208 protein-coding genes and 4 tRNA genes (1 of these 212 cut by a window edge) are annotated in these 230,686 nt (G+C 37.2%); 97 read left to right on the top strand and 115 right to left on the bottom strand.

Features of this window, described 5'->3' with window-relative positions:
- The 3 genes in view from LZZ90_RS06690 to LZZ90_RS06680 are tightly spaced (at most 33 nt apart) and all read right to left on the bottom strand, a layout consistent with a single transcriptional unit that may run on beyond the window.
- Positions 1–287 carry the 5' end (the start) of an alpha/beta hydrolase gene (locus tag LZZ90_RS06690; protein ID WP_237789915.1) on the bottom strand. 568 nt of this gene lie to the left of the window's left edge, so 287 of the gene's 855 nt are visible here — the first part of the coding sequence; it begins with the start codon at positions 285–287; its stop codon lies beyond the left edge, outside the window.
- Between the two features lie 33 nt (positions 288–320).
- The gene (locus LZZ90_RS06685; RefSeq protein WP_237789914.1) at positions 321–1,100 is read right to left on the bottom strand and encodes a zinc ribbon domain-containing protein; all 780 of its coding nucleotides are present in this window, start codon (positions 1,098–1,100) and stop codon (positions 321–323) included.
- A 3-nt stretch (positions 1,101–1,103) separates the two neighbouring features.
- Positions 1,104–2,198 (bottom strand): Nif3-like dinuclear metal center hexameric protein, encoded by a 1,095-nt coding sequence (locus LZZ90_RS06680; protein WP_237790126.1) that lies wholly within the window; start codon positions 2,196–2,198, stop codon positions 1,104–1,106.
- Between the two features lie 146 nt (positions 2,199–2,344).
- Between LZZ90_RS06680 and lpxK the strand changes: the two genes are divergently transcribed.
- Positions 2,345–3,370, top strand: coding sequence for a tetraacyldisaccharide 4'-kinase (lpxK, locus tag LZZ90_RS06675; protein WP_237789913.1), 1,026 nt, complete (start codon positions 2,345–2,347; stop codon positions 3,368–3,370).
- Entirely contained in the window at positions 3,342–4,154 is an 813-nt protein-coding gene (locus tag LZZ90_RS06670) for a purine-nucleoside phosphorylase (protein ID WP_237789912.1), read from the top strand. The genes lpxK and LZZ90_RS06670 overlap by 29 nt, the downstream gene beginning before the upstream one ends.
- On the opposite strand, the gene LZZ90_RS06665 is transcribed toward LZZ90_RS06670, so the two are convergent.
- From LZZ90_RS06665 to lipA, 3 genes are read right to left on the bottom strand one after another with little or no spacing between them, the layout of a single operon-like run.
- A complete protein-coding gene (locus tag LZZ90_RS06665) occupies positions 4,141–6,336 on the bottom strand; it encodes an ATP-binding protein (protein WP_237789911.1) in 2,196 nt (731 codons plus the stop codon). The genes LZZ90_RS06670 and LZZ90_RS06665 overlap by 14 nt on opposite strands.
- Before the next feature lie 33 nt (positions 6,337–6,369).
- Positions 6,370–7,374 (bottom strand): type I glyceraldehyde-3-phosphate dehydrogenase, encoded by a 1,005-nt coding sequence (gene gap, locus LZZ90_RS06660; RefSeq protein WP_237789910.1) that lies wholly within the window; start codon positions 7,372–7,374, stop codon positions 6,370–6,372.
- A gap of 17 nt (positions 7,375–7,391) precedes the next feature.
- Positions 7,392–8,264: a lipoyl synthase gene (gene lipA / locus LZZ90_RS06655; RefSeq protein ID WP_237790125.1), complete on the bottom strand. Its 873-nt coding sequence runs from the start codon at positions 8,262–8,264 to the stop codon at positions 7,392–7,394.
- A gap of 166 nt (positions 8,265–8,430) precedes the next feature.
- On the opposite strand from lipA, the gene nhaA reads away from it, so the two are divergent.
- The gene (nhaA, locus tag LZZ90_RS06650; RefSeq protein ID WP_237789909.1) at positions 8,431–9,582 is read left to right on the top strand and encodes a Na+/H+ antiporter NhaA; all 1,152 of its coding nucleotides are present in this window, start codon (positions 8,431–8,433) and stop codon (positions 9,580–9,582) included.
- A gap of 25 nt (positions 9,583–9,607) precedes the next feature.
- Here the strand turns inward: nhaA and LZZ90_RS06645 are convergent, their stop codons facing one another.
- The 7 genes from LZZ90_RS06645 to LZZ90_RS06615 form a co-directional block, all read right to left on the bottom strand.
- On the bottom strand, positions 9,608–10,432 hold the full coding sequence (locus LZZ90_RS06645) for an energy transducer TonB (RefSeq protein WP_237789908.1): 825 nt from the start codon (positions 10,430–10,432) through the stop codon (positions 9,608–9,610).
- Positions 10,433–10,599: 167 nt separating this feature from the next.
- Positions 10,600–11,166, bottom strand: a complete 567-nt coding sequence (locus LZZ90_RS06640; RefSeq protein ID WP_237789907.1) for an RNA polymerase sigma factor — start codon at positions 11,164–11,166, stop codon at positions 10,600–10,602.
- A complete protein-coding gene (locus tag LZZ90_RS06635; protein WP_237789906.1) occupies positions 11,157–12,263 on the bottom strand; it encodes a glycosyltransferase in 1,107 nt (368 codons plus the stop codon). The genes LZZ90_RS06640 and LZZ90_RS06635 overlap by 10 nt, the downstream gene beginning before the upstream one ends.
- 97 nt (positions 12,264–12,360) lie before the next feature.
- Complete coding sequence (locus LZZ90_RS06630; protein ID WP_237789905.1) at positions 12,361–12,975, bottom strand: FMN-binding negative transcriptional regulator; 615 nt, start codon at positions 12,973–12,975, stop codon at positions 12,361–12,363.
- A gap of 38 nt (positions 12,976–13,013) precedes the next feature.
- Complete coding sequence (murB, locus tag LZZ90_RS06625) at positions 13,014–14,027, bottom strand: UDP-N-acetylmuramate dehydrogenase (RefSeq protein ID WP_237789904.1); 1,014 nt, start codon at positions 14,025–14,027, stop codon at positions 13,014–13,016.
- A gap of 11 nt (positions 14,028–14,038) precedes the next feature.
- Entirely contained in the window at positions 14,039–14,734 is a 696-nt protein-coding gene (locus tag LZZ90_RS06620) for a thioredoxin domain-containing protein (RefSeq protein WP_237789903.1), read from the bottom strand.
- A 24-nt stretch (positions 14,735–14,758) separates the two neighbouring features.
- Positions 14,759–15,838, bottom strand: a complete 1,080-nt coding sequence (locus LZZ90_RS06615) for a DNA replication/repair protein RecF (RefSeq protein ID WP_237789902.1) — start codon at positions 15,836–15,838, stop codon at positions 14,759–14,761.
- 135 nt (positions 15,839–15,973) lie between these two features.
- Between LZZ90_RS06615 and LZZ90_RS06610 the strand changes: the two genes are divergently transcribed.
- From LZZ90_RS06610 to LZZ90_RS06585, 6 genes are all read left to right on the top strand, one after another.
- Positions 15,974–16,765: a tol-pal system YbgF family protein gene (locus tag LZZ90_RS06610; protein ID WP_237789901.1), complete on the top strand. Its 792-nt coding sequence runs from the start codon at positions 15,974–15,976 to the stop codon at positions 16,763–16,765.
- A 1-nt stretch (position 16,766) separates the two neighbouring features.
- The gene (gene ribH, locus LZZ90_RS06605; protein ID WP_237789900.1) at positions 16,767–17,261 is read left to right on the top strand and encodes a 6,7-dimethyl-8-ribityllumazine synthase; all 495 of its coding nucleotides are present in this window, start codon (positions 16,767–16,769) and stop codon (positions 17,259–17,261) included.
- 153 nt (positions 17,262–17,414) lie between these two features.
- A complete protein-coding gene (gene mutL, locus LZZ90_RS06600; RefSeq protein WP_237789899.1) occupies positions 17,415–19,295 on the top strand; it encodes a DNA mismatch repair endonuclease MutL in 1,881 nt (626 codons plus the stop codon).
- On the top strand, positions 19,292–20,104 hold the full coding sequence (locus LZZ90_RS06595) for a rhomboid family intramembrane serine protease (protein WP_237789898.1): 813 nt from the start codon (positions 19,292–19,294) through the stop codon (positions 20,102–20,104). Before mutL ends, LZZ90_RS06595 begins: the two co-directional genes overlap by 4 nt.
- 26 nt (positions 20,105–20,130) lie before the next feature.
- Positions 20,131–20,994, top strand: coding sequence for a rhomboid family intramembrane serine protease (locus LZZ90_RS06590; protein WP_237789897.1), 864 nt, complete (start codon positions 20,131–20,133; stop codon positions 20,992–20,994).
- A 16-nt stretch (positions 20,995–21,010) separates the two neighbouring features.
- Positions 21,011–22,045, top strand: a complete 1,035-nt coding sequence (locus tag LZZ90_RS06585; protein ID WP_237789896.1) for an endonuclease/exonuclease/phosphatase family protein — start codon at positions 21,011–21,013, stop codon at positions 22,043–22,045.
- Positions 22,046–22,051: 6 nt separating this feature from the next.
- Here the strand turns inward: LZZ90_RS06585 and LZZ90_RS06580 are convergent, their stop codons facing one another.
- The 9 genes from LZZ90_RS06580 to LZZ90_RS06540 all read right to left on the bottom strand — a co-directional run bounded on the left by LZZ90_RS06580 (position 22,052) and on the right by LZZ90_RS06540 (position 30,106).
- Entirely contained in the window at positions 22,052–22,663 is a 612-nt protein-coding gene (locus LZZ90_RS06580) for a WbqC family protein (protein WP_237789895.1), read from the bottom strand.
- A gap of 21 nt (positions 22,664–22,684) precedes the next feature.
- Complete coding sequence (gene lepB / locus LZZ90_RS06575; protein WP_237789894.1) at positions 22,685–24,226, bottom strand: signal peptidase I; 1,542 nt, start codon at positions 24,224–24,226, stop codon at positions 22,685–22,687.
- Positions 24,227–24,262: 36 nt separating this feature from the next.
- Complete coding sequence (gene dapB / locus LZZ90_RS06570; RefSeq protein ID WP_237789893.1) at positions 24,263–24,964, bottom strand: 4-hydroxy-tetrahydrodipicolinate reductase; 702 nt, start codon at positions 24,962–24,964, stop codon at positions 24,263–24,265.
- Between the two features lie 12 nt (positions 24,965–24,976).
- Positions 24,977–25,546: a DUF5683 domain-containing protein gene (locus tag LZZ90_RS06565; protein ID WP_370640651.1), complete on the bottom strand. Its 570-nt coding sequence runs from the start codon at positions 25,544–25,546 to the stop codon at positions 24,977–24,979.
- Positions 25,543–26,442 (bottom strand): ParB/RepB/Spo0J family partition protein, encoded by a 900-nt coding sequence (locus LZZ90_RS06560; protein ID WP_237789891.1) that lies wholly within the window; start codon positions 26,440–26,442, stop codon positions 25,543–25,545. The genes LZZ90_RS06565 and LZZ90_RS06560 overlap by 4 nt, the downstream gene beginning before the upstream one ends.
- 9 nt (positions 26,443–26,451) lie before the next feature.
- Positions 26,452–27,219: a ParA family protein gene (locus LZZ90_RS06555; RefSeq protein WP_237789890.1), complete on the bottom strand. Its 768-nt coding sequence runs from the start codon at positions 27,217–27,219 to the stop codon at positions 26,452–26,454.
- 183 nt (positions 27,220–27,402) lie between these two features.
- Entirely contained in the window at positions 27,403–28,284 is an 882-nt protein-coding gene (locus LZZ90_RS06550; RefSeq protein ID WP_237789889.1) for an SDR family oxidoreductase, read from the bottom strand.
- A gap of 59 nt (positions 28,285–28,343) precedes the next feature.
- Positions 28,344–28,853 (bottom strand): SRPBCC domain-containing protein, encoded by a 510-nt coding sequence (locus LZZ90_RS06545; protein ID WP_237789888.1) that lies wholly within the window; start codon positions 28,851–28,853, stop codon positions 28,344–28,346.
- Between the two features lie 125 nt (positions 28,854–28,978).
- The gene (locus tag LZZ90_RS06540) at positions 28,979–30,106 is read right to left on the bottom strand and encodes a methionine aminotransferase (RefSeq protein WP_237789887.1); all 1,128 of its coding nucleotides are present in this window, start codon (positions 30,104–30,106) and stop codon (positions 28,979–28,981) included.
- A 222-nt stretch (positions 30,107–30,328) separates the two neighbouring features.
- On the opposite strand from LZZ90_RS06540, the gene LZZ90_RS06535 reads away from it, so the two are divergent.
- Entirely contained in the window at positions 30,329–30,649 is a 321-nt protein-coding gene (locus LZZ90_RS06535; RefSeq protein ID WP_237789886.1) for a panthothenate synthetase, read from the top strand.
- Positions 30,650–30,683: 34 nt separating this feature from the next.
- Here the strand turns inward: LZZ90_RS06535 and scpA are convergent, their stop codons facing one another.
- The 7 genes from scpA to LZZ90_RS06500 all read right to left on the bottom strand — a co-directional run bounded on the left by scpA (position 30,684) and on the right by LZZ90_RS06500 (position 39,194).
- The gene (gene scpA, locus LZZ90_RS06530; RefSeq protein WP_370640650.1) at positions 30,684–32,828 is read right to left on the bottom strand and encodes a methylmalonyl-CoA mutase; all 2,145 of its coding nucleotides are present in this window, start codon (positions 32,826–32,828) and stop codon (positions 30,684–30,686) included.
- A gap of 12 nt (positions 32,829–32,840) precedes the next feature.
- Positions 32,841–35,849, bottom strand: a complete 3,009-nt coding sequence (locus tag LZZ90_RS06525) for an ELWxxDGT repeat protein (RefSeq protein WP_237789885.1) — start codon at positions 35,847–35,849, stop codon at positions 32,841–32,843.
- A gap of 13 nt (positions 35,850–35,862) precedes the next feature.
- Positions 35,863–37,221 carry a methylmalonyl-CoA mutase subunit beta gene (locus tag LZZ90_RS06520; RefSeq protein ID WP_237789884.1) on the bottom strand — a complete coding sequence of 453 codons (1,359 nt, stop codon included), beginning with the start codon at positions 37,219–37,221 and terminating at the stop codon, positions 35,863–35,865.
- Between the two features lie 14 nt (positions 37,222–37,235).
- Entirely contained in the window at positions 37,236–37,577 is a 342-nt protein-coding gene (locus tag LZZ90_RS06515) for a septum formation initiator family protein (protein ID WP_237789883.1), read from the bottom strand.
- A gap of 51 nt (positions 37,578–37,628) precedes the next feature.
- A complete protein-coding gene (gene udk / locus LZZ90_RS06510) occupies positions 37,629–38,237 on the bottom strand; it encodes a uridine kinase (protein ID WP_237789882.1) in 609 nt (202 codons plus the stop codon).
- A gap of 130 nt (positions 38,238–38,367) precedes the next feature.
- A complete protein-coding gene (locus LZZ90_RS06505) occupies positions 38,368–38,715 on the bottom strand; it encodes a heavy-metal-associated domain-containing protein (protein ID WP_237789881.1) in 348 nt (115 codons plus the stop codon).
- Between the two features lie 404 nt (positions 38,716–39,119).
- Positions 39,120–39,194, bottom strand: a tRNA-Pro gene (locus tag LZZ90_RS06500).
- Positions 39,195–39,360: 166 nt separating this feature from the next.
- Between LZZ90_RS06500 and trxB the strand changes: the two genes are divergently transcribed.
- Entirely contained in the window at positions 39,361–40,332 is a 972-nt protein-coding gene (gene trxB, locus LZZ90_RS06495) for a thioredoxin-disulfide reductase (protein ID WP_237789880.1), read from the top strand.
- A 60-nt stretch (positions 40,333–40,392) separates the two neighbouring features.
- On the opposite strand, the gene LZZ90_RS06490 is transcribed toward trxB, so the two are convergent.
- The 7 genes from LZZ90_RS06490 to LZZ90_RS06460 form a co-directional block, all read right to left on the bottom strand.
- On the bottom strand, positions 40,393–41,226 hold the full coding sequence (locus LZZ90_RS06490; protein ID WP_237789879.1) for a GIN domain-containing protein: 834 nt from the start codon (positions 41,224–41,226) through the stop codon (positions 40,393–40,395).
- A 72-nt stretch (positions 41,227–41,298) separates the two neighbouring features.
- Positions 41,299–42,039: a head GIN domain-containing protein gene (locus LZZ90_RS06485; protein WP_237789878.1), complete on the bottom strand. Its 741-nt coding sequence runs from the start codon at positions 42,037–42,039 to the stop codon at positions 41,299–41,301.
- Between the two features lie 18 nt (positions 42,040–42,057).
- Positions 42,058–43,125 carry a M23 family metallopeptidase gene (locus tag LZZ90_RS06480; RefSeq protein WP_237789877.1) on the bottom strand — a complete coding sequence of 356 codons (1,068 nt, stop codon included), beginning with the start codon at positions 43,123–43,125 and terminating at the stop codon, positions 42,058–42,060.
- 7 nt (positions 43,126–43,132) lie between these two features.
- Positions 43,133–44,857: a PspC domain-containing protein gene (locus LZZ90_RS06475; RefSeq protein ID WP_237789876.1), complete on the bottom strand. Its 1,725-nt coding sequence runs from the start codon at positions 44,855–44,857 to the stop codon at positions 43,133–43,135.
- Positions 44,858–44,859: 2 nt separating this feature from the next.
- Positions 44,860–45,192 carry a PadR family transcriptional regulator gene (locus LZZ90_RS06470; protein ID WP_237789875.1) on the bottom strand — a complete coding sequence of 111 codons (333 nt, stop codon included), beginning with the start codon at positions 45,190–45,192 and terminating at the stop codon, positions 44,860–44,862.
- A gap of 69 nt (positions 45,193–45,261) precedes the next feature.
- Positions 45,262–45,741, bottom strand: coding sequence for a DUF4870 domain-containing protein (locus LZZ90_RS06465; protein ID WP_237789874.1), 480 nt, complete (start codon positions 45,739–45,741; stop codon positions 45,262–45,264).
- A gap of 175 nt (positions 45,742–45,916) precedes the next feature.
- The gene (locus LZZ90_RS06460) at positions 45,917–46,369 is read right to left on the bottom strand and encodes a hypothetical protein (protein WP_237789873.1); all 453 of its coding nucleotides are present in this window, start codon (positions 46,367–46,369) and stop codon (positions 45,917–45,919) included.
- Between the two features lie 173 nt (positions 46,370–46,542).
- Between LZZ90_RS06460 and LZZ90_RS06455 the strand changes: the two genes are divergently transcribed.
- Positions 46,543–46,995: a DUF4442 domain-containing protein gene (locus LZZ90_RS06455; protein WP_237789872.1), complete on the top strand. Its 453-nt coding sequence runs from the start codon at positions 46,543–46,545 to the stop codon at positions 46,993–46,995.
- An 81-nt stretch (positions 46,996–47,076) separates the two neighbouring features.
- The gene (locus tag LZZ90_RS06450) at positions 47,077–47,982 is read left to right on the top strand and encodes a TIGR01777 family oxidoreductase (protein WP_237789871.1); all 906 of its coding nucleotides are present in this window, start codon (positions 47,077–47,079) and stop codon (positions 47,980–47,982) included.
- Between the two features lie 56 nt (positions 47,983–48,038).
- Here LZZ90_RS06450 and LZZ90_RS06445 read toward each other — a convergent pair whose 3' ends face one another.
- A complete protein-coding gene (locus LZZ90_RS06445; RefSeq protein ID WP_237789870.1) occupies positions 48,039–48,698 on the bottom strand; it encodes a YceI family protein in 660 nt (219 codons plus the stop codon).
- 206 nt (positions 48,699–48,904) lie between these two features.
- Here LZZ90_RS06445 and LZZ90_RS06440 point away from each other — a divergent pair, with 206 nt between their 5' ends.
- From LZZ90_RS06440 to LZZ90_RS06410, 7 genes are all read left to right on the top strand, one after another.
- Complete coding sequence (locus LZZ90_RS06440; protein WP_370640632.1) at positions 48,905–49,441, top strand: nucleotide exchange factor GrpE; 537 nt, start codon at positions 48,905–48,907, stop codon at positions 49,439–49,441.
- A 22-nt stretch (positions 49,442–49,463) separates the two neighbouring features.
- Complete coding sequence (gene dnaJ / locus LZZ90_RS06435; protein WP_237789868.1) at positions 49,464–50,588, top strand: molecular chaperone DnaJ; 1,125 nt, start codon at positions 49,464–49,466, stop codon at positions 50,586–50,588.
- Between the two features lie 129 nt (positions 50,589–50,717).
- Positions 50,718–51,641: an ABC transporter ATP-binding protein gene (locus tag LZZ90_RS06430; RefSeq protein ID WP_237789867.1), complete on the top strand. Its 924-nt coding sequence runs from the start codon at positions 50,718–50,720 to the stop codon at positions 51,639–51,641.
- Positions 51,641–52,945 carry an ABC transporter permease gene (locus LZZ90_RS06425; protein WP_237789866.1) on the top strand — a complete coding sequence of 435 codons (1,305 nt, stop codon included), beginning with the start codon at positions 51,641–51,643 and terminating at the stop codon, positions 52,943–52,945. Before LZZ90_RS06430 ends, LZZ90_RS06425 begins: the two co-directional genes overlap by 1 nt.
- Positions 52,946–53,212: 267 nt before the next feature.
- Positions 53,213–54,397, top strand: a complete 1,185-nt coding sequence (locus tag LZZ90_RS06420; RefSeq protein ID WP_237789865.1) for a hypothetical protein — start codon at positions 53,213–53,215, stop codon at positions 54,395–54,397.
- Between the two features lie 62 nt (positions 54,398–54,459).
- Complete coding sequence (locus tag LZZ90_RS06415) at positions 54,460–55,623, top strand: sigma-54 dependent transcriptional regulator (protein WP_237789864.1); 1,164 nt, start codon at positions 54,460–54,462, stop codon at positions 55,621–55,623.
- A gap of 17 nt (positions 55,624–55,640) precedes the next feature.
- Positions 55,641–56,261: a DEAD/DEAH box helicase gene (locus LZZ90_RS06410; RefSeq protein ID WP_237789863.1), complete on the top strand. Its 621-nt coding sequence runs from the start codon at positions 55,641–55,643 to the stop codon at positions 56,259–56,261.
- Positions 56,262–56,309: 48 nt separating this feature from the next.
- On the opposite strand, the gene LZZ90_RS06405 is transcribed toward LZZ90_RS06410, so the two are convergent.
- The 3 genes from LZZ90_RS06405 to LZZ90_RS06395 form a co-directional block, all read right to left on the bottom strand.
- Positions 56,310–57,713, bottom strand: a complete 1,404-nt coding sequence (locus tag LZZ90_RS06405; RefSeq protein WP_237789862.1) for a PKD-like domain-containing protein — start codon at positions 57,711–57,713, stop codon at positions 56,310–56,312.
- A 17-nt stretch (positions 57,714–57,730) separates the two neighbouring features.
- Positions 57,731–59,131 carry a PKD-like domain-containing protein gene (locus LZZ90_RS06400; protein WP_237789861.1) on the bottom strand — a complete coding sequence of 467 codons (1,401 nt, stop codon included), beginning with the start codon at positions 59,129–59,131 and terminating at the stop codon, positions 57,731–57,733.
- A 148-nt stretch (positions 59,132–59,279) separates the two neighbouring features.
- Positions 59,280–60,434, bottom strand: coding sequence for a P1 family peptidase (locus LZZ90_RS06395; protein ID WP_237789860.1), 1,155 nt, complete (start codon positions 60,432–60,434; stop codon positions 59,280–59,282).
- 188 nt (positions 60,435–60,622) lie between these two features.
- On the opposite strand from LZZ90_RS06395, the gene LZZ90_RS06390 reads away from it, so the two are divergent.
- Positions 60,623–62,257: an ABC-F family ATP-binding cassette domain-containing protein gene (locus LZZ90_RS06390; protein WP_237789859.1), complete on the top strand. Its 1,635-nt coding sequence runs from the start codon at positions 60,623–60,625 to the stop codon at positions 62,255–62,257.
- Positions 62,258–62,306: 49 nt separating this feature from the next.
- Here the strand turns inward: LZZ90_RS06390 and LZZ90_RS06385 are convergent, their stop codons facing one another.
- Entirely contained in the window at positions 62,307–63,140 is an 834-nt protein-coding gene (locus tag LZZ90_RS06385; RefSeq protein ID WP_237789858.1) for a hypothetical protein, read from the bottom strand.
- A gap of 149 nt (positions 63,141–63,289) precedes the next feature.
- Between LZZ90_RS06385 and LZZ90_RS06380 the strand changes: the two genes are divergently transcribed.
- Positions 63,290–64,165 carry a PPK2 family polyphosphate kinase gene (locus LZZ90_RS06380; protein ID WP_237789857.1) on the top strand — a complete coding sequence of 292 codons (876 nt, stop codon included), beginning with the start codon at positions 63,290–63,292 and terminating at the stop codon, positions 64,163–64,165.
- Between the two features lie 36 nt (positions 64,166–64,201).
- On the opposite strand, the gene LZZ90_RS06375 is transcribed toward LZZ90_RS06380, so the two are convergent.
- Complete coding sequence (locus LZZ90_RS06375) at positions 64,202–64,714, bottom strand: hypothetical protein (RefSeq protein ID WP_237789856.1); 513 nt, start codon at positions 64,712–64,714, stop codon at positions 64,202–64,204.
- Positions 64,715–64,943: 229 nt separating this feature from the next.
- Between LZZ90_RS06375 and LZZ90_RS06370 the strand changes: the two genes are divergently transcribed.
- Positions 64,944–66,323, top strand: coding sequence for an MATE family efflux transporter (locus tag LZZ90_RS06370; protein WP_237789855.1), 1,380 nt, complete (start codon positions 64,944–64,946; stop codon positions 66,321–66,323).
- A 29-nt stretch (positions 66,324–66,352) separates the two neighbouring features.
- Positions 66,353–66,580, top strand: a complete 228-nt coding sequence (locus LZZ90_RS06365; RefSeq protein ID WP_237789854.1) for a hypothetical protein — start codon at positions 66,353–66,355, stop codon at positions 66,578–66,580.
- 38 nt (positions 66,581–66,618) lie between these two features.
- Here LZZ90_RS06365 and meaB read toward each other — a convergent pair whose 3' ends face one another.
- The 3 genes from meaB to LZZ90_RS06350 all read right to left on the bottom strand — a co-directional run bounded on the left by meaB (position 66,619) and on the right by LZZ90_RS06350 (position 68,900).
- Positions 66,619–67,704: a methylmalonyl Co-A mutase-associated GTPase MeaB gene (meaB, locus tag LZZ90_RS06360; RefSeq protein ID WP_237789853.1), complete on the bottom strand. Its 1,086-nt coding sequence runs from the start codon at positions 67,702–67,704 to the stop codon at positions 66,619–66,621.
- 91 nt (positions 67,705–67,795) lie between these two features.
- Complete coding sequence (locus tag LZZ90_RS06355; RefSeq protein WP_237789852.1) at positions 67,796–68,437, bottom strand: NAD(P)-dependent oxidoreductase; 642 nt, start codon at positions 68,435–68,437, stop codon at positions 67,796–67,798.
- A gap of 55 nt (positions 68,438–68,492) precedes the next feature.
- A complete protein-coding gene (locus LZZ90_RS06350) occupies positions 68,493–68,900 on the bottom strand; it encodes an Rrf2 family transcriptional regulator (RefSeq protein WP_237789851.1) in 408 nt (135 codons plus the stop codon).
- A 137-nt stretch (positions 68,901–69,037) separates the two neighbouring features.
- Here LZZ90_RS06350 and LZZ90_RS06345 point away from each other — a divergent pair, with 137 nt between their 5' ends.
- Complete coding sequence (locus LZZ90_RS06345; RefSeq protein WP_237789850.1) at positions 69,038–69,949, top strand: AEC family transporter; 912 nt, start codon at positions 69,038–69,040, stop codon at positions 69,947–69,949.
- 152 nt (positions 69,950–70,101) lie between these two features.
- Positions 70,102–71,508: an FAD-binding oxidoreductase gene (locus LZZ90_RS06340; protein ID WP_237789849.1), complete on the top strand. Its 1,407-nt coding sequence runs from the start codon at positions 70,102–70,104 to the stop codon at positions 71,506–71,508.
- Positions 71,509–71,517: 9 nt separating this feature from the next.
- Here the strand turns inward: LZZ90_RS06340 and LZZ90_RS06335 are convergent, their stop codons facing one another.
- Positions 71,518–72,453, bottom strand: coding sequence for an alpha/beta hydrolase (locus LZZ90_RS06335; RefSeq protein ID WP_237789848.1), 936 nt, complete (start codon positions 72,451–72,453; stop codon positions 71,518–71,520).
- A 132-nt stretch (positions 72,454–72,585) separates the two neighbouring features.
- Here LZZ90_RS06335 and LZZ90_RS06330 point away from each other — a divergent pair, with 132 nt between their 5' ends.
- The 3 genes from LZZ90_RS06330 (at position 72,586) to LZZ90_RS06320 (ending at position 74,884) form a co-directional block, all read left to right on the top strand.
- The gene (locus tag LZZ90_RS06330) at positions 72,586–72,960 is read left to right on the top strand and encodes a hypothetical protein (RefSeq protein ID WP_237789847.1); all 375 of its coding nucleotides are present in this window, start codon (positions 72,586–72,588) and stop codon (positions 72,958–72,960) included.
- A 117-nt stretch (positions 72,961–73,077) separates the two neighbouring features.
- On the top strand, positions 73,078–73,875 hold the full coding sequence (locus tag LZZ90_RS06325) for an MbnP family protein (RefSeq protein WP_237789846.1): 798 nt from the start codon (positions 73,078–73,080) through the stop codon (positions 73,873–73,875).
- A gap of 49 nt (positions 73,876–73,924) precedes the next feature.
- Positions 73,925–74,884, top strand: coding sequence for a transporter (locus LZZ90_RS06320; RefSeq protein WP_237789845.1), 960 nt, complete (start codon positions 73,925–73,927; stop codon positions 74,882–74,884).
- Between the two features lie 25 nt (positions 74,885–74,909).
- Here LZZ90_RS06320 and LZZ90_RS06315 read toward each other — a convergent pair whose 3' ends face one another.
- From LZZ90_RS06315 to LZZ90_RS06280, 8 genes are all read right to left on the bottom strand, one after another.
- Complete coding sequence (locus tag LZZ90_RS06315) at positions 74,910–75,488, bottom strand: hypothetical protein (RefSeq protein WP_237789844.1); 579 nt, start codon at positions 75,486–75,488, stop codon at positions 74,910–74,912.
- Between the two features lie 78 nt (positions 75,489–75,566).
- Entirely contained in the window at positions 75,567–78,926 is a 3,360-nt protein-coding gene (gene secA, locus LZZ90_RS06310; protein WP_237789843.1) for a preprotein translocase subunit SecA, read from the bottom strand.
- Between the two features lie 86 nt (positions 78,927–79,012).
- Positions 79,013–79,234 (bottom strand): DUF2795 domain-containing protein, encoded by a 222-nt coding sequence (locus LZZ90_RS06305; RefSeq protein ID WP_002986941.1) that lies wholly within the window; start codon positions 79,232–79,234, stop codon positions 79,013–79,015.
- 142 nt (positions 79,235–79,376) lie between these two features.
- Entirely contained in the window at positions 79,377–79,949 is a 573-nt protein-coding gene (locus LZZ90_RS06300) for a cob(I)yrinic acid a,c-diamide adenosyltransferase (protein ID WP_237789842.1), read from the bottom strand.
- A 220-nt stretch (positions 79,950–80,169) separates the two neighbouring features.
- Positions 80,170–80,859, bottom strand: a complete 690-nt coding sequence (locus tag LZZ90_RS06295) for an ABC transporter ATP-binding protein (RefSeq protein WP_237789841.1) — start codon at positions 80,857–80,859, stop codon at positions 80,170–80,172.
- 144 nt (positions 80,860–81,003) lie between these two features.
- A complete protein-coding gene (locus tag LZZ90_RS06290) occupies positions 81,004–81,489 on the bottom strand; it encodes a DinB family protein (RefSeq protein WP_237789840.1) in 486 nt (161 codons plus the stop codon).
- Between the two features lie 99 nt (positions 81,490–81,588).
- Complete coding sequence (locus LZZ90_RS06285) at positions 81,589–82,218, bottom strand: carbonic anhydrase (protein WP_237789839.1); 630 nt, start codon at positions 82,216–82,218, stop codon at positions 81,589–81,591.
- A 35-nt stretch (positions 82,219–82,253) separates the two neighbouring features.
- Positions 82,254–83,033: an O-methyltransferase gene (locus tag LZZ90_RS06280; RefSeq protein ID WP_237789838.1), complete on the bottom strand. Its 780-nt coding sequence runs from the start codon at positions 83,031–83,033 to the stop codon at positions 82,254–82,256.
- A gap of 145 nt (positions 83,034–83,178) precedes the next feature.
- Here LZZ90_RS06280 and LZZ90_RS06275 point away from each other — a divergent pair, with 145 nt between their 5' ends.
- Positions 83,179–84,732 carry an SDR family oxidoreductase gene (locus tag LZZ90_RS06275; RefSeq protein WP_237789837.1) on the top strand — a complete coding sequence of 518 codons (1,554 nt, stop codon included), beginning with the start codon at positions 83,179–83,181 and terminating at the stop codon, positions 84,730–84,732.
- A 699-nt stretch (positions 84,733–85,431) separates the two neighbouring features.
- Here the strand turns inward: LZZ90_RS06275 and LZZ90_RS06270 are convergent.
- Together LZZ90_RS06270 and LZZ90_RS06265 are read right to left on the bottom strand one after the other, a co-directional pair.
- A complete protein-coding gene (locus LZZ90_RS06270) occupies positions 85,432–86,334 on the bottom strand; it encodes a hypothetical protein (RefSeq protein WP_237789836.1) in 903 nt (300 codons plus the stop codon).
- 241 nt (positions 86,335–86,575) lie between these two features.
- The gene (locus LZZ90_RS06265) at positions 86,576–88,435 is read right to left on the bottom strand and encodes an ABC-F family ATP-binding cassette domain-containing protein (protein WP_237789835.1); all 1,860 of its coding nucleotides are present in this window, start codon (positions 88,433–88,435) and stop codon (positions 86,576–86,578) included.
- A 124-nt stretch (positions 88,436–88,559) separates the two neighbouring features.
- Between LZZ90_RS06265 and LZZ90_RS06260 the strand changes: the two genes are divergently transcribed.
- From LZZ90_RS06260 to LZZ90_RS06205, 12 genes are all read left to right on the top strand, one after another.
- The gene (locus LZZ90_RS06260) at positions 88,560–89,720 is read left to right on the top strand and encodes a glycosyltransferase family 2 protein (RefSeq protein ID WP_237789834.1); all 1,161 of its coding nucleotides are present in this window, start codon (positions 88,560–88,562) and stop codon (positions 89,718–89,720) included.
- An 84-nt stretch (positions 89,721–89,804) separates the two neighbouring features.
- Complete coding sequence (locus tag LZZ90_RS06255) at positions 89,805–91,106, top strand: dihydrolipoamide acetyltransferase family protein (RefSeq protein WP_237789833.1); 1,302 nt, start codon at positions 89,805–89,807, stop codon at positions 91,104–91,106.
- Between the two features lie 99 nt (positions 91,107–91,205).
- Positions 91,206–91,979 (top strand): 3'-5' exonuclease, encoded by a 774-nt coding sequence (locus LZZ90_RS06250; RefSeq protein WP_237789832.1) that lies wholly within the window; start codon positions 91,206–91,208, stop codon positions 91,977–91,979.
- 69 nt (positions 91,980–92,048) lie between these two features.
- Entirely contained in the window at positions 92,049–92,660 is a 612-nt protein-coding gene (locus tag LZZ90_RS06245) for a fumarylacetoacetate hydrolase family protein (RefSeq protein ID WP_237789831.1), read from the top strand.
- Entirely contained in the window at positions 92,660–93,004 is a 345-nt protein-coding gene (locus tag LZZ90_RS06240) for an Hpt domain-containing protein (protein WP_237789830.1), read from the top strand. Before LZZ90_RS06245 ends, LZZ90_RS06240 begins: the two co-directional genes overlap by 1 nt.
- 9 nt (positions 93,005–93,013) lie before the next feature.
- Complete coding sequence (locus tag LZZ90_RS06235; protein ID WP_237789829.1) at positions 93,014–93,361, top strand: hypothetical protein; 348 nt, start codon at positions 93,014–93,016, stop codon at positions 93,359–93,361.
- A gap of 101 nt (positions 93,362–93,462) precedes the next feature.
- The gene (locus LZZ90_RS06230) at positions 93,463–94,710 is read left to right on the top strand and encodes a competence/damage-inducible protein A (protein WP_237789828.1); all 1,248 of its coding nucleotides are present in this window, start codon (positions 93,463–93,465) and stop codon (positions 94,708–94,710) included.
- Between the two features lie 79 nt (positions 94,711–94,789).
- Positions 94,790–95,026 (top strand): 50S ribosomal protein L28, encoded by a 237-nt coding sequence (gene rpmB / locus LZZ90_RS06225; protein WP_237789827.1) that lies wholly within the window; start codon positions 94,790–94,792, stop codon positions 95,024–95,026.
- A gap of 27 nt (positions 95,027–95,053) precedes the next feature.
- Complete coding sequence (gene rpmG, locus LZZ90_RS06220; RefSeq protein WP_026981158.1) at positions 95,054–95,236, top strand: 50S ribosomal protein L33; 183 nt, start codon at positions 95,054–95,056, stop codon at positions 95,234–95,236.
- Positions 95,237–95,307: 71 nt separating this feature from the next.
- The gene (locus tag LZZ90_RS06215; RefSeq protein ID WP_023570098.1) at positions 95,308–95,460 is read left to right on the top strand and encodes a DUF4295 domain-containing protein; all 153 of its coding nucleotides are present in this window, start codon (positions 95,308–95,310) and stop codon (positions 95,458–95,460) included.
- Between the two features lie 354 nt (positions 95,461–95,814).
- Entirely contained in the window at positions 95,815–96,768 is a 954-nt protein-coding gene (gene ftsY, locus LZZ90_RS06210) for a signal recognition particle-docking protein FtsY (protein WP_237789826.1), read from the top strand.
- An 11-nt stretch (positions 96,769–96,779) separates the two neighbouring features.
- Entirely contained in the window at positions 96,780–96,962 is a 183-nt protein-coding gene (locus tag LZZ90_RS06205; RefSeq protein ID WP_237789825.1) for a hypothetical protein, read from the top strand.
- 8 nt (positions 96,963–96,970) lie between these two features.
- Here LZZ90_RS06205 and LZZ90_RS06200 read toward each other — a convergent pair whose 3' ends face one another.
- Positions 96,971–98,065, bottom strand: coding sequence for a serine hydrolase (locus LZZ90_RS06200; protein ID WP_237789824.1), 1,095 nt, complete (start codon positions 98,063–98,065; stop codon positions 96,971–96,973).
- A gap of 110 nt (positions 98,066–98,175) precedes the next feature.
- Here LZZ90_RS06200 and LZZ90_RS06195 point away from each other — a divergent pair, with 110 nt between their 5' ends.
- The 4 genes from LZZ90_RS06195 to LZZ90_RS06180 all read left to right on the top strand — a co-directional run bounded on the left by LZZ90_RS06195 (position 98,176) and on the right by LZZ90_RS06180 (position 101,968).
- Positions 98,176–98,595 (top strand): lipocalin family protein, encoded by a 420-nt coding sequence (locus LZZ90_RS06195; RefSeq protein ID WP_237789823.1) that lies wholly within the window; start codon positions 98,176–98,178, stop codon positions 98,593–98,595.
- A complete protein-coding gene (locus LZZ90_RS06190) occupies positions 98,595–98,891 on the top strand; it encodes a DUF721 domain-containing protein (RefSeq protein WP_237789822.1) in 297 nt (98 codons plus the stop codon). Before LZZ90_RS06195 ends, LZZ90_RS06190 begins: the two co-directional genes overlap by 1 nt.
- A gap of 114 nt (positions 98,892–99,005) precedes the next feature.
- Positions 99,006–101,405: a TonB-dependent receptor gene (locus LZZ90_RS06185; RefSeq protein WP_237789821.1), complete on the top strand. Its 2,400-nt coding sequence runs from the start codon at positions 99,006–99,008 to the stop codon at positions 101,403–101,405.
- 8 nt (positions 101,406–101,413) lie between these two features.
- Positions 101,414–101,968, top strand: a complete 555-nt coding sequence (locus tag LZZ90_RS06180) for a PepSY-associated TM helix domain-containing protein (protein WP_237789820.1) — start codon at positions 101,414–101,416, stop codon at positions 101,966–101,968.
- A gap of 86 nt (positions 101,969–102,054) precedes the next feature.
- On the opposite strand, the gene LZZ90_RS06175 is transcribed toward LZZ90_RS06180, so the two are convergent.
- The 5 genes from LZZ90_RS06175 to LZZ90_RS06155 all read right to left on the bottom strand — a co-directional run bounded on the left by LZZ90_RS06175 (position 102,055) and on the right by LZZ90_RS06155 (position 109,924).
- Complete coding sequence (locus LZZ90_RS06175) at positions 102,055–102,474, bottom strand: nucleoside-diphosphate kinase (protein ID WP_237789819.1); 420 nt, start codon at positions 102,472–102,474, stop codon at positions 102,055–102,057.
- 69 nt (positions 102,475–102,543) lie between these two features.
- Positions 102,544–103,377: an SUMF1/EgtB/PvdO family nonheme iron enzyme gene (locus LZZ90_RS06170; RefSeq protein WP_237789818.1), complete on the bottom strand. Its 834-nt coding sequence runs from the start codon at positions 103,375–103,377 to the stop codon at positions 102,544–102,546.
- Positions 103,378–103,516: 139 nt separating this feature from the next.
- The gene (bshC, locus tag LZZ90_RS06165; protein ID WP_237789817.1) at positions 103,517–105,109 is read right to left on the bottom strand and encodes a bacillithiol biosynthesis cysteine-adding enzyme BshC; all 1,593 of its coding nucleotides are present in this window, start codon (positions 105,107–105,109) and stop codon (positions 103,517–103,519) included.
- A gap of 78 nt (positions 105,110–105,187) precedes the next feature.
- Positions 105,188–109,258, bottom strand: a complete 4,071-nt coding sequence (locus LZZ90_RS06160) for a T9SS type B sorting domain-containing protein (protein ID WP_237789816.1) — start codon at positions 109,256–109,258, stop codon at positions 105,188–105,190.
- Positions 109,259–109,336: 78 nt separating this feature from the next.
- Positions 109,337–109,924, bottom strand: coding sequence for an NUMOD4 domain-containing protein (locus LZZ90_RS06155; protein ID WP_237789815.1), 588 nt, complete (start codon positions 109,922–109,924; stop codon positions 109,337–109,339).
- A 291-nt stretch (positions 109,925–110,215) separates the two neighbouring features.
- On the opposite strand from LZZ90_RS06155, the gene LZZ90_RS06150 reads away from it, so the two are divergent.
- The 4 genes from LZZ90_RS06150 to LZZ90_RS06135 all read left to right on the top strand — a co-directional run bounded on the left by LZZ90_RS06150 (position 110,216) and on the right by LZZ90_RS06135 (position 115,976).
- Entirely contained in the window at positions 110,216–112,405 is a 2,190-nt protein-coding gene (locus LZZ90_RS06150) for a radical SAM protein (protein ID WP_237789814.1), read from the top strand.
- 90 nt (positions 112,406–112,495) lie between these two features.
- The gene (locus LZZ90_RS06145; RefSeq protein ID WP_237790123.1) at positions 112,496–112,981 is read left to right on the top strand and encodes an acetyl-CoA carboxylase biotin carboxyl carrier protein subunit; all 486 of its coding nucleotides are present in this window, start codon (positions 112,496–112,498) and stop codon (positions 112,979–112,981) included.
- 2 nt (positions 112,982–112,983) lie between these two features.
- Entirely contained in the window at positions 112,984–114,429 is a 1,446-nt protein-coding gene (gene accC / locus LZZ90_RS06140) for an acetyl-CoA carboxylase biotin carboxylase subunit (RefSeq protein WP_237789813.1), read from the top strand.
- A 2-nt stretch (positions 114,430–114,431) separates the two neighbouring features.
- On the top strand, positions 114,432–115,976 hold the full coding sequence (locus LZZ90_RS06135) for an acyl-CoA carboxylase subunit beta (protein WP_237789812.1): 1,545 nt from the start codon (positions 114,432–114,434) through the stop codon (positions 115,974–115,976).
- A gap of 40 nt (positions 115,977–116,016) precedes the next feature.
- Here the strand turns inward: LZZ90_RS06135 and LZZ90_RS06130 are convergent, their stop codons facing one another.
- From LZZ90_RS06130 to LZZ90_RS06110, 5 genes are all read right to left on the bottom strand, one after another.
- Positions 116,017–116,253, bottom strand: a complete 237-nt coding sequence (locus LZZ90_RS06130; protein ID WP_237789811.1) for a YdcH family protein — start codon at positions 116,251–116,253, stop codon at positions 116,017–116,019.
- Between the two features lie 98 nt (positions 116,254–116,351).
- Complete coding sequence (locus LZZ90_RS06125) at positions 116,352–116,588, bottom strand: YdcH family protein (protein ID WP_237789810.1); 237 nt, start codon at positions 116,586–116,588, stop codon at positions 116,352–116,354.
- 134 nt (positions 116,589–116,722) lie between these two features.
- Positions 116,723–118,024: a 30S ribosomal protein S12 methylthiotransferase RimO gene (gene rimO / locus LZZ90_RS06120; protein WP_237789809.1), complete on the bottom strand. Its 1,302-nt coding sequence runs from the start codon at positions 118,022–118,024 to the stop codon at positions 116,723–116,725.
- Positions 118,025–118,246: 222 nt separating this feature from the next.
- On the bottom strand, positions 118,247–119,821 hold the full coding sequence (locus LZZ90_RS06115) for an OmpP1/FadL family transporter (RefSeq protein ID WP_237789808.1): 1,575 nt from the start codon (positions 119,819–119,821) through the stop codon (positions 118,247–118,249).
- Positions 119,822–119,890: 69 nt separating this feature from the next.
- The gene (locus LZZ90_RS06110; protein WP_237789807.1) at positions 119,891–120,922 is read right to left on the bottom strand and encodes a hypothetical protein; all 1,032 of its coding nucleotides are present in this window, start codon (positions 120,920–120,922) and stop codon (positions 119,891–119,893) included.
- Between the two features lie 102 nt (positions 120,923–121,024).
- On the opposite strand from LZZ90_RS06110, the gene proS reads away from it, so the two are divergent.
- From proS to typA, 6 genes are all read left to right on the top strand, one after another.
- Positions 121,025–122,503, top strand: a complete 1,479-nt coding sequence (gene proS / locus LZZ90_RS06105; protein ID WP_237789806.1) for a proline--tRNA ligase — start codon at positions 121,025–121,027, stop codon at positions 122,501–122,503.
- Between the two features lie 80 nt (positions 122,504–122,583).
- Positions 122,584–122,655, top strand: a tRNA-Glu gene (locus tag LZZ90_RS06100).
- Between the two features lie 26 nt (positions 122,656–122,681).
- A tRNA-Glu gene (locus tag LZZ90_RS06095) sits at positions 122,682–122,753 on the top strand.
- A gap of 29 nt (positions 122,754–122,782) precedes the next feature.
- Positions 122,783–122,854: transfer RNA gene (locus LZZ90_RS06090), tRNA-Glu, on the top strand.
- Positions 122,855–123,013: 159 nt separating this feature from the next.
- Positions 123,014–123,265: a 30S ribosomal protein S20 gene (gene rpsT, locus LZZ90_RS06085; RefSeq protein WP_237789805.1), complete on the top strand. Its 252-nt coding sequence runs from the start codon at positions 123,014–123,016 to the stop codon at positions 123,263–123,265.
- Positions 123,266–123,409: 144 nt separating this feature from the next.
- Positions 123,410–125,209, top strand: a complete 1,800-nt coding sequence (gene typA, locus LZZ90_RS06080) for a translational GTPase TypA (protein ID WP_237789804.1) — start codon at positions 123,410–123,412, stop codon at positions 125,207–125,209.
- Positions 125,210–125,284: 75 nt separating this feature from the next.
- Here the strand turns inward: typA and LZZ90_RS06075 are convergent, their stop codons facing one another.
- The 15 genes from LZZ90_RS06075 to LZZ90_RS06005 all read right to left on the bottom strand — a co-directional run bounded on the left by LZZ90_RS06075 (position 125,285) and on the right by LZZ90_RS06005 (position 143,003).
- On the bottom strand, positions 125,285–127,594 hold the full coding sequence (locus LZZ90_RS06075) for a choice-of-anchor L domain-containing protein (RefSeq protein WP_237789803.1): 2,310 nt from the start codon (positions 127,592–127,594) through the stop codon (positions 125,285–125,287).
- Between the two features lie 20 nt (positions 127,595–127,614).
- The gene (locus LZZ90_RS06070) at positions 127,615–130,005 is read right to left on the bottom strand and encodes a T9SS type B sorting domain-containing protein (RefSeq protein WP_237789802.1); all 2,391 of its coding nucleotides are present in this window, start codon (positions 130,003–130,005) and stop codon (positions 127,615–127,617) included.
- A gap of 46 nt (positions 130,006–130,051) precedes the next feature.
- Positions 130,052–132,355: a T9SS type B sorting domain-containing protein gene (locus LZZ90_RS06065; protein ID WP_237789801.1), complete on the bottom strand. Its 2,304-nt coding sequence runs from the start codon at positions 132,353–132,355 to the stop codon at positions 130,052–130,054.
- 16 nt (positions 132,356–132,371) lie between these two features.
- A complete protein-coding gene (locus tag LZZ90_RS06060) occupies positions 132,372–133,211 on the bottom strand; it encodes an ABC transporter permease (protein ID WP_237789800.1) in 840 nt (279 codons plus the stop codon).
- A 10-nt stretch (positions 133,212–133,221) separates the two neighbouring features.
- Positions 133,222–134,118, bottom strand: coding sequence for an ABC transporter ATP-binding protein (locus LZZ90_RS06055; protein ID WP_237789799.1), 897 nt, complete (start codon positions 134,116–134,118; stop codon positions 133,222–133,224).
- A gap of 54 nt (positions 134,119–134,172) precedes the next feature.
- Positions 134,173–136,002: a hypothetical protein gene (locus LZZ90_RS06050; protein ID WP_237789798.1), complete on the bottom strand. Its 1,830-nt coding sequence runs from the start codon at positions 136,000–136,002 to the stop codon at positions 134,173–134,175.
- Positions 136,003–136,112: 110 nt separating this feature from the next.
- A complete protein-coding gene (locus LZZ90_RS06045; RefSeq protein ID WP_237789797.1) occupies positions 136,113–136,385 on the bottom strand; it encodes a DUF4242 domain-containing protein in 273 nt (90 codons plus the stop codon).
- A 200-nt stretch (positions 136,386–136,585) separates the two neighbouring features.
- Positions 136,586–137,644 (bottom strand): nucleoid-associated protein, encoded by a 1,059-nt coding sequence (locus LZZ90_RS06040; RefSeq protein WP_237789796.1) that lies wholly within the window; start codon positions 137,642–137,644, stop codon positions 136,586–136,588.
- Between the two features lie 79 nt (positions 137,645–137,723).
- Entirely contained in the window at positions 137,724–138,269 is a 546-nt protein-coding gene (locus tag LZZ90_RS06035) for a plasmid pRiA4b ORF-3 family protein (RefSeq protein WP_237789795.1), read from the bottom strand.
- An 86-nt stretch (positions 138,270–138,355) separates the two neighbouring features.
- Positions 138,356–138,745, bottom strand: coding sequence for a VOC family protein (locus tag LZZ90_RS06030; RefSeq protein WP_237789794.1), 390 nt, complete (start codon positions 138,743–138,745; stop codon positions 138,356–138,358).
- Positions 138,729–139,346, bottom strand: coding sequence for an HPP family protein (locus LZZ90_RS06025; protein WP_237789793.1), 618 nt, complete (start codon positions 139,344–139,346; stop codon positions 138,729–138,731). Before LZZ90_RS06025 ends, LZZ90_RS06030 begins: the two co-directional genes overlap by 17 nt.
- A gap of 2 nt (positions 139,347–139,348) precedes the next feature.
- Positions 139,349–140,629: a chloride channel protein gene (locus tag LZZ90_RS06020; RefSeq protein ID WP_237789792.1), complete on the bottom strand. Its 1,281-nt coding sequence runs from the start codon at positions 140,627–140,629 to the stop codon at positions 139,349–139,351.
- A gap of 88 nt (positions 140,630–140,717) precedes the next feature.
- Entirely contained in the window at positions 140,718–141,071 is a 354-nt protein-coding gene (locus LZZ90_RS06015) for an MmcQ/YjbR family DNA-binding protein (RefSeq protein WP_237789791.1), read from the bottom strand.
- Positions 141,072–141,308: 237 nt separating this feature from the next.
- Complete coding sequence (locus LZZ90_RS06010) at positions 141,309–141,761, bottom strand: YciI family protein (RefSeq protein ID WP_237789790.1); 453 nt, start codon at positions 141,759–141,761, stop codon at positions 141,309–141,311.
- Positions 141,762–141,851: 90 nt separating this feature from the next.
- Positions 141,852–143,003 (bottom strand): T9SS type A sorting domain-containing protein, encoded by a 1,152-nt coding sequence (locus LZZ90_RS06005; protein ID WP_237789789.1) that lies wholly within the window; start codon positions 143,001–143,003, stop codon positions 141,852–141,854.
- A 362-nt stretch (positions 143,004–143,365) separates the two neighbouring features.
- On the opposite strand from LZZ90_RS06005, the gene LZZ90_RS06000 reads away from it, so the two are divergent.
- From LZZ90_RS06000 to LZZ90_RS05970, 7 genes are all read left to right on the top strand, one after another.
- Positions 143,366–145,519: a TonB-dependent receptor gene (locus LZZ90_RS06000; RefSeq protein WP_237789788.1), complete on the top strand. Its 2,154-nt coding sequence runs from the start codon at positions 143,366–143,368 to the stop codon at positions 145,517–145,519.
- Positions 145,520–145,664: 145 nt separating this feature from the next.
- Positions 145,665–146,294, top strand: a complete 630-nt coding sequence (locus tag LZZ90_RS05995) for a M48 family metallopeptidase (RefSeq protein ID WP_237789787.1) — start codon at positions 145,665–145,667, stop codon at positions 146,292–146,294.
- Between the two features lie 46 nt (positions 146,295–146,340).
- Positions 146,341–147,678, top strand: coding sequence for a histidine kinase (locus LZZ90_RS05990; RefSeq protein WP_237789786.1), 1,338 nt, complete (start codon positions 146,341–146,343; stop codon positions 147,676–147,678).
- A 2-nt stretch (positions 147,679–147,680) separates the two neighbouring features.
- Entirely contained in the window at positions 147,681–147,986 is a 306-nt protein-coding gene (locus tag LZZ90_RS05985) for a 2TM domain-containing protein (RefSeq protein ID WP_237789785.1), read from the top strand.
- 3 nt (positions 147,987–147,989) lie between these two features.
- Positions 147,990–148,313, top strand: coding sequence for a 2TM domain-containing protein (locus LZZ90_RS05980; RefSeq protein ID WP_237789784.1), 324 nt, complete (start codon positions 147,990–147,992; stop codon positions 148,311–148,313).
- Between the two features lie 57 nt (positions 148,314–148,370).
- Entirely contained in the window at positions 148,371–149,861 is a 1,491-nt protein-coding gene (locus LZZ90_RS05975) for a glycosyltransferase family 39 protein (RefSeq protein WP_237789783.1), read from the top strand.
- Between the two features lie 27 nt (positions 149,862–149,888).
- Positions 149,889–150,656 carry a LytTR family DNA-binding domain-containing protein gene (locus LZZ90_RS05970; protein ID WP_237789782.1) on the top strand — a complete coding sequence of 256 codons (768 nt, stop codon included), beginning with the start codon at positions 149,889–149,891 and terminating at the stop codon, positions 150,654–150,656.
- On the opposite strand, the gene LZZ90_RS05965 is transcribed toward LZZ90_RS05970, so the two are convergent.
- From LZZ90_RS05965 to LZZ90_RS05920, 10 genes are all read right to left on the bottom strand, one after another.
- Positions 150,637–151,656, bottom strand: coding sequence for a heme A synthase (locus tag LZZ90_RS05965; protein WP_237789781.1), 1,020 nt, complete (start codon positions 151,654–151,656; stop codon positions 150,637–150,639). The two genes, LZZ90_RS05970 and LZZ90_RS05965, sit on opposite strands and share 20 nt — an antisense overlap.
- A gap of 64 nt (positions 151,657–151,720) precedes the next feature.
- On the bottom strand, positions 151,721–153,139 hold the full coding sequence (locus tag LZZ90_RS05960; RefSeq protein WP_237789780.1) for a CCA tRNA nucleotidyltransferase: 1,419 nt from the start codon (positions 153,137–153,139) through the stop codon (positions 151,721–151,723).
- 83 nt (positions 153,140–153,222) lie between these two features.
- Positions 153,223–153,795, bottom strand: coding sequence for an L-threonylcarbamoyladenylate synthase (locus LZZ90_RS05955; protein ID WP_237789779.1), 573 nt, complete (start codon positions 153,793–153,795; stop codon positions 153,223–153,225).
- A 2-nt stretch (positions 153,796–153,797) separates the two neighbouring features.
- Positions 153,798–154,955: an acyltransferase gene (locus tag LZZ90_RS05950; RefSeq protein ID WP_237789778.1), complete on the bottom strand. Its 1,158-nt coding sequence runs from the start codon at positions 154,953–154,955 to the stop codon at positions 153,798–153,800.
- Positions 154,956–154,977: 22 nt separating this feature from the next.
- The gene (locus LZZ90_RS05945) at positions 154,978–155,736 is read right to left on the bottom strand and encodes an FkbM family methyltransferase (protein ID WP_237789777.1); all 759 of its coding nucleotides are present in this window, start codon (positions 155,734–155,736) and stop codon (positions 154,978–154,980) included.
- Between the two features lie 10 nt (positions 155,737–155,746).
- Complete coding sequence (locus LZZ90_RS05940; protein WP_237789776.1) at positions 155,747–156,721, bottom strand: glycosyltransferase; 975 nt, start codon at positions 156,719–156,721, stop codon at positions 155,747–155,749.
- A 3-nt stretch (positions 156,722–156,724) separates the two neighbouring features.
- On the bottom strand, positions 156,725–157,669 hold the full coding sequence (locus LZZ90_RS05935) for a hypothetical protein (RefSeq protein ID WP_237789775.1): 945 nt from the start codon (positions 157,667–157,669) through the stop codon (positions 156,725–156,727).
- Positions 157,666–158,601: a glycosyltransferase family 2 protein gene (locus tag LZZ90_RS05930; RefSeq protein ID WP_237789774.1), complete on the bottom strand. Its 936-nt coding sequence runs from the start codon at positions 158,599–158,601 to the stop codon at positions 157,666–157,668. Before LZZ90_RS05930 ends, LZZ90_RS05935 begins: the two co-directional genes overlap by 4 nt.
- Entirely contained in the window at positions 158,598–159,395 is a 798-nt protein-coding gene (locus tag LZZ90_RS05925; RefSeq protein WP_237789773.1) for a glycosyltransferase family 2 protein, read from the bottom strand. Before LZZ90_RS05925 ends, LZZ90_RS05930 begins: the two co-directional genes overlap by 4 nt.
- A gap of 64 nt (positions 159,396–159,459) precedes the next feature.
- Complete coding sequence (locus LZZ90_RS05920; protein ID WP_237789772.1) at positions 159,460–160,215, bottom strand: glycosyltransferase family 2 protein; 756 nt, start codon at positions 160,213–160,215, stop codon at positions 159,460–159,462.
- Between the two features lie 135 nt (positions 160,216–160,350).
- On the opposite strand from LZZ90_RS05920, the gene LZZ90_RS05915 reads away from it, so the two are divergent.
- Positions 160,351–161,001, top strand: a complete 651-nt coding sequence (locus LZZ90_RS05915; RefSeq protein ID WP_237789771.1) for a polysaccharide deacetylase family protein — start codon at positions 160,351–160,353, stop codon at positions 160,999–161,001.
- Here LZZ90_RS05915 and LZZ90_RS05910 read toward each other — a convergent pair.
- Positions 160,993–161,730, bottom strand: coding sequence for a glycosyltransferase family 2 protein (locus LZZ90_RS05910; RefSeq protein WP_237789770.1), 738 nt, complete (start codon positions 161,728–161,730; stop codon positions 160,993–160,995). The two genes, LZZ90_RS05915 and LZZ90_RS05910, sit on opposite strands and share 9 nt — an antisense overlap.
- A 54-nt stretch (positions 161,731–161,784) precedes the next feature.
- Between LZZ90_RS05910 and LZZ90_RS05905 the strand changes: the two genes are divergently transcribed.
- On the top strand, positions 161,785–162,600 hold the full coding sequence (locus LZZ90_RS05905) for a glycosyltransferase family 2 protein (RefSeq protein WP_237789769.1): 816 nt from the start codon (positions 161,785–161,787) through the stop codon (positions 162,598–162,600).
- A 60-nt stretch (positions 162,601–162,660) separates the two neighbouring features.
- Here LZZ90_RS05905 and LZZ90_RS05900 read toward each other — a convergent pair whose 3' ends face one another.
- Positions 162,661–163,722: a glycosyltransferase family 9 protein gene (locus tag LZZ90_RS05900; protein WP_237789768.1), complete on the bottom strand. Its 1,062-nt coding sequence runs from the start codon at positions 163,720–163,722 to the stop codon at positions 162,661–162,663.
- A gap of 64 nt (positions 163,723–163,786) precedes the next feature.
- Between LZZ90_RS05900 and LZZ90_RS05895 the strand changes: the two genes are divergently transcribed.
- The gene (locus tag LZZ90_RS05895) at positions 163,787–164,545 is read left to right on the top strand and encodes a lipopolysaccharide kinase InaA family protein (RefSeq protein WP_237789767.1); all 759 of its coding nucleotides are present in this window, start codon (positions 163,787–163,789) and stop codon (positions 164,543–164,545) included.
- A 48-nt stretch (positions 164,546–164,593) separates the two neighbouring features.
- Here LZZ90_RS05895 and LZZ90_RS05890 read toward each other — a convergent pair whose 3' ends face one another.
- A complete protein-coding gene (locus tag LZZ90_RS05890) occupies positions 164,594–165,409 on the bottom strand; it encodes a 2,3,4,5-tetrahydropyridine-2,6-dicarboxylate N-succinyltransferase (protein WP_237789766.1) in 816 nt (271 codons plus the stop codon).
- A 661-nt stretch (positions 165,410–166,070) separates the two neighbouring features.
- Between LZZ90_RS05890 and LZZ90_RS05885 the strand changes: the two genes are divergently transcribed.
- From LZZ90_RS05885 to LZZ90_RS05875, 3 genes are all read left to right on the top strand, one after another.
- The gene (locus tag LZZ90_RS05885; protein WP_237789765.1) at positions 166,071–166,838 is read left to right on the top strand and encodes a class I SAM-dependent methyltransferase; all 768 of its coding nucleotides are present in this window, start codon (positions 166,071–166,073) and stop codon (positions 166,836–166,838) included.
- A 20-nt stretch (positions 166,839–166,858) separates the two neighbouring features.
- Positions 166,859–167,275: a Holliday junction resolvase RuvX gene (ruvX, locus tag LZZ90_RS05880; RefSeq protein ID WP_237789764.1), complete on the top strand. Its 417-nt coding sequence runs from the start codon at positions 166,859–166,861 to the stop codon at positions 167,273–167,275.
- Positions 167,276–167,382: 107 nt separating this feature from the next.
- Positions 167,383–168,891, top strand: a complete 1,509-nt coding sequence (locus LZZ90_RS05875) for a malate:quinone oxidoreductase (protein WP_237789763.1) — start codon at positions 167,383–167,385, stop codon at positions 168,889–168,891.
- Between the two features lie 51 nt (positions 168,892–168,942).
- Here LZZ90_RS05875 and LZZ90_RS05870 read toward each other — a convergent pair whose 3' ends face one another.
- Positions 168,943–171,156: an FUSC family membrane protein gene (locus LZZ90_RS05870; protein ID WP_237789762.1), complete on the bottom strand. Its 2,214-nt coding sequence runs from the start codon at positions 171,154–171,156 to the stop codon at positions 168,943–168,945.
- A gap of 152 nt (positions 171,157–171,308) precedes the next feature.
- Here LZZ90_RS05870 and def point away from each other — a divergent pair, with 152 nt between their 5' ends.
- The 5 genes from def to LZZ90_RS05845 all read left to right on the top strand — a co-directional run bounded on the left by def (position 171,309) and on the right by LZZ90_RS05845 (position 174,715).
- Positions 171,309–171,896, top strand: coding sequence for a peptide deformylase (gene def / locus LZZ90_RS05865; protein WP_237789761.1), 588 nt, complete (start codon positions 171,309–171,311; stop codon positions 171,894–171,896).
- 56 nt (positions 171,897–171,952) lie between these two features.
- Positions 171,953–172,375: a DUF5606 domain-containing protein gene (locus LZZ90_RS05860; protein WP_237789760.1), complete on the top strand. Its 423-nt coding sequence runs from the start codon at positions 171,953–171,955 to the stop codon at positions 172,373–172,375.
- Positions 172,376–172,449: 74 nt separating this feature from the next.
- Positions 172,450–173,223 carry a nucleoside triphosphate pyrophosphohydrolase gene (gene mazG, locus LZZ90_RS05855; protein ID WP_237789759.1) on the top strand — a complete coding sequence of 258 codons (774 nt, stop codon included), beginning with the start codon at positions 172,450–172,452 and terminating at the stop codon, positions 173,221–173,223.
- Between the two features lie 27 nt (positions 173,224–173,250).
- Entirely contained in the window at positions 173,251–173,568 is a 318-nt protein-coding gene (locus LZZ90_RS05850) for an antibiotic biosynthesis monooxygenase (RefSeq protein WP_237789758.1), read from the top strand.
- A 10-nt stretch (positions 173,569–173,578) separates the two neighbouring features.
- Entirely contained in the window at positions 173,579–174,715 is a 1,137-nt protein-coding gene (locus LZZ90_RS05845; RefSeq protein WP_237789757.1) for a hypothetical protein, read from the top strand.
- A 3-nt stretch (positions 174,716–174,718) separates the two neighbouring features.
- Here the strand turns inward: LZZ90_RS05845 and LZZ90_RS05840 are convergent, their stop codons facing one another.
- The 11 genes from LZZ90_RS05840 to LZZ90_RS05790 all read right to left on the bottom strand — a co-directional run bounded on the left by LZZ90_RS05840 (position 174,719) and on the right by LZZ90_RS05790 (position 189,574).
- Positions 174,719–175,225: an OsmC family protein gene (locus LZZ90_RS05840; RefSeq protein ID WP_237789756.1), complete on the bottom strand. Its 507-nt coding sequence runs from the start codon at positions 175,223–175,225 to the stop codon at positions 174,719–174,721.
- Positions 175,226–175,290: 65 nt separating this feature from the next.
- Complete coding sequence (locus tag LZZ90_RS05835) at positions 175,291–177,174, bottom strand: DUF349 domain-containing protein (RefSeq protein WP_237789755.1); 1,884 nt, start codon at positions 177,172–177,174, stop codon at positions 175,291–175,293.
- 270 nt (positions 177,175–177,444) lie between these two features.
- Positions 177,445–178,194, bottom strand: a complete 750-nt coding sequence (locus tag LZZ90_RS05830) for a shikimate dehydrogenase (RefSeq protein ID WP_237789754.1) — start codon at positions 178,192–178,194, stop codon at positions 177,445–177,447.
- A 68-nt stretch (positions 178,195–178,262) separates the two neighbouring features.
- Entirely contained in the window at positions 178,263–179,666 is a 1,404-nt protein-coding gene (locus tag LZZ90_RS05825; RefSeq protein ID WP_237789753.1) for a tetratricopeptide repeat protein, read from the bottom strand.
- 89 nt (positions 179,667–179,755) lie between these two features.
- On the bottom strand, positions 179,756–180,961 hold the full coding sequence (locus LZZ90_RS05820) for an aspartate aminotransferase family protein (RefSeq protein ID WP_237789752.1): 1,206 nt from the start codon (positions 180,959–180,961) through the stop codon (positions 179,756–179,758).
- A 73-nt stretch (positions 180,962–181,034) separates the two neighbouring features.
- Positions 181,035–182,636 (bottom strand): OstA-like protein, encoded by a 1,602-nt coding sequence (locus tag LZZ90_RS05815; RefSeq protein ID WP_237790122.1) that lies wholly within the window; start codon positions 182,634–182,636, stop codon positions 181,035–181,037.
- A 172-nt stretch (positions 182,637–182,808) separates the two neighbouring features.
- Positions 182,809–184,080 carry an adenylosuccinate synthase gene (locus LZZ90_RS05810; RefSeq protein WP_237789751.1) on the bottom strand — a complete coding sequence of 424 codons (1,272 nt, stop codon included), beginning with the start codon at positions 184,078–184,080 and terminating at the stop codon, positions 182,809–182,811.
- Positions 184,081–184,138: 58 nt separating this feature from the next.
- Positions 184,139–184,579: a Fur family transcriptional regulator gene (locus tag LZZ90_RS05805; protein ID WP_237789750.1), complete on the bottom strand. Its 441-nt coding sequence runs from the start codon at positions 184,577–184,579 to the stop codon at positions 184,139–184,141.
- 87 nt (positions 184,580–184,666) lie between these two features.
- Complete coding sequence (locus LZZ90_RS05800; protein ID WP_237789749.1) at positions 184,667–186,886, bottom strand: bifunctional (p)ppGpp synthetase/guanosine-3',5'-bis(diphosphate) 3'-pyrophosphohydrolase; 2,220 nt, start codon at positions 186,884–186,886, stop codon at positions 184,667–184,669.
- A gap of 101 nt (positions 186,887–186,987) precedes the next feature.
- Complete coding sequence (locus LZZ90_RS05795; protein ID WP_237789748.1) at positions 186,988–188,532, bottom strand: serine hydrolase; 1,545 nt, start codon at positions 188,530–188,532, stop codon at positions 186,988–186,990.
- 253 nt (positions 188,533–188,785) lie between these two features.
- Positions 188,786–189,574, bottom strand: a complete 789-nt coding sequence (locus LZZ90_RS05790; RefSeq protein ID WP_237789747.1) for an RNA methyltransferase — start codon at positions 189,572–189,574, stop codon at positions 188,786–188,788.
- 106 nt (positions 189,575–189,680) lie between these two features.
- On the opposite strand from LZZ90_RS05790, the gene LZZ90_RS05785 reads away from it, so the two are divergent.
- A complete protein-coding gene (locus tag LZZ90_RS05785) occupies positions 189,681–190,283 on the top strand; it encodes a trimeric intracellular cation channel family protein (RefSeq protein ID WP_237789746.1) in 603 nt (200 codons plus the stop codon).
- 1 nt (position 190,284) lies between these two features.
- On the opposite strand, the gene LZZ90_RS05780 is transcribed toward LZZ90_RS05785, so the two are convergent.
- Complete coding sequence (locus LZZ90_RS05780) at positions 190,285–192,087, bottom strand: gliding motility-associated C-terminal domain-containing protein (protein WP_237789745.1); 1,803 nt, start codon at positions 192,085–192,087, stop codon at positions 190,285–190,287.
- A gap of 114 nt (positions 192,088–192,201) precedes the next feature.
- Between LZZ90_RS05780 and LZZ90_RS05775 the strand changes: the two genes are divergently transcribed.
- The 5 genes from LZZ90_RS05775 (at position 192,202) to LZZ90_RS05755 (ending at position 198,220) form a co-directional block, all read left to right on the top strand.
- Positions 192,202–193,167, top strand: coding sequence for a GNAT family N-acetyltransferase (locus tag LZZ90_RS05775; protein ID WP_237789744.1), 966 nt, complete (start codon positions 192,202–192,204; stop codon positions 193,165–193,167).
- 1 nt (position 193,168) lies between these two features.
- The gene (locus tag LZZ90_RS05770) at positions 193,169–194,248 is read left to right on the top strand and encodes a DegT/DnrJ/EryC1/StrS aminotransferase family protein (protein WP_237789743.1); all 1,080 of its coding nucleotides are present in this window, start codon (positions 193,169–193,171) and stop codon (positions 194,246–194,248) included.
- Position 194,249: 1 nt separating this feature from the next.
- Positions 194,250–195,521 carry an O-antigen translocase gene (locus LZZ90_RS05765; protein WP_237789742.1) on the top strand — a complete coding sequence of 424 codons (1,272 nt, stop codon included), beginning with the start codon at positions 194,250–194,252 and terminating at the stop codon, positions 195,519–195,521.
- An 82-nt stretch (positions 195,522–195,603) separates the two neighbouring features.
- Positions 195,604–196,455, top strand: coding sequence for a hypothetical protein (locus tag LZZ90_RS05760; RefSeq protein WP_237789741.1), 852 nt, complete (start codon positions 195,604–195,606; stop codon positions 196,453–196,455).
- A 1-nt stretch (position 196,456) separates the two neighbouring features.
- On the top strand, positions 196,457–198,220 hold the full coding sequence (locus LZZ90_RS05755; protein WP_237789740.1) for a S8 family peptidase: 1,764 nt from the start codon (positions 196,457–196,459) through the stop codon (positions 198,218–198,220).
- An 18-nt stretch (positions 198,221–198,238) separates the two neighbouring features.
- On the opposite strand, the gene LZZ90_RS05750 is transcribed toward LZZ90_RS05755, so the two are convergent.
- Positions 198,239–199,126 (bottom strand): glycosyltransferase, encoded by an 888-nt coding sequence (locus tag LZZ90_RS05750; protein WP_237789739.1) that lies wholly within the window; start codon positions 199,124–199,126, stop codon positions 198,239–198,241.
- Between the two features lie 48 nt (positions 199,127–199,174).
- Between LZZ90_RS05750 and LZZ90_RS05745 the strand changes: the two genes are divergently transcribed.
- The 3 genes from LZZ90_RS05745 to LZZ90_RS05735 are packed head-to-tail and all read left to right on the top strand — an operon-like array spanning position 199,175 to position 201,768.
- Positions 199,175–200,275, top strand: a complete 1,101-nt coding sequence (locus LZZ90_RS05745) for a glycosyltransferase (protein WP_237789738.1) — start codon at positions 199,175–199,177, stop codon at positions 200,273–200,275.
- A 3-nt stretch (positions 200,276–200,278) separates the two neighbouring features.
- Positions 200,279–200,680 (top strand): FdtA/QdtA family cupin domain-containing protein, encoded by a 402-nt coding sequence (locus LZZ90_RS05740; protein ID WP_237789737.1) that lies wholly within the window; start codon positions 200,279–200,281, stop codon positions 200,678–200,680.
- Entirely contained in the window at positions 200,680–201,768 is a 1,089-nt protein-coding gene (locus tag LZZ90_RS05735; RefSeq protein ID WP_237789736.1) for a glycosyltransferase, read from the top strand. The genes LZZ90_RS05740 and LZZ90_RS05735 overlap by 1 nt, the downstream gene beginning before the upstream one ends.
- Here LZZ90_RS05735 and LZZ90_RS05730 read toward each other — a convergent pair.
- Positions 201,765–202,616 (bottom strand): hypothetical protein, encoded by an 852-nt coding sequence (locus tag LZZ90_RS05730; RefSeq protein WP_237789735.1) that lies wholly within the window; start codon positions 202,614–202,616, stop codon positions 201,765–201,767. The two genes, LZZ90_RS05735 and LZZ90_RS05730, sit on opposite strands and share 4 nt — an antisense overlap.
- Positions 202,617–202,686: 70 nt before the next feature.
- Here LZZ90_RS05730 and LZZ90_RS05725 point away from each other — a divergent pair, with 70 nt between their 5' ends.
- Positions 202,687–203,811, top strand: a complete 1,125-nt coding sequence (locus LZZ90_RS05725) for a hypothetical protein (RefSeq protein ID WP_237789734.1) — start codon at positions 202,687–202,689, stop codon at positions 203,809–203,811.
- Positions 203,808–204,626 carry a 2OG-Fe(II) oxygenase gene (locus tag LZZ90_RS05720; RefSeq protein WP_237789733.1) on the top strand — a complete coding sequence of 273 codons (819 nt, stop codon included), beginning with the start codon at positions 203,808–203,810 and terminating at the stop codon, positions 204,624–204,626. The genes LZZ90_RS05725 and LZZ90_RS05720 overlap by 4 nt, the downstream gene beginning before the upstream one ends.
- On the opposite strand, the gene LZZ90_RS05715 is transcribed toward LZZ90_RS05720, so the two are convergent.
- Positions 204,627–205,310 carry a cell division ATP-binding protein FtsE gene (locus LZZ90_RS05715; RefSeq protein ID WP_237789732.1) on the bottom strand — a complete coding sequence of 228 codons (684 nt, stop codon included), beginning with the start codon at positions 205,308–205,310 and terminating at the stop codon, positions 204,627–204,629.
- A gap of 194 nt (positions 205,311–205,504) precedes the next feature.
- On the opposite strand from LZZ90_RS05715, the gene LZZ90_RS05710 reads away from it, so the two are divergent.
- From LZZ90_RS05710 to LZZ90_RS05665, 10 genes are all read left to right on the top strand, one after another.
- Positions 205,505–208,519: a tetratricopeptide repeat protein gene (locus LZZ90_RS05710; protein WP_237789731.1), complete on the top strand. Its 3,015-nt coding sequence runs from the start codon at positions 205,505–205,507 to the stop codon at positions 208,517–208,519.
- A gap of 28 nt (positions 208,520–208,547) precedes the next feature.
- On the top strand, positions 208,548–210,299 hold the full coding sequence (locus tag LZZ90_RS05705; protein WP_237789730.1) for a TonB-dependent receptor: 1,752 nt from the start codon (positions 208,548–208,550) through the stop codon (positions 210,297–210,299).
- 66 nt (positions 210,300–210,365) lie between these two features.
- Positions 210,366–210,818, top strand: a complete 453-nt coding sequence (locus LZZ90_RS05700; protein WP_237789729.1) for a GreA/GreB family elongation factor — start codon at positions 210,366–210,368, stop codon at positions 210,816–210,818.
- Between the two features lie 25 nt (positions 210,819–210,843).
- A complete protein-coding gene (locus tag LZZ90_RS05695; RefSeq protein ID WP_237789728.1) occupies positions 210,844–212,490 on the top strand; it encodes an amidohydrolase in 1,647 nt (548 codons plus the stop codon).
- Between the two features lie 320 nt (positions 212,491–212,810).
- Positions 212,811–214,442: an asparagine synthase B gene (asnB, locus tag LZZ90_RS05690; protein ID WP_237789727.1), complete on the top strand. Its 1,632-nt coding sequence runs from the start codon at positions 212,811–212,813 to the stop codon at positions 214,440–214,442.
- A 180-nt stretch (positions 214,443–214,622) separates the two neighbouring features.
- Positions 214,623–216,563, top strand: a complete 1,941-nt coding sequence (gyrB, locus tag LZZ90_RS05685; RefSeq protein ID WP_237789726.1) for a DNA topoisomerase (ATP-hydrolyzing) subunit B — start codon at positions 214,623–214,625, stop codon at positions 216,561–216,563.
- A 157-nt stretch (positions 216,564–216,720) separates the two neighbouring features.
- Positions 216,721–217,656, top strand: coding sequence for a malate dehydrogenase (locus LZZ90_RS05680; protein ID WP_237789725.1), 936 nt, complete (start codon positions 216,721–216,723; stop codon positions 217,654–217,656).
- A gap of 135 nt (positions 217,657–217,791) precedes the next feature.
- Complete coding sequence (gene secDF / locus LZZ90_RS05675) at positions 217,792–220,752, top strand: protein translocase subunit SecDF (RefSeq protein WP_237789724.1); 2,961 nt, start codon at positions 217,792–217,794, stop codon at positions 220,750–220,752.
- Positions 220,753–220,904: 152 nt separating this feature from the next.
- Positions 220,905–221,405 carry a hypothetical protein gene (locus tag LZZ90_RS05670; protein ID WP_237789723.1) on the top strand — a complete coding sequence of 167 codons (501 nt, stop codon included), beginning with the start codon at positions 220,905–220,907 and terminating at the stop codon, positions 221,403–221,405.
- A gap of 576 nt (positions 221,406–221,981) precedes the next feature.
- Positions 221,982–224,291: a T9SS type A sorting domain-containing protein gene (locus LZZ90_RS05665; RefSeq protein ID WP_237789722.1), complete on the top strand. Its 2,310-nt coding sequence runs from the start codon at positions 221,982–221,984 to the stop codon at positions 224,289–224,291.
- A 65-nt stretch (positions 224,292–224,356) separates the two neighbouring features.
- Here the strand turns inward: LZZ90_RS05665 and lgt are convergent, their stop codons facing one another.
- The 4 genes from lgt to folE all read right to left on the bottom strand — a co-directional run bounded on the left by lgt (position 224,357) and on the right by folE (position 227,869).
- Entirely contained in the window at positions 224,357–225,286 is a 930-nt protein-coding gene (lgt, locus tag LZZ90_RS05660) for a prolipoprotein diacylglyceryl transferase (protein ID WP_237789721.1), read from the bottom strand.
- Between the two features lie 84 nt (positions 225,287–225,370).
- Complete coding sequence (gene yidD / locus LZZ90_RS05655; RefSeq protein WP_237789720.1) at positions 225,371–225,595, bottom strand: membrane protein insertion efficiency factor YidD; 225 nt, start codon at positions 225,593–225,595, stop codon at positions 225,371–225,373.
- A 58-nt stretch (positions 225,596–225,653) separates the two neighbouring features.
- Positions 225,654–227,132: a cysteine--tRNA ligase gene (gene cysS / locus LZZ90_RS05650; protein WP_237789719.1), complete on the bottom strand. Its 1,479-nt coding sequence runs from the start codon at positions 227,130–227,132 to the stop codon at positions 225,654–225,656.
- A 65-nt stretch (positions 227,133–227,197) separates the two neighbouring features.
- The gene (gene folE / locus LZZ90_RS05645; RefSeq protein ID WP_237789718.1) at positions 227,198–227,869 is read right to left on the bottom strand and encodes a GTP cyclohydrolase I FolE; all 672 of its coding nucleotides are present in this window, start codon (positions 227,867–227,869) and stop codon (positions 227,198–227,200) included.
- A 408-nt stretch (positions 227,870–228,277) separates the two neighbouring features.
- On the opposite strand from folE, the gene LZZ90_RS05640 reads away from it, so the two are divergent.
- Together LZZ90_RS05640 and LZZ90_RS05635 are read left to right on the top strand one after the other, a co-directional pair.
- Entirely contained in the window at positions 228,278–228,658 is a 381-nt protein-coding gene (locus LZZ90_RS05640) for a hypothetical protein (RefSeq protein WP_237789717.1), read from the top strand.
- A 4-nt stretch (positions 228,659–228,662) separates the two neighbouring features.
- Positions 228,663–230,686: PKD-like domain-containing protein (locus tag LZZ90_RS05635; RefSeq protein WP_305039213.1), on the top strand; the 2,024-nt coding region annotated here is incomplete at its 3' end.

The raw sequence follows: 230,686 nt of genomic DNA, 5'->3' as shown, positions 1-230,686 counted from the left end.
CAGCGCGAAGCATTGCTTTCCCAGCCATGTACCAGTAATACTTTGTTTTGGTTGCCTTTCCAGGTATAAGTCTGGATGGTGTGATTCTCTAAGATAATGGTTTCTTTTTCGGCTTCTTTTAATATTTCAGGGATGGAATTGGGATTGAGTTTTCCTTCACGGGGCTCAGAAAAAAACTTGTAAGCGATTTGGGCTGCTTTTTTAGGCATGACAAGACTCATCAGATTAACATACAATCCAATGGATTTTGTGAAAACAAAGTAAATGGTCTTGTTAAATAGTTCCATAAAAAAAGCCTCCGTTTGGAGGCTTTAAGTTACTTATATTTTTGCAAATAATTGGTGCATTTTTTCTTTTTCTTCGTCTGCTAACACATTGTCTACCAGGATTCTTCCGCTGTGTTCATCGGTTAAGATTTTTTTGCGGGAAGCGATTTCCATTTGTGTTTGCGGAGGGATGGTAAAGAACGATCCAGCAGAAGCTCCACGCTCGATAGATACTACAGCTAAGCCGTTTCTAACACTAGAGCGGATTCTGTCGTAAGCTGTAAGTAAACGTGCTTCAATTAAACCACGAAACTCTTCAGATTTTCCTATCAAGAAGTTTTCTTCCTTTTCGGTTTCAGCCATGATGTCGCTTAATTCCGATTTTTTGTGTTTTAAATGCGTTTGTTTAGCCTCTAATTTGTCTTTGGTTTCACCAAAAACCACTTTTTTGTGTTCGATAGAAGCTTTCATTTCTTTGATGTGCTTCTCAGCCAATTGAATTTCCAATTCCTGAAACTCAACTTCTTTGGTTAAAGCGTTGAATTCACGGTTGTTGCGAACTTCTTTTTGTTGAGTTGCATATTTTTTGATAGACTCTTTGTGTCCTTCAATTGCATTCTTTTTGTCTTTGATTTGCTCCTCAATGGTTTCCAAATCACTTTTTAATTTCTCTAAACGAGTGCTTAAACCGGCAACTTCATCCTCTAAATCTTCCACTTCAAGAGGTAATTCCCCTCTTACGTTTCTGATTTCGTCAATTCGAGAATCGATTAATTGTAAGTCATAAAGAGCTCTTAACTTTTCTTCTACACTTAGTTCTTTAACGTTTGCCATATTTTAAAAGTACTTAACTGGATTTGTATTTTCTTCCGATAAAATGATTGCAAAATTACTAATTTTTTTCGTAAGATAACCAACTATATAATTTTTTGTAAATCTTTCACTCTCATAATGACCGATATCGGCTAAAAGGAGTTGGTCTTCGGCTTCGTAAAACTGATGGTATTTCAAATCGGCAGTTAGAAATGCATCGGCTTGTGCATTGATGGCGTTTTTAATGGCAAAACTTCCGGAACCGCCTAAAACAGCTACTTTTTTAATAGTTTTGTTTAAGAATTGACTATGACGAATGCCTCCGGTTTCCATCTTTTCTTTGACCATTTCAAGAAAATCCGATTCGCTTATTGGTACTTGAAGTTCACCGATCATTCCCAATCCGATATTCTGATGCGCGTTTTGTAAATCGTAAATTTCATAGGCTACTTCTTCATAAACATGGTTGGAAAACAAGGCTTTCAGGATTTTACTTTGCAGGTGTTTTTCGAAAGTAACTTCAATTTTGATCTCTTCGGCCTCCACAAACTCGAAACGCTCCCCAATTTCCGGATTGCTGTTTTCGTCGCCCATGTAGGTTCCGATCCCTTTGGAGTTGAAGCTGCAGTCGTCATAATTGCCTATTTTTCCGGCTCCAGCATCGAATAGGGCGTTGCGAACCTGTTCTACATTTTCCGGAATGGTATAAGTAACCAGTTTTTGAATGAAATTTTGCTTCGGAACCAATATTTTGGTGTTAATCAGCCCTAAAGCATCACAGAAAATTTTGTTTACTCCTTGCTGATGATTGTCTAGGGCAGTGTGAACGGCATATATTGCAATATCGTTTTTAATAGCTTTAATCACAGTGCGTTCCACATAATTCTTTCCGGTGATTTTCTTCAGCCCTGAAAATAAAATAGGATGGAAACAAACCACAAGATTGCAATTTTTGGAAACGGCTTCGTCGATCACTGATTCCAAGGCGTCGTGGCAAACCAAAACTCCGGTTGCCTCAGTATTTGTGTCTCCTACCAAAAGGCCTACATTGTCAAAATCTTCGGCGTAGGCCAGTGGTGCCATTTCTTCTAAAACGGAAAGGATTTCTTTAATTTTCATCATTTAAGTATAAAGGTTCGGTAGTTTGAAAGTTTAAAATTGTTGTTTTTTTAATCTTTCAATTTTTCAATCATTCAATCTTACTTCAAAGTAACGAATAAACGCCGCAACTTTATAATAAAGATAAAAAATACTACATTCGTATTATGAATTTTCTAAGAAAACTACTCTTTCCATTTTCGATTTTGTATGGTTTTGTAACCTCAATTCGTAATTTTTTATACGATAAAGGGGTTTTTAAATCACATTCTTTTGACTTACCCATAATTGCTGTCGGAAATTTGAGTGTAGGCGGAACCGGTAAAACTCCACAGATAGAATATTTAATCCGTTTGCTTTCTGATAAATACAGATTAGCCACATTAAGCCGAGGATATAAGCGAAAATCGGAAGGTTTTGTTTTGGCAGATGAAGGTTCCAATGCTGAAATTTTAGGAGATGAACCGTTTCAGTTTTATCAGAAATTCCCTGAAATTCAGGTGGCTGTGGATGCCAATCGGGTAAATGGAATCAATCAGTTACTTGCTCAAAAAGAAGCTCCAGATTTGATATTGCTGGACGACGCTTTTCAACATCGAAAAGTGAAGGCGGGATTTTATATTATGTTGACTGCCTTTGGTGATTTATACTGTGACGATTTGATATTGCCCGCCGGTAATTTAAGAGAAAGTAGGACAGGGGTAGAAAGGGCGAATGTTGTTGTAGTAACGAAATGTCCTCAAAACTTAACGCAAACGAAGCAAAATGAAATCAGAACCCGATTGAATTTAAGGGAAGATCAGCAATTATTTTTTACCTTTATAGCTTACGATTCCTTTGTTTATTCGGAAGCTACAAAAATTTCAGTTTCAGAAATCGCCGCTGTTGATAAATTACTTTTGGCGGGAATTGCAAAACCGGAAACTTTTTTTGCATATTTGCAGGCTGCGAAAAAATCAACGATGGTTTTTGCTGACCATCATAACTTTACACAGCAGGATTTAGAAACGATTAAAGAAAAAGCAAAAGGAAGCATCATCGTTACAACCGAAAAAGATTTTGTTCGTTTGAGAGGTAAATTGCCTAAAGAACAACTTTTTTACCTTCCGATTAAAAGTGAATTTGTAACCGATGCTGCCAATTTTGATCAAACAATTTTGAATTATGTGGGAGCAAGTACAAGAAACGGTTAATTATATTAAATCGAAAACCAACTTTACGCCAGAGTATGGGGTTATTTTGGGTTCCGGTTTGGGAGGTTTTACAGAAGATATTCAAATAGAGCACACGTTGCCTTATAATGAAATACCAAATTTTCCGGTTTCTACCGTAGAAGGTCATAAAGGTGCTTTGGTTTTTGGAACCATTCAAGGAAAAAAAGTGGTTGCCATGCAAGGGCGTTTTCATTTTTATGAAGGCTACGACATGAAGCAGGTTACTTTTCCGGTACGTGTGATGAAATATTTAGGAGTTGAAAAACTGATTGTTTCTAATGCTTCCGGCGGGGTGAATCACGACTATCGTGTAGGTTCTATTGTCATCATTAAAGACCATATCAACTTCATGCCCGAGCATCCGCTTCGAGGTAAAAGCGATTTGCGTTTTGGACCGCGTTTTGTAAATATGAGTGAGCCTTACAGCCGAAAGATGATTCAAAAGGCAAAAGAACTTGCTTCGGAATTAAACATAGAAGTAAAAGATGGGGTTTACTTAGGTTTGCAAGGACCAACTTTTGAGACCTTGTCGGAATACCGTATGGTTAAGATTTTAGGTGCCGATTGCGTTGGGATGTCTACTGTTCCCGAAGTAATCGTTGCGGCACACATGAATCTGGAAACGTTCGGGATTTCTGTAATTACTGATATGGGAAACGAAGAAAGCATCGATACCATTACCCATGAAGAAGTTCTGGAAGCGGCTAAAGAGGCAGAGCCTAAAGTTCGTAACTTAATCAAAAATCTGATTATGCAATATTAACCTTCTGATTGATGGTGGTTGCAATAATCTCGTAGAATTTCTCCGGATCGAACGGTTTTGTAATCACCTCATTCATTCCAAAGGATAGTAGCATTTCTCTGTTTTCGTCTAGTGAAATAGCGGTCAAAGCTACAATTGGGGTTTCCTGATTGAACTTTCTGATTAGTTCTGTAGCAGTTGTTCCATTGATTCCCGGAAGGTGCACATCCATTAAAATAAGGTCGTAAGTGTTTTCGCGAACGTGTTCCACGGCTTCTTCTCCATTTTCTATAATGTAACAGGACATTTTTTTACGCTCGAGCATTTTTTGCGTAATCATTTGGTTGATTTTGTTGTCTTCAACCAAGAGTATTTTTTTGTTTTCCAGCCAACTGTCTTCGTAAGCCGGACCGGTTTTCTTTTCAATTCTGTTTTTACTTATTTTGAAAGCCAGATCAAAATAAAAACGACAGCCATGATTTACTTCACTTTGTAATTGAATTTTACCGCCAAGAAGATGTACAAGCCTTTTTACAATGGCAAGACCAAGGCCTGTTCCTCCGTAAGTTCGGTTAATTTCTACTGAACCTTGAGTGAAACTGTCAAAAATGGTGTCCTGCTTTTCTTTTGGAATACCAATTCCGGAATCACGAACCTCAAAATAAATACGGACGGAGTTGTTTTTCTCTTTTTTTACAGAAGCTATAATCCAAACGTTTCCTTTCTTGGTAAACTTGATGGCATTATTGATTAGGTTGATGAAAATTTGTGACAATTTGGTTGGGTCGCCAATTAACACAGATGGGATTTTTTCGTCAATCTGTAGATGATATACCGTTTTGTTCTTATTGGCAATTTCTGTAAACGAATTGAGAATGTTCTCGAGCAGTTCTCTTAAATCAAAAGGAATCTTTTCCACTTCCACCACATCTGATTCCACCCGGTTAATTTCAAGTATGTCATTGATGAATGTGAGCAGGTAGTTTCCTGAAAATTTGAGGGAGTTCAGGTAATTCATCTGTTCCGGTTTCGGATTGTCGTCTATAAGTATGTGGGTAATCCCGTTGATGGCATTTAATGGAGTACGCAATTCGTGACTTACTGTAGAAAGGAATTCAGCACGAGCTTTGGAAGCTTTCTCAGCTTTTTCTTTGGCGTTTTCTAATTCAAGATTTTTGTCTCGTAATAACTGATTGGTTTTCGTACGAATGATGTTGTTTTTATAAAGAGAAAGACTCAAAAGTGACAATATGGAGATTAAAGCAATACTCAGAATGCTGATTAGTTTCGAGAATTTTATCGATTTTTCCTGTGCTTTGTTCTCGCGGTTCATTTTATCGATTGCCTTGAGCTGTTCGTTGGCAATGTACTTTTCATATACAGGAGCTCCGGCACTTTTGTTGCGCATATTAAAAATTGAATCCCGAATTTTGACAAATTCTCTCAGGTAGTAATGAGAAAGATTTGTGGATTTGGTTTGGTCGTAGTAATCACTTAAACGACGAATAATTCTTAGACGTAAACTTGTGTTTGAGCTTTCTTTGGAAACCACATAAGCTTTTTCCAGGTTTTTAATGGCTGAATTGATATTGCTTTTTTCTTCGATTCCGGACAATTGAAAATACGCTTCTGCTTTGGCATCAAAAAGGTTTTCCGAACTGTTTTTCTGGATGATTTTTTTGAATTGTTTGACAGCACCACTGATGTCATTTTTGTTTTTCATGATAACGCCTTTTTGTAAATCGATTAAATCGATGGCTTCGGGCATTTTTATGGCTTTGTATTCCGCTTCTGCTTTATTGAAGTAATTCTCAGAAAGACTTAAAGCATTTTTTTCCAGATAACTCAGCCCAAGACTGTAGTAACAAAAAGCACTGTTGGATGAGGGTGGAAAATTATTATAAAGCGAGATGCTGTGGATGTAATTTTCAATTGCTTCGTTATATCGGCTCAGTTGATGGTAAATTTCCCCAATTGTCAAATAACTGTCTGCGAGTTCTTTTTTAAGATCGTTTTTTTGGGAATATCGTTTAGATTTTTGTGCGTACAGTAAGGCTTTGTCAAAGTCGAAATTTCCTTTGTTAAAATCTGAAAGTTCAAGGTAATACGTGACGCTGTCAACCTTAGTGGCAGCTGTTTTCTCTTGCGAAAAGCCGTAAAAAGTAAGAGCAAGAAATAAGAATATTGTATAAAGATATCTCATATTTACGCAAGAAATTCGTATAAATATAAGCAATTATTTCTTAGAAACGAAACTAATCAGGTCAATAATTCGTGAGGAATAGCCAATTTCGTTGTCGTACCAACCAACCACTTTAACCATTTTATCTATAACTGAGGTTAATTGCGCATCAAATAAACACGAATTCGGATTTCCTAAAATATCAACAGAAACAATCGGATCTTCGGTGTAAGCCAAGATGCCTTTTAATTCGTTTTCTGATTTTTGCTTGAAAGCAGCGTTGATTTCCGCAATGGAAACCTCTCTTTTTACATTGAAAGTGATGTCGGTTAATGAACCATCCGGTACCGGTACCCGAATTCCGCAACCGCCCATTTTTCCATTAAGTTCAGGGAAAATTTTAGTGATGGCTTTGGCTGCTCCCGTTGTAGTGGGAACTATGGATTGTGAGGCCGCACGTGCACGACGCAGGTCTTTATGGGGTTGATCGTGAAGGCTTTGATCGGTAGTGTAGGAGTGAACAGTGGTAATATAAGCCTGTTCAATTCCGCACAGTTCCTGAATCACTTTAATCATTGGTGCTGCATTGTTGGTGGTACAGCTTGCGTTGGAAATGATTTTTTCGCTTCCATCAAGAATGTGCTCGTTTACCCCTAAAACAACTGTTTTTATGGAATCGTCTTCCGGGGGAGCAGAAAGAATTACTTTTTTTGCACCCGATTTCAGATGCTGTTCTGCGCTTGAATGCTTTAGGAATTTGCCTGTAGCTTCAATTACAATGTCAATGTTTAAAGTATTCCAGTCAAGATTTGAAATTTCTTTTTCATGGAAAAACGCATAAGAATTTCCATCAACGATAATTGAATTTTCGTCGTGACTAATTTGATTTTGCAAAACGCCGTGAATACTGTCGTATTTCAACAAGTGCGCCATTGTTTTTTTATCGGCTATGTCATTCACAGCGATAACTTCAATAGAAGGATGGTTTAAAAGCAATCGAAACAAATTACGTCCGATACGACCAAAACCATTAATGGCGATGCGCGTTTTGTTATTCATTTAAAAATTTAAAATGATTAAAGAATATGTTTTTGAGCATGGTAAGAAGAACGTACCAAAGCCCCGCTTTCCACATGACGGAAGCCTAGTTCTTTACCAATTGTTTCGTATTTTTCAAATTGTTCAGGCGTGATGAATTCTTTTACCGGTAAATGTTTTTTACTTGGCTGTAAGTATTGTCCGATGGTTACGATGTCTACATTGGCCTCACGTAAATCTTTCATGGTTTGGATTACTTCCTCTTCGGTTTCGCCTAAACCTAACATGATTCCTGATTTGGTTCTGCGGATGCCTTTTTCTTTCAGGTATTTTAGAACAGCTAAGCTTCTGTCGTATTTTGCCTGGATACGTACTTCGCGGGTTAGACGGCGAACGGTTTCCATGTTATGGGAAACTACTTCAGGACTTACTTCAACGATTCGGTCTAAAATACGTTCTACTCCCTGAAAATCTGGTATAAGGGTTTCCAAAGTGGTTTCGGGATTCATTCTTCGGATCGCTTTTACGGTTTCCGCCCAAATAATAGAACCCATGTCTTTTATATCGTCACGGTCTACGCTGGTAATTACCGCATGTTTGATGTTCATAATTTTGATGGAACGTGCAACTTTTTCAGGTTCATCCCAATCCACTGTTTCCGGGCGTCCAGTTTTTACACCGCAGAATCCACACGAGCGGGTACAGATATTCCCTAAAATCATGAATGTAGCTGTTCCTTCTCCCCAGCATTCCCCCATATTGGGGCAACTGCCGGAAGTACAAATCGTATTGAGCTTGTATTTGTCTACCAATCCGCGTAATTCGGTGTATTTTTGACCGGTTGGGAGTTTTACACGAAGCCATTTCGGTTTGGCTTTCGGTAAGATGTTGGAATCTAAAACAGTATCCATAATTCTGAAAATATTGAGCAAAGATACTAATTGTTGTGAACTTGCCACTTGGTTTAACGCATTTTTAATAGCCAAAATCATAAACAAATCATAAGGTGTTTCGTCCTTTTTTTGGTTTGATTTAAAAGTGGTATTTTAGCAAAAATTGATTTTAAAAGCCAAAATAATGCAAGTTACCCGTTTGTTTACCGAATTTTTTGAAAGCGAAAAAGCCTCTGGAATTGTACTGATTTTATGTACAGTGCTTTCGTTGTTGCTTGCAAATTCAATGTTTCAGGAGCAGTATGAACATGTTTGGCATTATCAAATTGGACATCATTCAGTAGAGCATTGGATTAATGATGGATTAATGACAATTTTCTTCCTTTTAATTGGTTTGGAACTGGAAAGGGAAATTTATAAAGGAGAATTGTCCAATGTTAAAAACGCGTTGCTTCCGATTCTTGCTGCAATTGGAGGAATGTTGGTGCCGGCGGGTATTTACCTGATTTTTAATTGGGGCATGCCTACACAAGCCGGAGCGGGAATTCCAATGGCAACCGATATAGCTTTTGCTTTGGGCGTTTTGTCGCTTTTAGGAAATAGGGTTCCGGTGTCACTTAAAGTGTTTTTGACTGCTTTAGCGGTAATTGATGATTTGGGTGCGATTTTGGTAATAGCCATTTTTTACACCGATTCACTTTCACTTTTGAATTTAGGAATTTCTCTGGGAATCATGGGTGTTCTTTTTGTGTTAAACCGAATGAAAGTCAATACATGGATTCCTTACATTATCGGTGGAATAGGAATGTGGTATTTTATGCTGAATTCCGGAATACACGCTACGATTTCCGGAGTTTTGCTGGCATTTGTGATTCCTTTTGGAGACGGGAGCAAGAGAACGATTTCTTATAAAATGCAGCATTTTTTACATAAACCGGTCGCTTTTCTGATTCTTCCGATTTTTGCATTGGCGAATACAGCTGTGGTTTTTGGAACAGATTGGAAAGAGGGAATTACTCATGCAAACAGTATTGGTATTTTTCTAGGCTTGATTTTGGGTAAACCGATTGGTGTTTTTCTTTTTAGTTTTGGTTCGGTTGCTTTGGGGGTATGTAGTCTTCCTAAAGAATTGAAGTGGAAACAGATTTTTTCAGTTGGTTTTTTAGCTGGAATTGGTTTCACTATGTCAATTTTTATTACTTTGCTCGCTTTTAAAGGCAAGGATGAGGTTGTAACAATGTCTAAAATTGCGATTCTTTTTTCATCTCTTATAGCTGGAATTATAGGATACCTGTTTTTGTCATTTACATTGAAAGAAAAGAATTCTGATCTATAAAAAAAAGCTGGAATTTCCAGCTTTTCTATTTAATATTTACAACAATCGGAAGGTTGTAAGCGGTTCGAACCGGTTCTCCGTTTTTGTAACCCGGAGTCCATTTTGTTTTCATGCTGTTTAAAACCCTCAAGGCTTCTTTTCCTAAATTGTGCCCCGGATCGCGGGTTACTTTTATGTTGGAAAGTGTGCCGTCTCTTTCGATAACAAAATAAACCATAACTTTTAAGGTAGCACTTTCTTCTTCCATTTCAGGGGTTTTAAATTTTCGACTTACATCTTTTAAAAATTCTCCAATGCCTCCCGGATAGGTAGGTTGAACTTCAAGACTAATTGGGGTCTCAATTGTAGAACCTGAGTTTCCTCCTCCTGTTGTGTTAGTGTTAGTGGTTACTACGATTGCGTTTCCGGTAGTGTTTGTTCCTTCTTGGTTTTCTCTTCCAATTTGAGCATTTTCAAGTTCCTTGTTTGTAGTTACTTCCTGAACTGCTTCCTCTCTTTTTACAGGTTTCATGGCTGTATGACGAATTACTTTTTCCTCTTTAAGAGGTTTGTTGGTTTCCGGAGCGCGCTCTTCTTTTTTGGGTTCTTCTTTTTTAAAGAGTTTGGTATCCACAAGTACAATATCGCCATCCAGAGGTTTGTTGGTAAGAATTGCTACCTCACTAGGTTTTAGGTAGTTGATGATCATTGGAATTGCCGCAGCAGATGTAAATAAAGCCAATGCAGAAAATAAAGCTCTGATGGTTGTTTTTGGGTTCTCGGTTCTTAATTGATAAGCGCCGTAGGTTTTGTTTCGTCCTTCGAAAACCATGTTTAACCAACCGGTTTCGTAAATGTTGATTTTAGACATAACTAGATAGTTTTAAGGTTAATTAAATAGTCTTTTTTATTTAATAACGAAAACTATGCTAGCATAGTGTGTTAAATGTTAAAATAATTGTAATTTTTTTACAAATTAACATTTAGTGTGATTTTTTGAAATCAATTTATTTTAATTACTGATTATAAATGAGTGGTTTAGTGTTTTTGTTGAATAATTTCCGCTAAAAGTTTTTTAGCACGTAAAAGTTTAATTTTTACATTATTTAAGGGTTCCTGAAGTTCATCCGAAATTTCCTGATAACTCATTTCCTGAAAATAACGCAATTGTATTACTTCTTGGTATGCAGGTTTTAATTCTTTTATGAACAAAAGCAATCGGGCAAGGTTTTGTTCTTTGATAATTTCGTCTTCAACTGTGGGAGTAGTGTCGGCAACATCGTAGGCTTGCTGGTCTTCTTCGTCGGTCATTTCTACAAATAAGGCCGATTTTTTCTTGCGCAACATATCGATGTGTACATTTTTAGCAATGGCAATCAGCCAAGTATTGAACCCAAATTCAGGATTGTAGGTTGCAATTTTATCAAAGGCTTTTGCAAAAGTTTCAATAACGATGTCTTCTGTATCGGTTTCGTTTTCAGTGCGTTTAAGCATAAATCCGTAAACTTCATTCCAGAAAAAGTCCAATAAGAAAGTAAAGGCAACCTGATCACCGGATTTAGCCTTTTCAATGTTTTTTTGTATGATTTCCGAAGTTATTTCCAATGTACCGGTTTTGAAACTAAGTTAGTGAAAAACACATTCAATTGAGTAAAAATCAAGACGATTTCAATGATCGGAAACCAATACATTACATCTTTTTCCTTTAGTTTTCCAGCAGCATAACCAAGGGCTGTCCAGGCAAAAATGTATCGGAATACCACCAATGCGCCAACAATCATCCATTGAAATTGAAATGCTAAAAGAAGTATAGCTAATAAAAGAAAACTTAGCTGTGAAATGTAATATAACCCCAATTGAAATTTATCAAAACCTTTATAAAGTTTTGCCGTAGAAACATGTCTTCTTTTTTGTTTGAACCAAGCTTTCCAGGTTTTCTTTGGTTCTGAAACTGTGAAGCTCTCTGTGGTGTAGCAAGTTGCAGTGTTGCTTCCTTTAGCGGCTTGGTTGATGAATAAATCATCGTCACCCGAACGTACACTCATGTGTTCGATAAACCCGTTTACTTTGAAAAATTCTTCACGTTTGTAGGCTAAATTACGACCTACGCCCATATACGGTTTACCCATTTTTGCCCATGCAAAATATTGAGTAGCAGTAAGCATGGTTTCGAAACGGATGATTTTATTTAGGAATGATCCTTTAATTTTTTCATAAGCACCATACCCTAAAACTATTGTTTTGTGCATGGTAAACTGAGAACTCATGTTAGTAATCCAATCTTTGGAAGTCGGATAACAATCGGCATCGGTAAAAAGTAAATATTCTTTAGAAGCGGCCTTAATTCCTAGTGTTAAAGCAAATTTTTTGTTGCCCCAAAATGCTTCGTTATTCTGAACTTTTACCAGTTTAACGTTGGAATACTGTTTTTCAAATGCTTCAAACAATTCAAGAGTTTCATCGCTGGAAGCATCATCAATTAAAACGATTTCAAAATCCGGATAATTTTGTTCAGCTAAGAGCGGAATGAATTTGGTAACATTTTCGGCTTCGTTTTTAGCACATACAATTACGGAAATCGGTATGCGTTTCGGAGTAATCTGTTGTTTTTGAGCAAAGGCAAATTTTCCAAAAACAACCAGGTAATAAAACAGTTGAATGGCGATGATTCCGATAAAAATGTAAAGTAAAATTGAAAGCATATGCAATCCCGGATAGTGTTAAATTTCAGGGCAAATTTAGTGAAAAGAGTTCACTTAAATAAAATTGGCCCGCTTAGTTTTTAACAATTACTGTGGATTAGTCGCGTTGTTTTTTCATTGCCTGAGCAATGCTGTGTGCGTTGGGGTCGTTCTTTTTTTCTAATTCCGAAATGATGGCGATGTGGTTTTTATCGTCTCTGTTTTGGGAAAGCTTGCTTACAGCCTGAATTTCGGTAATTTCAATTTCAAAAGCGGTAATTCCTTTAATTTGGTTCATGGTTTCCGATGAAAGTCTTTCAATTCTAACCGGATTTTTGGAAGCGGATTCGTGTTTATCAACCAGTTTTTTCATGGCAAAAAGCAATTCGTCTCCATCAATAATCCTAACTTTTCCATAGACATGAACAGCAATATAATTCCAGGTCGGAACATTTTCGTGGTCGTACCAAGAGGAAGAGATGTAGGAGTGAGGTCCGTTAAAAATTGCCAAAACCTCGTTGTTGTCCTCAAAACTGTTTCCCTGCGGATTTTCTTTGGAAATATGCCCGAACAAAACTTCCTTTCCCTGAAGATTCGTTTCCAGTTCTAACGGAATATGCGTTCCCCAAAGCTTTCCTTGCGTTTGATTCACCAAAATTCCAAAGCTGTTGTTTTTGATAAAGCTTTTGATTTCTTCAGCGTTTTCGTTTTTGTAAAGTTCTGGGATGTACATCGAGTTATGAATTATAAGTTATGAGTTTTGACTGAAAACTAAATAATATTCACTTCCGCCTCAATTGTAATGCCAAATTTCTCCAAAACGGTTTTCTGAATGTCTTTCGAAACATTCAAAATCTCCTGTCCGGTTGCATTTCCGTAGTTTACTAAAACCAAAGCCTGAAGTGTGTGTACGCCTGCATCGCCAAAGCGTTTTCCTTTAAAACCGGCCTGTTCAATCAGCCAGCCCGCCGGAACTTTTACTTGGTTCGCGCCAACATTATAATGCGGCATTTCCGGGTATTGAGCGTGCGCTTTTTCATAAACTTCTCTGGCAACTATTGGATTTTTGAAAAAACTTCCGCTGTTGCCTAATTCTTTCGGATCCGGTAATTTGCTCTGACGGATAGCGATCACGGCATTGCTCACTTCTTTAATCGTTGGATTGGTGATACCGTGTTTAGCCAATTCGCCGTCGATTGCTCCGTAAGAGGTGTTGATTTTGTGGTTTGTCTTCGTCAGTTTATATGTTACCGAAGTAATCACGTATTGGTTTTTTGCTTCGTTTTTGAAAATGCTCTCACGATACCCAAATTTGCATTCTTCGTTGGTAAAAGTGAAAATTTCCTGAGAGTCGATTTTCATCGCTTCGCATGAAACAAACGTATCTTTGATTTCCGCTCCATAAGCGCCAATGTTTTGAATTGGAGTAGTTCCCACATTTCCGGGAATTAGCGACATGTTTTCAATGCCTCCGAAATCCTTATCAATGTTCCATAAAACAAATTCATGCCAATTTTCTCCTGCATTTCCCTGAACCCAAACATAATCATCATCTTCTTTTAGAATCTTTTTTCCTTTCAGATTTACATGGATTACCAGCGCATCAATGTCCTGTGTTAAAAGCATGTTGCTTCCGCCGCCTAAAATGAACAGTTTTTCGTTCTGGTGTTCTTTCAGGATTTGTGCCAGTTCCTCAGTATTGGAAACTTCCACAAAAGCTTTTGCTTTGGCTTCAATACCGAAAGTGTTGTAGTTTTTTAAAGAGAAATTATGTTGAATCTGCATGTTTTGGTTTGTTAGTTGAGTTGCGCTTTCAGTTCTGCTTCGGAAACAAATCCGTTTTTCTTCCAAACTTCTTTACCGTTTTTGAATACGATAACCACCGGAAGTTCCTGATAACCCAATCCGTTGAACAAGGTTTTGTTTTTATCGGCATCCACACGAACAATTTTTGCTTTTCCGTTGTATTCTTTGGTCATTTTGCTGATGTAAGGTCCCATTTTTTTGCAAGGGCCGCACCATTCTGCAAAGAAATTGATAACTACAACTTTATCGGAAGCAATTAATTTCTCATAATCGGATTTGCTCATTCCCTTGTCTTCAGTTTTTGTTCCCGAGGGATGAGCAGCGCTCCATTTCATGTAACCGCCATCCATCTCGTAAATGGTTTTAAAGCCCATTTCGGATAATTTTGCAGCGGCTTTTTTACTTCGTCCACCGGCTAAACAGTAAACAAAAATAGGTTTGGATTTGTCCAGTTTGCTTACTTCTGTTTCAAAATTACCGCCGTTCCAATCAATGTTCTTGGAATTTGTCAGCGCTCCAGAAGCGTATTCTTCCGAAGTTCGTACGTCTACCAATTGTGCCGTGGCAGTTGTTTTTAAGATGTTTTCAAAATCAGCAACAGGAAGGCTTTTAAAAGATTGGCTTTTGCTGCAATTGCTGAAGAGAATCGTTAACGATACTAATGCGATGATTTTTAATGACTTCATTTTAGGATGATTTGGTCGGTAAAATTACAAATTAAATAGTTTGTACGACTGGTGGGTCGATTTTACAATGTTTTCGGTACGTTCGGGATGCGTGTCGGAAATGAATAACTGCCCAAAGGTTTCGTCGTTAACCATTTCTACTATTTTGCTTACGCGGGTTTCGTCTAATTTGTCGAAAATATCATCGAATAATAAGATGGGTAAAACGCCGCTTTGTTTTTTGATGAATTCGAATTGTGCCAGTTTTAAAGCAATTAAAAACGATTTTTGCTGACCTTGCGAACCGAATTTTTTTATTGGAAATGCGTCAATTTCAAAAGAAAGATCGTCTTTATGGATTCCTACACTTGTGTATTGCAAGGCTCGGTCTTTGCTGAGAAATTCATCAAATAATTCCAATAGCGGTTTTTCAAAAAGCTGACTTTCATATACAATCTGAACGGTCTCTGCAGAATTGGTTATCGCCTGATGGTGTTTGTTAAAAATCGGAATAAAATCGTCTAAAAACTGTTTGCGCTTTTCAAAAATGGTCGTTCCTAATTCGTGTAACTGTTCGTTATATATGGAAAGCGTATCGTTGTCAAAAGTGTAGTTCACGGCAAAATACTTTAACAAGGCATTGCGCTGTGCTACAATTTTTTGATATTGAATCAATTGCTGGAGATACGATCCATCCAATTGCGAAATTACACTGTCGATGAATTTTCTGCGGGTTTCACTGCCTTCGATAATCAAATCCTGATCGGAAGGGGAAATAATCACAAGCGGAATAAAACCGATGTGATCGGAAAAACGCTCGTAAGGTTTGTTGTTGCGTTTAAGGATTTTTTTTTGTCCTTTTTTCAGGCTACAAACAATTTGCTCGTCGCGCTGTTCTTTTTCGAAAACCCCGTCAATTACGAAAAATTCTTCTCCATGACGAATATTTTGAACTGCCAGCGGATTGAAATAGCTTTTTCCGTACGATAAGTGGTAAATTGCGTCAAGAATGTTGGTTTTTCCGATTCCGTTTTTCCCTACAAAGCAATTTATTTTCGCATCAAAATCGAAAGAAGCTTCGGTTATGTTCTTATAATTGAAAAGGGAAAGTTTCTTGAGATGCACGTGAAATTCGGAATTATAGCGGTGATTTTAAATCGATTTTCAAAAGTGGGTGCAAATTATTGAAAAATATCGACAAAAAGGATTTTCATATATGAATAAAAATTTTATTTTTGCCGTTCATTAAATTAAAAATAGATGGCAACATATAACAAAAGAGGTTATAAGCAACCAAAACCAAAAGACGAAGCAGTTGAAAATCAAGTTGAAGTTGATGAGTTAGACAACATTCAGGAGGAAGACAGTGCAACGGCTGGAGTATTCAATACATTAGATGAAAATGCTAATAAGCTTGAAGACTGGGTTGCTAAAAATCAGAAATACATTTTTGGTGTAGTAGGAGTAATTGCAGTTGCTGCAGTGAGCTACCTTTTATACAATAAATTTGTTGTTGAGCCTAAAGAAGACCAAGCGGCTAACGAAATGTTCCAGGCGCAGCAATTTTTCCAACAGGCTGTTGATGCACAAACGGCAAACGATTCTTTATACAATTTGGCACTTAAAGGTGGTGAAGGTAAATTAGGATTTGTGGGTATTGCAGAACAGTTCTCAGGAACTAAAGCGGCGAATTTAGCACATTACTATGCGGGTATGTCTTATCTTAATACCGGTAAATTTAAAGAAGCAGTTCAGCAGTTGGAGCAATTCAGTTCTGACGATATGTTCTTAAAAGCGATTTCTACCGGAGCAATCGGAGATGCTTTTGCTGAATTAGGACAAAAAGAAGACGCTTTAAGCTACTACCAAAAAGCTGCAGAAGTAAACGCAAACGATTTTACAACGCCAAGATATTTAAACAAAGCTGGTCAATTGGCTTTGGAAATGGGAAAAAAAGCAGAAGCTTTAAAATTCTTTACTGAAATTAAAGAGAAATACGAAACTTCTCAAGAAGCTCAGAATATTGATGCAATGATTGCAATGGTAGAATAACATGGCAACAGAAAATAAAAATTTATCCAATTACGATAAAAACACAATCCCAAACGCGAGAGACTTTCGGTTTGGGATTGTTGTTTCAGAATGGAACGATAAAATTACTGAGGGATTATATTCGGGAGCTGAAGCAGCTTTATTAGACTGCGGCGCTTTGCCTGAGAACATTATCCGTTGGAATGTACCGGGAAGTTTTGAACTGGTTTATGGGGCACAGCGAATGATTGTAACCCAAGAAGTGGATTGCGTGATTACCATTGGGTGTGTGATCAAAGGGGAAACCATGCATTTCGAATTCGTTTGTGAAGGAGTAACCCAAGGGATTAAAGATTTGAACGTTCAAACCGATGTTCCTGTAATTTTCTGTTTGTTAACGGATAACAACGAACAGCAATCCATCGATCGAAGCGGAGGAAAGCACGGTAACAAAGGTACCGAAGCTGCCATCGCTGCAATAAAAATGGCCGATTTAAGAAGAACTACTGCGCAATAAAAAGCGCATCAATAGTTATTATAAAGCCTATTCGAAAGAATAGGTTTTTTTATTTTTTTATGATTTCTTAAACGATAAAACCCGAGAGATTTTCGTTAAATTTGTGAGCTAGGGTTTTTTCCCAAAATCAAAATTCGAAACCAAAATAGATTAATGTCCAGTATCATTCAATTACTTCCAGATCATGTTGCTAACCAGATTGCTGCCGGAGAGGTTGTTCAGCGACCTTCTTCTGTAGTTAAGGAGTTGGTAGAGAATGCAGTAGATGCAGGAGCAACAGAAATCAAGCTCATCGTTAAAGATGCTGGAAAAACACTTATTCAGGTAATTGATAATGGTAAAGGAATGTCGGTTACCGATGCAAAGCTTTGTTTTGAGCGTCATGCAACTTCCAAAATCCGTCATGCGGAAGATTTATTTTCCTTACATACCAAAGGATTTCGGGGCGAGGCGTTGGCTTCGATTGCTGCAATTGCCCATGTGGAATTAAAAACTAAGCAGGATCAGCAAGAATTAGGTACTCATCTTATCATAGAAGGGGGGAAATTTGTTTCTCAGGAAGAAGCGGTTTTGCCTAAAGGAACTTCGTTTTCGGTTAAAAACCTGTTTTTTAATATTCCGGCGCGCCGTAATTTCTTAAAGTCAGATACGGTAGAATTTCGCCATATAGTTGATGATTTCGAACGTGTCGCTTTAGCGCATCCCAACATTCATTTTGTATTGATGCACAATGGTAGTGAGATGTTCAACCTTCCAATTTCCAATATGCGTCAGCGCATTGTTAATGTATTTGGTGGAAAAACGAATGAGAAATTGGTACCCGTAAATGAAAGTACTGAAATTCTTGGGATTCAAGGATTTGTTGGGAAGCCAGAATTCGCTAAAAAAAATCGCGGGGAGCAGTTTTTCTTTGTAAACGATCGATTTATCAAAAGCCCGTATTTGCACCATGCAATAATGGCGGCTTATGAAGGATTACTCAAAGATGCAAGTCAGCCAAGTTATTTCCTTTATCTTGATGTGCCTCCTCATACTATAGATATCAACATTCATCCAACCAAAACCGAAATCAAGTTTGACGACGATCAGGCTTTGTATGCGATTTTGCGTTCATCGGTTAAACATAGTTTAGGGCAGTTTAATGTGGCTCCAATCTTAGATTTTGAACGTGATGCTTCCCTAGATATTCCGTACGATTATAAAGATAAAGAAAGCGAAACACCTTTAATTCAGGTAGATTCGAATTTCAATCCGTTTGCAGATGAGAAACCATCTAAGGCATTTTCTTCTTCTTCAGGAGGTTCTCATTCTTTTGGTTCAGGTTTTAAAAAACAGGAAAGTCAGGCAAGTTGGGAAAGTCTTTATGTCGGCTTAACACAAGCTGCAGATGAAATTGATGTAAAGGAAATACAATTTGAGAGTGAAGAAGTGACCGGTTCCCTTTTTGAAGAAACGGAAGTGGAAACCAGTACTAATAAAACCTATCAGCTTCAGAAAAAATATATTGTTAGCCCAATAAAATCCGGAATGTTGATTATCAACCAGAAACGTGCGCACCAACGCGTGTTGTATGAGCAGTTTTTGACTAATATAACAGTACATCAGGCAGCAAGCCAACAGTTGTTGTTTCCTTTGGAATTGCATTTTTCTCAGTCGGAGATGGCCATGTTAAAGGAATTAAGACCATCGTTGGAACATACAGGATTTGTGTTTAGTGCCATGACTTCAGAAATTACTATGATTTCCGGATTGCCAACCAATGTAACCGAGAGTGAAGTACGACCGCTTTTCGAAGTATTAATTAATGATTTACAAGGCGATTTGCCCGAAAGTAGTTTTAGTCAGAGTGACCGAATTGCTAAATCGATGGCTAAAAGCCTATCCATTAAAACTGGGGCTTATTTAACTGAAAAAGAGCAGGAAAATATTGTGAATTCTTTGTTTGCCTGTAAAGAGCCAAATATTTCGCCATTTAATAAACCAACTTTCATCACCTTAGGAGTGGAAGATTTAGACAAACGTTTTGCTTTATGATGAACATGACTGAAACTGTTAAGCAGTTGATTATAATTAACGTGATTTTTTTTGTAGGTTCTATGTTTGTGCCTACTGCTTACGATTACCTTTCTTTGTTTTATTTTGAAAGCCAAAATTTCAAGGTTTGGCAGCCTTTGACCAGTATGTTTATGCATGCCCCAATGCCTAATTTCATGCATATCTTCTTTAATATGTTTGCTTTGTTCTCTTTTGGAAGTGCATTGGAACATTTTTGGGGTGGAAAAAAATTCTTGTTTTTTTATATTTCCTGCGGATTGGGTGCTGCGTTGTTGCATACGGCGGTAAATTATTTTGAAATACAGGCTCTCTTAGAAAAAGTTTCTGCACTAAATCTGAATAAAGATCAAATTCGTGTCATACTGGATATGGATTACAAAGCTTTGTTTGATGCTAATGGAAAAATGTTGCCGGGCCAGATTCGAACAATATTAGAAAATGCACATTGTACTCAAGAGCAGTTTAATGTTTTAACCGAAGCGGCACAAGTTTATCAATCCACAGCAGTTGGAGCTTCTGGAGCCATTTATGGTCTTTTGGTGGCTTTTGCGTTTATGTTTCCAAACGCCGGCTTGGCCTTAATTTTTTTACCGATTCCTGTTAAGGCCAAGTATTTTGTTCCTGCAATTTTATGTTTGGACTTGTTTTTAGGGCTTTCCGGGAAATCAATTTTTGGAACTTCTACAGGGATTGCCCATTTTGCACATTTAGGCGGAGCTATTGTCGGTTTTGTCATGATGTGGTATTGGAAAAGAAATCAATTTAACAATAACCGTTGGGATCAATAAATAAAGAGGATATTTGAATAATTCGTATGAATATTTTAGACGATTTTAAAGTACAATATCGAACAGGTGGTATCACCCAGCAACTCATTTTTTGGAATGTAGGTATTGCAATTCCATTTTTGTTGCTGCAGGCTTTCGCCCCTGCTGTTTTTCAGAATTTACTGGACTGGCTCAGTCTTTCCTCAGTTTGGATTGATGCGGTTAAAAAACCATGGACTTTCATAACCTATGCCTTCTTGCATGCAGGCTTTTGGCATTTGTTGTTTAATATGATCGTGCTTAATTTTTCAAGCCGCTTGTTTTTAACCTATTTTACTCAAAAGCAATTCTTTGGATTGTACATTTTGGGAGGAATTTTTGCAGGAATCCTTTTTGTAGTAACCGATTTATTTCTTCAGAATAATAGTGTGCTTGTGGGCGCATCCGGGGCTATTATGGCGGTTTTGATTGCTGCAGTAACCTATTCGCCAATGTCGGAAATTCGCTTGCTTTTAATTGGAAATGTGAAGCTTTGGCACTTAGGTTTGGGATTATTTGTCTTGGATTTGATACAGATTCCAATGAATAATACGGGAGGGCATATTGCACACCTTGGCGGGGCTTTTTTCGGATTTTTGTATATTAAATCGTTGCAAAGCGGCACAGATTTGAGTAAAATAGTATCGAGCGTTATCGATTATTTTGTTATCTTGTTCAGCCCAAGAAAATCTACCCCTTTTAAAAAGGTGCACAAAAATACCAGCAGACAAACCATCACAAGTCAGCCGAAACCGCAAAAGGATTTTACACAACAACAAATAGACGATATTCTGGATAAAATCAGTAAATCGGGTTACGAGAGTTTAACCAAAGAAGAAAAAGAATTTTTGTTTAAAGTAGGAAAGGAGTAAGTTCCGGTAGAGGCAAATGAAAAAATTATCGTGGCTTAATAAATTAGCATTTTTCTTTAATATCGTATTGGCGGTACTCACTTTTGTTGCTTATTTGCTTCCTTTTTTGGCTCCGAAGATGTTCCCGTTTCTTTCGGTTTTAACCTTGGTTTTGCCTTTGATGCTTATTTTGAACATCCTGTTTTTATGTTTTTGGCTGATTCAGTTAAAACGTCAGGCTTTTTTATCGGCAGTGGTTTTTTTAATCGGAATTACTTTTTTCAATAAGTTCTATAAATTTTCAGGAAAAGATTTAATCAAAGAGGATAACGATTTTACGGTAATGAGTTATAATGTGCGTCTTTTTAATGTTTTTGAATGGATGAGCAAACAGAACATTCCCGAAGACATTATTGATTTTGTGGGTTCTCAGGATCCTGATATTCTTTGTATTCAGGAATACTCAAGTTCGGCTAATATAAAGCTGGAAGCCTACAAATACAAATACATTCTAATTCAAGGTGATAATATACGTACTGGGCAAGCCATCTTTTCAAAATTTCCAATTGTAAACAGAGGCGAGATAGAGTTTCCAAATTCGGATAACAATGTGATTTTTGCAGATATTAAGAAGAAGCGCGACACCATTCGTGTATACAGTATTCATCTTCAATCTACCAAAATTAGCCCGGATATTCATGAGGATATCGATGAGGCGAAGTCCAAGAAAATCTTCCGACGTATGAGTGAAGCTTTTGCCGAACAGCAAATACAGTCAGAACTTATCAAAGAACACAAAACGGAATGTAATTATCCAAAAATTATTTGCGGGGATATGAACAACAGTGCGTTTTCCTATGTTTACCGTAACATTAAGGGTAATATGAAAGATGCTTTTGAAGAAGCGGGAGAAGGCTTTGGAAAAACATACGACTACGAGTTCTATCCGGCACGAATTGATTACATTTTACTGGACAAACAGTTTGATGTTAAGAGTTTTAAAACCTTTGATAAATTTGTAAATTCCGACCATTTTCCAATCGTTACCCGTATCAGTTTAAAAGATGAGTAATCTTGCTTATAAGGACTGATTTTTTAAATAATCTACAGCATAACGTCCTTCGTTAAATAATAAATCTAAAATGCTCAAATTGTTTAGGTATCCGTGTTTCTCTTCGAAAACTTGAGTGTAGGGTTCAAAAAGGGATGGGTCTTTTTTGCCGTTTGTTAAAGTTCGGTAATCGATTTTATTGGTAACATCGTGAAAATACTCAAGAGTTTTTTCGTATTCAAATTCCATTCCTAAACATTCAGTAACGATTTCCATAGTCTGAAAATTCAAATCCATCATAAATTCGTGTTTTTTCTCGAAAATTGGTCGGATATCATCCTCAAAATATTCGAAGAAAGGCGAAGTTCGGTAAGCAGCTTCCAAGGATTTAAAATGGTTTTTCTGCCAGTTAAAATCGTTTTCGATGCGTACATCTTTAAACTTTTGATGGGTTTCCTTACTGTGTTTTAGCGGAATGTTCAACATTTGGATCCCATTGGGCGAATAAATATACATCCGGTTGCGATTGGTTTGTTTCTGGAAATTGTCTTCCATTTCAAAAGTGATCGAATCGGCCTTCGCCATTGCCACAAAATGACTGATGGAAGGGAAATAAGTTGGATGTAATAAGATGTTCATTCTTTGGTAATCCGGTAGTTATTATGAATTTTTAGCTTTTCTTTTTTTGTAGAAACTGAATCCAAAATAACCCAATAATGCAATCAGGAAATATTTGAAATAGGAAACCGGCGCTCCATCACCGCCAACAGTTGTAAACAATCGCTCCCATCGGATTTTATCGATCGCTTTACTCCAAGGAATGTTCTGGTCTAAACTCATCCAAATGAAGACTGGTTTTCCAACGATGTGATCTGCTGGTACGAAGCCCCAATATCTAGAATCTTCAGAGTTATGACGGTTGTCCCCCATCATCCAGTAATAGTTTTGCTTAAAGGTGTATGATTTTGCAATTTCACCGTTAATGCGGATTTCATCTCCGTTTACTTTCAAATCATTGTGCTCGTATTCAGTAATGATTCTTTTGTAAAATGGAAGTGTTTCTGCATTTAATTCCACTGTTTTCCCTTCTTCAGGAATATAAATCGGACCTAAGTTGTCTTGTGACCAAGCTTTTGTATGAGGGAAGATTCTGGAGTCTGCTTTAGTTTCGATATTTTTAATAACTGAGGTAACACCAGCTGTGTTTTTAAAAACCTGAGCGCTTTCATCGGTTAAAGAACTAAAAACAAGTGTGTCTTTAGCAATCTGGTAAGCCGGATCGGTTATATGTAAATCTTTTAATAAATATTCAAAGTTGATGGGAGTTTTTCCGTCAACTGCAATTTTATAGGAATACTGTAATCGTTGTCTGTCGTGTAATTTTAACGGCGTATTGTTGATCATCACCACGCCATCTTTAATGGAAAGATTGTCCCCTGGAATACCCACACAACGTTTTACGTAATTCGATTTTTTATCAATTGGCTTGTCTGCTTTTCTGCCGGATTTGTCAAAAAACTGATAAACAGTATCAACCGGCCAGTTGAAAACGACAATATCATTACGCTCAACTTTCTGAATTCCAGGAAAACGGAAGTACGGCAATTGAGGGAATTTTGAATATGATTTTGTTTTTAAAACCGGAATAGTATCATGAACCATTGGCGCTGCAACAGCGGTCATTGGGGTTCTTGCTCCGTAATGAAATTTGCTAACAAATAAGAAATCTCCAATCAATAATGACTTTTCTAACGAAGAAGTTGGAATCGTATACGGCTGCATTACATAAGTGTGCACCAATGTAGCCACAACAACAGCGAAAAGTAAAGAACTTACCGTGTTTTCCGTTTTAACCGCATTTTTGTTTGGAATATAGGTCACATCCTGCATATAATTGATGTAGTAAATGTAGAAACCTAACGTAAGAACCCCTAAAGCAGTATCAACTTGGGATTTTTTACCAAAAGCCCTCAAAGTTTCTACCCAGATAACCGGAAACATGATTAGATTCACAATAGGGATGAACAGCAAAACGGTCCACCAGGTTGGGCGGTCAATAATTTTCATCAAAACAATGGAATTGTAAACCGGAATGGCGGCTTCCCAAGATTTTCTTCCTGCTTTTTCATACAATTTCCAAGTTCCTAGATAGTGTACTACTTGTATAATCAGGAAAAAGATAAACCATTGTAAAAGTGTCATAATCGTTATGTTTTAGATCCTATTTGGATTAGTTTTTTATGTTAAATTTAATACGTCTTTCATACTAAAAACGCCTTTTTTGCCCTGAAGCCACTCCGCTGCGATTACAGCTCCCAAAGCAAAACCTTCACGACTGTGAGCAGTATGTTTGATTTCGATTTGATCTACCTCAGAATCATAAAAGATGCTGTGGGTTCCCGGTACGTTTTCAACTCGTTTGGCTTCAATGTGAATTTCATTGGCTTTTGGAGCCTCTAAAGTCCAATTGGTAAAATCAGAATTTTTTATAATCCCTTCAGCTAATGTAATGGCGGTACCACTTGGAGCATCCAGTTTTTGGGTGTGATGAATCTCTTCCATGCTAACCTTGTACTGATCTAAATTAGCCATCATTTTAGCCAAATAGTTGTTCAATTCAAAGAAGATGTTCACTCCAAGACTGAAATTCGATCCGTAAATAAAAGCTCCATTTTTAGTCTTGCAATGCGAAACCATTTCTTCATAATGTTCCAGCCAACCTGTTGTTCCGGACACTACCGGTATATTAGTATCAAAACATTTAGAAATGTTACTGACTGCTGCACTGGGAACGCTAAAATCTATGGCAACGTCTGCATTTTCCAATCCGATATAGTCTACATCGTGGTCCTTACGAAGTACAATTTCATGACCGCGTTCCAAAGCAATCCTTTCGATTACCTTTCCCATTTTCCCGTATCCTAAAAGTGCGATTTTCATAACCAGTTCGGATTAAAAATTATAGTTCAGCGTTAAGCTAAGATTTTGCTTGTAATTGATTTCATTTTGATAAAGATCCGGTCGGATACTCAGATTGTCATTTACGTTGAATTGCATCAAATGCGCATCAACATTGGCATCGACTACATTTAAAATATAGATGGCAGCCGTAATGAATGCTGATAAATCCCTGTTACGCTGGTAAAAACGCTGACCATTAATTAGCCCGTTGTTATCCAAGCGACTGAAATAAGGGTCTTGTGGATCGTTAGTGCCGTTTAACCTTTTTTTGTATTCATCACGAAAACGGTGGTATTTTTTGTTGTTATCCGCATAAAAATAAATACCGGCGCCTAAACCAACATAAACGATAGGTACTTTCCAGTATTTCTTATTGTAAATCTGACCTAAACCAGGAACAACTGCCGAATAAAATGCGGCTTTGGAAGGTGCTAGAACATCTGCCCTTTTTGCTTGTAGGGAGTCTTTGGCAATAAGCAGCGGTTCTTTGGTTTGTGAGAAACCCGACTGCGTAGTAAAAACAACCGCAAAAAAGAATATGATAAGTAACCGATTCACTATCCGTTGATTAGTTTGATAATTCTGTTGAAGTCTTCTTCTGAATGAAAAGGAATGGTGATTTTTCCTTTACCGTTTCCAGCCACTTTTACGTCTACTTTTGTGCCGAAGAATTCCGTAATGGCTTTTTTCTTCTCGTTGCTTACATCAAAAGAAGATCCTTTTGGTGCTTTGGCAGGTGCAGGTTTTAAACTGTCCTGGTAATTTTTTACCAAAGCTTCAGTTTCGCGAACGGAAAGATTCTGACTAACGATTTTCTGATAAATATCGGTTTGCACATCCAAATCTTCCACATTGATGATTGCGCGTCCGTGGCCCATTGTAATGAAGCCGTCACGAATACCGGTTTGAATGATCGGATCCAGTTTTAACAAACGCAAATAGTTGGCAATCGTCGAACGTTTTTTACCCACGCGGTCACTCATTTGCTCCTGAGTTAATTGGATTTCGTCAATAAGACGTTGGTACGATAAAGCGATTTCGATAGGATCTAAGTCATGACGTTGGATGTTTTCCACCAAAGCCATCACCAAGGAATCGTTGTCGTTTGCTAAACGGATATATGCCGGAACCGTCGTCAATCCTATTAATTTAGAAGCACGCAGACGACGTTCTCCGGAAATTAACTGGTATTTGTTGAAGTCGGTTTTTCTAACGGTAATAGGTTGAATCACTCCTAACTCACGAATGGAGGAAGCTAATTCCTGTAATGATTCTTCATTGAAATTCGTTCTGGGCTGAAACGGATTGATTTCAATTGCATCAATTTCCAGTTCAATAATATTTCCGACAACTTTGTCTGCGTTTTTATCCTCAACCGATTTGATGTCGTTTTCCGGATCTTTTAATAACGCCGATAATCCTCTTCCTAATGCCTGTTTTTTTATCGCTTTTGTCATAAAATAGTATTAATTGCTGTTCTTCTTGATAATCTCTTCTGCTAAGTTTAAATAATTGGAAGCTCCTTTGCTGGTTGCGTCGTAGTTGATGATACTTTCCCCGAAACTCGGTGCTTCACTTAGCTTGATGTTTCTTTGGATAATGGTTTCGAAAACCATGTTGTTGAAGTGCTTCTGAACTTCTTCCACCACTTGGTTCGACAATCGCAAACGGGAATCGTACATCGTTAACAATAAACCTTCAATGTCTAATTCCGGATTATGGATTTTTTGTACACTTTTGATGGTGTTCAGTAATTTTCCTAAACCTTCCAAAGCGAAATATTCGCACTGAATCGGGATTACAACCGAATCTGCAGCGGTTAAAGCATTCAAAGTCAATAGTCCTAAAGAAGGAGCACAGTCGATGATGATATAATCGTATTTGTCTTTTACGCTTGCCAATGCCTGTTTCAGCATGTACTCACGGTTTTCTTTGTCTACCAATTCGATTTCGATGGCCACCAAGTCGATATGCGCCGGAATTACAGAAACGTTCGGTGCGGTACAGTCAATGGTAGCTTCTTCGGGCGTATTGCTATGTTCCAGAATTTGGTACGTTCCAATTTCAACAGCTTCTACGTCGATTCCTAATCCCGATGAGGCATTGGCCTGTGGATCAGCATCAATCAATAAAACTTTTTTCTCTAAAACACCTAAAGCAGCCGCTAAATTAACTGAAGTTGTAGTTTTTCCAACGCCACCTTTCTGATTGGCAATAGCAATGATTTTACCCATTTTGTCTTTACAAATTTTGAAGCGTAAAAATACAATTTATTATGGTTTATGAAAATGTTATTTGTTAACAATCTCGCAAAGTTTGTGATTTTAAACTCACAGTCAGACTATTGCTGATTTCAAAAAAGAAAGAGCGAAAAAAATCGCCCTTTAGTTATAATTTTTATTGGAAATTGTAAGTTGTTATTTATTCCCTTTCGACTTAATCATCATCTCCAGCATGTCCCACAATTCCTTGGGAACCTGTTCCAATAAGTTGAATTGTCCGGCGCCTTGCAGCCATTCACCGCCGTCAATGGTAATCACTTCTCCGTTGATGTAAGCGGAAAAATCGGAAACCAGATAAGCTGCCAAATTGGCTAATTCCTGATGATCGCCCACACGTTTTAAAGGCACTTTTTTAGCCAGATCGAATTTTTCTTTTAAATCACCAGGCAGCAATCTGTCCCAAGCCCCTTTTGTTGGAAATGGTCCGGGAGCGATGGCATTCATACGAATTCCATATTTCGCCCATTCCACTGCCAAACTGCGCGTCATGGCTAAAACACCAGCTTTGGCAGTTGCAGATGGTACCACAAAAGCAGAGCCGGTCCAAGCGTAAGTGGTAACTATATTTAAAACGTTGCAGTTGGTTTGTTTTGCCTCGATCCAATGTTTTCCGAAAGCTAAAGTACAGTTTTTAGAACCTTTCAATACGATGTCAATAATCGTATCCCAAGCATTTGCCGATAAACGTTCGGTAGGAGAGATGAAGTTTCCTGCTGCGTTGTTAAGTAAAACATCAACTTTACCGAATACTTCTAAAGTCTTTGCAAGCATTGCTTCCACTTGGTCGTAATGACGGACATCACACTGAATTGCTAAACACTGTCCACCGGTTTCGGCTTCTAATTCTTTAGCCGTAGTTTGTAGTTTTTCCAAATCACGCGAAGTAATGGCAACTTTGGCACCTAATTCAAGAAAATATTTGGTCATGGCTTTTCCAAGACCGCTTCCGCCCCCGGTAACCACGATTACTTTGTCTGCCAAGGCATTATCGCGTAGCATTTTTGCTGAAAAGTTCATATAGTTGGTTTTTTAGAATCGTAAAGGTAAATAAAAATACTATGCTTGCATAATAGATTTTAATTTTTGAGCAGATAATCTTCCAACCGGTCCAAAGTTCCTTTAAAACCGAGTTCCATGTTTTCGTGGTTTTCGCTAAAGGTTTTTATTTCAGCATCGGAAGCGTTGTACGGTGAGATGATGAATGTTAGAATTGTTGTTCCGTTTACTTCTTCCAAGGTAATAATATTGAACATTTCCAAAGGCCAGGTTTCACTAAAAGGTGCGCGAATAACTCCCATGTTTTCGTCTGAAAAACAGTTAAGAAACTCTATTTTTTTATTGGACAGAACCTCTTTGAATACAAACCGGCCCCACATTTTGAGGTTGTCGGGCGATTCCAGACAGTAGTGACAGATGCCTTCCGGACGGAAATCAAAAGTTGTAACAGTGGTGGTAAAACCGTTCGGGCCCCACCATTGTTCAAATCGGTCGGCTTCGGATAATGCTTTATAAACTAAGTTTTTTGGGGCTTTGAAATCTCTGGATATGACAAGTTTATTGTCGATGTAAAGATTGTGCTGCGACATAGTTATAAAAATACGTTATGCTTTAAAGATAAGAAAAAAATATTACAAATTGTTAATTTTTTACAATTTGTTAAACTTGTAAGTTTTGTATTTCAAAAAAACAATAATTATTATAATGTTGTATTTTAAATTCTATTGAGTTTCTCAGCCGCCGCAATAAGCGTCTCGTTCGTTTTAGCAAAACAAAATCGGAGCATATGTCTGTCGGTGGCATCATTATAAAAAACTGAAATCGGAATTGCGGCCACTCCATGTTTTGTGATCAGTTCTTTTGCGAAATCCACATCGTTAGCAGAACTTATGTTTTTGTAATTCACTACCTGAAAATAGGTTCCTTCGCAGGGTAAAAGTTCAAAACGGCTGTCTTTGATTAAATTTTGAAATAGATCGCGTTTCTCTAAATACATTTTAGAAATGGCTCCGAAATCCACTACATCCAAATACGCGGAAATTGCGTGTTGTGAAAAACTGTTTACACTAAAGACCAAAAACTGATGTACTTTTTTTATTTCGTCCATGAGATTCTCAGGTGCAATCAGGTAGCCCACTTTCCATCCGGTCACATGAAGTGATTTTCCAAAAGAGGAAGCGATAATTGTTCGTTTCACCAGTTTTGTTCGTGTATGAAACGAAATATGAGGATGCAAAAATGAAATGAATTCATAAACTTCGTCTGCCAAAACTAAAACCTTTGGATGTTTTTCAAGAATGGTTTCTAAAGATTCGAAATCAGCAACATTCCATGTTTTCCCTGTTGGATTGTGCGGATTATTAATGATTATCATTTTAGTTTTAGACGTTAGAGCCTGTTCAATTCGATTGAAATTTGGCGAATAATCATCGTTTAAAGAAATACGCACCGGAGTTCCACCAGCCACCAAAACAGAAGGTTCATAACTGTCGTAACTTGGATCGAGAATAAGCACTTCATCGTCTTTACCTATAAAAGTGGCTATCGCAGTAAAAATTCCCTGTGTTGCACCGGCGGTTATGAGCATTTCGGTTGCGGGATTTACCTTTCGTAAGTAATTTTTAAAGGTTAGGGCTGCAATTTTTTCCAATAAAGAAGGCAATCCGGCCATGGGAGTATATTGATGAATGTTCTCACGTTGTAATTGTCTGGAAAGTTCCAATAAATGTTCATCCACCGGGAAATTTGGAAAACCCTGTGATAAATTAATTGCGCCGTGCTGGTTGGCCAATTGCGACATTACGGAAAAAATACTGGCTGTTACATTAGGTAATTTCGACATAAAGGAGTTTTAAAAAGTAAAAGTAAGTTATTTTTTGGAGCAAAACTTAAGGCATTTTTTTAGCGTTGGTTCCTGCTGTCCGCGCTACACGGTAGCTTGCTCCCATCAGGGCTGAAGGAATACTTTTGGAATTTTTTAATCTTTTGTTATTTAATGGGTTATGGTTTTAACTAATCGTGATATTTCGTAACTTTAGTAAGTCAATTTTTAAAATCTGAAGTCATGAAAATGTTAGTCAATGTTATTCTGCCTATTGAGCCGTTTAACTCTTTGGTGCGAAGTGGTAAAGCAAGTGAAATCTTAGGACGTATCATTGACGATATCAAGCCCGAGGTTATTTATTTTACCGAAATTGAAGGAAATCGTGGCGCTGTCATGATTGTAGATATAAAAGACGCTTCTTCTATTCCGGCGGTGGCCGAGCCTTGGTTTTTGAATTTTGAAGGCGCCTGCGAATTCAAACCTGTCATGACTCCCGATGATTTGATGCGTGCCGACATCGCTAAGCTAGCTGCAAAGTGGTACGTCGTACATATTTTATAAAAAAAACACCGAATTAATCGGTGTTTTTTAATTATTAATCTTCAAGTAAAACTTCTAAAATTGTAATAGCTGCTTCGCTGATTTTGGTTCCCGGTCCGAAAACCGCAACCGCTCCGGCATCAAACAAATATTGATAATCCTGCGCCGGAATTACTCCGCCCACAATTACCATGATGTCTTCACGACCGTATTTTTTCAGTTCTTCAATTACCTGCGGCACCAACGTTTTGTGCCCGGCTGCTAAGGAAGAAACTCCTAAAATATGAACGTCGTTCTCCACAGCTTGTTTCGCTGCTTCGGCAGGGGTTTGGAAAAGAGGTCCAATGTCTACATCGAAACCTACATCGGCATAACCTGTGGCTACTACTTTTGCCCCACGATCGTGTCCGTCCTGACCCATTTTGGCAATCATGATACGCGGGCGACGGCCTTCTTTCTTGGCGAAGGCGTCGGCTAATTGTTTTGCTTTTTCAAAACTTTCGTCGTTTTTGATCTCTTTGCTGTACACGCCGCTGAAGGATTTGATTTGTGCTTTATAACGTCCGAAAACAGTTTCCAACGCATCGCTGATTTCCCCTAATGTGGCTCTGTTACGTGCTGCATCTACTGCTAATTCTAATAAGTTCCCCGGTTCTCCGTTTGCACATGCGGTCAGTTTTGCTAAACATTCCTGTACTTTGGCATTGTCGCGGGTCGCTTTGATATGGTCTAAACGTTCGATTTGTTGTTTACGAACGGTTTGGTTGTCTACTTCTAAAATATGCAACGGATCTTCTTTCTCCAAGCGGTATTTGTTTACCCCTACGATAATATCCTGCCCGCTGTCGATACGCGCTTGTTTTCTCGCGGCCGCTTCTTCAATTCTAAGTTTCGGGATTCCGGCTTCGATGGCTTTGGTCATTCCACCTAGTTCTTCTACTTCTTGAATTAATGCCCAAGCTTTGTCTGCAATTTCTTTAGTTAAGCTTTCTACATAATAACTTCCAGCCCAAGGATCTACCGTTTTACAGATCTTGGTTTCTTCCTGTAAAAAGATTTGGGTATTTCTAGCGATACGGGCTGAGAAATCGGTTGGTAAAGCGATTGCTTCGTCTAAAGCATTCGTATGTAAGGACTGAGTTCCTCCAAAAGCTGCTGCTGCTGCTTCAATAGCGGTTCTGGCTACATTGTTAAAAGGATCTTGTTCTGTTAAACTCCAACCTGAAGTTTGACAATGTGTTCGTAATGCCAACGATTTATCATCTTTCGGATTGAATTGCTTCAGAAGTTTGGCCCACAACATTCGTCCGGCTCTCATTTTGGCAATCTCCATAAAGTGGTTCATACCAATCGCCCAGAAAAAGGATAAACGAGGAGCAAAAGTATCAATATCCATTCCTGCCGCCAAACCGGTTCGGATGTATTCCAAACCATCGGCTAAGGTGTAGGCTAACTCAATATCTGCGGTAGCTCCGGCCTCCTGCATGTGGTAACCCGAAATGGAAATCGAGTTGAACTTCGGCATGTTGTTACTGGTATATTCGAAAATATCCGCAATAATCTTCATCGATGGTGTAGGCGGGTAGATGTAAGTATTACGCACCATGAACTCTTTCAAGATATCATTCTGAATGGTTCCGGACAATAATTTTGCATCAACTCCCTGTTCTTCTGCAGCTACAATATAGAACGCCATAATCGGCAATACCGCACCGTTCATTGTCATCGAAACCGACATTTCCCCTAACGGAATCTGGTCGAAAAGAATCTTCATGTCTTCTACTGAATCGATGGCTACTCCTGCTTTTCCTACGTCGCCAACTACACGCTCGTGATCGGAATCATAACCGCGGTGGGTGGCCAAGTCGAAGGCTACGGATAATCCTTTTTGTCCGGCCGCTAAGTTTCTGCGGTAAAAGGCGTTACTTTCCTCTGCTGTTGAAAATCCTGCATATTGACGAATTGTCCAAGGTCTGCGCACATACATGGTCGCATAAGGACCACGTAAATTAGGCGCAAATCCTGCTCCGAATTCCAAGTGTTCCAGATTGGCTAAATCGGCTTCGGAATAGGTCGATTTTACTTCGATGCCTTCAGCAGTGGTAAAGTTGTTAGCATTTAGCGGTTGGCTTTCAGTTGGTTGCTGATTGCTGGTTGCTGATTGCTTTAAATTTATATGTTGAATGTCTTTTCTCACAATTAATAAGCTAATTTATTTTTTCAAAATAATTTTTCTAGTGTAAATTGATTTATCTGTAAAGATTTTTAAGAAATAAATTCCATTATCAATACCTGATAACTCTAATTCATCATTATTTTGAATTAAACCATGAATTTCTTTTCCTAATAAGTCGTAGATTTTGATTTTTTGAATCTCAATATTGTTGCTTGTCTTAATGTGAATTTTACTATTAGTTGGGTTTGGATATACTGTTATAATATTATTTGAAGTAGTAGTAAATTCTTGATTACTTAGTGGAATGTTGAAATTAGTAAAGTACAGTTCTGTTCCAGCATATTGTTTACTCCCTGAAATATATAACCCATTACTACCAGTCATTAAATTTAAAACTCCTTCAGAGTTGCCGAAATTTTCTGAGTTTACAATATTTGTTGTTAAATAAGAACTTGCATCTGTAGAATAATCATTTACAAACCATATCTTATTATCAAATATTTCTTTATGATATAACAAATTGTTTTGATAGCATGTGTTACAATCGATGAAGTATTGAGGTGATGAATTGGGTATCTCCTCAAGTTTTATTGTCCCATTTGTTGTCCCATCAGTCCTCCATAGTTCTTTACCAGAAACACCTTGACTACCTACAGTAAAATATACATTGTTACCACATGATGTTAAAGAATTAAAAGTTGATTGGTTTGTGAAATTTTCTTTTACAACCATCGTACCACTAAGAGTACCATCGGTTTTCATTAACGTACATCCGTTCGATGTATATATAGTGTAATATAGAAAATTATTGTGTACTATGTTTTTTTTGAATTGTATAGGCCCGGTAATATTTGCAGTAGTTAATAATGTTGTACCGGCCTGAGTGCCATCACTAGACCAAAGGGAATCATTTCCGTAAGAAGAATTGTTAATGTTGGTCTTAAAAAATATTCTATTGTTGTTAGCGTTAACTATTCTTCTTTCATTATCATAATTGCCGCTACTGGGAATTGAAATTACTTTTATAGTCCCACTTTCAGTTCCGTCAGTTCTCCAAATAGAACTGTCTGTCCCGTCTTTGGCTACAAAATAAAGGTAACCATTTAAAACAGCATAACATTTTTCATTTAAGTAATCAGGGTGGTTGTAATATATGTTAGAGTGGTACATTGAAGAACCAGAACCAATATTTATGTCTTTTAAAAGATATGTCCCTGTACTAGTGCCATCACTTCTCCATAATTCTTCTCCATGAATTCCGTCATCAGCTTTAAAATAAAAAATTCCATTGTATTCCATAAAAAGCATATATTCTGAAATACTACTTGCATTTCCAGGTCTAATATCTTTTACTATCGAAGTATTTACTTCGGTTCCATCTGTTTTCCATATTTCATGACCGCTAATGCTATTACCAGCTCTAAAAAAAACATAATTTCCTGCTTTTGTATAAGAAGCTGATCTATAGCCAGAACTTGTGAAAGAAGAACTTGCGTTGCCGGGATTTATGTCTTTAATAATATGAGTTCCCATTATAGTGCCGTCCGATATAAAAGGTTCATTACCATTGCCATTATTACCTGTAAAAATAATTTTGTCATTAAGTAATACAGAATCGTAAAAATTGGTCATTCCTGAGTAACGGTGAAATATGTCTTTGAAAACTTGTGTATTTGCTCCATTTGTTGTCCATAGTTCAACACCATTAGGGCTGTTATATCCACCCGCAAAAAAAACAGAATTATTAAATTCTACAAAACCGAATTGAGGATTTGAAAAATGCGACAAATTTGTGTTTTCCAATAGTATTGTTCCTGAATAAGTTCCATCACTTTTCCATAAAGTGTTGTAAGAAGAGGAGCCGTCAGTAGCACTAAAAATTAAAAAATTGCTTGTAGCAGTTAATTTTGTAATATTACTGTCTGAGGAACCTGTTCTAATATCTTTTACAAGTTGTGTGCCAACTGTTGTTCCATCTGTATACCATAATTCATAACCGTTTGTGCTGTTGTATCCAATAAAATAAATCTTATTATTGAATAATGTGTATTGTGCAAAATCTGAAATTCCATTACCAGTTGGGTTGATGTCTTTTAGAAGTACTGTCCCTGTAACTGTTCCATCACTTTTCCATAATTCTTTACCAATTGTAGGTGAGTCAACTTCAAAAATGAAATAATCTGTATTACTGATTCCTGATAAACCATAATTGGAGCTATTACTTCCAACTGCAATATCTTTAAATAATTGTGTTCCTGATTCTGTTCCATCACTTTTCCAAGGCTCAAAACCATTTGTGCTTGTATAGGCGAAAAAAAAGAGATTATCGTTAAAAACAATAAGATTACCTCCTGAAATACCGCTATTACTTCCTGGATTTATGTCTTTTAGGATTGTAGTTCCTGAAGTAGTACCATTGCTTTTCCAGATCTCTCTACCATTAGTGCCATTATTGGCAGTAAAATAGAATTCGCCATTAAAAATTGTAAAATTACTTGGGTTGCTACTATTGGTCCCTGCATAAATATCTTTCAGGACTGTAGTTCCATTAGTTGTTCCATCACTAATCCATAGTTCTTGGCCTATCACATCATCATTTGCACTAAAAATAATATTTCCATTATAATTAAATAGCTGATAAATAGTGTTTGAAGCCCAGTAATTACTATTAATATGTTTAACTAAATAAGTGCCGGTTTCTGTTCCATCACTTCTCCATAATTCAGTTCCGTATAAATCTCTATTGGTTGTGAAATATAAAATGTCTCCAATTGTTAAAAAAACAGAATTGCCTAAACCAGGACTACTACCGGAATTAATATCTTTAACCAAATAAGTAGAATTTAGAGTAACATCATGTACCCATAATTCTTCACCATGCAAACCGTCATCTGCAGAAAAATAAATTTTGGTTAACCCTTTGGTTAAATTCTTTGGATTACTACCATCAATATTGTTTAATTCAATTTCTGTCACATCAATATTTTGAGAAAATATATCAGTAATGAATAGACTTATAATTATTAAGAGTATGCTTTTTTTCATTATTTTATCTCAATTATTCGGACTTTAAACGTTCCTGTTCCATTTTCTCCGCCAATCGTTTTTCGATAATTGGTGTAATCAAGGTTTTACGCGGATTGGTTTTTACAAAAGGAAACAATTCCAAATCATGGCTCATGCGGTCTTCTTTGTTCGGGTATTTATTGGTTCCTAATAATATTTCCTTGCCGCTGTCGAACAATTCCTGTTCTTTATCAGCGCTTTCTTTTATTTTACGCTGGATGGTTCCTTCGATCAATTGAGTGATGAAGCCTCCATTTGCTTCAATGTCTTTGAATAAAACAAGTGCTTTTTCGGCTAATTGTTCGGTTAATGATTCGATATAATAAGCCCCGTCGGAAGGATTATTCACAATGTCAAAATAACTTTCGTGTTTCAATACCAACAACTGATTACGGGAAATTCGGTCTCCGAATTCGTTGTCTTTGTGGTAAATCGCGTCGTAAGCTAAGTTTGCTACGGCATCGGCTCCTCCTAAAATCGCACTCATACATTCCGTAGTGGTACGTAACATGTTTACGTTATAATCGTATAAGGTTTTGTTGCGTTTGGTTGGGGTTACCAAAAGATGGCAATCAAAAGTATGGTTGTACTCTTTTGCTAAAGTGTTCAGCAAAAGACGTAATGCGCGAAGTTTTGCAATTTCAAAAAAGTAATTTGTTCCAACGGCAACTTTAATGGTAACAGGATTGTTTATCGATGTAATTCTGTTGAAATATTCGTTGGTATGCGCTAAAGCATAAGCAAGTTGCTGAACAATATTTGCTCCGGCATTCTGATACAAAGCCGTATCAATGCTTAAGAAATTAATATTTTGACAAGCTTGGTTCAAATCGTTTAAAACCGTAAAATCGGAATCAACGTTTACAAACAGATTTCCGTCTTTTGCCAATTGACCGATCGGATCTACTTCAACATAAACAGGAGCGTTACGTTTTGCTACAATTCCGTCAATTTTTTTGATGAAATCGACGTTCAAAAATTCGAAATATAAATAAACCGGAACATCAATAGAAATACTGTTAAGGAGTTTTTCAATATCAACCTGATCGTTTTCTAACGTAAATCGAATGCTTTCGGCGCCTCGGTTTAAGGTTTCGTTGGCTCGTGAAATGGACTTTTCCAAATCGTGAACAAAAATGTTCTGTACAATTTTAAAAGCTGATGTTGGAGACTGAATGTTTAATGGTTGTTCAGCTTCATCGGAATGATAAAAAGGACGTACTTTAATTCCTTCAGGACTTTCCCAAATCAGGGTTTCGTTGTAATCGGCTCCTTTTAATTCGTATTGGATTTGTTGTTTCCATTGTTTGGAACCAATTCCTTCGAATTCTGAAAATAGCGTATCGCTCATGGTATGATAATAAGTTATTCGGCACCTTCGTTGGGTGCTTCACCTTCAAATTCTATGATGTAAATATCTTCGTTGTCGCGCTTCATATAGTATTTTTCACGCGCATATTTTTCTACCTGACCAGGATTTTTGAGTTTTTTGATGTTCTGGTTGTCTTTTTTGATTTCGTCCTGGTAGTATTTTTTGTTGTCTTCCAACTCTTCAATTTCCTTGTTTAAAACGCGGTGTTCCAGATAAGAATAATTGTCCAGAAAAAGCATCCATGCAGTAAAAAACAGCAGTACCAATACATAGCGGTTTCCGAAAATTTTCAGAAACGGATATTGAGCTACTAAAGTTTCAAATGCTTTTTTCATTTTGTTAAGCTTTTATCTGTTTTTTTGGAGGAATTCAAATATACAGAAAAATTAAGCAATTCGTTGATTGATTACCGCGCGCACCACATCAATAGCCACCGTGTTGTATTTGTCGTTAGGAATGATGATATCAGCAAATGCTTTTGTGGGTTCGATGAACTGCTCGTGCATCGGTTTTAATGTAGTCTGGTAACGATTTAGAACTTCTTCCATATCACGACCACGCTCGGCAATGTCTCTTTTTAAACGACGAATTAAACGCTCGTCGGAATCCGCATGAACGAAAATTTTAATATCGAACAATTCGCGTAATTCTGGATTAGTCAAGATTAAAATTCCTTCAACAATCATTACTTTTCTTGGCAAAGTGTGAATGGTGTCTCCGGTTCTGTTGTGCTGAACAAAGGAATAAAGCGGCTGATCAATAGCATTTCCGGCCTTTAATTCTTTTAAATGTTGGGAGAGAAGTTCAAAATCGATGGCTCTTGGATGATCGAAGTTGATTTTAGATCGTTCTTCCAAACTTAAATCATGAGTTTCTTTATAATAATGGTCCTGTGAAATAATGCCCACTTCTGTTTCAGGCAATTCATTCATGATTTGATGAACTACAGTTGTTTTTCCACTTCCGGTTCCTCCGGCGATTCCAATAATCAGCATATGAATGTTGTGTTTGTTTATCTTGGCAAAAATAGGAATTTATCGGTTCAAAAGAAGTGATCTAAAAGGAATAAAAAGCAAAAAATCCCTTCCGGATTGCAGAAAGGATTTTATTAAATGTTATTTTAAGTTATACCTTACAACAACCGTCCAGTTTTTCGTAGGCTTGCGGATTGGCTTTAAGATTGTCGGCATCGTAACCTAAATTGCTTATTGCGGTTTTGATGTTTTCCAAAGTTGTTTTTTTAGCGTTGTAAATAACTTCAATGGTCATTTTTTCAGTGTCAAGCGTTACCATTTGTACTCCTTTTTCACGCAGTAATTTTTGGTTGAACAATTGCCCGCAGGTTTCACATTCTTTGCAATGGTCGCAAGTAATGGTGGTTTTGATTACTGCTTTTTGCGTTTTTTTGGATTGCTGTGCGAAAGAGGTATTTATGCTTAGAAACATAAAAACGATAGCTATGATGTGTTTCATGGTTTTACTTTTTATAGTTTTCAAATATAGGATTTAAATTAAAAATGAGATTGATATAGTTTCTTAAGGATTTTTATTTGGAGCGAATGGTTCGGTCTTGATTGCTATACGTAGTTCCCGTGTTTCGTTTTACTTCGTGCCACTGCACCCGGGGCTAGGGGAGTGATCTTTTTTTGTGAAAGGTTGGTTTGCTGTTAAATAAATTCTTTTAAGATTGCTGCGCAATTTTTATTTATTGCTAAGCAGGATTACTTTGTGATCCTGAGTTGGGGTTTGATGCTAAACAAATCCTTTAAAGTTTCTGCGAAACTTTTGGTCTTTTTTGTTTCAAATGAATTTATAAGTAAACTTAAAATTCCTTTAAAACAAAAAATCCCTTCAGCAAAGCTGAAAGGATTTGTTTGTCGGGGTGGCAGGATTCGAACCTGCGACCTCCTGGTCCCAAACCAGGCGCGATGACCGGGCTACGCTACACCCCGTGTAAATGTGGGTGCAAATATAGAACTAAAATTTTATTTCCAAAATGTTTTTAAGAATAAATCTGAATTATTTTTCAATAGTTAAAACTGATATCTTTTTTGAGAAACTTTTTTAATTAAAACTTACATTTGTGTGCTTCAAAAAATAAATAACAAGATAAGAATTATGTCTGATACTATAGAAAAAGTAAAATGCCTTATTATAGGTTCAGGTCCAGCGGGTTATACAGCTGCGATCTATGCGGCAAGAGCAAATATGTACCCTGTTTTATACCAAGGAACACAACCGGGCGGTCAATTAACGACAACTAATGAAGTTGAAAATTTCCCTGGTTATCCGGACGGAATCACTGGACCGGAAATGATGATCCAGTTGCAAGAGCAGGCGAAACGTTTCGGAACCGATGTTCGTGACGGTTGGGCAACAAAAGTTGATTTTTCAGGCCCAATCCATAAAGTTTGGATTAACGATACCAAAGAAATTCACTGTGATACTGTAATTATTTCTACAGGAGCATCGGCTAAATACTTAGGATTGCCTTCTGAGCAACATTATCTGCAAATGGGTGGTGGTGTGTCTGCTTGTGCGGTTTGTGACGGGTTCTTCTACAGAAACCAAGAAGTTATCATTGTTGGGGCAGGAGACAGTGCATGTGAAGAGGCTCATTATTTGTCAAAACTTTGTAAAAAAGTAACCATGTTGGTGCGTAGTGAAGTATTTAGAGCTTCAAAAATTATGGAACAACGTGTTCGTAATACCGAAAATATTGAAATTATGTTGCACACTGAAACCGAAGAAGTTTTAGGAGACGGAAACGTAGTAACCGGAGTTCGTGTAAAAAATAACACTACAGGAGAAGTAAAAGAAATTCCGGCTACAGGTTTCTTTGTTGCGATTGGTCATAAACCAAACACGGATATTTTTAAAGATTATTTAAATTTAGACGAGACAGGTTATATTATTAACGAACCGGGAACTTCCAAAACAAACGTTCCGGGAGTTTTTGTTGGTGGAGATGCTGCAGATCATGTATATCGTCAAGCGGTAACAGCTGCGGGAACAGGATGTATGGCGGCTTTGGATGCTGAACGTTATTTAGCAGCTAAAGAACATCACGTAGAAGCAAGTACTCATTAAGAAATTAATAGAATAAAAAAACCAACCCTGCGGTTGGTTTTTTTATGCTTATTTTTTTGATTATTGCATTTTCTTGTAAAGCGTTGCATTGTCTGCAAAGTTAATCATATTGATTTTCGGCGCCCCAAGTAATTGAATTTCTGATTTTCCGGTGGCTGTAATGCTAATGGTTTTCGTCGCATTTACACTTACATTCGAATACGATTCGGCAATCAGTTCCATATCAGTAGCGATTAATTTTTTTCCGGTTAAGTTGGAATTATTATCCAAGCGAATTTTAGCCATAGCCGCATCACCTTCAACATTGGCAGTAGTTTTTTGGTACATATCCAATTTTAGGTTTTGTGTGGCTACCAGTGCTTTAATCTCTGCATTTTTGCTCAATTCTACCGTAACAGATTCTGATTTTGCATTGAGTTCCGCTTTACTTTTATCGTTCATAATTAAGGTAAAATGAGTTGCTTTTACATTAAGGTACGATTTGGAATAATCGTAATTTTTAACCGTGATGTTGTCGCCCTGCAAATCGGCCAGTGAGTTTAACTGTGCTTCACTTTTTACCGTAATCAGTTTCAGATTGTCAGTATAAGTAACGCGAACACTGAATTTTTTCGCTCCGGTCACTTCTTTGGTGGAACTCAGATGAAGAGAATTGCCCACCATTTCATGCTTCAGTACTTCATGCAGGTTGTCATCGGCTTCAATTTCGATGCTTTGCTTATCGCCTTTAATGATGAAAATTTCCAGGTTGTCGTCAATTTCCAGATTCTCAAACGGCTCCACTTCTTTCTGAGTTACCGTAACAATTTTCGAACCTTTTATTTTTTCCTTTTTCTGGGCAAAGGAAACCGATGTGATTACTAAAGCAAGCAGGATAAAGTACAGTTTTCTCATTGGGGTTATATTCTATAGTTTTCACAAATATAAAAAAAAACATCAGCGAATACTGATGTTTTTAAATTTTGATTATTCTTTACTGACGCTGCCTCCCGAACTCACTTTTTTGTTCACGGTTTTTGGCTCTTTTTCATAGGAAACCGAGCTTCCGCTTGAGGCTTCCGCCGTTAAAGTTTCCGTTGCGTTCAGGGCAATGCTGCTTCCGCTTGAAGAATCGGCCAAAGCATTTTTAACGTTCAATTCATAAGCATTGATAGAACTTCCGCTTGAGGATTCTGTTTCCAATCGGTCTGCTTTTCCTGAAATTATGATTTCACTTCCGCTGCTGCTGTCACAACTTACGGTTTCAGCATTTACTTTTACAATAATTTCACTGCCGCTGCTTGAGGAAAAATCCATAGAAGTGTTTTCTAAGATGTTTGCACTGGTTACCGATGCTCCACTTGAAGTTTCCAAATAATTCAGTCTTGGTAGGGTTACATATACTTTTTTTGATTTGGCATTTCGGATGTTCACATCAGAATAGATTTTTAACTCTCCTTCGGTTACTTCTGTTTTGATGTGCTCATGTAAATTGTCGTCGGCTTCAACTCTTACTCGAATGGCGTTACCTTGTTCTAAAACAATGTCTAAACCATTGCTGGCTGAAACGGAATTGAAAACAGTAGTAATGTTTCTGATGTGTGATTTTACCTCACCGCTTCCTTCTACTTTTTTTAGAGAACTGATGTTCATGTTGCATGAACTGAATAATAAAGCCACCGTGGCCGCGATTACTATTTTTGTCAGATGAATAACTAATTTTATCATGTGTTTGTTTTTTGAGTTTTATTTTGATTGAATGATGTCTCCGGTGGTTACTGTTCCTTTGCTGATGTCTTTTTTAGCAGAGCCCATAAAAACCGAATAGTTGGTAAAATACGATGGCAATCCTTCCGAGTGATGGTCGATGCTGTTGCGTATTTCAAAGTGCAAATGCGGGAAAAACGAACTTCCTGAAGTTCCGATTTGTCCTATTTTCTGCCCTTTTTTTATTTTATTTCCGACTTTAAGTGCCGAAGAACTTTTATTAAGTAAATGACCGTACATACTGTAAACACCTTCCTGATGTTTAATTACAACATAGTTGCCGTAAAGTGCCAACGGGTTGTTTTTTAAACTGGGAACATCGAAATTCTTGTCGTCTTTCTGGTTGGTTTCCACAGCAATAATTTCTCCATCGGCTACCGCAAGAACGTCTTTTGAAAAACCAAACCAGTTTGAATTTTCTTCCGATTTTCCTTCAAATTGTTTTCCTTCATTGTTCAGAACCACAAAATCGTAGGCGTATCTCATGAAATTCCCATCGAAACCTAATTCCTTTATCGGCTCAAATTCATAATTGAAACGACGGTGGTGTGAATAAAAATCATGTCCGTCGTATACCAGAATTTTGGATTTTAAAGGTAAGATAAAATCACTGGATTGGTGATACTTTTTTGGAAGAACAATTTGCTTTACTTCAATTTTATCGTTGAATGTAAATGTGAACTCAAGTTTTTCGGTTAACGGATAGACTTCTTCAAAAGGATTGAATATCAGTGTTTTGGAAACACCATTCCATTGATGAGTAGGAATGGTGTTAATGCTTGGTGCCGTACCGTTGTTGTCTAAGAACTTTTGTTGGATAAGTTGGTTGTTTTTGTCGAAAAACTTTACTTCCAAACGAGTAAGTTGTAACGTGTCTTTAGAAGTATTGCTGATGATGAAATCGAAATTAAGAACACTTTTGTTTTCCATTGTTTCGATTATCGGCTGCTCAGGTTTATGACTGATGAGGACTTCCTGAGCAGTAGACAACCAGGTTACACCTGCCAAATTAACTAACGCTAAATAATATTTGATTGATGATTTCATTAGTTAGTTATTTGGTAGTAATGATTACTTTATCCTGTTGGTAATCAATGTCTTTAATCTCTTTGTTGGTTACTTTTTTACTTTCCTTTATTTGCAAACCATCTTCATTGATTTTTATTGTAGTGGTTTTTGTGGCTGTACTGTCTGGCTCCTCTTGATTCCAGTCTTCATCGTCTTCAGGGCAGTTTAAACACTTTAACTCTTCTTTTTCAAGTTTGTAAAGGTTTTGGTTGCTGTCAGAATAGAAGTAATAGTTAGAGTAATCGTTGTCTAAATATTTTGAAGTGTTCTCATCCGGGTTGATGATCGTTCCTTCATTTAGGTACAAGAATACTTTTACTTTCTGGTTTCTGAATTTACTTTCGATATCCGTTAAAAGATAATTGTCTAAAATAATCGTGTTTGGATCAATGGTGTAGCTGAATTTTATTTTCTCAGCTCTTTTTCGTGCATCTGCCAAAGATTTTCCTTCTGCGGTTTTTTCAATTTGAAGGTAAGGCTGCTCCGTAGTTTTTAGAATGTGAAGTTCTACATTGTTGGAGTAAATTACTTCATTTTGTAAAGAATCCTGTGTGAAACGGAAATCGGTCTCGCTATCAGCCGTTTTAGAAAAATAATCGTTGAAACGGAATTTGATGTGTAAAGTGTCGTTTGGAGATAACATCAATTGCTCTTTTTTAACCACTTTACCATCGTAACCAACTTCAGTTGCCTGACGAATTCCGTAGTAAATCATCGCTGCAACGGCAATCAACCAAACGCCTAACAAAGTAAACTTAGCGTAGTTTCCGATTGATTTCAAATTGCTTACCAATAATTTCAATCCTAATAAGAATAAGAAAAAGAACGGGATACCAATTGCAAATAACGTCAGGATTCCTAACAACCACATTGGAATATCAGTATAGTTTCCGGCGTTGATGTAATTAAACCAAGGTGCATCAGTCATAGTTGAAGAAAAAATCAACATGATAGAAAAAATAATGATTCCGATTAGTGATGATGCTGAAATTACCACGATAAACGCTCCAATTACTTTAGCAATCACACGGAAAATGGTCATGAAAACTTCCTCAAGCGAGCTTCCGATTTTTTGGGCACCACTTTTAGCGTTATCCGCAATTTTCTGATGATCGATGTTGTTTATCGTATCGGAAATTTCAGCAAAGCCTTCCTTTACTTTTTTCTCGATATTTGAGATGGTAATCGGTTGGCCGGTCATTTCCAGTTTTTCTGCTGTGGTTTTAGCTTCGGGAACCAATACCCAGAAGATAATGTACACTAAAATACCGGTTCCAAATCCTGCAATAACCAATAAAATCAAGAATAAACGGATCCAAAGCGGGTCAAAACCTAAATAATGACCGAAACCTGCTGCCACACCGCCTAACATTCCTTTTTCTTTGTCACGGTATAATTTTTTAGACCCTGACGGATTGTAAGTTGTGTAGGTGTTTTGTGTGGTTTCCTCTTCGATTCTGTAATCTTCCGGTTGTCCCATTACTGCAATAACCTGGTCAATTTCGGTAAGTCCTACAACTTGTTTGTCGTTGTTAAGTTTTTCAGATAATAATTCTGCAACTCGGCTCTCGATGTCGCTTATGATTTCGTCTCTACCATCAGGGGCAAGAGATTTCTTTATCGCATCAAAATAACGACTCAGTTTTTGAAAGGCGTCTTCGTCGATGTTAAATGGAAGACCTCCTAAATTTATGCTTACTGTTTTGTTCATGACTATTGGTTTTGGCTGGTTATTGTGTTAACGGCTCCGGCTAATTCGTTCCAGGTTCCGTCTAATTCTTTTAAAAATTCGTGTCCTTCATCGGTTAAACCGTAATATTTTCTGGGTGGTCCCGATGTGGATTCTTCCCAACGATAGTTGAGTAATCCGTCGTTTTTTAAGCGTGTTAGTAGGGGGTAAACGGTTCCCTCAACCACTAATAACTTAGCGTTTTTCAAGGTGTCTAGGATTTCTGAAGTGTAGGCATCTTTTTCTTTTAATACCGAAAGGATACAGAACTCTAAAACTCCTTTACGCATCTGAGCTTTGGTGTTCTCAATGTTCATAGAATTTCTTTTTTAAGGTTTAAACTGTTCATTTTTTGATTGATGATTGATTGGTGATGATTGATGATTTTATTTTAAAAATGAAATACTCAATGGATATTTAAAGGTTTCTCCGCTGCTGCTTTTAACCGCGGCATAGATTACCATAAAAAACTCTACTACTTTTAAGGAACAGAAGATAAAGGCAGCCATTAAAGCTACAGCAACAATTCCTGTGATGTTTCCTGTTGAAAGTTGATCCAGTTCGAAGTTTCCGTTTTGCATTTCGTAAAAACTTACATTTTTAAAGATCGTGTAAAGCAAAATAGGAACTGCGATTACCAAAAGAATGAATGAATACAACAACATACTAAGCTGAAAGTTCATGGCTTGTTTTCCGTTGTAATCCACAAATTCGGATTTGTCTCTTTTGAAGGCCCAAATGATTAGCGGAAAGAAATAATTTCCAAACGGAATAAAATACTGGCTTAAAGTGCTTAAGTGAATCAGTGTTGCTGTGTTTCTTTCGCTTGAAGTAGCCATTGTGTTTTTAAAGGTTAAAGCTGTCATGGTTTTGTTTTTTGGTTGATGATTGAAATGACGATATTATTATAATACTATTGATAAGCTATTAATTTCTTATACAAAGATAAGTCTAAAAGAAGATACCTTGTAATACATAATACTAGAAATTAACTTTTTTTTAACATTTCTGTTTTAGTTCTTTATAAGATGTTTAGAAATATTACTTCCTTGTTTTGGTTTCAACTGCCATTTGATTTAATTCTGAAAGTTGGCTTTCGATGATTTGGCTGTCCTCCAGTATTCTTTCTTCTGTTGTTTTTTCAAAGTTTGATGGAATTCCGTCAATTTTAACTTCGATTTGATTTTTATCGGCATTTAGTTCAGCTAATAAAGAACTTTCTGTAATTAGATTGTTTTCAGCAATGATTTCCTCTATGGTTTTTTCATAAGCAGGAGCAGCGATTGCTTCCGGATCAAAACTTACAACATTTTGCTCTGCATTGCTGTTTCTTTTAATTGAAACCTCTTCTGAAGCATTTCTGCTTTTGCTTTGCGTTGAACTTACTTTTTGAGCCAAACTTTCACCTTTAATAAAAGATTCTTGACTTAATGCCGGAATAACATTTGAAAATGTTAGTAAAGCGATACCTAAATAAATGATTGATGTTTTCATGATGTTTTTTATTTTTATAATACTATTGATTAGCCATTAATTTCTTATACAAAGATAAGGCTAAAAGAAGATACCTTGCAATACAAAGTACTGTAAATTAACATTTATTTAACAAATTGATTTTTATATGAACGCATAGTATTTTTTTGTATCTTAGCGAAAAATAAAGGTTTATGGAGTTTACACCGTCAAAATTGAATACTTTTTTGTTTTTTAAATTACCGTCCGCTTTTTGGAGTGGAGTGCGTGTAAAACAGATTTCCACCGAGCAATGTACGGTTAGTGTAAAGCATCGTTGGATTAATCAAAATCCTTTTAACTCCATGTATTTTGCGGTTCAGGCGATGGCGGCAGAGCTTACTACCGGAGCTTTGGTGATGTATCAGATAAAGAAGAGCGGTAAAAATATTTCCATGTTAGTGGCTAATAATAAAGGTAATTTCAGCAAAAAGGCTAAAGGACGAATTACTTTTATGTGTAAAGACGGTCATTTAATTGAAGAAGCCATTGAGCGCACCATTGCTACCGGAGAAGGGCAAACCTTCTGGATGAAATCTATCGGAACCGATGAAAAAGGCGATCAGGTTTCTGAAATGGATTTTGAATGGAGCATTAAAATAAAGTAATTTCCCTCGAAAAGTTAAACCTACCTTAATTAACATTTATTTTTATGCATTGGCTTTTAAATTTGTAATAAAAAGCTGAGTATGAAAGTTTTGGTAACAGGAGCCACTGGTTTGATAGGGAAAGAGCTGGTTTCGCTGCTTTTGCAAAACGGAATATCCATCCACTATCTAACTACTTCTTCCAAAAAAATAGAAAGTGAGCCTAATTACCACGGTTTTCTCTGGAACCCCGAAAAAGGAACCATTGATGAAAATTGTCTTTTGGGTGTAGATGCTATTGTTCATTTGGCAGGAGCCAGTATTGCTAAACGCTGGACAAATTCTTATAAACAGGAAATCATTGAGAGTCGTATTTTAACTACAAACCTTTTGTTTAATGCTCTAAAAAACAATCCTAATCAGGTTAAGCAAATTATTTCAGCTTCTGCAATAGGAATTTATCCGAGCAGTTTCGAGAAATTATACACTGAAGAAAATAAGGAGATAAGTCCAACTTTTTTGGGAACCGTGACCGAAAAATGGGAAGCTTCGTTGGAAAAATTCCGTCGCCTTAATATTTCAGTTTGTAAATTAAGGATAGGATTGGTTCTTGCTAAACAAGGAGGAGCATTTCCCGAGTTGGTAAAACCTGTTAAATCAGGAATAGGAGCAGCCTTTGGAAACGGCAAGCAAATGCAGTCCTGGATTCATATTCATGACTTGGCCAATATGTTTTTGTATGCCATTCAGAATAATTGGAATGGTGTGTTTAATGCTGTGGCCCCGCATCCGGTTACAAATTCGGAACTTATAAAATCCATAGCAGGAATTTTGGACAAAGACCTTGTTATACCCAATGTGCCTCAATTTTTAATGAAACTGTTGTTGGGAGATATGCACATCCTATTGTTTGAAAGCCAGAACGTAAGTGCTCAAAAAGCGTTAGATAACGGATTTCAATACAAGTACAAAATCTTAGATAAAGCACTGGATAATCTTCTGGTATAAAAAAAGCACCGAACCAGCGGTGCTTTTTAAAATTATAACGTAAGGTGAATTAATAATTATTTTGTGGCTTTAACGTTTACTTTTACTTGGATTTCGTCGTTTATAAATTTGTCTTTCAGGTTGTCAAAAATTGATTTGGAACCATAATTAACTCCCCAATAGGTTCTGTTTAATACCAAAGTGTCACTTTCAATACTAACGGTCTTGTCTGAAACAGAGATGATAGCTGGAAAATTAACCGCTTTGGTTATGTTTTTCAGAGAAAGGTTTCCATAAACAATGGTTTTTCCTTTCTCGTCTTCTACTTTATTAATAACAAATAGCCCAGTGGGATATTTTTGAATGTTAAAAAAATGATCTTGTCCCGCTTTGTCACCGGTTCCTTTTAAATGTGCTTCCAAATCTTCTTTTCCGTCGTCTGCTTTTAAATCAGTAACGGTTATGGTACTCATGTTGATGGTAAATTTTCCGCCCACCACTTTATTGTCTTTAACCGTGATTACGCCATCCTGAAGATTTATCGTACCTCTGTGCTTTCCACCTGGTTTTGATCCCCCCCAATTAATAACCGAAGCTTTAATGTCGGCGTTGTACTCATTCCCTTGGACAGCAGTTATTTTCTCAGCATCATTTGTTTGGGTTTCTGCCGCGTCTTTTTTGCAGGAAACAGTTAAAATCGATGCTATAATTGCTAAACTTAAGATGATTTTTTTCATAATTGATGATTTTACGCGTTACACAAATCTATTAATTCGTAAACAAAAACTTCTTAAAATTATATTAAAGTTGGTATGGATATTTTGACTTTTAATTTTTATGAAAAAAAACAAATGACAAATTGGCATTTTTTGATGCTTTGGCAATACTTTTGCAATCTTATTTGAAGTGAATTGCATAAATGTTTAAAAAAATATTCAAAAATATGACCAAGGAAAGTACTGAAAACATCGAGAAAGAGCCGTTGCATAATGAAAATGTTTCAGAAAATCAGGAAATTACCAATCCTGAATTAACCGTTGAAGAACAATTGCAGGAAGATTTAGCAAAAGAGAAAGACAAGTTTTTGCGTTTGTTTGCGGAGTTTGAGAATTATAAGAAAAGAACTTCCAAAGAGCGTGTAGAGCTTTTTAAAACAGCTGGTCGGGAAGTTTTACAGTCGATGTTGCCGGTAATGGATGATTTTGACAGAGCGCTTACTCAAATTTCCAAATCGGAAGATGAAGCTTTGGTAAAGGGAGTAGAATTAATTTACGATAAATTGAAATCGACTTTAGTTTCAAAAGGTTTAGAAGAAGTGGAGCTAAAAGCAGGTGATGATTTCAATGCCGATTTTGCCGAGGCAATTACTCAAATTCCAGCCGGAGACGATATGAAAGGAAAAGTGGTTGATGTTGTGGAAAAAGGCTATAAATTAGGCGACAAAATTATTCGTTTCCCTAAAGTAGTTATCGGAGCATAACTCTGAAAAATTAACAAGACTAATGAAGAAAAGAGACTTATACGAAGTATTAGGAGTTGATAAAAACGCCACACCGGAGCAAATTAAAAAAGCCTACCGTAAGAAAGCTATTGAATTTCACCCTGATAAAAACCCGGGCGATAAAGTAGCGGAAGACAAGTTTAAAGAAGCAGCAGAAGCCTACGAAGTTTTAGGCGATGCTGACAAAAAAGCACGTTACGACCAATACGGCCATGCAGCCTTTGACGGAGCCGGAGGATTTGGCGGAGGTGGTCACCACATGAACATGGATGATATTTTCAGCCAGTTCGGTGATATCTTCGGAGGAGCCTTTGGTGGTGGATTCGGAGGTTTTGGTGGCGGTGGCGGCCAACGCAGAATGAAAGGAAGCAACCTTCGTATTAAAGTAAAGCTTACCTTGGAGGAAATTGCTCACGGGGTAGAGAAAAAAGTAAAAGTTAAACGTAAAGTTCAAGCACAGGGTGTTACTTACAGAACTTGTCCAACGTGTCATGGTTCGGGTCAGGTAACGCGTGTGACCAATACAATTTTAGGTAGAATGCAAACATCTTCTCCGTGTACTTCTTGTGGTGGAACGGGTCAAATGATTGACAGTAAACCAGCTGGGGCCGATGCACACGGAATGATTCTGGAAGACGAAACCGTATCGATCAAAATTCCTGCAGGAGTAGTAGATGGTATGCAGTTAAAAGTTTCATCAAAAGGAAACGACGCACCGGGAGCAAATGGTATTCCGGGAGATTTGATTGTGGTGATTGAAGAAGTCGAGCACGAAACGTTAAAACGTGAAGGCGAAAACCTGCATTACGATTTGTACATTAGTTTTGCTGAAGCGGCTTTAGGAACATCTAAAGAAATTGAAACCGTTGGAGGTAAAGTGCGCATCAAATTGGAAGAAGGTATCCAATCCGGAAAAATTCTTCGTTTAAAAGGAAAAGGAATTCCAAGTTTGAACAGTTACGGAAGTGGTGATTTGCTGGTTCATGTAAACGTTTGGACACCGAAAACCTTAAACAAAGAGCAAAAACAATTCTTCGAGAAAATGATGGAAGATCCTAATTTTGTTCCGAAGCCTGAAAAATCAGACAAGTCTTTCTTTGAAAAAGTAAAAGACATGTTTTCATAATTTTTTTATTGTTATGAGTATTCATAGCAATTTTTTTCCCATCCTGATGCAAATTAGGGTGGGTTTTTTGTGTAACAAATTCACAGATCTCGCATCAAATACTTACATTTACAAAAACAAAATATATTCATGAGTTCAATTCTTGAAGTGCATAATGTTGTCAAGCAATATGGCGATTATACCGCGCTGAACAGCGTTTCGTTAACTGTACCAAAAGGCAGTATTTACGGGCTGCTTGGCCCCAATGGTGCCGGAAAAACCTCTTTAATACGTATCATCAACCAGATTACCATGCCCGACGGCGGTCAAGTCATTTTGGATGGCGAAAAACTAGCTCCCAAACACGTGCAATTCATAGGTTATATGCCGGAAGAGCGTGGCTTGTACAAAACCATGAAAGTGGGCGAGCAATGCATGTACCTTGCGCAATTGAAAGGGATTTCCGCTTCCGAGGCAAAAAAACAACTTAAATATTGGTTCGAAAAATTCGAAATCGAAAGCTGGTGGAACAAGAAAATTCAGGAATTGTCCAAAGGAATGGCGCAAAAAGTACAGTTCATCGTAACAGTTTTGCATCAGCCTAAACTATTGATTCTGGACGAACCGTTTTCAGGTTTTGATCCGGTTAACGCGAATTTAATCAAGGATGAAATCATCGAACTCAACAAAAAAGGAACATCTGTGATTTTTTCAACGCACCGTATGGAAAGTGTGGAGGAAATGTGCGATCATATTGCCTTAATTCATAAATCGAATAAATTAATCGAAGGAAAGTTAATCGATGTTAAAAAATCACACCGAACCAATGCTTATGAAGTAGGGATTTTATCCAATAATGTTGAGCGTTTGATGTACGATTTGACCCAAAAATTCAAATTAGAACAAACCGATTTCAAATCGTTAAACGACGAATTGAAATTACAAGTACAATTAAACGGAGCTGCTCCAAATGAGTTGCTTAACATTTTAACGCAAAACGGGCAAGTGACCCATTTCGTGGAAAAGATTCCGAGCATCAACGATATTTTTATTCAAACTGTAACCAAACAATAATGGGAGTTTTATCACTTATCATAAAAAGGGAATTTATTGCCAAAGTGCGCAATAAATCGTTTATCGTAATGACATTTTTAAGTCCGCTTTTAATTGTCGGGATGTCATTTTTGATTGGTTATTTAGCGAGTATGAATGAAGGTGAAGTAAAACGAATCGCGATTCACGACCAGTCAGGACTGTTTAAAAAAGACTTCAAAAATTCCAAAGAAACAGTTTATACAGATTTATCCGCAATGCCGTTTAAAGCAGCAAAGGATACGGCCAGTAAAAGTTATGAAGGTTTGATTTACATTCCTAAAGTAGCCAATCCGAAAGATTTGGTAAACAAAGTGGAATACATTTCCGATGACAGCCCAAGCATGGAATTCATCATGGAAATGGAAGACGTGATCGACCATCAATTAACCCAAAATAATTTAAAAGAACTTGGCTTTGATTCTTCCAAAATTGACAGTGCTCAGGTGAAATCCGATATTCATATCCAGAAATTCTCTGGAGAAAACTCCTTAAAAGGCTTGAACGAAATCAAGATCGGTATTGGTTCGGCTTTCGGGTATTTGATTATGATGTTCATCATCATCTACGGAAACTTTGTAATGCGCAGTGTGATTGAGGAAAAAACGAACCGTATTATCGAAATCATCATTTCTTCGGTGAAACCGTATCAGTTGATGATGGGGAAAATCATTGGAAATTCTTTGGCGGGAATCCTTCAGTTTGCAATTTGGGCTATTGTTGGGGTCGCGCTTTTGATTGGAGTTTCTTCGTTTTTTGGAGTACAAACCGGAGCGCAGGCTGCTGTAGATCCTGAAATTGTTACTGCAGCGCAACAGCAAATGGGAGGAACGATTCAGTTGTATATCAATGAAATATGGAATTTACCCATAGGAACGTTAATTGCCTGTTTCATCATTTATTTTATTGGTGGTTACTTTTTGTACAGTTCTTTATATGCAGCCATTGGAGCAGCTGTAGATTCTGAAACCGATTCTCAGCAATTCTTATTACCGATCATTATGCCCTTAATGTTAGGGGTTTACGTAGGTTTCTTCACCGTTATGAACGATCCGCACGGAACGGTGGCTACAATATTTTCCATGATTCCGCTTACTTCTCCAATTGTAATGCTGATGCGTATTCCGTTCGGAGTGCCTTGGTGGCAGCTGGCCATTTCCATTACATTATTGTTTGGAACATTCCTTGGGGTGGTTTGGTTTGCTTCTAAAATTTATCGTGTGGGAATTTTAATGTATGGTAAAAAACCGACTTGGAAAGAATTGTTTAAGTGGTTGAAATATTAAAAGCCGAAATTGTTGATTATGAAAAAATACCTGTACACACTACTATTTATTTTTGTTTTTAAAGCATGTTTTTCTCAATCTAAAGAAGTTGAGTTGCCCTCCAATAAGCAGTTGTTTGAGTATAAATTCCTGGATAATCATGGGGTTTATTTCCAATTTGGTAGGATTATGGAGTTTGTAAATCCACCATTAGATAAAAAAATGATGTTGTATTCATCCTCTTTGGAAAAAACGGAAGATATCGATTTATCTAAAATTAGTTTGGAATTGGAAGGTATTACAACTCCAACAGGTAGATTGTCAGGTTTTTACAGACAAGCTGCAACAGCATTCAGCGAGAAAAATTCCCATTATTTTTCATCTAACAATGAGCAGAAAATCATTGAGGGTAAAAAAAACAGAGGGCCTTTAAAAGAAGTTATAAAAGTATTTAACACAGATTCGCATCAAATTTGTTTCGGAAAACATGAAAAGAGAAAGTTTAAATCGATCATGGCAGGGACAGAGTATACTGACTTGTATTTTTACATGACTGATGTTAAAACTCTTGCGACCAAACTTGTTAAGATCGACCTGCCTATGCAGTCATTTCCCAATGCCAGAGTGTTTTATCAATATCAAAGTCATACTAATGAAAAGGTTTTTTTTATCCTGAATGAACTTTACAACGACAATAAAAAGAACGTTTGTGCTTTGGTTTCTTTTGATTACGAAGGGAAACTGATTGATAATATTCCTTTTACAATGGAATTGGAACAAGAGAAAATTTTTAATAAGTATACTAACGGAGGCAGTGAAAACAGTATATTGAAAGGTTATAGAAGGGACTATGCTGTTTACGAATCAACAGATGGAGGTGCTGTTAAATTAATGATTGCCCCTAACCAAAACAGTTTTTATGTTTATGGATTGTTTAGCACAAAAGATAAGAAGGATGAGCAGGTTTTAGGAGGGTTTTATATTCATAAATTTGATTCCAAAGGAAATCTGCTTTGGAAGGTGCAAAAAGATCATCGTAATGATCAGGATACACAAAAGAACTATGTTACAGGTCAAACTTTTAAACTGATATTTTTAAATAATAACTCTTTAGGGTTTTGGTGTAAACGATTTTTGTCGGATGTATCTGTTTTTTATAAAATCAATCTTGAAAATGGTGAGATTCTAGAAAATAAACCCACAACTATATTAGGTGCTGTTGATTTTGAATTTAGCCGTAAAAAAGCCTTTGGAGGATTAAAAGATTCCGATTTGTATATTGCCGATGGGTCGGATAAAATAAGAATGGATATGAATACTATTTGTGCAATAAATTTCAATGCTGATGTAAAACAATATATCAATGGAAAGGTTGGAGTGAAATTTGCAGCACATTTATTTGAGAATGGTATTTATCTCATTGAAGAAAACAGTAAAGAAAATCAATACAAGCTTTTAAAATTTGACTGGTAATTAAGCGTTTGAGTATTGAGAAATTTTAATGTTTACCTTTGTAATTAAAGAAATTCAACAGAATGTCAAAAATATTAATCATCGAAGACGAAGCAGCAATCCGTAGAGTTTTAACCAAAATCCTATCGGAAGAAAGCGATACCTATAAGGTAGACGAAGCTGAAGACGGTCTTCAGGGCTTGGAGAAAATCAAGAACGAAGACTATGACTTGGTGTTGTGCGACATCAAAATGCCAAAAATGGACGGTGAAGAAGTACTCGAAGCCGTTAAAAAAATAAAGCCTGAAATTCCGATGGTCATGATTTCCGGTCACGGAGATTTGGAAACTGCAGTAAATACGATGCGTTTAGGCGCTTTTGATTATATCTCCAAGCCACCGGATTTGAATCGTTTGTTAAACACGGTTCGCAACGCATTAGACCGTAAACAACTCGTAGTGGAAAATAAAATCTTGAAAAAGAAAGTTTCCAAAAACTATGAAATGATTGGGGAAAGTGATCCTATCAATCAAATCAAAGAAATGATTGAGAAGGTAGCGCCAACCGAAGCACGAGTATTAATCACCGGACCTAACGGAACCGGGAAGGAATTAGTGGCGCATCAGCTGCATGAGAAAAGCGAGCGTTCTTCGGCTCCTTTAATCGAGGTAAACTGTGCAGCCATTCCATCGGAGTTAATCGAAAGTGAATTGTTCGGACACGTAAAAGGAGCCTTTACTTCTGCCGTGAAAGACCGCGCTGGTAAGTTTGAAGCTGCAAACGGTGGAACAATTTTCTTGGATGAAATAGGGGATATGAGTTTATCGGCACAAGCAAAAGTATTGCGAGCTTTGCAAGAAAATTTAATCCAAAGAGTAGGAGCAGACAGGGATATTAAAATTGATGTTCGTGTGGTAGCCGCTACTAATAAAGACCTGAAAAAAGAAATCGCTGAAGGTCGTTTCCGTGAGGATTTGTATCATCGTTTAGCGGTAATTTTAATTAAAGTTCCTGCTTTGAACGACCGTCGTGACGATATTCCGTTATTGATCAATCATTTTGCCGATAAAATTGCTTCCGAGCAGGGTAATGCGGTTAAGCAGTTTTCAAATGGTGCTATAACATTATTGCAAGAATACGATTGGACGGGAAATATTAGAGAATTGAGAAACGTTGTTGAACGTCTAATTATTTTAGGCGGAAACGAAATTTCAGAAAATGATGTGAAGCTGTTTGCTTCCAAATAAATTAAGAATCAAGAAGAATGCAATTAAAAAAAATAAACTCTAACCTGCAAAAAGCATTAATTGAGCACGATTTAATTGAAGCCAACGAAATGCAACAGGAAACATTTTCTACCATCAAAAGCGGTGCAGATGCAGTGATTCAATCCATCGGTGGAAGTGGAAAAACCACAACGATTGTACTTAACGTAATCCAACGTTTGGAAAAGGCACACATGATGTCACCCAGAGCTCTGGTCATTGTGGAAGACAAAGAGAAAATGCTTGAAATGCTCGAAATGTTTTCTGTTTTAGGGAAATACACTGATTTACGCGTTTACGGAACCCACGATAAAAGCGATTTGGATTATGACAAGAACCAAATTTCTGTCGGGATTGATGTTTTAATCGGAACACCGACTCGTCTAAACGATATGTTTGCTACGGCGGGTTATGATGTGAACCAATTGAAAATGTTTGTTGTGGATGATGCCGATGCTATTTTCAAAAATCGATTGGAACCAAAAGTAACCAGGATATCAGACAGTATTGCTAAAACGCAGCGTCTTTTCTTTTGTACAGTCATCACCGAAAAAGTAGAAATCATGGCCGATAAAATTATGATTGAGCCGCTCTTTTTCGAAATGGACGATGAAGAATAGTTTATAGATAAAATAAAAAAAGCCTCGATTTAACCGAGGCTTTTTTATTTATTGCTTAATGATTTTGTAAGCTGTCTTTTTGTTTTCGGACTCTAATGTTATAAAGTAGATTCCGTTTTTTAGAGCGGATAAATCCAGTTGAGTTTCTTTCGAATTAACTTGCTTCTCCAAAACTTGCTGCCCTAACTGATTAATAACAGTAATTTGGTTAAGTAGCGTAGTTCCTTTAATAGATATATAGTCAACAACCGGATTCGGGCTTAAAGTAAAAACAAGGTTGTTAAAGTCGTTTACCCCCAAATTCGGTTGAACTGTGACGTCTGAAACTATTGGTGTGCCATAGCAGTTTAAAATTGTACGTGGAGTGATAAAGTATGTTACTGTTCCAGATACTGATGGGTTAATTAATGTAAGTGTTTGGTTGATTGTATTTCCACTACCTGAGCTTGCACCATTTACATTATTGGAACTGACGGTCCATGAATAATTCGTACTATTTTGATTGCTCGATAAGCTCAAATTGGTTGTTTGTCCTGAAGAAATCTCCTGATATGGTGGAGTTAAGGTTGCTACAGGGTTAGGAAATACATTTACAAATACTTGTCGAGGTGTTCCGGTACATCCATTTTCTGTAGGAGTGATGTTATAAATTACTTGACCACCGGTATTTCCGGTTGTTGAAAGTGTTTGCATAATCATGTTTCCGGAACCAGCACTAGCTCCGGTTACACCAGATTGAATGCATGTCCATGTAAAAGTTGTATTGGGAGTTGAGCCAGCCATTGAAATCATCACTGTTGCACCTGAACATATTGATGGAGAACTAGGTGTATTAGCCATAGAAGGTACAGGTAAAACAGTAATAGTTTTCGATCCTGAAATTGAGGAAGTACATCCTAATGAAGTAGAAACACTTACCAAATTATAAGTTTTGTTAGAGGTAAGCGACATTGTTGATATTGAAGCGAAACCTGATTGGTTTAAAGTAATCGTTTGGTTTGGACCTCCATTTATATTGTAAGTTATGGTACTGTAAGCTGTGCCTGAGAAAAAAACAGTTGCAGAATTTCCATAGCAAACAGACGATGGATTTGAACTGATAGCTGCTGTTGGTAAAGATTCTATGATAATATAGGTTGAAGTTGTAAATGCAGGACATTCTGAGGTAGCAGACAGTGTATAGGAGATGTTGTAACCTCCTGGCAAACTTTGAGAAGGGTAAATTTGGCCCGTCGTAGAATTAAGAACTAAACCAGAGGTACTGGAAAATACACCTCCCGTGAAATTGTCAGTTCCACTTATCATAACTTGAGATTCTGCCACGCTAGTACAGTACACATTTTCAGGATAAGAAATAGTTGCTGTTGGACAAGTAATAGTATCATCTGTTTTAGCTGATGCAAACGAAAAGCTAATCGTCAGTAATAAGAATAAAGTAAAAAAAAATTTCAAAGTTGTCGTGTTTTTATTTATTGCTTTATGATTTTATAAGTTGTCTTTTTGTTTCCAGACTCTAATTTTATAAAGTAGATTCCGGTTTTTAGAGCAGATAAATCCAGTTGAGCTTCATTAGAGTTAAGCTCCTTTTCTAAAACGTTCTGTCCTAATTGATTGATAACATTTATATGGTTAAGAATTGCATCTCCTTTAATAGATATGTAGTCAACAACCGGATTCGGGCTTACAATGAAACTATTTTTAGTGAAGTCGTTAGTTCCTAAATTAGGGTTAACCGTCATCTGAACAATATTAGACATGCCTACACAACCATTTACAGAAGGAGTTATAGTATAGGTAACATATCCTGTCTGATTTGAGTTAATTGTTGAAAGTTGTTGGAAAATTGAATTTCCGCTTCCTGAAGTTGCCCCAGTAACATTATTTGAACTTACCGTCCAAGTATAAGTAGTTCCTGGAATAGTACTCGAAAGGACAATGTTGGTTGTGTCACCTGAATTTATGGTATTTCCAGGAGTGCTTGGGGTTACATTGGGTGTTGGATAAACCGTAACCACAACTGTATAAGGTGTTCCAGGACATCCATTCGCAGTTGGTGTAATAGAGTAAACCGCTTGACCCGGACTAGTTCCCGTTGTGCTTAGTACTTGCATAATCATGTTCCCAGTTCCTGCACTGCCTCCAATCACTCCGGCTTGAACACAATTCCAAGTAAAGGTCGTATTAGGGCTAGAGCTTGTCATGTTTATCATAGTCATGGATCCCGAACATATGGTCTGGCTACTTGGTGCAGCTGTCATAATAGGACTTGGTAAAACCGTAATTATAACCGATTCCGAAAGGGTACTTGTACAGCCACTAGAAGTTGATACGCTTACTAAATTATACGTAGTGTTTGATGTTAATGGAGGTGTAGTTATCATGGCGTTTCCAGCCGAATTTAACGTAATGGTTTGGTTTGGTCCACCGTTTACATTATAAGTAGCTGTGCTGTTTGCAGTTCCTGTAAAGTAGATCATCCCTGAATATCCTGAACAAATTGTTTGGTGATCACTAATCATTCCCCATGGGGCCTCGTTTACAACTACTGTAGCTGTGGCTATTACAGCTGAACAGCCTGGACCTGAAGGAATCGTATAAGTTACAGTATAAGTTCCAGATGTGCTTTGGGAAGGTAAAATCGCTCCGGTTGAAGCGTTAATCGAAAGTCCTGCTGGTGAGCTCGAAAAAGTACCACCGTTATAAGTATTTGTTCCTGTAAGCATTACAAATTGAGTAGGAGAATTTGAGCAGAATGAAGATTCTGGATATGATATTGCAGCTGTTGGACAGGCAACAGTTTCTTTAGTTTTTGCAGATGCAACGCAAAAAGTAATTGCAAAGAATAAAAACAGAGTAAAGATTTTTTTCATAAAAAGGCTTTGATATCTTCTGCGAAAATAGTCTTTCTATTTAGAATTAAGTAGTTTAATCTTACTTTTTATACTTCAGGTAACTTTAAAGCTCAAGGTTTTTTTTCATGCTTGATGATTTTACTCCGATTAAATAAGTTTTAAAAGCTTATTTTTTTAATCGGTTGTACTTTTTTAAAGCATTTAGTAACGCCTCATGCGGCAGGGCAAATATTTTATTATTGTTGATTCCTTCCATGTCTTCAGCGGCAATTAATGTATTGATAATTGCTTCTTCGGTTGCCTGAACTGTAGCTTTAAAAATTGGGTTCAGATGTTCTTTGGGAATGACCTTCCAGGTTTGCATTGTTCCTTTTTCGTTAGTAATCGGTTCGGCAGTAGAAAGCGCTAAAAAGATTTCTCCCGAGCTGTCGTTGCTAAAAGTGCCGGTGCGCGCAATTCCGTGAGCAACTCTTTTTGCTACTAGTTTTAACTGACTTGGAAGAAGTGGGGCATCTGTGGCAATAATTACTATTGCAGAGCCGTCTTTACGCTTCGCATCATTTAAAATAGGTTTATATTCTTTGATTTCTTTGCCAACCGGTACACCTGCAATCATCAGATCCGATCTGCCGCCAAAATTCGCCTGAATGAATACACCCAGAGTGTATTGTTTTCCATCAATGGTAAATGTTCTTGATGCCGTTCCGTTTCCTCCTTTAAAAAGATAGAGTGCCATACCGGTACCGCCACCAATATTTCCTTCCTGAACAGGTCCATCTTTTGCATTGTCCAAAGCTTCCCAAACATGTTCTGTTTTTACGTGAAAACCGTTGATGTCATTAAGCATACCGTCCCAAGTTTCAGCCACAATCGGAAGACCAAAAGAGAAATCGGTAAAGTCGCCTTCAGAGAATTTTTTGTAGTTCCACTGACCAATTGCATCACGAACGGTTCCTACGCTATTGGTGTTGGTAATTCCAATTGGGCCGTAGCCTAAACCATAGTCTTCTATATTGGCTACACCTGTCATTTCGCCGTCTCCGTTTAAGTTGTACCAGGCAATCGGGTAATTTTTAGGAGTTTTTCCTTTTGGAAGAATTACGGTTACTCCAGTGCGCACCGGTCCTTTGCTGACATCTAATTTACCATTGCCTTCAATCAGGGTTTTGTAGCCTACTTCAATTCCGGGAACATCAGTGATCGCATTATTTTTACCAGTTGTGCCCTCAAAAGGAATCCCTAATTCGCGGGCTCTTGGTTTGGTTTGTGCGTTTGAAATTAAAACGGATAGTAAAAGCGTAGTTATATGAATTCGTTTCATTTTAATTTATTTGATATATCAAGCAATTTTAAAAATAAAAACGAAAAGTCTTATATAAAAGTTTGTTAATTTTTTCAAATGCCTGAAAATGTACTAATATTTTACAAACGATTGGCCGTTTTTGAAATTGCAGAGTCTTCAGATTCAACTATCTTTGCACCTTCAAAATCGAATTTTAGAACAAAAACATGATTACAGTAAACGACATCGCGGTAGAATTTGGCGGAACGACATTGTTCAGCGACATTACTTTTGCCATCAATGAAAATGATAAAATCGCCTTAATGGGTAAAAATGGTGCCGGGAAATCGACACTTTTAAAAATTGTAGCGGGTGAAAACAGACCGAGTCGTGGTGGGATTTCTGCACCGAGTGATGCTGTAATCGCTTATTTGCCACAGCATTTGCTTACTGCTGATGATTGTACAGTTATGGAAGAAACTTCCAAAGCATTTGCTGATGTGTTGAACATGAAAAAGGAAATCGACGAAATTAACGAGCAACTAACAATCCGTACTGATTACGAAAGTGACCAGTACATGAAATTGATCGAACGTGTTTCGGAACTTTCTGAAAAATATTATTCGATTGAAGAAGTAAATTACGAAGCTGAGGTTGAAAAAGTACTGAAAGGTTTAGGTTTTGAAAGAGAAGATTTTACGCGTTCCACTTCCGAATTTTCAGGAGGTTGGAGAATGCGAATCGAACTGGCAAAAATCCTTTTAAAGAAACCCGACTTAATTCTTTTGGATGAGCCTACAAACCACTTGGATATGGAAAGTATTCAGTGGCTTGAAGAATTTTTAGTTAACCAGGCAAAAGCGGTAATGGTAATTTCCCACGACCGTGCTTTTGTTGATAATATTACCAATCGAACCATCGAAGTAACAATGGGACGCATTTACGATTACAAAGCGAAATATTCCGATTATTTGGTGTTGCGCCAAGACCGAAGAATTCATCAACAAAAAGCCTACGACGAACAACAAAAATTTATTGCAGATAATCAAGCTTTTATTGAGCGTTTTAGAGGAACTTTTTCAAAAACGGAACAAGTACAATCCCGTGTGCGTATGCTTGAAAAATTGGTTCTTGTTGAGGTGGACGAATTAGATACATCAGCATTAAAACTTAAATTCCCGCCTTCGCCACGTTCGGGACAATATCCTGTGGTTGTGGAAGAATTGTCAAAATCGTACGGTGATCATGTGGTTTTCAATAATGCCAGTATGGTAATCGAGCGTGGTCAGAAAGTTGCTTTTGTGGGTAAAAACGGGGAAGGAAAATCGACCATGATTAAAGCGATCATGAAGGAAATTGAGCATGATGGAGGAAAATTAGAAATCGGACATAATGTTCAGGTGGGCTATTTTGCTCAAAATCAAGCTTCATTACTGGATGGAGAACTATCCATTTTTGATACCATCGATCAGATTGCCGTAGGCGATGTGCGTACCAAAATCAAAGATTTGTTGGGTGCGTTCATGTTCAAAGGTGATGATATCCAAAAGAAAGTTAAAGTGCTTTCCGGAGGAGAAAAAACACGTTTGGCGATGATTAAATTATTGTTGGAACCGGTAAACGTTCTGATTCTGGATGAGCCAACAAATCACTTGGATATGAAAACCAAAGACATCATCAAAGACGCTTTAAGAGATTTCGACGGAACGTTGATTTTAGTTTCTCACGACCGTGATTTCTTAGACGGTTTAGCTGAAAAAGTATTCGAATTCGGTCACAAACGCGTGAAAGAACATTTTGAAGATATTAAAGGTTTCCTTGCTCATAAGAAGATGGAGAGTTTAAAGGAAATTGAGAAATAGTTGTAAATTAAAAGGGATAAGAAATAATTTTTTTATCCCTTTTTTAATTCTATTTATTAAGGGTTAACTTAAAAATGTTTGCTTTTAATTCCTCCGTGTCATTGTCTTCGCAAAGTAAGAAGGTAAGCTCTTTTTCGGTTTCTTTATAAAGTGTTAAGCCTTCAAATTTATGCGCATCGGTAATTTTTTTGGTAAAGCCGATTTTCATGGTTTTCGTGTCAATGCTTCCGATAATGCTGCCTAAAACTTCGCCGTCATTATAAGTCGAATCGGTGTTTTCAGCCGTAGCCAGAAAGTAGATTTTATCACCAACCAAAACCGCATCGGTAAAACTGGTTCGTATGCCTTTTATTTTAGGAAGTTTGTACTGGTTGGTAATGATGTTGAATTCTTCCGTTAGGTTTTTGCCCTGAACGGTAAACACGATATTTTTTCCTTTGGCGCCATTTCCTCTGTTGAAGAAATACCATTCGTTATCCTTGCGCACCACGCCTTCAATGTTTAAATCGCCTTCGGGTAATTCGGCGAAAGTTTGCATGGACAGGTATAAATCACTTAAATCAGTAGTGGTTTCAACGGCTCTGGTTTTTGTGTCTAACTGTACCATTTTAGTTCTTTTTTCGGTTGAACCAGAACCGAAAATGTAGATTTTGTTATCAAATTCGGTTATTGCTTCAAAATCGGGTTTGTCTTTTTTGGCGATGTTTTCTGATGGGTTTTCCGTTAACGGATGGCGTTCCAGCACTTTGTTTTCAATGTTGTATTCGTATAAATAACTGCTGTTGTCGCCCACAACCAATAGCTGATTGTTTTTGAACATTAGTCCGGAAGCGGAACCGATACCGATAATTTGAAACAAGATTTCCAAGGTGAATTTATGCATAGCGTTGTGTTCAGGTTTAGCCCCGATAGGAGCGGCATCCTTTTTTAAAGGTGGTTGAGACTCTCGAAATGACTTTTAAAAAAGATACAGCGGATAGCGGGAACGAGCTCCTAAAATTACTTATATTTACGAATATAAACCGAAAAATTATGGCAGTATTTAATCCCGACGATTTTAAAATCACCAAAAATTTTACGATAAGCGATTTTCCAACGGAATTACAAACGCATCTTGACGATGACGATAAAGAAGAAAAGTTAGACAAAGTTCAGGCGAAATTGAGTGAATTGCAAGATGTTATCTATGCGCATAATCGATACGGTGTGCTCATTTGCTTGCAAGGCATGGATACTTCGGGTAAAGACAGCCTGATTCGCGAAGTTTTTAAGGAATTTAATCCGCGCGGGGTAGTGGTGCACAGTTTTAAAACACCAAATTCTACGGAGCTGGAACACGATTATTTATGGCGCCATTATTTGGCCTTGCCGGAAAAAGGGAAGTTTGCGGTTTTCAATAGAACGCATTATGAAAATGTATTGGTAACCCGTGTGCATCCGGAATATATTTTGAACGAAAACCTACCCGGAATCGAAAAAGTAGAAGATATCAAACCTGAATTTTGGGAAAACCGTTTCGAGCAAATCAACAATTTTGAGAAGCACATCACCCAAAACGGAACGATTGTCTTGAAATTTTATTTCCACATGAGTAAAGAAGAACAGCGTAAACGTTTGTTGCGTCGTTTGGAAGAAGAAGAGCATCATTGGAAATTCTCGCCCGGCGATTTAAAAGAACGCGACCGTTGGGATGATTATATGAACTATTACCAAGAAGCCATTAACAAAACTTCAAAACCTCATTCGCCTTGGTATGTAATTCCTTCCGATGATAAGGAAATGGCGCGTTATATGGTGGCGAAAATCATCTGGGAGGAAATGCAGAAATACACCGATATCAAAGAACCGGAACTGGATGAAAAAGTAAAAGCCGATTTTGCTTTGTATCGCAATCAATTAAGCAAATGATAAAAAAACGCCTTCGATAAAGAAGGCGTTTTTCATTTATATTTTATAGCCATAAGCCAATCGAAGTGAAATCTGACCGGTATTGTATTCACTGTAGTTTTCGTAACGCAAACTGATGTCGATGTGTTTGGTTGCAATCCCTACACCCGGAGCCCACAAAAAAGAGTTTCCTAATTCTTTGGTAGTTCCGAATGCACCACCGGCTTCACCCAACGCATAAATCTGATCTCCTAAAAAGGCCTTGAATCCTAATTTGGCAGGAATAAACCCGGCATCGTCACCGGGACTGAATAAATGTGTGTAACCGGTTGTGGCAGCCAAAGAGGTTTTGGTGGTAAAATCGTATTGCAAGCGTGCGTCTGCTCCCAAACTGAAATCGTATACGTTTTTTAATGGAATTCCTCCGTTAAGCCCATAGCCTAGGCGCCAATGGTGTAGGTATTCCGGCTTGGGTTTGGTTTGTGTAGTTTCCTGAGCTGAGGCATTAATCGAAAATAACATCGCGGTTGCAATCAGTGTCAGGCCTAAAATTCGTTTTACTGTTCTCATAGTTTTAAATGCATTAAATGTTATTGATTCCCTATGAAAACAGCCTTTCCGAGGTTTTGTTTTGTGTGAAACGATAAACTTCTGTTAAAATATCTTAAGGTTTCTTAATAAAATAATGTAAATCTCTGACTTTTAAATAATTGTGTTTTTACTGAAAATCGGCTAAATTTTCAAAATTCTGTACAAATACCGAAAATCTAGTTCTTACCTTTGCCCAAAATTTTGAAAAATGCGTTGGTCTGACTATACAAAAGAATTTTCTGCAAATCTGAAACTGGCTTACCCAATTATTTTGGGAATGTTAGGACATACTTTGGTGAGTATCGTGGATAACATCATGGTTGGAAAATTAGGGCCAACGGAACTTGCTGCAGCTTCTTTGGCCAACAGTTTTGTGTTCATTGCCATGTCCATCGGATTAGGTTTTTCAACCGCAATCACACCTTTAGTTGCTGAGGCAGACGGTGAGAAGAACGTGGATAAAGAACGAACTATTTTCCATCACGGACTGATTTTGTGCACGATTTTAGGAATCAGTTTATTTTCCATCATTTATTTCTCAAAACCGCTAATCAACTATATGGGACAGCCGGATGCAGTGGTGGAGATGGCCAAACCGTTTTTAGATATCGTTGCTTTTTCATTGATTCCTTTAATTATTTTTCAGGGTTATAAGCAGTTTGCCGATGGAAAATCGGAGACGAAAGTTGCCATGTGGGCGAATTTGCTTTGCAACGTAGTACACTTTTTCCTGAATGTGGTTCTAATTTACGGTTTGTGGTTCTTTCCGAAATTAGGAATGCTGGGAGCAGCCTACGGAACAGTAATTTCACGTTTTGTGATGCTGATTTACATTCACTTTTCCTTAAAGCACAAAGAGCGTTTCAGAACTTATTTTGATGGCTTTTCATTTAAAGAATTGCAAAAGGATATCGTTAAAAAGATAGTAAACTTAGGATTACCTTCTTCTATGCAGATGTTTTTTGAAGTGGCTTTGTTTACAAGTGCTGTTTGGCTTTCCGGACGTATCGGGACTAGTGCACAGGCAGCCAATCAGATTGCTTTGAGTTTAGCAACATTTACCTTCATGTTCGTTTCCGGATTGGGTGTTGCCGCAATGGTTCGCGTAGGAAATTATAAAGGATCACAGGATTTTAAAATGCTGCAGATCGTGGCGCGTTCCTTGTTTTTACTGGCGATTATAATTCAGGGAATTTTCGCTTTTATTTTTGTGGTGTTGCATCCTTATTTACCGGAATTGTTTATGAATGCGGAAAACGTTTCGCAATTGGCAGACAGTTCCGAAGTGATTTCCATTGCTGCTCATTTAATCATTATAGCTGCCATTTTCCAGATTTCTGATGGAATTCAGGTTGTGGTTTTGGGCGCGTTACGTGGATTGCAGGATGTTAAAATTCCAATGTATATTACCTTTATCGCTTATTGGTTGATCGGTTTTCCAATTTCGATTTACTTAGGGGTGTACACCGACTTGAAAGCCATTGGGATCTGGATCGGATTATTGTCCGGATTAACGGCGGCCGCACTATTTTTGTATCTTCGCTTCAATCATTTGAGCAACAAGTTGATTGAACAGAACCATAACTAAAAATTTATAACTCATAATTCATAATTTATATGGAATTACCAAAATTCGTATTAGCAGACAACACCGATTTTCCGGACGATATTTTCATCATTCACTTAGAATTTCCACGTTTTTTAATCAATTTGAAAGACGATTCAGTAGAATTTTTAGAAGACATTGATGAAGAAGACGAACAGGAAATGGAATCTGAAATGGAACATTTGATTACCTTGGCGGGAGAGTTTTACGACCGTGAAATGGAACGCTACGAGGACTAAAAAGTATTCAGTAGACAGTCGCAGTTAGCAGTTTTTGTCTATTTGTGATACTTGTTCAAAAGCAGTTGAGCGGCAGCAAACGGTGAAATCTCATTGTTTTGTACCGCTTTTTTGTTTTCTTCCAGCAGTTTTTGGATTTCCGGATGGTTGTAAAAATTCTGTTTTAGCTGTTCGTTGATGGTTTCAATCAGCCAGTATTGATTTTGCTCCTTGCGTTTTTGTTCGAAGAAACGATTCTCTTTGGTTAAGTCGAAGTATTCGGTAATGGTTTCCCAAACCTCTGCAATTCCTTCGTTATGAAGTGCACTGCAAGTGGTTACTTTCGGCGACCAGCCTGAGTTTTTCATTGGGAACAGGTGCAAAGCGCGGTTGTATTCGGTTTTGGCCAATCGGGCGCGTTTTATATTGTCACCATCCGCTTTATTGATTACGATTAAATCCGCCATTTCCATAATTCCGCGTTTAATTCCCTGAAGTTCATCTCCAGCACCGGCTAAATTCAACAGCAAAAAGAAATCGACCATACTGTGAACTGCGGTTTCACTTTGACCTACACCAACAGTTTCAATCAGAATTGTATCGAATCCACAAGCTTCACACAAAATAATGGTTTCACGGGTTTTTCTAGCCACACCTCCTAAACTTTCACCGGAAGCACTTGGACGGATATAAGCGTTTTCATCTTTTACCAATTCTTCCATTCGGGTTTTATCGCCTAAAATACTGCCGTGCGAAATAGAACTGCTCGGATCAACAGCTAAAACCGCTACTTTCTTTCCAAGGGATGTCAAAAATTTTCCAAAAGCTTCAATAAAAGTCGATTTTCCAACACCGGGAACGCCTGTAATTCCAATACGTAAAGATTTATTAGCATGGGGCAAACAGCCTTTGATTATCTCGTTAGCTTTTTCCAGATGTTTTTCACTGGTACTTTCCACTAAAGTGATGGCACGGCTCAGTGAAGTTTTATCGCCTTTTAAAATGTTGGCAATCAGTTCATCGGCTGTAGGTTGTGTTCGACGAAACTTCTGGATTTGTTCCACAGAAGCAGCACTAATGCTTTCCGGTTGCTGAATTCCGTCATTTTCTTTTAAAGCCGAAGGATGTGATTTTCGTAGCGCCACAATATTCAATTATGCAGTAAAAATAAAGAAAAAGTGCACAACATTCAATAGAAATGGAACATTGTGCACTTTCATAGTATGAAATCAGAAATTAATAGGCAGCGGTAAAACGCACTTGATGGTGTTTCGGATTTTCGGTTTCATCGGCAATGACCACGGCTAAATCTTCTACAGATAAAATGCTTCTGTTGTTTTGATCAAAAACCGGATTCTCTAAGCCTAAGCGATATTTTCCGGTTCTACCGGTTGTGATTCCGGCATGCATTTCGAAAGCGGGACTGAAAAACGTCCAATCCAACTCTTTTTCTTCTTTGATGATGTTCAGATAATCTCTCGCTGCGGAAGCTCCTGCATGGTATTCTTTTGGGAAATCCGGTGTGTCAACCGCTTGTACATTCGGCGCAACGAACAAACTTCCCGCACCTCCAATGGTAATAAAACGTTTAACACCTGATTTTTTTACTGCTTGCTGAATCGATTTCGAACCGGCGATAAAATCATCGTAAATGTTTGGGTTGGTCCATCCGGAATTGTAAGCGTTGATTACTACATCATTTCCTTTTAAAGCTTCTGCTAAATCCTCTGAATTGAAAACATCTGCTTTTACCCAGTTGGTCTTGTCATCAGATTTTGGGTTTCTCACAATTGCGGTGATTTCGTGATTGCGATTTGAAATTTCGTTTAAAATGGCAGAACCTACAAAACCTGTGGCTCCAATAATGGCTACTTTCATATGTGTATAATTTAATTGTTATAAAAAATGTTACAGTTTTAATTAAAAAAATAGGTTAGAATTTCTCCACGAAATCCGCCAGTGTGAGCTTTTGCAGTTGCAGGCTAATGGTTTGATTCAGATTGTTGTACAAATCATCGAGATTATGGTTGATTTTCTTTCCAACGGGGCATTCCGGATTTGGTTCGTTTTTGGAAAAACCTAAACTGGCCTTGTCAAACGTGATTTTAAAAACGTCCTCTAAAGTCACTTTATCGGCAGAAACTAAAAGCTTGACACCACCGTTTTTTCCTTCTTTACTTTCTACTAACTTATGTTTTTTCAGATTCGAAATTTCTTTGCGAACCAGTACCGGATGAATGTTCAAACTCCCTGCAATGTAATCCGAAGCCATAAACTCCGTTGGGAATTTGGCTAACAGAGTCAAAATGTGGGTGGTGATGGCAAACTTACCGGAAATCATAACTGTAATAAAATATATTGCAAATATAGAAACGTTTTTTGAAACCGTAACATAAAACGAACATAAAATTTCGTTAAACAAAGAAAACCCTTGTCCATAGAGGATTTACTCGTAATATTGTAGTACAGAATTTCAGTATGGATAACATTATACTCATTTTTGTTTGCATGCTTTTGGGTTTTTTGCTCAAAAGAAACAAAGATTTTCCGTCGTTAAGTTTCAAAACGCTCAACCAGTTCGTGATTTACATTTCACTTCCTGCCGTTGCATTGTATTATATTCCGAAACTCGAAATCAGCTCTAAATTACTGTTCCCGTTGGGAATTGCCTGGCTGGGTTTTGCACTTTCTTATTTGTTTTTTACCGCTTTTTCAAAAATATTCGGCTGGTCTAAAAAGTTAACCGGATGCTTGATAATAGTGGCAGGATTAGGGAATACTTCGTTTGTAGGCTTTCCCGTTATTGAAGCAGTATATGGAAAGGAAGCCCTAGAAACCGCAGTAATTGTCGATCAGCCCGGCTCGTTTGTAGTGGTTTCCACTTTGGCAATTTTGATCGCAACGATGTATTCCAGAAGCACTACGAGTTCGAGCGCCATTTTCAAAAAAATAGTGTTTTTTCCGCCATTTGTTGCCTTTGTGATGGCTTGTTTTTTAAATGTACAGCAACTTGATTTTACCGAAGCGTTGCAATCGGTTTTTCAGCGTTTGGGAAGTACGGTTACGCCAATCGCTTTAGTTTCAGTAGGGATGCAATTAGAATTCGACAGTAAAAGCAAGCATTGGAAATTCTTAACATTAGGATTGTTTTTCAAACTTTTTGTTACGCCGGCGTTCTTTTACTTACTTTATGTAGTAATTCTGAAAGGTCACGGTTTGGAAGTGCAGGTTTCCCTTTTGGAATCTGCAATGGCGCCCATGATTACCGGAGCGATCGTGGCGGCAAATTACGGTTTGAAACCCAAATTGGCCAACATGATGATCGGTTTTGGAATTCCGCTTTCGTTTCTCACCCTGATTTTCTGGTATTTTATACTGAAATTTATTTAGGAGCTTTTTCCCGCTGTCCACTTTATCTTTTTTTGCCATTTATGGAAGCAAAAAAAGGATGCCGTTCCCATCGGGGCTAGGGCCACAACTTTATAACAAGCTTTGCTTTGTTTGCCGTTAAGTTTATTAAATTTGTTTAAAATACATCTGCCATGCAATTCACACCCGAAATACTACAAAAACTTGAAGCAATCGTTGGTTCCTCATTCGTATTCACCGATGAAGCAACCCGCAACCATTACGGTCACGACGAAACGGAAGATTATGTTTTTCCGCCGTCAGTAGTTGTAAAACCGGTATCTGCTCAGGAAATTTCAGAAATTGTAAAATTAGCCAACGAATATAAAATCCCTGTTGTACCTATCGGCGGAAGAACCGGTTTGAGTGGTGGTGCTTTAAGTATTCATCAGGGCATCGGTTTATCGACAGACCGTTTGAACAAAATCCTTGAAATCGACGAAAGAAACTTGCAGGTTGTAACCGAACCGGCTGTAATTACGCAAGTTTTGCAGGAAACACTTTTGGAGAAAAGTTTGTTCTATCCCGTAGATCCGAGCAGTCGCGGCAGTTGTTTCATCGGTGGAAATGTGGCAGAAAATGCAGGTGGCGCAAGAGCGGTGAAATATGGGGTAACCAAAGATTATGTTCTGAATTTAGAAGTAGTTTTGCCAACTGGAGAAATCATCTGGACAGGAGCGAATACGTTAAAAAATTCAACTGGCTACAACTTAACGCAGTTAATGGTTGGAAGTGAAGGAACATTGGGCATCATCACCAAAATCGTTTTAAAACTACTTCCGAAAAACGCACATAATGTACTAATGTTAGTGCCGTTTTATAAAGCGGAACAAGCCTGTGAAGCAGTTTCGGCAATTTTCAGAGCCGGAGTAGTGCCAAGCGCTTTGGAATTCATGGAGCGGGATGCGATTGATTGGGCAATCAAATACATTGATGGTGTTAATGTCGATATCAAAGACGAAATTGAGGCTCATTTGCTTATCGAAGTTGATGGTAATTATCCGGATGTTTTGATGTTGGAAGCCGAAAAAATAATGGAAGTTGTAGAGCAATTCGAAATCGATGAAATTCTTTTTGCCGATACCGAAGATCAGAAAAATGCTTTGTGGCGTATGCGTCGCGGAGTGGCAGAAGCGGTGAAATCCAATTCCGTTTATAAAGAAGAAGATACGGTTGTTCCTCGTTATGAGCTGCCAACTTTATTGAAAGGCATCAAAACCATTGGAAATAAATACGGTTTCAAATCGGTGTGTTATGGTCATGCAGGTGATGGAAATTTACATGTAAACATAATCAAAGCGGATATGACCGACGAAAATTGGAAATCAGAAGTGCCTAAAGGAATACGCGAAATCTTTGAACTGACGGTTTCGTTAAAAGGAACGTTGTCCGGAGAACACGGTATCGGTTATGTTCAGAAGAATTTTATGGATATTGCGTTTAGTGATAGTCAATTGTATTTGATGAAGAACATCAAAAAAGTTTTCGATCCAAACAACATTCTAAATCCTGGAAAAATCTTTCCGGATGAACTGAATTAGAAAGTTCCGCTATTTCAAACGGTCGATGATCATGTTCCAGTTGCTTTGCTCGAAGGGAGCTTTATGTCCGCCATGCTCCAGACTTATAAATTCTTTGTTAGGGGAAGTGATACTTCTGTAAACTCCCAATCCCATGGAATAGGGCAGTGTTTCATCGTCTTTTGAGTGCATGACTATTACTTTTCCTTTGTAGGCTTTTATTTTTTCATTGTTTGATAAATCGGCCAAATACTCAGGCATGGTTAATTTTATAAAGGGTCGAACTACCGATTTAACACCTCGGGTCTGTCTTTTTTTTATCACTGAAATAGATTCACGTGCATTGGAAATTGGCGAGAGCAATATTAATTCGTTTATTTTATTGTCAGTAGCAAGATAGGTTGCCGAGACGGTTCCTAAGGAATACCCGATAACAAAATCAATTTTATTGCTTTTTTGGATCAAATTTAAAAAGGCCTGATTGTCTTTAAAAACGGTTTTAAAGGAAGGTTCGCCTTCGCTTTTGCCGTAACCACGATAGTTTAAAACATAAATCTGGGTTTGAGAAGCAATGGCCATTTCTTTCAACTCGTTAAAAACGCGCAAAATTGTGGAGCCGTTTCCTAAGAAAAACAAGCCTGACTTTTTATAATTCTTGGGAGTAAATTCAAAATATTCGAGTTTGATTGAATCGTTTGGTTTAAAAAAATCACGGCGAATTGCAATGGAATCATTGGTAACGATTTCGGTTTTATCGGTTTTTACCAAATCATAAAGAATGGAGTGGAGTTGGTTTTTATTTTCTTGAGAAAGCTTTGAATGTTCAAGTTGTTTTTCGTAAAAATCGTAATTGTATTTTGAGTCTCGGAATGCGTTTTTTTCTTGTATCTCAATTGTTTTACAGGATATGAAAAACAGCAAAAAACCGAAAATCACAAATCGACTTATTTTAAGAGTAAAAAACATCCGCAGTATTTTTAATGAAGAAAACAGTGTGTAGTAAAAATAAGAAAATATTGATAAACTTTTTAGTGTTTTTAAAAAAAAGAAATCGCTAAAAACCTGTTGGATTTTAAATTTTGCGGTTACTTTTGCAAGGTGAAAAAAGCCATAATAATCGTAGTTTTCTTTTTTATTCTGAAGCCGGTGCTGCCCGTTTTAGAATATGTTATAAATTACGACTATATTGTAAAAGAGCTTTGTGAAAACAAGGCCAAACCGCAGATGAAATGTAACGGAAAATGTCATTTAATGAAAGAAATGGCCAAAGCTTCCGAAAGCGAAAATCCAATATCTTCGGGTAAAAAATCTTCCTTTCACGAACACGAAACTCTGTTTGTTCAGGAAATCAAAGCATTTGAAATAACAACTGTTTGTTTTCCAATTTCTAAAAAGAACAATACTCTTTATAATAACTTGTATTTTCATCAGGTTGCTTCTTTTGTTTTTCATCCGCCGAGTTTTATTTCTTAAAGTCTTTTTGGTAGCATTCTCGATTTTGCTTTTGCAAGATTGACAGAACGCTGCGAATTTATTGTTCGGGTTTCCGAACCCAATCCTTATATACTTTAATTAATAAAAATTTATACAATGCAATTTAAAAACTTAATTGCCTTTATGGCTGTGCTTATTACTTTGGTGGCATGTAATAACGATGAAACTATCTTGAATTCTAACGAGAAAGGAAAACTGGAAGTTGAATTTGATAACATTTTTTCCGGTGCAGATTTAACGTTGAATAATCAGCTAAATACTACTTCTCAAGGGGAAAATCTAAAAATAGGGAAGATCAAATACATCGTGAGCAATATTGTTTTAACCAAGGAAGACGGAACTGTTTTTGTGTATCCGAAAAACCAAAGTTATTTCATAGTTGATGAATCTGATGAAACCAAACGTGTTTTGGAGCTTCAGGATGTTCCGGTTGGAAATTATACACAGATTAAATTTGGAATTGGTGTGGATCAGGCACAATACAATTTAGGCGCAACAGGTCAAGGGGATTTTTTGGCTCAGGCTGAAGCGGCTGATATGTTAGGCTCTTGGGATGCAGGTTATAAATTTATTGCTTTCGAAGGAACATTTACCTCAAACACAGTTTCTTCCGATACTCCTTTTATGGTACATACCGGAAAAACCGCTTCCAATTATAACTATACTGAAATCACATTGAGTATGCCAGACAAAGCGTTAGTGCGAACTAAAATAACGCCGGAAATTCACATCATGGCCGACGTGAATAAAATCATTGACGGAGCCAATAAAATAAAACTTTCCGATAATACTGCGGGAGGAATGGGAGCAATGATTATGAGTGGAAACAACGTTTCACTAATTACAGCAAACCTACAGGAAATGTTTTCGGTAAACCATGTTCATAACGATTAAAATTATCACAGTCGATTGTAAAATTGACGGTGATATGATACTTAAATAGATGAAAAAAAACTATTTAGTCTTGGTGCTGTTGATTGGTTTTCAATTAGCATCGGCATCGGTAATTGACAGTACCGCATTTGTTAATCCTTTTAAAAAGCATTTTTTTTTGTTAGAAGACGATTGTGATGCCTGCGGATGTTCTGCCAGCGGTGGAAGCATGGGTTTTTCGTCCATGTTAAATTCAAATTTTATTGGGATTCGCTATTTTAATCAGCGGTACCGTAGTAATGATAAACTCTATACGAATTCGGTTTGGCATGATGAAAATTTTAATACGATTCAGCTTTGGGCCCGAATTCCGGTTGTTAAAAATGTTCAGGTTTCCGTATTGGCTCCTTATCATTTTAATTCAAGGAAAACTTTTGCCGAAAGTCAGTTGATTTCCGGTTTGGGTGACATTACATTTATTGGAATGTATCGATTATATCAAACGCATAAAGACAGTACGGTTTTTGTTCATACGCTGCAACTAGGCGGAGGAATTAAAGCTCCAACCGGAAAGTTTGATGCGGCCAATAACGGAAGTGTTAACCCGAGTTTTCAGTTGGGAACCGGAAGTTGGGACTATCTTTTAACTTTGGAATATGTTATAAAACATAAAAAAATAGGTTTGAATACCATGCTGAATTACATTATTAAAACCGAAAATGAAAAGAAGTATCGATTTGGAAATCAAACAAATTACGCAGTCACACTCTTTTATCTTTGGGAAAAAAATGAATATTCCGTTGCCCCTCAATTAGGATTGGCCGGTGAAGTATATGCCTTTAATTATCAGTACGGTGAAAAGGTTCGTAATACAAATGGCGATGTAATCTTTGGTAAATTTGGATTTGAAATTGGTAGGGATAAATTGTCTTTTGGGGCAAATGCAATGCTTCCAATTAATCAAAACCTGACCGGAGGTAGAGTAGAAGCATCCTATCGTTGGAGCTTACATTTGAATTACAGTTTGTGATAAAAAAGCCTCGAAAGAGGCTTTTTTATAGTCCGAGCTGCTTTCTGACGTTTTCGGTTATTACCGCTTCAAGCAATTCTTTGTAGTTAGGATTTACGTTCATGAATTTCCATTTACCATTGGTTTCATCGTCTGAAATGGCCAATAATTTGTCGTTCTTCACAATATAAAAAGCATTGCGGTCTTTTTCAAAGCGAATACTGGCATCAGGGAAATTTTTTTGAAGTGTAGCCATTATTTTTTTCTGTGATTCTTCGCTTTCTATTTTGTTTTCATAAGTAATCCTCATGGCGTTTTCATAGGTGATTACACAATAGTGGCTGTTATTGAAACTGCTTATTTCTGAATAACTAAAATGAGGTGTAGTGTAAACATAACGAAGACGGTAAGCATCGTTTTGAAAAGCGGTGTCGAGCATGGTGTACATGTCTTCACGCTTAACAAGTTTGAAAACAGTTGGATGCGTATAATCAAGTATGGTTTCAAAAGCCATGTTGTAGGTGGCTTCGTAAAGGGTTTTAGTGTCTTTTTTTAAATCATCCAGATTTTGAGCCAGTACAACTCCCGAAAAAAGCAACAATAAAAAGGTAATTTTTAGTCGCATACCATACAATTTTACATAAATATAAAAAAATCCCCAATTACATTTGCAATTGGGGATCAATTATTTAAAGTTTATGGCTTACTCGTTTACGATAATCCACTCACCGGAAGCTAAAAGTGCTTCTGCTTTTTTGTATTTCATCGTTTCCGATTTTCCGCTGATAACGTGCTTAATGGTCACATTGTCGTTACGGTTGATTTTCGGGGCATCACGTACAATAGTTTCTGTTACATGATGCTGTTCGTGTTGCATTTGTCCTGCTTCACGGTTTCTTGCTGCGATTTCATCGGTATTCAAAACCTCTTCTTTTGAAGTGGTATATTCTTCGTGCATTGGAAGTTCTTCTGCTTCTTGAATCTCACTTGTATTTTGTGATGGTAAATCTCCTTTGAACAAGAACGAAGTTACTTCTTTGTTGATACCGTCTAACATGTTTTTGAACAGGTTGAAGGCTTCGAATTTATAGATCAATAACGGATCTTTTTGTTCGTGTACGGCTAACTGAACGGATTGTTTTAATTCGTCCATTTTGCGTAAGTGTTTCTTCCAAGCTTCATCCACGATAGCCAAAGTGATGTTTTTCTCGAAATCAGTCAATAACGTTTTTCCTTCGCTGGTGTAGGCTTTTTCAAGGTCGGTTACCACGTTAAGTGATTTAATTCCGTCGGTGAAAGGAACTACAATACGTTCGAATTGTCCGTTATTGTTTTCGTAAACATTTTTAATTACAGCGAACGCTTCTTTTGCATTACGGTTTTGTTTATTTTCATAAGTTTCTAAAGCCGATTTGTAAACTTTTCCGGCCAATTCCACTTCTGAAAGTCTGTTGAAATCACTTTCTGAAACCGGAGATTCGATGGCGAAATTACGGATCAACTCAAATTCGAAGTTCTTGAAATCTTTAGCTACTTTATTGTTTTCAACGATTAGTTCTGCTAAATCATACATCATGTTAGCGATGTCTACTTTTAAACGTTCTCCGTGTAAAGCATGACGACGACGCTTGTAAACTACCTCACGTTGCGCGTTCATCACATCATCATATTCTAACAAACGTTTACGAACTCCAAAGTTGTTCTCTTCTACTTTTTTCTGTGCTCTTTCGATAGACTTGGTCATCATAGAATGCTGAATTACTTCTCCTTCTTTGATACCCATTCTATCCATGATTTTAGCAACACGTTCCGATCCGAACAAACGCATTAGGTTGTCCTCCAAAGACACATAAAACTGTGAACTTCCCGGATCTCCCTGACGACCAGCACGACCACGTAACTGACGGTCTACACGACGCGAATCATGACGCTCCGTACCGATGATGGCTAAACCTCCGGCAGCTTTTACTTCGTCAGTCAATTTGATATCGGTTCCACGACCGGCCATGTTTGTTGCGATAGTTACGACTCCTGGTTTACCAGCCTCAGCAACAATCTGCGCTTCTTGTTTGTGTAATTTTGCGTTCAATACATTGTGTTGGATTCCTTTCATTTTAAGCATACGGCTCAATAATTCTGAAATCTCTACCGAAGTCGTACCGATTAGTACCGGACGGCCTTCTGCAACCAATTGTTGAACATCTTCAGCAACCGCGTTGAATTTCTCACGAACGGTGCGGTAAATTAAGTCTTCTTTATCTTTACGGGCAATTCCTCGGTTGGTTGGAATTTCCACCACGTCTAATTTGTAAATTTCCCAGAACTCGCCAGCCTCAGTAACTGCAGTACCGGTCATACCTCCTAATTTGTTGTACATACGGAAGTAATTCTGAAGGGTAATGGTCGCAAAGGTTTGAGTTGCAGCTTCGATTTTTACGTTCTCTTTTGCTTCAATCGCCTGATGCAATCCGTCAGAATAACGACGTCCGTCCATGATACGACCTGTTTGCTCGTCAACAATTAAAATCTTGTTGTCCATGATAACGTATTCCGTATCTTTTTCGAACAAAGTATACGCTTTTAAAAGCTGGGTTAAGGTATGGATACGCTCGCTTTTTACTCCAAAATCTTGGAATAAGATTTCTTTGGCTTCCGCTTCCTGTTCTTTGGAAAAGTTTTGTTTTTCAATGTTTGCAATTTCTGTTCCGATGTCTGGTAAGATGAAGAAATCGTCTGAAGTATCTTTAGATAAGAATTTGATCCCGTTGTCGGTCAATTCTACCTGATTGTTTTTCTCTTCAATTACGAAATACAAAGCTTCGTCAACCTGTGGCATTTTACGGTTGTTGTCCTGCATGTATTCGTTTTCCGTTTTCTGAAGAATTTGTTTAACACCCTCTTCAGAAAGGAATTTGATTAGTGCTTTATTTCTAGGTAAAGAACGGTAAGCTCTTAATAATTGGAATCCTCCGTCTTTAGTATTTCCTTCTTTGATTAGGCGTTTTGCTTCCGTTAAGAAGTTATTGGCTAATTGACGTTGAAGGCTATATAAGTTTTCAATTTTCGGTTTTAACTCATTGAATTCGTGACGGTCACCCTGAGGTACCGGTCCGGAAATGATTAACGGTGTACGTGCATCGTCAATTAATACTGAATCCACCTCGTCGACAATGGCGTAGTTGTGTTTTCTTTGTACTAATTCACCTGGTGTATGCGCCATGTTATCACGCAAGTAGTCGAAACCGAATTCGTTGTTGGTTCCGTAAGTGATGTCTGCATTATAAGCGCGACGTCTTGCATCGGTGTTTGGTTGGTGATTGTCGATACAATCTACAGTCATTCCGTGGAATTCGAATAAAGGTGCTTTCCAAGTACTGTCACGTTTTGCAAGGTAGTCGTTCACCGTTACAAGGTGTACTCCGTTTCCTGTCAAAGCATTCAAGTATAAAGGAAGTGTTGCTACTAAGGTTTTACCTTCCCCGGTTTGCATCTCAGCAATTTTTCCTTGGTGAAGAACGGTACCGCCAATTAACTGAACGTCGTAGTGGATCATATCCCAAGTGATGGCTTTTCCTGCAGCATCCCAAGAGTTTGCCCATATTGCATTATCACCTTCAATAGTGATATAGGCTTTAGCAGCAGAAAGTTCACGATCTTTAGCAGTTGCAGTTACTTTAATTTGAGTGTTTTCTTTAAAACGACGTGCCGTTTCTTTTACTACAGCAAAAGCTTCAGGAAGGATGTCGTTTAGTACTTTTTCAGAGATTTCATAAGCTTCTTTTTCCAACGTATCGATGGCAGCATAAATATCTTCTCTTTTGTCGATGTTGTCGATGGTTTCAACTTCTTGTTTTAAAGCCTCGATTTTAGAGTCTTTTTCGGCTCTAGCGTTTTTAATCTGTTCTTTAAAGTAAGTTGTTTTAGCTCTCAACTCATCGTTGGAAAGAGCCGCTAAAGCACTTTCATAAGATTTTACCTTGGCAATAATCGGCTGAATCGCTTTTACGTCTTTTTGGGATTTATCGCCCACAAAGGCTTTTAATATGCTGTTTATGAAACTCATAATTCTGTTGGTTTATATTCAAATAATGTCTGCAAATTTACACAAAAAAAAAGCCTCATTTGAGACTTTTTCGATGTGTTTATTTTTTAATACTCATCCTCGTTCCAAAGATAATCTTCGTCTGTTGGATAGTCCGGCCAAATCTCTTCCATTGATTCGTAGATTTCTCCTTCGTCTTCTATTGACTGAAGGTTCTCCACTACTTCTAAAGGAGCTCCGGTTCTAATCGCATAGTCGATAAGTTCGTCTTTTGTGGCTGGCCACGGAGCATCGCTTAAATAAGATGCTAATTCTAATGTCCAATACATCGTTAATATCGATTAATAGTTTTATGCAAAAATAAATTTTATACTGAAAAAATCAAGTAAAATTCGTTTTATTTTAAAAAAAGTTAAGAACGTTTCTTTAGTCTTTTGATTTTCAGTTTTTTACTGTAAATATCTTGCTAAATTAATTTTTACGAGGAATCCATTTCACTTCATCCGCGTTCAGGTCTAAGGACAACTTTCGTGCCAAGACAAAAAGATAGTCAGAAAGTCGGTTCAGATAGGTTAAAACCAACTCGTCGATGACCTCGATTTCGTTTAAATGTGTGGCTAAACGCTCGGCACGACGGCATACACAGCGTGCAATATGACAATATGACACAGTAGTATGACCACCTGGCAATACGAAGTGCGTCATTGGAGGTAAAGCGGTGTCCATAGTGTCAATTTCGTTTTCTAAAAGCGCAATGTCTTCCGGAGCAATACGGTTGATGTTTAAACGTTGTTGCCCGTTTTTGAGCACTTCTTTTTCCGGGGGAGTGGCCAGAATTGCGCCTAAAGTGAATAAACGATCCTGCACTTCAATTAAAACATTTTTGTATAAGGGATTGATGTCCTGATCGCGAATTAAGCCGATATAGGAATTCAATTCATCAACAGTGCCATAACTTTCTATGCGGATATGGTGTTTGGGAACGCGGGTTCCGCCAAAAAGGGCAGTGGTTCCTTTATCACCGGTTTTGGTATATACCTTCATAATTAATGGTGCTTAGTGTCAAAGTCGCTAAGTTCCGAGTTTTTTAAGGAGTTTCCAAGTACAAAAGACAAAAACTCTTTAGCCCCGACAGCAGCGGCACGAAGTACAGCGGATGGCGGGAATAAGGTTTAGAGGTAAGCCCAGGCCTTTCGCTCCAACTAAAAAAGCTTACAGGAACGAGTTAGTTTAGATAATTTGAGTTTGAGACAGAAAATTTTAGCTATCTGTTCGGATTATCACTTTCAATTAAACCATCCTTTAAACGGATAATGCGGTGGGCGTGTTTGGCAATATCTTCCTCGTGGGTTACCAGAATTACGGTGTTTCCGTTGGCATGGATTTCGTCGAAAAGGTTCATGATTTCCACAGAGGTTTTACTGTCCAGGTTTCCGGTTGGCTCATCGGCTAAAATGATGGAAGGATGATTCACCAAAGCTCTGGCAACGGCAACACGCTGGCGCTGACCACCAGAAAGTTGGTTAGGTTTGTGATCCATACGGTCGGATAGGCCAACTTGGGTTAAAACTGTTGTTGCTCTTTCATTGCGGCTTTCTTTACCATGTCCGGCATAAACCATAGGTAAAGCAACGTTGTCTAAAGCAGTAGTTCTTGGCAAAAGGTTGAAGGTTTGGAATACGAATCCGATTTCTTTGTTACGGATTTCAGCTAGTTCGTCATCCTGCATTTGGCTGACATCTTTTCCGTTTAATACGTAACTTCCGGCTGTTGGGGTATCGAGACAGCCCAAAATGTTCATCAAAGTTGATTTTCCGGAACCGGAAGGTCCCATCAGGGCTACATATTCCCCTTTGTTAATGTGTAAATCAATTCCTTTTAAAACATATACGGTTTCGTTTCCCAGTGGAAAGTCGCGTGTAATTCCTTTGATATCAATAATCGCTTGTGACATGGTGCTAATTTTCAGTTCTTAAAAGTACAAAAACGGATTTTTATACGGATATAAGTAGAAAATTTTTACAGTTTGTTACACGATAAAAAAAACTCCCCGTGAAACGAACGGGGAGCAATAAAAAAAGTATGATATGACGATGAGCTATTGCTCATCTGCCGATGGGCCATAACTGGATGGAACTGACTCGTCTAGTAATCGTAAATAAACACCCAATTGAGCCCTGTGATGCGGTAGTTGGTTTAGCACCATGCTGCGCAACACATTATATTTAGGCATTTCCATTAAGGTTTGCCCGTTTTGTGTCATTTTCCAGTTTTTCTGGTATTCTTCGTCTGCCTTTTTTAATGAAATTTCAGCGTTTTTGGCATTTTCTTTTAAAACATTTACCATTTCATCGACCGAATTGTACATTGGGGGTGTATAGCCTCCCATATCCATCTCATCCATATCCATCGTGCCGGAAATCCAACTTGGAATTTCTGCTAAATGACTGGCTAATTGTTTTACATTCATTGATTTGGAATGCGGTTGCCAGTCAAATTTGTTTTCAGGAATCCTGCGTAAAAATTTTTCGGTTAAGGCTACTTCGTGATGTAATTCGGGGATTAATAAATCGCTGATGTTCATAATTACAGTTTTTAATTAGCTATTAAAGTTACCAATTTAACTGTCGATTATGTTTTTTGGAGGTGTTATTTATTTGTTAAAATTCTGTAAATGAATTTGTTAGAAGGTTATCTTGTATATTTCGGTGATATCTTTGAGTATTTCGTTGAAATCGATTTCCAAATCAATCAGTTTTCCCGATTTAATATCGAAAATCCAGCCATAAACTTTTAAGCCACGCTCATGAAATGCTTTTTGAACATCTGCAGTTTTTATGATGTTAATACACTGTTCCTGAACATTGAGTTCTGTTAGCCGCTCGTATTTTTTTTCTTCGTCTACAATGGCATTCAATTCTTTTTTGTGGATGCGGTACACATCGCGAATATTCCTCAGCCAAGGATTTAAAATGCCTAAATCCGATTGCTGCATGGCCGCTTTTACGCCTCCACAACCATAATGACCGCAAACTACAATGTGATTAACTTTTAAATGCTGAACGGCATAATTAATTACCGACATCGAGTTCAAATCGGTGTTAGGGACCATGTTGGCGATGTTGCGGTGAACAAAAACCTGACCGGGGGCTAAGCCCATGAGTTCTTCAGCAGTTACACGACTGTCGGAACAGCCAATATAAAGAAATTCGGGAGACTGACCTTTAGATAAATTTTCAAAATAATTCTGATCGCCCTGCAGTTTTTGGGAAATCCAGTGACGATTGTTCTCAAAGATTTGTTCGATGTTCATCGGTGTTGTTTTAGTACTTCAAAGGTACTAAAAACCTAGATTCGGATGATAAAATGTTCTTTTTCTTGTTCGTAACGAAAGAATACAAGTCCCCATTGAAACGTGTCAATGGTTACGGTAACTTTTGGATGGTTTTTTATAATTTCCCAAGCCTCTTCCATGTCTTCTGACCAATGAATGTCATCGAAAATCCAAACCGTATCGTTGGTAATGGTTGGTAGTAATTGTTCAAAATAATCTAAAGTTGCCTGTTTGGAATGGTTGCCATCAAAGTAGATTAGTTTCCAGTCGCAGTTTCCAGTCGCAGCTTTTGAAAAATAATCTTTGAACTCCGTTATAACAGGTTCTATATTGTTTAAAGTAAATTTTTGAAATTGATGTTGAGCTACGCCGGATGTTTCAGGACAGCCTTCCAATGTGGTGATTTTTGCTTTCGGATTACCAAGTGAAAGGGCAGAAGTTGCTAATCCTAACGAGGTTCCGATTTCTAAAATGGTTTCGGGTTGAAAATAATTGACGATTCGGCACAACAATTCGGCACGTTTCGGTGTAATTCCTGCGGTTTCGGCAATCTTGGAAATTTGTCTTTTGTTTGATTTAAAAACCCTTGATCCGGCACCAAAATCCGTTACTTCAATGGTGTTTTTGTTACGAAGCAATGCATTGCGGTATTCCCTCAGTATTTTGTATTCCGGTTTTACTTTTTTATCGTAAAAACATTTCGTTACCAAAGAATACACAAACGGCGAATGGACTCCGTGTTGGTTTTTGGAGTGCCAGAGGAAATTCAGGTAGGCTTTTATTTGAAACAGCATAGTAGTGCACAAGGTTTTACAAACAGAAGGCGAAGATACAAAGTCATTTCAGAAACATGGAATCCTTTACGGTAAAAAGTTGAAACCGGATTTAAAAACTATATTTGCAGCCTTGGCAGTTTCGCCAAAATCGACACCTTGTTTTATGAAGACGAAAGATGAAATAGAAAATACAAACGCATTAACTTCGGAAGAAATTGATAAATGCATAGCGCTATTAACGCAATTAAATACGAATACTGATCAAATATTCGATATTCCTAAAGAGCAGCGAACAGCCTTAATTAAAGCGGCAGGGCAATTCTCCAGACCAGACAGAGAGGAACTTTCCCGCAGAAAAAAGGACGGAAGGTTAGTAGCCAAACGCAAAAAGGAAAATGCAGACAAAACTGCTCGAAAAGAAACCGGGATCCGAAGTGCTCGCGAGGCAAGTATTTTTATTGCACCAAAATTATTGGCAGCTGCGGATTTAGCCAATAAAGAGCAATTGGAATTGGAAACACCAAGAAATTGTTACGTCTGCAAAACACCGTTTACCAAACTGCATCATTTTTACGATACGATGTGTTGTGATTGCGGCGATTTTAATTACGCTAAACGTTTTCAAACGGCAAATGTAAAAGGACAAATCGCGGTAGTGACAGGTTCACGCTTAAAAATCGGGTATCATATTACGCTGATGCTTTTACGTGGCGGAGCTACAGTTGTTGCAACCACTCGTTTTCCGGTTGATTCCGCATTGCGTTTTGCTCAGGAAGAAGATTTTATGGAATGGGGTCATCGGTTAAAAATTCACGGATTGGATTTGCGACACATTCCCAGTGTAGAGATTTTCTGCAATTTTATCGAGCAAAAATACGGACGTTTGGATATTCTGATCAACAACGCAGCCCAAACGGTAAGGCGTCCGGCAGGATTTTATACGCATTTAATGGAGAATGAAGAACGTCCGGTTGCTTCATTGCCTAAACAAGTACAGGATTTATTGTTCGACCATACCGATTGTTTGCAGGAATTGAAACTATTGACTTCCGGCGCCTCTTCCAATCAGAATATGCCGGTAACCTGGCACGGACCGGAACCGGGAATTGGACTTCGGGCTTCGGCTCAATTATCGCAGATTCCTTACTCTTTTGATAATGCGTTAGTAACGAACGAGGTTTTTCCGGAAGGCGAGTTGGATGCCGATTTGCAACAAGTCGATTTAAGAAAAACCAACAGCTGGCGTTTAAAACTAGGGCAAATCGAAACCACGGAAATGATCGAAGTGCAATTGGTAAATTCGGTAGCGCCTTTTGTATTGTGTAATCGTCTTGCAGAAGTTATGAAGAAAGACAACACCGGCCAAAAACACATCATCAATGTTTCCGCGATGGAAGGCAAGTTTTATTATGGGTATAAAGATGCCCGTCATCCGCATACCAATATGGCCAAAGCCGCATTGAATATGTTAACGCATACGGCTGCCGGTGAATTGGCGAAAGAAGGTATTTTTATGAATGCAGTCGATACGGGTTGGGTTACCGATGAAGATCCGGCTGAATTGGCAAAACGAAAACAGGAAGAAGAAGATTTTCAGCCACCACTTGACATTGTTGATGGAGCAGCCCGCGTTATGGATCCTTTATTTGATGGAATTAATACCGGAAAACATTGGTGCGGGAAATTTTTAAAAGATTATGTGCCGATAGCTTGGTAATTCACATAAACGTTTAATAAAAAACCACAGCAGACTTTTAGTTTGCTGTGGTTTTTTGTGTTATGTATGTCCTGCCGACTTCATGCCATTATGAACCAGTGCCAGCCATTTCATGAAACCGCTGTTAACGGCTGCCTTCTTTGAGTTATTTCACTTCTATTATAAAGTTAAGAGTGCCAAAAGAGTATATGCAATAAGGAGTTTCTTTTCACTGTATCAAAAAATTGATAAGCTGTATCAAAAAATTGATAAGCTGTATCAAAAAATTGATAAGCTGTATCAAAAAATTGATAAGCAGTATTAAAAAATTGATAAGCAGTATCAAAAAATTGATAAGCAGTATCAAAAAATTGATAAGTAGTATCAAAAAATTAATAAGCAGTATTAAAAAATTAATAAGCAGTATTAAAAAATTGATAAACAGTATCAAAAAAAAGCAAGTAGTAATAAATAAAAATGCGCAAGCAATAAATCTAGATGAGGAAATGATAATTTTACCTGCGGTTAAAATATTCTAAAGAATTTCTTGGAAGTTTTTTAGAGTTTGCTAATGATTAATTCACAGCGTTTTAACGGTCGTTATGGCGCTTGCTGTTAACTCATTATTAGGGGGAGCAATGTCATTTTCGCAGTTTAATCTAGAACTATTGTATAGTTCGACGAAGACTCAAACTTTCAAACTATTTTTAGCAGTAGTGGTTAATATTCTATTTCTAATTCAAAATATAAAACCTGATTGTAATCTTTGCTTCGTTGTGTCTGTTTCCAAATGCTGTAATCAACCCTTTCATTTTTTGTCAGGACTTTATATTCAATATCTTTATTTGCTTGAATATGTTTAAAAGCAGGAGCTCTTTCAAAAGCCAGGTTTTCATATTCTTCTTTTGACAAGGGGGAAAGTACTATAAAAAAGCCAGTATTGTTTATTTCTATTTGATTGTCCAATTTAAGAGTTACGTATTTTTTACCGTCCTCTAATTTTAAAATAAAATCATTCTCAAAAATGGGTTGATCGGGAATACCATATACAGAATCAACCGTATATAGGTTTAGTTTAAAAGGAGCGTATTTCTGATTTTTATAATGTTTGGATTTGATTTTATCGTTCTCATTAAAATAAGCAACCGTAAAATCAGTGGGTTCTAATGTAATACTTTTAATAAAAAAAGTAACACTCAAATTGTTCGGAATATGAACTGCATATTTGCTTTTTTCATCTAATGGAGCTGATGTTCCATAGTTTCTGGGATTTAAATTGGCAACCGATTTTTTAGGGTAAATTATTTTTATTTTCTTTTTAGGGATAAGAATCTCATTGAGTTTGGTGATTTTCTTGTTTAAGAAAACCGTATCTCTCAGGAATGAAATTTTAGTAGGTATGCTATCGTAGGCAATATGTGTAATCGTTAGATTTTCAGAAGGAATCGACTTTAATATCACCTTGCCATTTTTGTCTGAACGGTATTTGGTTCCCTCATTAAATATAAAATTCACATTTTCTATGGCTGTGTTTTTAGTTGCGTCGTATGTGGTTATGATTTTATTTTGACTATAAATTTTTGATATAAAGAGGTTAATGATTATTACTAATAGGAGTTTCATTTTGATAGAGTTATAGGTTTTATTCGCTTAGAGTATAATTCTGGTAAACGTAAAACTTTATTTTTTATTAAATATAAACAAGCTGTAAAACTGTAATCGCCTTTTGATTTGTCAGTAAAATTTTTGCAAAATTAAAATTGTTATTTGCTGAAAAAACAAACCCACAACAAAATAAAATTCTGTTGAGGGTTTATGAATTTTAATAACGTTAGGCACTGCTAACTGTGACGGTTCACTTTTTTTATCCTTCCAATTTAGAAGAAAGTTCAAACCAGCGTTCCTCTTTTTCTTCCATTTTTTTAATCACATTCTGCAATTCATTGGCTTTCTTTTCGATATCTGCATCCGCTACTTTTCCGTCTGAAAATAATTGTTCGATTTCTTTTTTCTTAAGCTCTAACTCTTTTATTTCACGCTCGATTTTCTGAAATTCTTTCTGTTCATTAAACGTTAATCCTGATGAAGTTGGATTGTTCTGTTTCCAATTTACTTTTTCCTTCGGTTCTTCTTTTACGGGCTCCACGCTGTCTTCATAGGCTCTGAAATCGGAATAATTCCCGGGGAAGTTTTCAATTTCGCCTTGTCCTCTAAATACAAACAAATGATCCACGATTTTGTCCATGAAATAACGGTCGTGACTTACAACCAACAAACAGCCGGGATAATCCAAAAGGAAACTTTCCAATACGTTCAGCGTTACAATGTCCAAATCGTTGGTCGGTTCATCGAGAATCAAAAAGTTCGGGTTCTGAATTAAAACGGTACACAAATACAAACGTTTTAATTCACCACCGCTTAACTTTTCAACGTAATCGTATTGTTTTTTGGCGTCGAATAAAAAGCGTTCCAATAATTGTGAAGCCGAAATAATGCGTCCTTTGGCTAGCGGAATGTATTCGCCGTATTCCTTTATAATATCAATCACACGTTGTCCCGGTTTCGGATTGATACCGCTTTGTGTGTAATAACCGATTTTTATGGTGTCACCAACCACAACTTTTCCGCTGTCAGCTGGAATGGTTCCCGTTAATAAGTTAAGAAATGTCGATTTTCCGGTTCCGTTTTTCCCTATGATACCAATTCGTGCCCCGCGTTGAAAATCAAACGTAAAATCATTTAGAATGACTTTATCGCCGAATTTTTTGGAGATTTTGTGAAGTTCGATAATCTTACTTCCCATACGTTCCATGTTGATTTCCAGTTCCACTACGTTTTCTTTTCTGCGGCTTTCGGCTACTTCCTTGATTTTATAGAAGTCGTCCTGACGCGATTTCGATTTAGTGGTTCTTGCTTTTGGTTGACGGCGCATCCAGGCCAATTCCTTTACGAAAAGGTTTTGTGCTTTATCAATCGTTGCATTTTCAGAAGCGATGCGTTCTTCTTTTTTCTCTAAATAATAGGAGTAATTTCCTTTATATTGATAAAGTTTACCGTTGTCCAGTTCGATGATTTCGTTACAAACACGCTCCAAAAAGAAACGGTCGTGGGTAACCATAAACAAGGTGATGTTTTCTTTGGCGAAATAACTTTCCAGCCATTCGATCATTTCTAAATCAAGGTGGTTGGTAGGCTCATCCAGAATTAGTAAATCCGGACGATTGATAAGAATAATGGCTAATGATAAACGTTTCTTCTGTCCACCGGAAAGGTTTTTTACTTTCAGTTTGAAATCTTCCAGCTTTAGTTTGAACAGAATCTGCTTGAATTGTGTTTCGAAATCCCAAGCGTTGTGACGGTCCATATCGTCGAAGGCTTTTTGATAGGCTTCTTCGTCTTCAGGGCGTTCCAATGCTTTTTCATAACGCTCGATAACGTGTAAAATTTCGTTGTCCGATGCGAAAATACTTTCTTCAATGGTTAGTTCGTCCTGTAAATTATGATCCTGCGACAAAAACGCCATTTTGATGTCTTTGCGGACCACTACTTGACCTGTATCGGGATCATCCTCACCATTGATAATTTTCATGATGCAGGTTTTTCCCGAACCGTTTTTGGCGATGAACGCGATTTTTTGGTCTTTGTTGATTCCGAATGAAATGTCTTTAAACAAAGTTCTTTCGCCAAAGGATTTCGATATATTTTCGACTGATAGGTAATTCACAACGCTATTTTTTACTTCTTATAATTCGATCTTAATGATCTTGGCTGCAAAAGTAATCTTTTGAAATGAAACTTTGTTACTTTGAACCGTTGCAACTTTGCGTACTAAAATATACCTTTGAAAAATGCAACTATCGGTAATAATTCTGAACTACAATGTTCGTTATTTTTTAGAGCAATGCGTTTTGAGTGTTCAAAAAGCGTTGGAAGGTATTGAAGGTGAGATTATTGTGGTGGATAATTTTTCCGTAGATGGAAGTTGTGAGATGATGAGACATTGTTTTCCAAATGTGAAGCTCATCGAGAATAAAGCGAATCTTGGTTTTCCCAAAGGTAATAATATAGGAGTAGCTCAAGCCAAAGGAAAACACATCTGTATTCTGAATCCCGATACCGTTGTTGCAGAAGATACTTTTAAAAAGGTGCTTGATTTTGCGGCATCCAAACCGGATTTAGGAATTGTCGGTTGTAAACTAATCGACGGAACCGGGAACTTTCTTCCGGAATGCAAACGCGGAATACCCACACCTTGGGTGGCTTTTACCAAAATCTTCGGCTTGTATAAACTCTTTCCGAAATCGTCTCTTTTTAATAAATATTACGCACAGCATTTATCGGAAAACCAAACCGGCAAAGTGGATATTCTTGTAGGAGCTTTTATGATAATGGAGCGTGATTTGTACCTTGAAGTTGGTGGTTTTGATGAAAACTGTTTTATGTATTCCGACGATATCGATCTGAGCTATCTGGTGTTGAAATCGGGGAAATCAAATTATTATTTCCACGAAACTTCGGTTATTCATTATAAAGGAGAAAGTACTGTTCGTGATGGAACGTATATGAAACGTTTTCGTGAAGCAATGCAGTTTTTCTATAAAAAGCATTTTGGAGGCTCATTTGTTTTTGATGTTTTTATGCGAATTGGTGCGTTTGCTTTTTCGTTATTGAAGAAGAGTCAGCAGAAACAAGTTGTTTATACCGTTGATGAATATGTTTTGTTTTCATCGGATGAAAGCCTGAAAAACAAATTGGAAAACCAACTGCAAAAAAAGGTGATACGTCTTGCTGATATTGACGAAAATGCCTTATTTTCGCGAGCAAATTCTTCGGAAAAGCATAAGGAAATATTGTTGGATAACGGGAGTTTTTCGTTTAAAAAAATCATTGCGTTTCTGCAGAAAAATAAAAATAGAGGATACACCTTTAAAATCATTCCTGAAGCCTCATCATTTATGATTGGAAGCAACAGTAGTAATGATCGGGGTCAAATAATCGAAATCGAGTAAAAAAATACATATTGTGAAATTATAAATCGAAATAATTAGTAATTTTGCAAACCAAATACGAAAACACAACTTTAGTTTAAAGATATGGCAAAGTTTGAATTGAAATTGCCCAAAATGGGAGAAAGTGTTGCTGAGGCAACGGTAACCAACTGGTTAAAAAAGGTTGGAGATAGAATTGAAATGGACGAAGCAGTGCTTGAAATCGCTACCGATAAAGTAGACAGTGAAGTACCTTCTGAAGTGGCTGGAACCCTTGTGGAAATTCTTTTCAATACGGATGATGTGGTTCAGGTTGGACAAACCATCGCAATTATCGAAACGGAAGGTGGTGCGGTAGCAGCGGAAGCTCCAAAAGCAGAAGCAGTGGCAGCTCCGGTAGCAGAAGTAGCTAAAACAGTGGAAGCAGCTAAAGAAGTCGCGGCTCCTGCAGATTTTTCAGCATCGGATAAATTCTTCTCGCCATTGGTGAAAAACATTGCTAAAGAAGAAGGAATTTCTTTGACTGAATTAGAGTCTATCCAAGGTTCTGGAAAAGACGGTCGCGTTAACAAAGAAGATATTTTAAACTATATCAAAAACAGAGGTGCTTCGACAAGCTCAGCAACAGTTACAACGGCTCCGGCTGTGGCAGCTCCAGTTGCAGAAGTAGCAAAAGCAGCTCCGGTCTCTGTAAACGGTGGGGATGAAATCGTGGAAATGGACAGAATGCGTAAGCTGATCTCCAAATACATGGTGGAATCGGTACAAACTTCGGCGCACGTTCAGTCGTTCATCGAAGTAGATGTAACCAACATCGTAAAATGGAGAGACAAAGTGAAAAACGCTTTCGAAAAGAGAGAGGGGGAGAAGTTAACCTTCACGCCAATCTTCATGGAAGCGGTTGCAAAAGCATTGAAGGATTTCCCTGGAATGAATATTTCGGTTGACGGTGAATTTATCATCAAACGTAAAAACATTAATTTAGGTATGGCAGCAGCTTTACCAAACGGAAACTTAATTGTACCGGTAATCAAAAATGCAGACCAATTGAACTTGGTAGGTATGGCAAAAGCGGTTAACGATTTAGGAAACAGAGCAAAAGCAGGTAAATTAAAACCAGACGATACGCAAGGTGGTACTTATACTGTAACTAATGTTGGTACATTCGGTTCTGTTTTCGGAACACCGATCATCAATCAGCCACAAGTGGGAATCTTGGCTTTGGGAGCTATCAGAAAAGTGCCTGCAGTTATTGAAACTCCAGAAGGGGATTTCATCGGAATCCGTCAGAAAATGTTCTTATCGCACTCTTACGATCATAGAGTTGTAGACGGTGCATTAGGAGGAAGCTTTGTAAAACGTGTTGCGGATTACTTAGAAGCTTGGGACATCAACAGAGATTTTTAGTAAATCGAAATAGAATAGTAAGAACCCGTCATATAGGCGGGTTTTTCTTTTGTAATGAATTGGATTCGTCTATATTTGTAAGTAGATAATAATATATTAATGGAATTAAAACTCACAAGACCTATTTGCTTTTTCGATCTTGAAACCACTGGAATCGATGTAGCTCGAGACCGTATCGTGGAAATCGCAATAGTAAAAATATATCCTAACGGAAATAAAGAAAGTAAAACCTGGCTGGTGAACCCGACCATCCCTATTCCGGCGCATGCAACAGCGGTTCACGGAATTACAAACGAAAAAGTGGCTAACGAGCCTACGTTTAAAGAATTGGCTTCGCAGGTTCATGCAATGATTAAAGATTCGGATTTGGCAGGCTTTAATTCCGATCGATTTGATATTCCTTTGTTGGCAGAAGAATTACTGCGTGCTGAAGTAGATTTCGACATGAAAAACCGCGTTTCTGTAGATGTGCAAACAATTTTTCATAAAATGGAAGAGCGTACTTTAAGTGCGGCTTATAAATTTTACTGCGGACAGACTCTGGACAATGCTCATAGCGCTGAAGCAGATACCACGGCAACCTATGAGATACTAAAAGCCCAATTGGAGCGTTATCCTGAATTGGAAAACGATATGAAATCTTTATCGGAATTCACAACACGTAAAAAATCAGTGGATTTTGCCGGTTTTATCGCTTTAAATGCGGAAGGACAGGAAATTTTCACCTTCGGAAAGCACAAAGGCGCTTTGGTGGATGAGGTTTTAGAAAAAGAACCAGGTTATTTTGGTTGGATACAAAATGCTGATTTTCCTTTATATACTAAAAAAGTGCTGACTGGAATCAAATTAAGAAAATTGAACACAAAACAGTAATAATTGAGTTTTGGTTGCAGTGGTAGTGGTTAAGCTGGACATTGGAACCAAACACAGATACTGAATACTATGAAGATTATTTGTATTGGTCGTAATTATGCAGACCATATCTCGGAATTAAACAACGAACGTCCATCGGAACCGGTAATTTTTATGAAACCGGATACGGCAATTTTGCCTAAACAAACTCCTTTTGTGATTCCGGAATTTACTAATGATGTGCATCATGAAGTGGAGATTTTGGTAAAGATCAATAAGGTTGGAAAATACATTGATGCCAAATTTGCACACAAATATTATGATGAAATTGGGTTGGGAATCGATTTTACTGCTCGGGACTTGCAATCAGAGTTGAAAAGTAAGGGGCTTCCTTGGGAAAAAGCAAAAGCATTTGACCATTCAGCGATAATAAGTGACTTTTTATCGAAAAAAAGTTTTAGTTCGCTGGAAAATATTAAATTTGAACTAACCAACAACGGGACAGTGGTTCAAAGTGGAAATACCAGTCATATGTTGTGGAAAATTGATGAAATCATTGCTTATGTTTCTCAATATTTCACACTAAAAACAGGAGATGTTATTTTTACGGGAACACCCGCCGGAGTGGGTAAAGTGCAACCGAATGACGTTTTGGAAGGTTTTATTGAAGGTCAACAACTTTTTAGAATCCAGGTAAAATAATGGCATTACATTATAACTTATCAAAAGTCTATGAAATTTCGGATAACGATACCGATTTTGCACAGCAAATCATTAATCTTTTTGTTGAAGAAGTTCCGCAGGAATTAAAGTCCATAAAGGAAGGAATTGAAGAAAAAGATTATCAGAAAACATACGCCTCTTCCCATAAAATCAAACCTACCTTGGATTTGTTGGGAATGGATTTAGCCTATGAAGAAAATCTTCAGATCATGGAATGGACTAAATCCGAAGGTAAAAGAAAAGAAATTAAAGAAGTTTTTAAAAGTTTAAAAGAACACATCGACAACGCCCTGAAAGAAATAAAGAAGGATTACAATCTCTAACTTTCAGTTATGCCAAATACCATCAAAGTGAAACTTGGAAGCCATTATAAAGTGGATGTTCCGGTTGAAAACGCTGTTTTTTTTGAAAATTATTTAAACGAAAATCAAATCGATTTTTATTCCGATTCCTATAAGAGACTCTGGAATACAAAAAAATCCTTTTGCATTCCTAATAAACATAAAGATCTGTTGGATTCTTTTGATTTTGAAAATACATTTCCAATTACGTTCAATGCCATCACTTTTTTTGATGTTTCAAAAGAGAAGAAGATTTTTAATTTTTACCTTAAACTTGTTTTTGTTTTAGTAACGCTTAATGCGCTTTTAAAACTGTTCAATTTTCTTTTGGTTCCTTAATTGGTGTTAACAGATAGTTTTAAAATTTAACGTAAGTTTCGATTTTATTTTCTTTGTTTTGTAGGTAAAGCATGATATCTTTGTGAGTATACTCCCGAAAAATGAAAGCTACTATAGTTACCATTGGCGATGAAATTCTCATCGGACAAATCATAGATACTAATTCGTCGTTTATTGCCAAAGCTCTGGATAAAATAGGGGTTGGAGTTCATGAAATGCTTTCCATCACCGACGACAAACAGCATATTCTTTCTACGTTAGCGGGGCTTCAAAACCAGTCCGATGTTGTGATTTTGACGGGTGGTTTAGGGCCGACCAAAGATGATATTACTAAGAAAACGCTATGTGAATACTTAGATGACGAACTGATTTACAATGAAGAAGTTCTGGCTCATGTAACTCAGTTAATTGAAGGTTTTTTCAAACGTCCGATAACTCAAATTAATAAAGATCAGGCTTTGGTTCCTTCAAAAAGCCAAGTGTTGTTCAATAAGGTTGGAACGGCTCCGGGTATGTGGATGGAGAAAGAGCATACTGTTTTTATTTCGCTTCCAGGTGTTCCTTTTGAGATGAAATATCTGATTGAAAACGAAGTGATTCCGAGGTTGGTTTCAAAATTCAACAGACCTTTTATTGTTCATAAAACCATCCGTACTTATGGAATTGGGGAAAGTCTTTTGGCGGAACAAATCGAAAGTTGGGAAGATAATTTACCCGAATTTATAAAATTGGCGTACTTGCCAAGTCCGGGTCAAGTGCGTTTGCGTCTTTCTGCACGAGGAACCGATGAAGGTGCTCTTTATTTGGAATTGGATAAGCAAGTGGAAAAACTGCATGAAATTATTGGTGAGGCTATTGTTGGTTTTGATGACGGCGAAACTATTGAAGTGGTTTTGGGAAAATTGCTAAAAGAAAAAGGTTTAACTTTGTCCACCGCAGAAAGTTGTACAGGAGGGAAAATTGCATCTACTTTAACATCGGTTTCTGGTTCCTCTAGTTATTTCAAAGGAAGCGTGGTGAGTTATGCCACAGAGACCAAAGTGAATATTTTAGGGGTTTCTCAGGAATTAATCGACAAACATTCTGTTGTAAGTGTTGAGGTGGCTCAGGCTATGGCTTTAGGTGTTCAGCAATTAATGAAGTCGGATTATGCGTTGGCAACCACGGGAAATGCAGGACCAAATAAAGGCGAAGCAGAGGCGGAAGTAGGCACGGTAATCATTGCAATGGCAACGCCGAATGGGGTTTATACTGAAGAATTTAACTTTGGTCAGCCTCGTGAAAAAGTCATCGACAGGGCGGTAACAAAGGGGTTGGAAAAAATTTACAAAGAAATTTTAAAAAACTAATCAGAATAGTTTGTGTATTAGGTTTCTTTTTTGTTACTTTGCACCCTGATTTTGAATAACGAATATAAAGATAAGTATAATGTCAAGAGTTTGTGAACTTACAGGTAAGAGAGCAATGGTTGGAAACAATGTTTCTCACGCTATGAACAAAACTAAAAGAAAATTTAGTGTTAACTTAGTAAAGAAACGTTTCTACATTCCTGAAGAAGACAGATGGGTAACTTTAAAAATTTCTACATCTGCATTGAAAACTATTAATAAAAACGGTATTGCTGCAGTTTTGAAACAAGCTAAAGCTAACGGATTAGTAAAATAATTCGTCACCTAATAATATATATCAAAGATGGCAAAGAAAGGTAATAGAATCCAGGTTATTTTAGAATGTACTGAGCACAAAGCTTCTGGTGTTCCAGGAACATCTCGTTACATTACTACAAAAAACAAAAAAAATACTCCAGACAGATTAGAGATTAAAAAGTTCAATCCAATTTTGAAGAGAGTAACTGTTCATAAAGAAATTAAATAATTAGAGATTTAAAAAAAATCTTAAATGATTTCATTGGAGATTTTTTAAATTGAATTAAAACATAAAGAGTCATGGCAAAGAAAACCGTAGCAACTTTACAGACAGCTTCAAAAAGATTAACTAAGGCTATCAAGATGGTAAAATCACCAAAAACTGGTGCTTATACTTTCGTTGAGTCTGTTATGTCTCCTGAAGAAGTGGATGCATTCTTAAGCAAGAAATAATTCCGTTATACAAGATATAAAAAAGCTACTTTCATTAGGAAGTAGCTTTTTTATTTTATATTCCTTTGGTAATATTTAGCCTTGGGAAGAAAGGAACCTCGTGAAAAATTTATATTTTTGAGGCATAATTGAAATTTTATTTCGGTTTGTAATAGATTTAGGAGCCAAACATTTAGGTGTTTTTTACATGTAGTTCCTGCTGTACGCTTTATCTTTTTTCGGTGACTTCGGCCCTTCGACAAGCTCAGGGACCAGCAGCCACCAAAAAAAGGATACCGCTCCCATCAGGGCTAGTGAAAACTTTGAGCTTCTTTTAAACTTATAACTCATAACTTATAATTCATCATTTAAAAAATGAATTTCTTTAAAAAAATATTTTCTTCCGAAAAAAAGGAAACCTTAGATAAAGGTCTTGAGAAATCCAGTACTTCTTTTTTATCAAAATTGACCAAAGCGGTAGCCGGAAAGTCAAAAGTTGATGACGATGTTTTGGATAATTTAGAAGAGGTTTTAGTGTCTTCGGATGTTGGTGTAAATACTACTTTAAAAATCATCGAACGCATTGAAGAACGCGTTTCCCGTGATAAATATTTGGGAACCGATGAATTGAACGGAATCCTCCGCGAAGAAATTGCGGGTCTTTTATCGGAAACCAATTCCGGAGAAGCTACTGAATTTGAAATCCCTTTAAACAAAAAACCGTATGTGATTATGGTTGTTGGGGTAAATGGTGTAGGTAAAACAACCACTATCGGAAAATTAGCTTATCAGTTTAAAAAATCTGGTAAAAATGTGGTGTTGGGAGCAGCAGATACTTTTCGTGCAGCCGCAATCGATCAACTGCAAATTTGGGCTGATAGAGTAGGTGTACCGATTGTACGTCAGCAAATGGGTAGCGATCCGGCTTCTGTAGCCTTTGATACTTTGCAATCAGCGGTAGCACAGAATGCGGATGTAGTTATTATTGATACAGCAGGTCGTCTACATAATAAAGTTGGATTAATGAACGAGCTAACCAAAGTAAAACGTGTAATGCAAAAAGTTTTGGACGATGCGCCTCACGATGTTTTATTGGTATTGGACGGTTCTACAGGGCAGAATGCCTTTGAGCAGGCAAAACAATTTACTGCAGCTACTGAAGTTACCTGTTTGGCAGTTACCAAATTGGATGGAACGGCTAAAGGGGGTGTGGTAATCGGGATTTCGGATCAATTCCAAATTCCGGTGAAGTATATTGGAGTTGGAGAGGGAATCGAAGATTTACAAGTCTTCAATAAATACGAATTTGTGGATTCGTTTTTTAAATAATCCGATAGATTATGGAGCAAATTATTCAGTTTTTTAAATCGAAATCTCCTTTGGTTTTTTTGATTTTGGGAGTGCTTTTGATTGCGCTTTCGTACTTTATGGAAAAGAAACTTCCAAGTGTTTTTATGGGTATGCGATTGCTTGCTTTTATTACAATTATTTACGGACTGATTAAATTCTTCAATAAAAAATAAAAAAGGCGCTATTCATATAGCGCCTTAATTTTTTGCCATAGTACTTCATCAAAATCGGATAATGCCATGTTGGCTCCATCGGCAGTATCTCCCATTCTTATAATTACCATTTTTTTACTTGGAATGATATAGATTTTCTGATCGTTTTTCCCTAAGGCACAATACATATCGCTTGGAGCAGATGGAATCAAACTGCCCGAAAATTGCAATTGTGTTTGAGGTAAATGGTAATTCGCTTTTCCATTAAGCCACCACAAATAGCCATAGGCAAGATTTATGCTTTGGGAAGTCGTTGCCGCTTGGTCAAAATAGCCGGAACTTACAATTTGAGTCCCGTTCCAATTTCCTTTGTTTAATGCAAGTAAGCCAAATCGAGCCATGCTTCTTGCAGTACTTGTATAAACACTATTGTTGTTAACTGTTATCCAATTTCCATTCATTCCGATTTTATCCCGAAGTCTTGTGTTGAAATAAGTATTCCAGTTTTGCCCGGATGCATTTGCCACCACATCTTGTAATTTTACATACACATTATCGTATGCCCATCGTGTTCCAGCATCAGACTTATACATTAAGCAATCGGGTAAAACGCAATCATCGGTGGTTGGGTCAGAGCTGTCGTTATAAGCATCATCTAATCCGGAAGTCATTGTTAATAAATGTTTGCAGGTAATCAGATTTTCTTTTGCAAGTGGTACGCTGGTCCATCCTGTGCCTAAGTAATCCGAAACTTTGTTGTTGATGTTTAGCAGTCCTTCTTGTTGTGCTATTCCGGTAAGAGTTGAAGTTAACGTTTTTCCGGCACTAGCCCAATACCAATTATCTGATGCAGTTTGACCATTGAAATAATTTTCCATAACAATTCTTCCGTTTACTAAAAGGATGAAGCTTTTGGTATGCTTGTCATTTAGATAAGTTAAGAGAGGTGCTACTGCTGTTTCATTCCAATTTAAAGAGTTTAGGCTTTTAGTTTCCCAAGTAGTTTCACTTGTAGGAGGAAAATACATGGTTTCTTCTGGTGTTGTTGTGTTTGCAGAATCTGAATCAGAATTGCAACTTAACAGTAAGTTCAATAGAGCCAAACAAGCAATTATATTTCTCATGGGGTTGTTTTTCAATTTTGACTTTAAAATTAGCAAATAGTTTAATGGGTTTATTTTTCCCGGATTGTTTTTTCAGGTACATTTGCAAAAAATCATTCACAAGAAAAGAGATGAAGAAAATAGGTGTATTACTAGTGTTTAGTTTATTTTTTATCGGCTGTAAACAGAAAATAAGCGATGCCGATCTTGCGAAAATCAATGGGTATTGGGAAATTGAAAAAGCCGAACTGCCTGATGGTAGCAAAAAAGAATACACCGTGAATCCGACTATTGATTTTATTGAAATAAAGGGAAATAAAGGTTTTCGTAAAAAAGTGATGCCGCAAATGGACGGTAGTTACCTAATGAATAATGTGTCTGAAAAAATTGAAGTTACCAATACAGATGGGACAGTTGTGCTGCATTATTCGACCTCTTATGCTAAATGGAAGGAAGAAGTGCTTGAAGTTACAAACGAACACTTGGTAATTCGCAACGATCAGGATTTGGAATATACTTATAAGCGACCGAAACCTTTTTCTGTAAAGTAATGGCAAAACGTTTTAATCAGGAGAATTCAATAGGTGATGTTTTAAAGCAGTTTATTCATGAACATAAGCTGGAAACAGGCATGGATAAAATTGATGTTCAGGAAGCCTGGAAAAACCTTATGGGGCCGGGAGTAAATAACTATACTACAGAAGTTTTTTTAAAAGGAACTACGCTTTATGTAGCGCTTTCTTCCGCCGTTTTAAGAGAAGAATTAAGTTACGGAAAAGATAAAATCATCAAGATGATTAACGAGGAGCTTAATAAAGAAATTATTAAAGATTTGATTTTAAGATAATTACGTTTTAACTCACAATTTTATTTTTATTTGTTCTAAATAAACTTGTTTTTTTAGGTTGGCTTGTTTAGTTTTGCGTCAAATTAAAATTAATCTAAATAAGCTTAATTCAAAATGAAAAGCCCAATCCAATTATTATTTGCAGTTCTTTTATTTACACTTCAAATTAATGCCCAGTCTTCAGCAACGATAAAGGGGAAAGTGGTTTCCTTAAATAATGCACCAATTGAAAAGGTTAGTGTTTCAGCTAAAAATACTTCATTCAACTCAGTAACCAATGCTAATGGTGAGTTTGTAATAAACAATGTAAAACCCGGAAAATATAATTTGGTTTTTTCTCACGTAGGATATACTTCTTCTACGTCTCACGTGAATGTTAAAGATGAAAATGATGTTGTAGTGGTTGAAATCACACTTGAAGAAATCTCCAATGAATTAAATGAGGTGGTAGTTTCCGGAAGTGTTATCAAAAAAACTATGGCAAATGGAAAAAGCGGAATTAAAGTGCTTGATTTACCTCAAAGTGTTCAAATAATAGACAATAAAGTATTGGAGCAGCAACAAACCATTCGTTTAAGTGATGTAATCAAAAATGTAAATGGGGTTTATGTTGGTTCGGCTCGTGGTGGGGCTCAAGAGTCGTTCTGGTCAAGAGGTTATGATATGGGACCCAACAATATGTTTAAAAACGGATTTCGTTTTAACGGAGGATCCATGCCGGAAGTAGCTTCTTTAGAACAAGTGGAAGCTTTAAAAGGAAGTTCTGCTTTATTGTTTGGAAATGTAGCACCTGGTGGTATCATCAATATGGTAACCAAAACACCTCAATTCAACCATGGTGGAAGTGTGTCTTTCCAAGCAGGAAGCTATGCTTATTATAAGCCAACTGTCGATGTTTATGGGCCGTTAAGTAAAACCATTGCTTACCGTTTTGTCGGTTCTTATGAGAATTCTGAAAATTTCAGAGATGTTGTAACCCGTGAGCGTATTTATGTAAATCCTTCTGTGCTTTTTAAAGCGACAAAGAAAACAACCGTTTTATTACAAGCAGATTATTTAAAAGACAATTGGACTCCGGATTTCGGTACTGGGGCGATCGGTAAAAAAATTATAGATTTACCAAGAAACACTTATTTAGGTGCAAAATGGTCGAACGGATTAACTACTCAGGCTTCAGTTTCTGGTCAAGTAGTGCATAAAATCAATAACAATTGGAAGTTCAGTTCGAATTCTTCCGTGCAGGATTACACTAGAAAATCAGAAGGAACAGAGCGTATTCAGCCAAACGTTAATGGTTCAGGATCTTTAAATAGAATCTTAGGTAAGAATTACAATACAGAAATGATTGCTGGTCAACAATTTAATATTCAAGGAATTTTTAATACCGGAAGCATTAAACATCAATTATCTACCGGTGTTGATACTGATTTTACTTTTGCAGAGACTTATACTTATACTTTTGCCAACTCAACATATGACCAAATTAATATTTATGACCCGGCAACTTATGAGAACGACGTAAAAACGATGCCACAATCAAAAGTTTCTAAAATCGTTAGAACAGAAACTACACGTTTTGGAGCTTATGCACAGGATTTAATCTCTTTTACTGAAAAAATCAAAGTATTAGCAGGTATTCGTTGGTCTTGGCAAGAATCTGATGCTAGTAATTATACTGCAACTTCGACTATTGCTGCTGAAGACGCAGCTCGAGTAAAAGATCCTAGACGTTTAGATAGAGCTTTTTCTCCAAAAGTGGGATTAGTTTATCAACCAACAAAATCGACATCTTTATTTGCTAGTTACGCAAATTCATTTACACCAAATTCAGGATTCGATATTAACAATTCAACCTTAGAGGCTTCAATTATTGATCAATACGAATTAGGAGCTAAAAAAGAATTTTTAGGTGGTAAATTGAGTACCAACGTTACATTGTATCAAATTATAAACAGCAATTTTGCACAAATGGCACAATTTAAAGCAGATGGAACTCCAAATACTAATACTAATGTTAAAACGCTTTCTGGTGAAACTACTAGTAAAGGGGTTGAAGTGGATGTAAATGTAAAACCAATTGAAGGGTTAAGTGTTTTAGTTGGTTACAGCTACAATGATATGCGTTATACAAAAACAACAGGTACTACAGGAAGTTTTTATGAAGGACACCGTTTGGTTAGAACACCAGCACATACTGGAAACGTAAGTTTCTTTTATACAGTTCAAAACGGATTTTTAAAAGGATTTTCATTAGGAAGTATTGCGAATTATATTGGTGATCGTTTAGGCGGATGGAACGATACAGTTGGTCAAACCGATCCTACAAGAACAACTATCCCAGTAAAAGCATATACAACAATCGATGTGTCTGCAGGATATACTTGGAAACAAATTTCGTTACTTTGCAAACTTTCCAATATAACTAACGAGTTAAACTATACTGTTCACGAAAATTACAGTGTGAACCCGATTGCACCTCGTCAGGTGATGGGAACCATTAAATATAAATTCTAAAAATAAAAATGAAAAAAAGAGACAAAAATATCAGAGCGATCCACCGTGATTTCGGGTACTTTTATTTAGGATTGATCATTTCGTTTGCTTTCTCGGGAATCTTAATGAACCACAGAGAAAGCTGGCATCCGGAAAAATACACTGTTGAAACCAAGACCATTCAGGTGGCCTTGCCAACTGAGGATAAGATCAATGAGAAATTTGCCGAAGACCTAGCTAAGGAATTAGGAGTAGACGATAAATTCAAACGCCACGGAGTTAAAAAAGGCGAATTGCGAATTGCTTTTGAAAACACCGATGTTGAAATTGATATGAAAACCGGAAAAGGAGAGATCGTTTCGTTTAAGAAAACGCCTTTTATCAGTCAAACGATGAAGCTTCATAAAAATACTTCCGATTGGTGGATTTATTACTCGGATATTTTTGGATTGTCATTGATTACCATCGCGGTAACAGGAGCGATGATGATTACAGCAGGAAAGAATACGTTCAAGCGCAGAGGCTGGAAACTGGCCTTGGCAGGAATCCTTTTCCCACTGCTGTTTTTATTTCTGTTAGCATAATAAATATAGTTAGGACAAAAAAAATCCCGATTCATTTGAATCGGGATTTTTTATTTTTAAATCTGTTAAGTACAGATGTAGCTTTATTAGAATTGCTCTCTTCCAGCAAAGTGGAAAGCACCTTCGATAGCTGCATTTTCATCGCTGTCAGAACCGTGAACTGCGTTCTCACCGATTGAAGTAGCATATTTTTTACGGATTGTTCCTTCAGCAGCTTCAGCAGGGTTTGTAGCACCGATTAAAGTTCTGAAGTCTTCAACAGCGTTTTCTTTTTCTAAGATCGCAGAAACGATTGGACCTCTAGACATGAATTCTACTAACTCACCGTAGAAAGGTCTTTCGCTGTGTACTGCGTAAAATTTCTGAGCATCAGCTACAGTTAACTGAGTAAGTTTCATAGAAACGATTCTGAAACCTGCTTCAGTAATCATATTTAAAATTCCTCCGATGTGTCCTTTTTCAACCGCATCAGGTTTAATCATTGTAAATGTTCTGTTTGTTGCCATTTCCGTATTTTTAATTTTGGCGCAAAAGTACTGCTTTCTTGTTGAAAAACAATTCTGTTAACAGAAATTTTATTTAGAAACGGTTCTAACAACTCTAAATCCGAAGAAATCATTAGTAGAGTGCGGATCCCAACTTAATTGGTTAGAAGGTTTTAAGTAATTCAATTTACTGCTGTCCCAAGAACCTCCTCTAACACAACGTTTGTCACCTCTTTCCGGGCCGATTGGGTTGTCTCTTTTTTCTACTTTGTGGTAAATTGGGCTGTAGTAGTCCCAACACCATTCCCAAACATTTCCGCTCATGTCGTAAATCCCTAGCTCGTTAGCAAGTTTAGTACCCTTTTTTTGTGGAGACTTGCGGCTGTTTGCTGCATACCATGCGATCATTTCTAAATCATCGCTTCCAGAATAAACATAATTTTTGGATTTAGTACCTCCTTTGGCAGCAAACTCCCATTCCGCCTGGCTCGGTAAACGGAAACCATTTGCTGAGAAATCACATTCGTATTTATCGTCTGTTTTTTTATAGGCAGCTTGTAAACCATTGGCTTTGCTTAACCAGTTACAATATTTTACGGCATCGATCCAAGTGATGTTGGTAATAGGAAATTCATCGTTCCATCCCCAGCTTGGCTTTTGTGGCATATTGGATTTAGTATCCTCCACATAAGTTCTCCAATCTGCAACAGTCACTTCGAATTTACTTATCTCGAAAGTAGAAACTTTAACATCATAAACAATTTTCTTTTTTGTTTTAAGATCTACTGCGTTTTCACGTGGGGTCATTTTAAAAGAACCACCTTCCACATGAACCATTTCCGGTTTTACTGAATTTAACCCGTAAAAAGAGCATAAAAAAAGTGCCAAAGCACTGAAACCAAGCATTACGTAATTTTTCTTCATATAATAATTTTAACTTTTCTTTAATTTTATGTTGCGAAAATAACATTTTTTCGTTATCAACCTAATTTTAGGAAATGGAATATTAGATGAAATGCTTAAAAATATCGGTGAAATGCAATAATATAAGTTAAATAGTACTTTATTTTAATGTTATTATATTGAATTCTGAGGATAATGGATTTAACTGATTGAGCAGTTCCTTAATGAGAGAATTTCCGCACTCCAGAAAGAACTCAGAAAAGTTAGCTTTGCGTTCCTGTAATGATTGGTTTGGAAACAATTCGTTTTGAATTTCGATTATTCGCTCCAGTTTTTCAGCATGATTTCTTTTCTCAGCTTTTAATAATCGCTTTTCAAGATTTTCAAGCCCTTTTAACTGTTTTTTCTCTTGAGCTTTAACGGCACCAATAAAAGAAACATCTGTTTTTTGAGCAATTTGGGTTAAATTCTCAAATTGATTTTTAAGAAACTCTTTTTGTTGAGAAAAATCGAGATTGAATTCAGAAAAGGCCTTAGTTCTTTGGGTTATTAATTCTGATTGTTTGGAAAATAAATCACTCCAGTTTAAACCGAGTTTGTCTGCTTTCAAATTTTGTTTTTCAGAAGCCAGCAATACGGAATTTCTAAGTAAAAGAACTGGGAAAGTAACCTGATTGGTTTCAAAATTACTTTTTAGCTCTAACCAATAGGCAAGTTCGCCTCCACCGCCAATGTAACATAAATTGGGCAGGATGACTTCTTGGTACAAAGGTCTTAAAATTACATTGGGACTGAATTTCTCGGGATGTTTTTCTAATTGCTCAAGTAATTCATTTTCAGAAAAATGAAGCGAAGCGTTATTGATTTTAAAAATACCGTTTTCAAAGAGTATGCGTTCACGAAGTTTATCTTCTATGTAAAATAAATTGATTTCACGAGGATTCACCTGAACAGCATAATCACCGAATTTCGAAATGGTTTGTGAAACTTGTTTATGGGAAAGCTGCTGCTGTAATTCTGTTTTAATATAAGGACTGAACAGTTTTTTTAAGGAAGAGCAATCGCCGTCGAGAATTACCAAACCTTCTTCTTTGAAAAGTTCATTGGCCAAATAACGTGTGGCGTCGGCTAAATTGGAATGCTCTAAATAGGCTTTACGGAATAGATTTCTTAAAGATTCCGCATTATTGCCTAAGCCTAATTCTTTGGAAAACACTTCAAAAACTTCTTCAAGCCCGTTAGTGGAAAGTCTTCCTACCGGGCCGAAGCTTTCTTTGTTCCAATGGATCTTTTTGTTCTTGAAATAAAAGTAGTTGATTTCCTCAAAATCATGATCTTCGGTTGCCATCCAATACACCGGTACAAAATTGAAATCCGGATAAGCCGATTTAAGCTGTTTGCATAAATTGATTACCGAAACAATTTTGTAAATGAAATACAAAGGGCCGGTAAACAAATTAAGCTGATGCCCGGTTGTTATGGTAAAAGTGTTTTCGTTTTCCAGTAACTCGATATTTTTTACTGTTACATCAGAAGTTGAAAAACCGGAATATTGATTTTTCAGTTCGTTAACCAATACAGTTCTTGTTTTCTGAGAAAAATTTTCCCTTTTTTCTTCGATTTGAAGCTTGAAATTTTCAAGAGTTGGGAAACGATGATACAACGACTGTGTTTCAGTTTTCTGATCTAAATAATCAACAATAAGTTTTGAGAAATATCCGGAATTTTGATAACTGATACAGTCGGTAGGCATAGCAACTTTTTTTGTACTGCTAAAGTAAGAAAAATAAAGTTTTGCTAATTCGGTTTAACAAAGGGTTATGAATTCGATTTATCGTTTTAATGAAAAGTGGCCTCTGTATTCTTTTCCGTTCTGCCTTTTAACTACAAACCAATAATCTGTTGCAGGCATTGCTTGACCGTTTAATGTTCCGTCCCATCCAATATCATTTGCGCCGAATTCTTTAATGAATTTGCCATATCGGTCAAAGATCTTTGCAGTTAGATTGGGTTCGTTTTCAGAGAATTTAATTTTCCAATAATCGTTATAACTGTCTGCGTTTGGAGTAAAAAACTTCGGATACATTAGTAAATAGAAATCTTCAGGCTGAATTCCGCATCCATTTTTATCTTTAATAAATACGGTATATTCACCACTTTCCAATCCTGTGAAAGTATTATTGGCTTGGTAATTCGTTCCATCAATTGAATAGACATAATCGCCAACACTATTACCAGTTAACAATACCGTAATTGTATTTTGGTTAAAGGTCCAGTCAGAAGTTACAATTTCAGAAACTGTAGCAATATTCGATTTAACAACACTAAAGTTTTTTACTGAAGTACAAACAAGCGAACCATGATTTTCAGAAACTGAAACTGAATAATTGCCTGGTGTTGATATGCTAATCGAGGATGTTGTTGCTCCAGTTGACCATGAATAATTATCAAAGCCGGTTCCGGCATCAACAGTAATCGAACTTCCTTCACAGATTGGCATAATATCTGAAATTGAGATAATTGGTTTGCTAACAACAGTAAGTTTTAACTCTACAATCTGATGACAACCGTTCGAGGAATCAATTCTAACGTAAATAATTTTTGTCTCGACGGCCAATTGAAAACTTTGATAATTATTGATTTTCTCAGAAGCAATTAGGTTTTCTGCACCATTATAAGTGGCGTAATATGAAAACGAAGTACCATTTGTGCTTGAAATAAGTTGATTATTGTAATTGGATAAGTTCACGGTTTCTGTTCCGTTATTTAAGTTGTCACAAAGTGTTTCGGTATAATTGGTCGCGTTTAAAGTATTGATTAGATTAATCGTTACAGAAAATCGGGTAGGGCTTTCACAACCATTTATTGTTTGTGTAGCGTAATAGGTAGTATTATTAGTAAGCAAAGTTGTTGAAGGTAAAACAGTAGTTCCGCTTGAATTTGCATACCAAATAATATTAGCGCCTGAAACGATAATATCATTCAAAGTTGCATTTTGAGAAGAACAAAAACTTTGGTTTGTAGTTCCGGTTGGAGCTGTTGTGTTTTGAATAGTGATTGTTACGGGAATTCTGTTGCTTTCGCATCCGTTAATGGTTTGGGAAGCGTAGTAAGTTATTCCGTTTTGTAAAAGCGTAACGTTTGTTAATAAATTACCAGCTGTTAATGAGTCGTACCATTTGATGTTTTGTCCGGTAATGGAGATATTGTTTATTGTTGCATTTTGTTGGATGCAGAATTGTTGAGATAAAGATGAAGTTGGTAAAGCCGTGGACGAAATTACAACGGTTTGGTTTTGTGTGGCTGTATTTCCGTTTCCATCGTTATAATTCCATGTGATGGTGTAGGTTCCCGGAAGTGAATAACTTAATGGGTTGGTTGTTGTTGCTACGATATTTCCAGCACAATTGTCGGTTGCTGTTGGGATTGTTGTAATTATAGTGTTGCAATTACCATTGATAGTTGGAAGGGTTGTTGTACTTGGAGTTGGAGCAATGTTGTCGCCAACCAGAACATTTACAGAAGCTGGTCCATCGCATCCTCCTGTACCCGTAACTGTACAAGTATACAGTCCGCTATGAGTTGTATTAGCATTCGGAATTATTGGATTTTGTTGGTTAGATGTGAATCCATTTGGGCCGGTCCAGCTGTAATTTGTGCCTCCTGAAGCAGTAAGTTCTAAATTACTACCAAGACATGGATTTTGACTCAAAACCTGTGGAGAAGATAGACAATCTTGAAATTTTGCAAAATAGATATTGGCAATTCCTCCTCCTGAGTTTTGGTTATGTGATTCTTGATGTGCCCCAGGTGTTGAAATACCCGATTTACTGCAGGTATTTCCAATTAAATATATATTATTGTTAGAATCGATGGATATTTTATTGTTTACATCCGCGGCACCATTTGTACCTTCATCACATTCACCACCATAATAGGTTCCCCATTCCCGTTGACCATTTGTTTTTAATTTGATGAGATATGCATCTGAATTTTGGGGTACTTCTGAAAAAGCTCCAGGTGTTGCAATCCCGCTCAGTTGAGATGTACAGCCTCCTATGAAAACTTGGTTGTTTGAATTAACAGCGATATCCTGAATGTATTCTCCGAAATAGGTTCCCCAAATTAAGCTTTGTGTAGTTATATTGAATTTTGCTATAAAACTACTTCTGCCATAAAACATAGGTAAATGAACAAAACTTTCATTAAAAGTTCCGGAAGTGTTCATACTTGTTTGGTTGTTTGTAATGCCAAAAAAATAGAGGTGGTCATCTTTTAATATTGACTGATTTATAATTGCATATCCGGAACCATTGAAATAAGATCCCCAAATTCTATTACCATTTAAATCAAATTTTGCGATCATACCAGAAGCATAGCCTTGTAAATTTGTATTAAATGAATTTAGTGTGGCTATGCCCTGAGTGCTTCCGGTACTTCCGGTTATATATAAAAACCCATCATTTGAAATATGACAGGAATGAATCTGATCATTTTCGTTTCCTCCAAAATAGGTTCCCCAAACCCTAATTCCTAAGGGAGTAAATTTTGCAATGAAACCATCATCATCAAGATATCCAGGGGCATGAACAGGCTGATGTGTATTATTGGTGGCTATATTTTCTAGACTGCCTGCCTTTCCAACTAGATAGACATTATTTTGAGTGTCGAAGCAAATGTCATTACCGGAATCAGATGAGTTTCCTCCATAATAAGTTGCCCATTCCCTTACTCCAGATGAGTTTATTTTTATTAAAAATGCATTATCATAATAGCCGGTATGTAATGGTTGATGAGAGTTTATAGTGCTTATATTAGGCATTGAAGCACCTATATCCCCTGTGTAGTATATATTACCTATGTTATCTGCTTTAATTTTTTTTACTCTAGCAATCGAATAAATACCCCAAAGTCTTACTCCACTTGAGTTAAATTTAACAATAAAGCTATTCCCATAAAAATAGCTGTAATCATGGACTGTATAACTCCCTGATGTTGCTATATTAATGGTGCTGTAAGTGTAGCCGGAAAAATAAACGTTATTATTATTGTCATTGCAAATGTCTGTTGAAAAATCTGAGTTATTTCCTGTATAATACGTTCCCCAAAGTCTTATAGGTGTTGGGTCAATAATTAAAGTTTTGTTTTGAAATTGTTGTCCTTCAAAGCCATAAACATTTTTCTTGATTTTTCTGTAATTGATTGCAACTTCTTTTTTGATATGATTTTCTTCAACCCAACTCAATGGAATAGTTTCTTCCATTTCTCCAAAGCGAACGTTCATTTTAATTTTATTGCCAGCCAATTCGGTTTTAGCACCATTAAATTTCAATTGGATGTCAGAAACTTTTCCCCCAGGTTTCACAATGAAATTATATTCAACAGTTTTAGTAGAATCTTTAGGGATAAAGAAAACCACATCAATGTTGTTGTAGATGTTTAAATAAGTTACTTTTTGGAATTTATGAACGTTAGTAATTCCTTGTGGCGCATGATTAACGTTGTAGTAATTGTCATAATCAGCTGATTTTTCTTCAGCAAGGAATTTAACTTCTGGATTTGAGTTTAGAAAATCAATATCAATGCGATGATAAAGGTATCCGACCTTAGGTTCAGGAAGATTATTCTTGTTGTTAAGTATTGAATTGTAGTTGTTTGCTGATGAGTTTTTTTCTTTTAAAGGAATAGTTTTTGTCTGATAAACATCATAAGAAAAACCGTTTTTCCTTAGCTGAACATTTAAACCGTTGGTGTTTAATAGATAGTAAACGGATTTGTTTTCTCTACCTTTTTGATCTACAATTTGCCCTTTGTTTTCAATGAATCCTATAGATTTATTTGTATTTTTTTGTGCAAAAGAGAAAGTAGTGAGTAATATAAATAAGTAGAGGAAAATTCTCATTTTTTTAAATTTTCCACAAATATAAAAAATTATGTAGAGAGTCAGAATTTTAACGAGTTAATGAATCATCATGAAAACCTAAACCTTTACATATCCCCAATTCTCCCCAGATTTAATACGGCGAATCTGCATTTCGCTCACCCCGAATTGTTTGGCAATCATTTTCAGGCGGGTTTTTTGGTTTGGTCGGGCTAAAATCTTCTTGATTAGCATTACTTTAGTTACGGTAAGTTTTCTGCCGTCGGATTTTAGATTGTGCTCCAGTAATTTTTTTCTGTTTAGAAGTACTACAGGATTAGTATCATAACTGTGTTTAAGCATTTCGGGACGGGTAACCCATTTCAGGTTTCTAATGTCGTCGTTGTCTTTTCTACGGTCTAAATGGATAACGTGGGTGTGCTGCTCAGAAGGCTTTTCCAAAAAGAGTTCGGCAATAAGTTTGTAAAGAACAATCGATTTTCTTTTAACTTTTTCGCCTTCTTTGTTTTTGTAGGTAATTAATCGGTAACCGTCAGCCTTGGCGCCTTTTATGATTTTGCCGTCACTCATCTCATTGGTAAAACTTAAAAGTCTTCCCTTGTTGGAAACGGCATAACGCATTACTTGCGGTACGGGTAATATAATTTCTTTAAATTCTTCTTGTGGTAGTTTTCGAAATGAATTCATGTTTTTCAGCGTCGTAATTGTTGTAGGAAATTCCTTTGAAGCCCTGTAAATTCTAGCACTAACTTACAATTTTGTTTTTAAAAAGAACAATTTGAGTTCTTTTTTTTATGAAAAATTAAGAATTAAGATCAAATTTGATTGCAATCCCCTAACATAATCAATAAATATCTTACAAGTTTCATAGGGCTTAAAAGCTCATTTTTTGAAGAAACCGATTTCCTGAACAAAGTCGTCAGGCAATTTCCGTTTAAGTAAAAAATATCGATTAATTTTGCCAAAGAATTTCCGCAGATGAAAAACACACTTTTAATCACACCGCCTTTTACCCAGCTGAACACTCCGTATCCGGCCACAGCTTATTTAAAAGGTTTTTTGAATACCAAAAACATTACTTCTTTTCAGATGGATTTGGGTATCGAAGTGATTTTGAAGTTGTTTTCCAAAGAAGGTTTGCAAGATATTTTTAAAGAATCTCAAGCTCATAAGGCTGTTTTTTCAGATAATTCGAAACGGATTTTTGCCCTTCAGAAGGAATATGTAAAAACGATAGATTCGGTTATTGCCTTTCTTCAGGGAAATAATCCAACTTTAGCCAGACAGATTTGCCTTGATGGTTTTCTTCCGGAAGCCTCACGTTTTACTCAGTTGGACGATATGGATTGGGCGTTCGGCTCTATGGGAATGCAGGACAAAGCGAAGCATCTCGCAACGTTATACCTTGAAGATTTGTCGGATTTTATAGTTGAAACCATTGACGAAAATTTTGGTTTTAGCCGTTATGCCGAGCGTTTGGGCCGAAGTGCAAATTCTTTTGATGAATTATACGATTATCTTAAAACCGAACCTACTTATATCGATTTAATTACTTTAAAAATTCTCAGCGAGCAACTGAAAGAAGTACAGCCGAAACTGGTTTGTTTTTCCGTTCCGTTTCCCGGGAATTTGTACAGTGCTTTTCGATGTGCGAAATTCATAAAAGAAAATTATCCTGAAATCAAGGTTTCGATGGGCGGTGGTTTTCCCAATACCGAATTGCGTGATTTAAAAGAAGCTCGCGTTTTTGAATTTTTCGATTTCATCACTTTAGATGATGGGGAACTTCCGGTAGAATTGCTATTGGAAAATATCGAAGATCCTAATTACAACGAATTCAAACGCACTTTTTTACTTGAAGAATCGAAAGTTGTATATAAAAATAATTCCCTTCGTCACGATTACAAGCAAAGTGAAGTAGGTACTCCCGATTATACCGATTTGTTTCTGGATCGTTACATTTCAGTAATCGAAATTGCCAATCCGATGCACAGTTTATGGAGCGACGGCCGTTGGAACAAACTCACGATGGCTCATGGTTGTTATTGGGGGAAATGTACATTTTGTGATATTTCGTTAGATTATATCAAAATTTACGAACCGATTGCCGCCAGAACTTTGGTAGACCGCATGGAAGAACTCATTGCGCAAACCGGTCATAACGGCTTTCATTTTGTAGACGAAGCCGCACCGCCAGCTTTAATGCGCGAGGTTGCTCTTGAAATTTTACGTCGAAATCTAACGGTTACCTGGTGGACGAACATCCGCTTCGAAAAAAGCTTTACCGCAGATTTATGTGTTTTACTCAAAGCTTCCGGTTGTATCGCCGTTTCGGGTGGTTTGGAAGTAGCATCCGATCGTTTGCTGGAACTGATTAAAAAAGGAGTAACTGTTGAGCAAGTCGCCAAAGTAACCCGAAATTTTACTGAAGCCGGTATCATGGTACACGCTTATCTTATGTATGGCTATCCAACACAAACCATTCAGGAAACCATTGATAGTTTGGAAATGGTGCGTCAAATGTTCGAGTTAGGGATTTTGCAGTCTGGTTTTTGGCATCAGTTTGCCATGACCGCACACAGTCCGGTTGGATTGAATCCGGAAGAATTCGGTGTTGTTCCTCAAATTAATGAAATCACTTTTGCTAATAATGACATTCAGTTTAAAGATAAAACAGGCATCAACCATGATAAATTCAGCTTTGGCCTGAAAAAATCGTTGTTCAATTATATGCACGGGATTTGTTTCGATTATCCGTTGCAGGATTGGTTCGATTTTAAAATTCCGAATACAAAAGTACAGCCGGATTTTATATACGAATGTCTTCAGAACGAAAATCATTTCAACATCAAACCCAACGCAAAAATCGTTTGGATTGGAGGAAAGCCTTTTGAGGAAACCTTTACCAAAAGCAAAAAAGGCAATTCGTGGGAAATGATGAAACTAACTTTTCACGATAAAAGGGAAGTTTTCGAGATTACTACCGATAAAGACAACGGAGCTTGGCTACAAAACCTTTTGGAGAAAATCGCATCAACAAACGAAAAGAAATTTACGTTTAATGAAGTAAAAGCCGATTACGAAAATTCAGGTTTGGAAGATTTTGAGTTGTTCTGGTATTCGAAGCCTGTGAATACTTTGCGTGACTTCGGATTATTGGCTTTGTAACAAATTCTGTATTTAATTCGCACATTTCCTTTTTTTTAGTGTTAAAAAAACGATTGAGTTTCTTTACTTTTACGCAATTAATTTTTTAACCTGATGAGTACTTATAAATTAACCGTAAATTCTTCAACTGTATTTGATGTGAAGGATTCCGATGTGTCTTCTTTTGACGCTTTAAAATCGGGAGATTCGAACTATCATGTGCTGAAGGACAATACTTCTTTTAAAGCAGAAATCATTTCCGCAGATTTTATCGCCAAGAAATACACTGTTAAAGTGAACAACAACACTTATGTTGTGGATATTGCCAATCCGTTAGACCAACTTATCAAAGAGATGGGATTCGCTATCGGAGCAACCAAACAGGTAAATTCTATCAAAGCACCTATGCCAGGATTAATTCTGGAAATCAATGTGGAAGTGGGACAGGAAGTAAAAGAAAACGACCCAATCCTAATCTTAGGAGCCATGAAAATGGAAAATAGTTTCCTTTCACCAAGAGACGGAGTAATCAAATCTATTGCTGTTAGTAAAGATCAGGCGGTAGATAAAGGTCAATTGTTAATCGAATTCGAATAATCATGAAGAAGATATTAGTAGCCAACCGTGGGGAAATTGCCTTGCGCGTAATGAAAACGGCTCGTAAAATGGGAATCAAAACGGTAGCGGTGTATTCGGTTGCCGACAGAAATGCACCTCATGTGAAATTTGCTGATGAAGCGGTTTGTATTGGGGAAGCGCCGTCAAACCAGTCCTATTTATTAGGAGATAAGATCATCGAAGTTGCAAAATCGTTAAACGTAGACGGAATCCATCCGGGTTACGGTTTCTTAAGTGAAAATGCAGATTTCGCCGAATTAGCCGAGAAAAACAACATTACCTTCATCGGACCAAAATCAAAAGCGATTCACATCATGGGAAGTAAGTTAGCTGCTAAAGATGCGGTAAAAGCCTATGATATTCCGATGGTTCCGGGTGTAGATAAAGCAATTACCGATATTGAAGAAGCGAAACAGGTTGCTAAACAAATCGGTTTCCCAATTTTGATTAAAGCTTCTGCCGGTGGTGGAGGAAAAGGAATGCGCGTTGTTGAGAACGAGGCAGAGTTTGAATCACAAATGAACCGTGCGATCAGTGAGGCGGTTTCCGCTTTTGGAGACGGTTCGGTTTTTATTGAAAAATATGTTGGTTCGCCTCGTCATATCGAAATTCAGGTAATGGCAGACAGCCACGGAAATATTCTGTACTTGTTTGAAAGAGAATGTTCGATTCAGCGTCGTCACCAGAAGGTAGTTGAAGAAGCTCCATCAGCAGTTCTTACTCCGGAAATCCGTAAAGCAATGGGAGAAGCTGCTGTAAAAGTTGCTCAATCGTGTGATTATTTAGGAGCCGGAACAGTGGAATTCCTTTTGGATGAAAACAAAAACTTTTACTTCCTTGAGATGAATACTCGTTTGCAGGTAGAGCATCCAGTAACCGAAATGATTACCGGTATGGACTTGGTGGAAATGCAAATCCGTGTGGCTCGCGGTGAAGCGTTAAGCATCAAACAGGAAGATTTAAAAATCAATGGGCATGCGATGGAATTGCGCGTGTATTGTGAAGATCCGTTAAATGATTTCCTTCCGAATGTTGGAACTTTGGATGTTTACAAAGTACCTCAAGGTGAAGGGATCCGTGTAGATGATGGTTTTGAAGAAGGTATGGAAGTGCCGATTTATTACGATCCGATGCTTTCCAAATTAATTACTTACGGAAAAACGCGCGAAGAATCCATTCAAAAAATGATTGAAGCTATTGAGGCTTATCAGATTGAAGGAGTTTATACCACGTTGCCGTTCGGTAAGTTTGTAATGGAGCACGAAGCGTTCCGTTCAGGAGATTTTGATACGCACTTCGTTAAGAAATATTACGATAGTGAAGTATTGAAAGCCCACATGGACAAAGAAGCAGAAATTGCTGCTTATGTAGCGATGAAACAGTATTTAGAAGATCAAAAAATCTTACGCCTACCAACACACTTATAATCATGGAATCAAATAAATTCGAAATATTAAATAAGAAAATTGCCGAATCCAAATTAGGAGGCGGTGAAAAAAGAATTGCAACCCAGCATGCCAAAAAGAAATTAACGGCTCGTGAGCGCATCGAGTACTTCTTTGACGAAGGTTCGTTCGAGGAAATCGGAGCATTTGTAACCCACCGAACTAAAGATTTCGGAATGGACAAAGAGCACTATTTAGGAGATGGTGTTATCACAGGTTACGGAACGGTTAACGGTCGATTGGTGTATGCTTTTGCTCAGGATTTTACCGTTTTCGGTGGAGCGTTGTCTGAAACACATGCAGAGAAAATCTGTAAAGTAATGGACATGGCTTTGAAAGTGGGTGCACCAATGATCGGACTAAACGATTCAGGGGGAGCCCGTATTCAGGAAGGGGTTCGTTCTTTGGGAGGTTATGCTGATATTTTCTTCAGAAATGTTCAGGCTTCCGGGGTAATTCCTCAAATTTCTGCTATTATGGGGCCTTGTGCCGGTGGAGCGGTTTATTCACCAGCAATGACTGATTTTACGATGATGGTGGAAAATACTTCCTATATGTTCGTAACCGGGCCAAATGTTGTGAAAACAGTTACCAATGAAGAAGTAACTTCTGAGGAATTAGGAGGAGCTTCAACCCACTCTTCAAAATCTGGGGTTGCACATACAACTTCTGCCAATGATGTAGAATGTTTGGAAGATGTAAAACGATTGTTGAGTTACCTTCCACAAAATAATACGGAAACGGTTGAAGATTTGCCTTACGAATTAGGTTCAGAACTTCGCGATCAGTTAAACAGCATCGTTCCGGATAATCCGAACAAGCCTTATGACATGCACGATGTAGTTAATGCTATCATCGATGAGGAAAGTTTCTTTGAAATTCATAAAAACTGGGCAGAAAATATTATTGTAGGTTTTGCTCGTATTGGAGGAAAAAGCGTTGGAGTTGTGGCAAACAACCCAATGTTTTTAGCAGGTTGTTTGGATGTGAACAGCTCGATTAAAGCGGCTCGTTTTACCCGTTTTTGTGATGCGTTCAACATTCCGTTGTTAGTATTAGTAGATGTGCCAGGATTCTTGCCGGGAACGGATCAAGAATGGAACGGAATCATCGTACACGGAGCGAAATTGTTATACGCATTAAGCGAGGCAACAGTTCCTAAAGTAACGGTAATTACCCGAAAAGCATACGGTGGTGCTTACGACGTTATGAACTCGAAACACATTGGAGCTGATATGAACTTTGCATGGCCGGGAGCAGAAATCGCGGTTATGGGAGCGAAAGGGGCTTCGGAGATCATTTTCAAAAAAGAAATTGCTGAAGCTTCGGATCCAGCAGCTAAATTGCTGGAAAAAGAAACCGAATATGCGGAGAAATTCGCTAATCCATACCGAGCGGCGCAACGCGGATTTATCGATGAGGTAATTTTCCCGCAAGATACCCGCAGAAAATTAATCAAAGCATTCAAAATGCTGGAAAATAAAGTGGTGGATACACCAAAACGCAAACACGGAAATATTCCTTTGTAGTTATAAAAATAAAAACCGCCTTTCAAGGCGGTTTTTATTTTTAATTCTCCTGAAGATAACTGTAAATGGTATCTTTTAGGTGTACACGCTTGGTTTTTAATTCATTAAGTGTGTCGTCGGAAGCAGGTTCTGCATCGGCTTCAATTCTGTAAATTTCGTGATCTAAATCGTTAAATTCCTGAAATAACTTTTTAAAATGGTTGTCGTCAGTTTTTAAGTTGTAGATTTTTTGGGTAAACTCGGGAAACTCGTCGGTTAGGATGTGTCTTGTAATCATAGTTGTAATTGGTTTTAAATTAAACTTAAAGTTCTTCTTTTTTAAACCGATTTTATATGATATTTGTCATAAAAAAACCTCATTAAAAAGGTTTGTTTTTAATTGTTTTTTAAAAAAGTGTAAATCTCGTCCTTTAAAAATACACGGTCTTTTCTTAGCTGCGACAACTCATCATCCATTGCAAGTTCCTGATCGGTTTCGATTTTATAAATCCGGTCATCCAGCTCCGAGTAGGATTGCAATAAAACCTGAAATTGATCATTGTGGTGATACAAGTCTTTAATTTTGTCGGCATATTCAGGAAAGTCCTGATAAATAGGATGTTTGGTTATCATAATACTGAATTTTAAAGTTTCGGTACTTAAAGTTAATAATAAAAATGCAGTGTTACGAGGTTAATCGGTCTTGGAAATAAAAAAATCCTCACTTAAAAAGTAAGGATTTTTATTCTGATTAATATTGAAAACGGTTAAACTGGTTCACCGTATAAATCAAATTCCGTAGCATCTGTGATAGTAACGTTTACGAAATCTCCTGTTTTTAAGTAGAATTTCGCCGCATCGATAAGCACTTCGTTATCTACATCCGGGCTGTCGAATTCAGTTCTTCCGATAAAATATTGCCCTTCTTTTCTGTCGATGATACATTTGAAGGTCTGACCAATTTTCTCCTGATTCAAATCCCAGGAAATTTGCGCCTGAATGTCCATGATTTCAGCAGCACGCGCTTGTTTTACTTCATCCGGGACATCATCCACCAAACTATAAGCATGTGTGTTTTCTTCGTGAGAATAGGTAAAACAACCTAAACGCTCAAATCGCATTTCTTCTACCCAATTTTTAAGGATTTGGAAATCTTCTTCGGTTTCACCAGGATAACCTACAATCAAAGTCGTACGGATTGCCATTTCAGGAACCGCCGCACGGAATTCTTTCAGCAACTTGGTAGTTTTCTCATAGGTTGTTCCGCGACGCATCGATTTTAATACATTATCTGCAATGTGCTGTAATGGAATATCTAGATAATTACAGATTTTCGGTTCACGTTTCATCAAATCCAAAACTTCCATCGGGAAACCGGTAGGGAAGGCGTAATGCAAACGAATCCACTCGATTCCTTCTACTTTTACAAGTGCTTCCAAAAGTTCGGCAAGATTACGTTTTTTATATAAATCTAATCCGTAATAGGTTAAATCCTGAGCAATTAAAATTAATTCTTTAACGCCGTTTTTAGCCAATTTCTCTGCTTCAATTACCAAATGTTCAATTGGTGTGGAAACGTGTTTTCCTCGCATTAAAGGAATGGCACAGAAACTGCACGGACGGTCACAGCCTTCCGAAATTTTTAAATAAGCGTAGTTTTTAGGTGTGGTTGTTAAACGCTCTCCAATTAATTCGTGTTTGTAATCGGCACCTAAAGCTTTTAATAATAAAGGTAATTCCGTAGTTCCGAAATATTGGTCTACATTAGGGATTTCTTTCTCTAAGTCTGGGCGGTAACGTTCGCTTAAACAGCCGGTTACGAAAACTTTGTCTACGATTCCCTGTTCTTTTTTATCGGCATATTCCAAAATAGTATTAACCGATTCTTCTTTGGCATTGTCGATAAAACCACAGGTGTTAATCACCACGATATTTCCTTCCTGCTCATGTACCACTTCTTTTCCGTTGGCTTTCAGTTGTCCCATCAGCACTTCACTATCGTAGGTGTTTTTGGAACATCCTAAGGTGATTACATTAATTTTATTCTTCTTTAACGACTTGGTTCTCATATATTTACGAAACTTATTTTAAGAAAGTGCGCAAAATTACGCTTTTTATAATTAGGAGCACCATCGTTTAGGTTTTTTTTAAAGGTTCGTCCCGTTTTCCGTTGCAATCTTCCCATTTTATGGGAAGGATTTTCACTGCAACCGGGGCTAAAAGCAAAGGTTAGGGAATAAAAAAACCGCTTCAAAAGAAACGGTTTGATTTATGAAGTTGCAACTAAAAAATTAAAAATCGATAGTGTAAGTTGCTGTAATATTGTTGTTTGTAGCTTTAATGCGTGCTGCATCATTCATTCCGGATGAAATAAAGGGTGAATCCATTTCACGTTGGCTGTATGCATAAGCAAAATCCAAGCGGGAACCACCAAAATTAAATCCAAATCCTGTTGAAAATCCGTTTAAATCACCGATGGTCTTTCCGTTTTTATAGGGACTATCTTCAAAACGATATCCACCACGAAGGCTGAATTGTTTGATTTTAACTTCAACACCGGCTCTGAATTCGTTTGCAGCGGTTAAATTATCACTCATAGAAGTGTTTACCTTTTGAAAGGTTTTGTCGTTTTCCGGTCGGAATTTTGTGTTGGAATAATCCTTGCGGGCATAATCAAAACTGAAAACAGCTTTTTTAGCTAATACATAAGCCAAACTTCCGGTTATTTTTCCAGGAGTTTGAACAGTGTAGGCTTCGTAAATGTTTGTTACTGCCGGGTCAATATAATCTGCATCCAAAGCGGCTCCGTTTACCATGCTGTAACCAATCAGACGTTGGGATAATTCATCATTAAGGCGGTACCAGGTAGGGGATTCGTAAGCAAGACCTAAACGAAAATCGTTGGTAACTTTTGCAATCACACCTAAATTGAATGAAAATCCTGCTCCATAAGTGTAAAGCTGATTGTCAAATTGTAAAGCTTCAACTCTTGTGGTAGCTGTACTGTTGTTCATCTCATATACGCTTGAATTGCGTTTGTAATCAGTAAAGTGTACATTAAGATTTGCCCCAAAATAAAGTCGGTCAAGGTAAGAGGTTGAGAAATTCGCAGCAAGTTTTCCATTGTACCCTGTAGTTACCACACTGTTTGTTTGGTAAAAATCACCATCGGTTGGAACATTGCTCACATAAACTGGCGCGTTACCACTGGTGCTGCCATCATCATAATCAAATAAATAAGCCTGATAACCTAAATAAGCTTGTTGTGCCTGAAATCCGCTAAGGAAGGGGTAGGCGTTGTTTGGTAAATTGGCAAGCTGGGCATAACCCGTGCTGATACTGCTGGAGTTGTCTAAAAGGTTTATCGGTACAATGCCTCCGTTGTTGGCAGTATTTGCAAAGTTTAAGAAATAGTTGCTGATGGAATTGTTCGGATTGGTTCCTCTGGAATAAATGCTGTTTCCGAAATTTTTGGTATTGTCGTAATTAATGGCAAAAGCGACTTTTTTCCAATCTCCTTCTCTTTTGTTGTTGAAAACCAAAACAATACCTAGTTGGTTAAGGTCAAATGTACTTTCGCTGTCGGAAGAGTTCCATCCAAAGTAATTCGATTTGTTTTTGGTGTTGATGTTGCTTAACGAACCGCTTGCTGAATTGTAATTATAAATTGCTGAGCCGGCCGGATTGATATTGATAGCCGATAAATCACCTCCAACGGCACCAAAAGCACCGCTCATTCCTCTGAAACGGGCAGTTCCGGTTAGATCGTCCATGGCGTAACGCAAAGCATCTGATGCTGTGGTTTCTTGTGCCTGAGATAAGGTCGCTGTTAATGCAACCAAAGTAGAAAGTAAATATTTTTTCATAATGGTTTTATTTTGTGTTGGACAATAAAAATCCCAGACCTTAAAGATTGGTCCGGGATCATTTTGTATTTATCTTCTTCCGCCACCACCGGAACGGCCACCGCCTCCGCCGCCACCGTAGCTACCGCCACCAAAATTACCTCCAGAAGATCTTGGGGTTGAATAGTTGTTGTTTGATCTTGGCTCACTGTAACTTCTTGGAGTGCTATTGTTTCTAGGTTCGCTGTAGTTTCTAGGGGTTGAACTTCTAGGGTCGCTGTAACTTCTTGTGTTGGAGGATCTGGTGTCCCCAGATTGTGTGTTATTACTTGGGTTGTTTCTTGTGTTGGAAAACGTCGGTCTTGTTCTAATGTTACCATTATTATTGTCTCTAATTCCGGAGTTACTTCTTGTGTTAGAGTAAGTGTTTCTTGGTCCTATGCTTGAATTGGAATAGTTGCCTCTTGGGTTTCTGTAGTCATTACCTTGATAGCCTCTGCCTCTTGTTCCGCCATTATATACAACATTTCTGTATCCTCCATAGTAGCCGTTTCCATAATAACCGTATGGATAGTTATAACCATAACCGTAGTAGTAAGGGCTATACCAAGAGTTCCATCCCCAACCGTAATAAGGTGAACCCCATCCCCAGCCAACATTCCAGTAGCTTCCGTAGTAGGAGTTCCATCCCCAGCTCCAACGTGGTGAATACCAGGAATTCCAGTACCATCCGCTGTTCCATCCCCAATAATCATTGTTGTAATAATTAATGGTTACATTTTTAGAGTTGTCTCCCCAACCGGCATAATTCTGATTGTCGTTTCTGTTTAAAGTATCGTTCGATTGGGAGCTGTAACCTTCCACATCGGTAAAAACTTCATTGTTTTGGGAGTAATTGTCTTTGTTTGAAGCAAAGTATTCTTTGTATTTATTGCCCTGAGCAACGTTTTCTTCGCTGTATCGGTTTTCTGTGTTGTTGTTTGGTCTTGAAGAACCGTACACTCCGTCATTGTCGTAGTACGACGAATTCTGGTACGAACCACAGGAAGAAGCCAAAAGTCCTACTAGTCCAATTAGAGTATAAATGGATAAATTTCGGCCGGTTAAGTAATTAGTTTTCATATCGACTGGTTTTTTTATTGTTGGACATAACAAAAATAGTTAGTTTTGTCGAACTATTCTATCAAAGATAAGTTAAACAATATTTATGCCAAAGTATTAAAAATGAGTAAGAACTTAACAAAAAGATCAGAAGATTATTCCAAATGGTATAATGAACTGGTTGTAAAAGCAGATTTAGCGGAAAATTCAGGAGTAAGAGGATGTATGGTAATCAAACCCTACGGCTATGCTATCTGGGAAAAAATGCAGAAAGAATTAGACCGAATGTTCAAAGAAACCGGTCATAGCAATGCGTATTTCCCGCTGTTTGTGCCCAAAAGCATGTTTGAGGCCGAGGAGAAAAATGCCGAAGGATTTGCCAAAGAATGTGCCATTGTTACTCATTACCGTTTGAAAACCGATGAGGAAAACAAAGGCAAGCTTATCGTTGATCCGAATGCGAAGTTAGAAGAAGAATTAATTGTGCGTCCAACCAGTGAGGCGATTATTTGGTCTACTTATAAAGGTTGGGTGCAATCCTATAGAGATTTACCATTATTGATTAACCAGTGGGCGAATGTAGTGCGTTGGGAAATGCGTACCCGTTTGTTTTTACGTACGGCAGAGTTTTTATGGCAGGAAGGACACACGGCTCATGCTACTAAAAATGAGGCTATTGAGGAATCAGTACAAATGATGAATGTTTATGCCGATTTCGTGGAAAACTTCATGGCGATTCCTGTTGTTAAAGGAGTAAAGACTGAAACCGAGCGTTTTGCCGGAGCGGAAGAAACCTATTGTATTGAAGCTTTAATGCAAGACGGGAAAGCGCTTCAGGCAGGGACTTCACATTTCTTGGGTCAAAACTTCGCCAAAGCATTTGATGTAAAATTTGCCAATAAAGAAGGGAAGCAGGAGCACGTTTGGGGAACTTCTTGGGGAGTTTCTACGCGTTTGATGGGAGCTTTGGTGATGACGCATTCCGATGATAATGGTTTGGTGTTGCCTCCAAATTTAGCGCCAATTCAAGTGGTAATTGTGCCAATTCATAGAACAGATGAACAATTGGAAGTGATTTCAGCTCAAGTAAATGATTTGATGAAAGACTTACGTAAAGTAGGTGTTTCTGTTAAATATGACAATAGAGACACACAAAAACCAGGATTTAAGTTTGCGGAATGGGAATTAAAAGGTGTTCCGGTTCGTTTGGCTATTGGTCCTAATGATTTGGAGAATGGAACGTATGAGGTTGCCCGTCGCGATACTTTAACGAAAGAAACTGTTTCAAAAGACGGAATTGTGGCATACCTGCAAGGTTTGTTGGAGCAAATTCAAAATGATTTGTTTGGTAAAGCATTGGATTACAGAAACTCTCATATTACTGAGGTGAATTCTTTTGAAGAATTCAAGGAGTTGTTAGAGACTAAAGGAGGTTTCTTATCGGCTCATTGGGACGGTACTCCGGAGACTGAAGAAAAGATAAAAGAACTTACAAAAGCAACCATTCGTTGTATTGCTTTAGATCGAAAAGAAGAGGCGGGAAGCTGTGTGTTTACAGGTAAACCATCCTCAGGAAGAGTGCTTTTTGCTAAGGCATATTAAAAAAATAGATTTTTTTTTATTTAAGTGTTGCAGGAATAGAAATTAGTTGTATTTTTGCAACCGCAATAAAGAAAAAAGAAGGCCCGTTCGTCTATCGGTTAGGACGCCAGGTTTTCATCCTGGTAAGAGGGGTTCGATTCCCCTACGGGCTACAACTTTTTTCTTTATTGTTTTTACTGGCCCGTTCGTCTATCGGTTAGGACGCCAGGTTTTCATCCTGGTAAGAGGGGTTCGATTCCCCTACGGGCTACTTTTATTGAAATTTGGGTTACAAAATTTGGCCCGTTCGTCTATCGGTTAGGACGCCAGGTTTTCATCCTGGTAAGAGGGGTTCGATTCCCCTACGGGCTACAAAATTAGTTGTAAATAAGTTTTATGAAATAATGATTGGTGTCTCGGTCATTGTTTTATTAGTTAAAACCAAAGTGATTGTTTTAAATAATTGTGGGAGGTTTTTCTTTTTTAACTAGTAATTTAAAATAATTATTACAATTAAAAATTTAAAAGAAAATGGCAAATCATAAGTCAGCTTTAAAAAGAATTAGAAGCAACGAGAAAAAAAGAGTATTAAACAGATACCAACACAAAACTACACGTAACGCTATCAAAGCAATCCGTTTAGCGACTGACAAATCTGAGGCAGCTGCAAAATTATCTTCAGTTATCTCTATGATTGACAAATTAGCGAAGAAAAACATCATCCACGCTAACAAAGCTTCAAACTTGAAATCTAAATTAACTAGACACGTAGCTTCTTTATAGTAGTACGTTTCCTGTAAAATATTAAAGCTCTCATTTTGAGGGCTTTTTTTGTATTAGTAAATGATTAAATTTTTGCTAACTACTTCATAATTAGTCTTTTTAATCCAAAAAATAGTTGTACTTTTGCACCTTCAAAATTAGTATATGACTTCAATTAGAAACATCGCGATTATTGCCCACGTAGACCACGGTAAAACAACCTTGGTAGACAAAATCATGTATCATTGCCAATTGTTCCGTGACAACGAGAACACCGGTGATTTAATATTAGACAACAACGATCTTGAGAGAGAACGTGGAATTACTATCGTTTCCAAGAACGTTTCCGTAACGTACAAAGGAACTAAAATTAATATTATCGATACTCCGGGTCACGCCGATTTCGGTGGAGAAGTAGAGCGTGTTTTAAACATGGCCGACGGTGTTTTATTGTTAGTAGATGCTTTTGAAGGTCCGATGCCACAAACCCGTTTCGTATTGCAGAAAGCTATCGATTTAGGATTAAAACCTTGTGTGGTTGTAAATAAAGTGGACAAAGAAAACTGTACTCCTGAAGAAGTTCACGAAAAAGTATTCGACTTAATGTTCGAATTAGGCGCTGAAGAATGGCAATTGGATTTCCCAACGGTTTACGGTTCGGCTAAAAACAACTGGATGTCTACGGATTTCAGAAATCAAACGGAAAACATTGAGCCGCTTTTAGATATGGTATTGGAGCACATTCCTGCACCGAAAGTATCGGAAGGAACACCTCAGATGTTGATCACTTCTTTGGATTTCTCTTCGTTTACCGGTCGTATCGCAATCGGTCGTTTACAAAGAGGAGAATTAAAAGAAGGTCAGAACATTTCGTTAGTAAAACGCGATGGTAAAATCATCAAATCTAAAATTAAAGAATTACACACTTTTGACGGTTTAGGTCGTAAAAAAGTAGAAAGTGTAATGGCTGGAGATATTTGTGCTATTGTTGGATTGGAAGGGTTTGAAATCGGTGATACTGTTGCAGATTTCGAAAACCCGGAAGCATTAGCGTCTATCGCTATTGACGAGCCAACAATGAGTATGTTGTTCACTATTAACGATTCGCCTTTCTTTGGAAAAGAAGGTAAATTCGTTACATCGCGTCACGTAAAAGATCGTTTAACTAAAGAGTTAGAGAAAAACTTAGCACTTCGTGTTAATGAAACAGATTCTGCTGATAAATTTATGGTATTCGGACGTGGAGTACTTCACTTATCGGTTTTAATCGAAACAATGCGTCGTGAAGGATACGAGTTACAGATTGGTCAGCCACAGGTAATCATCAAAGAAATTGATGGTGTGAAATGTGAGCCAATTGAGGAATTAACAATCGATTTACCAGAAAATGTTTCCGGTAGAGCAGTAGAATTCGTAACCGTTCGTAAAGGTGAAATGTTAAGTATGGAACCAAGAGGTGAGCGTATGATCATCAAATTCAACATTCCTTCAAGAGGGATTATCGGTTTGAGAAATCAGTTATTAACTGCTACGGCGGGTGAGGCTATTATGGCACACCGTTTCTTGGAATACCAACCGTACAAAGGAGAAATTGCTGGTCGTATCAACGGTTCGTTAATTTCTATGGAAAACGGAAAAGCAATTCCTTACTCAATCAATAAATTACAGGACAGAGGTAAGTTCTTCGTAGATCCGAATGAAGATGTTTATGAAGGTCAGGTTGTGGGTGAGAACTCTCGTGGTGATGATATGGTAATCAACATTACTAAAACCAAGCAGTTAACCAACTTCCGTTCTGCAGGAGCTGATGATAAAACCAGAATTATTCCGGCGATCAAATTCTCTTTAGAGGAAGCGTTAGAGTACATCCAAAAAGATGAGTACGTTGAAGTTACTCCAAAATCGTTACGTTTGCGTAAAATCTACTTGAACGAGAACGATAGAAAGCGTTACAAAATTGATTAATTTCAATTGTTTATAAATAAAAAACCACTCAAATTGAGTGGTTTTTTTTATTTATTTGTTATTCTTGGTTGCAGATTAACGCTTTAATGAAAAATGACCTCTAAGGGTTGTTTTGTTCTCCAATTCTAAAACAAACCAATAATCGGTTGCGGGTTGAGTAATGCCTTCAAAAGTTCCATCCCAATATCCTTCCGTCCCAATTTCTTTTAAAAGTTTTCCAAAGCGATCATAAACAAACAATTTTGCATTAGGATAATTGATCTTAAGATTTTCGATTTTCCAATAATCATTATGCCCATCAGCATTGGGTGTAAAAAATTTCGGATAATCTAAAATATAAACATCTTTTGGGGTAATACGACATTTGTATATATCACGCACATAAACCGTATATTTTCCAGGTGTTAGGTTTGTGAAATAGTTGCTTGTCTGATAATTGATGTTGTCCAGTGAATATTCGTAGGTGTCAGTGCCTTGCGGATAAACAGTTATTGAATTCTGATTTCCCTGAAAACTCGTTTCAATTGTGTTGATTGTAACAGGACTTCCTGAACTGATCACAGTATATTTTTTTACTGCTTTACAGCCTTTATTGTTGGTAACGGTAACAAGATAAGTTCCCACTTGTGAAACGGTTATTGTTTGCGAATTTTGAACAGGAGTAGTATTCCAAGTATATGAAGTAAAACTGCTGCCCGGATTTAAAACCACTAAGCTTCCGTCACAGAAAAATGCAGCTTCATCATTGAAGTTGCTAGGGGTAAAAGTATTTATGATTAACGTAATTGGAATGATATTATAACAATTGGATCCATTTACAATTCGTGCATAAATAATTTGCTGAAAGGCAGTTGTATTGGGATAGGCTAAGGGTAGTGGATTATTTAAATTTTCAGCATCTTGTGCGCTTAAGAAATACTGCACGGTCGAAGTATTTGGAAGTGAAGGGTTAGCGGTAAGAATCCTTTGGTTTACCAGCGTTAAATCTAAAGTGGTAATTCCATTCTGATTGGTATCTGTATCACAATTTTCAACAGGAGCAATCGGATTTAATAACGCACTTGTTCCAATTTGTAAAGTGATTGTAGCGTAACGAATGCAGTTGTATTGATTTTTTATTTTAGCAATGACAGTTGTCTGGGAAGGAGTGTTTTGATACGCCTGAGGATTTGGAATAGGATTTAACCCATTTTCCGCATCAGTCTGATTCAAATAGTAACCTAAAACACTTAAGCTGGTATCTCCACCCGTTACTGCATTAGTTGCATAGCTAAGGTTGTACGTTACAAGTCCGTTACCATCGTAATCACATTGATATAAATTTGTGTTAGAAACAGTAATGGTTGAATATTCTACAGTGATTTCCCCAATGCTACTACAGGCTGAGTTTAAAGTGACTTCTACTTTGTAATCTCCAGGACTGCTAACAGTATAAGTTGGATTTGTCTCACCGGGTAAAATCCCATTGTTTTTATACCATTGATACGTTACGGTACCGGATTGTGTGGCATCCAAAATTAAAGTTTCTCCGGGGCAAAGCGGATTTCCTGTAACTAAAAGACGACTTGGGCCAAAATCCGGACCAACACCAAAACTACCTCCTTTTAAAAAAATAGCTGAGTCATATTCATAATCCTGATGGTCTGCAATGACAAGTTTAATATGATATAGATCTCCTTGATCTACATCGGTTTCAGCAGTTAAAACTTTGGTTTGTCCGTTAAAACTAATAGGGTAATTGTAAGGGTTATACGATCCGAAAAATTCTTCGTTGATAGCCGGACAACCATCAGATCCGGATACAACAGGATGTACAGAAGTAACCCGAACCGGATCTGTTGTTCCGGGAATTACCGCTAAGTTTTCATAGGGATCTGTACTACCCACTTTTTTAATAAGAAAGGCAAACCCATCAGAATAATTACATTGGAGTGTATTAGTGTATTCTTCCGAAGCAAAAATATAATCAAAGCTGATGCGGTTACTTTGTGGAATAAAGTCAAATTCCAAAACGGTATTATTATAGGTGTCACTAATTCCTAATGCTTCTTCCAAATCGGAATCTCCTGACCAGCTCATGTCTCCATCGGTCTTAATCATCGATACGTTAGGGCCAATAGCAGAACGGGATTTTCCTGTCGATAGAATAATTCCATTGGTAAAAGGGAAATTAGGAGAAGAGTTGGTGAAATAAGCATAGCTTTTTGAATTATCGCTGAAAAAACCTCCACTTACCGAAAAATTTGAAACGGGAATGCAGGGGCTGTTCAATAAACCATTAACTACTAACTGTTGAGCAGTATAGGTTTCGTCAACCTGAATGTATTGTGCTTTTGTTATGGCCGCTGAAATTAATGTAATAAAAAGGTACAGCTTAAGTTTCATGGCATTATAAATTTTTACTATTATCGTTTTAATGAAAAATGCCCTTTTGAGCTTCTTCCGTCTTCTAATTGGATTACATACCAATAATCTGTGGCAGGCAGTAATTCTCCTCCAAAGGTGCCATCCCATCCATCACTGCTTCCGGTCATTTGTTTTATTAATTTTCCAAAACGATTGTAAATATAAATAATACTGTTGGAAAAATAACCGTTGTCCATACCTGTAATTTTCCAAGTGTCATTGTAGCCATCTCCATTAGGTGTAAAGAAAGCAGGTGCTCCCAAAACAGTAAATTCTTTTCGGGTTGTTCCGCAGCCATCTTTATCTTTTACATAAGCATATTGGATTCCCGGGAAAAGATGTTCAAAGTGGTTACTTTCCTGAAAAAATCCGTTAAGATCTTCGATGCTGTACAAATAATCACTTTCATCGCCTTGAACAAAAATAGTAATCGCATTATTATCGGTAAATAAAACAACATCAATAGCTTCAATTACTGCTAAGTCGGACTCTTTTACGATAATAGTTCTGGTTTTTGAGCAATTCTGACTGTTTGAAACTTTAACGGTATAGGTTCCAGCTGCATACGCATCAATTGTTGGTGTGGTTTCTCCGTTTGGAGTCCATAAATAGGTGAACTGATTTGGATTTTGAGTACCAATTCCTGCGTCAAGAGTAACCGGTTCATTTGGTTTGTTTAAGCAGAAAACTGCATTGTCATTTTTGATGATATTTGGTAACGGATTAATTTTTAGATCAATAATGTTTATTCCAATGCAGTTGTTTGCATTTTCAATTCGTGCATAAATTCTTTGAAATGCTGGTGTGGTATTGGTGTAATTTCCTGGTAAAGGATTGGTTTCTAGTAAAGCATCGTTGGCTGATGGATAGTAAACCACAGTATTTCCTGAAATTTCAAATCCGGCATCCGACAACACAAACTGAGTTAAACCATCTTCAGTTGCATCATCACATTTTTCCAAAGTAACGGTAACGGTCGGGTTTACACTAACATTTAAAGTCAAAGTTGTGATGCTAAAACATTGAGTAGTATTATCAATTACCCTAGCATATAGTGTTTGTGGATTTTGAGTATTTGCAAAACTGTTAGACAATGCACCGGTATCGGTTTGAGCATCAGAAGCTGTTAAGTAGAATTTAGTAGAATAATCCGGATTGCTTGCTGTTAACAAATCGTTGGCTTGTGCTAAATTAAAAGTTGTTAAACCATCCGGACTAAGCTGAAAATCACACTGGGTCAATTGAGATGGAATTTTAGCCGGTAAGCGGTTTACTATCAAGTCAAAAGGTTTGTATACAAAACATCCCGAATTATCTGCAATTTTAGCCCAAACCGTAGTGGTAGTAAAAGCAGTTGTATTGGTATAACTGTTTGGTAAAACTACTGTACTGTTAGTATTAGGATAATAGCTTACTGTAATATTTGGATCACCTCCATTAAGCAAAGCTGTATTCTGAGTTAAATTAAAAGTCACAAAGCCGTCATTATCCAAATCACATTCTTCGAGATCATTTGGGGTATTTGTGTTGAAAGGCGTGACATCAAGAATAACTTCGGAAGTGGCGAAACAGCCCGTTAAATCATTAGTAAGACGAATATAAACAGTTTGCGGATTGCTTGTATTTGTAAAATTACTAGGATCAAGAATTTGACCGGAATTGGTAATGGCTCCGTCTATTGTAGTATGGAATGTTGTGGTAATATCCGATTGCAAACCTATTGCAGTTGCACTTAAACCAGATAAATTAAAAACTGTGGAATCATCTTGAAGGTTATCGGAATCACATTTACTTAGTGAAAAAGTTGAGCCACCAACAGGATTGTTTACAGTGGGAGGGATGCTAAAAGTTGCTGTTCCAGTCCATTGTAAAGAAAAGTTACTGTTTCCTATAGGGCGGTCAATTACAATGAAATAACTTTCACCGGCTTCTACATCCAACCATGCAACAAAACTATTTCCATCTGCTCCTGGTCCTTCACTTGTGTCGAATTCATTCTGGCTTAAACCAGTTAAATTATTTCCCTGACTTGCTGCCTGCGGATTAGTTGTAGAGCATCGAATGGCATGTCCTATATTTCCACAAGTTGGATTGGGGCCATAGATAAAAAAATCATAATCTTCATTGATATTACTGTTCTCCGGAGTTAAGGTAAAGCCTAAAGTTCCTCCGCCAGCTATGGTTACTTTCAGCCAAAGACTGTTGTTTTCTTCACTATTGCAATCATTTGTACCGGTTAGTTCCTGAACTCCAGCTCCAGTAGCTGATAGGTTATCAAAATTGCTGTTACCACAAACAATAATTGCATCGGAACAATCCTTTTGAGCGAATCCTAATTGAAAAAAAAATAACAGTATAAGGTAAAATTGTGGTGGTTTTACGAAAAACATGATATCGAACTTTTTTTGTAGCGAGTAACAAATGTAGTTGAAAGAATTATCGCAACAAAGCAAAATGGCCTTTAATTATTTGTCCGTTTTCAAGGGTCAACACAAACCAATAGTCGTCTGCCGGTAATTGATTGTTCAGGTATAGACCATTCCATCCATAGGTATCGGTTGCAGTCATTTGTTTGAGCAATTTTCCATAACGATCAAAAATGCGAACTTGTGAATTAGGGTATTCTGATTCTAGATTTTTGATGAACCAAGTGTCGTTATAACTGTCGTTGTTTGGAGTAAAAAAATGTGGATAATCCAGAATGTAAACTGTTTGATTGTCATCGCCGCACAAATTCTTAACATAAACGTTGTATTCTCCCGGGTTCAGAGGGGTAAAGACATTACTGTTTTGAAAAATAATGTTGTCTAAAGAATACTGATAATTCCCTAAAGGAAAAACATGAACCGTTATTGAATTATTCTGTCCCATAAAACTTTGAGTTTCAATACTTGTAATTGTTGGCGGTAGGGAAGTTTCAATGGTGAATTTTTTAGTTGCCTGGCAGCCAAGTGAATTGGTAACAGTCACAGTATAAGTCCCGGAAGTGCTAACTGTAATTGTCTGTGAATTTTGAGTTGGGGTAGTATTCCACAAGTAGGATGTAAAACCACTTCCTGCATCAAGTACTACAGGATTGCCATCACATATCGGAACAATTTCATCGTGAAAGTTAACCGGGTTGAAAGAATGAACAATAAGGGTAACAGCAACAATACTGTAACATTCTCCTACGTTACTTATTCGGGCATAAATAACTTGCTGGTCTGGAACCGTATTGGTAAACGGAACTGAAATCGGATTATTTTGTAAAACTGCATTTTGAGCAGAAGTAAAAAACACTACACTTAATCCTACGGGCTGCCCTGTTAAAAGTTGATTTGTAATTGATGTGAAATTTGCCGTGGTGAATTCGGTACTTCCGTTTTGAACGGTATCTGAATCACATTTTTCAAATCGTACTGGAGCAATGCTATGGTTTGGAATCTGTAAGGTAACAGTTGCATAAGCTAAACAATTGTACTGATTTTTTACCTTAACAATGATTGATTCATTTGGGGTAGTATTTTGGTAATTCTGAAAATTGCCAATTGAATTGATCTGATTTTGAGCATCTAGCAAAGTATGGTAGTATCCTTGAATGGTAACACCGGGTGTTCCTCCGGTAATTGCCTGTTGAGCGTTAGTCAAATTATAAGTGGTGATTCCATCGGAATTGTCATCACATTGAGTCAGCTGGGTATTATTTGCCGTTAGAGGAGCATATTCAAGGGTAATTTCCCCTGTTGTAGTACAAGTTCCGTTGATGGTTACTTCAACTTTATAGGTTCCGGATTGAGAGACTGAATACGTAGGATTGGTTGCTCCACTTATTGCAACATTATTTCGATACCATTTATAAGAAGTAGCTCCGGTGAGGGTTCCGTTTAGAACTAAATTTTCCGAAGGACAAAGAGGATTTCCACCGCTCAATGTTCGGTCTGCCCCCAAATCAGGGCCAATATTAAAACTACCTGCTTTTAAAAAAATGGCAGAATCATATCTGAAATTCCCTTCATCGGCAATCACCAATTTAATATGATAAGTTTCACCCGGTTCTACAGTGGATTGTGCTGTCAATACAACGGTTTGGCCATTAAAGTTGGTAGGATGGTTACTGGAATTATAGCTCCCGAAATAGGCTTCATTTTGAGCCGCACAGCCTCCCGGAACCTGCGGGTGCACTGAGGTAACCTTAACCGGAATGTTTGTGCCGGGAATTACTGCCAGATTCTGATACGAAGAGGTTCCTACTTTTTTCAGTAAAAAGGCAAATCCATCAGAATAGGTACATTGTGCATTATCGTGATACTCTTCAGAAGCAAAAATATAATCAAAACTGATTTTATCCGAAAGCGGAACGAAATCAAACTCTAAAATGGTTCGGTTAGTGGTGTTGGAAACTCCTAAAGCCTGATTCAAATCGGAATCGCCACCCCAGCCCATACCTCCGCCGTCATCTGAAATGTAAGAGTTAGGTCCTTGAGCGGATAAAGCTTTTCCAGTGGATAGAATGATTCCTTCCGCAAAAGGAAAACTTGGGGAAGTATTTGAAAAATAGGCATAGCTTTTAGAGCCATCGCTAAAATTTCCTCCCGAAACCGAAAAACTCGATGCTTGTGCACAACCACTGTTAATAAGTACATTTTCAACAAGTTGCTGAGCCGTATAATTTTGATCTATTTGTATAACCTGAGCCCGTGTTATTGTGGATAGTAACACTAAAACTAAGAGCCCGAAACCTTTTTTGTATTCACGCATAGCATCGGCAAAGATACTACAAATCTCGTCTTTTCAGAATTTTATACGACATTAACACAAATATAACAGTCCAGACCAGCACAATCAAAATCTCATAGAAATGAACACTGTAATCTTTTTCAAAGGCTTTTCCGCCAATAGCTTCTCCTGCACTTTTAATAACCGAAAGTCGTGTAATTGGCTCTTTAATAAGATTGCTCATGGATTCTAAAGGCAGAAACATCCCTATTTTTTCGTGAATGTTCTCCGTAAAATTGAATTTCCATCTAAAGAGCCCGATCACGATTCCTTCAAAAATATTCCAAACCAGTAAAAAGCCAAGGGCAAAAGCAGAACGTTTCACCAAAATCCCTAAAAACAAGCAAAAAGAAAAGAAGGCTGTAAGTTTTACGAAATAGGCAAGTAAGTATTCCAAATCTGAAAAAACAATCCCTATTTCATTGTATGAGGAAAAACTGTACCCGAGAATTAAAGACATGATGAAAACAAAAACCGTTGATCCTAAAGCGAATAAAATCACTGTTAAGAATTTCGACTGAATGAATTCTTTTTTGCTCATTCCGTCAATCAGGTTTTGTTTTAGAGTGCCATAACTGTATTCGTTGGCCATCATGGAAACAATTACAATCGCTAAAAAGAGTTTTAAAATGGCAGCTACCCAAGTGTTAAAATGCCAGATGTAAGGAAAATTGAAAATACCCTGTTCAGCAATATGTAATTTAAACATTCCAAATTCAAATTTGATCGATGCAATTAAGGCAATGAACGAAAGTAAAACGAAGTAAGTAATGATTAATACTTTACTCGATCTGTTTTTCCAAAGTTTTTGTAATTCTATATCTAAAAGTCGTTTCATTTTCTGCGGATTAGTTGTGGTTGGTTAATTGTAAAAACTGTTCTTCAAGGCTGTGTTTGCGCTTTACCAGGTGGTTCAAACTGATGTTATTCTGAAACAGGTAACGGTTCAGTTCTGCCGCCTCCAATGGAGCTTTCAGGTAAACATAAAGTTTTCCATCCTCGTCTTCAATTTTTTCCACAGCAGCATGATTAGCAAGCAGCGATTTTAACTGTTCATTGCTATCGGCCTGTACTTCAAAGAAACCTTCGTTAGCAATAATTCCGTCTACAGAACCGGAGTACAAAACTTCTCCTTTTCGTAAAACAACCACGTGAGAACATACTTTTTCCACTTCGTCCAACAAGTGAGAAGCCAATAATATTGTAGTTCCTAAAGAGGCAATGTGTTTGATGATATCACGTATTTGACGAATTCCTTGTGGGTCTAATCCGTTAGTAGGCTCGTCTAAAATCAGGATTTCCGGATCGTTTAAAAGAGCAGAAGCGATTGCTAAACGTTGTTTCATTCCCAAGGAAAATGTTCTGAATTTACTGTCTTTTCGTTCCAAAAGGCCTACTACTTCCAGCTTTTCGGCAACTTTATCGTAGTGGATTCCTTTGATTTTGCAAACCAGTTTAAGGTTCTCTTCGGCGCTCATGTAGGGGTAAAAATTAGGACGCTCAATAATAGCACCTACTTTTTTAAGTGCGTGGTGGGTGTCCATTTTTCCGTCGAACCATTTATAATCGCCTGAAGTTCGGTTTACCACATTTAAAATAATACCCAAAGTTGTAGATTTTCCACTTCCGTTAGGGCCTAAAATCCCGTAAACATTGCCTTTTTTTATTTCGAAAGAAACGTTTTTTACCGCATGTACGCTTCCAAATCTTTTGTTGAGATTATCAATTGTAAGAATAGTTTCCAAATTGTTTGTTTTTTGGTTGATACAAATAAGACGAATTGTTTTGTGTTTTGTTACTTATTGAAACGGAACTACGTATGGTTTTCCAACCTGAAAGTCGGGTAATTCGATTTCGTTGTTTTTGAAGGTGTTGGATTTCAATTGATTATCGCCTGTTCCGGGGATGGTCGGGTAGTAGGCAAAAGAAATCTGAAAACTATTGAAAACCATATAATCATTACTGATTAACACACCTAAACCAAATTTAGAGTAGAGTCGGCTGTTTAATAACTTATGCTCATCGTCTCCAATCATTCCCAAAGTGGTATTGAAAAAAGGGCTGATTCTAAATCCCCAAAGACTTCCGGGAACATAGGTTTGCGTCTGAAAAGTGGCCAGTAGTTTTTTGGTTCCGGTCAAATTCGTGTTAAAGCCTTGAATACCGTTGTTTTCATTAATGTTGATTAACTCGTTTTTAGCGCGTAATCGATTATTGCCAAGTACTATTTGCGGTTGTATAAATTGGCGAATCTTCCAGTTTCCAACTTCGATTAAATCTGAAAAATACAAGGTTTCAAAGCGAAAGGTTGTTTGTTCGGATGTTCCGTTGTTGATAAAACTTCCAACTTCAAAGCTACTGCTTAAATAACCAAAACTATAAAATCCGCCGAACGAATAACGACCGCCATAGTAAGCTCTTTTTCTGAAGTTTTTTTCCTGAAAACCAGAGGTAAACGTATAGGTTTTTCCTATTTGCACATATTCGGGAATTCCATTGTTGAAAATGTATTTGTTCTGTATAAACTTTCGGGAAGTGATTCCGATACTGTTTAAGTACAATTTTGCCTTTGAATAAAAATCAATCGGGTCATATTCTAAAGTAGGACTTTCAATAAACTTCTGATTGGCAAAACGCAAAGTAGTTACCAAATTGGTTATGCGATCGTCTTCCGTTTTTCCTTTAAAAATCCTAAAAGAATGTCCTACCCATAAATCTAAGGTTTCAAATTTGAAATTGAATTTTGCTTTTTGGTTTAAGGCGTTGGTTAAGGAATCGGTATAAAAACGCTGTTGAAATCCAATACCTCCGGCCAGTCTTGTAAACGATGAAAAAAAGTTTCGTTCGGAAGACAAGCTCTTAACATAATTATGGTCGAAATCAATATCGTAAATAAAAGTAGTATTGATGAACGTATTTTTAAAATTCGGGATGATGTAGCGCATTCCGTAGGCGTTTTGGCCGTCTTCAAAGCGTTTTCTGAAATTGTTTTCGAACTGATGACCAACTCCCATAAAATTACGTTCGGTAATTTCCAAGTTTCCGTTGGAACTTGAAACAGATCCGGTTGGTACTAAACTCCAGGAATCTAATGCGATTATGGAAATATCAACTGAATCCTTGCTTTTAGGAATGGCTACCGGCTTGATGGTTACATTCCTGATGTAACGCTGTTGTTGTACCAAACGTTCCGATTCTTTGACCAAAAGAGAATCAAGCGGCTCATTTTCTTTAAATAAAAGGTTGTTTCGGATGGTCCATTTTCGAGTTTTTATATGAATTCCATTACCGGCTTTTTCAATCCATTTCTTTGGAGGCCTTTCAGGGTTATCAACCGATTGTCCGAAAGGGTCTAAAGTAACGATATTGATTTTACGAATTATTTTTCCTTCAAACTTTTCAAAGAGTCTGATGTTTGCTTTGTTTTGCTTTTTGTTTTTTGAAGTTGTTTTTTGGGTGGGTTTAAAAATCAATCGGTGTACAAATTTTGTAAACTTTCTTTTTTTGGAATACCTTTCGATGTAACTGTACACTTTAGTGGTATCTCTCGGCATTCGAATTACTTGTCCTGAGGAGAACTGGGTTGCGGCAAAGAAAAAAAGTAGTAAAAAAAGTAAACGTTTCATCATAAATTAAGCTCAAGGCACTACTTCAACGAAAGTTAATCGTTATTGTTGTATGATTGGGATCAAAAAAGGCCAAAACTGACCTTTTAGTTAAATTAACCCTGCAATAAAGATTATTCTGCTGTAGTTGGGTCGATAATTGTAACAACTTCTACTACTGAATTTGCAGGAAAACCTCCTTTTTTTGCATGTTCACGAACCATTTCTTCATTGGGTGCAATGTAAACACAATAAATTTTATCTCCGGTAACATAACTGTGAACCCATTGAATTTCAGGCCCCATTTCACTTAGCACTCCGCAGGAAGTTTGTGAAATTGCTTTTAATTGTTCTGAAGTTAGTGAGCCAGCTCCGGGAATTTCCCGTTCAATTACATATTTAGGCATAATTTTGAGAATTAAATTAGTCCTACTCGTAAGGCTTTTCGGTTTTGCCCCGTTTTTAAGGTGATTCGGCTTCACTTGTTGAAAAATAGGGGCATTAATTAGTAAAGAAGTAGTGTTGGATTATAAATACGCGCTATCAAATTTAAGAAAAAATCCCCAAACTTTTGGTTTGAGGACTCTTTAATTATCAAGGGGTTAGCTTATGATTTTTGTTCTTTGTTGAAGTAAACCAAGTAGTAGTACATCTGTTTTTCTTCGTCCCAGCCTTTTTCTACAAATTTTTCGGCACTTTCCGGGTTGATGAAGTCCAGTTTGATCTGAATATTGGTATCCAATTCAATAATGTTTTTCATTTTCTTACGAGCATCTGATACTGCCGCGTTGGCAATAGGGAAAGAGGTTAAATCCTCAATGCTGTATTTTTCGCCTTTGTCTACTTTATAGTTTTTAAATTCTGAAATCAAATCAGGATTATCAATTACTTCGTTCAAGAATAAAGACTCTTCAAAGTTATCGTTTTTGGCGAAATGGTTTACCGCACGGTTCATGAACATTACTTCTTCTTTTTTGTCTTCAGCCGGTAAAACTACTTCTTTAGCGAAGTCCTGACAGAATTTTAAGTACTTTTTGGTGATGAAATTCTCATCCTGAAACGCATCCACAGAAAGGAAATGCTCTAACCAATAACGGGCATCGTAACGATTGCTGTCAACCGTTAAAATTTTATAGCCTTCTTCTTTTTTATAGTTGAAGATTAAACAGCCTTTGTCCAGTTTGTTCAGGTTGATTCCTTGTTGTAGAATCATATCCAAGTTGGCATCTTTTTCTTCAAACTGAAGGAAATCCGCTTTTAATTCACTTTTGAAAACCCCGATAGCGTCCACCACATTGTTATCAATGGAAACATTAGTTAAGTAGGTTACATAAACCTCCCCGTTTTTAATGTGCGGATGGTTGGATTGTTCAAACAAATGCTTGGTGATTTTTTTAGTAACCTCATGTACATTGCTTGGATCGGTAAAGATCTCGTTAGCATAATTATACATTTCGTTGTAATCCAAATCCACATCATGCGCAAACTGATAATAATTTTCTTCTTTCTCTCTGAAAGGTTTGAAGAAAAACTCTTTTAAAAGCGGCATGATTTCATCGTTCAGGTTATAAGGCTGTTCCGAAAGGAAAATGGCTTCATTGCGGCTTTTGTTTCCAACACGGTGGATGGATAAATTGTCGATGTGCGTGTTAAACAGATTGATCATTTTGCGAATATTTTAGATGAAAAAACCAAGAAAAAGAAAGTTCTAAATCTTGGTTCTAAACAAAATTATTTTGATTTTTTTAGTTCCAGTTGTCTTCGTAACCCATGTCTTCAAACGAATCGTCGCCGTCAAACATATCAAAGTCTTCCTCGTCGAAATCGTCTTCAAAATCACCGTAAATATCGTCTTTGGAAACATTAGGTGAATTGAAATCTTTGGTTGGTGCATCGGTAGGTAATTCTCCGTGAGCAAACAGTAAATCCGGGTAAGTGACTCCTGGTTCTTCTTCTTCAATGGCAGCCAATTCTACGAAAAACGTCCACATATTTAGAAAGTCATAAACGTAAATGATTTTCGTATCGTCTTCGTTTAAAATCGAAGAAAGCGGATAATCGGCCATGGTTTTCATTTCCCCAGCAACATCACCCGTATCAAAAAGCGGGATCTCTTCTTCTTGCGTCCAGGCATCGTCACAGGTGTAAAACGAAGCGATTTCCATACCATCAAAGCCAAAAGCGTTTACGATGGCGTTGTGTAAGTCTTCTAAATTGTCGTCTTCAAGGATGGCAATGTCGCGAAAAATATCCTCTTCGGCGTCAAGGATCACTCTAAATTTATAAACCATGATCTGTGTGTTTTTTTGAAAGGTCAAAGGTAATTATAATTTTAGATTTGGGATTTGTCAAATGCGAATTGTTGATAAGATTTTAATCAGCTCGCATAGAATTCAATAGGCAAATCGTCGGGATCTGCAATAAAGAAAAACTGTTTTCCGGTATATTCATCGGTTCGGATGATTTCTGCCTCAATGTTATTAGAGCGAATAAATTCACGAGTTTTTTCGATGTCGTCCACCTCAAAAGCTAAGTGGCGTAAACCGGCTGCTTCTGGTCTGGAAGGTCTTTTAGGAGGATTAGGAAAGGAAAAAAGTTCCAGGGTATAAATTCCGTTTAAGGCCAAATCCAGTTTGTAGGATTGACGTTCTTCACGGTATACTTCCTGTGCAATTTCCAAACCCAAAACCTGAGTGTAAAAGTGTTTAGATTTTTGATAATCGGAACAAATTATAGCGATATGATGTATTTTATTGAGATGCAGCATTGTTTTTCAATGTAATAGGATGAATGAATTTTTTCTTGAATTTTGTAAACTTCTTGTTGGTCGGGTATTGACGATTGGAAGTCATGTTGTTGAAAATTAAAGCTACAACTAAAAGAATCATGGCTCCACTTAAAACAGGAGAAAGGACATACCAATAGCCTAATTTTAAAATTGCGGGTGATCCTGTTACGGCAATTAATGCGGTTGCTCCTCCGGGAGGATGTAATGTTTTGGTAATCTGCATCATAACAATTGCCGAAGCTACTGCCACAGCTGAAGCCAGCCAAATCATTTCGGGAAACAATTTTGCAGCCGTTACGCCAACTATTGCAGAAATCACATGACCGCCAATTAAATTTCGGGGTTGCGCCAGTGGGCTTTGAATCACACCATAAACCAAAACACAAGAGGCTCCAAAGGAACCAATTAAAAACACAAAATCTTCTTTAGGGAAAGCGTTGTACTGCAAATAGGCAATGATTCCCATTCCGGTAAAAGCGCCCACAAAAGCCCAGAAATGTTCTTTGAAATCAACTAAAGTTTCTTTGTAAAGAATGTAACGGGTTTTGCGATAACTTCGCTTTATTTTTTGTGTTGGCATGATTACTTTATGTTTTGAGGCTGATAAGAATAAACAGTGTAGGGATAAATGAGTTTCGCTGTGGTTTTTGATACCAGACAAACAATCAGTAATGGAAAAAACAGTGTATAATCATTTATAAGTCCGCAAATTAGGAATAGGGCTGTAAAGGGTGCATGTATACTGGCGCTTAGCATAGCGCCCATCCCTATAATCATGAAATTGAGCGGAATTACATCGGCATCAAAAAAAGTATTCAAAACCAATGCAGTCAATAATCCTAGAAATGCTCCAATGAACATACTTGGAGCAAAAACACCGCCATCACCGCCCGAGGCTAGAGTAATGGAAGTTATAATTGGTTTTAAGAAAAGGATCCCAAGTAATGTTAAAACAAAAGGCAGGGTTAAAATTACCGATTCCGAATTTTCAAAAATTGTTTTTATGGAGTGATAACCTTCTCCGTACAATTGAGGTAAAATCAATAATGATGCACTGATAATTAACGATCCCACAATAATTTTAGTGGAATGATTGTCAATTTTAGCAAAACGATTTTTTAGTAAAAGTACCGATTTTGTAAGGTAAACAGAATTCACTCCAGCCAAAACTCCCAATAAAAGGAAGTAAGGAAAAGCATGAAGATGCCAGGTGGAAACCGATACTTCGAACAGCGGTTTTTCGTCTAATATAATTATGAAACCGTAGGCGATGCTTACCGCTAAAATTGTAGATAGAGCAAATGCTTTGGTTATTTTTTTGGAAATGACTTCAAAGGAAAACAAAATTCCCGCAATTGGACTGCTAAACAAAGCAGTGATTCCTGCGGCAATACCAGCGCAGATTAATTCAGTTTTGTAGCGTTTAAAAAGATTGTCCTTTTTTTGTGCAACGGATCCGATTGCCGCTGAGGCCACAACTGTAGAGACTTCAATACCGGTAGAACCACCAAAAACCACAGTTAATAATCCATTAAAAAAATGAGATGGTACTTTGTATATTGGTAGGTTTTGGGTTTTGGAAGCCGTAGTTTCGAAAATCTCTTTAATACCTTTATTTTCTTTTTTCTTGAAAAGATAGTGACGTAAGAAATAAATAACCGACAAGCCAAATACCGGGAAAACCAAAAACAAAAACCAGTTTTCTTTGGCTTTATGAAACAAGATTTCTTCGTAATGTTCGGTTAGGTGTTTTAGGCAAACAGCCAAAAAAGCACACAAAAAACCAATCAGTAACGAAGCAATGCTTACTTTTTGTAATTTAATCCAGGGGTATTGTTTTCTAAGCCGTTGGGTTTTATTCATTATTTAGGTAATCAGTACTATTTTGATTTACAAAAATAATCACTCCAAAAGCATAAAGCCTTTTAAAAACGTTAAAGTTTTTCTTTTGTTATGCCTTTAAGCCCAATTGTTTTTTAATTTTTGGAGACAGTTTTTCCGAAACCAAAGCATACGACTGATTAATATAATATTGCCATTCTTTTGAGGAGAGCGTTCGGATATCTTCCACTAAAACCCATTTGTAACGTGCAACATATGGAGCGGGAACAATGCCATTTCGGGCTGTAAGTTCATCAAATTCTTCTGGAGTAACTTTGAAAGATGCCGAGGTTGGTGATTGGTTTAAACCCGCCACACAAAACATTTTTTCGGCTATGCAAAAGCACAAATCGTTTCCCCATTTGATATCTTCGGTTGTATGTGGAAAGGACGTACAAAGTTGTTGTAAATCTTCAATATTCATAGGTTAGCTTGTTATTTTATGTTTTTGTTTCCAAGATTAGGCATATGCTGCCTAGTAAAGGGTTCGTTTAGGAAAACTTTTTCAGGAATTAATGTTCCAGTCTTTTTGGCTAATTGCCACTGTGTAGAGATTTTAGATGAGTAGCAAAAAAAATACAGGGCCAACCTGTAGATGGATTTTATTTTTCTCATTTTGATTGATGATTGATGATGATTAGTTGTAAAATGTAAGTGTGTGTTACATTTTTGTTTTGGCAATTTTATCGTGATTTTTGGAAACTTCCATTAATGCGGCACTGCTGTACCAAGGTGTTAACTCTACTTCAAATATCTTTGCTTTCACAGCAGGATCGGTTTCGACTAATTTTTGAGCTTCTTCAACAGTTGAACAATTAAAGATAAAGATTCCACGGTAGTTACGTTCGTTTTTCATGAAAGGCCCGGCCACCACTAATTTGCCTTCCGCAGCCAAACGGTTTATGTTTGCCATATGGCCTTCAAAGTATTTTGCTCTTTCTTCTTTGGTAGCGGTGGTATTGGAACCGGTTTTTAAAATGCAAAAAACATAAGTTTTCATGCCATACTGATCTGCGCCGAGTTCTTTTGCCAGTTTCTCGTCGTAAGTGTTTTTTTCCTGGGATAATGCTGTATAACTAACACATAACAGGAAAGCCAGAAAAATATTTCTCATGTTATAATTTTTTGGTATTCTTACAAATATAAAATTATTTGTTAAGTATGGGTTGTGTTTTAGAAAATAATATTTTTTTGTTTTTTTTCTTTAATTTTTGATGATTTTCATGTTGTTTTTATCGATGCTGAATATGTATATACCTTTTGCCAAAGCACTTATATCAAGAGAAGTTAATTCAGAATTCAATTGTCCTTTTTGCACGATTCGTCCGGTTTGATCAGTAATGGAATACATGGCATCGCTGTTGAAATCGATTAATTTAACATTAATTACATCAGTTGTTGGATTTGGATAAACGGCAAATAAGCTGTCTTTTATAAAGTCTGAAATTCCTAAGGTATAGTCAAAGGTTAATCTTGTGTCATTTACCCACGAACTTGTGCCGGAATCCCAGTTTTGAGAAACAATCTGTAAAGGGTTGCCACTAGCATTATTAGTGTAAATGGATTGGCTGGTATTTACCCATATTCCTGAAAAACTGCTCCAGGATTGTGATAAACTATTGATAAGGTATCCGCTTGCATCATAGGTATTGGTTTCCATTGTGCCGGTGAGCCAATTGGTTCCGGTCCAGTTTTCAGTTACGGCAATTGTTACCTTGTCTCCCGCATTATAGGTGTAAGAGGTTCTTCGGTAATTTACCCATATACTACCATTCCAATTTTGGGTAAGACTTTGATTTATTGATCCGTTAGCATTATTGGTAAAAATGGTCTGGCTTTCATTACGCCAATCACTGGTTATGAAATTCCAGCTTTGATTTAAAGTGTTGATTCGATAGCCACTTCCATCATAAGTATTAGTTACTTTAGAGATATTGATCCAATCGCCACTATTCCAGAATTGAGAAATTTCAGTAAGTATTTTTTTAGCGGCATTGTATGTGAAAAGTGTACGTTGAGCATTTTCCCATGTACTACTTCCCGCATTCCAAGTTTGTGTTACCGATTGACTTACAGTACCATCAGAATTATTAGTATAATTCATCTGAACAGTGTTTTCCCATGGGCCGGAAGGGGCTGTCCAAGATTGGATTAATGAATTGATGAGGTAATTGTTAGAATCATAAGTGTTTAAGGTTTGTGTTTCCTTCTGCCAGGCATTGTTAGTCCAGGTCTCACTAAGAGCGGAATAAATATTCTGCGCGGTCGAATTCATACCGGTTAAGAAAAGCATCCAAAAAAGTAAGAGGATGTAAGTGTTTTTTCTTGTTTGAGAAGAAGTAATGTTTGATTTCATTTTGAACTGTTTAAATTTCTGTTTTGAAATTTTATTGATTTTTGAAAACATAAGTGCTTTACATTCACACTTTATCCAGCCAAAATGGGGTAATCGGGCGGATCCGTCTAAATTGAGTGCCGATTGCGTTTATTGTGGTCTAAACTTCTGCAAAAACAATCTTGTCTCCTTTTAAGTAAGAAGAATTATTATACAAAATTAATGAATTAAATTGTTGTATTTCAGTGTTTTGTGTTGTTTAATAGCTTTTTAGGTCTTTAAAATTAGAATTACAATTCATCCGTTAAAAATTACAATTCGGTATTCTTTTTTATGTTTGGGGAAAAATCTGATGGAAATTTGCTCTATCAAAATCAACCAAAATGAATAAGTTATTTACCTTAGTTTTCTTTTTTTACAGTTTTACATTACTGGCTCAAAGCACTATTTCTGGAAAGATTACCGATTCCAAAGGGAAGCCAATTGAAACTGCAAACGTTTTTATTGAAGGTGCTTACGATGGAACTTCAACCGATGCCAAGGGTGAGTTTTCATTCACTACTTCCGAAAAAGGGACACAAACCTTAGTAGTAACCTTCCTGAGTTTTGAAACCCATAGAACATCAATCGTTATTGAAACTTATACGCCAATTACGATTAAGCTTCGTGAAAGTGTAAATTCGTTGGATGCTGTGGTAATTTCAGCCGGAACTTTTAAAGCCGGAGACAATTCAAAGATATCGGCATTAAAACCGCTTGATATTGTGACTACAGCAGGAGCAGCAGGGGACATTGTAGGCGCTTTGCAAACCTTGCCCGGAGCGCAAATTGTAGGCGAGAGCGGGAGACTTTTTGTTAGAGGAGGAGAATCCGACGAAACTCAAACCTATATAGATGGAATTCGCGTGGCCCAACCTTATGGAGCGACAGCCAATAATTTACCAACCCGCGGGCGTTTTTCTCCTTTTTTGTTTAGCGGAATGACGTTTTCCACAGGGGGATATTCTGCAGAATTTGGCGATGCGCTTTCCAGTGTTTTGTTGCTCAACACGATTAACGAACCTGAGCAGGAACAAACCGATATGGCTTACATGACTGTTGGTTTGGGTTTAGGAAATACCCAGAAATGGAAGAAATCGTCATTGAGTTTTAACTTGTCATATATAGATTTGGCGCCCTACCAGAAGATTATTAAACAAAAAGTAGATTGGAACAGAGCTTATCAGTCAATGTCTGGGGAAACAGTTTTCAGACGTCATTTTGAAAATGGGCTTTTTAAACTGTACGCCGCTTTTGATCACGCCAACTTCGATTTAAATCAAAAAAACATCAATTCACCAACCCCGATTCGTGTGGATACGCAAAACAATAATTTTTACCTGAATTCATCCTACAAAGGCAATTTTGGAATGGGATGGAGCATTCAAACGGGAATCAGTTTTGGGTATGGGCAGAATAAAATCGGATTGGATTTGGATAAATTAAAAAACAGGGAAAATGCGTCCCATATGAAACTTAAACTAACCAAGAAGTTTTCCGATCGTGTTAACTTGGCTTTTGGAGGTGATTATTTTATTACTGATTTCGATGAAAACTACAACAACGCTTCCTATGGGAATTTACGAGATGGCTACCGCAATAATGTTGGCGCTGTTTATGCAGAAACCGATGTTTTCTTTTCTAAAAAGTTAGCCGCAAAACTTGGAGTTCGTGCCATGAATAGTGATTTAATTGATAAAAGCATAGTCGATCCTCGAATCTCATTGGCGTATAAAGTAAGTAAGAACGGTCAGTTTTGTTTGGCGTATGGTGATTTTCATCAGAATCCGAAACAGGACTATCTTAAATTTCATTCCAACTTCGACTATGAAAAAACCTCACATTACATTTTAAATTACTTATATACCACTAACGGAAAAACATTACGAGCAGAGTTATTCTACAAAGATTACTCCGATTTAGTGAAATACGACAGCAGTATGCCAATGTACAACAGCAACTATAATAACAACGGTTTCGGTTATGCTAAAGGATTGGATGTGTTTTGGCGCGATAGTAAAAGTTTCAAATATTTGGATTATTGGATTTCCTACTCTTACATAGACAGTAAACGCGACTATAAAAATTACGAAACGCAAGTTACCCCAAATTTCGTAGCGAATCATACTTTATCTGTAGTAGGGAAATATTGGATTGAAGATTGGAAGTCACAATTAAGTGCAACCAACAGTTTTGCAACAGGACGTCCTTATGATAATCCAAACGAAACTGCTTTTATGAACGGGAAAACCAAAGCATACAACAATTTAAGTTTGAGCTGGGCTTATTTGCTTTCCCCACAGAAGATTTTATACTTTTCAGTTTCCAATGTTTTGGGAAGGGATAATGTTTTTGGGTACCAATACGCCAACTCGCCGGATTTAAGCGGACAGTTTCAACGTCAGGCGATTACACAACCGGCAGATCGTTTCTTTTTTATTGGTTTCTTCTGGACCATCAGTCAGGATAAGAGCAAAAATCAATTGAATAACTTATAAAACGATTCATCCTCAAAATTCGACAATTCGGTAACCATAAATTTATTAGGTGTAAAAACCGAAGTACTTTTGAAGTATAAATTAAAAGAGTTTTCATCATCAATCACAACAACCAAAAACTAAACAATCATTAAAAAAACAAATTATGACAAGATTAATCACAACATTAGTAGTATTGATTTGCGGAATGGCTTTCGCACAAGCACCATCACAGTATGAACAAGGAATGGGAAAAGCATTGGGTTTATGGAAAGAAGGTAAAGCAACGGAAGCAACTGCAATTTTTGAACGAATTGCCTCAGTTGAAAAAAACAATTGGTTACCAAATTATTATGTGGCGCTTGTAAACACTATTGAAACGTTCAAATCAAAGGATAAATCGAAAAATCCTGCTTATTTAGACAAAGCACAAATCGCTTTGGACGATGCAACGGCAATTAGCCCGAACAATCCGGAGTTAATGGTAGTGCAGGCTTTAATTTATACGGCTTGGATTGTTCAAGACCCAATGACCAACGGAATGAAGTATTCCTCTAAAACGATGGAGCAATACTATAAAGCACAGGCAATTGCACCGGAAAACCCACGAGTGGTATTCTCAAAAGCAGAATTTGAAATCGGAGGAGCAAAATACTGGGGAACCGATACCAAACCAATGTGTAAAGAAGTGGCACGTTCAATAGAACTTTTTGCTAAATTTAAACCGGAAACACCTTTTCATCCGAATTGGGGGTTGGACCGAGCACAGGAGCTTTTAGTTACTTGTGGAAAATAATCAAGGAAATCTAAGTCAAGCCTCAATCTGAAATATCAAATTTAAAATGAATAAATACCTTAAAGAGTTTTTAAAATCTATCGGACTTAGCTTTATTGTTTTTGTTGTACTTACGTTCATCAGTTGGCTTAGCGGTTCGAAGATTGGTATGGATCACAGATTACTCATGAATTTGCAGTATACACTATTGTACGGAGTTTCTTTGTATATGACCAACTCTTTGATATTTATCTTTTTAGATAAAATTTTTATCGGAGAACGGTTTACCATAAAAAGATTGGTACTTGGTTTTATCGCATCGTTTCTGGTATCGATTTTTACAATTTTTCTGCTTCACATTTTTGAAGAAGTCGTGGTGAACAAGGCGACTATGGAAGAATTTCTCCTGAATGAAAGAGCAGCAAACTATCTGGTAGCCATTATCATTACGTTCATTATTACTTTGATTGTTCATGCGGTTTACTTTTACCGTTCTTATCAGGAAAACAGGGTAAAAGAGCAGAAAATTATTGCGGGAACGGCTTCGGCTAAATTTGAAAGTTTAAAAAATCAGATCGATCCGCATTTTCTTTTTAATAGTTTGAACGTGCTGAGTTCATTAATTGAGGAAAATCCGGAAAGTGCACAAAAATTCACCTCCTCGTTATCCAAAATTTACCGTTACGTTCTGGAACAACGCGATAAGGAATTGGTTAGTATTGAAGAGGAATTAGCGTTTGCCAAAACCTATATGAATCTTTTAAAAATGCGTTTCGAGAACAGTATTTTCTTTGAATTGCCTGAAAAAGTGAACAATCCTGATGCTAAAGTTGTGCCGCTTTCCCTGCAATTGCTTCTTGAAAATACGATAAAACATAACGTGGTAAGTGAGAAAAAGGCGTTATACATCCGAATTTTTGAAAGGGAAAATTATCTGATTGTTCAGAACGATCTGCAAAAGAAAGAAGTTTTAAAAGACCGTCAGGGTGTTGGTTTACAGAATATTATAAGTCGTTATGCAATTCTAACCAACCGAAAAGTTAACATTACACAAACCGAAAAAGAATTTACAGTGGAACTTCCACTATTAACAAAACAAATAGCAATTATGGAACCAACATATAATTACAAAGAAGAATCATCGTATTACAGAGCTAAAAAACGTGTGGAAGCCATTCGTGGTTTTTATGGTAGTTTATTGTCGTATTGCGTTGTCATTCCGGTATTAATATTCATTAATTTACAATTCTCCTCTAAGTTTCAATGGTTTTGGTTTCCGATGATCGGATGGGGAATGGGGCTTATTTTTCACGGATTTGGCGTTTTTGGCTTCGGTTCAAATTGGGAAGAGCGCAAGATTAAGGAACTCATGAACAAGGATTTAAACAAACAAAACTGGAAGTAATCATGGAATCAAATTATAACGAAAACGAAAAGTACGAAAGTGCCCGAAAAAGGGTAAAGGAAATCAAAGAGTTTTACGGTCATTTGTTGTCGTATGTAGTGGTGAACCTTTTTTTAGTGGCGGTTAACCTGTTAACTTCTCCGGAGCATCTTTGGTTTTTTTGGCCGATGTTAGGATGGGGAATTGGAGTCTCCGTTCATGCTATGCGCGTTTTCAATATCATGCCTTTTTTAGGTAAAGATTGGGAAGAGCGTAAGCTTAAAGAATTTATGGAAGAAGAAGAACGTCGTAAAAATCAATGGAAATAACTCATGGAAAGTACTAACAATAATTTCGACCAGCGTTACCAAGCCGCAGAAAAGAGAGTAAAACGATTAAAAGGGTTTTATTCGCATCTTTTGGCTTATGTGATCGTGAACATTATGATCGTTTGTTTAAACATCAGAGACTTAAAACCAGGTGAAAGTTATTTTCAGTTTCAGAACTTTTTTACGGCTTTCTTTTGGGGAATTGGTTTATTGGCACACGGTGTGAGTGTTTTTGGGCATCATCTTATCTTCGGAAAAAACTGGGAAGAGCGAAAAATCAAAGAATTTATGGGTAAGGAACATGAGCAACAAGGAAAGTGGGAATAATTTTATAAAATATAAAGTTAATCCTTAGCTTTGAGGGCGTAACACTCGAACTAAATCATGAAAAAGTACCTGCTGGTTATTATTATTCTTTCTTTTGTTAAACTGATAATTCACTTTGTAGCCAATCCAAATTACGGTTTTCATCGCGATGAATTATTGCACCTTTCCGTTAGCGAGCATTTGGCTTGGGGATATATGGAATTCCCACCATTTATTGCAGTGGTTGGAAAACTAGCACATTTTATGTTTGGGTATACACCATCAGGTGTACGTATTTTTGCAACTTTGGCGGGTATTGGAATTCTTGTGCTTTGCTGTTTAATTGCCAAGGAATTAGGAGGTAAAAGAAATGCCATTCTTTTGGCTGGGGTTTCTGTATTGGCTTTTATACCTTTCTTTCGTAACCATACCCATTTTCAGCCAGTTGCTTTTGATCAGTTTTTCTGGACTTTAGGGTTTTATTATTTTGTTCGATACCTAAATTCAAAAAGCAATAAATACCTTATTTTCCTTGGAATTACTGCGGGAATAGGACTGATGAACAAATACACCGTTGTTGTTTGGGGATTCGGAATTGTTATCGGTCTATTGTTTCATGAAAAAGGAAGTTCTTTTAAAAATAAATGGCTTTACATTTCAGGGCTTTTAGCTTTACTTATTGTTCTGCCCAATATAATCTGGCAATACACACACAATTTTCCGCTTTTAGCCCATTTAGAGGAATTGAAAAAAAGTCAGTTGGACGAAATCGGGCCTTATGATTTTGCTTTGGAACAACTTGAGCTTCCTTTTACGTTACTGGTTAGTTTAATTGGGGTTACAGCAACCTTTCTAGATAAAGAATTAAAAAAATATTCATGCCTTGCCATAGCGGTATTGGTAATGTTTTTCACTATGTGGTTTTTGCAATCAAAAGCGTATTACTTTTTTGCGGCCTATCCGGTATTGTTTGCTTTGGGAGCTGTAAAAATTGAAAAACTGTTTCAGAAAAAACCGGTTTGGAATTATGCAGTAATTGTTGTGCTCTTGCTCCCGGCGTTTTTTTTTCTTCCGATGGCGGCACCGGTTTTACCCATCGAAAAGTTTGTAAGTTATGCAAAGTTGGAGCCTGAAAAAGACGGTCGAATCATTCTAACCGATGATTATGCCGATATGTTCGGATGGGAAGAACAGGTTAAGTTAGTAGACAGCATTTACCAATCATTGCCAAAAGATGAAAAAGAGCAATGTGTTATTTTAGCTGAAAATTACGGCGAAGCGGGAGCAGTGAAAATAGTTGGGGATAAGTATAAACTTCCTGATCCGACCTGTGCTCACGGCAGTTTCTGGACTTGGGGGCCTGGAGATAAAGAGGGTAAAGTTTTTATAAGTTTGGGGAACGAGGAAGAGGTTGTTTACAGCCTTTTTGAAGAGCACACTTTAATTAAAACGATCAAGCACAAATATGCAATTGACGAGGAAAACAATATTCCTGTGTTCCTTTGCAGAAAACCCAAAAAAGACATTCGTAAAATGTGGCCTGAACTGGAAAAATATATTTTTGAATAGGGAAGATTGCCTGAAAACAGCAAGAGTATGAACATCATTATTATTGAAGACGAAAAACCGGCTGCACGTTTGTTGCAGCGCAAAGTTGAAAAATTAGGATTGCAAGTAATTACTATGCTGCATTCTGTGGAAGAATCATTGGAATGGTTTGAGAATAACCCGCATCCTGATTTAATCTTTCTGGATATTCAATTGTCGGATGGTTTATCGTTTGAGATTTTTGAGCACTTCGACAAAGCTCAGCAACCTATTAAAAGTGCCGTGATTTTCACAACGGCTTATGATGAATATGCTTTGCGCGCATTCAAACTCAACAGTATAGATTATTTGTTAAAACCAATTGATGAAGATGATCTGGAAGTGGCAGTAGATAAATTCAAAACGCGCAATCAGCCCCAAAATCTTTCTTTAGATTTCGAGATGATAAAAAAAATGCTCGTAAATCCTATTGATAAAAATTACAAAAAACGATTTACTGTAAAAATTGGCCAACAATTAAAGTTAATCAATATTGAAGAAGTTGAGTGTTTTTACAGCGAAAACAAAGGCACTTATCTGCATACTTTGGATAATCGTAATTATCTGCTAGATGGAACTTTAGAGCAACTGGAAACCGAACTCGACCCAAAAGATTTTTACCGTGTGAGCCGTAAATTTATAGTTCCGATGAAAGCCATCAAAGAAATTCAGATGCACAGTAATTCACGATTGAAAGTAATTCTTCCATCTTATAATGAAGACGAAGTAATTGTTGCCCGCGAGCGCGTTAACGATTTTAAAGAGTGGATTGGATAGATTTTCTTGCTTCTAAAATCATATAAAACTGAATTCCAAACAATATTGATGCAATCACCAAATGTAGGGTTTGACTACCAAAAGGAAAGTGGAAGTAATACATGGCAATTCCCGAAAGTACTTCCGCAAAAATCAAAAATAGTACCCAATTGATTTTCCCAAACCCTAAATTCAGTTTTTTGTTTTTAAGGTAAAGGAACAAATTCACGAAAAATACCACAAAGGAAAACGTTCTGTGAAAGTAGAAACTCAGTTCCGGTTTACTTAACCAAAGCGTTTCGTTTCCAATTCCTGATTTTACCTGTTCGTCTACAAACTGACGCACTTGGGTTCCCAAAACGACCTGAATCAGCGTTAAAAACAACGAAAACCAAAGTACATTTCTAAAAGTAGCATTGAATACTTTAGTAGATTGTGTAGGGTTAACAAGCTGAATAATGTACAAAATTACGGCTACAATAATGAGCGCCATAACCATATGAATCGTGATTTTTACCGGATTCAGAACGCTGTAAACAACAGTAGCACCTAACCAGCCTTGAAAACCCATCAGGAAAACTACAAACCAAGAAAGTAATGTTATTTTCTTATCTTTTTTCCAGAGTCTAAACGAAGCAATTGCCATCACAAAACAAGCCAGTCCGGCTAAAGCTCCTACTAAACGGTTCACATATTCCACCCAAGTATGTGTAGGATTGAATAGTGCATAATCGTGTTTAGTATATTTTTCCCAGTGTGAAGCATCAAATTCGGCTCCGGTAGTGAAATTGTCTTTAGCTACCCATAACCCTTCGTCTTTAATAATTACCTGTCCTTTTTTAAAATCCCGGTTCTCACTCCAGGTAAGTTCTTTAACATTGGTAGGCGGAATGTAGTATCCGAAGCATTTTGGCCAGTCAGGACAACCCATGCCTGATCCAGTCATACGAACCAGTGCGCCGGCAACGATTACTAAATAGACTAAAATTAAAGCGGTTTTGGCAATTTTATTAAAGTTCATGGTTCTGGTTTCAAGTTACAGCTGCAAATATCTTTTATTTAGTGTTTAAAGAATATGATAAATGTTAGGTTGCTTTTTTAAGGCCCATTTTTTCGGCTCTTTTCAGTACAAAATCATAAGCGGCCTGATATTCGTTAGGGATTTCTCCTTCTAAAATCGCTTCTTTTACCGCTTCTTTTAAAACCCCAATTTCTCGAGAAGGTTTTAAATTAAAAAGCTCCATAATTTCCTCTCCGGAGATTGGCGGCTGAAAAACACGAACCTTGTCACGTTCTTCCACTTCCACGATTTTCTCACGGACTATCTTGAAATTGTTATGGTATTTCTGAAATTTCTTCGGGTTTTTAGTGGTGATGTCGGCCTCACATAAAGTCATCAGGCTTTCCACATCTTCTCCGGCATCAAAAACCAAACGACGCACTGCAGAATCGGTCACAATATCCTGAGCCAAAACAATAGGACGGGAACTCATCATGACCATTTTCTGAACGAATTTCAGTTTATGATTCAGAGGCATATGCAGGCGCTCAAAGATTTTTTTAGCCATTTTTCCACCTAAAAACTCATGGCCGTGAAAAGTCCAGCCTTGTTTTTTGTTGTATTTTTTTGTGGGTGCTTTTCCGATATCATGCAATAAGGCCGACCAGCGCAACCAAACATCATCGGTATTTGGGCAAATATTATCCACCACTTCTAACGTGTGATAGAAGTTGTTTTTGTGGGTATGTCCTTCGATTTCCTCGACCTGATTCAAAGCAGTTAATTCCGGAAGAATTATATCTAATAATCCGGTTTTGTAAAGCAGTAAGAATCCAACCGAAGGAGTGTTAGACATCAGTATTTTATTGAGTTCGTCTACAATGCGTTCTCCGGAAATGATGTTGATGCGTTCTTTATTTCTTGAAATGGCTTCCAAAGATTTGACTTCAATTTCAAAATTAAGTTGAGAAGCAAAACGTATAGCGCGCATCATGCGTAACGGATCGTCAGAATAAGTAATGTCCGGATTTAGAGGCGTTCGGATGATTTTGCTTTCCAAATCGCTTAATCCAGCAAAAGGATCTACTAAATCACCAAAATTGGATTCGTTTAAGGAAAGTGCTAAGGCGTTAATGGTGAAATCGCGTCGGTTCTGATCGTCTTCCAAGCTTCCATTTTCCACAACAGGATTTCGGCTTTCAAATTGATAACTCTCTTTTCGGGCACCTACAAATTCGATATCCATATCCTGATAACGAAGCATTGCAGTTCCGTAATTTTTGAAAACCTGTACTTTTGGTTTATGAGCAATCAGTTCAGATACTTTTAAGGCTAAATCGATACCGCTGCCAACGGCTACAATATCAATGTCTTTTTTATGATCGCGTTGTAAAATTAAATCACGTACGAACCCGCCAATAACGTAACTTTCCACATTAAGTTCACGGGCTGCGCGAGCAATGATTTCGAAGATTTTATCTTGTAATGCGTTTTTGTAATTCATGCTTAAGTTTCAAGTTCAATTGTTCAGAGTTTAAAGTTGATAACTGTAAACCATAAACTGTAAACCGAGACTGCGACTTTAAACTACTTTCTGATAATCGTCACTTGACTGTCTGCAGTCAGTTTGATAATGGTTGAAGGTTTGTCGCAAACTTTATCGTGCTGCAAATTTACCACATAGTCCACACCTTTTAAAATTTCAGGACTAATTTCTTTAAATGATTTTGGGGTAGGTTGACCGGAAATGTTGGCAGAAGTTGAAACCAAAGGCTTTTTCATGCGTTCCATCAGTTTAAAACAGAATGGTTCCTTTACCAATCGAACTCCTAGGGTTTTGTCTTCCGCTATTACGTTTTCAGCGACATTTCTTGGGTTGTCCAGTATTAGAGTGGTTGGCTTTTCAGATAAATCAAGTATTTGCCAGGCTACTTCAGGAATTTCTTTAAAGACATTATACATCATTCGATCCGAGTTCATCAGCACGATCATGCTTTTGCTTTCTTCGCGCCGCTTTAAGGCGTAAATCTTTTTTATGGCCTCAGGATTTGTAGCATCACAACCAATCCCCCATACGGTATCGGTAGGATAGAGGATGATTCCGCCGTTTTTGATTACTTCGTAAGCATTGTGTACTTCGTTATTAATGTCTTGACTCATATTTATTTAATTGAATTTCGGGCCATTATTTTTTCCGTCATTTTGATAAATGGGACTTCAATGTAAAGATAGCATACCTGGCATAAAAATAAGATTGGAAAGATGCAAATTGCTATTGTTTTCCAATAATTAAATACTGAAAATTTTGAAACCTCTACAATACCTATAATATAGTTAAATGCAATGAATAATATGATTCCATGAACAAGATAAATACTATAGGTTATCTGCCCAAGCTTTCTTGAAATCGGCCAATGCAAAATTCCAAAAAAAGAATTACCAAAAGTGATAAAGATGAATATGATTGTTGAAATCAATACAGGAATGAAGTCTTTACCATGGTTGAAAAAAATGACTGAAACCACAGAGAGTACCAAGATTATAAGACTTATACTTTGGCTGTAATTTTGGAAACGATTTTTATAATCGTAAAGCAATGCTGCAACAATACCGCTTGCAAAAGGCAAGAACAATTTAAGGTTGGGCTTGTTCTCAAGTATCATATAGATCAAAACCACTAAGGTTATTGTACGTACTTTTTTAGATGGTTTTATTTTGAAACCAAGGGCAAGAATTGGCAGTAAAAAATAAAACATCCATTCAAATGGCAACGACCAGGCTACACCGGCATTGATCAGATAAGTATTGTTTACATTATTTAGGTTTGGAGCACCACTGATGGTAAAATTCAACCATTTGAAGGTATCTCTTATGATGTGACTTATTTTGTCGTTAATTGTAAAATCAGATTCGTAAGCCACGATGCAAAGTAAGGTCAAAATTGAAACAAAATACATTGGAAAAATCCTCAAAAATCGTGACAGGAATAATCTTTTCCAATTGATTTGATCCTTCGCTTCAATAAGTTTTCGAGTGAACAAGAAAGAGGTAATCATAAAAAAATAGAGTACACTTGTCTGTCCGAACTGATTGAATAAGTTAGATTTGGGTTCTTCCCAAGCATTGCCATGAAGGAAAAAATACCAAATGTAACTATGATGTAAAAAAACAAAAAAGGCTAAATATCCTCTTAACCCATCAATGGATTTATACTTAATATCTTCCAAAGAGACAGGAAGGATTAGATTTATGATATAAACAGAGCAAAATAATATGCCGAATAGACCAATAAATATAATGCTCAGCGTTAAGAAATCCATTTTAACCTTTTAATTGCCTCTATTAAGGAAGGGTAATGTGTGACAAATTATAATAAATTAAAGTACCCTCAGTTGTCGTGAATAAAATATAATTATAATCGTTTAGAGTTTTCATAACCGTATAGGAACACTTCGGAATCATTCTGTCATGAGTTTCAACCATAATGATTTTAACTTTCGGTAACCAGGCTTGGTAATTTTCTTCAAAAAGCTGTTTTTCAGCCCCTTCAATGTCTATTTTTAAAATGTCAATAGTTTCCCATTGTTTTTTTTCTAAAACCTCGTCAATGGTAACCGATTCAATATCATAACTTTCAGAGGCTCCAACCTCTTTAATTTGAAAGCTATTGGTTGCATTGTAAGGATCAATGATTTTGAAAAAAGCCTTTTTATTGTAAAGGGCATTTTTCCATAATTCGAAATTTTCCAAACCGGCCGTATTCTTCTTGATCATTTCGGCATTTTTTTCTTCAATTTCGATGGCTACAATGTTTGCCTGTGGATATTTAAGTTTGAAAAACAATGAAGCTAACCCAACATTGGCCCCTGCATCCACTATGTTTTTGGGTTTAATCGGCAGCGGTGTATTGTACAGGTTTGTTAAGAAAATTTCCTCGAATGTTTCAAGGTCTTTACTGTTTTTTCTAAGGAATAATGTTCTTTTTAATTTGGGTAATTTAATAGTCTCTTTACCATTGCTAATTCCCAAAAGAAGAGCAAAGGCATCTATAAATTTGAAGTGTTTTTTTAATAATTTGAATAATACTACTTTTTTTAACATAATGTATATTTTAGTCTAATTGTCTTTTGTTTTTTCTTTTGTCATTGTATTTTCTCAGCCAATATAAAATGAAGTTGTGCTTTTTCATGGCCTGGTCGGTTTCTATGTATTTTTGCTTCAGATTTTCTGAAATTTCAAAAAAAGACTCATCTTTATAATCGTCAAATAATTGCTTGTATTTTTTGTATTGATAAAAATAAGCTCTGGACACCGATTTGTAATCTTTAAAAGATTTAGGTTTATCAACTCCCAACATCAAACGGTTGAACCGGATGCTTCTTTTTTGTTTTTTTAATGAAGTTTTTAAAACACCCACACCAAGCTGTTGAGAGCTGTGCAATCTGTAGGAAATTAAATTTTCGGTACTTAAAAACAAGGTTTTCCTTTCGGCCAGTAAAAAGGCAAACCATTCATCATGAATAAATTCTTTGGTGGTTTTGAATGGAAAACAAAAGTCTTTCACTTCCTTTTTAATGCATAAGGTTGCCCCAGTTAAAAAATTACCAATGTTAGTTAATGAATTGAATAAATTGGTACTGTTACGGTAAGAAGGTTCAAAAAAATTAACACTGGCCCATAAGCTCAATTCGTTATGGATGATCTCGCTGCTGTCGTTGATGAAATTGGCATTAGAAAAAACACCTTCGGCACTAGGATTTGTATTGAAAACCTCCATGGTTTTAGCAACTTTATCGTTTCTCCAAATATCGTCCTGATCGGAAAGAAAGATATAATCGCCCGTGCAAAGCTTAATTGCTTTCTCAAAATTTTTATTGCTGCCTAGGTTACTCTGGTTAATGTGCAGGATTATTTTGCCTGGATATTTATTGCTGTATTCATTAATTAATGCGGTGGTGTTGTCTTTTGAACGGTCATCACAAATAACAATCTCATCAACACCAATGGTTTGATTAAGAATCGAATTAAGCTGTTCTTTAATGAATTTTTCACCATTGTAGGTGCAAAGAGCAACAGAAATTTTCATAAGCTATTCTAAAACCTTTTTTATCCAGTTGTTACTATTGTATTTTTCGTAGATTTCCTTTGGAAGTTCTTCGTACGGCAAAGATATAAAGCTTTCCGGAATCGAAGTTTTATTTTCGTCCCAAACCAAAATATTGTTTGGATTATAGAAATCGTAATTTACGATGTCTTTGTTTGTGGTAATGAGTTTTTTCTTGAGTCCCATGGCTTCAAAAACCCTGAAAGTAAGTCCTTTTTGGATGTCTTTTTGAATATCCAAGATAATTTTAGCCGACTTTAAATACGATTCGGTTTCAGAAACCGGAATGGGTTGTTTTATAAATTCGATGCCTTCACAAGTATGTTTGTCAATAATGTCCTGATTTGGGTTTTGCAGGATAATTTTAACGGTTTTGTTAGCCTTAAGCAATTTAGAAGCAATATCTTTTAAAGTGTCGTAGCGTTTGTCGAAAGTTCCGATGAAAAAAACATCCAAAGTTGTTTCTGATGGTGTTGCTTCTTTGAAATAAAAATTGGTTAGAAACTCCAAATTTAGTTGAGCAACGTCGTCTTTTTCAAAGCTGAATTTTTTATCGAAAAACTGTAACGTTCTGTGATAGCGCGGAATATTTTTAAAACTGTCCCAATAATAGACCACGTTTTTTTTGGATTGTTTGGTAATGCGTTCCAAATCTTTATTTAAAAGCATTTCCGGACTGATGGCAAAAAGAATATCATATTGGGCATTTTTCGCAATGGATTTTACGCGCTCGGCACTAGCCCATTCTTTTTTTAGGTTTCGGCCCATGAAAACTTTCGCCAAAGAGTTGAGAATTTTATGAAAAACAGATTTGTATTTGTAGTTTTTGAAAACAACAGTTGTCAGTTCACAATCAAAATTGGATTGGATGCTTTTTTCTATTTCTTTATAGATTCCGAAGTAATCCGGACATAAGAACAACACTTTCATGATTGGATTCTTTGTTTGGTTTTTAAGGAATCGGATAAAGATGCCCCTTTGAAAAGAACTTTAAACAGTGGCCAGTATTTCGGTTTAAAAAAACTTTTGAAAAAATACTGAACCTGAAGATAAGTGAGCAAAATACGGTGCCAAATAAACCCGTAATGTTTTCTGATTACGTATAAAAGTGAAATTTTAAGTTCAATTTTTATGTTGATAGAACTCGGTGTACTTACTCCATGATAGTGAATAAATTCGGCCTTCGGAATTAAAAACGCTTTTTTACCCATTTTTAGAAGGCGTTTGCATAAATCAGTTTCTTCATAATATAAGAAGATGTTGGTGTCGAAACCTCCAACAGCATTAAAATCTGCAGCGTTAACCACCATAAAACTGCCGGAAACAAATTGGGCCTGTTTTGGCTCAGTGTATTTTGTTTTTCGGTTTGGATAGATCTTGGGATTGAATTTTTCCAGAAATTTTCTACCTAAAATTTCCCTGCCCGGTGAAGCAAAATGATCGATTGTCGGGAGTAATTTCCCATCTTCTTTAAAGCATAATGGTCCACAAATCCCGTACTCCGAATTGTTTTTCATTGCATTTACAATAATGGAAAGGCAATCGTTTATAAAAATGGAATCGTTATTTACAAAAGCATAGTAATTGGCGTTGGCGAATTGCACACCATACATATTTCCGCCACCAAAACCGGTGTTAATTTTACTGCGAACAAAAGTTAAGTGTTCCAGATTTGCTTTATTGCAGAACTGTTCCACTTTATTACAGTCTTCTTTTTCCGATGCATTGTCCACAACCACAATCTGATAGGAGAGTGCAGTGCTTGTTTTTTCAATAATTTTCTCAATGCAGTTGATTGTAAAATCACTGGAATTATAATTGATTAAAATTACTGCAACGTCGTATTTTTTTTCAGTACTCATAAATACTGGTTTACTCCTTTGTCAATTGTGGTTAATTTTTTTTCCGTGGTTTCTTTCTCAATCAGGTTGTTGATTTCGATATGGCTTTTGGATTGCTCTTTATGATAAATATGGTATGCAAGCCCGGCAAATTTCAATCGTTTCCCTTTGATGCCAATGTTGTGCAGGCGTTGAATCATTTCAGAATCATCAATTCCCCAGCCAACCAAACTTTCATTGAAACCGTTTACTTTGATGAAATCTTCCCTCCAGAATGACATGTTGCATCCTCGTAATTTTCCGGAACGCTTCTCATGTGCCTTAGCAAAATTCATTAAAAATGGAATACGAAGCGTACGGCCTCTTTTCTTAATTCCTTCTGAGAAATAATTGAAATGTATGGTCTTATTTTTGAAAATCTTATCTAAAATGTTGGCCTGAATATTAACACGTGAACCAAAAAGATAAAATCCTTTTTCAGCAAATTTTAAATGATCTTCTACAAAGTGTTTGTTCATAATGATGTCGCCGTCAATCTCGACAATGTAGTCGTATTTAGACTTAGCGATGGCTTTGTTCATGATTTTCGGTTTCTGATTTCCGTTGTCTTCATGCCAAAGATGAACCAGCGGTACCGGAAACTTCTGTTGAAATTTTTCGATAAGCGCTTTGGTTTCTTCTTTAGAGCCGTCATCAGCAATGATTACCTCATTGGGTAAAACCGTCTGTTCCAGAATACTCAACAGTAAAAGTTCTAGTGCCTGAGGCCAATTGTAGGTGGGTGTTACTAAGGAGCAGGTATGTAAGTTTTTCATAATCAGTAAATTATTGTCAAAAATAGCTGAAAATAATAAGTTGGGCAATTTAAGAAAGAATCAATTATTCGATTTTTCGGTACATCATCCACAATTGTAAATAACGTTTAAAAACCGAAAAAGCATGTACGTAAGCCAGGATAAACCCTTCTTTTCCATCTAAAAACCCTAAACGGTATATGTATTGCCAAAAGAAACGGTACTTCGGACGGATAAAAAAGTGGTATCCGCCGGGACGTTTGTTTTTCGCGTAAAGGCTTTCTGCCTGAAGTTTACTATACAGGTTGAGTTTGTTGTTGTAGTTGTCAAAACTCTTGTAACTGAAATGGTTAACACGTTCTTTCAAATAGCCTACTTTTCCATTGGCGGCGATTACTTCGTGTACTAAGTTACCGTTGTATTTACAGTGGTTTTTATTGAAAACACGTACTGCTTTATCCGACTGCCAGCCACCGTATTTGATGTGTTTTCCTAAAAAATGGAAATTTCGTTTCACAAAATAGGCCACAAAATCAGTTTGGGAAGAGGTCACCGAAATGATTTCTGCTTCAAGCTCAGGAGTTACAATTTCATCTAAATCGAAGAAAAGAATCCAATCATTTTTAGCTTGGGAAATGGCAAAGTTTCGTTGGTTTGAGAAATTGTCAAATTCTCTTTTGAGTACTTTAACACCCAAACTCTCAGCAAGTTCTACCGTTTTGTCGGTGCTGAAAGAGTCCACAAAAATAATTTCATCTGCAAAAGATAAACTCTCAACATAACGTTTTACGTTTTCCTCTTCGTTTAAAGTAATGGCTAATGCAGTAATTTTTGGTTTCAAATTATTTTGGCTTCTATTTGTGTGCAATAAGGGCAAATGTAATAATTTTACATTTATTTACTAATATAAAATAACGAAATGGCGCGTTTACCCATATTAATGTATCATAATGTTTGCGAGGATGAAAGAAACTCCATGGGTTTAACAATTTCGTCAGAAAAATTAGAAAGTCATTTTCGTTATCTGGCAGCAAATAATTTTCAGACATTTCATCTCTCGGAATTGGAAAATCGCACTCAAATTCCTGAAAAAAGCATTATAATCACCTTTGATGATGTTACTGTAAACCAGTTGCTTGCTGTTGAATTACTCCAAAAGTACCAATTAAAAGCAACGTTTTTTGTCCCATTTGCTTATGTTGGCAAAACCGATCAATGGAATAACGGAAACGAGCCTATCATGTCTTTTGAGCAGTTAAAAGCGCTTCCGGAAACCATCGAGTTAGGATTTCATTCTTATGCGCATAAAAAATACGCAGCGCTTTCGGAGGAAGAAATTCACGATGATTTTTCAAAATGCTTTGCGCTGATTGAGCAGCAAAATTTAAAAGTGCATTCATCCGTTGCATATCCTTATGGTAATTATCCGAAAAAAGAGCCGCAAAAGTCGAAGTTCAAGGCAACATTACTTCAAAATAACATTAAAATGGGATTGCGAATTGGGAATAAAATCAACAAATTTCCTTTTAAAAACCCTTATGAAATTATGCGAATCGATGTTAAAGGCGAAGAAAGTTTGCTGAAATTCAGGCTGAAAATACGTTTCGGAAAATTGAAGCTATTTTAAGCCTTTCTCGATCAATAAAATCTTCACATAACGAGAGAAAACCCCATAAGCGTTAATGCTTGCCAAAGCCAGTCCCGGAATCCCGTCCATAAAACCTCTCTTTAAAATATAAGAAGAGAAAAATCTATAAAACGGCTTGAAGACCAAATGGAAATAGGTGGCTTTTTTTCCTTTTTTAACAGAAGTATTTGCCTGAAACCAAGCGTAAGAATCTTTTTTCTGTAAAAGATGGAAAAGCCCTTTATACGTATAATGAATCATGAAATTTTTCAGTGTTCCGATACTTCCTTCTACATGAAGTTTCTCATGCACATCACCAGAAAACTGAATGTTGTTGTTTTTTACCAAACGAAGTACTTTGTCAACTTTATGGTACAGAAAACGGTTCATGTAAAAATGTGGAAAACAGATTTTATAACCCGAATGTTTTTCGCTTTCAATTGCCGATAGAATTTCGTATTTGAGTTTTTGAGTAACGCGCTCGTCTGCATCTAGAAACAAAACCCAATCTTTGGTTGCCGAAGCGATTGCGTGGTTTTTCTGGCTGGAGAAATTGTCGAATTTTCGTTGAAGTACTTTGCAGCCTAACGCTTGTGCTTTTTCGTAAGTTCCATCACTGCTGAACGAATCAATAACAATGATTTCATCGGCAAAAGCTACCGATTTAATTGCATCTTCAATATAATTTATTTCGTTATAGGTAGGAATAATTACCGAAAGCGTACTCATTATTTCGTTTTAGGAAAAACAAATTTAGCAAAATTAGGTTACCTTTGCAGCATTATGCAAAAGAATATTTCTGTTGTTATCAGCACGTATAATTCTCCCGAATGGCTTAAAAAAGTGATTTGGGGCTATAACACACAAACCTACCGCAACTTTGAGATGGTTATTGCCGATGATGGTTCCCGTAAGGACACTTTTGATTTGATTGAGCAGATGAAAAAAGAAGTGTTCTATCCTATCATTCATGTTTGGCATGAAGATAACGGTTTTCAGAAATCTCAAATTCTGAACAAAGCGATTTTAGCTTGTACCACTGATTATATTATGATGTCGGATGGTGATTGCATTCCGCGACCGGATTTTGTAGAACAACACATCAAATTTCGTGAAGAGGGTTATTTTCTTTCCGGTGGTTATCATAAACTGCCGTTGAATTTATCTAAAGATATTACTAAAGAAGATGTTTATTCCGGAAAGTGTTTTGAAGTGGATTGGCTTAAAAAACACGGAATGAAATCCTCATTTAAAAATAATAAGGTAAATGCCTTAGGTTTAAAAAGCTGGTTTTTAAATTTACTGACTCCAACCACACCAAGCTGGAACGGTCACAATGCTTCCGGATGGAAAAAAGATATTGTTGCCATCAATGGTTTCGATGAGCGTATGCAATACGGCGGTCAGGACAGAGAACTTGGAGAGCGCCTGGTAAATTTAGGTATCAAGCCCAAACAGATTCGTTACAGTACGGTTTGTTTGCATTTGGATCATCCAAGAGGCTATGCTACTCCGGAATCGATCAATAAAAATTTGAACATTCGAAAAGAAACCAAAGAACAAAAGAAAAAATGGACGGACTTTGGGATTGTTAAATAGTTCTCAGTCTTAGTTTTAAGAAATAAAAAAAGCTCCGATTCATTCGGAGCTTTTTTGTTTTTATAAATTGTTTTTTAGGAATTTGTCAAGTTCGGGAAGAATTAGTTCCGGAGTTAACTGTTTGTACAATTCGTCCGGATTCGCTTCTATTTTTTTACGTTCTTCAAAAGTAAAGCTGTCAAATAAATTCGGTTTCATTTCCAACAAATGCACGGAATGATGAAATTTACCGTCTTCAAAACTCGCCCAATGGTCTTTGTTTACATAGGGTGAAAAGATGGTAAAGGTAGGCTTGTTCAAGGCTTTTGCAATATGTACGGTTCCTCCTTCATTAGAAACCAAAGCGTTACATTGGGACATTAATTTAATGAAATCACGAATGCTAGGCGCATAAATATCCAAAATAATGTTTTCCTTCTTTTGGCACATTTGGTAGATTTTCATGGCTTCTTCTTTCTGATGCGGTGCATAATTGAAAAGAAGGTTTACATCGTAATGCTCGGCAATGAAATCACACATTTCAGCGACATATTCGTAAGGCATGGACTTTTGCGGAGTACTTCCCAAAACACCCAGTACGATTACTTTTTTATTGGCGTATTTGCCCAGCCAGTCTTCTTTTTTTTCTGCTTCGGATAAAAAGATTTTCGGTTCGTAATCAATCGGTTCGAAGTTACCGGCCTGACTCAAAAGATGGATTCGGTCTTCGATGGCTTTTCCACAAATTTTAGTTTTCTCTTTGGATATTTCCACAGGATGGGTGTAATACCCCCAGTTTCCAAATTTCTTACGGCTTTTGTGCCCGATGGTTTGTTTGGCTCCCGAAAATTTACAGATCAGTCGGCTTTGCGTTTTGGAATACGGATCGAAAATCACATCGTATTTTTCCTTTCGGATTTGACGAATCAGTTTTAAAAGAACCGGAAGTTTTTTCAGCTCTTTATCATTGATGGAGATGATTTTATCAATGTTGGGATTGTTTATAATTACACCGTGCGTAAAATCGTAAGCTAAGAAATGCACTTCACTCTCCGGATATTTTGCCTTGAAATTGTTGGCAATTACCGAACTGATTAATACATCGCCGATCCGTTTGTTTTGTATGATTAAAATCTTCTTCATAAAACTAATTCTTGGTGCAAAGTACTATTTTTTATACTTTTAAACCAAAATATTATCTACAAGCGTGCGAATCATTACTCATTCCCAATACGAAAATCAGAAAGAGGCTTTGCTTCAGTTGGTTAGCAACTTTTTTAAGGAAGGCGACCTGATTGTAAAAGGTTCTCGTAACACCATTAAATCAAATGTTCTGGGGGGTGAGAAGGTAAATCTGAAGTATTTTAAGAAACCGGGCGCTGTAAAATCGATAATTTATTCGTTTTTCAGAAGTACCAAAGCTAAACGCTCGTTTGATTATGCGAATTATCTTTTAAAGCACAATATCCCAACTCCGTTCCCTATTGCTTATATTGAAGAGCGAAGTGGTTTAGGCTTGTTGGGCGACAGTTATTATGTGAGTGCACAAATCGATTACGATTTCACCATCCGAGAACTAATTCATGATCCTTTATTTCCCGAGCGAAACCTTATTTTAGAGCAATTTGCCGAGTTTACTTTTAAGATGCACCAAGCAAAGGTAAATTTCTTAGACCATTCGCCGGGTAATACTTTAATTATTAAAAAAGGAGCTGGGCACTACGATTTCTACCTGATTGACTTGAACCGCATGAAGTTTGAAAACCTTTCCATCGAAGCTAGAATGGATAATTTCAAAAAGATGTGGCTTTCCAAAACCATGGTAAAAGTAATCGCTAAAAAATATGCGGAACTAAGTGGCGAATCTGAAGCAAAACTTAATCAAATCCTTTTAGAAAAAACAGTAGATTTCAAACGCAAAATCACCAAAAAGAAGTGGTTGAAACGCAAACTGAAACGCAAATAAAAAAGCTCCATAATTTGGAGCTTTTCTTTTATATTCTGTGCGAGAGGATTAAACCGCTACATCATATTCGCGTAAAGCGTTATTTAAAGACGTTTTCAAATCCGTTGAAGGTTTACGTTTTCCGATAATCAGTGCACAAGGTACTTGGTATTCTCCCGCTGCAAATTTCTTAGTATAACTTCCCGGAATCACTACAGAACGTGCCGGAACAATTCCTTTCATTTCTACAGGTGTGTCTCCTGTAACATCAATAATTTTAGTAGAAGCTGTCAAACAAACATTCGCCCCTAAAACCGCTTCTGTTTCTACACGAACTCCTTCCACCACGATGCAGCGTGACCCAATGAACGCACCGTCTTCAATAATTACCGGAGCGGCTTGTAATGGTTCTAAAACCCCACCAATTCCAACACCTCCGCTCAAGTGAACGTTTTTACCAATTTGAGCACAGCTTCCCACGGTTGCCCATGTGTCTACCATGGTTCCTTCATCTACATAAGCCCCGATGTTTACATAACTTGGCATCAAAATCACGCCACTTGAGATGTAAGCACCATGACGTGCCACTGCGTTTGGAACTACACGAATTCCTTTTTCGGCATAATTGCGTTTTAAAGGCATTTTGTCGTGGTATTCAAAAATTCCCGCCTCCAACGTTTCCATTTTCTGAATCGGGAAGTACATCACCACGGCCTTCTTCACCCATTCGTTTACCTGCCAGCCGCCTTCAATTGGTTCGGCCACGCGTAATTTTCCTGAATCTAAAAGTTCGATCACCTCACGGATCGCTTTGGTTGTAGTTTCTTCCTGTAACAAAGCACGGTTTTCCCAAGCTTGTTCGATAATGGTTTGTAATGCGTTCATAAAATTTGATTTTGAGCAAAGATAAAGGATTTTGAGTTATAAGTTATGAGTTGTAAGTTATGAGTTATGAGGGATAAGTTATAAGGGATAAGAGTTTTGTGATGAATTGTGATAAGAATAGTTTTTCCTTTTCTCTTTTCCCTTTTCCCTTTTCCCTCTTTCCTTCTCCCATCTCCCTTCTCCCTTCTTCCTCTTTCCTTTTCTGGAGCTAAAGGCTTGGGCGTTTTTGAAATCCCTTTTCCCACTGTCCGCTCTACAAGGTGCCGCTCCCATCGGGGCTAAGGGAAGAGGCTTTTTGTTTTTTTGGAATCTTTGGAATTGGTTTGTAATGTATTCCATTTATCTTCTAACGTGGAAAATGGGGTTTAAAATGGGTATAACCCCGTTACTTGACGGGGAAATTGGGGTTCAGGATAGGGTTTACCACGTTATATAACGTATTTAGCCACGTTCCGAATCTGTTTCACCACGTTGTTTAACCTGGAAAAAGGAGTCTCGAACGTGTCTGACCACGTCCTATAACGTGTAAAATGAGGTTGCAAACGTGGTCAACCACGTTGTCTAACGTGTTTAATGCAGTTCAAAACGTGTTTAACCCCGTCCCTCAACGTGGTAAAAGAAGATAACAACGTAGTAAAAGTGGCTTTTAATTGTTTTTCAAATGTCGTATCTTGTAGCAAATTGCAGTATCATGAAAGATTATTTTTCCGTTCAGCTGGTCGATTATTCCAAATTCCGTCCCAATTATCCCGAGCCGATGCTTGAGGAAATACTTTCTTTAATTAAAAATAGAGATTTTGCGCTTGATGTGGCTACGGGCAACGGTCAGGTAGCGGTGGAGTTGGCCAAGTATTTCAAAACCGTTTACGCGACCGATATCAGTGAAAAACAATTAAGTCAGGCCATAGCGGTTCCAAATGTGATTTACAAAAAAATGGCCGCGGAAACCACCGATTTTGAGAACGCACAATTCGACTTAATTACCGTAGCACAAGCGATACACTGGTTTGATTTTGAGGCTTTTTACCAAGAAACAAACCGTATCCTCAAACCTGAAGGCATTTTTGCCGTTTTGGGCTATGGTTTTTTTTCTACTAACCCTGATTCGGATAAAATCCTTTGCCACTTGTATGAAGATATACTTGGGACGTATTGGAATCCGGAACGCCAGTATTTAACCGATGCCTATCAAACGATACCATTTCCATTGGAAGAGCTTGTCAATAAAAGGTTTTCCAGGGAATATAGTTGGTCGTTTGAGCAGTTGATTGGTTATCTGCAAACCTGGTCGGCTACGATGAATTACATCAAAGAGCACAACCAAAATCCCGTCGATTTGATCAAAGAAGAGTTAAGAGAATCGTGGGAACGTAGTGATAAAAAAGTAACCTTTCCAATGTTTTTGAGGGTGGGAAGATTAAAATCATAACTTTGTAAAAAATAAAAGAAATGTCAAGAATCCTCGCCATAGACTACGGGTTAAAACGAACAGGAATTGCCGTTACCGATGAAATGCAGATTATCGCTTCTGGTTTGACAACGATCCCTTCCGAAACCGCAATTGCTTTTTTAACCGATTATTTTCAAAAGGAAAAAGTAGGAAAGGTGCTAATTGGCGAACCCAAACAAATGAATGGCGAGCCTTCGGAAAGCACCCCAATAATCGAAGCCTTTGTGGTAAAATTCAAACAGGCCTTTCCCGAGATGAAACTGGAGCGCGTGGATGAGCGTTTTACTTCCAAAATGGCGTTTCAAACCATGATTGACAGCGGGCTGAAAAAGAAACAACGTCAGAATAAAGCGCTGATTGATGAGATTTCCGCAACAATAATGCTTCAGGATTATCTATCTAGAAAAATGTTTTAAAATTCTCTTCAAATTCCTTAAAAATGATTTTACAGGTACTAAAGCCTTGAAAATTAAGATAACTTTTGCAATGGAAGCCGTAAATTTGTGCATTCAAATCCATTGCAATGACAACAACAACACAAAAATCTGAAGCAGATGTAGTTTTGATTGGCGCCGGAATTATGAGTGCTACTTTAGGATTACTTCTGAAAGAACTACAACCCAATTTAAAAATCGAAATATTTGAACGCCTTGACGTGGCTGCCGCCGAAAGCTCTGATGCTTGGAACAACGCGGGAACCGGTCATGCGGCGTTTTGTGAATTAAACTATACACCCGAAAAAGCAGACGGTTCGATCGATACCACCAAAGCAGTTAAAATTGTGGAAGCTTTTGAAGTTTCGCGTCAGTTCTGGTCGTATTTGGTGGAAAAAGGACTGCTTAAAAATCCGGAAAGTTTCATCAAGCACGTGCCGCACATGAGCTTTGTTTGGGGCGAAAAAAATACCAAATACCTTAAAAAGCGTTACGATGCGATGCAGCAGTTCCATTTGTTCAAAGACATGGAATATTCTGAAGATCCGCAAACCATCAAAGAATGGGCGCCGCTTATTATGGAAGGAAGAAAAGGAGCTAAAAAAGTAGCCGCTACCACCATGAAATACGGGACAGATGTGAATTTTGGAGCATTAACCCGCAGCATCTTCAAGTATTTGGAAACCTTAGAAGGGGTTACCATGCATTTCAACCATGAAGTAAAAAAACTTCGCAGATACGACGATGGTACATGGCGCGTACGCGTAAAAGATTTGGAAACCGGAGGAAAGAAACGCGTGAAAACCAAATTCGTTTTCATTGGAGCCGGTGGAGGTTCGTTGTTGCTGTTGGAAAAAGCAAACATTCCGGAAGGAGAGGGTTATGGTGGTTTCCCGGTTAGTGGTCAATGGCTCAAATGTACTAACGAAGAATTGATTGCCAAACATCAAGTTAAAGTTTACGGAAAAGCAGCTGTGGGCGCACCACCAATGTCGGTTCCGCACATCGATACCCGTATGATTGACGGTAAAAAAGCCTTATTATTTGGGCCTTATGCGGGATTTTCAACAAAATTCTTAAAGAACGGTTCCTACTTCGATTTGGCAAAATCTATTCAATTGGACAACATCAAACCGATGCTTTCTGCAGGAATCAATAACATTCCGCTTACCAAATATTTAATTGAGCAGGTTTTCCAGTCTTCAGAAGACCGAATGAAAGCCTTAAGAGAATACCTGCCGGACGCGAAACCGGAAGACTGGACCTTGGAAAATGCCGGACAACGCGTTCAGGTTATCAAAAAAGACAAAAACGGTAAAGGTGTTTTGGAATTCGGAACAGAAGTAGTAAACTGTGCCGATGGTTCGTTAGCAGTGCTTTTAGGGGCATCTCCGGGAGCATCCACCGCAGTTTCTATTATGCTGGATTTGATCAGTCGTTGTTATAAAGACGAATTGGCAACTCCGGAATGGCAGGCAAAATTAAAAGAAATGATCCCATCATACGGACAATCGTTAAATGCCAACCCGCAATTGGCAGACGAGATCCGATACAAAACCGGAACCATTTTAAAACTTCGCGATGTAGCGACCGTATAAGTAAAATAGTAGTACAATAGAAAGAGAAACGCATCATTTTGGTGCGTTTTTTTATTCTTCTTTTTGTAGTGTTTTGGAAACTTTCAACAGGTTTTCCGATAAGTTGATAAGCCAGATCAGTTGGTCGATTACCAGTTGTGCTTCTTCCATTTTCTGGCGGAAAACTTCATCGTCTATCCCATCGTTTTTCAGCTCGTTGGCACGAATGTTTTTCAACTCGGTAAAGCTTAAATCTAAGCGTTCTTTTTCGTCTTCGGTTAAAGAAAAATTGCTTTTGCTGTTGAGGGATTGAATCACTAAATTGAGGTTTCTGATTACCGAATTTGCCACAATATTAAAGGCTTCCGAAGCTTTGGTGGTTTTGTGCGACTGAACATAAGTACCCAAGGATGCGGCCGAAGAAAGCAATGTGTGATTCAGAACCACAAATTTGTAAACCTGAGCCATGTTTTTCTGTTTGGATTTCGGTTCCTGTTTCATGCGCTGAAAAGAGGCCATCAGGTTTCCGATTTCTATAAATGCCTGTTTTCGTGCCAATTTGTAAGCGGTGGTCACTTCCCCTTTTTCATTGTAATAAACGGTAATCTCTTTTAAATAATTCCTATTAGCTACGATGGATTTTTCGAGGTAGCGGTTGAGGTTGAGGAATTCCCAGGAAGGCCATAAAAAGTAATTGGCAAGGAACGCCAAGGCAGCTCCAAAAAGGGTATCGAGAACTCGGTATTGAATAACTTCCAGAACGTTGGGGGTAATCATTCCGTAAATGAAAATCACATAAATCGTTACAAAGGTAGCTCCAACTTTGTAATTTGTTTGAGAATAAGCGTAACCCAAAATCATTGCAATTACAGACAAAGTTCCTAGTACATAATGATTCTGAACGAAGTACAAAACACCAAAGGCAAGCGCACCACCTAAAAGCGTCCCGTAAATCCTTTCGAATGAGCGTTGTTTAGTTAGGCCGTAACCCGGTCGCATAATTACCACAATGGTCAGTAAAATCCAATAGCCGTTCTGGAATGGCAGCACTTTACCAATAATGAAACCTATTAAAATCGTAATCGATAAGCGCAACGAATGCCTGAACGTTGTAGACGAAAAGCTGAGGTTTTCCAAAAGTGTACCGATGCGGTAATTTTGCGGGGTCAGGAACTTTTCGATTTCCTTGTTTTTGCGTTTTAAAATTTCGGGATTCATCGAGCCGGTCAAAGCCTGTTCGATCACTTTTATCTTTTCAATTTGTTTTTGGGCGTAATGCTGCATGTTTTTGAGCATTAAAACGCCTTCAGCAGCTTGGTCTTTTCCAACTTCTTCCTGATATTTTTGGATCACTTTTTCAAGGTTCTCCAACGCATTGAACAGAACGTTATCGGGGATATATTCCGAATCGGCTTCCAAACTTTGGGATAGTTTTTTTAAAGTGGAAGCAATGGTGTAGGCCAGATTCTGATAGGTTTTTAAAACCTTCGGATGGCTGTCGAATTTTTGGTGCAGGTTGTTATGGTTGAAAGCAAAAGACAACGCGATTTCAAGGATTTCGACCAAATTGGTAAATATAATAAGCTTCCTTCTGTTCTGATTGGAATTGTTGGAATTGATTGCGTTTCGAATCAAAAACTCACGTATATTTTCATGAATGGCATTGATTTCCACCTGAAGTTCCAGTTGCTTTTCAATTATTTTAGAGCGATCGGCATCGGTATTCCACAAATCACCGCGAAGTTTTAAGTATCGGGAAGTAAGTCGTAAACAATCAGCCAGTTGCAAATCGATGTAACGATGAGGTCGTAAAAAGTAAAACAGAAGTGAGACAAACAGATAAAATATTCCGCCCAATAAAATATAGCCACAATGCTTTAAAAGTTCAACCCCAGTATAGGAATGACTGAAAACCAAGGTAACGGAAATCAGGCAAACAAACGAAATCATATTAGCCCTGTGTCCGTAAACGGAAAGCATCGAAAAAAAGAAAACTAACAGGAGCAAGGCCGGATAAACGATAAAGGTGTAATTCTGAATAAAACCTAAGAAAAGATTGGTGCCTGTAATCAGGAAAATGGCAATTAAAATACCTTTTATTTTGTGGTTTAAACTTCCCGGTACATCGCTTGGAAAGGTAAGCAGTGCACCTAAGGCAATCACAAAACCTTCCTGAAAATGTCCCAGTTGTGCTAATACGAAAACAGGAAGCACACACGAAAGCGTTGCTTTTACAGCGTTTGCAAAATTTGTGTTGTCGGTGTATTTTTTTATTCTTTGAAGCATAAGACCAGTGCAAAGGTAGGTGCATGTAAGAAAAGCAACTATAAATTTAAGAATCATTTCACATATTATGTTTAAAAAAAGTCAAAACCATTGAAAGACTGTCTATTTGTTTGTTTTTTGCTTACTTTTGCGGCATAATTAAGTAGCAGAAAATGATTTTACCGATTATAGGATACGGCGATCCGGTACTTCGCAAAGTTGGAGAAGAAGTTTCAAAAGATTATCCGAACTTAAAAGAAGTGATTGCCAATATGTATGAAACCATGTATAATGCGCATGGAGTTGGGTTGGCAGCCCCTCAGGTTGGTTTGGCGATCCGTATTTTTATTGTGGATTGCGAACCGTTTAGCGACAGCGATGATTTGTCCAAAGAAGAGGAAGAACAATTAAGAACATTCAAGAAAACCTTCATCAACGCTAAAATCTTGAAAGAAGAAGGCGAGGAATGGGGTTTCAATGAAGGTTGTTTGAGTATTCCGGATGTGCGTGAGGATGTGTTCCGTCATGAGCAAATCACCATTGAATACTATGATGAGGATTTCAACAAGCATACCGATGTTTATGAAGGCTTGATTGCCAGAGTAATCCAGCACGAGTACGATCATATTGAAGGAATTTTGTTCACCGACAGAATATCTTCATTAAAAAAGCGTTTAATCTCCAAGAAATTACAAAACATCATGGAAGGGAAAGCCCGTCCGGATTATAAAATGAAATTTGCTGCCAAAAAAGGTCGATAATTTTTGTTTTTCAATGTAAAGATTAGATATTTGCTATCTTTAAAATAATACACACAATGAGCATAGAAAGAATATTAGCCATTTCAGGTAAACCGGGATTATACGATTTGAAATTACAAACCAGAACAGGATTCGTAGCCGAGTCTTTGATTGATGGTAAAAAAATAACGGTTGGAATGCGCAGCAACGTAAGTTTGTTATCTGAGATTTCCATTTATACTAACAGTGGTGAAGTACGTTTGTCTGAAGTTTTCAGAAAAATCGCTGAAAAAGAAAACAATGGCCCTGCTATTTCTCACAAAGAAGATAACGCTAAATTAGAAGCCTATTTCGGAGAAATTTTACCGGATTACGATCAGGACAGAGTATATGCTTCCGATATCAAAAAAGTACTGAACTGGTACAACATGCTTCAGGCAAAAGGAATGGTTTCCAAAGAAGCTCCGGCTGCTGCTGAAGTTGAAAAAACGGAAGAATAATTCTTTTAAAAGAAACGACAATATAAATCCCGCCTTCTGGTGGGATTTCTTATTTTTACACAAATTCTGATGCTATGAACACACGCCAGCAACAATTAGAAGCGTTTAGCCGACTGCTTGACATCATGGACGATTTACGTGAGAAATGCCCATGGGACAAAAAGCAAACCCTTGAAAGTTTACGTCATCTAACCATTGAAGAAGTTTATGAATTGGGCGACGCGATTCTGGACAACGATTTGGATGAAATCAAGAAAGAGCTGGGAGATGTGCTTTTGCATATCGTTTTTTATTCTAAAATCGGAAGTGAGAAAAAAGCTTTTGATATAGCCGATGTGGCCAATTCGATTAGCGATAAGCTGATCGACCGCCATCCGCACATTTACGGAGATGTAGTAGTTGAAAACGAAGAACAGGTTAAACAGAATTGGGAAAAACTGAAGCTGAAAGAAGGTAAGAAATCCGTTTTGGAAGGTGTTCCTAAGAGTTTGCCCGCGATGGTAAAAGCAAGTCGTATTCAGGATAAAGTGAAAGGTGTAGGTTTCGATTGGGAAGAACCACACCAAGTTTGGGAAAAAGTTCAGGAAGAGCTTTCGGAACTGCAACATGAGGTAAAAACGGCCGATCAAGATAAAATAGAAGCTGAATTTGGCGATGTTTTGTTCTCGATGATCAATTACGCACGGTTTTTGAAAGTGAATCCTGAAGATGCTTTGGAGCGCACTAACAAGAAGTTTATGAAGCGTTTTATGTATCTGGAAAGCAAGGCTAATGAGCTTGGAAAACCGTTGTCGGACATGACTTTAGCGGAAATGGATGTGTTTTGGGAAGAAGCAAAAAAACTTTAATTTTCAGTTAAGTAAACAGTTTATAATATGATCGCAAAAACACCGGAAGCGCCTTATTACGCAGTGATTTTTACATCGGTTAGAACAGAAATCGAAGAAGGTTATGCTCAAACTGCAGATCGAATGGTGGAATTAGCTACTGAACAACCCGGTTTTTTAGGAGTAGAATCGGCACGTAATGAAATTGGAATAACCGTTTCGTATTGGAAAGATTTGGAATCGATTAAAAACTGGAAAATGAATGCCGAGCACACCATTGCCAGAGAAACCGGCAGAAGCGATTGGTACAAAGCGTTCAAAGTGCGCATTGCTAAAGTGGAGCGCGATTACGATTTTACAAAATAACAGAACAATAATGAGAAAAATTACCTTACTGTTTCTTTTGCTTGCAAACAGTATCATTGCTCAAAAAACCGTCAAAGTAACGGAACAATTGGTTAAAGTTAAACCTAATTCAACACAAGAATGGTTGTTTGGATTTGCTTCCGGCGATGAAATCCAGTTTTCTTTTATCGAGGAAAACAATAAAAATATTGCTGAATTTTCGGTTACTGAATTTCCGGAAGTAGTTAAATTTCAGGAGATTGATTTTAAGAAGGTTAAAAAAGAACGCTTGAAGGTTCAACATACTCAGGTATATAAATTTCAGGTAAAAAACACTTCTAATGAAGAATTGAAGCTGTCGGTTTTTATCAGTAGAAACCCCAGTACTAAGGAAACTCAAAATTTTAATACTGCTGTAAAATGGGTAACGGAACAGGATACTGTTTGGAATTCGGTTACTAAAGATGTGGTGGTGGGTTATGATACGCTTTTGGTTCAAAAGACAAGAAAAGTGGCCTATTACGAAAAGAAATACGAAGAAATGGCTTTGGATAAAACCCAGCGCGTTAATGCCAAAACTACTTTTGATTCCAGTACTTCCAGCGTGTTTTTTTCCTTACCTAAAAATGAAATTTCAGAAAACGAAACCAAAAAAGTGGTTGCTTGGGCTTATTGGGTTGGAGTAGGGAAAGAAAGTAATGAATATTGGCAGCAAAACCGTAAAATGATTGTAGGAGCTGTGCAAGGTGCCACTACGATATTTTCAAGTCCTTTAGGTGGAATTGCCGCTGGAGCTGTAACGAATATGGTTTTGCCGTCCATCGGGGAAGATGTAGAGTATTTTTTGGTAAATGAAGAGAACAAGAAACTGTTTTTAGAAGAAAAACCAATTAAAGCCTTCGATTTAGGTAAAGGAATTGCTGCTTACAAACGTTTTACGGAAAATAATTTACTCCAAGGGAAGTACTTTATCATGCTCAAGAACGATAATTATGTACAACCGATAGACGTAAACGTGAAGGTTTCTGCAATTGTGGAGCACAAAAAATACAAAAATGAAACGTATATGGACAAGCAGATTACGCCAAAGTATGCAAAGAAAATAGTTTCAGAACCAACAATCAGTACAAGAAAATTCCCTGCTATTTTTGATTATAAGAGAAAGTAACGTTTATAAATTAATGATTTTTGCTTTCACCTGAGTTGAATTAATCAGGGTTTGATAAACAACACAATAGCGTTCTGTTAGCTTCAGTAGTGTCTGGATCTTTTCTTCGGTTTCGTTTGATTTGATTTCAAAGGTTAACCGTATTTGTTTGAAGCCAACCGGAACTTCTTTTGAAATGCCCAGAGTTCCTCGGAAATCCAAATCACCTTCTGCTTTGATAATGCAGTCTTCTAATAGGATTCCTAAGGAAGTTGCCACGGCGCTTAGGGTTACACCGGTACAGGCTATAAGGGCTTCTAAAAGCATATCTCCGGAGCATAATTGTAAACCGGTTCCGCCTGTTGCAGGATGGAGTCCTGCTTCCGAAATTTGTAATCCGGTTTCTATTTTACAGGAAACGTTTTCTCCAATACGACCTTTTGCTTTTAAGGTTATTAATGCGGAAGCCCCATCGTTGGCGTATTTTTCCTTTAACGGAGTTTGTATTTTTTTTAATTCTTCACCGGTCATGATGCCTAAATTTAAAGGATAAAAAAAGCCGTAATTTGATTAAAATTACGGCTTTTGCTTTATTTTTATTCCTGTTTCAAGCTTCTAATCTGTTTAAGCTTCTCTTTCCAGGTTTTTAGTTCTTCTTTTTGACGTTCAATGCTTTTGTTTACTTCTTTTACCAAAGGATTGTCTGCTTTTGCGTTGGAAATGAACTGAATGTTGTTTTCCAATTGGAAGATGTCGTTTTGTACTTCATCAATTTTACGCATGATGAAAATCTGTTCGTTTTGAAGCTGGCGTTCATCTCCTTCGGCTAATTGACCTAAGCGGTTGTTGAATTTGGCCATTTCCGCATCTTTTTTCGAAAGACTTAATTTATCGAATAATGCATCAAGAATTTTATTGAATTTTCCTTCGATATGACGACGGTTGTGCGCCACTTTACCTAAACCTTTCCAGGTTTCGATGTGTTTTTTAATAGCGTCTAAATCCGTTTTGTGTTCGCCGGTAAGTTGGAAATCTTTTAGCGATTCCAGATACTCTTTTTTCTGGTCAAAAGCTTCGGTTTCTTCTGCACTGGATTCATTTCTTTTAGCGTGCATACGATCGAAATAGTGGTTGCAGGCTTCTTTGAAATCCTTCCAAACCGCATCAGAATATTTTCTCGGCACATGACCTATTTTTTTCCATTCCTCCTGAATTTGTTTCATGACTGGTGTGGTAGCATTAAAATCATCGCTTTCTTGCAGTGATTTTGCTTTTTCCACCAAAGCCAGTTTTTTGTTCAGGTTATCTTGTTGGTCTTTTTTGATGTCTTTGTAGAACGCGTTTTTCTGTGCGTTGAAATTGCGAACGGCATCTTTAAAAGAACTCCAGGTTTCTTCGTTTACTTCCATCGGAACTTTTCCGGCCTGCATAAAAGCTGCACGTAACGCTTCGATTCGCTCTATCTGGCTTTGCCAAACGTTATGAGAAGCAACTTCTTCTTTAGCGATGGCATTAATTTGATCGATGATTTCCTTTTTCTTGGCTAAATTTACCTCTTCAATTTCTCTTGCTTTGGCAAATAATGCTTCGCGCTTATCGTGTAGTTGACGAGTCAATTCACTAAAACGGTTCCATAATTCTTCACGGTGTTCACGGGAAACCGGCCCGATTTCTTCTTTCCAGATTTTATGCAACGATTGCAATTCGCGGAAGGCTTTGGAAACATCTTCTTCGTTTACCAATTCTTCTACACGGACAATAATACGTTGTTTCTGCTCCAGATTGTGTTTGAAGTCTAAATCGCGGGCTTCACGATCCAAGTGTAAATGATCGTAAAAACGCTCAATATGAAAATGGAAATTATTCCAAACGTGGTTGTATTTGTCGCGCGGAATTGGCCCTGCGTTTTTCCATCGGTCACGTAATTCGTTAACGGTTTTCAGGGTTTCCTGAATGCTGTCTCCAGAATTATCGATTAGGTTTTTTAGTTCTTCAATAATGGCAAGACGAACGTCTAAATTGTGTTTCAGGTTGTTCTGTACTTGCTTGAAGTGTTGATTTTTTTGTTCTTTATAGTTGTTGTAAATCGAATCGAATTTGTTTTTAAGCGGAAAATGGTAATCGAAACCGGAAGTGTCGCCATTGTTCTCATGACTGTATTCGTCACGCTTTTCATCGATAAAGTGATGGTATTTTGCCATAAATTCCTTACGGATTTCCTCCACGTGGTTGCGGATGGCCATCATCTTTTCATTGGAAACCAGTTTGTTCAGTTCTACGGTTAATTCGTCCATCGACATCGCTTCATAATTCAGCATAGGAATGTCGTGAGCTTCGCTAATGCTTTCGTCTTCACTTTCCTCTGCATTAGAACTCTCTATGGCTGCGATTGCCTCTAGATTTTCGTTTTGAACAGTTTCCTCGTTTGTAATTTCCTGTCCGTCTGCCACTGGCAGGTTATCATTCTTTTCTTCTAACATTGAAATAAATGCTTAAGTTTAACAAAATTGAGCCGAAAGATACTAAAGCAAGCCGAAAATTCAAAAGAAAAGCGGTTAAATAAAAGACGATTTCTGTTTAAAAGTAAATTAAATCGATTAGGAGCGAATGGGTAGTGAATTTTTGGTTTCCATGTTCCCGCTATCCATTGCAATCCTCACTAAAACGTGAGGATTTACACTACTATCGGGGCTAAAGTGGTTACTTTTCTGAAAATCAGTATTATAAGTAATTTTTTACTAAATTGAAAATTAGCGGTTCCAGATTTCCCAAGCTTTTTCTGCCTGAAAAACAAGCATGTCGTGCCCGTTTTTAATTGTTGCTCCGTTTTCTTTTGCCAATTGTAAAAATTTGGTTTCTTGAGGGTTGTAAATCAGGTCGTAAGCGATGTGTTTTTCGGTAAATAAGGAATAATCCAGTTCCGGGCATTGATCAATGTTTGGAAAAGTACCAACCGGAGTGGTATTTACAATTATTTGGTATTCTGAAAACAGTTCCGCATTTAATTCCTTGTATGACAATTCATATTCAGAAGGGTTACGGGAAACAAAATCAAATTCAATTCCCAGTTTTCTGAAGGCAAATGCCACAGCTTTACTAGCTCCGCCTGTGCCTAAAATCAACGCTTTTTGGTGGTGTTTTTTTAATAATGGTTTCAAAGATTTTTTGAATCCGTGAAAATCGGTGTTATAGCCTTTAAGGGTTCCGTTTTTTGATATTTTAACGGTGTTGACCGCTCCAATGGTTTTTGCGTTTTTGGATAATTTGGTTAAATAGGGGATAACAGTTTCTTTATATGGAATGGTTACGTTCATTCCTTTAAGATTTTTGGTATCGGCAATAATTTTAGGAAATTGCTCAATGGATTCCACATCAAAATTCTTATAGGAGTAATGCGTGAAATTGATTTTCTCGAATTTCTCTGTAAAGTACCCTTTGGAAAACGAATAGCTAATATTCTTTCCCAATAAACCGAATTTTTTTTTCTTGAGTTTTTTCATAAAAAATTATGGTCAGCTAATTCAACAGCTGACCATAAAGATACTAGTAAAATGTGGTATTTGATTTACTAATCGTCTGTTTTTTTATGTTTGGCAATCTGATTTTGAACTGTTTTTCTGCTCCAGATTACCGGAAATAATTCTTCTAATAACGTGTGGTTTGCAAAATTTAAACGTAAACCGTTTGCCAAGTGGAACTTACCTTTTGTTTCGTCTTGAAGCATGAAATACAAACCCGCCAAACGGTATTCAACCTCAAATTCTTCAGGGAAAAATTCCGAAGCTTGTAAAAGGGTTTGTACTGCACTTTCAAATTCGCCTAAAAATTGTAAAGTATCGATCCAAAAAAGCCAAGTATCCAATTCATAATCACCATATTCAACTGCTTTTCGGTAACCGTACTCTGCTTCTTCATAGAAATTTAGCGCTCGGTTAATTGTTGCATAACGCTTCCAGTACAATTTGTTTTCGTTGTCGATACTAATGGCTTTATTAGCATAATACAACGCTTTCTGGAAATTCTTCTGACGAATGTAAAAATCTGTTATGGCAATCCAGGCTTTGTCTAATAAAGGGTCTTCATGAACCGTTTTCTGATAAAACTGTAACGCTAATTCTGTATTACCTAGTTTTTCATGGCATTTTCCAACGCGCAACAAAGCGAAGGAAGTTGCATCGTCCAACTCCATGGTAATGGTATAGCAGTCAATGGCTTCCTGATATTTTTTTAGTTTTTCCAGTGCTTTTGCTTTTTCAAGATAAGCACCTAAAAAGTTTTCGTCGATTAGAGTTGCATAATCAAATGCACGAACCGCTAAATCATAATCTTTTAAAGTGTAATGCTGACGACCTAACTGATGCCAAGCTACTTCACTGTAAGGATTTCTGTCGATAAAGCTGTTTAAAAATAAAATTGCTTCATTGTTCTGATCTAGAAAATCGAAACAATAAACTACATTATAAAGTGCAGAATGATCTTCAATATCTTCATCCAGACATTTGATGAAATTCTCTTTTGCAAGCTCTAATTCGTCCATGAAAAGATATTCCATACCAATTAAATTATATACATCGGCATAATCGTCGGTATAGCGAAGAGCGATTTTCAGCATTTCTACTGCTTTTTCGTGCTCGTCTCTTTTGGAGTGAATGTTTGCTTTTTGAATGTAAACTTCTTCATTGGTCGGTTCGATGGCAAATAACTCGTTGCATAGTTTTTCGGCAATGTCGAGCTTGTCTTCAAATACTAAAAGTTCCACTTGAACCAACTTCAAACCGGTAGATTTGGGATGTTGTTCTAAACCTAATTTTAAAGCCTTTTTGGCTAAGTTTATTCTCCCCGTGTCAAGATAGTGAAGAATGATGTCTTCAAACTCTTCGGAGTCAAAGAAGAATACCTTGTTGGTTTTCAACATTGATTCGAACTTTGATAAGGATAAACTGTTTTCCTCTTCCTCGTTACTCAAATACATACTCCTGTTGTTTAAAATTATCCTTATTAAAATTACTAAGACTTTGCAGCCTTTTTATGATGAACGTGTGTAGGTTGTAAACAATATTATTAACAATCTTGCTGCATAGCTTCTTCGGCCATCACTTCATTCATAGCTTCAAGAATGATGCCACAACCTTCTTGGATTTCCTCCATTGAAAGCGTTAGGGGCGGGGTGATGCGGATAGCACAGCCTTCAAACAACAACCAAAACAAGATCAGGCCTTTATCCTGACATTTAAAGATGACTTTATTGGTGATTTCAGGACTTTCTGTCATAGCGGCAAGCATTAAGCCTTCTCCGCGAATTTCTTTAATTAAAGGATGAACCAATAATTTCCTGAACAATTTTTCCTTTTCTAAAGCTTGAGGCATTAAATCCGTTTCCAATAACTCTTTTAAAGTAGCCAAGCAAGCCGCTGCAATCACTGGATGACCTCCGAAAGTAGTAATATGCCCTAATTTAGGATCGTGGCTGAGTAAATCCATATATTCCGATTTAGCCATAAATGCGCCTACAGGCATTCCGCCTCCCATTCCTTTACCCATTACCACTACATCGGGAACCATATCGTAATTTTGGAATCCGAATAACTTTCCGGTGCGACCAAAACCAGGCTGAATTTCATCTAAGATCATAAGTGCTCCAACTTCATCACAACGCTTTCTTACTTTTTTAAGGAAATCATTATGCGGTTGAATAAATCCGGCACCGCCTTGAATGGTTTCTAGAATAATTCCCGCCGTTTTTTCGGTTATTTTCAGTAAATCCTCTTCATTGTTAAAAGTGATGAAATCTACATCGGGAATTAAAGGTCTGAAAATCTGTTTTCTTTCTTCAAAGCCCATAACACTCATTGAGCCCATGGTGTTTCCGTGGTAAGCGTTATAGCAAGAAATCAGTTGACTGCGCCCAGTTACTCGTCGGGCTAATTTTAAAGCGCCCTCTGTTGCTTCAGTTCCGGAATTTACCAAATACACTTTGTCTAAAGGAGCTGGTGTGTTTTCCGCTAGAAGTTTGCACAATTCCACAGCTGGGTCTTGGGCGTATTCTCCGTAAACCATCACGTGGGCGTATTTATCCAATTGATTTACAATCGCTTCACGAACTCGTGGATGCTGATGACCAAGGGTACAGGCGGAAACGCCGGCAACAAAATCCAGATAGGCCTTTCCGTTGGTGTCGTATATATAGGAGCCTTTGGCATGGGAAACTTCCATTCCTAGTGGGTAAGGGGAAGTTTGTGCCTGATATTTGTAGAAATCTTTAAGCATAATTATAGGTATTCTGAAGATTCGTTCTAAATCTTGCTAATCTATTGAGTAAATAGAAAACTGTTGACGCTCTTTATTTTTTCTTCTTTTTAACAGAAGAGGGCTTGGTTTCCTTCTTAGGTTTACCGTATTCCAAGGTTTCTTTTTTTACTTCCATTGGCTTTTCGGCTTCTTTTTCATTTTTCTTACTTTGAATTTGGGCTTTCTGGTCTAAGGCTAATTCCTCGGCTGAGAAAATATCTTCTAAACGTTTTATTTCTTCGTCACCGCGCCAGATAAAACCTCTTAATTTTCGGGCGTTCTCAGGAAATTCAGTCTCCGGGTAAATCTGACCTTCCGGATTTACAAACTTGGTTACGGTTTGAATCTGATTCTTTTCCAATTCCAAATGTATTGAACTGCAAACGCCTTTGTCTATTCCTACCAATTCATTTTTGTCGTCGTACATGTAATAGATCATTTCGGCATTTTTATCCATATCTACTTCATATAATTTATTATCGCGGAATTTCCCATACAGGTTTAATCCTTTAACCTGATTGTAACCGTTTCCGATAGTATCTTTCTGGATAATAAACGCATTGCCCATCACTTTAAGAGAGTCTAGTTTTTCGGTTTTATTGTTGCCGATAAGGTGCATGATGTCACCGGTTAGCTGGCTTTTCTGACTCCATAATACTGGCCTTCCGATTAATTGGGTAAGCCCTCTTTTTTGATCGGAATGGATTGAATCGCATTTCCCGCTCATATCCGATTTGAAAATTCTCGCGTTTTTGAACCCTCGCACGATGCGTTCCCCTTGTTTACCGGTTACCAGTAGTTTTTCAGCATGAATGTAAACGGAGTCGTTTTCAACAAAGCTGGCGATCAAAGCTTTTTTGGTGATGAACATGGAGTCCTTTGCGCGGTGCATTTCGGCGTAATGTCCGGTAACCACCATCCGGTTTATGGTATCCGTTATTTTTACATTATTTGTGGCTGATGAAAAGTTCCGTTTGCCGTCGTAATATATTTTTTCCCCTTTAATTTTCCGGTTTTGATAGGTAATTGTGGAGTTTTTGGAGAGATTGGAGGTTTGGTTTTTGGTGTCGTAAAATCCGTTTTCTGTATAAATTAGATTGCCTTTGTTATTAATGGTTGAAGGTCCGAAAACATAAGCGTGACCCGATTCTTCATAATAATCCAAATGATTGGTTTTAATGGTAGAGTCTGGATTGGTTACCGTTACTGCAGTTTTGAACTGGTATTTTTTCTGGTTTACAAAATAGCGTCCCGATTTGCTTCGAAGCGTATTTTCTTTGTTGATGATAGTTCCGTACGTATTGTAATATACCTGTTGAATGCTTCGGTCAAAATTAATGGTGTCTGTGGTTAAGGTTGATTCCGGAGAACGTAAAACTACATCGCCCGTTGCAAAAGCAAATTGCTGATTTCCATTGTATTCAGCATATTTGCTGGAAAGCGTTATGGAATCGCCTTGATTTAAACGGACATTTCCAAAGGCTTTTACGTAGTTTTCGTCTTTAAAATGGTATGCTTTATTGCAGTTGATTAAAACCCCATCATGTTCAACCTGTACATTTCCGGTAAAAAGGATGGCTCCCGGAATCTCAGTCTGGTTCATATCGATGAAATCTGAATGGAGAATTTTAATAACTTTCTTTTCCTGCGCCATTAAAGACAAGCCAATGAAAAGTGTGCAAAATATAAATAGGATACGATTCTTCAATGTTTGTAATTTTGCCCAAATTTAAGTAAAATCTGCGAAAGCCAATTTGTATTAAGAATTATTTATAATTGACTTGTTTTCAAAAGAAAAACGCCTTCCGAAGAAAGCGTTTTGAAAATTATTTTACAATTGTTTGTGTTCGGTCTGGCCCAACTGAGATTACTCGAATCGGCACACCTACTTCACGTTCAATAAATTCTACATATTCTTTCAATTCTGAAGGAAGTTCTTCGTACTTGGTCATTCCTGTTAAATCCGCTTTCCAGCCTTTTTTCTCAACATAAACCGGAGTTACGTTTTTCTCTTCGATATTGTACGGTAAGTGGTTGATTACTTCACCATTGTATTTGTAACCAGTACACACTTTTAAAGTATCGAAACCAGAAAGTACGTCGCCTTTCATCATGTACAATTCAGTTACACCATTAACCTGTACGGCATATTTTAAAGCTACTAAATCCAACCAGCCACAACGACGCGCACGACCGGTTACCGAACCGAATTCGTTACCAACTTTAGCAATGGTTTCACCAACTTGATCAAATAATTCAGTAGGGAAGGGGCCACTACCAACACGGGTTGTATAAGCTTTGAAGATTCCGAAAACCTCTTTTACTTTGTTTGGGGCAACTCCTAAACCGGTACAAGCTCCTGCAGCTGTAGTGTTTGAGGAAGTTACAAACGGGTAAGTACCGAAGTCGATATCTAATAAAGAACCTTGAGCGCCTTCAGCAAGGATGGATTTTCCTTCTTTCATAGCGTTGTTTAGGTATTCTTCACTGTCAATGAATTGTAATGTTTTTAAAACTTCAACCGAAGCGAAAAACTCATCTTCCAATTCTTTAAGGTTGTACTGCATGTCTACATCGTAGAACGCAATCATGGCTTCGTGTTTATCTGCAAGGTTTCTGTAACGTTCTTTGAAATCTGCTAATTCAATATCACCTACACGTATTCCGTTTCTTCCGGTTTTATCCATATAAGTTGGGCCGATTCCTTTCAAAGTAGAGCCAATTTTAGCTTTTCCTTTTGAAGCTTCCGAAGCAGCGTCTAATAAACGGTGGGTTGGTAAAATTAAGTGTGCTTTTCTGGAAATCAGTAATTTAGATTTTAAATCCATGTTGAATTTCTCCAAGCCTTCCAATTCTTTTTGGAAAACTACCGGGTCAATTACAACTCCGTTTCCGATAATATTGATTGAATTTTTGTGGAAGATACCCGATGGAATGGTTCTTAAAACGTGTTTGATTCCGTCAAATTCCAAAGTGTGTCCGGCGTTTGGTCCGCCTTGAAAACGAGCAATAATGTCGTATTTGGAAGTTAGAACGTCTACGATTTTTCCTTTTCCTTCATCTCCCCATTGTAGGCCTAGCAGTAAATCTACCGTCATTGTGTTGTGTGTTATATTTAGTTGTTGTTTATTATTCTCGGGCTTATTGATACCGAATTTACTCCTGTTTTTTGGTTCCGTAGAAATACAACGAATGGTTGTGAATCTCAATACCGAAAATTTCTTCGATAGTTTGTTTGATGGTCTGAATACGCGGGTCACAAAACTCAATAACTTCGCCAGAGTCAGTCATGATAATGTGATCATGTTGTTTGTCGAAGTACGATTTCTCATAATGTGCCTGATTTTGACCAAACTGATGACGACGTACCAGTCCGCATTCCAACAACAGTTCGATGGTGTTGTAAAGGGTGGCACGGCTTACACGATAGTTCTTGTTTTTCATTTTGATGTACAACGATTCGATGTCAAAATGTTCCTGACTTTCGTAAATTTCCTGAAGGATAGCGTAGCGCTCTGGAGTTTTACGATGTCCTTTTTCTTCAAGATATTTAGTGAAGACGTTTTTTACAACTTCTTGGTTACTACTGTTTTCCATTGGGATTTTTCTATCAAAGACCCGCAAAGATAAGCTTATTTTTTAAGTGGTAAAAGTTTTAATCGTTTTACTTTGTTGAAAGGTTTTTTAGTTGTTGTTAACCCTTGAAACTTTGTCTACGCCGTCAATCTTTTTAATGTTGTCCATCAATTTTTTAAGGATGACATTGTTAGGAACGATAACCGTAACCTGACCGTTGAACAAGCCGGCTTCTCCACTAAGGGAAATGCTTTGTATGTTAACGTTCATCTGGTTGGAAATCACTTTGGTAAGCTCGTTGGTTAATCCTAAAGTGTCCATTCCGGTAATTTTTAAAGTTGCCTTAAATTCTTCCTGTGAGGAATCAATCCATTTTGCCTGAATGATGCGGTACGCAAAATTAGACTGCATGCTTATTGCGTTAGGGCAGTCTTTACGATGCACTTTGATTCCTTCGTTAATCGTTACAAAACCAAATACTTCATCGCCCGGAATTGGATTACAGCAGCTGGAGAGTTTGTATTCCAATCGATCCTGTTCGGCTCCAAAAACCAATAAATCGTAGTTTTTGCTGATTTCGTCCCTATGGATATGTTCCGAAGCGTTTGGAGAACGTTTGATGGTTTTCTTAAAGAAATTGACAAGTGTATTGCTTTTTTGAGCGGCAAAATCTTTTAACTGCTGGTTGTCTATGGTTCCGAGTCCGGCTCTGTAAAATAAATCCAGACTGGTTTGCAGCTTAAAGAAGTTTACCAGTTCGTTTACCGTTTGCTCGTTAAGGGTAACTTTTAAATGACGCAGTTTTCGGGTAAGGATTTCTTTTCCGTCTTCGGCAATTTTTTTTGTACTTTCATTAAGTACGTTTTTGATTTTATTTTTCGCTCGTGCAGTGGTAACATATTCGAGCCAGTGCGCGGTTGGCTTTTGATTGGCAGAAGTAATAATCTCAACCTGATCCCCACTGTTTAAAACATGATTTAAAGGGACTAATTTTCCGTTAACCCTTGTTCCTCTTGTTTTTACGCCAATTTCGGAGTGAATACTGAAAGCAAAATCAAGTGTAGTAGCTCCTTTTGGCAAGGATTTGATTTCTCCTTTAGGGGTAAAAACGTAAATTTCTTTTGCATAAAGGTTGAGTTTAAAGTCTTCCACGAAATCCACAGCATTGGTTTCAGAATTTTCTAAAGCTTCTTTTAACTGATTCAACCAAACGTCAAGACTGTTTTCTTCACTTGCTCCTTGTTTGTATTTGTAATGGGCTGCGTACCCTTTTTCGGCAATTTCGTCCATTCGTTCACTTCGCACCTGTATTTCTACCCAACGTCCTTTTGGTCCCATAACGGTGATGTGCAAAGCCTCATAACCAGTTGATTTGGGGGATGAAATCCAATCGCGCAATCGGCTAGGGGAAGGGCGGTAATGATCGGTTACAATGGAATAAATTTTCCAGGCAAGGAATTTTTCATCATGATGATTTTCAGACTTATAGATGATGCGCAAAGCGAATTTGTCGTACACTTCGTCAAAAGTAACTCCTTGCGCCAGCATTTTTCTGCGGATGGAATACACCGATTTAGGACGTCCTTTCATTGTGTATTCTATGCCTTCTTCGTCTAAGGATTGTTTAAGAACATCGGCAATGGATTTTATATAAGCCTGTTGCTCTTCCTTACTTTCCTTCATTTTGCTTACAATATCGTTGTAAACAGTGGGTTCAGTGTATTTTAGTCCTAAGTCTTCAAGTTGGGTTTTAATGTTGTACAATCCCAAACGATGTGCTAAAGGAGCATAAATGTATAAGGTTTCCGAAGCAATTTTTGCTTGCTTATAATCGACCATGCTTTCCATGGTTTGCATGTTGTGCAAGCGATCGGCTATTTTGATAAGAATTACCCGAACATCATCGTTTAAAGTCAAGAGCATTTTGCGGAAGTTTTCCGCCTGCATCGAGATTTCCTGATCGGTCTTTACTTTGGCCATTTTGGTTAGGCCATCTACAATTCGGGCGATTTTCGGGTTGAACATCTTTTCGATGTCTTCCACTGTAATGTCGGTATCTTCCACCACATCATGCATTAAAGCAGCGGCGATGGAAGTAGCGCCCAAACCAATTTCGGAGGCAACAATTTTCGCAACGGCAATCGGGTGGAAAATATAGGCTTCACCGGATTTTCGGCGTTGATCTTTATGAGCATCAACAGCAACGTCAAACGCTTTTCGAATTAGTTTTTTGTCGTCTTCAGAAAGGGTTTGGTAACTGATGCGCAGTAATTCCTTGTATTCTTTTGCAATGGCTTTGTTTTCAGCTTCTAAATCAATCTCTATCATAGTAATTCAATCAGTATCTAAAAATAAGGTAAAGAATTGAGCTTTGCAAACAGATTAAGTTTTTTATAGAAAAAAAGCGCCCTTTCTCAGAGCGCTTCGTGTTATTTTATCCTGTTGAAATCCAGATCCTGAAAATCGTAACTAAAATCCGTTAACGGAGAGATCGGTTTCATCTTGATATTTGTGGCAAATCCTAAATTATCGAAGGTGATGTAAAGATAAGCATCGGCATCAAAATAACGGTTAAACCATCGAACCACATAAGTGTTGTCTTTGTAAAAAGAAACTTCGCCGGTTAGCTTTGGAGAACGTTTAGAGGTAAAAATAAGCTTTTTCTTTTTCTCGGTAATGGTAATTTCTCCCAGCCAATTGTCTTTAAAAGTTCCGATTACTTTTGAATAATCGATTTTAAGGTTTTTGTCCAGTTTGTTTTTGGTAACGGCCTGCCAAACTTCATCGGTTACTTTATTAGCTTCTGTTTCGTTGGATTGGGATTGTTTGCTCAGTTTGGCTACCCAATCTTCACCAGAAATACCAAAATAACTATCTTTTATTGTATTGGAAATGGCATTGAAGGCTGCTCCCGATTGCTGATTGGTCAAGACCACGATTCCAAGTTGCAATTCCGGAATCATGATGGTTTGGGTAACAATTCCCTCCAATCCGCCGGTGTGGGAAACCTGAAGTTTTCCTTTCACATCCTGTAATTGCCATCCTAAGCCATAAGCTCTAAAAAGTGTATTGTATGGAGCGGTAGTTCGATTCGGTAAAATGGTTTGCGGACTCCACATTTCGGCATGTTGTTTAGCGCTGAAAAGTTGCTGGTTGTTGCCATATTTACCTTTGTTCATTTGTAGAATCATCCATTTGCTCAAATCATTTACACTGGAATAAATTCCACCGGCAGCATCCATAATTCGGCTTTTGTAACGCGTAATTACCTTTAGTTTTCCGTCAATTGGAACGTGCGGAACAATGGTGTTGGTTGTGTCTTTCAATCGTGACCAAGTACCCACGCTGTTGTTCATTTCCAAAGGTTTCATAATGCGGGTTTCTATGAATTCTGCCCATGATTGCTTGCTGACGCGTTCAATAACTTCTCCGGCAATTACATACAATAAATTATCGTAATCGTATTTGGTTCTGAAGCCGGAAACCGGTTTTAAATATTGAATGTTGTTGATGATGTCTTTCGGAGTGAAATCGTGTCCGTCCGGCCAAATCATTAAGTCACCGGCACCAAGACCTAAACCGCTTCGGTGGGTTAGTAAATCACGAATGGTGAATTCATTAGTAACGTAATCGTTGTACATCTTGAATTCGGGGATGTATTTGGTTACTTTGTCGTCCCAGTCCAGTTTTCCTTCATCGATTAAAATAGCTAACGATGCAGCGGTGAATGCTTTACTGTTGGAAGCAATTCCGAATAAAGTATTTTCATCAACTTTTTGTTTAGTAATAATGGATTTTACCCCGTACCCTTTGGAATGAATTACCTTTCCGTCTTTCACTACTGCAACGGCTATTCCCGGAACATTAAAAGAGGTCATGGTTTTATTTACCAGTGCGTCAATTTGGGTTTCAGACATTTGAGCGGATAAACTTAATCCGATAAGAAGGAACAGGAATGTAAATTTATAATTCATGATTGTGGTTTTGATGATTAAGCAAAGATAGAATTAATCGTTTCCTGTGCTCAGAATTTTTTGTTTTAATAAGTATGTAATCAAAATTCTGTTTTTAAATAATTTGATCACAATTTTGTAATCAAAAATTATTTTTGAGAAAAAAGATTACAAAAACGTGATCAGTTTTATATTTGAAAAAAAATAATCACAAGTTGATCATTTTAAAAAAATCTAAAGAGCGTTTTTGTTTTAATTTAGGATTTCTAAACTTTTAAAACCCGCGTTGTCTTTTTGCTTCAAAAATTAAAATAGCAGCCGCAACCGAAACATTCATCGAGTCGATTTCTCCCTGCATTGGGATGATGATGTTTTTAGTGCTGGCATTGCGCCAAGCTTCGGTTAGCCCGGTAGCTTCTGTCCCAACGACCAAAGCAGAAGGCGTTGTATAATTTTGTGTGTGATAATAAGTTGAGTCTTGTAAAGTAGCACAATAGATTGAAATGTTCTTTTCTTTGAGAAAGGCTATAACTTCCTCAGTAGAACCTGTTGCGATTTGTCTGGTAAACAAACATCCAACGCTCGAGCGCACAACATTTGGGTTATACAGGTCGCTTTTTGGGTTGGCAATAATAACCGCATCTAAATTCGCAGCATCGGCAGTTCTTAAAATTGCGCCTATATTTCCCGGTTTTTCGGTAGCTTCTGCAACTAAAATCAATGGGTTTTCGGATAATTGTAAGTCCGATAAATCAAGTGATTTTGTTTTGGCAACGGCAAGAATTCCTTCAGTTGTATCGCGATACGCCAGCTTCTGATAAACTTCTTTTGAGATTTCGATCATTTCAACTTTTTGTCTTGTAAGCTGTCTAATTTCAGCTTCAGAAACTAATTCGGGTAAGAAAAGAATGGTTTGTAGTTCATATCCGCCTTTTTGAGCTAACATGATTTCGCGCTGTCCTTCAATTAGAAAAGTACCACTCTGTTTACGGGCTTTTGCCTTTTCCTGTAATTGTACCAACGATTTTATAAATGGATTTTGTGCCGAAGATATTTGTTTCATTTTGAGTTTACTGAGTTGTAAAAGAGCAAATTTAGTAAGTTTTCTTGCCAAATTGTTGAGTTCTACATCTTATTTGGTATAATTTTGTAATCTGATACAACTTGAAATGTTTGATATTCTTGATATTTTAGGAACGATGGCTTTTGCCGTTTCCGGCGCCCTAACGGCCATGAACAAAAAACTGGATCCGTTTGGTGTACTTATTATTGCCTTTGTGACTTCTGTAGGTGGCGGAACATTGCGCGATATCCTAATTGGTAGAACCCCAGTAGGTTGGATGCAGAACCTCAATTACGTTTACGTGATTTTGGCAGGTTATTTTTTAGCTGTGATTTTCAGAAAAAAACTCGATCGCTTTCGAACATCAATGTTTTTGTTTGACACCATCGGTTTAGGAGTTTTTACACTGATAGGACTTGAAAAGGGTTTAGAAAAAGGTTTAGAACCACCAATCTGTATTGCATTAGGAACCATGACTGCCTGTTTTGGAGGAGTTATCCGTGATATTTTGTGCAATGAAATTCCTGTAATTTTCAGAAAAGAGATTTATGCCACAATTTGTATTATTGGCGGAGTGTTTTTCTTCTTACTTAAGAAGCTCAATATCCATGAAGATGTGCTTTATCTCGCCACCTCAGTGCTTATTATTTCCATTCGTTTGATGGCGGTTATTTTTAAATGGTCGCTTCCGCCAATGGAACGCAATTGATTTACCCTTTACTGTTCAAAAATAAATAACCGGTTAAAGGATCTGGGTAATCCGGATCATTAAGGTATAAAATGTAATAATACGTTCCGTCCGGTGCTTTGTTGCTGCCAATTCCATCCCGAATGTGACCGTCCCAATCCGGAGTGGTGTTGTTTCCGGTCCAAATCAGTTTCCCCCATCGGTTGTAAACTTCCAATTTGAAATTTACAAAGATATTGTGTAAACCATCAATGAAGAAGGTGTCGTTCATCCCATCGTTATCGGCAGAAACGGCATTGTAAATAGTTGGCGGACAGTTTTTAGTCAATAGCATAAAAGAAGTAACACTGTAACAATTGCCATTGTAAATACGAACAAAGATCTCTTTTGGCGTTACCGGTGTGAAATAATAGGAAGGATTGATTATCGGGTTGAAACCTTGCTCGGCATCATTCAAACTTTCATGAAAAGAAACCACATGGTTTACATCGGTTTTTACAGCTGCTTCATAGGAAGAAAAATCAAATCGACCGGAAGTGATTCCTAAGTTACAGGATTCCAAAGCAGCTAAAGGATTGAAATCAGGCGATACCAAAAGTTCAATTGATTGGGTGTCGATATTGTTGTTCTCTAATAATTCATTTACCAAATGAGGCTCGTCTACCACGATTTTTAAAGTGAAATTCAAAGGAACCGAATTAGGAATTGTTATGGTTTGCGAAAAACTCTCACTATCCCCAACCTGTAAAATCCTTGAAGTCTGATTGGTTCCTACCAAAACATTATCAGCGTATATATGCACTTTGGTTCCCGCTGCCATTTGGTTTGTACTAATGAGATTGTAAACCGTGTAATTTATGGGAATCTGGCGTGAATTACATTCGAGTTGGACATTGTCAATGCTGACTGTCGCATCCGGAAGCATGTTGTTTAATTTGGTAATGATGGTGCCAATCATCACATAATCCTGTGCCGAAGTAAGTTTTATCTTTACAAGTGTATCCCCAATGTTGATGTTATTCTGAACATTGTAAATATCCAAATCCATATTGTAAAGCGTATTACTGTTTGAAACAGTACTGGTTCCGTTAAACGCATTATACCAAGGGTTTAAAGGAGGTGAATCAATAACAGTGTTGTTGATGTATAGCGATTCGTTTTGAGCAATATTCTGATCGCCTTCCCAAGCAATAAATCCAATTTTTGAACCAATGTTGTCAATTACATTTAGGTTGTTAAGCGTGATTTCCAGAGTGGAAATTGTTGGAAATATCGGTGATATGCGTTCTAAACCATCGTAAATATTTACTACATTAAGTGGTAAAGAATTGTTTTTATAGACTACCAGTATTGCCCATCCCCCAAAATTAGTGGCATTGTCGTTGTACAAATCCACCAAGGCGTTTAAGTCTAAATCGGATAAAGTATAAGTTCCGTTTCCGGTGGTTCTTACCTGATCGGTTATGTCGTAAAATGCACTGAAAAAACTAAAATTATTTGCAGTTCCGGTAGTGGAAAAGGTTCTTTGTGCCGTAATATCCACATTGTTTAGTTTGACGTTAAAATCGCCTGTTCCTGAGCCAGCCCAATACAGGTAGGCTTTTTCCATAACATCTCCCGGGTTTAATTGCAGTTGTGCAGAAGACTGGGTGTACATAAAGGTTGGATATTCCAGATTATTCTGATCCGGGTTAAGCGTGTTCCCGATGAGTGTAAAGTCATACCTCCCGAAAAATTGATCGTAAAGTGAAACATTCTGAGAAAAGCTATTTTCAGAAAAAAGTAATAGTATAAGAGAAAAAAGGCAAAGTAATTTTGTCTTCACACGGATTCTTTTGGCTAAAAATAGTAATTATTTGATAATAAATAGGCTAGCGGTTTCAATTTACTGAGTTTTTTTGGAGAAAATTTACTACTTTTCCGAAGTTTATAAAGGCCTGTGAAAAACTATACCGTACGAAAATATCAAAAATCGGATTATGCGCTTTGGAATGAATTTATTGCTCAGTCCAAAAACGCGACATTTCTTTTTCATCGTGATTTTATGGAGTACCACTCCGATCGTTTTGAAGATTTTTCCCTTCTGGTTTTTGAATCTGAAAAACTGATTGCCTGTCTGGCTGCCAATAAAAAAGAAAATGAAATTTTTTCCCATCAAGGCTTGAGTTACGGTGGTGTTTTGGTGAAAAAAGATATTCGTATTAAAGAATATACACTTGTTTTTAAAGCGATTCTGAAGTTCATGAGCGATCATCAGCTAAATCAGTTTTCCCTTAAAATGCTTCCGAAAATCTATCACAAAACTATTTCCGAGGAAATCGATTATGTTGCATTTTTAGCAGGAGCCGATGTGGTTCGTTCCGATGTGTATCTGGTTATTGACAATAGCGAAAAATACAAACCTAACCGAAACAGAAAAAGAGCTTTAACATTAGCGGAAAATCTCAATATAGAAATCAAACAAGATAAGAATTACGACGATTTCTGGAATCAGATTTTGACCCCGAACCTTGTAAACCGTTTTGGAGTGCAACCGGTTCATTCTCTGGAGGAAATTAAAAAACTGGCCGTGCTTTTTCCTGAAAAAATAGTCTTGTTCAATGCGTATCAGGATGGAAATTTAAAAGCTGGAGTCGTGATGTTTTTAACCGATACCGTGGCACATTTTCAATACAGTTCCGGAAGCGAGGACAGAAACGATACCGCTGCATTGGATGTATTGTTTGATTTTATCATCAGAAAATATTCCGATAAAAAATACGTTAGTTTTGGAAGTTCTTCAGAAAATGACGGGCGAAAACTAAACGAAGGCCTCGCATACTGGAAGGAAAGTTTCGGTGCAAGAACCTCCGTACAAAATTTCATAAAATTTCAAACCGCAGCCTACACAGCATTAGATATTTAGCATGGTAAAATTTTTAGACGTTAAATTGATCAACAAGCCTTACGAAGCCGCTTTTCAGCAAAAATTAAATCAGTTTTTGGAGAAAGGCTGGTACATTTTAGGCGATGAGGTAAAAGCTTTTGAAGAAGAATTTGCTGCTTTCAGCGGTTCAAAATATTGTGTTGGGGTTGGGAATGGGCTCGATGCTATCATATTGGCTTTCAAAGCGTATATTGAATTGGGTTACCTTCAAAAAGGCGACGAAATCATTGTTCCGGCCAATACTTACATTGCATCGATTCTGGCAATTCTTCATGCAGATTTGGTTCCGGTTTTGGTTGAACCTAATTTAGCGACTTATAACATCGATCCGAAGCAAATAGAAGAGAAAATCACCAGCAAAACCAAAGGAATGCTGATTGTGCATTTGTACGGTCAGTTAGCCGATATGGACGCGCTAATTGAAATTGGTTACAAGCATAACCTGCTCATGGTGGAAGATGCGGCTCAAGGCCACGGTTTACCTTTTAAAGGAAGTCATGCGCGTACTTTTAGCTTTTATCCGGGAAAAAACCTTGGTGCTTTAGGCGATGGAGGAGCCGTGTTGACTAATGATGAACAGCTTGCTAAAACCATAAAATCACTTTCGAATTATGGTTCTCAAAAGAAATATTATAACGATTATATTGGTTATAATTCTCGCTTGGATGAACTGCAAGCCGCCTTTTTAAGAGTGAAATTACCTGATGTTCAGCAAGAAAACGACAAACGAAGAGCAGTTGCCAATCGTTATTTGTCTGAAATTAAGAATGATAAAATTGTTTTGCCTTATTACGACGGTTCCGATAATCATGTTTTTCACCTTTTTGTAATTCGAACCAAAAATAGAGAGGAGTTACAAGACTATCTTTCCGAAAGAGGAATCCAAACCTTGATTCATTACCCGGTAGCACCTCATAAACAGGTAAGTATGAAAGATTTTCATCATTTATCATTTCCGATAACCGAAAAAATCCATGAAGAAATTTTGAGTTTGCCCATGAGTTCTGTTTTAACGCAGGATGAGGTAAGTTTTGTAATTCAGGCTTTAAACGAATATTGATTTGGAATTTATTCGAAACATAGTCAATAAGCCGCTTTTCAGAATTAGTTCATTGAATAGTTTGAGCGTAATTCTTAAGATTTTCATCGGATTAATCACCTCGAAAGTAATCGCTGTTTTTGTTGGTCCAAGCGGTATGGCATTGGTGGGGAACCTTCGTAATTTTATTTCTACCATTGAGACTTTTTCAATGTTGGGTTTTCAAAATGGGATTGTAAAGTATGTCGCCGAAAATGAAAAAGATAAGCAAGGTTTAAAAAAAATTATTTCAACGGTTTTTATCGCCTTAATGTTATTGTCCATTGCCATCAGTTTGGCTTTATTCTTTTTTTCCAGTTATTGGAATAACGAAATCTTTGGAGCAGCAAATCCGTATGGAATAGTTTTTAAGGCATTAGCGGTTGGTTTGCCTTGGTATGTAGCCAACTTGATTTTTGTAGCAATTATAAACGGGTTGAGTAAGTTTTCAAAAGTAATCTACGTTTCAATTTTTGGAAATAGTATCGGTTTGGTTGTATCGGTTGTTTTAATCTGGAAGCTGCATACTTTAGGGGCTTTGCTATCGGTGATTATTACTCCGTCGTTATTGTTTCTGATGTCATATTATTATATCAACTCTGAAATACAGTTTTTACGGTATGTTTCTTTTGGACAATTTGATTTTTCCATCATAAAAGGATTGTCTTCGTATACATTAATGGCATTGGCTTCAGGGATATTGGGACCTATTGTTTTTTTAGCCATAAGAAATAACGTGATTGAATCTTTGGGGGCAGATCAGGCCGGATACTGGGAAGCGGTTTCCAGAATTTCTTCTTATTACATGATGTTTGTTACCACATTGTTATCGGTTTATTTTCTTCCAAAGTTAGCTTTGTCTGAAAATGATAGGGAAACTAAAGGTGTTTTTTTAAGTTATTTTAAAAACATTATGCCTGTTTTTTTTCTTGTAATGATTGTGATGTTTTTTTTGCGGAATCTCATAATCCAAATTCTTTTTACTAAAGACTTCGAGCCGGTAAGTGAGTTGTTTTTCTGGCAATTGTTGGGCGATACTTTTAAAGCTGCTTCTTTGATTTTTGGTTATCAGCTATTAGCCAAAAAGATGACTAAAACTTACATTTTCACTGAAATATTATCACTTAGCACACTGTATTTTTCTTCTTTTTATTTGATAAAGGTATTTGGTGTGGAAGGAGTTGTGATAGCACATACCATTGAGTACTTTGTTTATTTAGGAGTACTGTTTTTATTTTTTAAAAAACAACATTAAATTTATTTTTTGTAATATTTTTCTTTTTTTTAATTATTTTATTTCAATACTTTCGTAAGTATTAACTTAAAAAAAATAAAAAATGAAAAAGAATTTTCTTGCAATTTTGTTGTTAGGGACTGGTTTTACAATTAATGCCCAGATTAATACCTCTACAGGAGGAAGTGCCAGCGTGTTACCAAACAGTCCAACAACAAATACAAATGTTGGGATTGGGACTAATGCTCCTTCAGAAAAACTTGAGGTTAATGGGAGAGCTAAAGTATCTTCATTATTTGTTGACGGTACTCCCGATGGGCAAACTTTTAGCTCCACTGATGAGAGAAATGAAAAATCAATTGTTTTAAACGCTGGAAGACTTTTAAATGGTAATCCGAAATGGAGAAGCTTGAAATTTTTTGATTTCCCTCAATCCAATTATAATCCCCAGTCTCAGGTTTATTTTGCTATAGAAGACAGAAATGATTTTGGAAGATTCCGATTTGTGGCTAATACTGGAGGAACAACAGATATGATGATCATGAATAAGAGTCAGGAAGATTTAGTGAGAATTTTTGAGGATGGTAATAATAAAGTAACTTTTACGATGCCTAAAACAGATTCGTATTTAGGGATTGGGACAACCAGCTTTGTGGATGGAAGTGATGTGTATAGATTGGCTGTAAATGGAGCAGTAAGAGCACATAGAGTTAAAGTTTATACTACTTGGGCAGATTTTGTTTTCGAAGACAATTATAAATTACCTACCCTGCAAGAGGTTGAAAAACATATTAAAGAAAAAGGGCATTTAAAAGATATTCCATCTGCATCAGAAGTTGAGAAAAACGGAATTGAATTAGGTGAAATGAACAAATTATTACTTCAAAAAGTTGAGGAATTGACGCTTTACATTATTGAGTTAAATAAGAAAATCGAAACTTTACAAGGTAAGTAATATGAAATACATTTTATTTATTATTGGATTATTATGTTTCAATTTGAATTATGCTCAGAATAATGCAAAATTCTATGTTGAAATAATTAATAAGCAAGGGATTCCGATTCCTGAATCCAAAGGAGGTGGAATAGTTTTTGAAAATGATGATTTGACTAACTTATTTAAAAAAAATGAGGTAGTGAAATTTGAGCTGGCTTTTCCAGGAGCTATTAGAGAACTTCTTAAACGGACTTATATTTTAGAATGTAGTGAGGATTTTGTTACTGTATTAAATTCCGAATATTCAAATTATTATAAAGGGATAGTGAAGGTGCCAGAAATAACACCTCTTTTCATGCCCAATGATTTTGGATTGAGCGGTGCACAACCAGAACTAAGTTTTATTAATGCACAACAGGCTTGGGATATTACTACGGGAAACTCAAAAATTCTATTAGGTGTAAATGATACAAATGTTAATACTTCTCAACAAGATTTAGTTGGAAAAACTTTTTCCGTTGATGCAAGTGCAATTTCCGGCACTTCGTCAAGTCATGGAACATTGGTAAGTAGTATTTGTGCGGCACAATCTAATAACGGGATAGGTATGGCATCTATAGGATATAACTGCAGCGTTAGATCTTCTGCTTTAGGATATTCAGGTTTGATGCCTTTGGTAACAAGTGGAGTAAGGGTGATTAATATGAGTTGGGGTGGATGTCAAACAAACCCCATAACATATGAGGATGAATTATTAAAATCTATTTGGGAGGATTTTGGAGTGGTTTTAGTTGCGGCAGCTGGGAATGGATCCTGGTCTTGCCCTTCAGGTCCGCAATATGATCATTTTCCGGCATCTTACAATAATGTTATTTCTGTTACCAATGTTGGTCATCATTATGATATTGGTACTTCAGGAGTTGATGAAAATTTATGGAAAGACGTTTTTTTACGCACAAATCCGCCATTTTATGCAACTTATAATACAAATGTAGATCTTTCGGCACCTGGTAGAGGTGTTCTTGGAGTTTCCATGTCTAATGCTACGGTTTATGCATATGATGGAGGAACATCGATATCTGCTCCCATGGTTACCGGTACAATTGGACTGATGTTTTCTGTAAATCCATGTTTGTTTCCTGATGAAGTTGAATCTATCCTAAAGCTTACAGCAGTTAAAAATGATTTGCTTCCTCAAAATATTTTATATCAGGGTAAAATAGGAGCGGGTAGATTAGAAGCTTATAAAGCGGTAGATATGGCTAGAGATATGGCAGATGCTTTAGGAACTGTTGAAATCGATAATAGGATAATTGACAGATGGAAATTTATATTAAAGACGAATCCCTATAAAATTAAAATGAGTAATAATATACTCACTAACAGTGCTGTATTAGATTTTAGTGCAAGAAATAGTATTGATGTGATTAGTGGTGATTATAAAGCAACTATGGATTTGAAAATTAATACCTCAAATACTGCATGCAATACTCCAGTTTCTAATTCATCAAGAATGCAAAATATTAGTGAGGAAGGAAAAGCATCTAAAAACACCTGCAATTTATATCCAAATCCAAATAATGGAAACTTTATGTTGAATTTTGGAGAAAATAAAGGAAAATTGTCAATAAAAATTGTTGATATTTTTGGTAAGGTAGTTTATACTTCAGAAAGCAATGAGCAAACTTTAGAAGTAATGTTGCCAAATATTTCTAGCGGTGTTTATATCGTTAAAATTAATGGGAATGCTGTAAATGAAACAATAAAATTTATTAAAAAATAATTTTAAAGATAGCCTTAATTAATTTAAGGCTATCTTCTTTATTTTAAGGAGTATATATTTTGAGAGTAAAAGAAAATCATTGTTTTTTAAGGCTAAAAGTAATTCATAATTCACCCTTTTTCCCAATGCTAAATCTTCTTCCTTAGTTTTATTAAGCTGATACGCTTTTTTGATTATCAAATAGGTCGAATAGTTCACAATCCGGGAACGTTTACTGTTTTTTCTGTGAAAATCATGAGTTAACGATGTTTTTACAATACGTTTTTGAACCAGAATGTCATCAATGAATTCGAAATTATAAGTTCGTGAAGTGCGAATCCAGAAATCTAGATCTTCATAAGCCAGATTTTCATCATAACCTCCAAGTTTTTCAAAAACCGATCGTTTTACCATGGAAGAAACCGAACATAGTGCTTCTCCGGTAAGAACTTCAAGATAAATATCGCCCCGAGCAATTTTTCCAGTCACTTTTTTTGTTTCATCAACAGGAAAGTAATAAGAGTCGAAACTGTTGTCTTCCAAAATATTTGCAACATTTCCATAAACAATACCCAAATTATCCAAATCGGAAACTTCAAAAGCGTTAACTTGTTTACTGATACATTCCGAAAGCAATAAATCATCCGCAGCCAAATCAATTAAATAATCACCTTTGGAATGACGGAAAGCTTTGTTGAAGGTTTTAGTGTTGCCTAAATTTTTTTCGTTTTTTATAAAAAGAATTTCCGGGTGGTTTAGCAGCCAATTTTCGATTACCTCGACCGAATTATCCGTACTGCAATCATCAGCAATAATTAGTTCTACATTTGGATAGGATTGATTTAGAACTGAATTTAAAGTCTCAACAACAAACTCCGCATGGTTGTAACACAAACAAATTACGGTAACCATTGGCGATTTTTGCATGTTTTTCGGTTGAGAGTTTTATATTTGATACGAAAATAATCAAACCGAATGACAATCCAAGGGAAACGACCTAAAATAGCATTAATTGGTTACCGTTTAAGCGGCGGCGGCGGCGATAGGGTAATGGCAAACCTGTCGTTGTTTTTTGATGCCCAAGGATTTGAAGTTCATAATATTATTGTCATTGATGAGGTAACATTTCCTTATGTCGGAAAACTCCTGAATTTAGGTCTGCTAAAGGATCAGTCTAACGGTTTTCTGAATAAATGGAAACGGTTAAAGGCGATTAAAGACTATCTTGATCACAACCAATTTGATTATATTATTGATTTTCGTTTTAGAGTTAAACCAATTCAAGAACTTTTGCTGGCGCGTTGGGTTTACAAAACCAAAACAATATTTACGGTACATAGTTTTCTAATTGATCATTATATGCCGAATAATTCGTGGTTTACCCGTTTAATGTACGGTTCTTCTTTGGCTAACGTTGCCATTACCAATCAAATTAAAGAGCTTATTGAGCAAAAGCATAAACTTAAAAATGTACTCACGATTTATAACCCGATTCCCATTGAGGAAATTCAGCAAAAAGCATCGGAAGAAATCACTATTGATAATCAATACATTGTGGCAGTAGGTCAATTTGAAACTCGAATAAAACAGTTTGATGTATTGATTGATTGTTATTCTAAATCGGTTTTACCAAACAAGAATATTCATCTGATAATTATTGGCGATGGAGATCTAAAACCGAAATTATTGCAACAGGTTAAAGAATTGCAGCTCACAGATTTTGTAAATCTTATAGGTTATGAATCTAATCCTTTCAAATACCTTAAAAACGCGAAGTTTACAGTTTTGAGCAGTGCTAATGAAGGTTTGCCAATGGTTTTACTGGAATCATTAGCTTGTGGGACGCCAGTGGTAGCATTCGATTGTGATTCTGGTCCAAGAGAAATCATAGCAGATAAAGTAAACGGGCTTTTGGTGGAAAATCAAAACAAGGAAAAGCTCACAGAAGCCATGGATTTAATGGTAACCGATGAAAAATTATATGTAAATTGCAAGCAAAATGCCTTGGGTTCCATTCGAAAATTTTCTTTGGAAAGCATTGGAAGGCAATGGCTTGATTTAATGAATATCAAATAAAGAATGACTACAGTTCAAGATTGCAAAATGATAGAACTTCCCGTAATAAATGATGTTAGAGGGAATTTAGCGTTTGTTCAGGAAGGTTTTTTGCCTTTTAATTTTAAAAGGGTTTATTATCTTTTCGATGTGCCGAGTACAGCTTATCGAGGTGGTCATTCCCATATTAGACAACAACAGTTAATCATTCCTTTAAGCGGGAGTTTCGAAATAGTTTTGAACGATGGGCAATCTTCAAAAACAATTTTACTGAATAAACCGAATGCCGGATTGCATATACCTACTGGAATTTGGAGGGAATTGCAAAATTTTTCCTCAGGAGCGGTTTGTTTGGTTTTAGCTGAAGATATTTTTTCTGAATCGGATTATATTCGTGATTATCAAGAATTTTTAGCGTCCAAATAATGAAATTGCTCTTCATTGCTCCAACGATTTCCAATTTTGGAGGCGTGCCTAAAATTTGTCTGACTCGAGCTGATTATTGCGCAAGAGTTTGGGGTGACAAGGTGCATTTTATTTCCCAAAACGAAGCCGGTAAAAAGCCGTTTTTCGATGTGGATGCTTCCATAATTTTTCACAATATCGAACTCGGAAAAAAAAATCTAATTTTTTTTAGTTCCTACATAAAACAGGTTCAGGCCTTGGTTAATTCCATTCAACCGGATATTATTTTGGTCTTTGATAACGGGCTGAAGGCATTTTTACTTCCGTATTTTCTAAAAACATCGGCCAAAACCGTATTTGAATGCCACAGTGCTTTGGATGTTCAGGAACAAAGCACTACAGTTTTATTTGACCGAATTGGTGCTCCTCTGTATAAAATCTTTAAAAAAGCAGCTGTAAAACGTTACGACTTGTTTTTAGCCTTGTCAAAGGCGAGTGTTAATGAATGGAAGGTTAGGAAGAATTATGTAATTGTGCCAAATTTTGTTGAGAATAAAACCGGAAAAATTGCTTCATTGCATGGTAAAACGGTTTTGGCCGTAGCCCGAAATGCTTACGAAAAAGGACTTGACCGAATGCTCGATATCTGGCAAAATGTAAGTCAGCAAAATCAAGATTGGAAGTTACAGCTTATTACAACTGAAACCGGTTTTTTTGATGTCAAACAATTGATAGCTGAAAGGAAGTTGACTAATGTAGAAATTGTTCCGCCACAGCAAAATATTGATGAGTTTTACTCGGAAGCCTCTGTTTATATGTTAACGTCTCATTATGAAGGCTTTCCATTGGTACTGCTCGAGGCAATGGCTTTTGGTTTGGTTGTTATCGCCTATAATTGTCCCATTGGCCCACGGGAAATAGTTAAAAATAATGAAAACGGCCTCTTGATTGAAAATAATAATCAAGAAGAGTACATCTCAAAATTGAATTTATTGCTGAAAAATTTTGACAGTAGAGAAAAACTTCAACATCAGGCAATTGCAAGAGCATCACAATTTTCTTTGGAAGAAATGATGACTGCGTTTAATCTGAAAGTAAGGTTAGGCTAAACTTCTAAGAAAGGCAAATGTTTTATTTTTTCAAAAAGTTTACTCTTTTGGACTACGTAAGGATTGTTTAAGGTAGTTTCTGCATCAATTTCCGGTAATTCTTTTTCGGCAATACCGTTTTTAACGAAGAAAAGATTGTTCCCGTATGAATTCGAGCCTACCAATCGGTATCCTTTTTCTTTTCCTAATTTTACAAGTGCCGAAGTTGACGCGCCATAATACAAATCCTGATTTGGATTTTTAGAGCTGGTATGCTGGTAAGGAACAACCAAACTTCTGTTTCCAAATGCAACCTGACTTTCAATAATAACTACTTTAGGTTCAATGGTTTTTAATACTTTCCAGATCCAGTAATCATTGCTGTCAATGTCGATGGAAAGTAATTCGATTTTCCCTTTGAAGTTTTCCTCAAGAATAATCTGGTTGATGTTTTGTGTAGTGATTACAGCTTGTTTAAATTTAGGTTTTAGCGTCCAGGGGTTTGGATATTTAGCGTAAAATTTTTCACCGATGGACAATGCGGTCTTATCGGCATCGATAAAAAGTCCGTTCCAGCCAAAATTTATTGCAAAATTAGCGCAATTGCTGTTTATTCCGTCATCAGAGCCGATATCTACAAACTGTTTGTTGCCCATTCCGATGATTGAAAAAATGTAAAGAAGTTTTCCGTCTTCTTCAAATTGTGAAAAAACTTTAAAACCTGTGGTGTTAAAATCGATTTTTTCCCCGGACTTTATTTTGTCTTGATAAAATTGAAACAACTGAACCTGACCGATTTGCACGGCGGGCGAGAATTTATCCTTGATCCAGAATACGTATAAATACTTCTTTAAAAACTGTTTTATCATTGGAATAATGCTTTAGATGATTGCAGTTAATTATAAATCTTAAATGTAAAAATAGTATTTTTGGATTCAAATGAAAGATACTACGTTAAACATTGTTAGTTTTGATAATCCGTATCCCCCAAATTATGGTGGTGTAATAGATGTTTTTTACAAAGTAAAAGCTTTGCACGATATTGGTTATACTATTCATTTGCATTGTTTTGCAAAAGAAATTCCCCAGTCGTATGAAGAACTTAAAGCGATAAGCGCTCAGGTTTATTTTTATCCGATCAAGGAATTCCCGTTTTATTTTTTCAGTAAATTGCCTTTCTCGGTTATCTCGAGAAGTGACAGTAAACTGGCTGAGAATTTAGCCAAAATCAAGGCGCCGATTCTTTTTGAAGGGCTGAAAACAACGTGTTTGATTAATGATTCACGTCTTAAAGACCACAAAAAAATACTAAGGCTTCAAAACATAGAAGAAGATTATTTTGATGGAATTTCTAAAAGCGAGCAATCGGTTTTAAAAAAGATTCTCTTTAAAATGGAAGCTTATAAGTACCGAAACTACAAAGAGGTTTTTTCTTCGGTTGATGAAATTATCACGCTTTCAAAATTTGAAAATTCCATGACCGAGAAATATCATGTAAACACTGCTTATGTGCCTGTTTTTCATGGAAATGATACGGTTTTGCCCTTGGAAGGTTTTGGTGAATATTCCATTTATCACGGTGATTTGAATACCTCAGACAATAAAAAATGTGTAGAGTTTCTGGTTGAGGTTTTTAAAAAATTACCCAATCGAAAGCTTGTTATTGCTTCGGGTTCCAATGAGGAATTTGTTAAACGATTAATCGGAACTTTTCAAAATATAGAATTTGTATTGCTTAAAGATTTTGAGCATTTAAAAGAACTGCTTCAGAAATCGCACATCAGTATAAGTTGGTCGTTTCAGAAATCGGGCACTAAATTAAAATCCATAAATTCGTTGTTCAATACTAGGTTTTGTATTATCAATGAAAATATTATTGATGATGAAACGGTTTCTGATTTATGTGTCTTGGTAAAAACAGAAGAAGAGTTAATTAATCAGATTCAGCAGTTGTCTGAGCAGTCTTTTTCAGATTATCTTAAAAGAAAAGCGGTATTGGAAAGCTATATGAGTGATATTCATAACGCAAAAAAAATTGAATCCTTGATTTCCCAAATGCAATGAAAAGAGAAGCGATAGCACAATTGATTTTAGAAAAATTAGAGCAGAATAAAGAGGTTCTTCAAAACCAATTTAACCTGAGCAAAGAAGGAATCGGTTATTTCTTTTTAGACGATTTGCTTCCTGAATCACTTGCAATGGAAATTTACAGTGTTTTTCCAAAACCTCAGGAAATGGTTCTGAAAAAAAGCATTCGTGAGAATAAATATGTAGCAGCTCAAATGAATCACTATAATCCGTTACTTGAGGAAGTTATCTATGCTTTTCAGGATAAAAGAATAGTGAAATTGGTAGGCGAAATTTGTGGTATTGAACAAACCTTACCTGATGATAATTTGTATGCTGGAGGGCTTTCACTAATGGCGCACAAACAGTTTTTAAACCCGCATCTGGACAATTCTCATGATAAAGACCGAAACCTGTGGCGTGTACTAAATTTGTTGTATTATGTAACTCCAAACTGGGAAGAAAGCTACGGAGGTAATCTCGAATTGTGGCCAGAAGGTTTGAATCATAAACAAATTACCATTCACAGTAAGTTCAACAGACTGGCGGTAATGGCCACACACAATTATTCATTGCACTCTGTTTCTCCCGTAGTTTATCAAGGGGAGCGCTGTTGTGTTTCCAATTACTATTTTTCGGAAAAGTCACTGCTGGAATCGGCAAATTTTCATGTAACTTCTTTTCGCGGCAGGCCAGAAAACAAACTAACAGATTTAGTGCTGCAATGCGACACCTGGCTTCGAATGAATATCCGAAAAGTGTTTAAAAAGGGCATCAAAGAAAACCCTCATGTTTATAAAAAGGATAAGTAATTAAACCGTACGCTGTACTACTTCGAAGAGTTGTCCGTTTTCACACTTTAAAGTTTTCGATGGGAATTTCATCAGTAAAGCATAATCGTGCGTTGCCATGATGATGGTTTTTCCGTTTTGATTGATTTGCTTTAAAACCTCCATTACTTCCACACTGGTTTGTGGGTCAAGGTTTCCGGTTGGCTCATCGGCTAAAATCAATTCAGGATCATTTAATAAGGCTCGGGCAATAGCTACACGCTGTTGTTCTCCTCCGGAAAGCTGGTGCGGCATTTTACCAGTCATTGATTTCATACCCACTTTGTCCAGAACTTCTTCAATTTTAACTTGAATTTCCTCTTTTTCAGACCATCCTGTAGCTCGTAAAACGAATTCTAGGTTGTCATGCACGTTACGGTCCGGAAGTAGTTTAAAATCTTGGAAAACAACGCCTAATTTTCTTCTCAAATAAGGGATGTCACTTTCTTTCAAGGTGTTTAAATTGTAATCTACAATTGTGCCTTCTCCACTGGCTAAATCCAAATCGGCATACAATGTTTTCATAAAACTACTCTTTCCCGAACCGGTTTTCCCGATTACATAAAGAAATTCCCCGTGTTTTACATCAAGGTTGATGTTTGATAAAACAGCGTTTCCATCTTGAAATATTGTTACATTTTTAAGAGAAAGAATTGTTTGTGACATAGTATGAAGATTAATTTTGGTAAAAGTAAGAAGTAGAACGAACTTAATCAAAAAATCATATACATTTTCAGAAATAATTATTTTCCCACCAGTTTTGGTTCGAAATTTGTTGAAAACATATATAATAAACCCCGAAAGCCCCACGTTATTAACCACGGGAATTTGATATATTTGAATGTTTAAAAGCCAAAATTATGCGAAAACTGAATAGGTTTCTTTGTACATCTCTCGTTTTGAGCGCTATAAATCTCTCTGCGCAACAATCTAACATCTATACGCATGAGCTGACCGATTTTGATAAAGCTGTGTCTCTTTATAAAGACCGACAGTATCAAGCGGCTCAAATTCTGTTTGATAAGGTGAAAAGTTCCAATTTAAACGATGAAGTAAAATCGGATTGTGCTTATTACAGTGCCAATTGCGCGATTCGTTTAGAGCAATCCGGAGCCGATGCCATGATGGAAGATTTTGTGGAGAAATACCCAACTTCGTCTAAACAAAATCAAGCGTTTATTGAAGTGGCGCATTATTATTTTGAGCAAAGCAATTATCCGCAAGCTTTAAAGTATTTTGATCGTGTGGATGAAGGTGCCATGACCAACGAAGAGCGCGAGAAATTCAATTTCCAGAAAGGGTATTGTTATTTTTCCGCAAAGAATAAAAAAGAAGCTGAAAAGTATTTCAATAAAGTAGCCAATTCCAAGGAATTCGGGTCACAGGCAAAATACTATTTGGGCTATATGGCTTACGAAACCGATAATTACAAAGAAGCCACACAATATTTCGATCAGGTTCAGGATCAGGACAAATACAAAGAAAAAATGTCCTATTTTCAGGCAGACATGAATTTCAAATTAGGAAATTTCCAGAAAGCCATCGATTTAGGAGTTCCTCAATTATCTAAATCTAATGCAGAAGAGAAATCAGAGCTTAATAAAATTATTGGGGAAAGCTATTTCAACTTAAAGCAATACGATAAAGCGCTTCCGTATTTGAAAGAATACCGTGGTAAAAAAGGAAAATGGAACAATACCGATTTCTACCAATTGGGTTATGCTTATTACAAAGCAGGAAATTATGAAAGTGCCATCGGTGAATTCAATAAAATTGTTGGTGGGCAAGATAGTGTTGCTCAAAACGCCTATTATCATTTAGGGGAAAGTTATCTGAAGCTGAACAAAAAACAGGAAGCTTTGAATGCTTTCAAAAATGCTTCGGAAATGGCTTTTGATGCGAAAATTCAGGAAGATGCCTATCTGAATTACGCCAAATTGAGCTACGAAATCGGAAATCCTTACCAAAGTGTACCGGAAGTGTTGATGGGCTACATGACTAAATATCCGAATACGCCTTATAAACAGGAAATCGAGAATTTGTTGATTAATTCGTACATTACGTCTAAAAACTACAAGGAAGCGTTGTCGCTTTTGGAGAAAAACAAAAATCCTCAAAATCGTCAGGCCTATCAGAAAGTAGCGTTTTACAGAGGTTTGGAATTGTACACCGACGGAAATTATCAGGAAGCTTTAGCGCTATTCAAAAAATCGATTGCAGAGCCAAGAGACGCCAAGTTTACCGCGCGCGCAACTTTCTGGAAAGGAGAAACCGAGTACAATCTGGATCAGTTTAATGAAGCTTTGATCAGTTTCAAGCAATTCACGGGTTCTTCGGAAGCTAAAAATGTTCCCGAAGCCAAAAACGCTGATTATAATATCGCTTACACCTATTTCAAATTAAAGGAATATGAAAACGCTGCAAAACACTTTCAGGATTATGTGAGTACTGCAAAAGGAGATAATGTACGTTTAACGGATGCTTATTTACGTATGGCCGACAGCTATTTCGTGTCAACAAAATATTATCCAGCGATGGAAGCTTACAATAAAGCTATCGAATTGCGTAGTGTTGATGCTGATTACGCACATTTCCAAAAAGCGATTTCGTATGGTTTTGTTGGGAAGAACGACAAGAAAATTGAAGATCTGAATTCGTTCATGAAACTCCATGCAAAATCGCAATACGCCGACGATGCTTTATACGAATTAGGAAACACTTATGTTACTCAAAACAATGTAAACAAAGCAGTTGAAACTTACGACCGTTTGAAAAATGATTACAAAACGAGTTCCTATGTTTCCAAGGCGATTTTGCGTCAAGGGTTGGTGTATTACAACAACGATAACGATCAGCAGGCACTTACCAAATTCAAGGAAGTGGTTTCTAAGTTTCCAAGAACTGAAGAAGCTACCGAGGCTGTTGCCACCGCGCGTTTAATCTATATGGATAACAATAAAGTGGATGAATATGCAGCTTGGGTAAAAACACTTGATTTCGTAGAAGTTTCCAATGCTGATTTGGATAACGATACTTACAACGCAGCCGAAAAACAATATTTGCAGAACAACGCCAAACAAGCGATTTCAGGGTTTAGTGGTTATTTAGCAAACTTCCCGAACGGGTTGCATGCCCTGAAAGCAAATTTTTATTTGGCACAACTTTATTTTGCCGATGGTTTAGCTAACAATGCTATTCCAAATTATGAATATGTAATCAGTAAATCTAGAAATGAATATACGGAGCAATCCTTAGCGCGTTTGAGTGAGATTCATCTGAAAAACAAAACATACGACAAAGCCATTCCGGTGTTGAAACGCTTGGAAACCGAAGCCGATTTCCCTCAAAACGTGACTTTTGCACAATCCAATCTGATGAAATGCTACTACGAGGGCAAAGATTATCCGAATGCGGTAATTTACGCCGATAAAGTATTAGCAAATTCGAAAACGGACGACAAAGTCAAAAGTGATGCGCAAATTATCGTAGCGCGTTCCGCTATCAAAACCAACGATGAGGTAAAAGCTAAAGAAGCCTATGCAAAACTTCAGAAAATAGCAAAAGGAGAATTAGCAGCAGAAGCTTTGTATTATGATGCGTATTTCAAAAATAAAGAAGGGAAATTTGAGCCATCGAACACAGTGGTTCAGAAATTAGCAAAAGATTATTCCGGTTACAAGTACTTTGGTGCCAAAGGATTAATCGTAATGGCTAAAAACTTCTATGGATTAAAAGACAGCTTCCAGGCAACCTACATTCTGGAAAGTGTAATCAAGAATTTTGCCCAATACGAAGATGTGGTAACTGAAGCGCAAACCGAACTCGATTTTATTAAAGGGGAAGAAGCCAAACGTAATTCATCCATAACAAACTAACTATAAGCCACAATTAAAAATTTAAGAGATGAGGAAGACTTTCAAATATATAGCAGCAGCAGGTTTGTTTTTTACAGGATTACAAACTTTCGCACAAAAGAAAGATGAAAATATCGGAACTGAGGTAGTAAATGTTGTAAAGCCATATACACCAACCATTTCCGATGCGTTTAAAGTAAAAGAAACTCCGGTAATCGAAGATGAGGTCAATACCGATAAAGAGGAAATCAAGTACAATATTTTCTCGTTTCCGGTAGCTTCAACCTTTACGCCTGCAAAGGGAAAGGCTGCTTCGGTAGATAAATCGGCAAAGGAGAAAATCTTTAAAAATTATGCAACTTTTGGTGTGGGTAATTACGGAACCATCAACGGGGAATTATTCATTACCGAAAACCTGAACAGCACCGATTATGTAGGCGGAATGTTACGTCATTTATCTTCCCAAGGCGGAATTAACGATGTAAAATTAGATGATAAATACTACGATACCTCACTGGATTTAACCTATGGAAGCCGAACCAAAGCCATGGACTGGAACGCCGATTTAGGTTATAAACATCAAATGTACAACTGGTACGGATTACCAACTGAATTTGTTACGTTTACCGATGATGCAATTGGTCTTATTGACGAAGGACAGACGTATCAGACTTTGTCTTTAGGTGCAAAACTGGGAATGAAAGACAGTGCTTTGGAGGAAACATCACTTCAATTTAAACGCTTCTGGGATTCGCATGGTTCACAGGAAAATCGATTTTTTGTAAAACCGGCCATTAATTTTGAAGTGGACAACTTTAAATTTAAATCCGGATTTGTAGTGGATTATGTTGGAGGTAGTTTTGAAAAAGATTACTTCAATACAGGCGATATTTCATACTCTTATTTGAATTTTGGAGCACAACCGGCTATTCTTTTACAACAAGATGATTTGTCTGTACAAGCCGGGGCAGGTTTTTTCTACAGTGTAGGGAAATATAACGATGAGAGCGATAACAAGTTTTATATTTTTCCACAAGTTAAAGCTTCTTACAAGTTAGTGGGTGATATTATGATTGCTTATGCCGGAGCCGAAGGAACATTGAAACAAAACACTTTTGCAGATTTTGCTCAGGAAAACAAATTCGTTTCACCAACCTTAACCATTGCGCCAACCAATCAGCAATACGATGTTTATGTGGGAATGAAAGGAAAATTGGCCAACACGGTAACGTTCAATGTTAGAGGTTCTTATATGGCTGAAGATGATAAAGCCTTTTTCATGGCAAATCCTTATGGGACGAATTCCAATAAAGATGGATATGCTTACGGGAATTCTTTCGGGGTGGTTTATGATAACCTAACTACAATCAGTGTTTTCGGAGAATTGAAAATGGATTTTTCAAAAAATGCAACTTTCGGAATTAACGGAACGTTTTACAATTATTCAACCGATCAAGACGAAGCATGGAATATGCCTAATTTGAAAGTTGGAGCCAATTTAGATGTGAACATTACCAAAAAATGGTATGCCGGAACCAATATTTTCTTTGTTGGGGAGCGTAAAGACCAAATCATGATTCAGGATGCAACGGCTGTTTTTCCACCAACTTTTACCGCTCGTAAAGTAACATTGGACAGCTATTTCGATTTGAACGCTCATTTGGGTTACAAACACAACGATCGTTTAACCGGTTTCTTGAAACTGAACAATATTGCCAATCAGCAATACCAAAAATGGATGAATTATCCGGTTCAGGGGTTCCAGTTTTTAATCGGGGCGAATTACAAATTTGATTTCTAAATCGATTTATAAAAGCTAAATTTGAAGCGCGGAAGTTCTCCTTTCGCGTTTTTTTATTTTTATACCATGACGACTTTTAAACAAAAAATACTGCAGCATCATTTAACCTTATTGCAGGATAAAATCGACGTATACTGCGACATGATTTCCGGTTTGGCCGACGATGCTCAAAACGATGCCAAAAGTTCTGCCGGCGATAAACACGAAACCGCTTTGTCCATGATGCATTTGGAACAGGAGAAACTAAGTGCCAAATTGCAGGAAGCGATTCATTTCAAAGAGGTTTTAAGTAAAATCGATGTTTCGGTTGAAAGCAAAAAAGTGATTTTAGGAAGTTTAGTTAAAGCTAATGGTTTGCAGTTGTTTATAAGTGCAGCATTGCCAAAAATTAAAATTGATGGGGTTACTGTTTTAGCACTTTCACCACAGTCGCCTTTAGGTTCACAATTGCTCGGAAAAGAAATCGGAGCCGTTGTTGAGGTAAACGGTTCTAAATTCACCATAACAGCTATTGATTAATTGTTTTTAAATAGTATTGAAGACCATGAAATTAAAATACCTTTTCCTTCTTTTACTCTCGGTTTCGCTTTTAGCACAGAAGAAAAATTCGGAACTCCCAAAGAAAAAACTAAAAGTAGATTTAATCGTAAAAAACGCTAAAGTCTATACCGTAAATAAAGGATTTGAAGTAGTTGAAGCCTTTGCAGTTCAGGATGGGAAAATTGTTGAGGTAGGCAAATCATCAACATTTAAAGATTGGTTTGTAGCCAATAAAACTATTGATGCAAAAGGGAAGTTTATTTATCCGGGGTTTTATGATGCTCACGCACATTTTTACAGCTATGGCTTAAACTTACAGCGTGTTGATTTACGCGGGACTAAAAGTTTTGATGAGGTAATCGCTAAAATTATCACATTTCAAAAAGAGAAAAATCTAGATTACATTCAGGGTAGAGGCTGGGATCAAAACGATTGGCCGGTTAAGGAATTTCCAACTAAAGATCAGCTTGATAAACTTTTCCCCAACACGCCGGTTGCAATTACTAGAATTGACGGTCATGCTTTGTTAGCCAATTCAAAAGCGCTTCAAATGGCTGGAATTACTGCCAAAACCAAAGTGGAAGGTGGTGAAATCGAAGTGAAGAGCGGACAGTTAACGGGAATCATCATAGATAATCCCATGGAATTGGTATACAACAGCATCCCGAAACCTTCAAAACTAACACAAATAAAAGCCCTGCAAGACGCAGAAAAAGTAATGTTCAATTACGGGCTTACTACAATCAACGAAGCGGGCTTAGAACGTGAAACTATTGAATTGATTGATAGTTTGCAACAGGCTAATCAATTGGAGGTTAATATTTACGCAATGGCGATTGCTTCAAAAGAAAATGTAGATTATTATACTCAGCTTGGTATTTATAAAACGGATAAATTAAATGTTCGTTCGTTTAAATTCATGGGGGATGGAGCTTTAGGATCGCGAGGCGCTTGCTTACACAAAGAATATTCCGATAAGCCTAAACATTTTGGAGCCTTGTTGTCTCCTATAAAAGATATTCGTTCCATTGCAAAACAAATCGCAGAATCAGATTATCAGATGAATTCCCATGCGATTGGCGATTCTACCAACACGGTTTTACTTAAAATTTATAAAGAAGTTTTGGATGGAAAACCTAACCGACGCTGGAAAATAGAGCACGCTCAAATTATGCAGGAACAGGATTTCGATTATTTCAAATTGGGAATCATTCCATCGGTACAGCCAACACACGCCACTTCCGATATGTATTGGGCGCAGGACAGAGTGGGAAAGGAGCGTATCAAAAATTCCTATGCTTATAAAAAAATGCTTGACAAAGCTGGTTTAGTAGCTTTAGGAACAGATTTCCCAATTGAAGAAGTGAACCCAATGTACACTTTTTACGCCGCTGTAGCTCGTAAAGATTTAAAGAATTACCCTCAAGGTGGTTTTCAACCTGAAAATGCCTTATCACGAGAAGAAACTCTAAAAGGAATGACCATTTGGGCAGCCTATTCCAATTTTGAAGAAAACGAAAAAGGAAGTCTGGAAAAAGGAAAATGGGCCGATTTTACAATTTTCGACACCAATATTATGACTATGGATATTGATGGAATCCCTTACGTGAAACCTGTAAGTACTTTTATAAAGGGAAAACAAGTGAAATAAAGTTAAAATCTCAGGCGAAAGTTTGGGATTTTTTTGGAGCGAATCGGTTAGGTTTCTTTTGATGCCGTTTTCCTGCTATCCGCTCTACTTCGTGACGCTCCTATCAGGGCTATAGGGCCAATCACTTTACTTTTTGGAGTGTTTTTTGTGTGAAATTTCAATCTGTAATCTAAAATTACTTTTCTGGTATCATTAAGTTGCATTTTTATTGTAAAAATTTCATTTTAAATTAAAAAATGTAATTAAAATTAATTTTAAGGTTTCAGTATAAAACTTTAAAACGCAATTTTGTTTCATAATAAAACTTAAAAGAAACGATTATGTGCGGAATTTTAGCAATCATTGGAAACGAAAAAAAAATAGATACGGCCTTAGTTCAACAACTTTCCAAAAGAATGTCCCATCGTGGGCCCGACGAAAGTGATTTACACATCAATGAAAAAGGTCATATTCTAAGCCACGAGCGTTTATCCATTGTGGATTTGCAAACCGGAAAACAACCCATTCAAGGAACCTCTTCAGCTTGGATGGTGCACAACGGAGAAATCTATAACCATCAAAAATTACGCGATACGGTTTTAAAACATCATTCGTTTCGTACTACTTCCGATTCTGAAGTAATCGTGCATTTGTATGAAGAATTCGGTTATGATTTCTGTGATATGCTGGACGGAATTTTTGCTTTTGTAGTTATTGATGGTGATGATTTTATAGCAGGACGCGATCCGTTGGGAGTGAAACCTTTGTATTACGGAAAAGACAAGGAAGGACGCTTGTACTTCGCCTCAGAAATGAAATCTCTTGCTGATCAATGCGAAACATTCGAAGCCTTTCCTCCGGGGCATTATTATACACCCAAAACTGGTTTTATAAAATATTATCAGCCTAAATGGGAAGACGAAAACTTAGCAGTAGAGAAACTGGATTTGAAAGCCATTCGTGAAACATTAACCGAAGCGGTTCGCAAACGTTTAATGAGCGATGTGCCAATTGGTGTTTTGCTTTCCGGCGGACTGGATTCTTCACTAACGTCTTCAATCGCTTCCCGTTTGCTAAAAGAGATTGACGGTCAAAAACTGCGTTCGTTTTCCATAGGTTTGGATAAAGACGCACCAGATGCTGTTGCAGCAAGAGCTGTAGCAGAATTTTTAGGGACGGAACATCATGAAATCCATTTCACCATTGAGCAAGGAATCGAAATTTTAGATAAGCTTATTTGGCATTTGGAAACTTATGATGTGACCTCAATCCGAGCCAGCACACCAATGTATTTCCTTTCAAAAGCGATTACAGATTTGGGAATCAAAGTGGTACTTTCGGGTGAAGGTTCCGACGAGATTTTCGGAGGATATCTGTATTTTAGAAATGCGCCAAGCATTGCTGATTTTCAGAAGGAAACCATCGAACGCGTGCAACGATTGTCGACCGCTGATTTATTGCGCGCTGATAAATCGACCATGGCACACGGATTGGAAGCAAGGGTTCCTTTTTTGGATAAAGCGTTTCTGGAATTAGCCATCAAAATCCAGCCGCAAGAGAAAATGCCTAAAACCTATGACGGAATCGAAAAATACATCCTCAGAAAAGCTTTTGACACATCAGAGCAGCCTTATTTGCCGGAATCGATTTTATGGCGTCAAAAGGAACAATTTTCCGATGGAGTGGGGTACAACTGGATTGATACCTTGATCGAACATTGTGCTTCTCAGGTTTCCGAAGAAGATTTTGCTCAAGCGGAAGTTTTGTTTCCGTACAACACACCGGCCACAAAAGAAGCCTTTTTTTACAGAACGATATTCCACAAGCATTTTCCACAGGATGATGCTGCCAAAACGGTGCGAAAATGGATTCCGAAATGGCAAATCAATCAGGACCCAAGCGGCAGAGCAAACGTAGCTCACGTAAAAGCCGATACAACGATAGCGGTTTGCGCAGAAAAAGCAATTGTATAGTTTACAATGTGATTAGTTTGTTTGTTTAAAGCGTCGATTTATATCGGCGCTTTTTTGTGGAAAACATTCTCATTTTGTTGATAACTTACTGTTTTATCGGTTCTGTTCTTAGTGTGAAATCGGCTTCAATTTTATATATTTGCTCGTTAGACAAAAAAATACACATTCAGACGATAAATTATGAGCGAAGAAGTAAAAAAGAGCAGTTATTCGGCAGACAGTATTCAGGCGCTTGAAGGAATGGAGCACGTAAGGATGCGTCCTTCGATGTATATTGGTGATACGGGAGTTCGAGGGCTTCACCACTTGGTTTATGAGGTAGTGGACAACTCGATCGATGAGGCGTTAGCCGGACACTGTGATACTATTTTTGTAAGTATTAACGAAGATAATTCCATTACGGTAGAAGATAACGGACGTGGAATTCCAGTAGATATTCATAAAAAAGAAGGAGTTTCCGCATTAGAGGTTGTAATGACCAAAATTGGTGCCGGAGGTAAATTTGACAAAGATTCCTATAAAGTTTCCGGAGGTTTGCACGGGGTTGGGGTGTCGTGTGTTAACGCATTGTCTGACCATTTAAAAGCTACAGTTTTTAGAGAAGGTAAAGTATACGAGCAGGAATACGAAAGAGGTAAAGCGATGTATCCGGTTAAGCAGGTTGGGGAAACCGACAAGCGAGGAACAACGGTTTGGTTCAAGCCGGACGGAACGATCTTTACGCAAACTTTGGAATATTCTTATGATACGTTAGCAGCGCGTATGCGTGAGTTGGCTTTCCTTAACAAAGGAATTACCATTACATTAACGGATAGAAGAGAAACGGACAAAGACGGAAATTATGCCGGAGAAACGTTTCATTCGAAAGAAGGTTTAAAAGAATTCGTTAAATTCCTTGATGGTAACCGTGTGCCAATTATTGGTCATGTAATCAGCATGGAAAACGAAAAAGGAGAGGTTCCGGTTGAAGTGGCGTTAATCTACAATGATAGCTATTCGGAAAATATTTTCTCTTATGTGAATAACATCAATACTCACGAAGGAGGTACGCATTTGCAAGGTTTCCGTATGGGGCTAACCCGTACGTTAAAGAAATATGCTGATGCCTCTGGATTGTTGGATAAATTGAAATTTGAAATTTCAGGAGACGATTTCCGTGAAGGTTTGACTGCGATTATTTCAGTAAAAGTGGCTGAACCTCAATTTGAAGGGCAGACCAAAACCAAATTAGGAAACAGAGAGGTGGTTTCACCGGTTTCCCAAGCGGTTGCTGAGATGTTGGAGAACTACCTTGAGGAAAATCCAAACGATGCAAAAATCATTGTTCAGAAAGTAATCTTAGCGGCTCAGGCACGTCATGCAGCGAAAAAAGCGCGTGAAATGGTGCAACGTAAAACTGTAATGGGTGGCGGTGGATTACCGGGTAAACTTTCCGATTGTTCTGAACAGGATCCTACAAAATGCGAAGTGTTTCTTGTCGAGGGAGACTCGGCGGGTGGAACGGCTAAGCAAGGTCGTGACCGTGCATTCCAAGCGATTATGCCATTACGTGGTAAGATTTTGAATGTGGAAAAAGCAATGCACCATAAGGTGTTTGAAAACGAAGAGATTCGTAATATTTTCACAGCTTTGGGAGTAACCATTGGTACAGAAGAGGATAGTAAAGCTTTGAATCTTGAAAAATTGCGTTACCATAAAGTAGTCATCATGTGTGATGCCGACGTGGATGGTAGCCACATTTCTACATTAATCTTGACCTTTTTCTTCCGTTATATGAAAGAGTTGATTGAGAACGGATATGTTTACATCGCAACACCTCCTTTGTATATGGTGAAAAAAGGTAATAAAAAGGAGTATGCTTGGAACGATACGCAGCGTGATGAGATTTCAGAGCGTATGGGCGGGGGAACAAGTATTCAGCGTTATAAAGGTCTTGGGGAGATGAACGCAGAGCAGTTATGGGAAACAACCATGAACCCTGAGTTCAGGACTTTGCGTCAGGTCTCTATTGATAGTTTAGCAGAAGCTGACCGTATCTTCTCGATGCTTATGGGGGATGAAGTTCCGCCTCGTAGAGAGTTTATTGAGAAAAACGCAGCGTATGCAAAAATCGACGCGTAATTTTATGCAAATACATAGAAAAGACTTCCAAATGGAAGTCTTTTTTGTTTGTTAAATCTTTGTATTTTTAATGTTTATTTTTCTAAAATAACTAGGATAGGTCTTTTTTTTTCGTACTTTCGGAAAAATTTAACCAACCCAAAAATTATATAATATCATGAAAGTAACAATAGTTGGCGCTGGAAACGTAGGTGCCACTTGTGCAGACGTAATCTCTTACAGAGGAATTGCAAGCGAAGTAGTTTTATTGGATATCAAAGAAGGTTTTGCAGAAGGTAAAGCAATGGATATTTCTCAATGTGCTACAACAACAGGATTCAATACTAAATTAGTTGGTTCTACCAACGACTATTCTAAAACAGCTGGAAGTGATGTAGTGGTTATTACTTCAGGAATTCCAAGAAAACCGGGTATGACTCGTGAGGAGTTAATCGGAATTAATGCGGGAATTGTGAAAGGAGTGGCTGAAAACGTGTTACAACATTCACCAAATGCAATTATTGTTGTGGTTTCCAACCCAATGGACACCATGACGTATTTAACATTAAAAGCTACAGGATTACCTAAAAACAGAATCATCGGAATGGGTGGTGCGTTAGATAGTTCTCGTTTTAAATATTACTTATCAAAAGCGTTAAACAAACCTTCAAATGATGTTGACGGAATGGTAATCGGAGGTCATGGTGATACAACTATGATTCCTTTAACCCGTTTAGCGTCGTATTGTGGTGTTCCGGTTTCAACGTTCCTTTCTCAGGAGGAAATGGATAAGGTGGCTGCTGATACTATGGTTGGAGGAGCAACTTTAACAGGTTTACTTGGTACTTCAGCGTGGTATGCACCTGGAGCTTCGGTAGCTTATTTGGTGGACAGCATCTTAAACGATCAAAAGAAAATGATTCCGTGTTCGGTTTTATTGGAAGGGGAATACGGTCAGACAGACATCTGTATGGGAGTTCCGTGTATCATCGGTAAAAATGGATTGGAGCAAATCGTGGATATTAAATTAAACGATGCTGAGAAAGCACTTTTTGCTAAGAGTGCCGATGCAGTTCGTGCCATGAACGGCGATTTAAAATCGGTTTTAGCATAAACAATTAACAAAATAAGATGAAGGCTGCTTTCGGGCAGTCTTTTTTTTAGATATAATTAAGAAATAAATTGGTAAATAGTATTGTAAAGTATATATTTGCTCGTTTTTGAAAAAAATAATTAATTTTTAGTAATAATGCAGAATAAAGGACTCATTAAATTTTTTGCAATTTTATTTGCATTGGTAAGTATTTACCAGCTTTCCTTCACATTTGTTACCAATAATATCGAAGGCAAGGCTAAGGCTTTTGCTGGAGGTGATTCTAAGAAAGAATTGGCTTATTTGGATTCTATTGGTAAGGAGAAAGTGTTTTTAGGTCATACTTTTAATGAAGTAAGAGAAAAACAAATTAACAAAGGTCTTGACCTTGAAGGGGGTATCAACGTAACTCTTCAGATTTCGGTTAAAGACGTGTTGAAAGGATTAGCAAACAATTCAAAAAATCCGGTTTTCAACAAAGCGCTTGCTGAGGCAACAAAAAACAGAGAAGGTAATCAGGATTATTTAGATGCTTTCTTCATTGCTTTTGAGCAAGTATCCAACGGGCAAATCAAATTATCATCACCTGAGATTTTCGCAAACAGAAACTTAAGTGAGATTAATTTCAAAATGTCTGACGCTCAGGTTAAAACCATCATCAGAAGAAAAGTTTCTGAATCTGTAGGGAGTGCTTTTAACGTATTAAGAGAGCGTATCGATAAATTCGGAGTAACTCAGCCAAACATTCAGAAAATTGGCGAGTCTGGAAGAATCTTAGTGGAACTTCCGGGTGCGAAAGATATCGACCGTATTAAGAAATTATTACAAAGTACTGCACAGTTAGAGTTCTGGGAAACTTATAAAGTTGAAGAAATCGGTAACTTCCTTTTAACGGCTAATGAAGCGTTAAAGAAAACTGAAAAACCTGTAGCTGCTGCAAAAGAGGCTGCTGCTGCAAAAACTTCACAAATCGATTCATTATTGACGACAAAAGCTAATGATTCGGCTAAAGCTACAGCTACTGCAAACAACCCATTATTAGGATTGGTTAAAGGTGGTGGTCAGCAAGGTGGTCCGGTATTGGCTTATTTCAGTCCAAGTGATACAGCAAAAGTTAACGGTTATTTAAAAAGAGCGGATATCCGTGCATTATTACCAGCAGACCAGCGTTTTGCGCGTTTTGTTTGGGGTAAAGTAAATCCTAAAACACCTGAAGCTGTTGAGTTGTATGCTTTAAAAACAAACAGAGACGGAGTGCCGCCATTAAGTGGAGGAGTAATCGTTGATGCTTCAGAATCGTTTGACCAAATGGGTAGACCATCTGTTACTATGCAGATGAATGCTACTGGTGCAAGATTATGGGAAGAGTTAACTGGTAAAGCTTTTACACAAAGAAGTAATATTGCTATTGTTTTAGATAATATCGTTTATTCGGCTCCTGGAGTTTCTACAGGACCAATTGCCGGAGGACGTTCTGAGATTTCCGGAGTATTTGATGTTGCAGAAACAAAAGACTTAGCAAACATTTTAAGAGCAGGTAAATTACCGGCTTCTGCAGAAATTGTGCAATCTGAGGTTGTAGGACCATCATTAGGTCAGCAGGCTATTGACAACGGTATAATGTCTTCTGTTGTTGGTTTACTTTTAGTGTGTTTATGGATGATTGTTTACTACGGAAGAGCAGGTTGGTATGCAAACGTGGCTTTGATTGTAAACTTATTGTTCATGTTTGGTATTTTAGCTTCTTTAGGAGCTGTATTAACCTTACCGGGTATTGCTGGTATCGTGTTAACCATGGGTACTGCGGTGGATGCAAATATTATTATTTATGAAAGAGCAAAAGAGGAATTGCGCGCTGGAAAATCACTTTTAGATGCGATTATCTCTTCATATAGCTGGCATGGAGCAATGCGTTCAATCATTGATGCAAACGTTACGCACATTCTTACTGGTTTGATCCTTTTCATCTTCGGAACAGGTCCAATAAAAGGATTCGCAACTACTTTGTTAATTGGTATTTTCACGTCTTTATTTACAGCTATTTTTATTGCAAGAATGTTCTTGGATAAAGATGCGGCTGCAGGTAGAAACATCAATTTTACAACCAATATTTCTAAAAACTGGTTTACAAACTTCCATTTCGACTTTATCGGAGCTAAAAAATGGACGTACATCATTTCTTCTATTGTGGTAATTGGAAGTAGTATTTCATTCTTCGTAAACGGATTGGATGAAGGTGTTGATTTCGTTGGAGGTAGAACATTCCAGGTGAAATTTGAAAAACCGGTTGTTCCGGCTGAAATCGCTGAAGAATTAAGCAAAGAATACGGAGTAAATGTAGAGGTAAAACAATTTGGTAATGCAGATCAAATGCGTATCATCACCAAATACAAAGTTCAGGAGGACGGAGTAGGTGTGGATAAAGAAGTAAATGAGAAATTATACCACGGTTTAAAACACCACTATTCTAACAATATTTCTTACGAAGATTTCATCAATACGGCCGAAGGTAAAACGTTAGGAGTTGTACAGGCAACTAAAGTAAGTGCTACGGTTTCTGAAGATATTAAAACCAACTCGTTCTGGGCGGTTATCGGAGCCATGGCTGTAGTAGGATTGTACTTAGTAATTTCCTTCCGTAAATGGCAGTATTCTCTTGGAGCGATTGCTGCGGTAGCACACGACGTTATCTTTGTATTAGGAACTTACTCACTACTTTACAAATTCATGCCATTCCACATGGAAATGGACCAGCACTTTATCGCTGCGATCCTTACTGTAATTGGATACTCAATGAATGATACCGTTATTGTATTTGACCGTATCCGTGAGTTTATTGCAGGTAAAACAAAAGGTGATTTCAACCAGATTGTAAATGATTCCATTAACACGACGTTATCAAGAACCATCAATACTTCATTAACAATGATTTTAGTATTAGGAATCATGTTCGTGTTCGGTGGTGAGTCGATCAGAGGATTCATCTTCGCGATGTTGATTGGTATCGTTGTAGGTACTTACTCTTCATTATTCTTGGCAACACCAGTATTAGTTGATACTATGCCGGAAGAAGACAAAAAAGAAATTGAACGATTACACCAGGAAGCAAACGCTTAATTGTAATCTTAAATTATAAAAAGTTGCCCCACTTTATGTGGGGCTTTTTTTATGGATCGCTGTTGAAATTGTAAGTAAATATCTATAAAATAATTTGTAGGAATAATTTGTAATTATTAATATTACGGAGTAATAATTTTAACGATAAGTATATGCCATTTACAAATTTTGACAGCCGTCATTTTACAGCAGCAGAGAAAACAAGTATTAACACTACAGTTACAAGTTTAGAATCTGCGCTAAGCCTTAAACTCGCTAATCTTACTGCTCAGGAGCGTCAACAGTACGGGAGCGTTAACGAACAAAACAAATTAATTATTGCCAAAGTGAAAGACTTTAGGGACAGCCAGCCGAACCTGAGTAGCCCGGATGTGGATTGGACGGAATTCCTAAACGATTACGACAGCCGCACCTTTCTGCAAACTACTATTCAGCGTTTGCAAAGCTTAATCGACGGGCTAAACAACGCCAAAATCCTGCACGATTGGGACAATTATCAGGCTGCCTTAACCGATTATGATTTTGCTAAATACAAAGCGACTACGCAAGCGGTAGGGTTTGAAACCAAAGTTGAGGAAGTTGGGCAGTTTTTTACCGGGGGTAACAATCAATCAAGAGCCAATACTACTGCTGCTGCTGAAGCCGAAGAATAATCAGCGTTGAGATGTATTCACTTAACCTGAAAGAATTTGTTTTCTTTCAGGTTTTTTGTTGTTTGACGGGGTTGTTCACGTCTTGAAGTCCATTAGCCACCTTATTTGACGTGGTGGATTACGTTCATTGCCTCACTGACCACGTTTAGAAGTGGATTTACCACCTTACAAGACGTGGTTAACCACGTCTTAAACCCCAGTTACCCCGTTGTATAACGTGGTAGACCACGTTGATAACCTCAATTGCGCGGTTGTGTTAGGTGGTAAGTTACGTTTGGAACCCTATTGATTAGGTTAAGGAACGTGGTTAATGCAGTTTACAACCCCAATAACCCCGTTGTAGGGTGTGGTAAATGCTCTACGGAACCCCAGTAACCCCGTTGTGATAGGTGGTTAATGCTCTTTATAACCCCGAAAGCCACAGTTCATAGTACTTAGGCGGTGTTGTTATTAATTTAATTACGTCGCGTTATGTGATTATTAAAAAGGGTAGTTTCTTTATTTATTTGTGATGTTTGTAAGAATACTACATTTGGTAATTAGGAAGTGTTATCTTTAAGTCGTTAAATTATTCCTATGAAAAAACTTTACTTTTTAATGTTATTACTGTGCTCTTTAACTGCGGTTAACGCACAGATTATTGACATACCGGATGCGAATTTTAAGGCAAGGCTTTTAGCTGCTTCTACTACTTCGAGTATTGCTCTGGACGCATCTGGGGCTTACGTGAAAATTGACACGAACAATGATGGTCAGATTCAGGTTAGTGAAGCTTTGGTAATACACCACTTAAGGGTTGAAAGTGCTGGGATTACTGATATGACTGGGTTAGAGAATTTTGTAAACTTAGAGGAGTTACAATGTCGAAATAATCTGTTATCTTCTTTGGATGTTTCTACTTTAATCAATTTATCATTGTTTAGATGCAATGGTAATCAGTTGATTGCTTTAGATGTTTCAAATTGTGTTAATTTGACAGAATTAGTTTGTTCCAATAATCGACTAAGTACTCTTGATGTTTCTAATTTAAGCAATTTGATAAGGTTGGAATGTGGTTGGAATCAACTTGTCAGTATTGATTTTAATGGAAACACAGATTTAAGCGAATTGCGATGTAATTGGAATAATTTGACTACTTTGAATTTTAGTCAAATTCCTGGCCTTACCTTTTTGAATTGCGATAGTAATCAATTTTCAATTTTGGATGTTTCCAGTTTGACAAGCTTGGAGGTGTTATCATGTAATGATAATCTTTTCCAATCCTTGGATTTAAGCGCTTGTTTAAGTTTAGTTCGGCTTGTAGCGAGTTATAATGCCAATCTGGAGATTCTTAATCTTAAAAATGGACGTTTCCCTTTTTGGGAACCTGGTGAAGGGGATCCACCAGCAACTAATATCATGTTTTCGGACTGCCCCAATATTAGATACGTTTGCGTAGATGAAGAGGGCGTTGCTGATCTTTCAAATAGAATTTATGTTCAATACGGTTATACAGATTGTAATTTGAATTCGTATTGTTCATTTGCCCCGGGAGGAGAATCATTTGTTGTTCAGGGAGCTGTTAGATATGATGAAAATGCTAATGGATGTGATGCTTCGGATAGTGTTTATAAAAATATGCGTTTTTCAACCTTTAACGGAACTGACATGCTTAGTACAATAGCGGACGATTCAGGTAATTATTCGATTCCGCTTCGATCAGGAAGTTATACACTAACACCTGTCATGCAGAATTCGACTTATTTTACAGTTTCTCCTTCACAAGTGGTTATAGACTTTCCTGCTCAGGCAAGTCCGTTGCTTCAAAATTTTTGTGTTGCTGCCAATGGAGTACATCCCGATTTAGAAGTAGTTTTGCTTCCACTAAGTGTCGCAAGACCTGGTTTTGATGCTAACTATAAGATGGTTTTTAAAAACAAAGGAACCAATACCCAATCGGGTTCGGTTAACTTAGCTTTTAATGATGCTGTACTTGATTTTGTTTCTGCTAATCCTGTGCTTTCAAGTCAAACCGTAAACAATTTAACCTGGAACTTTACCAATTTAAAGCCGTTTGAGGCTCGTGAAATTGCAATAGTTTTAAATGTGAATTCTTCAGCAGAAACTCCTGCGGTGAATATGGGAGATGTTTTGAATTATACTGTGGCCATAAATTCTGCCGCTACAGATGAAACGCCAAATGATAATTCTTTTACCCTTAACCAAACCGTTGTAAATTCGTATGATCCCAACGATAAAACCTGTTTAGAAGGCACTACCATCACACCAAGTGAAGTAGGGAAGTATGTGCATTATGTAATCCGTTTTGAAAACACAGGTTCAGCAAATGCTCAGAATATTGTGGTAAAAGATGTGATTGACGCAACGAAATTTGATATCAACTCTTTAGTGCCAATTAACGGAAGCCACAATTATTATACTAAGATTGCCGGCGATAAAGTAGAATTCATTTTCGAAAACATCAATTTACCTTTTGATGACGCTAATAATGATGGATATGTAGCTTTCAAAATCAAGACAAAACCAAGCTTGGTTTTAGGTGATACTTTTAGCAACACGGCAAACATCTATTTCGATTATAACTTCCCAATAGTAACTAATACAGCGACTACAACCATTCAGGTGTTAAGCGCTCAGGATTTTGAATTCGGTCAGTATTTCAGTGTTTATCCTAATCCGGTAAAAGACAAATTGAATATTGAAACCAAGCAAACTATTGAAGTGAGTTCAGTAAGTATTTATAATGCATTAGGTCAAGTGGTTTTGGTGGTTCCGAATACGCAGAATGTTAAGACTGTGGATGTTTCGAGTTTGTCTTCCGGGAATTATTTTATCAAGGTCAATTCAGATAAAGGAGCGGCTAATACGAAGTTTGTTAAGCAATAATTGAAATGCCAATAAAAAAATCCCAACTAAACCAGTTGGGATTTTTTTTATAAGTTATTTGAAACTTATCGTCTCTTTTTTGTTTTAAAAGCATTAGAGATTAAATAAGCTCCTATTGCAATGAAAGGTAGGCTTAGCCATTGTCCGGTAGAGAAAAGGCCGGTATCGTCCCCAAAACCGCCTTGACTTTCTTTAACGAACTCGACAAGGAAACGAATGGTCCACAGCATCACCAAAAACAATCCAAAAAGATAGCCTTGTTTTTCTCTAGCATTTGTTTTCCAGTACAAGTAAAATAAGATTGCAAACACAAAAACATAACCAGCTGCTTCAAAAAGCTGAGCAGGGTATTTAGGGATTACATCAGCTAATAAATTTGCAAATTGAGGATTGGTTTCAATAGCTTTAAATGCCTGATTGGGATCTGCAATTCCTGTTAATTCCATGGCCTCTCTGGCGGTGTATCGGTCGCGAATAAACTGGATTCCCATTGATGAAGTGGTTTCGTTTCCAACAATTTCCGAGTTGAAAAAATTCCCCAAACGCACAAAAATAGCACCACTGGAAACCGGGATCACGATTCGGTCCAGTACCCATAAAATAGGACGGTGAATGATTTTTCGGCTATAATAAAACATTACCAGAATAATGGCAATTGCAGCGCCATGACTGGCTAATCCTGCAAAACCGGTAAATTCAAACTGTGGCTCAAAACGAACAGGTAATAAAATTTCCAGTTTATGGTCTTTAAAGTAGTCCCAATCGTAAAAGAAAACATGTCCTAACCGGGCACCTAAAAGCGTGGCAAAAACGGTATAAATAAACAAAGAATCAAGCTTTTCCAAAGATTCGCCTTCTCTTTCATAAATATGTTTCATGATGTACCAGCCTAGTCCGAAAGCCACAATAAACATTAAACTGTAAAAGCGGATCATGAAAAATCCCAAATCAATACCTTCGGAAGGGTTCCATACAAAATGCAATGCGTGTGTCATAGTGAAAGTTTATTCTTTATTTCGGTAAAAATAATAAATGAAAAATTGTAAGGCTATTAAATAGGGTTAATTTAATCAGAAATTTTAAGGAACCGGGTCGTAACCGCTTCCGCCCCAAGGATGACAGCTTCCGATTCGTTTTATCGCCAGCCACCCACCTTTGAACAACCCGTGTTTTTGTAACGCTTCTACGGTATAGTGCGAACAGGTAGGAGAGTAGCGGCAAACTCCCGGAGTATAGGGGGAAATCGCCACCTGATAAAACCGTACCAGGAAAATAAAAGGGTAAATTACTATTTTTTTTAGCATGGTTTTTAAATAAAAATGATGAAGTGTTGTGCTCCATCATTTTATAGTTTGGTATGAATTATATTGTAAAAGTTGTACCTTCTTTACCGTCTTTTAGCTGAATGCCTAACTCCAGCAGTTTGTCCCGAATTTCGTCTGACAAGCCCCAGTCTTTATTGGCTCTAGCCTCATCTCGCATTCCGATAAGCATGTTAACCACACCATCCAGTTTATCGCTGTTTCCAGCGGCTTCTCTTTCGCTTTGCAATCCCAGAACGTCGAAAACAAAAGCATGAACTGCTTTTTTGAAAAGGTCTAAATCAGTAGTTGTAATGGTTTCTTTTCCTTCTCTTAAAAGGTTGATAAAACGAACAGCTTCAAACAATTGTGCGATCAAAATTGGACTGTTGAAATCGTCGTTCATTGCATCGTAACACGTTTGTTTCCAGCTTGCAATATCTAAAGTTGAAACAGAATTCGGTTCGATGTTCTCTAAATTTCCGATAGCTTCCATTAATCGGTTGTATCCTTTCTCAGAAGCTAAAATAGCATCATCGGAAAAATCCAAAATGCTTCGGTAATGGGCCTGCAAAATAAAGAAACGCGCCACAGAAGGTGAAAACGCCTTACTTAATACCGAATTGGCACCGGTAAAAAGCTCTCTAGGTAAGATGTTGTTACCCGTTGATTTTGCCATTTTCTTTCCGTTTAAAGTAAGCATGTTGGCGTGCATCCAATAATTAACAGGGGTTTCTCCGGTACATGCTTCGTTTTGTGCAATTTCGCATTCATGGTGCGGGAATTTCAAATCCATACCACCACCGTGAATATCGAAATGTTTTCCTAAATATTTGGTACTCATTGCAGTACATTCCAAATGCCATCCAGGGAAACCGTCGCCCCAAGGAGAAGGCCAGCGCATAATGTGTTGTGGCTCGGCGTTTTTCCAAAGCGCAAAATCCAACGAGTTCAATTTGTCGGATTGACCGTCCAGATCCCGGGTGTTGGAAATCATGTCTTCAATGTTACGCCCGCTTAGTTTTCCGTAATTGTGTGCCTGGTTATATTTTGTAACATCAAAATATACCGAACCGTTGGAAACATAAGCATAACCGTTGTCGATAATCTGCTTGATGATTTCAATTTGTTCGATGATGTGGCCCGTTGCGGTTGGTTCGATGCTTGGCGCATGGTTGTTGAGTAATTCCATGATCTGATGAAAATCCACAGAGTATTTCTGGACTACTTCCATCGGTTCAATTTGCTCAACTCTTGCTTTTTTAGCGATCTTGTCTTCTCCTTCATCTTCATCATCCACAATATGGCCTACATCGGTAATATTACGCACATAACGTACCTTGAAGCCTAAATGTTTAAGGTAACGGTACACCAAATCAAAGGAAATGAAAGTTCTACAATTTCCCAAGTGAACATTGCTGTAAACCGTTGGTCCACAAACGTACATTCCCACATGGCCTTCATGGATGGGTTTGAAAAGTTCTTTTTCTCCTGAGAGCGAATTGTAAATCTTTAAATTCTGATTTTGGTATAGGTGCATATAAAATGATTGAAAAATTAAAAGATTGAAAGATTAAAAAAATAAAACTTCAAAATCTCTGTAATTTAGAAAGTTGTGTCCAGTTTGATGTAATCCAGAAACTCGCGACGAACTTTGTCTTCTTTGAATTTTCCACCGAATTCAGCGGTTACTGTACTGCTTTCGATATCGCGGATTCCTCTGGAATTTACGCAAAGGTGTTTTGCATCGATTACGCACGCAACATCATCAGTGTTAAGAACTTTTTGTAATTCCTGAACAATCTGAATAGTTAAACGTTCCTGAACCTGAGGACGTTTCGCGAAATAATCGACAATACGGTTCATTTTGGATAAGCCGACAACAGTTCCGTTGGAAATATAGGCAACGTGTGCACGTCCTACAATAGGTAATAAGTGGTGCTCGCAAGTAGAATAAACCGTGATGTTTTTTTCTACTAGCATTTCACCGTATTTGTATTTGTTTTCAAAAGTGGAAGAACTCGGTTTTTTATGGGGATGAAGCCCTCCGAAAATTTCCTTTACAAACATTTTAGCAACACGGTTTGGAGTTCCTTTTAAACTGTCATCTGTAAGGTCTAAACCTAAAGTCGTAAGAATGTTTTCTACATCTTTTTTTATGGCGCTTATTTTTTCGTCATCAGACATATCGAAAGCATCAGAACGCAAGGGAGTTTGTGCACTTGTACCGATGTGGTTTTCTCCCAATTGATCGTTCAAATCGTCATTATGAATCATTAAATAGTGGATTTTAATGTTAAGAGTAATACTGCAAAGATAATAATTAAAAATTAAAGCATATTGACGATGAATTGTTAATTAAAGAGGTTTAAGTGTAAGTTTTTTTAACGTTTTATTTAACAATTTATAATGTTTTTGTTTTTTTTAACAACTCAAAACGCCAGTGTTTATAGGGGTTTTTGTTATATTTATAATGATTTTTTAATATTTTTCAACATATTTTTTTTATTTTCATAAAGTTTTGCATATTTGTTAATTAACAAAAAATTAATATTTTATTATAAAACAGTGAAAATCCATTTCTCATTTGTTAAGAGGTTTTTTATTGAAAGTAATTAAATATTGAGCTTTTTAATTGGTTTCTAAAATAAATACCAACTATAAAATTCAAAACCAAAAACAACTATGAAAAAACTACTACTACTTGTTTTTACGATGTTTTGTTTGACTGTTTACTCTCAGAGTAAAAATGCCAATTTTACCGTTATTAAAATGGGAAACAAATATTCGAAAAAAGAGATTACTGAAGCATTCCAAAAAGCTGAAATGTGTGGTAATTACTTCCAATCCAAATCGAATGATATCATTTTAGATGACGGCTCGGTTGTCAGACTTTTTTCAAGAAGAGAAATGGTAAATTCTTCTTTAGATGAAAGCTGTTTTCTTACTGATGATATTGAAATTGATAAAAATATAGTATGGTCAATTCTTCCCAATGGGTATATCGCAAAAGGTTATCCTACAGTGAAAAATCTAAAAAAGCAAGTAGCAAATAATAAAAAGTAATAGAATGATGAAATTTTACAAACAATTGTTAGTGTCAGCATTATTAATACTTTTTATTAATAATGCTTATGCTCAACCTTCAAATGATAACTGTTCAAATGCAACAAATTTGGGGACTTTGCCTGCACCAGCTGCGTGTACTGTTTTTCCAACAGAAACGGGATCAACAGTTACTTTAAATAATCAGACTACTGTTGCTGCAACAGGTGCAAGTCCATATTCTTATTTGACCAACTGTTCTGGTGGAGGGAACATGCAAGCTCCTGCGCTAGATGTGTGGTATACATTTGTTGCTTCGGGATCTACTGTGAATGTAACAATTAATGGGTTTCCAAATGCAAGTATTGGAGTTTGGTCAGGAAATAACTGCAACACTTTAAATGGTGTAGCTTGTGGGAATTTGGGAGGAAGTGGTAATGGATCTGTAGTTGTTAATTCTACATCTCCGGGTCAAACCTATTACGTACAAGTTAGTGGGGGTACAACAACTGCTACTGATAATAACTTTTCAATATCAGTCAATAATAGTATAGATTGTGATAACTGTTTGCGAACATCAACTTTGGTTCCTTCGCCTTTACCAGTAAATGGAGCGTATACACCGGGACAGGTTGTTCATTTTTGTTATACTGTTACGGAATGGGAAGATACTAATACGAACTGGTTTCATGGAGTTCAAATTTCTATGGGACCAGGTTGGACTGGTACTATCACAAATGCTACCCCAGCAGCAACTTGTCAGTTTTTGGGTGGAACTTGGGCATTTTTTCCGACAGGTATTGGAGTTGTGAATGGAACCAATTGGGGTACAGGTTTTTATTTTGATAGTGGAGATGTAGGATCGGATCCGAAAAATAATTTTGGTGATGATTGTACTGGAACTGGTCTTAATTGGGAGTTTTGTTTTGATTTAACTGTGAGTTCTGCTTGTGTTTCTGGTCAGGATTTATCGGTAACTATTAATACAAGTGGAGATGGGGAGTCGGGTTCTTGGACAAGTCCTGCTTGTCAGCTAGATCCTCCCAATACATCTACGGCAGTTATGCAGGCTGGGCCTGTCATGACAAGTCCTAGTACAGCGACTGTATGTAGTGGAGGAACTGTCAATATACCTTTAACATCCAATGTTCCTGCAACATATACATGGATTGCCACAAATAATGCGAGTGTAACTGGAGAAAGTACAACATTACAGTCTACAAGCACTTTGTCTAATATATTAGTTAACTCTTCCGGTGTAAATCAGGTAGTTACTTATACTGTAACTCCTACATCGACTCCTGGAGGATGTGCGGGTTCACCACAAACTGTATTGGTTACAGTGACTCCTGCTCCTACAGCTAACGCAGGAACTGATACTAGTGTTTGTTCAGGTGGTTGTGTTAGTTTAAGCGGAACTTCATCTGTTGCGCCTGGAACATTTGCTTCTAATTTTTCAAATTCTACGGTAGTTGCAATTCCCAGTAATAACACGACAGGGGCCAATACGTCGATAACTGCTTCAGGAGCGGTTGCTTCAGCGACTACAATTGGTTCAATTTGTTTTACAATTGATCATTCAAAAGCTGCAGATATTGGAAATAATGGAAATCCTAATGCGATAACCATAACCATGCCTGATGGAACTGTATATAATTCAACGCTGACACCACTTTCCGGATCAGGAGTACAAACTTTTTGTATTCCTCCAGCTGTTTATGCAGGATATACAGGGACGCTTAATGGAACATTTACTTTAAATGTAAAAGATACTCGAGGCGGCGGCGGCGGAACAGGTGATATTACAAATTTAACTGTTGTTTTAAATACAAATAGTATTTCTTGGTCACCTAAAGCCTCAATATCTTCAGGAGTAAATACTCTAACTCCTTCTGTATGCCCTACTGGAAACACAACTTATATATTAACTGTTGTGGCACCGGGTGGATGTGTTATAACTGATACGGTTGATGTTACTGTCGGTTTGCCAACGGCACCGGTAGTAGGAACGATCACTCAGCCAACGTGTACGGTTGCTACGGGAAGTGT

The sequence above is a fragment of the Flavobacterium sp. SM15 genome (assembly GCF_022012335.1).
GTDB lineage: Bacteria > Bacteroidota > Bacteroidia > Flavobacteriales > Flavobacteriaceae > Flavobacterium.
This window is presented reverse-complemented; position numbering and strand designations above follow the sequence as displayed.

What these genes read in the sequence shown, in the direction of transcription:
- trxB (WP_237789880.1), top strand. Translation starts at nt 39,361, where the DNA reads ATGTCTGATACTATAGAAAAAGTAAAATGCCTTATTATAGGTTCAGGT.
- lpxK (WP_237789913.1), top strand. Translation starts at nt 2,345, where the DNA reads ATGAATTTTCTAAGAAAACTACTCTTTCCATTTTCGATTTTGTATGGT.
- LZZ90_RS05910 (WP_237789770.1), bottom strand. Translation starts at nt 161,730, where the DNA reads ATGAGTACGCTTTCGGTAATTATTCCTACCTATAACGAAATAAATTAT.
- bshC (WP_237789817.1), bottom strand. Translation starts at nt 105,109, where the DNA reads ATGCCTACCGACTGTATCAGTTATCAAAATTCCGGATATTTCTCAAAA.
- LZZ90_RS05815 (WP_237790122.1), bottom strand. Translation starts at nt 182,636, where the DNA reads ATGGCGCAGGAAAAGAAAGTTATTAAAATTCTCCATTCAGATTTCATC.
- LZZ90_RS05850 (WP_237789758.1), top strand. Translation starts at nt 173,251, where the DNA reads ATGATCGCAAAAACACCGGAAGCGCCTTATTACGCAGTGATTTTTACA.
- LZZ90_RS06475 (WP_237789876.1), bottom strand. Translation starts at nt 44,857, where the DNA reads ATGAACAAAACAGTAAGCATAAATTTAGGAGGTCTTCCATTTAACATC.
- LZZ90_RS06455 (WP_237789872.1), top strand. Translation starts at nt 46,543, where the DNA reads ATGGAGTTTACACCGTCAAAATTGAATACTTTTTTGTTTTTTAAATTA.
- LZZ90_RS06670 (WP_237789912.1), top strand. Translation starts at nt 3,342, where the DNA reads ATGTGGGAGCAAGTACAAGAAACGGTTAATTATATTAAATCGAAAACC.
- LZZ90_RS06280 (WP_237789838.1), bottom strand. Translation starts at nt 83,033, where the DNA reads ATGCTGTTTCAAATAAAAGCCTACCTGAATTTCCTCTGGCACTCCAAA.
- LZZ90_RS05735 (WP_237789736.1), top strand. Translation starts at nt 200,680, where the DNA reads ATGAAATTGCTCTTCATTGCTCCAACGATTTCCAATTTTGGAGGCGTG.
- LZZ90_RS06445 (WP_237789870.1), bottom strand. Translation starts at nt 48,698, where the DNA reads ATGAAAAAAATCATCTTAAGTTTAGCAATTATAGCATCGATTTTAACT.
- secDF (WP_237789724.1), top strand. Translation starts at nt 217,792, where the DNA reads ATGCAGAATAAAGGACTCATTAAATTTTTTGCAATTTTATTTGCATTG.
- LZZ90_RS06415 (WP_237789864.1), top strand. Translation starts at nt 54,460, where the DNA reads ATGTCAAAAATATTAATCATCGAAGACGAAGCAGCAATCCGTAGAGTT.
- LZZ90_RS06040 (WP_237789796.1), bottom strand. Translation starts at nt 137,644, where the DNA reads ATGATCAATCTGTTTAACACGCACATCGACAATTTATCCATCCACCGT.
- LZZ90_RS06245 (WP_237789831.1), top strand. Translation starts at nt 92,049, where the DNA reads ATGAAGATTATTTGTATTGGTCGTAATTATGCAGACCATATCTCGGAA.
- LZZ90_RS06560 (WP_237789891.1), bottom strand. Translation starts at nt 26,442, where the DNA reads ATGACAAAAGCGATAAAAAAACAGGCATTAGGAAGAGGATTATCGGCG.
- LZZ90_RS05640 (WP_237789717.1), top strand. Translation starts at nt 228,278, where the DNA reads ATGAAAAAACTACTACTACTTGTTTTTACGATGTTTTGTTTGACTGTT.
- LZZ90_RS05770 (WP_237789743.1), top strand. Translation starts at nt 193,169, where the DNA reads ATGGTAAAATTTTTAGACGTTAAATTGATCAACAAGCCTTACGAAGCC.
- LZZ90_RS06685 (WP_237789914.1), bottom strand. Translation starts at nt 1,100, where the DNA reads ATGGCAAACGTTAAAGAACTAAGTGTAGAAGAAAAGTTAAGAGCTCTT.
- LZZ90_RS06365 (WP_237789854.1), top strand. Translation starts at nt 66,353, where the DNA reads ATGGAATTACCAAAATTCGTATTAGCAGACAACACCGATTTTCCGGAC.
- LZZ90_RS06155 (WP_237789815.1), bottom strand. Translation starts at nt 109,924, where the DNA reads ATGAATTCATTTCGAAAACTACCACAAGAAGAATTTAAAGAAATTATA.
- LZZ90_RS06355 (WP_237789852.1), bottom strand. Translation starts at nt 68,437, where the DNA reads ATGAAAGTAGCCATTATTGGAGCCACAGGTTTTGTAGGTTCTGCCATT.
- LZZ90_RS05990 (WP_237789786.1), top strand. Translation starts at nt 146,341, where the DNA reads ATGAATAAATACCTTAAAGAGTTTTTAAAATCTATCGGACTTAGCTTT.
- LZZ90_RS05985 (WP_237789785.1), top strand. Translation starts at nt 147,681, where the DNA reads ATGGAATCAAATTATAACGAAAACGAAAAGTACGAAAGTGCCCGAAAA.
- LZZ90_RS06680 (WP_237790126.1), bottom strand. Translation starts at nt 2,198, where the DNA reads ATGAAAATTAAAGAAATCCTTTCCGTTTTAGAAGAAATGGCACCACTG.
- LZZ90_RS05745 (WP_237789738.1), top strand. Translation starts at nt 199,175, where the DNA reads ATGACAATCCAAGGGAAACGACCTAAAATAGCATTAATTGGTTACCGT.
- asnB (WP_237789727.1), top strand. Translation starts at nt 212,811, where the DNA reads ATGTGCGGAATTTTAGCAATCATTGGAAACGAAAAAAAAATAGATACG.
- folE (WP_237789718.1), bottom strand. Translation starts at nt 227,869, where the DNA reads ATGATTCATAATGACGATTTGAACGATCAATTGGGAGAAAACCACATC.
- LZZ90_RS06115 (WP_237789808.1), bottom strand. Translation starts at nt 119,821, where the DNA reads ATGAAAAAATATTTACTTTCTACTTTGGTTGCATTAACAGCGACCTTA.
- LZZ90_RS06130 (WP_237789811.1), bottom strand. Translation starts at nt 116,253, where the DNA reads ATGATTACAAGACACATCCTAACCGACGAGTTTCCCGAGTTTACCCAA.
- LZZ90_RS06450 (WP_237789871.1), top strand. Translation starts at nt 47,077, where the DNA reads ATGAAAGTTTTGGTAACAGGAGCCACTGGTTTGATAGGGAAAGAGCTG.
- LZZ90_RS05950 (WP_237789778.1), bottom strand. Translation starts at nt 154,955, where the DNA reads ATGGATTTCTTAACGCTGAGCATTATATTTATTGGTCTATTCGGCATA.
- LZZ90_RS06535 (WP_237789886.1), top strand. Translation starts at nt 30,329, where the DNA reads ATGAAAATGTTAGTCAATGTTATTCTGCCTATTGAGCCGTTTAACTCT.
- LZZ90_RS06195 (WP_237789823.1), top strand. Translation starts at nt 98,176, where the DNA reads ATGAAGAAAATAGGTGTATTACTAGTGTTTAGTTTATTTTTTATCGGC.
- LZZ90_RS06315 (WP_237789844.1), bottom strand. Translation starts at nt 75,488, where the DNA reads ATGCGACTAAAAATTACCTTTTTATTGTTGCTTTTTTCGGGAGTTGTA.
- LZZ90_RS06410 (WP_237789863.1), top strand. Translation starts at nt 55,641, where the DNA reads ATGCAATTAAAAAAAATAAACTCTAACCTGCAAAAAGCATTAATTGAG.
- LZZ90_RS06185 (WP_237789821.1), top strand. Translation starts at nt 99,006, where the DNA reads ATGAAAAGCCCAATCCAATTATTATTTGCAGTTCTTTTATTTACACTT.
- ftsY (WP_237789826.1), top strand. Translation starts at nt 95,815, where the DNA reads ATGAATTTCTTTAAAAAAATATTTTCTTCCGAAAAAAAGGAAACCTTA.
- LZZ90_RS06025 (WP_237789793.1), bottom strand. Translation starts at nt 139,346, where the DNA reads ATGCCAACACAAAAAATAAAGCGAAGTTATCGCAAAACCCGTTACATT.
- LZZ90_RS06540 (WP_237789887.1), bottom strand. Translation starts at nt 30,106, where the DNA reads ATGTCGAAATTACCTAATGTAACAGCCAGTATTTTTTCCGTAATGTCG.
- LZZ90_RS06515 (WP_237789883.1), bottom strand. Translation starts at nt 37,577, where the DNA reads ATGAAAAAAGCATTTGAAACTTTAGTAGCTCAATATCCGTTTCTGAAA.
- LZZ90_RS06200 (WP_237789824.1), bottom strand. Translation starts at nt 98,065, where the DNA reads ATGAGAAATATAATTGCTTGTTTGGCTCTATTGAACTTACTGTTAAGT.
- LZZ90_RS06070 (WP_237789802.1), bottom strand. Translation starts at nt 130,005, where the DNA reads ATGTTTTTCGTAAAACCACCACAATTTTACCTTATACTGTTATTTTTT.
- LZZ90_RS05925 (WP_237789773.1), bottom strand. Translation starts at nt 159,395, where the DNA reads ATGAAAAACTTACATACCTGCTCCTTAGTAACACCCACCTACAATTGG.
- LZZ90_RS06555 (WP_237789890.1), bottom strand. Translation starts at nt 27,219, where the DNA reads ATGGGTAAAATCATTGCTATTGCCAATCAGAAAGGTGGCGTTGGAAAA.
- LZZ90_RS06335 (WP_237789848.1), bottom strand. Translation starts at nt 72,453, where the DNA reads ATGTTTTTTACTCTTAAAATAAGTCGATTTGTGATTTTCGGTTTTTTG.
- LZZ90_RS05875 (WP_237789763.1), top strand. Translation starts at nt 167,383, where the DNA reads ATGACAACAACAACACAAAAATCTGAAGCAGATGTAGTTTTGATTGGC.
- LZZ90_RS06030 (WP_237789794.1), bottom strand. Translation starts at nt 138,745, where the DNA reads ATGCTGCATCTCAATAAAATACATCATATCGCTATAATTTGTTCCGAT.
- LZZ90_RS05945 (WP_237789777.1), bottom strand. Translation starts at nt 155,736, where the DNA reads ATGTTAAAAAAAGTAGTATTATTCAAATTATTAAAAAAACACTTCAAA.
- accC (WP_237789813.1), top strand. Translation starts at nt 112,984, where the DNA reads ATGAAGAAGATATTAGTAGCCAACCGTGGGGAAATTGCCTTGCGCGTA.
- LZZ90_RS05680 (WP_237789725.1), top strand. Translation starts at nt 216,721, where the DNA reads ATGAAAGTAACAATAGTTGGCGCTGGAAACGTAGGTGCCACTTGTGCA.
- lepB (WP_237789894.1), bottom strand. Translation starts at nt 24,226, where the DNA reads ATGACACTTTTACAATGGTTTATCTTTTTCCTGATTATACAAGTAGTA.
- LZZ90_RS06020 (WP_237789792.1), bottom strand. Translation starts at nt 140,629, where the DNA reads ATGAATAAAACCCAACGGCTTAGAAAACAATACCCCTGGATTAAATTA.
- LZZ90_RS05795 (WP_237789748.1), bottom strand. Translation starts at nt 188,532, where the DNA reads ATGAATTATAAATTTACATTCCTGTTCCTTCTTATCGGATTAAGTTTA.
- LZZ90_RS06260 (WP_237789834.1), top strand. Translation starts at nt 88,560, where the DNA reads ATGCAACTATCGGTAATAATTCTGAACTACAATGTTCGTTATTTTTTA.
- LZZ90_RS06010 (WP_237789790.1), bottom strand. Translation starts at nt 141,761, where the DNA reads ATGAGAAATATTTTTCTGGCTTTCCTGTTATGTGTTAGTTATACAGCA.
- LZZ90_RS06110 (WP_237789807.1), bottom strand. Translation starts at nt 120,922, where the DNA reads ATGAAAACTAATTACTTAACCGGCCGAAATTTATCCATTTATACTCTA.
- LZZ90_RS05785 (WP_237789746.1), top strand. Translation starts at nt 189,681, where the DNA reads ATGTTTGATATTCTTGATATTTTAGGAACGATGGCTTTTGCCGTTTCC.
- LZZ90_RS05975 (WP_237789783.1), top strand. Translation starts at nt 148,371, where the DNA reads ATGAAAAAGTACCTGCTGGTTATTATTATTCTTTCTTTTGTTAAACTG.
- LZZ90_RS05715 (WP_237789732.1), bottom strand. Translation starts at nt 205,310, where the DNA reads ATGTCACAAACAATTCTTTCTCTTAAAAATGTAACAATATTTCAAGAT.
- LZZ90_RS06250 (WP_237789832.1), top strand. Translation starts at nt 91,206, where the DNA reads ATGGAATTAAAACTCACAAGACCTATTTGCTTTTTCGATCTTGAAACC.
- LZZ90_RS06160 (WP_237789816.1), bottom strand. Translation starts at nt 109,258, where the DNA reads ATGAGAATTTTCCTCTACTTATTTATATTACTCACTACTTTCTCTTTT.
- secA (WP_237789843.1), bottom strand. Translation starts at nt 78,926, where the DNA reads ATGAGTTTCATAAACAGCATATTAAAAGCCTTTGTGGGCGATAAATCC.
- LZZ90_RS05960 (WP_237789780.1), bottom strand. Translation starts at nt 153,139, where the DNA reads ATGAATTACAAAAACGCATTACAAGATAAAATCTTCGAAATCATTGCT.
- LZZ90_RS06550 (WP_237789889.1), bottom strand. Translation starts at nt 28,284, where the DNA reads ATGAACTTTTCAGCAAAAATGCTACGCGATAATGCCTTGGCAGACAAA.
- LZZ90_RS05805 (WP_237789750.1), bottom strand. Translation starts at nt 184,579, where the DNA reads ATGGAAAACAGTAGTAACCAAGAAGTTGTAAAAAACGTCTTCACTAAA.
- LZZ90_RS06320 (WP_237789845.1), top strand. Translation starts at nt 73,925, where the DNA reads ATGAAAAAAAACTATTTAGTCTTGGTGCTGTTGATTGGTTTTCAATTA.
- lgt (WP_237789721.1), bottom strand. Translation starts at nt 225,286, where the DNA reads ATGACACACGCATTGCATTTTGTATGGAACCCTTCCGAAGGTATTGAT.
- LZZ90_RS05930 (WP_237789774.1), bottom strand. Translation starts at nt 158,601, where the DNA reads ATGAGTACTGAAAAAAAATACGACGTTGCAGTAATTTTAATCAATTAT.
- rpsT (WP_237789805.1), top strand. Translation starts at nt 123,014, where the DNA reads ATGGCAAATCATAAGTCAGCTTTAAAAAGAATTAGAAGCAACGAGAAA.
- dnaJ (WP_237789868.1), top strand. Translation starts at nt 49,464, where the DNA reads ATGAAGAAAAGAGACTTATACGAAGTATTAGGAGTTGATAAAAACGCC.
- LZZ90_RS06340 (WP_237789849.1), top strand. Translation starts at nt 70,102, where the DNA reads ATGCAATTCACACCCGAAATACTACAAAAACTTGAAGCAATCGTTGGT.
- LZZ90_RS05800 (WP_237789749.1), bottom strand. Translation starts at nt 186,886, where the DNA reads ATGATAGAGATTGATTTAGAAGCTGAAAACAAAGCCATTGCAAAAGAA.
- LZZ90_RS06000 (WP_237789788.1), top strand. Translation starts at nt 143,366, where the DNA reads ATGAATAAGTTATTTACCTTAGTTTTCTTTTTTTACAGTTTTACATTA.
- LZZ90_RS06460 (WP_237789873.1), bottom strand. Translation starts at nt 46,369, where the DNA reads ATGAAAACATCAATCATTTATTTAGGTATCGCTTTACTAACATTTTCA.
- LZZ90_RS05825 (WP_237789753.1), bottom strand. Translation starts at nt 179,666, where the DNA reads ATGTATTTGAGTAACGAGGAAGAGGAAAACAGTTTATCCTTATCAAAG.
- LZZ90_RS06060 (WP_237789800.1), bottom strand. Translation starts at nt 133,211, where the DNA reads ATGAAACGACTTTTAGATATAGAATTACAAAAACTTTGGAAAAACAGA.
- murB (WP_237789904.1), bottom strand. Translation starts at nt 14,027, where the DNA reads ATGCAGATTCAACATAATTTCTCTTTAAAAAACTACAACACTTTCGGT.
- LZZ90_RS06175 (WP_237789819.1), bottom strand. Translation starts at nt 102,474, where the DNA reads ATGGCAACAAACAGAACATTTACAATGATTAAACCTGATGCGGTTGAA.
- LZZ90_RS06235 (WP_237789829.1), top strand. Translation starts at nt 93,014, where the DNA reads ATGCCAAATACCATCAAAGTGAAACTTGGAAGCCATTATAAAGTGGAT.
- lipA (WP_237790125.1), bottom strand. Translation starts at nt 8,264, where the DNA reads ATGGATACTGTTTTAGATTCCAACATCTTACCGAAAGCCAAACCGAAA.
- gap (WP_237789910.1), bottom strand. Translation starts at nt 7,374, where the DNA reads ATGAATAACAAAACGCGCATCGCCATTAATGGTTTTGGTCGTATCGGA.
- def (WP_237789761.1), top strand. Translation starts at nt 171,309, where the DNA reads ATGATTTTACCGATTATAGGATACGGCGATCCGGTACTTCGCAAAGTT.
- LZZ90_RS05810 (WP_237789751.1), bottom strand. Translation starts at nt 184,080, where the DNA reads ATGACGGTAGATTTACTGCTAGGCCTACAATGGGGAGATGAAGGAAAA.
- typA (WP_237789804.1), top strand. Translation starts at nt 123,410, where the DNA reads ATGACTTCAATTAGAAACATCGCGATTATTGCCCACGTAGACCACGGT.
- LZZ90_RS06215 (WP_023570098.1), top strand. Translation starts at nt 95,308, where the DNA reads ATGGCAAAGAAAACCGTAGCAACTTTACAGACAGCTTCAAAAAGATTA.
- LZZ90_RS06325 (WP_237789846.1), top strand. Translation starts at nt 73,078, where the DNA reads ATGCAATTTAAAAACTTAATTGCCTTTATGGCTGTGCTTATTACTTTG.
- LZZ90_RS06485 (WP_237789878.1), bottom strand. Translation starts at nt 42,039, where the DNA reads ATGATAAAATTAGTTATTCATCTGACAAAAATAGTAATCGCGGCCACG.
- LZZ90_RS05860 (WP_237789760.1), top strand. Translation starts at nt 171,953, where the DNA reads ATGAGCATAGAAAGAATATTAGCCATTTCAGGTAAACCGGGATTATAC.
- LZZ90_RS05820 (WP_237789752.1), bottom strand. Translation starts at nt 180,961, where the DNA reads ATGCTTAAAGATTTCTACAAATATCAGGCACAAACTTCCCCTTACCCA.
- LZZ90_RS05840 (WP_237789756.1), bottom strand. Translation starts at nt 175,225, where the DNA reads ATGACCGGTGAAGAATTAAAAAAAATACAAACTCCGTTAAAGGAAAAA.
- LZZ90_RS06300 (WP_237789842.1), bottom strand. Translation starts at nt 79,949, where the DNA reads ATGAAGGTATATACCAAAACCGGTGATAAAGGAACCACTGCCCTTTTT.
- LZZ90_RS06610 (WP_237789901.1), top strand. Translation starts at nt 15,974, where the DNA reads ATGGCAACATATAACAAAAGAGGTTATAAGCAACCAAAACCAAAAGAC.
- LZZ90_RS06305 (WP_002986941.1), bottom strand. Translation starts at nt 79,234, where the DNA reads ATGTATTGGACATTAGAATTAGCATCTTATTTAAGCGATGCTCCGTGG.
- LZZ90_RS05760 (WP_237789741.1), top strand. Translation starts at nt 195,604, where the DNA reads ATGAAAAAGAATTTTCTTGCAATTTTGTTGTTAGGGACTGGTTTTACA.
- LZZ90_RS06015 (WP_237789791.1), bottom strand. Translation starts at nt 141,071, where the DNA reads ATGAATATTGAAGATTTACAACAACTTTGTACGTCCTTTCCACATACA.
- LZZ90_RS06545 (WP_237789888.1), bottom strand. Translation starts at nt 28,853, where the DNA reads ATGTCGCAGCACAATCTTTACATCGACAATAAACTTGTCATATCCAGA.
- LZZ90_RS06290 (WP_237789840.1), bottom strand. Translation starts at nt 81,489, where the DNA reads ATGAACATCAGCGATTTATTAATCCCCGAATTACATCACGAAGTAGCC.
- LZZ90_RS06620 (WP_237789903.1), bottom strand. Translation starts at nt 14,734, where the DNA reads ATGAAGTCATTAAAAATCATCGCATTAGTATCGTTAACGATTCTCTTC.
- LZZ90_RS06525 (WP_237789885.1), bottom strand. Translation starts at nt 35,849, where the DNA reads ATGAAAAAAAGCATACTCTTAATAATTATAAGTCTATTCATTACTGAT.
- LZZ90_RS06295 (WP_237789841.1), bottom strand. Translation starts at nt 80,859, where the DNA reads ATGTCACAAGCGATTATTGATATCAAAGGAATTACACGCGACTTTCCA.
- LZZ90_RS06635 (WP_237789906.1), bottom strand. Translation starts at nt 12,263, where the DNA reads ATGCTTTCAATTTTACTTTACATTTTTATCGGAATCATCGCCATTCAA.
- LZZ90_RS05965 (WP_237789781.1), bottom strand. Translation starts at nt 151,656, where the DNA reads ATGAACTTTAATAAAATTGCCAAAACCGCTTTAATTTTAGTCTATTTA.
- LZZ90_RS05980 (WP_237789784.1), top strand. Translation starts at nt 147,990, where the DNA reads ATGGAAAGTACTAACAATAATTTCGACCAGCGTTACCAAGCCGCAGAA.
- LZZ90_RS06470 (WP_237789875.1), bottom strand. Translation starts at nt 45,192, where the DNA reads ATGAACATTGAGAACACCAAAGCTCAGATGCGTAAAGGAGTTTTAGAG.
- LZZ90_RS05970 (WP_237789782.1), top strand. Translation starts at nt 149,889, where the DNA reads ATGAACATCATTATTATTGAAGACGAAAAACCGGCTGCACGTTTGTTG.
- LZZ90_RS06045 (WP_237789797.1), bottom strand. Translation starts at nt 136,385, where the DNA reads ATGCCTAAATATGTAATTGAACGGGAAATTCCCGGAGCTGGCTCACTA.
- LZZ90_RS05730 (WP_237789735.1), bottom strand. Translation starts at nt 202,616, where the DNA reads ATGATAAAACAGTTTTTAAAGAAGTATTTATACGTATTCTGGATCAAG.
- LZZ90_RS06125 (WP_237789810.1), bottom strand. Translation starts at nt 116,588, where the DNA reads ATGATAACCAAACATCCTATTTATCAGGACTTTCCTGAATATGCCGAC.
- LZZ90_RS06505 (WP_237789881.1), bottom strand. Translation starts at nt 38,715, where the DNA reads ATGAAACACATCATAGCTATCGTTTTTATGTTTCTAAGCATAAATACC.
- LZZ90_RS05720 (WP_237789733.1), top strand. Translation starts at nt 203,808, where the DNA reads ATGAAAAGAGAAGCGATAGCACAATTGATTTTAGAAAAATTAGAGCAG.
- rimO (WP_237789809.1), bottom strand. Translation starts at nt 118,024, where the DNA reads ATGAGAACCAAGTCGTTAAAGAAGAATAAAATTAATGTAATCACCTTA.
- rpmB (WP_237789827.1), top strand. Translation starts at nt 94,790, where the DNA reads ATGTCAAGAGTTTGTGAACTTACAGGTAAGAGAGCAATGGTTGGAAAC.
- LZZ90_RS05725 (WP_237789734.1), top strand. Translation starts at nt 202,687, where the DNA reads ATGAAAGATACTACGTTAAACATTGTTAGTTTTGATAATCCGTATCCC.
- LZZ90_RS06380 (WP_237789857.1), top strand. Translation starts at nt 63,290, where the DNA reads ATGGCAGTATTTAATCCCGACGATTTTAAAATCACCAAAAATTTTACG.
- LZZ90_RS06490 (WP_237789879.1), bottom strand. Translation starts at nt 41,226, where the DNA reads ATGAGAAAACTGTACTTTATCCTGCTTGCTTTAGTAATCACATCGGTT.
- LZZ90_RS06395 (WP_237789860.1), bottom strand. Translation starts at nt 60,434, where the DNA reads ATGAAACGAATTCATATAACTACGCTTTTACTATCCGTTTTAATTTCA.
- LZZ90_RS05870 (WP_237789762.1), bottom strand. Translation starts at nt 171,156, where the DNA reads ATGCTTCAAAGAATAAAAAAATACACCGACAACACAAATTTTGCAAAC.
- udk (WP_237789882.1), bottom strand. Translation starts at nt 38,237, where the DNA reads ATGCTGATTATTGGAATCGCCGGAGGAACCGGAAGTGGAAAAACAACT.
- LZZ90_RS06390 (WP_237789859.1), top strand. Translation starts at nt 60,623, where the DNA reads ATGATTACAGTAAACGACATCGCGGTAGAATTTGGCGGAACGACATTG.
- LZZ90_RS06240 (WP_237789830.1), top strand. Translation starts at nt 92,660, where the DNA reads ATGGCATTACATTATAACTTATCAAAAGTCTATGAAATTTCGGATAAC.
- ruvX (WP_237789764.1), top strand. Translation starts at nt 166,859, where the DNA reads ATGTCAAGAATCCTCGCCATAGACTACGGGTTAAAACGAACAGGAATT.
- LZZ90_RS05935 (WP_237789775.1), bottom strand. Translation starts at nt 157,669, where the DNA reads ATGAAAGTGTTGTTCTTATGTCCGGATTACTTCGGAATCTATAAAGAA.
- gyrB (WP_237789726.1), top strand. Translation starts at nt 214,623, where the DNA reads ATGAGCGAAGAAGTAAAAAAGAGCAGTTATTCGGCAGACAGTATTCAG.
- LZZ90_RS05670 (WP_237789723.1), top strand. Translation starts at nt 220,905, where the DNA reads ATGCCATTTACAAATTTTGACAGCCGTCATTTTACAGCAGCAGAGAAA.
- LZZ90_RS05790 (WP_237789747.1), bottom strand. Translation starts at nt 189,574, where the DNA reads ATGAAACAAATATCTTCGGCACAAAATCCATTTATAAAATCGTTGGTA.
- LZZ90_RS06375 (WP_237789856.1), bottom strand. Translation starts at nt 64,714, where the DNA reads ATGAGAACAGTAAAACGAATTTTAGGCCTGACACTGATTGCAACCGCG.
- LZZ90_RS05755 (WP_237789740.1), top strand. Translation starts at nt 196,457, where the DNA reads ATGAAATACATTTTATTTATTATTGGATTATTATGTTTCAATTTGAAT.
- LZZ90_RS06035 (WP_237789795.1), bottom strand. Translation starts at nt 138,269, where the DNA reads ATGGTTTATAAATTTAGAGTGATCCTTGACGCCGAAGAGGATATTTTT.
- LZZ90_RS06370 (WP_237789855.1), top strand. Translation starts at nt 64,944, where the DNA reads ATGCGTTGGTCTGACTATACAAAAGAATTTTCTGCAAATCTGAAACTG.
- LZZ90_RS05710 (WP_237789731.1), top strand. Translation starts at nt 205,505, where the DNA reads ATGCGAAAACTGAATAGGTTTCTTTGTACATCTCTCGTTTTGAGCGCT.
- LZZ90_RS06350 (WP_237789851.1), bottom strand. Translation starts at nt 68,900, where the DNA reads ATGATTTCCGGTAAGTTTGCCATCACCACCCACATTTTGACTCTGTTA.
- LZZ90_RS05900 (WP_237789768.1), bottom strand. Translation starts at nt 163,722, where the DNA reads ATGAAGAAGATTTTAATCATACAAAACAAACGGATCGGCGATGTATTA.
- LZZ90_RS06400 (WP_237789861.1), bottom strand. Translation starts at nt 59,131, where the DNA reads ATGAAAAAAATCTTTACTCTGTTTTTATTCTTTGCAATTACTTTTTGC.
- cysS (WP_237789719.1), bottom strand. Translation starts at nt 227,132, where the DNA reads ATGCACCTATACCAAAATCAGAATTTAAAGATTTACAATTCGCTCTCA.
- LZZ90_RS06275 (WP_237789837.1), top strand. Translation starts at nt 83,179, where the DNA reads ATGAAGACGAAAGATGAAATAGAAAATACAAACGCATTAACTTCGGAA.
- LZZ90_RS05695 (WP_237789728.1), top strand. Translation starts at nt 210,844, where the DNA reads ATGAAATTAAAATACCTTTTCCTTCTTTTACTCTCGGTTTCGCTTTTA.
- LZZ90_RS06590 (WP_237789897.1), top strand. Translation starts at nt 20,131, where the DNA reads ATGAATATTTTAGACGATTTTAAAGTACAATATCGAACAGGTGGTATC.
- LZZ90_RS06285 (WP_237789839.1), bottom strand. Translation starts at nt 82,218, where the DNA reads ATGAACATCGAACAAATCTTTGAGAACAATCGTCACTGGATTTCCCAA.
- mazG (WP_237789759.1), top strand. Translation starts at nt 172,450, where the DNA reads ATGAACACACGCCAGCAACAATTAGAAGCGTTTAGCCGACTGCTTGAC.
- LZZ90_RS06630 (WP_237789905.1), bottom strand. Translation starts at nt 12,975, where the DNA reads ATGTACATCCCAGAACTTTACAAAAACGAAAACGCTGAAGAAATCAAA.
- LZZ90_RS06440 (WP_370640632.1), top strand. Translation starts at nt 48,905, where the DNA reads ATGACCAAGGAAAGTACTGAAAACATCGAGAAAGAGCCGTTGCATAAT.
- mutL (WP_237789899.1), top strand. Translation starts at nt 17,415, where the DNA reads ATGTCCAGTATCATTCAATTACTTCCAGATCATGTTGCTAACCAGATT.
- LZZ90_RS06005 (WP_237789789.1), bottom strand. Translation starts at nt 143,003, where the DNA reads ATGAAATCAAACATTACTTCTTCTCAAACAAGAAAAAACACTTACATC.
- LZZ90_RS06520 (WP_237789884.1), bottom strand. Translation starts at nt 37,221, where the DNA reads ATGAGCGATACGCTATTTTCAGAATTCGAAGGAATTGGTTCCAAACAA.
- LZZ90_RS06595 (WP_237789898.1), top strand. Translation starts at nt 19,292, where the DNA reads ATGATGAACATGACTGAAACTGTTAAGCAGTTGATTATAATTAACGTG.
- LZZ90_RS05705 (WP_237789730.1), top strand. Translation starts at nt 208,548, where the DNA reads ATGAGGAAGACTTTCAAATATATAGCAGCAGCAGGTTTGTTTTTTACA.
- LZZ90_RS05740 (WP_237789737.1), top strand. Translation starts at nt 200,279, where the DNA reads ATGACTACAGTTCAAGATTGCAAAATGATAGAACTTCCCGTAATAAAT.
- LZZ90_RS06645 (WP_237789908.1), bottom strand. Translation starts at nt 10,432, where the DNA reads ATGTCTAAAATCAACATTTACGAAACCGGTTGGTTAAACATGGTTTTC.
- LZZ90_RS06580 (WP_237789895.1), bottom strand. Translation starts at nt 22,663, where the DNA reads ATGAACATCTTATTACATCCAACTTATTTCCCTTCCATCAGTCATTTT.
- LZZ90_RS05830 (WP_237789754.1), bottom strand. Translation starts at nt 178,194, where the DNA reads ATGAAAAAACTCAAGAAAAAAAAATTCGGTTTATTGGGAAAGAATATT.
- LZZ90_RS05940 (WP_237789776.1), bottom strand. Translation starts at nt 156,721, where the DNA reads ATGAAAATTTCTGTTGCTCTTTGCACCTACAATGGTGAAAAATTCATT.
- rpmG (WP_026981158.1), top strand. Translation starts at nt 95,054, where the DNA reads ATGGCAAAGAAAGGTAATAGAATCCAGGTTATTTTAGAATGTACTGAG.
- LZZ90_RS06150 (WP_237789814.1), top strand. Translation starts at nt 110,216, where the DNA reads ATGAAAAACACACTTTTAATCACACCGCCTTTTACCCAGCTGAACACT.
- yidD (WP_237789720.1), bottom strand. Translation starts at nt 225,595, where the DNA reads ATGCTAAAAAAAATAGTAATTTACCCTTTTATTTTCCTGGTACGGTTT.
- LZZ90_RS05905 (WP_237789769.1), top strand. Translation starts at nt 161,785, where the DNA reads ATGCAAAAGAATATTTCTGTTGTTATCAGCACGTATAATTCTCCCGAA.
- LZZ90_RS05890 (WP_237789766.1), bottom strand. Translation starts at nt 165,409, where the DNA reads ATGAACGCATTACAAACCATTATCGAACAAGCTTGGGAAAACCGTGCT.
- LZZ90_RS06190 (WP_237789822.1), top strand. Translation starts at nt 98,595, where the DNA reads ATGGCAAAACGTTTTAATCAGGAGAATTCAATAGGTGATGTTTTAAAG.
- LZZ90_RS05995 (WP_237789787.1), top strand. Translation starts at nt 145,665, where the DNA reads ATGACAAGATTAATCACAACATTAGTAGTATTGATTTGCGGAATGGCT.
- LZZ90_RS06430 (WP_237789867.1), top strand. Translation starts at nt 50,718, where the DNA reads ATGAGTTCAATTCTTGAAGTGCATAATGTTGTCAAGCAATATGGCGAT.
- LZZ90_RS06170 (WP_237789818.1), bottom strand. Translation starts at nt 103,377, where the DNA reads ATGAAGAAAAATTACGTAATGCTTGGTTTCAGTGCTTTGGCACTTTTT.
- LZZ90_RS06205 (WP_237789825.1), top strand. Translation starts at nt 96,780, where the DNA reads ATGGAGCAAATTATTCAGTTTTTTAAATCGAAATCTCCTTTGGTTTTT.
- dapB (WP_237789893.1), bottom strand. Translation starts at nt 24,964, where the DNA reads ATGAAAATCGCACTTTTAGGATACGGGAAAATGGGAAAGGTAATCGAA.
- LZZ90_RS05750 (WP_237789739.1), bottom strand. Translation starts at nt 199,126, where the DNA reads ATGCAAAAATCGCCAATGGTTACCGTAATTTGTTTGTGTTACAACCAT.
- LZZ90_RS05845 (WP_237789757.1), top strand. Translation starts at nt 173,579, where the DNA reads ATGAGAAAAATTACCTTACTGTTTCTTTTGCTTGCAAACAGTATCATT.
- LZZ90_RS06585 (WP_237789896.1), top strand. Translation starts at nt 21,011, where the DNA reads ATGAAAAAATTATCGTGGCTTAATAAATTAGCATTTTTCTTTAATATC.
- LZZ90_RS06480 (WP_237789877.1), bottom strand. Translation starts at nt 43,125, where the DNA reads ATGAAATCATCAATCAAATATTATTTAGCGTTAGTTAATTTGGCAGGT.
- LZZ90_RS06230 (WP_237789828.1), top strand. Translation starts at nt 93,463, where the DNA reads ATGAAAGCTACTATAGTTACCATTGGCGATGAAATTCTCATCGGACAA.
- LZZ90_RS05700 (WP_237789729.1), top strand. Translation starts at nt 210,366, where the DNA reads ATGACGACTTTTAAACAAAAAATACTGCAGCATCATTTAACCTTATTG.
- LZZ90_RS06135 (WP_237789812.1), top strand. Translation starts at nt 114,432, where the DNA reads ATGGAATCAAATAAATTCGAAATATTAAATAAGAAAATTGCCGAATCC.
- nhaA (WP_237789909.1), top strand. Translation starts at nt 8,431, where the DNA reads ATGCAAGTTACCCGTTTGTTTACCGAATTTTTTGAAAGCGAAAAAGCC.
- LZZ90_RS05915 (WP_237789771.1), top strand. Translation starts at nt 160,351, where the DNA reads ATGGGTTTAACAATTTCGTCAGAAAAATTAGAAAGTCATTTTCGTTAT.
- LZZ90_RS06665 (WP_237789911.1), bottom strand. Translation starts at nt 6,336, where the DNA reads ATGAGATATCTTTATACAATATTCTTATTTCTTGCTCTTACTTTTTAC.
- LZZ90_RS05665 (WP_237789722.1), top strand. Translation starts at nt 221,982, where the DNA reads ATGAAAAAACTTTACTTTTTAATGTTATTACTGTGCTCTTTAACTGCG.
- proS (WP_237789806.1), top strand. Translation starts at nt 121,025, where the DNA reads ATGAGTAAGAACTTAACAAAAAGATCAGAAGATTATTCCAAATGGTAT.
- LZZ90_RS06425 (WP_237789866.1), top strand. Translation starts at nt 51,641, where the DNA reads ATGGGAGTTTTATCACTTATCATAAAAAGGGAATTTATTGCCAAAGTG.
- LZZ90_RS06075 (WP_237789803.1), bottom strand. Translation starts at nt 127,594, where the DNA reads ATGAAACTTAAGCTGTACCTTTTTATTACATTAATTTCAGCGGCCATA.
- LZZ90_RS05955 (WP_237789779.1), bottom strand. Translation starts at nt 153,795, where the DNA reads ATGAGTCAAGACATTAATAACGAAGTACACAATGCTTACGAAGTAATC.
- LZZ90_RS06255 (WP_237789833.1), top strand. Translation starts at nt 89,805, where the DNA reads ATGGCAAAGTTTGAATTGAAATTGCCCAAAATGGGAGAAAGTGTTGCT.
- LZZ90_RS05835 (WP_237789755.1), bottom strand. Translation starts at nt 177,174, where the DNA reads ATGTTAGAAGAAAAGAATGATAACCTGCCAGTGGCAGACGGACAGGAA.
- LZZ90_RS06345 (WP_237789850.1), top strand. Translation starts at nt 69,038, where the DNA reads ATGGATAACATTATACTCATTTTTGTTTGCATGCTTTTGGGTTTTTTG.
- LZZ90_RS05885 (WP_237789765.1), top strand. Translation starts at nt 166,071, where the DNA reads ATGTCGTATCTTGTAGCAAATTGCAGTATCATGAAAGATTATTTTTCC.
- ribH (WP_237789900.1), top strand. Translation starts at nt 16,767, where the DNA reads ATGGCAACAGAAAATAAAAATTTATCCAATTACGATAAAAACACAATC.
- LZZ90_RS06385 (WP_237789858.1), bottom strand. Translation starts at nt 63,140, where the DNA reads ATGCATAAATTCACCTTGGAAATCTTGTTTCAAATTATCGGTATCGGT.
- LZZ90_RS06065 (WP_237789801.1), bottom strand. Translation starts at nt 132,355, where the DNA reads ATGCGTGAATACAAAAAAGGTTTCGGGCTCTTAGTTTTAGTGTTACTA.
- LZZ90_RS06050 (WP_237789798.1), bottom strand. Translation starts at nt 136,002, where the DNA reads ATGATGAAACGTTTACTTTTTTTACTACTTTTTTTCTTTGCCGCAACC.
- LZZ90_RS06180 (WP_237789820.1), top strand. Translation starts at nt 101,414, where the DNA reads ATGAAAAAAAGAGACAAAAATATCAGAGCGATCCACCGTGATTTCGGG.
- LZZ90_RS06270 (WP_237789836.1), bottom strand. Translation starts at nt 86,334, where the DNA reads ATGAAACTCCTATTAGTAATAATCATTAACCTCTTTATATCAAAAATT.
- LZZ90_RS06465 (WP_237789874.1), bottom strand. Translation starts at nt 45,741, where the DNA reads ATGACAGCTTTAACCTTTAAAAACACAATGGCTACTTCAAGCGAAAGA.